The organism is Paenibacillus nuruki, assembly GCF_963311185.1.
GTDB classification, from domain to species: Bacteria; Bacillota; Bacilli; order Paenibacillales; family Paenibacillaceae; genus Saccharibacillus; species Saccharibacillus nuruki.
Genome location: NZ_OY725677.1, coordinates 1,829,289 through 2,059,974, shown reverse-complemented (window position 1 = coordinate 2,059,974; position 230,686 = coordinate 1,829,289). Strand labels below are relative to the sequence as shown.

Sequence of the window (230,686 nt, the reverse complement as noted above, 5' to 3'; positions counted from 1 at the left end):
ACAGCCGTACAAGTAGCTTGAGTCTTGCACAAATCGTGCATAAACATGTGGTAGCAGCTCTAGGATTATCGGATCGTGGTATTCATCAGAAGAGTCTTCATGTGACACGCGAGACGAAAATGCCTGCTATATTGATCGAAGCTGGATATTTAAGTAGTCCGAAAGATGAAGCTTTAATGTATACCGATGCCTTTCAAGAACAATTAGCAGAAGCTGTTGTGGCAGGTATTAAAGAATATTTAGGGGTAGAATAACATTATTTTGGAAATGTATTCGACCACTAATGTTTCATTATTAAGATGGAGTGGTAATTAACCACGGTAAACTAATGACGAACTTGTCATTTTTGTGGTTAATACATAGACTCTACACATCAGGAGACATCAGACCAATCGCAACAGAATTTTCAAGGAGGGCATCTATGAAACGAAATCTTATTACTCTGGTGACAGCGGCTGTGTTGCTCACTTCTACGCCTCAAATGATGGAAGCAGCAGCAACGCCTGTACCGGTAGGCAAAGTGAATCTGCCAGTTAACTTCCGTTCAGGTCCGTCAGCAGATAGTACAGTGTATGGTACACTCCAACCTGGAACGAATATTAAAATACTTCGAGAAGTAAATAGTTATTGGTTACGAGTCAAAGTAGGCGTAAAAACAGGCTATGTATCGGCAAGTTATATCAACTATACACCTAAGCCAGCAGACGCTGAGACGATAAGTACACCAACAACGTCTACCAATACAGTATCCAGTCAAGAACAATCGTCTTCTAAGCTTCAGACACCAAAAGATACACCAACGATCACGCAAGCCAGTGCGCCTGCGCCAGTATCGCCAAGTACACCACCCGTGACAACAGTACCTCGTACCAATGATCCAGGTACAGGCATTATCGAACGGGGTGTTAATTTTAGAGCAGAGCCCAAAACAGGTAGTGCTGTATTACGAGTGATGCCTGTCGGTGAAACGTTCAAAGCTTTGGAACAACCTAGTGCTTCTTGGATCAAAATCAAAGATAATACAGGCACCATCGGTTATGTATCAACAGATTACGTATCGTATACATTACCAGCTTCAGCCACACCTGTGCTTACAAGCTTACCTGTAGATGCAATTCCAGAAGTGGATGATGTTCCATTCCAGCCACCTGTAACGGTTACACCACCACCTACACTAGCAACAGGGTCACCTTTGGATGAAGCGACCGCTGATCTTATTCTGGGTAGTGCATTAGCTTTACAAGGAATTACGCATTATGGTTATGGCAAAAATGAAGCACCTACATTGTTTGATTGCTCTTCATTTACACGGTATGTATTCGCACAAGCAGGTATTGATCTGGCTTGGGGAACACAATATCAGAAAAATGTAGGCATTGAAGTTGAACGTGGACAATGGCAAAAAGGAGATTTACTTTTCTTCTCAGGTGGAGATCCAAATGTGATTTCTCATGTAGGCATATATGCTGGCGATAACAAGCTAGTTCATAATAGTGTGAGTTTGGACGGTATCGCTATTTCTAATCTAGATCTTGATTATTGGGTGAAGCACTATGTAACGGCTCGCCGTGTTTTGCAATAGTTCAAAAGAATGTAGATTAGTTCATAGATCAAGATAGTAAAAACTTGTTTTCTTTACCTTACTTAAGGCAGAGAGAACAAGTTTTTACTATTTTCGACAAAATATATTGTAAGCGTTACCAAAAGAGTGTATACTACCTGTAATATAAAGGATTGTTACTGCTCTAGCAGGCAAAACCTAATTTGACGATAGAAGAACACATTACTGTGTATCCTCTGTGGTTAGATTAGGTTTTTTTGCGTTCATCTTGATCTACATAGTTATAGAAATAGTGCTTTTCTTTGTATACATCTATAAAATCAAACGATTTGCTAATCAAGGAGGTATTCAAATGATGAAGAAAAAAGTTCAATGGTTGTGGTTGCTTGTATTCATGTGTATATTATCTAACAACGGTATCGCAGAAGCAGCCGTTCAATCTAACCAAACAAAGAGTGATACGATGAACTACAAATATGAAGAAAATGTAAAGCAACCCACAAGTGTAGGTATATTTAAAGGGTTACAAGCAGGTAACAATAATACATTAGTATGGTCAGGTATTCCCTATGCTCAAGCTCCTGTAGGAGACTTACGCTGGAAAGCACCTCAACTGATCTCATCCTCTCCAACACAGCATTATAATGCTCTCCAAGCAGGCAATATCTGTACTCAATTAGCAGAGGGTAAAGTCGTCGGTGATGAAGATTGTCTATATCTTAATATTTATCGACCACATACGTCTGCAACCGACCTGCCTGTGCTTGTCTTTTTGCATGGTGGTGGAAATGTAACAGGAAGTTCGGCTGCTCTGGAAGCGCAGTCTTTAGCTACTAGCACGGACTCGGTTGTTGTGACTGTGAATTATCGCTTAGGCTTATTAGGATGGATTCATAACAAAGCAATACAAAGTGGCGATCCAGCAGAAGATTCAGGCAATTTTGCTTTATTAGACCAGATTGCAGCCTTGAAATGGGTACAACAGCAGATTGGTAGCTTTGGTGGTGATTCCAATAATGTAACATTAGGCGGTCAGTCTGCCGGAGCGCGCGATGTATTAGCCTTAGTCATTTCACCACTAGCCAAAGGATTATTTACCAAAGCGATGCCTTTAAGTGGAGGAATGACCACAGCTACACCAGCGGAAGGGCAAGCTTATTCCAATACTCAATTAGCCAAAGTATTAGTTCAAGCAGGTAAAGCTGCTACTGAAAGTGAAGCACTCACGTATCTTAAAAAAACAGATGCTACTACATTACAACAAACGCTACGTTCACTGGATAGTAAACAACTGGTTCAAGCTGTAGGTAGCGTTATGATTCGAATGTCTGAATTTCCGCATTTATTTGCAGATGGATATGTTCTACCGAAAAATGGATTCGATGTTGTACAAAGTGGTAAATACAATCGTGTACCGATGTTAATTGGTAGTATGAAAAATGAGTTTAATGTGTTTGCTGCTTATGATCCTCAGTTTAGCGACCATTTTACCAAAAATACATGGGACAAAGCAGAGCAGAAGCAGTTCTGGCAAGCGACCGAATATGGAAGTCAATTATATTCCGCGTTTAATGCCGATCAAGTAGCGAATACATTTACCAAAGATAGTAAAGCATTACCGATCTATGTGTATCGTTTTGCATGGGGAACCGATGTAGATGGATTACAAGCACCTGCCAAATACCTAGCAGCTACTCATGGCGTAGATATGGACTTCTTAAGTGGTAACTTTGCGCAAAGTAATTATGGATTATTATTTAAAGATCAATTTTACAAAGAAGATAATCAAGCAGGAAGAGTACAATTGATGCATCGTTACCGTCAATACATTCGTCATTTCTTGCATGATCAACCTATTCATAGCGGGGCATTACCTGCGTGGCAATCATGGCAACAATCAGGACAACTATTGCAATTTGATGCGAATAATAAGCAAGCCAATATCAAAATGATTGAGCCAGCACCAACATCAGCTACAATGAAAAAATCGATTCAATCTTCATTATCGGAATCTGCTCAGTCTGTAGTATGGGACAACGTATTAAAAGGTAGATTTTTTATGGAGTCACAATATTAGAACAAATGATATAAACTAGAATGAAAAGTACTGAATCAGCAGAGGTTACTCGCTAATCAGTACTTTTTTTATTATAATAAAAAGTTTGAATATCCTTCTACTTGTTTAAATTTAGCTATAATTATATGATAGATATAACTAATGGATGAACTTGACATAAATCTTTGGGAGGCACCATGAATATAAATCCTAAAACAGCAGCAGTCGACTGGGAATATGTAGTACAGAATCTAAAATCTTCTGTAACGATTGCAGATGCACGAAGAAGAGACTTTCCGCTTGTTTTTGTAAATAGTCATTTCACAGAATTGACAGGTTATACTAAAAACGAAGCGATCGGATATAACTGTCGTTTTCTACAAGGGGTAGATACCGATCCAGCAGCAGTTAAAAAGATTCGTGAAGCATTGAATAAACAAGAATCTGCTGTCATCGAGATTTTGAATTATACAAAGAATGGAACTCCTTTTTGGAATGAAATTAATTTAGATCCTATTTTTGATCGAAATGGTGAATGCCATTATTTTGTAGGGATTCAATTTGATATTACAGATCGCAAAACAGCGGAGCAACAAGCTAAACGTGCAGCCGAATTAGCAGAAGCCGCTAATCGTGCGAAAAGCCGTTTTATCGCTAATATGAGTCATGAGTTCCGCACACCATTGAACGGTATTATCGGGATGACTGAATTGATCTTATTAAGCGAGATTGATCAAGAACAACGCGATAATATGAAGATTGTTCAAAATAGTGCAGAGACATTATTAACATTAATTAATGATGTACTGGATTTCTCTAAGATCGAAGCAGAAAAAATGAATCTTGAAAATATCGAATATAATATTCATGAGTTGATGGATATTACGATCAAAGCGCACCGTCCGTTAGCGTTAGAGAAAAAGATCGATTTGCTTCTTCATATCGGTAAACGTGTACCTCAAATCGTGCTAGGAGATCCGCACCGACTGAAGCAAGTGCTGAATAACTTGATTGGTAACGCTATCAAATTTACAGCAGAAGGTTCGGTAAAGATTTCACTTGAAGGACAAGAACTATCTGAAGATAAGTTGATGCTTCATTTTAAAGTTAAAGATACAGGTATCGGCATTGCAGAAAAAGACATGCCTAAATTATTTAAAAGTTTCAGTCAAGTAGATGATTCACAGACTCGCAAATTTGGTGGGACAGGTCTAGGACTTGTTATTAGTCAGCAAATTGTTGAGTTAATGGGTGGACAGATCACGGTGGATAGTGATCCGGGAATCGGCACAATTTTCCAATTTACGATTCCAATGGGTTATGCTCATACGTCTACGAGTGAAGGGATGAACAAAGAATACACGCCTTTAGTACAAGATATCGAACCACCAGAAGATATGGTTACTGAATCCAATCCTAATAGCTTAAAAATACTATTAGCTGATGATGACCGGATTAGCCGTCTTATTACGATGCGTATGTTAGAAAAGCTGGGGCATCGCGCAGAATTTGCAGAAAATGGTCTAGAAGCTGTTCGTACATTAGAAAAAGATTCGACTTATGATCTGGTGCTGATGGATATTCAAATGCCTGTAATGGATGGGCTTCAAGCTACAGATGAGATTCGCCATTCGAGTACGATTCAGAATCGAATGATTCCTATCGTTGCCTTAACAGCTCATGTATTCAAAGACGATCAGGAACAGATCTCAGCTTCAGGCATGAACGGTGCTCTATCTAAGCCTTTACCTATTCAAAAGCTAGCTGAAATGATTGACTCGGTAAAACAAGAACTACAAAAATAAGATCAAAAAAACCGCCTCTTGATTAAAAGGGGCGGTTTTTTTTGATCTTATCTATTTGGATATTACGAATTGAGTCTACTTCAGATGCTGTACTTCAGCTATTAAGCATTTCTATTAATCTTCAATAGTCGACAAATCACCCGTAGGTAATTCTAACTCCCAAGCTTTCAAGACACGACGCATAATTTTACCACTGCGTGTTTTGGGAAGTTTGTCTTTGAATTCAATCTCACGTGGAGCCGCATGAGCAGATAATCCTTCTTTGACAAAACGAGTGATCTCTTGCTTCAATTCTTCGGTAGCTGTATAACCTTCTCGAAGCGAAATAAAGGCTTTGATAACCTCACCACGCACAGGATCAGGCTTACCAATAACTCCTGCTTCAGCAACTGCCGGATGTTCTACCAGTTTACTTTCGACTTCAAATGGACCTACACGCTCACCAGAGGTATTAATAACATCATCGATCCGTCCTTGAAACCAGAAGTATCCGTCTTCATCCATATAAGCAGAATCTCCTGAGATATACCATCCCGGAATACGTGTATATTCTTCAAATTTGGCAGGATTATTCCAGATTTTGTACATCATTGAAGGCCATGGTGTCTTAATCGCCAAGTTTCCCATTCGTAGAGGAGGAAGGATATTACCAGCATCATCAATAATAGCTGCTTCTACGCCCGGAATCGGACGACCCATCGAACCAGGGCGGATATCCATACGTGGGTAGTTACAGATAAGCTGTGCACCTGTCTCTGTCATCCACCATGTATCATGAATCCGTTGTCCATAGACACGATAACCCCAGCGAATAACTTCAGGGTTCAGCGGTTCACCTACGCTTAATACATGACGAAGTGAAGAGAGATCATACTGCTGAACAACTTCATCTCCAGCTCCCATTAACATCCGGAAAGCAGTAGGCGCACTATACCAGACGGTCACTTGATAGCGTCCAATCGTCTCATACCAATCTTGCGGGCTGAATCGTCCTCCACGCACGATGTTAGTCACTCCATTTAACCACGGTGCAAAAATACCGTAAGACGTTCCTGTGACCCAACCCGGGTCAGCAGTACACCAATACACATCATCCGCTTGAAGATCGAGTACAATCCGTCCAGTGTATTCTTGTTGAATCATCGCACGATGGACATGATACACGCCTTTAGGCTTGCCTGTAGAGCCTGAAGTATAATGAAGGATTAGACCATCATCAAGATCTACCCATTCGACCTCTGCTTCAGTAGAAGCTTTGCTCATTTCTTGGGCAAAATCAATATAAGGAGCAGTAATTTCTTCTGCTTCCCCTACAAGAATCACATGTTGAAGTTCTGGCAAATCAGCACTTGGAACCCGTTCAACCAATTTGGGGGTTGTAATAATAGCGATAGCACCACTATCTGCCAAGCGATCTCTAACTGCCGTTTCCATAAAAGCTTCAAATAAAGGCCCTGCAACTGCACCGATTTTGATAATACCGAGTAGTGTAAAGTACAGTTCAGGTGTTCTCGGCATAAAAATAAAGACCCGATCACCTTTACCGATCCCTAGTTGGCGAAGCATATTAGCAGCACGATTCGATTCTTGACGTAATTGTTCAAAAGTATATGATTCAGTACGTACTGCATCACTGTAATGAAGAGCGATATGATCACCACGTCCAGAAATAGCATGACGATCTATCGCTTCATAAGCCAAATTCACTTTTCCTGATTCATGCCACGAGAACCTTTTTTCTACATCAGCCCAGTCAAATGTGCGACTGGCTTCTTCATAATCCATCATATTGGCTTGTGTAGCTTCTACAGCAATAGTTTCCACGTTATCTTTTCCCATAATGACCTCCATGATTACTGAGATACGATCTTGTGTGCGATTACCATATATAGCGCTTACAAAAAACAATACTACGATTTCACAAATTGTTCAATTTTATATTTTCTTGTAGTATAGCATAGCGAAATATCCTTTTCTTTACAAATCACTTTTACATCATAATCATGAAAAAAATCATGAATTTACATTTTGACTACAAAATATTACAACTTTGTAGTAATATATAACGAATGAAAATGATTCGTATTGAATAACTTAACTATTTTAGACGAACATAATAATTCAAAACGAATAATTATGCTAGTGATTGAGTTCTTTTAGAGCCAGTATTCGATGTCTACCCTAATAGTCAAGCAAATCAAAAGGAGAGATGTGTACCTAGAAATCTTAAGCATTAACTATACTTTTTAACTTAAAAGGAGGTTTATCACGTAATGAAACAAAGTACCATTTCTCCCAGGCAAACGATTGGCGAGGTAGGCATGATCCGAGCTATCGCTTGTATGAGTGTTGTATTATTACATTCGATCAAATTCACTACAGGTGAAAGCACAGAAGGTGCAATTCAATTTGGACTGTGGACTCTGGCTGGACTGCTTTCGTTTGGGACATCTACATTTGTCTTTATATCCGCATTAGTCTTAGCTTATTCGTATCCCAATCATTTGCCTAAGCAGTTCTATAGTAAACGAATTAAATTTCTATTGATTCCATTTGCTTGTATGGCTGTCTTTTATGCGATTATGTCGGGTATTCTAAATGGATGGTCAATTCCCAAGCTAGTTGTATTTAATTTACTGGGAGCTTATCACGGATGGTTTGTATTGGTTATTTTCCAGTTCTATATTCTACATCAACTGTTTAACAAATATATAGACCGCTTTTCAGCGAAATGGGTACTTATGATATCGCTAGTAGTGAATGTAGGATACTTGGCATTCTTTAATCTGGTAGCACCGCCTAGCAATAATCAGTATATTTCCTATATTTGGGATCGAGGATACTGGATGCCATTTACAGGTTGGGTATTTTACTTTGCACTTGCTTATTATTGCGGTAAAAATTATCAGACTTTTATGCAGTATATTGAAAAATACAAAGTATGGATCTATGCCGCATTACCTGTATCGATTGCGTTGATTCTGTACAATAATGTATATTCTAGTTTTGGATTTGGCTCAAAACGAATGGACATGATCTTATTCACAGTGTTATTGATTTTTGTACTCTTTTTAGCGTTCCGTCATGTAAAAAAAATGCCACCTATCTTATCTGCGATTAGTCAGTATTCATTCGGCATTTACTTGTTACATTGGTTCTATCTACAAATGATGGATCTCGCTGTGGAATCTTTTCATTGGTCACTAGGATATTTGGAGATTCCTTTGTTATTTATCGGAGGGATCGCTTGCTCGTATCTAACGATTAATATATTGAATCGGATGAAAATAGGTAAATACATCGTAGGTCGAGTGAATGTGCCAAAGTCAGCTACAACACTATCCAATCGCAAGTTGGCTACAGAAATTAAATCATAATATACTCAATATGGATATAGAGCAGACCTTCTTAATGACTAAGAAGGTCTTTCTTTGTAGATCGACACATACATTTACTGCAAAAGGCGGTATAATCAAAACTATAAAGAAAGCGTTATCAAAAAAAAATACTATAAAACACAACCTATTCAATACTCTAATACAGAAAGGAATCTCAGTATGGAGCATTTGAAAATCCCACAAACGGAAACACTGGTGTCTCCTCGGTGTACATTGATATTAGAAGGGCCCGTCTCTCCAGAACATATTCGTACCAAGCAGATGCATCCTCAACTTGATGCTTTTCGTCGTCCACCTGAACAGTGGGAAGCATTGATTGAAATTGCGGGATTGGATGAAGGACGTATTATTATGGCGTGTGACGGTGATATGATCGTCGGCTATGTTACTTTTCATTATGCTGATGAATATGAACGATGGTCTGAAGGAAATATGGAAGATTTGATCGAGTTGGGCGCAGTTGAAGTAGCTAATGACTATCGCGGACTAGACATTGCTAAGAAATTGATCCAGCTTTCTTTTCGAGAAGAGCAATTGGATCATATGATTGTATTCACTACAGAATACTATTGGCATTGGGATCTTGAAAGTACAGGGCTTAGTGTCTGGGATTATCGCAAAATGATGGAGCAGTTAATGAAAAATGTAGATATGGTCTGGTTCGCAACAGATGATCCTGAAATATGTTCTCATCCTGCCAATTGTCTTATGGTACGTGTAGGTAAATATGTGCCGCAATCTTCTGTAGAAGCATTTGATCGCTTACGATTCCGTCAGCGATTTATGTACTAATTAGGAGCGATAGAAAGGAGAATCGATAGATGGACAAAGCAGCATATATGTATCATCCTGATAGTCTAAAATATGTTTTTCATCAGAATCATCCATTTGATCAGCGTAGATTAACGTTGACTCGTGATCTGTTGCAACAAGTGGATGCTTTGTCTATAGACCAAATCTTTGTGCCGACTGAACTGCCCGATCATCATTTATTACAACAAGTTCATATTCCTGAATATATCGATGTTGTAAAGAAACTAAGTGTAGAACATCCTGCCACAAAAGCGATGGATCATGCTGCACAATATGGTCTTCATCAAGGCGATACTCCTTACTTTGCAGGTATGCATCAGAGTGCGCTGTCGATTGCTGCTGGCTCGGTAACTGCGGCGCAGATGGTGATGGAGGGTCAGACGACACATGCGCTTCATTTGGGCGGTGGACTGCACCATGCGATGCCACAGAAAGGGGCAGGTTTCTGTATTTATAATGATGCGGCACTTGCTATAGCTCATGTACGAGAAGCTTATGGAGCTAGAGTCCTCTATATTGATACCGATGTGCATCATGGGGATGGAGTGGAGATGTGCTTTTATACCGATCCTGATGTATTCACGTACTCGATTCATGAGACCGGTAAGTATTTATTTCCGGGAACAGGGAGAGTTGAAGAACGAGGTGCAGGTGAAGGATTTGGATTTACAGTCAATCTACCCCTTGAACCGTATACAGAAGATGATTCGTGGTTAGAATGTTTTGAGACAACACTGCATCAAGTGTTAGAACGTGCTCGTCCTGATCTCATTATTAGTCAGCATGGATGTGATGCTCATGCACTTGATCCTTTGTCTCATTTGCATTGTTCGATGCAGATCTATCGGGAGATGCCTCGTATGATCCATGAAGCGGCTCATCAATGGTGCGAAGGACGGTGGGTAGCCCTTGGTGGTGGAGGATATGATATCTGGCGCGTGGTGCCTAGAGCGTGGTCATTGTTATGGCTTGAAATGAGCAACCATCCTCTACTTCAACAGATTGATCAAGCGCCATTACTATCACTACCTGAGGTCTGGCTAGAACGCTGGCAAGCAGAAAGCCCTGTCGATTTACCACGTACATGGTTAGATGATGTCACACGCTGGGAGCCTATTCCAAGGCGAGATGAGATTACTTTATCCAATCGCAAAATCTGTGAAATAGCGGCTACTTATCTAAAATAACAGCAGAATAGAATTGCTAGTATCCAATTGTGTTATAACTGGTATAAAATAGCAATAAGCCAGCTTGTAACAAAATCGTAATCACTTAAAAGTGGCGAAATGCACATTTTCGGGTATATATATTTTGCCGGGAGATTGGCAGACGAAGGATTTTCACATACAACGTGTAAAAGGGTAAGGTAATATGAACAGTAAGCAGGGAGAATTACCCTATGTGTAGAAATAGATACTATAATCAAGTAATGAGGTAAATCTATCATTCATTTATAGTATGGAATGGTCTGCCGATCCCGAAAGGAAGAGATATGTATGTGCTATATCCTATCACCAGCGAATGTATACCCGGATCGTTATTGGTTTAAGTACAATTTCAATGATTCGCCGGATCATTTGAGTTTCAAAAAAGGCACACCTCAACGAGATTGGGCGAAGACGCCAAAGTTCCATTTGCAAGGAGATATCGATCTTAATCACTTAATGCATTTTGATTGGTTTATGAGTGACGGTCCAGATTTGGTCGGACCGAGGCTAGCTAATGTGATTCGACAATATGCAGATAAAGATGTGCAATTAGTAGATGCAGAAGTCACTGTGAACGGAACACCGCTGAATGGATTTCAGGTGCTCAATATTTTGACCGTTATCAATTGTCTTGATCCCGAAGAATCTGTACATATTCCACTACTTCCGGGTATTCATGGAAGTCCAGTACATTACATTTCGGTGGCTTTTCAACCGGATGGGCTTCGAGGTCATGGACTCGTTCGTTCGAACGAAGATATCAGTCTAATAGTAGCTTCTTCTGAATTCGTAGAAGCGTGCCGTGCGCAGAACATAGCTGGTATTGTTTTTAAGGAAAATCTGTAGTATTTATAGGTGCAACATGCCTTAATAGGCGGTCTCCTTCTTTTTTGGAATACAAGGGTATCGTTAAATGATTCATTGATTCTTAGCGTTACATGTCTCTGCAAATTATATGATAATCACATGAAGGGGGCTTTTCCATGAGTAAGAAAGAAGTAGTAGCAATGTTGCTTGCCGGAGGTCAAGGCAAAAGACTCAAAGGTCTAACAAGATTCCTGGCAAAGCCAGCCGTATATTTTGGTGGTACTTATCGTATTATCGATTTTCCTCTTAGTAATTGCGCCAATTCACGTATTGATACAGTAGGTGTATTGACACAATATGAACCCATGGTCCTTCATGCATACATAGGTGTTGGTAACGATTGGGATATGGATCGCAAAAATGGTGGAGTCTTTGTATTACCGCCACATGAACGCGAAGAAGGTAGTAGCTGGTATCAAGGAACAGCAGATGCGATCTATCGCAACCTTAATTTCGTGGAAAGATTCGATCCTGAACACGTTCTTATTTTATCCGGTGACCATATCTACAAAATGGATTATGGCAAAATGCTGGATTACCATAAAGAAAAAGACGCAGATTGCACCATCTCTGTAGTCAATGTCACGCTGGAAGAAGCAAGCCGTTTTGGTATGCTGAATACAGATGATGATCTTAAAATTTACGAGTTTGACGAAAAACCAGAACATCCAAAAAGTACTCTTGCTTCTATGGGAATTTACTTGTTCAAATGGGATGTGCTTAAATCTTATCTAATTCAAGATGAGACGAATCCAACATCTTCTTATGACTTCGGTAAAGATATTATTCCTTTACTATTAGATGATGACAAAACATTGTACGCTTATCCATTCGAAGGCTATTGGAGAGATGTCGGTACAATCCAAAGTCTATGGGAATCCAATATGGACATGTTATCCGAACATCCAGAATTGGATTTGAATGATCCGAACTGGCGTATTTTTACACGTAGCCCGAATCAGCCTGCTCAATACATTGCACCTGAAGCTAAAGTCAGTGATAGCATTATTAACGAAGGTTGTATTGTACATGGTGAAATTAATCATTCAGTTCTATTCTTTGGCGTGGAAGTCGGCGAAGGTAGTATGATTACTGATTCTGTTATTATGCCTAATGTTAAAATAGGTAAAAATGTCCGTATTCACCGCGCGATTATTGATGATGGTATGGTATTACCAGATGGCACACAAATCGGTGTGGATCGTGAAGATGAGAGCGAAATCTTACTAATAACGAATGAGTCATTATAATATAGAGGACGGTGATGGGAATGAAGGGCTTCGTAGGAGTTATCAACCTGGATCATGAATTAGACCAATTAAATGAATTAACATATTTCCGTTGCGGTGCAGCCGTTCCATTTGGTGGACGCTATCGTCTGATCGATTTTGCGTTATCGAATATGATGTATGCAGGTATGGAAGATATCGCATTATTTGTTCGTCGTAAATATCGTTCATTGATGGATCATCTAGGCGAAGGTAGACCGTGGGACTTGGATCGTAAACGGGGCGGACTCTTTATCTTGCCACCGGATTGGCATGATCCGACCGATACTTCACTTGGGGATCTGCAACATATTCATAATAATATGGATTATTTCCATCGCAGTTCTGGTGATATCGTAGTGAACAGTGGGACACAGCATGTGAACAAAGTAGATTTCAATGAAGTCTACAAGTATCACAAAGAAAAAGGCGCTGACGTCACTGTTGTTTACAAAAAAATAGCTGAATTGGAACCAGAGCATGGCCCATGTCGTCGCGTAGAAGTAGATGAGAATGGATATGTGTCCGGTTTTCACCATGAACGTGATCACAGCAATGTTTATCTAGAAATCTTTATTATGGATAAAGAATTGTATTTGGATCAAGTTCGTTACTCTATCGCTCATGGCAAAAGCTATTTCTTCCGTGATGTGATTCAGAACAATCCAAATGGTCTGAAAATTGCAGCTTATGAATATACAGGCTACAATGCAGTCATCAATTCAGTGGAAAGTTATTACAAAAACAGTCTGGCTCTATTGAATCCGGATAACTATATGAAATTGTTCCATGAAAAACCAGTACAGACGAAAATTAAATACGAAGCACCAACCAAGTATCTAGAAAGCGCTAAAGTGACCAATTCGCTTTTGGCAAATGGATGTATTATTGGTGGAGAAGTTGAAAATAGTATTCTGTTCCGTGGAGTTAAAGTGGAAAAAGGCGCACGTGTTGTCAATTCGGTTATTTTGCAAAAATGTACGATTGAAGCAGGCGCTGTTCTGGAAAATGTTATCTTGGATAAAGATGTTCGTATCTCAGGTGATCGCACATTGATTGGTGATGTGATAAAACCATACGTTACAGCGAAGAGCACTTCCGTCTAAATACAGAATAGAAATAGAATAGAGGAGGAACGCCCTGTTGTTTACAAGCAAAGAGTCATTCAAAAGTATATTTCAGGATAATGTAGTGTCCAAATTAGGAAAAACGTTAGAAGAAGTATCAAGTGAAGATGTATATACGATTCTAAGTCGCATGATCCGTGAATCAGCGGGAAAAGAATGGGCAGCAACGAACCGCGAATTTAAAGATAATGAAGAAAAGCAAGTCTATTATCTATCACTTGAATTTCTGATAGGACGTCTACTAGGTAATAACCTACTTAACATGGGTGTCCTTGAAATTGTACAAGAAGGTCTGGAAGACTTAGGGGTTTCTCTTTCTGAAATAGAAGAACAAGAAGCAGATGCAGGTCTAGGTAATGGCGGTCTTGGCCGCCTTGCTGCTTGCTTTATGGATTCACTAGCTTCCCTTGGATATGCAGGGCATGGCTGTGGTATTCGTTATAAATACGGTTTATTTGAGCAAAAAATAGTGGATGGTAATCAAGTTGAATTACCAGATAACTGGCTACAAAAAGGAAACGAATGGGAAGTCCGTCGTGACGACCGTAAAGTAGAAGTTCGCTTTGGTGGTAATGTTCAAGTTCATGAAAAAGATGGCGAACTTGAATTCTCTCTTCATGATTATGAGGGTGTCTGGGCGATTCCTTACGATGTTCCGGTGATCGGATACAAAGGTAACAAAGAATCTTCCCACATGAATACTCTTCGTCTGTGGAGTGCAGAACCAATGCGTGAGATGGCAAGTCGTAGTTCTTCTTCAGGAGGCAACTATTACAGCTATCTGGATTACAATCGTTCGGTAGAGTCGATCTCCGAGTTCTTGTATCCTGATGATTCTCAATATGAAGGACGACTGCTTCGCTTGAAGCAACAGTATTTCCTTTGCTCTGCTGGTCTTCAAAGTATTCTGCGTACCTATGATAAATTAGGACTTAGTTACGAAGAATTGCCGAAAAAAATAGCCATTCATATTAATGATACGCATCCAACACTGGTTATTCCTGAACTCATGCGTATTTTATTAGATGAAAAAGGCTATGGATGGGATACTGCATGGGAGATTGTAACGAAAACAGTTTCCTATACAAACCATACGATTTTGAGTGAAGCTTTAGAAAAATGGCCGACTCATATGGTACGTGAACTATTACCACGTGTGTATATGATTATTGAAGAGATCAATACTCGTTTTTGCGGAATGTTGATGGATAAATATCCAAATGATCCTGATCGTGTAGCGCATATGGCGATTGTTTTTGATGATCAAGTGAAAATGGCACATTTGGCGATTGCAGGTAGTCATAGTATCAATGGTGTAGCTGCATTGCATACCGATATTCTGAAGCAACGCGAAATGAAAAATTTCTACGAGCTATATCCAGATCGGTTCAATAACAAAACAAATGGGATTACGCATCGTCGTTGGTTGATGCATGCTAACCCTGAATTGTCTCAGTTGGTTAGTGAATCGATCGGTACACGCTGGATCACGCATCCACAAGAAATGGTTGGGATTTTAAAATATAGCGAAGATGCTAGCTTCCAGGAACGGACAGCTCAGATCAAGCTGAATAATAAGCAAAAGTTAGCATCGTATATTGAGCAAAAATACGATGTTAAAGTGAATACCGACTCGATCTTTGATGTACAGGTTAAACGCCTGCATGCTTACAAGCGGCAGTTCTTGAATATTCTTCATATTATTCACCTGTACCATCAGATCAAAGCTATGCCATTACTGGATATGGTTCCACGTACGTTTATCTTTGGAGCCAAAGCAGCGCCAAGTTATTATTTAGCGAAAAGTACGATCAAGCTAATTAATAGCGTAGCTAACGTTGTGAATAATGATCCAGATGTGAAAGACAAACTGAATGTCTTTTTCTTAGAGAATTATTCAGTATCTTTAGCAGAGAAGATTATTCCGGCGGCTGATGTCAGTGAGCAAATCTCGACAGCCAGTAAAGAAGCATCCGGTACAGGGAATATGAAATTTATGATGAATGGTGCTCTAACCGTGGGTACATTGGATGGTGCTAACGTGGAAATGCATGAGATGTTAGGCGACAATAACATGTTTATTTTCGGCTTACATGCAAATCAAGTGATGGATTATTACCAGCATGGTGGTTACAATGCTCGTGATATCTATAACAGCGATTCACGTATTCAAGAAGTCATGAACCAACTGATTGAACGTGGACCATTCACTAATCATAATAATGAATTTGATATTTTGTACCGTTCAATTCTGGATATGAACGATGAGTATTTCGTATTGAAAGATTTCTCTGCCTATACAGAAGCTCATGTTCAGATTGATCTCGCTTATCGTAATCGTAAAGAATGGCTGAAAAAATCTATTCACAATATTGGGCATTCTGGTAAATTCTCTAGTGATCTGACGATCGGACAGTATGCGTCAGAAATTTGGAAAATCAAACCTGTAGATCGTCCTTAGTATTGTATATGGATTGAATGAGCTGAATATAGTTAGGGAATGAAGGGAATCCTTCTTGGTATTGTGATTGTCTGTGGATGATTATGATAGTGGGGAGGGTTTCCTTTTTCTTTTATGCGGTGAAGGGACAACGCTACGTAAAAGGATTATCCTCTCGATCGCTGTTAAGAATGAATATTTTGAACAACTGCTATCGCAGTAAATATCCATTCTTAGTGTATGCTTACGAAGTGTATGCTTACGAAGTAGTTTTCTTGCGAAAACTTGTAAAGCGAATGCTACGCTTCTTACGGATAATTCCTTTTCCTTCGCTGAGTCGGTATTTAGAATATATTATGACTACCAAAAGATTTTTAAATTTATATTTAATAGATTACTTAAAGAAATTATCATGATATTATTAAATGAGAAAAATACCCATAAAAGGAAGATGATATTTTGACAGAAAATAATGAATTAATACATCATAAGAAAGTGATAATTTTTATGAAATATAGTATAAGTATCATAGCCTGTATCGTATTGGTAAGTATATTAAGAACAATATTTAATCATACGATACATATTGATTTTAACAAGTGGTGGATTCAATTTATTTTTGAATTAATGATAACTACTATCTCATTTTTTATTTGTTTGATTTATTTGTTTCCAAGAGGAGTTAAGCCTTTATCTATTTCTTTATTAAAAAGATGGTTCAATCGTTTATATATTTTTTTATTAAAATCTCTTCAGGAACCGAAGAATAGTATTTCTTTATTAAGAGAATGGTTCAATTGTTTGTGTATTTCTTTATCAAAACCTCTTCAGGAATGGAAGAATAGTATTTCTTTATTAAGAGAACGGTTCAATCGTTTGTGTATTTCTTTATCAAAACCTCTTCAGGAATGGAAGAATATCATTTTTTTATCAATAAATATAGGTATTATCATAAATTATGTTCTAATTAATGGTCCAATTACATTTAGGACTGGAGACTTATTATCTGATTTATTTGATGGGGCAATGCTATTAGCCATTTTAAATATGGTTATTTTTTTGGGAGATTTTTATTCCAAGAATCTAAGAAAGATATTAGTGTGAAAAAAGATATAACCGATCCTGATCAACCTATAGAGAAAATTGAACATGATCTTTTTAATAGAGGCGATTTTGCTAGAACAATTTCTAATGTATTAAACAATATTTCAAATAAGAGTTTAACTATTGGTATTTTTGGAAATTGGGGAAGCGGGAAAAGTTCATTTTATAACATGGTAAAAGAACATAGTCAGATCCAAAAACAAGGAATAAATTTCATTGAATTTAAACCTTGGTACTTTAGTACAAGTGATGACCTTATAAAAAGATTCTTAATGATGCTGTTAGAAGAAATAGAAAGAGACGGTGGTTATGATCCTAATTTAAAAAAAGAATTGAAAAAATATGCAGATATCTTATCATCAGTAAGTATCCGGAGTTTCAATTCAATCATTTCCTTAAAAGAAATATTTAATAAAATTATACCTGATCCAGAAAATAGTGATATATCAAATGTGAAAAGTAAGATTGAAAAATTATTAGAATTATCTAATCGAAAATTAGTTGTCTATATTGATGATGTAGACCGATTAGATGGAGAAGAGATCAAAAGTATTTTTAAGTTAGTAAGATTAGTAGCAGACTTTCCTAATGTTATTTACGTTATTGCTTTAGATGAAGAAGTAGTGATAAGTGCACTTTCTACAATTTATTCTAAAAGCAATAATAGTAATGAAGAAGCTAGAAAATATATAGAAAAGTTTATTCAAGTTCCTATATATCTACCTAAAGTAGATGAACACTATATTAGTAAATTTTACGAAAAAAAATTAAATGAAGTATTCAAAGAAATATCGGGAACACCCGAAAAATGGTATGTAGAATATAATCCTAGATTTATTGATGATGTGGTAGGACTAAATTTGTCTATAAGAAATATTATCCGATTTGTTAATTTAGTTTCAGTATACTATCCAATTCTAAAAGACGAAGTTAATTCATTAGATTTGTTACGTCTTTTGATTATAAAAACTGATTCTCCTGCATTGTTTAATTATATTCATAATAATCAAAAGATTTTTACAGGTGAAGAATCTCTAGATGAATCAAAAATTGATGAATTGTTAAAATTCAGTAAATATCGAGTTATTTTATCATTTTTATTCCCGAGTATCAGGAATTATTTTAAGTTAGAAAATGATTCTAAGTTTGACTATGATTCAAAGAAAAGAATACATGATAATGAATATTTTCAGCAATATTTTATGTATAGTGTTCCAGAAAAAATATTATCTCATCAATCACTGTTATTATTTTTTGATCTTCTTAAACTCAATAATGATAATGAAATTCAAAAAAACTTAAAGGCTTATATAAAAAATATAAAACAAGTGCAGTAATTGAAAAAATTCAAAACTATCATTACGATTTAAATAGTGAAGAAAAAATGATACTACTTAAAAATTTGGGTAGTAGATTTCTTATTGAAAATACACCTATTAAAAATAAGGTTTATAAATCCATTTTATTATTAGTTAAATTACTTGCAAAAGAGATAATAGAGGAAAACCATAAAATAGATTTTCAACTTTATGATCTTGACCTCACATATGCTTTGTATTTAAATAGTTATTTTCCAAAAAACTACTTAGATAATTTAACAAAAGAAATTGTGGAATTTTATAAATTATTAACTTTAGATATTCTTGAGAAAGAAATTGAATCCGAGAAAATTGATTTCATACTAAAAACTTGGACTAGATTTCAGACAGAAAAAGAAATAAAATCAAAAGTTTTAGAATGGGGAAAGGGTTACCAAACTCTTGATAAATTTTTTTCATTAACTTTAGATATTAAGAAATGTGAGGATCCTTCTTACTTACTAAGTTGGTTTATTCAAAATGAGAAATTCTTAGATGATATAATTATGAAAAAATTATTCAAGGTAGATGAGAGTATTACAAGTTTTAATAAAGCCAAAACTAGGAATGAGAAAAGTGGATTTTCTGTGTTAGGATATGTTGTTTATATTATAAATAATCTTACTAGAATTATTATGGAGTTTACTTTTAAGATTGAGCACCAATATACATTAGAAAATGATCACAATGATTCTGAAATTAATAGTTTGTATGAGGAGATAGATATTAATAAAGGTATGGATTTGATCTTAAAATATGGGAATGAAAAAGATAGAAAAAAAGTTGAAGATCGAAGAAGAAAGATTTTTCAATTAGAAGAGCATTTTTACGAACAGTATGAAGAAAATCAAAAACTACAACAAGAGATTTGGGAAGAAGAAAATTCAAAATAATTCAAGGTCTAATAGGATAAAATTAAATATATACTAATATTAAAAACTTCCACTGAGCGCAGGGAGCAATATTGTTCTGAAAGAGCGAAGCGCTCGCCTTTAAGACTCGGATATTTACTGCGATAGCAGTTGTTCAAAATATCCGATCTTAACAGCGACGACAAGAACAATATCGCACCCGGAGCGCTGCAACTCTAAAACACCCCCACACCCATCCGTTCCCCACCCGTACGATTCTTCTGATACTGCTTCGGCGTAACCCCCGTGTACCTTTTGAAAATCTTCGTAAAATAACTCTGATCGTGGAACTGCAATAACGTTGAAATTTCCGCTAGTGAATAATGAGAAAGGCTGATTAATTTTTTCGCTTCATCTATACGTTGTTGCTGAATGTAGACAACAGGCGAACAGCCGATTTCTTTTTTGAATAACTGCGATAAATAATCAGCATTTAGCTTTGTTTCTTTTGCCAAATCTTGTAGATGAATCGGTTCGTACAGATGGCTGAAAATATAATGACGTGTGAGATTAACTTCATGCGAATATCGTTGCTTTTGACCTTCCAGTACGCGATCCACAAAGTCAGCATTACATCGTTGAGTCGTCATATGCACTTGAGCTGGATTTTCACATTCTTCCACCGCTTGAATATAAAAGTCGCTTAACGTATAAGCAATTTCGGCGTTGACTCCGCCATCCATTGCTGCACGTGTGACTAATGTGACTGAGCAGATACCTAGATTTTTTTCGTTACGTAACAAGCTTTTTTTGGACAATACGCCTAATTTTTCAGTAGGAAAGCCTAATTCCCACTGGATCAAATCTTCTTTGCGACCTTCTCGAATATATTGAAGAAAGACACGCTCCATTTCTGGATTATGATGATAACGGTCCGAGGCCGAGTATTCTGGATCATTCTCATGATGTGTTAAGGATTCAGATGAAGCTAGACGTGGAATAGAGTCCAAATACACGCGGTGAATAGATGTAGCAGGAATATGCAGGTTATGTTGAATCAATTCGGCAATATCTAATTCTTGCTGGTACAGCATAAAATAAATCATGACCGCAGCATTATAGATACGTTCTTTGGAGATCAAGGGAACTTTTTTATAAAATGCCCATACTTCATCTTGCTGACGGAATGATAACTGATGATCTACAATAATGCCTTTGATCAATTCTTCCGGGACAATCGCATTGAAAAAAGGACCTGCGATCAGTGCACCTGCCAGCGTGGTAGAAGTAGTATGCACTGTAGAAGATAGATCAGAAGCGGAAACATTCCTATTTGCATCACTGCTAGCATTTTCATCTGTAATAGCATCTGGATACGAATGTAAAGGTATAATGAGATACTGTTCTACAAAGTTAGTCGCATGAATTAGCGGATACTTGCCCTGAATATGTTTGGTCAATAATTGCAATCCTTCACTTTTACTTGTATACAAAGGGTTAAAGTTCTGTGCAGGGTATTCTTCAATCAGTACAGCATGCTGATCTACAAGATAAAGTGGAATCTGATACTCAATATGTATACATTTCATCATAAATTTAAGGGTATTTAACCAGTGATTATTCATATTATTGTCCAACTCCAATCATTTTTGCATCGATCCTTTTTTATTATCGAATAACAAGGTATTTATTATTTTACTAAAAAAATAGGAATAATACCATAAATATAATGTCATAACGCTTACATTAGAGCAGTACATTATATACAAATAGAGAATAGCAATTGGAAACGAGGGCATACGAATGATAGGAATATGGAACAGTACATCACAATTACAATCATCCAAGTGGAAATTTTTATTTGAGGTTCAGCAAGAGTCTCCTAAGCCAACACCACAGGATTACTCTTTGACCGTGCAAATGGAGCCATTACCACTTGCTCTAGATATCAAGCACATCCATGTAGAAGGCAATACGTTGAAAGCTACCGGAAGTGTGGTTGTTTTGCCGCATGGAGAAGGCGAAGCTACGATAGAAATGGTATTTGAAGAAGATTGCTTTACTGGCTTTATTTCACTACCTTTTACAGGAGTGATGAAGCTTGATGGTACAAGAGGTAGAGGACAATCGTTAAGCGAAGAATTGATTAACGTCGTTGCTCCTTATCATAAAAATAATGTTATTGAACGTACTCCAGAAAATATTCAAGCTCAAGTCGAACAGTTGCTTGGCGAAATGACGATTGCCGAGAAAATCGGGCAAATGAGTCAGTGTATGGCTTCTGATTTTGCTTTTGGTGGAGATATCGAAGCAGAATCAGCAGACGTTCTCGTTGAACAAGGACGTACAGGTTCGATCTTAGGTGCTTTTAATAGTAGTCGTGTATTTGAATTGCAAAAAACAGCTGTAGAAAAATCTCGTCTAGGTATCCCATTGATGTTTAATGCGGATGTTATTCATGGTTTCCAGACGATTTTCCCTGTACCGCTGGGATGGTCTTGTAGTTGGGATATTGAAGCGATTCGTGATGCTTGTGCAATCGCAGCCAAAGAAGCAACCGCTACAGGAATTACCTATAACCATGCACCTATGGTTGATATTGCACGTGATGCTCGTTGGGGACGTGTAGTCGAAGGTTCAGGTGAAGATCCGTATCTAGGTTCCCTTATTGCTAGAGCGCAAGTAGAAGGCTTCCAAGGGGCTAGTTTATTTGACAAAGAAACATTGATTGCTTGTCTGAAGCACTTTATTGCTTATGGCGCTTCTGAATCCGGTCGTGATTACAATACTGTTGATATTTCAGAATGGATGTTGCGTAATTTGTATTTGCCTCCTTTCCAGGCTGGTCTTCAAGCAGGTGCGGCTTCGGTGATGAATGCCTTTAACTTTTATCAAGGGATTCCGATTGCAGCCAGTGAAGTGATTTTGAAAGATTTACTACGTGACGAATTAGGATTTGACGGTATCTTGATCTCTGATTATGGTGCAGTAGAAGAGATTTACACGCATGGTGTAGCGAAAGATCGTAGTGAAGCTGCTCGTCTATCGCTTAATGCAACTATGGATATCGAAATGGTATCGCAAACGTATGAGCAATTTCTACCACAGCTTGTAGCAGACGGCAAGATTCAAGAACAGCAATTAGATGATGCTGTACGACGTATTTTGACTTATAAATATCAGATCGGTATTATGGATGATCCTTTCCGTTATGTGCGTCCAGATAAAGAAGTCGAGTATCATTTCAACGAAAGCCATCTACAAGCTAGTCGTGAATTAGCTCAGAAATCAATCGTTTTGCTCAAAAATGAAGCTCAAACGTTACCGCTCCATGTGGCTGAATCGAGTGCACGCATTGCAGTCATCGGACCTTTCGGAGATAGCAAAGATTTGTTAGGGCCTTGGCAGTTTTCCAAATATGGAGCAGATACAGTCACTCTATTAGAAGGATTACAAGCCAAAGGCATTCAAGAAGATCGTCTGCTATACAGTGAAGGTTCCAAAGTGAATGAATCGATTGCAGGTGGAATTGAACGAGCACTTGAAGTGGCTAGTCATGCCGATGTGATCTTGTTAGCACTGGGTGAAAATAGTGAAATGTCCGGTGAAGCGGCTTCACGTATGGATATTACGATTCCTGAACCACAGCAACAGTTAGCAGAAGCGATTGTTGAATTAGCGAAGCAATCAGGTAAAGCGGTGGTATTGGTTCTTACCAATGGTAGACCACTGGTGCTGGATTGGTATGAGCAACATATGGATAGTATTGTTGAAACATGGTTCTTGGGATCGCAAGCAGGACATGCGATTGCTGATGTATTAGTGGGTGATTACAACCCGTCTGCGAAATTAACAATGAGCTTTCCGAAGCAAGTGGGACAAGTACCGATCTATTACAATCACTTCAATACAGGTAGACCGGTTACTGCCGAAAATGAACACGAAAAATATATTTCCAAATATTTAGATGGTCCGAATGATCCGTTATATCCTTTTGGTTATGGACTGAGTTATAGCCAATTTGAATATTCTACTATCGAATTAAGCCGTTCTACTATGCAACGTTCTGAGTCGATTATAGCAACGGTTCAAGTGACGAATACCAGTGCAGTGGCAGGACAAGAAATTGTACAATTGTATATTCAAGATCTATACGGAAGTACGGTTCGTCCTGTCAAAGAACTAAAAGGATTTGAAAAAGTTACACTAGCTCCAGGTGAAACTGTACAAGTACAATTTGAAATCACAGAGGAATTGCTCAAGTATTGCAATGCACGACTGCAATGGGTAGCAGAAGCTGGAGAATTCAAAGTGTATATTGGTTCCAATGTAAAACACGTACAAGTAGCAGGGTTTGAACTGATTGAAGCTTGAATTAAAAAGTTTTTCGCTGTAACATAGTAGTGAAGTAAGTGCTTACAAAAAAATGTTGCTAACATTTTGAGCGTATGTTACTATGGATTCACAGAAAACCAAAAACACGGATTGTTACTGATTACTCAGGCAAAACCGAAATTGACGCTCCAAGTCATTTTTGGTTTTGCCTTTTTGACTATTTTGATAGTAAAAGGTGATGGGAATGAAAATAGCACAAGTGCTGAATAATAATGTTGTCACAGTCATCAATGCTTCTGAACAGGAGCTGGTGGTCATGGGTCGAGGTATCGGTTTTAAAAAGCACCCTGGCGATCTGGTGGATGAGACAAAAGTAGAAAAAGTATTCAAGCTCGAAAGCAGGGAAGTCTCACAAAAGTTGATGACATTATTATCAGACATTCCCATCGAATACGTAGATTGTTCAGACGAAATTATCCGATATGCGCAGACGATACTCGGAAGCAAATTGCATGACAGCATTTATATCTCACTGACCGATCATATTCATTTTGCGATAGAGCGTTATCGACAAGGAATAGAGATTCGAAATGCGATTCTTTGGGAGATCAAAAAGTTATACCGTAAAGAATACGTAATCGGTATGAAAGCGCTCCAAATGATTGAAGACAAATTAGGTGTTGAACTGACTGAAGATGAAGGTGGATTTATAGCGCTCCATTTCGTGAACTCACAATTGAACGGTGAGATGAGCGAGACGATCAGTATGACCAATATCGTCAAAGATGTTCTACGAATCGTTACCCGACATTATGTTTTTGAAATGGATGAAGAATCATTAAGTTATTTCCGCTTTTTGACGCATTTAAAGTTTTTCGCACAACGCGTACTGCATGACACAGTAAGCGATAGTGGAGACAATTCGTTACATGATATGGTCAAAGTCCAGTATCCTAACGCTTATGCATGTGCACAGAAAATTGAGTCCTACACCAGCAAAATTCACCAGCGTAGCCTTTCCAAAGATGAATTGCTGTATCTCACGATTCATATCGAACGGATTACTAAGGCTGAACAGACAGAACGATCAGAAGGGTAGTATCATGAACCAACTCACACAAGTAAATACATCAATGAATGGGATTGTGACTTTAATTAGGCAAAACCTGAATGTGGATAGATGATCATGCAATATGCTATAGAAGCATTGTATGTACTGTCAGTATAGACTGACTCATTTATAGGCATTTAGGTTTTTTTGTATCCTAATCGTAATAGCCCTATATAAAAAGGAGAAGCTTACTATGGATAGAGAGAAATTATCACAAGACATACTGGATTTAGTCGGCGGTACAAGTAATATTGATCAGGTCACTCATTGTATGACCAGACTTCGTTTTAATTTGAATGATGATAATCTAGCCAACAAAGCTCAATTGGAACAAACACCCGGCGTAATGGGTGTCATGAAAAATGGCGGTCAATTTCAAGTTATTATTGGAAATGAAGTCGCCAATGTATACAAAGAATTAATCAAAAAGATACCTGGAGCAGGGCAGACTGAAAATACATCTTCATCCAAACCCAAAAAGAAACAGAATCCAATCAGTACGCTGTTTGATTTTATTTCAGGTATGTTTACACCGATCTTACCTGCAATTACCGGCGCAGGAATGATCAAAGGGATCGTAGCGATCCTTGTAGCCTTAGGCTGGATGTCTAACACAAGTTCTACTTACATTATTTTGTCAGCCATCGGAGATGGAGCATTTTACTTCTTACCCATTATTCTAGCGATTAGTGCTTCTCGTAAGCTGGGCAGTAATATGTATATCGGGGCAGCCTTAGGAGCCGCTATTATGCACCCGACGATCACCGCATTATTGGGTTCAGGGCAAGCGGTAACATTTGCTAGTATTCCAGTAGTAGCAGCAACGTATTCTTCGACAGTTATTCCGATCGTGATTGCGATCTGGATCGCTTCTTATGTAGAAAAGGTAGTAGATCGCTTTACTCATGTATCGCTCAAATTATTAGTCGTACCTACGATTACATTGTTAGTTATGGTACCTTTAACATTGATTGCTATTGGACCATTAGGGTCTATTATCGGAAATGGATTATCCGGTGGAATCGCTTGGTTATTTGAAAATATGTCGATTGTCGCAAGTATTCTAATCGGTGGTACGATGTCATTGTTAATTATTACAGGTATGCATTATGCTTTGACACCGATTGTTATCGGTTCGATTACAACATTAGGATATGACTTTATTATTCCGTTGATGTTTGCCGCTAACTGGGCGCAAGCAGGTGGAGCACTAGGCGTAGGTCTTCGTTCCAAAAATGCTCAAACCAAATCGCTTGGCTTCTCTACAGGTTTAACTGCTATTATGGGGATCACGGAACCTGCTATGTATGGTATCAATATGAAATTCAAAAAACCATTTATTGCTGCTCTAATCGGTGGAGCGATAGGTGGAGCATTTATGGGTATCTTCCATGTTAAATCGTACGTGATTACCGGATTGGTGGGTCTACCGAGTGTAGCAGCATTTATCAGCCCATCGATCAGTACACTAATCTATGCACTATTGGGTGGTGTCGTTGCTCTAGTATCTGCAACAGCGATTACTTATTTTGCAGGAATTAAAGAAAAGACAGAAGAGTCTGAATCTACTCCAGTTGCCAATACTGAAGGCAATAGTCAGTCTGCAACAAGTCATCAGGTGGCAGCATCGAATGTCATTGATATTCACCAACCGACTATTCATCAAGTGGTTGCCACCGATATTTTCAGCCCTGTAGCTGGTGAAGTGAAGCCACTTAGCGCTGTCAATGATCCTGCATTTTCTCAAGAAATTATGGGTAAAGGGGTAGCGATCGAACCGACAGAAGGACGAATTGTATCACCTGTAAATGGAACAGTATTCTCTGTTTCCAAAAGTGGACATGCAATTGGACTTGTGAGCGACACCGGAACCGAAATGTTAATTCATATCGGAATCGATACGGTGAAGCTCAAAGGTCAACATTTTACACCTCATGCCAAAGCAGGAGAAACAGTGAAGATCGGGGATCTATTAATGGAGTTCGATCTCAAAGCAGTACGTGATGCAGGATATGAGACGATTACACCTGTGATTGTAACCAATATTAATGATTATAATAATCTACAATCTGCAACACAGCCTAATACACGTTCAGGTGAACTATTGTATAAATTAAGCTAATATCATAGCTAGTATGCGATATACGCAAAAGAGCTTGAACAATGTCATGGGTGATTATTTCCCGACATCGTTTAAGCTCTTTTTGCTACAGTAACATCATGTTGGCATTACGCCGTTATAGTTGAGTTCAAATTACAGATCGCCACTGAATGCTTTGATAACCAAAATACCACCAAACACAATAGCAATACCCAGCACAGCATACCAGCGTTCTTTCACTAGATTATTCACGAGTAGACTCCTTTAAACCGTTCATTAGATTGAATTGGAATGGTTCTTATAACCAAACCATATTGTACCAAAATGAATTGTAAATTCAACCCTTTTATAGTTATAAAATTATAGAGAAAACAAAATTTTTTAATTAATATAGATGTCTATGTATAAGTTGCATAAAATATTAATCTATCTATACCCTACAGATAATAGTTATAGTAAATTAAATATGCAATTAATTCGTTATAATGATATAAATATTGTAAAAAAATTGAAATTTATTTTTGAAAATCTATTAGAGTAGAGGAAAAAAATGAAAATTTGGAAAATAACTAGTAGTGAAAAAAATATTGTACTGACTATAGGTGAATGGATTGATTTTTTAGATAATATCCGAGGTCAATCTCTCATTAAAGAGTGGATACCATTTGAAGTTTTTATTGAAGGAAGCAAAAAAAAGTATAAAGATTTTCCATCGTTTCTTCCTAGTGCACCCGTAATAGGTATAGAAGCAAAGAAAAAAATCGAAATTTTTTTGGAAGGAGAAGTAGAATTTTTACCTCTTATTCATGAGAACCACTCATTTTTTCTTCTTAATATTATTAATGTGATTGACTGTGTGGACCAAGATAAATCAATTGCTGATTTTTCAAAAAAAGGTAAAAAAACAAATTACAAAAAAATATATTTTAATAAAGAACTTATAACTACAAATAATAAAATATTTAAAATTCCTGAATTTCCAAGTAAGTACTGTTTTGTATCTGATGAATTTAAAGAATTTATTGAAAAATCTGGTTTGTATGGTCCAGATTTTGATTTGGTATGGGACTCTGAAATAGACCAAGAAACTGAACTTCATCAACAGCAGAATTACAATGAATATATTAATAGTGTTAATAATAGTTTCGATCTCAGTATGTCTTGGGAACAAGCAATGAACTGTGTAAACCAAAACGAGGCTGTGGTCAGTGATCGATGGAAATTAAAATTAGATCAAGATCTTAATATTTTACTTGGACAATTAAATATGGATTTACAATATGATTTTGTCAGTCCAAAGTATATTCCACCGATTCTTTTAGATCTGAAATGGAAAAAGGCTTAGATGTTGAGTAAGGAACTTTAGCAGTCATATAGATCACCAAAAGTATTTTTGAAAAAAAGTATGTTATATGAAATGTAGTATTAGTAATTTTCTCTAAATAATTAAAAATAAAAAAGCCTTTCAGCGTAAAAGACTGAAAGGCTTTTTTGTATTATGATATCTACCTTCAACAACTTATATCGTTCTGATGACGCTTACTAATAACGCTTACATATACTGCTTATCAAGCTACATTATACTTTAGGCATAGCTACCATTCGTTCTTTATTTTGCTTCGGGGTAACGCTTCCTACAGGCTCACGTTTGTTTTTATCATTGGATAGTCCAAAGATCGAAATCACCGTAATCAGTAATACGATAGCGCTCAAGAAGTAATACGTATTTTGGAAACCAATACTGGTGTACATATTACCGGCAATACTTGAGAAGACCACAATAGCGGCTTGCTTGGCAAAGTTAAACGCTAACAAATAGATCGTAGCGGAAAGTCTAATATCGAACACGCTTGTAATGTATTTGAAAATGGATACTAACAACAATGGCATTTCAACAGCAGCAATCAAACGAAGTAATGATAAGCTGACAGTGTCTGTTGCGATAGCGGTTCCAAAAATACGCACAAACGTCAATAATCCGAAAAGTAACAGTCCGTTTTTGGCTCCAATTTTGTTAATAATAAATGGCATAAAGATCATCAAGATCGCTTCAATCGCTGTCTGTAAAGACACCAGTTCACTAAAGCGCTGTGTACCTAGATCAGGAGAAGCAAAGAATTGATTGTAATAGTTCGGGAATTGCTGATCAAATACATCGTACACACTGGCTGTACCGACAATCAGTAGAGACAAGAACCAGAAATTTTTAAGTTTGAAAATCGAAAATACACGTTCTTTGGTAATTTCACTAGAAGCTTCATTCGAATCCGCAGGTACACCGGCTGCACTTGCCGAAGGATCAACTTTAGCTGTATGCAATAGAATCCCCAATATAGCCGCAGAACAAGACGCGAACCAGAAAATACTGATAGGATTATACAGATACATCATTCCGCCGATTAAAGTCGCTGTAGCACCGGCAATTGAACCGAAAAGACGTACACGACCGTATTCGATTGAACTGGCACGACTAGCACGTTCAATATACGCTTCAACGACCCCAACACCACCCTGGAAAACAGCACTCAGGTAAATACCACCAATAATCGCGCCTACCCAGATATTATATTGAAGAAGTGGAATAAATAAAAAGGTAAAGAAGGGTCCCATAAATAAAGCAACAATAACAACAAACCAGAATAAGTTTTTACGGAATCCTAATTTGTCTGAAATCACACCGAAAAACGGTTGATAACATAAAGCGATTAACGAAATTGCTGAAAATACAAGTCCAGTATGGCTAGCATCAAGCCCTGCTTCTTCTTTTAACCAGATCGGTAAGAAAGCAAGTACAACTGCCCAGATTAAAAAGTAGAAAAAGAACAATCCGCCAAAATTCCAAAAATTCCATTTTGGTAATTTGATATTGTTTAACTTCATGATTCACTCATCTCCGTATCCATATCGTTGTCTCTATTTATGAACAAACAATTCTTGATTTAAGAACGAACAAATCCTGCATCAGGCACAGGCTTGCCAAAGTTCGGTGTACCATCTTCATTCCATGTAATCACTTGTGCGCGTGTATGACGGTTAGGATCGTATAATGGATCGCCTGTAATTTCAGTGTAATTACGTCCATGATAGACAAGTACATCATGTTGATCGTCTTCAGTACGGGTAAAGCTGTTATGCCCGGGGCCATATTGACCATTTTCAGCAGCACTTGTAAATACAGGTTGTGGCGATTTGTGCCATGAGTTTACATCTAACAGATCACTATTCTCATCAGCAGTCAGTAATCCCATGCAATAATTCTCATCGGTAGCGCTTGCAGAATACGTAATAAAGATTTTGCCATTACGTTTGAGCACAGCTGGACCTTCATTTACAAGGAAACCAATTACTTCCCAATCCAGTTCAGGTTTAGTCAACATCGTTTGTTTACCTTTAAGAGTCCACGGATTTTCCATTTCTGAAATGTAAAGATTGGAATTGCCCGGGATATCATAATCACGTTGTGCCCATACATAATAAAGGGTGCCATTATGTTGGAAAGTGGTGGCATCCAGTGCGAAAGATTCCCACTCTGTAATGATTTGTCCTTTTTCTACCCATTGACCTTCTAATGGATTTGCCGCATCTGTCTCGAGCACATACATACGATGATTAAATGTACCATTCACCGGTTCAGGAACATCAGCCGCAGCGAAGTAGATATACCATTTCTCATTAATGTAATGTAGCTCTGGAGCCCAGATCAGGTTGCTAAGCGGTCCGTGGTCTGGTTTGCGCCAGACGGTTACCGCAGGAGCATCAGCTAATCCTTGGATCGTCTGAGCACGTCTTACGTCTAGTCGATCATATTCAGGTACAGAAGCTGTGAAATAATAGTATCCATCTGTATGTTTGTAGATCCATGGATCAGCTCGTTGTTCCACAATCGGATTTTTGAATTCAGGTAAGTTGGTCATGATATCGTCTCCTTGAAGTGTGGTATAGCATTATCCTGCTTTATTTTCAGGTAACGCTTACAAGTTTGATTTAAAAAATATGTACGTACATTTATAGTTTATATAAACATTAATAATAAACTGATACATACACTAATTTTCTAAATAGTAGCACTTATTTAAACATATTTCAAGAATATAGATCAAAATAGATAATAGACCTGTCTATAATGTGTATTTTCTGTGGTGAAATGTACGTACATGTACAGGAATAGAGAAAGTAGTAAAGAATATGAACCATTTGGTCGATAAAGGATATATACGCAAATGTCAGATTATATTGTTCGAGGAGCTAATCATTATGAAAATCGAATTGATTGTATTTTATGTAGCAGGTCAAGCTTATGCTATTAACTTTAATGAAATTGATGAAATTCAAACTGCTAAAAAAGGAACACCGTTACCCTTTTCAGAAGATTGGCATGAAGGATTGATCACGATTCGTGGAGCATTGTACCCGTTGGTTAATCTGCGTAAAGTATTGGCTGTGTCTTATGAAGAACCGAAAGAAACAGACAAAATGATTTTGCTTCGCCGTACTCGTGTTGCTCTACTAGTGGATGAGCTAGACAATACAGCGACTGTAGAAGAATCAGAGTTGAAAGAAAACCCGGAAGTAAATAGCCGTGATATTTTGCCGAATGCTTTTGAAGTGAATGGTAAAATCATACCGATTGTGAATGTAGAGTCGTTGTTGTCGTACACACGTAACGCATACGTCTAAACATCTGCTTGAGTCATATCGCATCATGTCTTGCATATAAAAGTAAATAAAAAAAGCGCCGTCTGCTTATCGCAGGGCGCTTTTTTTATATTAAGATAGCAAAGATTCTGCTCCATCTACATACATTTCAGTACCACTAATTTGAATAAAATAAGTAGTCTAATTTATAAGGGCTTTTATGATTGAACTGAGAGCGTAATTATAGTTCAAATTACTAAACTTGTAAGCGTATACTTTAATTTCTATAGACATTTAGAGTATGATAGAAGTGAAAATGAACACGTTAACATAATAGACTGAAGGAGGATATTATCAATGACATTACAGTCTGATCCACAAATCTATACGAACCCTATTATTCATGAAGATTACTCTGATCCTGATGCTATTGCGGTAGGGGATGATTTCTACATGGTCGCTTCTAGTTTTGCGCATGTTCCGGGATTACCCTTACTTCATTCTACAGATCTTGTACATTGGAAGTTGATTCATTATATTTTGCCCAAGTTAGAATTTCTAGAAGGTTCGTCTGATTATGATCAGCCTAGACATGGAGAAGGGGTATGGGCACCTAGTCTTCGCTATCAGAATGGACGTTTTTGGGTGTTTTTCAGTACGCCGGATGAAGGTGTCTTTATGTGCTCGGCAGAACAACCAACAGGCCCATGGACTGCTCCGCATATGTTGAAAAAAGTCAAAGGATGGATCGATCCATGTCCATTTTGGGATGAAGATGGGCAAGCTTATCTTGTGCATGCTTTTGCTCATAGTCGTTCAGGGATTCGAAGTAAATTGCAAATGTTCCGTATGAGTGCAGATGGTCGTGAACTTCTGGGCGAAGGACAAATTGTGTATGATGGTGGATCGGTTCATCCTGTTATGGAAGGCCCCAAGTGTTACAAACGTGAAGGAAAGTATTACCTATTTGCTCCTGCGGGAGGAGTCAGTCATGGTTGGCAAGTTGTTTTGCGTGCGGACCATATTTTCGGACCCTATGAAGATCGAATTGTGTTGCAACAAGGAAATAGTGAAGTGAATGGACCACATCAAGGAAGTTGGGTAGAGACATCGACAGGAGAGTCGTGGTTTTTACATTTTCAAGATAAATATGCGTATGGACGAATTACTCATCTTCAACCGATGCAATGGGATAACGGTTGGCCTATTATCGGGCAGTATCAACAAGGGCAGACAGCAGGAGAACCTGTATCACAATGGCGTATGCCTGTGACTCATAATAAAAACAATCCAGCTAACGAACATTCTTCAGAAGATCAAGCTTCGAATATCACATCTATGCAACCGTATTCACTCTATAAGGAACAGATCCAATTATTAGATGGAGCGACTCAGACTTTTGGATCACAGTGGCAATGGCAAGCAAATCCACAACCAGACTGGTATGCTACCGATGATGAACATCAGGAGTTACGATTATATGCGTGTCCATTTGTATCTCGTGAAGTAGGCTTATCGGACAAGGCGGTATTGTACGATGCTCCACAATTGTTGTTACAGAAGTTACCTTCATCTCATTTTACAGCGACGACCCGATTGCAGATAGCTCCCAAATCGGTGACTGAGAAATTCGGACTCACTGTATTTGGACGAACATATACGTATTTAGCGATAGAGCAGAATGAAGATCAGCACTACCGTTTATCGTTAACACAAGGCTATAGTGATCAACATGCTAAGGGGCAAGCGCTTGATCATCCGATTGAAGAAGACATTTGGCAGACAGATCTGCATGATCTACAGGTTAATCCTTCACAACCACATATATCCAATCCTATCTATCTGCGCGTATCAGTATGGTTAGATACCAAGCAAGTCGATCATCCTGCACCTGCAAGCACCGCAAGAGAAGATCAGATTCCGGTATCTATTTTGCATGCAGGGTTATCTCAATTTAGTTATAGTCTGGATGGTAGCCATTTTATTGATATTCCACATATCGAACCTATTCACCCCGGGCATTGGGTAGGTGCCAAAGTAGGCATATTTGCTGTGGATTTGAAAAAAAGAATAGAGCCATTTGAATTAACAAGTGATGATCAGGATACCATAGGATATGCAGAGTACAGCACATTTTTCATCGAACAACAGCATTAATAGATAGCCATAGATAAAATAAGCACATTTCAATTGTAAAGCCCCACCATTGATCTCTGATGAGTACAAGAGACAGATGGTGGGGCTTATTTTGTATATCTTTATTAAATTCTTAATATATAGAATCAATCAACAGACGATTAGATCGTAGAAAGAGCTTGAAATACATGATTAAATCCACGCTCTGAACGTTCCCATAATGACGTAATTGAATCGGTAGGCGGTTCTGGTGTGAGAATTTCTTGTGCTACCACGCCCGTATAACCGATATCTTGCAAAGCTTGAACAAAAGAACGCAAATCAATGACCCCTTCAGCAGGATATAAGCGATCATTATCCAGCACTTGATCCATAGGAATATCTTTGGCATCGTTAATATGCACATGGACAATCTGATCTGCACGTAATTGACGAATATCATCCGCTGTAAATCCTGTTGTATAACAATGATAAGTATCGACCAGTAAGCCTACATTAGTCTGATCTATGGCATCAATCATTGTTAAGGTATCTTCTACACTATGAATAAATGGGTATTTCCAAGCAGTACGCAAGTGATGTGGCCCTACAAATTCTAACCCTAGTCGAATACCATATGCATCCAAAATAGAAGCGATCTGACGTAAACGCACAATACTCTGCGCCATATAAGCAGCAGGTAATTCATCGGTAGCAGGTAAAATATATGTACAACAGCTCTCACAACCAAGTAAAGAAGCTTGATATGCTGTTGTAGCTACACGGGTTAATTGTTCACGAAAAAGGGATTCGGTCTGACTCCATTCTACCGGCAAGCCGATTGAACCTAATACAACATGATGATCTTTCAAAAGTTGTTGAGTTCCTTCTAATCCATACTTAGCAACTAATGTATCCGTACTCATATCTACAGCGCCAAATCCATACGTAGCGGCAGAACGGACTAATTCTTCAGGTGAAATGTGACCAAGTCCAGCCTGACTGATTCCTTTAATCATTAATAATCATCTCCCAATCGTGAATGATGGTTATAGTATTCGTGCCAAAGAGGTGGAAGTCCTTTATATCTATGGAAGATAAAAGGTATTTATTAGAGTGTTATTTTGATTCGAAAGAGCATTGGTTTATAATAGGGTGTATTCATTAAAGAAGAATGATCTCTTTCATCGAAGTTGATGCATAAAGAAAGGATTTTGCCCATAATGACCTTATTACGTCATAAAATAAGTTTGCTTCATTTTACTTTTTTGAGTGCAGTGATGGTATTGAGTGCGTGTTCGAGCACTTCAAAAACGATTGCACCTGAAGTATATTCAGTCCCACTTCAAAAAAATTCAGATCATATATCATCTACGACCAAGCCTACTGTAGAACCGACTACACAAAGTACGCCAACAGATCCGGGAACAACGATTGATTATGTCTTTTCAGCAGAAGGACAAAAGCCGGATCAGCTCATTATTAATTTAATCAATAAAGCACAGTCTACACTGGATATAGCTATCTACAATCTGTCACGAGAATCAATTGTTCAAGCGTTGGAATATGCGCAAAAGCGTGGTGTGCAAGTGCATATTCTCACGGATAAAACTAAAGTAGAAAAGAAATCACAAATCAAAGCGCTTCAAACATTAATAGAAGCAGGAGCAACGATTAAGATCAATACATTTGATGGCAAAATGCATGAGAAAATGTTAATTGTAGATCGTCAAATTGCTACTGTTGGTTCATTTAATTATACCGATGAATCAAGCGAAGAAAATGATGAAGTGTTAGTCGCTATTCATGATGCTAATCTGGCGGAAAAATGGTCAGTTATTTTTGAACATATGTGGAATGATCACAGTCGTTATGAGACTTGGATTGCGAATAATTAAACAATATGTCATTCATTTTCCTTTTATTAGATATTTGACTTAAAAAATGGTTTTTATTACAATGAGAAATATACTTCCTGATGAGGGGAGTATATTTTTTATATGTTTTTGTAAGCGTATACAAAATAAAAGGAGGCAATGTAATGAATCTATGGTCAACAAGTAAAAAATGGCTACCTCTTGTCTGTGGGTCTGTATTGTTCACTTCTTTATGGATGCCTGCATCGATCTCAGCAGCTACAACAAATGATACTTCTTCAGCAATCCAGGTAGCGAATACCTCATCTTTTACACCCGGTGCGGTCTGGAATGATACGAATGGTGTACCTATTCAAGCACATGGTGGCGGGATATTATACAATCAGCAAGATGAGACCTATTACTGGTATGGGGAAGATAAGACCAATGGATACTTACCTGCACGTGGCGTTCATGTATATGCTTCCAAAGACCTTTATAATTGGGAAGATAAAGGATTAGCATTAACAGCCATTGAATCGGAAGATGATTTTACTAATGATCCAGTTATTTCTAAATTATATGCAGGACGTACAGATACTGCTAATATACTTAATGATATTGGAATGAATCGTATTATCGAACGTCCTAAAGTGATTTATAATGAAAAAACAGGCAAGTACGTTATGTGGATGCACACCGATGGGCCAAGTGCGACATCAACTGCTAATTATGCCAAAGCTCAAGCGGGCTATGCGCTGTCTGATTCACCAACAGGACCTTTTGTATATGGAGAAGGATTCCGTATGGATCGAGCACCTAAAGATGCAGAGTACAATGGACAACCGGATCAGCCGGGGATGGCAAGAGATATGACTTTATTCAAAGATGATGATGGAACCGCTTATCTGGTCTATTCCAGTGAAGAGAATCTAACGATCTATATTTCCAAGCTAAACGATGACTATACCGATATTACAGGTTGGCACAAAGAAGGCAAAGCAGAACGGGATCAGGAATATCAATCGGTCTATGGTGAAGATTATGTGCGTGTATTCCCGGGAGCACAGCGTGAAGCACCAGCGATGTTCAAGCACAACGGTAAGTACTATATGGTGACTTCTGGAGCGACTGGCTGGGACCCGAATGTTGCTAAATATACAGTAGCTGATCATATCTTTGGTCCGTGGGCGCCGTTGAAAAATTTTGCACCAGATAGCCAGACTACATTTGGTTCGCAAAGCACACATATTATTCCGGTAGAAGGAGCACCCGGTAAATTTATCTATATGGGAGATCGCTGGAAAAAAGATGACCTCAAAGATTCACGTTATATCTGGTTACCTATTAAAATAGCAGAAGATGGTGCAATTACATTATCTTGGCGTGATGAATGGACGCTAAACGATCTGTAATAATGTTACCAAATAGCATTTACATGTATTTCACATGATTCGTTATCGCCTTTAATCTTGAAAGAGTACGATTTATATATACTCTGAATCATAGAAAGAAGGCGATCGATCATGATTAGTCAGATGCTGAAGCCTTTGCTGAGACAAGCGAGAACAAATGAAGCTACGTCTTTGCAAGCAGTAGCGATACCTTCATTTCCAGATAGTCGTCCACCTGAAGACACGTTAACCCTTACTGATCTTCTTCGTAGTGCTCCTCAAGTCACAACCAAGCAGACATGTGAACAAACGCTTAAAGTCATGTCCAGTTATCCTGAAGCTGAAAGTATTGTAGTCTGTGATAAGCACAATCGTCCAGTAGGTATCGTGATGTGTGCTCGCTTTTTCTTTCGTGTGAATAGACGTGCAGGTATGGATGGATTTCAGATGCAACGAATTGTGAAGTTGATGACACAAAAGCCTCTTATTGTTGATGTTTATCATAATGTAACTGATGTACAACAGCTTGCAGAGCAGCGTGCTGAATATTTCCGCAATGATAGTGTGATTGTTACCGATCAAGATCATCTGGTAGGTATTGTGACAGCCAATGATCTACGTTATGGTTATCGCAGTTAATAGAAAATGTAGATGATGATAACAGTAATTGGAGCTGTCCTTAAGGACGGTTTTTTTGTATGAACATTGATCATATTTGTTAGCAACGCTTTACTCACATATATGGTAAAATACATATAACCTATCCCAATTTGAAGGAGCAGATACATATGAAAATCGAAGATATTTTTGGGAATTTGCCTGTACTGGAAACAGAAAGAATGATTTTACGTCCGATTACGATGGACGATGCAGAAGATATGTACGCTTATGGTTCTGATCCAGAAGTGACTCGTTATGTCACATGGCATGCACACCAGTCGATCGAAGAGACCCAACAGTTTATTTCCTTTTTACTTGGAAAATATGAAGAAGGCGCTGTCTCTCAATGGGGAATTGAACATAAAGAATCTGGACGCTTGATCGGTACAATGGGCTTTATTAATTGGAATACCAAACATTTTAAAGCTGAAGTGGGTTACGCTCTTTCTAGAGAATTTTGGAATCGTGGATATACTTCAGAAGCGATGAAAGCAATTATCGACTTTGGCTGGAATCAAATGAAATTGGTACGGATCGAAGCTCGTTGTATGCCTGATAATATTAATTCTGCACGAGTCATGGAGAAAGTCGGTATGCAATATGAAGGCTTAATGCGTAAAAACTTGTATGTTAAAGGACGTTTTCACGATGCCAAAATCTATGCCATCGTAGCAGATTAATCTGGGAATGGAATTCAAGGAGAATCATATATGAGTATTTCTGCTGTACAGTTAGCCTATTATCGTTCTGAATATCGAGAAGAGTTAGCTTCATTTGACCTACCTGAAGAGCAATTACAATTTACTGCATTGCCTCTTCAATCACTGGAGATAGCGTTGACTGATCCTCAGCGTTATCCGATTGTGATTCAAGCTCAGCAGCAAGTGGTTGGATTTTTTGTTTTGCATACAGGTGATGGTATTCTTTCTTATTGCGATTATACCGATGCTAAACCGAGTAAAGTCATGTTGATTCGAGCATTGTTAATTGATTCCAAGCATCAAGGTAAAGGCTATGCTAGAACAGCGATGGAATTATTACCAGCATGGGTGAGACAGCAGTTTCCGCAGATCCATGAGTTAATATTGGTAGTTAATGAACGTAATCAGGCAGCGCAACGTACATATACAGTAGCAGGGTTTGAAGATTTGGGTCATCGTCCTATAGGGCCAGCAGGTCTGCAAAGAATGATGCACTATTTTTTGTGAATAGAGGGGTTGGTTAGAGATGAGTACTATTCGATTTGCACCGATAGAAGAACAGTATTTGCCTGAAGTGTTGTCGATTTATAATCATTATGTAGAGCATACAACCGTATCTTTTCATACGGAATTGTTATCGTTGGCACAGATGCGCGCGCAGATTATGGATGTACCTGCTCATTACAAGTCTTATGTGATTATCGAAGAACAGGATGCTTCTGTAGTCTCTAATGCTGAACCTACACCTGTAATCGCTGGCTATATCTTAATCACTCCACACAAAAATAAACAAGCATATGATGTTACAGCAGAAGTAACGATCTATCTAAAGCCCGGTCAGACAGGCAAAGGATTAGGCGGAAAATCGCTCACTTTTCTAGAACAAGCAGGCGTTGCAAGTGGATTTCATGTGTTAATTGCAACGGTATGTACAGAAAATGCAAATAGTATCGCTTTATTTGAACGATATGGCTATGAGAAATGTGCTCATTTTCGTGAAGTCGGTTATAAATTTGGTCGTCGGTTAGATATTGCTAGTTATCAGAAAATTATTGGCTAGTGAATCGTTTTTTTATTCATGATTTTGTGAGATCAATTATCATTTTGACGTACTGTTTTATTCTTTGACATCACTAAATGATAATCATTATATTTTGGAAACGAATAATGAACAGGATTTAGACCCGAGTACCTGGTTTTTTCAGGTACTTTTATTATAGGTTGTAGTCCTCAACTGTAGACCTTAACTTGAAAGGGATTGGATCATGTTTTTGAAAAAGCAAAAGGTACATAAGCAAGGACATGTATATACGTATTATCGTATTGTAGAATCGTATCGAGATGAACAAGGCAAGAACAAGCATCGTACTGTTAAATATTTGGGTAAATTGTCTGACGAAGAAGTAAGTGCTATTACTGAGCAGTTAAAAGAAAATCATTATCCATTTTCCAATCCAAACGATGTATCTATTCCTGAACATAAACAACATACGCATATCTTATCTCGTAAAGTATGGATTCCTTTGTCATTGACGATCATCACTTATCTGCATCATCATCCTAAAGAATGGACAGTTGCAGAATACGATACTTTGATGATGATCAAAGAAGGACAAGCAGATGTCCAGCTTCAAGGCAGTCACTTTACGATCAAAGCGGATCAGATTTTATTTTGTCCGGCTGGAAGTGGTGTATTTCTATATAATAATTCTTCACAACCTGTCCAGCTATTGAAGCTTATGTTCCAAAATGTAGATAAGCATGCATCTTCTTCTTGGTCTAGCGATGGTCTAGCTACGATCATACCTGTACATTCCCCTTTAGAAATGCAGCGCTTAGGCAAAGAATTACTAGCAACCGTAGATCAACCGAAAGAACTGTCTGTAGAAAAAGAGCTGTATAGCCAACTTCTTTTTTATCAACTATTACATTTGATATGGAACCATCAGTCACCAGGGACAGAAGCAACTAATCTGAATATGATACAGCAGGCTACAGATGAGGTAAGGGTGTATTATCGAGAAGAGATACGGCGTACGGTTATCGCTGCTCGCTTAGGGATTACACCTGAACATTTTTCTCGTATTTTCCGTAAGCATAAAGGTATTTCGTTTACCGATTATGTCTACCGCTGGCGAATGAATGCCGCCAAAAAAGACCTGCAATATTCTAGTGCAAGTATTAGCGAAATTGCTAGACGTAACGGATATCCGAACGAGCATTATTTTAGCCGTCGGTTTAAGTCTTTATTTGGTCTATCGCCCAAGCAGTATCAATCGTCTGAGAAGCAGTATGCTACGTGGAATTATCCTTTTACATCAATGCTTCTTCAACTTGGTATGGTTCCCCAAGCAGGGTATTTGGAACCATGGAAATGGGAGAAGTATCATCAACATCTGGATCTAAGCACGATGATTGTATTGCATGATAGTCTAGAGCAATCTATACAGACGATGAATGATGTACAGCCGGATCTTGTATTTGCGTATGAAGATAATCTGGGTAGATTCATATTAGAAGAATATGTACCTGTACAAACTCTCTCTATTGAACATCACAACTGGCAACAACAATGGTTGTGGTTAGCGGAGCAGGTAGGCAGGCTAGAACAGGCACATCAATGGTTAAATGATTGGGATCGGCAAATACAGCAAGCGAGAGAACAATTATCCTCGTTTATCGGTATGGATGAAACAGTAGGTATCTACAAAATCGTCTCAGAAAAAATATATGTATACGGTGATCGGCGCAGTATGGGTGGGCCACTTATTTATCAACAGTTACATCATATTCCTCCTGCAATCGTACAAGAAGACATTATAGATCAGAATTTGATCAGTAAAGAAGTGACTTTAGCAGAATTAAGTCGATATGCAGCAGATCATATGATTGTGATTTATTATCCAGTTGAAGGCACATCAGAAGTCGCTTTGGAGCCTGTAATGGAATCTTTAGAGTGGCAACAATTAGCAGCTGTACAGAATCGACAATGTTATACTATGGATCGCAATATTTTTTATGGATTTGATCCTTGTTCACAAGAAGCACAATTAAAATTGTGGTTACAACAGTTCATATCATGATTGTCATGATAAATGATCATATTTGTGCATAGACGTTATACGATAGACTTGTTATGATTCCACCTGAGAATGATTATCAATTAAATCGCAGGGGGACATTATGAATTATTACAGATATACAAAAAAGACTATCATTACAGGTGTACTATTGTTATGTATAGCACTGGTATTGGGAGCTTGTAGTAGTCGTACAAGTACTACTTCAGCAACAGAGAGTCAACAGACGAACACAGAATTATCACAGTCTGCAACACGAACAATCGACACGGCTAAAGGAAAAGTGACTATCCCTACTAACCCCAAACGAATTGTATCTACCTATTACCATGGAACACTGATTGCACTTGGACTGACTCCTGTAGGGGCGAACAAAGAGTGGTGGATGGGCAGTCCATTTTTGAAAGAACAAGAACAATCGATTAGTGATATTGGCACACCCACTTCTTTGGAAAAAGTAGTTGAATTAAATCCTGATCTGATCGTTATTAACGATTTTGATGTCGAAAAATACGAAGAATATTCCAAAATTGCTCCAACGATCTATGTTCCTTATTCTTCCTACCATAATCCCAAAGAAGAAATACAATTATTCGGTACATTATTAAATCGCGAAAAAGAAGCAAAGGCATGGTTAGATCGCTATGATCAGACAGCTGAACAAGCACGTGAACAAATTAAACATATAGTAAAACCGGGACAAACTGCGGCACTTATTAATGTACGGAGTAAAAAAATAGCTGTACTCGGTGAAAATTATGGGCGTGGCGGATATGCTATCTATGATGCGCTACAATTAAAACCATTAGATATCGTGCAAAAAGAAGTGATTGATAGCGATGCACAGATCAAAGATATCTCCCTTGAAGTATTGCCAGAATATGCGAATGCTGATTATATTTTTATTTGCTTTAACAATGATGCGGAACAAGTCGATAAGAGTTCTATTCTGGATAACCCTTTATGGAAAAGCTTGCCGGCTGTGAAAAAAGGACAGGTCTATATGTTACCTTATGACACTTATGCTTACTATGATCCTGAATCAATTATTGGTCAGATCGGATTAATCAAAGATATGCTGATTGATAAAAACAAATCTCAATGATATAGACTTCTTTTAGAGGATATCCTGACTGCAATGATAGCGTATCATGCCTATCGTTGTTCAAGCAGGATATCCTTTTTTGTCGATATAATTCATTAGCGCAACAACTGAATTTCGTGAACATCGCACGGTCTGTTATGATAAAGGATAAGTGAATACAGAGTAGCTATAGCAACAAGGAGGAACAGAGATTGAAGGAACATATTTTAATCGTAGAAGATGAACACAAAATTTCTCGACTGTTGCAGATTGAACTGGAAGCAGAAGGGTATGATATTTCACAAGCCTATAATGGAGCACAAGCATGGGATCTGTATCAAGAAAGTACGTATGATCTTATTTTGTTAGATGTCATGTTACCCGAAATGAGTGGTATCGAAATTTTGAGACGGATTCGTGGTGTAGGTGGAAATATACCAGTTATTTTATTAACCGCCAAAAGTTCTGTTGAAGATAAAGTAGCCGGTCTGGACTTGGGAGCGAATGATTATATTACCAAGCCTTTTCAAATCGAAGAATTATTAGCCCGTGTACGTGCAGCTCTACGGCAACGTCCACAGACTGCTCCGGTTATCGAAGACAATGATGGAGTCTGGTTAACCGCAGCAGACTTACGTCTTAACGAAGGAACCCGAGAAGTGATCAGAGGTGAGCAACAGATTGAGCTCACACCACGTGAATTTGATCTGTTAGCTTATTTGCTCAAGAATAAACGGCAAGTACTGAATCGAGATCAGATTGTCACTGCGGTCTGGGGATATGATTATTACGGAGATACCAATGTCGTAGATGTCTATATCCGTTATGTACGCAAAAAAGTAGATCAAGATCCTGAACGTGAACTGATTCATACGGTACGCGGAGTAGGGTATGTTATTAAAGATAATAGTTAACAGAAAGGATACAGGATGAAGCTAAGAAGTAAAATACATTTGTATTCTTCGGTGTTATTTGCCTTGTTATTTATTTTAACCAATGTGCTGGTCTATATTGTGTTTAGCCGCTTGTCGATCAATGAACAATTGGTACGAGTGGAATCACAGACCAACAAAACAGCGGACAATATTCGGCAAATCGCAGGTTCGATGACCACAGCCGATCTATTACGTGCTTATGTTCCTGTAGATGGAATGATCCGTATTGTCACTGAAAAAGGAAATAATTCATTAGTCGTAACTTCTTCTTCGGAACAAGAATTAAGTAAGCGCACCGTAAGCTATAGTAAAGAATTACAATCTCAAAAAATTACGTATAATGCGAATGGGTATGTATTCGTATCTATTCCTGTGATCTGGACGGACGGTTCTGTTGTGAATGTGCAAGTGACAGAAAGCCTGCATCAGACAGAAAATTATTTGCAGGTACTTCGAATCGTATTGATTACAGTTACAGGGTTAGCCATGATTCCGGTTATTTTATCAGGTCATATTCTTGGACGAATTATTATGCGCCCTATTGGAGCCATGACTTCAACGATGAGTGAGATTAAGCGAAGCGGGCGATTCAAGCGTTTGGAATTAGATCCTAAGTCCAAAGACGAATTATTAGAAATGGGTCAGACGTTTAATGCAATGATCGATCTACTTGAGACCAATTATGATAAGCAAAAACAGTTCGTGTCTAATGCTTCTCATGAACTCAAAACACCGCTCACCATTATTGAAAGTTATGCCAGTCTGTTAAAGCGTAGAGGGATGGATCGTCCAGAACTATTCCATGAGTCGGTTGATGCGATTCATTCAGAAGCGGTACGCATGAAAGAAATGACTGAGCAACTGCTGTTATTAGCCAAGCACAAAGAACAGTGGAATTTATCGATAGAACCTTTGCATTTAGCTGAAGAAATTGATCAATTAGTCAAAGGGTTCCATAATGCGTATCAGCGTCAGATTGATGTTCGTATTTCCCCTGAATTACTAGCCAAACCGTCGCTACTATTGATTCAAAATGATGCTGGTAAATTGCGACAATTGTTGTTCATTTTATTAGATAATGCTCGTAAATATAGTCAGAATCCGATCGTGATTGAGATTGAAAATGATCAACCCCTGTCAGAGCATGCAGGTACAGTGAAAATACAGCGTAGATGTATTCGAATTATTGACCAAGGAATTGGTATTCCTCAAGCTGAATTATCCAAAGTATTTGACCGCTTTTACCGGGTTGATGAAGCACGTAGTCGTACCGATGTAGGAGGATCTGGACTAGGTCTGACTTTAGCTTTAGAAATAGCAGATGCGATTGGCGCTACGATACGTCTGGAAAGTGTAGAAAAAGAAGGCACAACAGCGATCGTCTCGTTACCTGCTATTTTTGTACCTACAACTACGATGTTCTCAGCAAATTCTAATGAAGAGCCTGTATAATAACGATGCAATTAGAAATTATATTGAGGAAGTGATCCATAAATGCGACGAAGAGAGATGCAAAGAACAGCATCACCTGCTACTTATACAGTAGCAACTGTTATCAAAGACAGACGATGGTGGATTGCCGGAGCAGTCGTAATTTTATTAATTTTGATGTTTTTAATGACATTATGGTGGAAATCTATAGCACAAGCGAGCCCTGTTTTAACATCAACACAAGCCAAAAATGTAGTACTCAAGCAATATCCGGGTAAAGTAACAGAGACTGCATTAAATAATGGAATCTATACAGTTCAGTTACAATCGGATCAAGGCATGTATCAAGTTCAAGTCAACGGTAACAGTGGAGCGATTCAATCGATTCAACAGATCGGACAATCGACAGTAGCGACCACTACACCTAATAGTACGAATACAACAGATTCGTCTAGCTCAGATTCATCCAGTTCAACAGCAACCGAGCCAACGACTTCTACTACTACACCGGCAACAACAGATAGCAGCAATAGTACAAATACATCATCTGCTGAAGATTCGACAGATACAAGCGATACTACATCGACACCAACTGAATCTTCACCAACGACTTCAACTACTGAAAATAAAGATAGTAGTAATGACAACAGTGGAATAGCTAATAACCAACCACCGTCTAATGATCAGCCAGCTATGGGTACACCTGATCCGAACCAGCCGCCAGTCGGTGCGCCTGCGTCACCTGAAGATCAGCGAGATCGCAAAGATGATCGTAAAGACAAAGAAAAACCTAAAGATAAGAACAATTCATCCAAACCTCCTGTATTGATTTTAAAAGAAAAAGATGCAGAGCGAATTGCACTGACTCAAGTACCCGGTAAAGTGGATGATACCGACTATGAAGATGATGAAGACAAAGGACAATCGTATTACTTGGTCGATATTGATACGCCAGATGAAAGAGAAGCTACTGTACAGGTGAATGCGATTTCTGGAGCAGTCATGTCTGTCACATGGGATGATGTTGACGATTCCGACAACGAGAACTAAGAAGAAATTCATAATAATTAACGTTCTCATCAAATTCTAATCTTGTTGTAATCGACATCTCATTTGTAAGCTTTATATTAATAGCAGAGGCAAGAACAAGTGAAAAACATATTACAAAATTATTAGGAGGAACATAACATGATGAACAAAAAATTAGGTATCGGTGTATTATCAGCAGCAATCGCTTTGGGAACAATGGGAACTGTGACAGCAGCGACTACGAATAATTCAAGTAATTCAAATAGTGCAACAGCAACAACAAGCAAATTAATTGGTGAAACCAAAGCGAAGCAAATCGCATTAACAAAAGTACCTGGAGGTACGATTGATGGTGTAGATTTGGAACGTTACAATAATGGCAAAATGTACTATGAAGTTGATGTAGATAAAGCCAATTCTACTAAAGATGTAGATGTTCATATTGATGCAGTTACAGGTACTGTGTTGAAAGTGGTCAACGATGATAATGACGATGATGACAACGACAACCAGAAGGCTACAAACAATGCGAACAACAAAGTAAAAACAGTCGCACAAGCTAAAGCCATTGCTTTGAAAGCTGTAAAAGGTACAGTGACTAAAGTAGATCGTGATAGTGATGATGGTCGAGTGACTTATGAAGTTGACTTGAAAATCGCTGGTGGCGAAGCAACTGTAGAGATTGATGCAGCTACAGGTAAAGTATTATCAGTCGATAAAGATTATGACAATGATGATGACAACGACGACTACGATAACGATTAATAGGTAACAAAGCTTATAACTAGCAAGCTTATAATTAAATAACGATAAGATCTAAATAAGCTCTTATTCTGAAAGTAATCGATATGATTATTTTACAGGGTAAGAGCTTTTTGCTAGACTAAATACATAATTTACTTAACTATTTAAAAAAGTAAGCTATACTTATTAAGGGTTTTATTCAAGAAAATAGATGACCGCCTAAAATTTATAACTTATAATACGTTAAACAATTACTTAATAGGTTAATAAATAGATAACTATTATTATCAATCTATAAAAAAGATAGTGCATATGGGAAGGAAGAAAGATGACTCATGCATAAAATTCGAAGAGAAAAAATAATAGAAGGTACCACTATTCCTGGATTTATCCGTAATGGACAATACTTTTATATCAATGTAGATATTTATGAAGATGGAATGGTGAATTGTTGGGAACTGGCTGATCTCAAAGGCGTGCGCGAAAAGATTGATTTGGAATGGTTAACACCACAAGTACCTGACGGAGAATCTATTTCCGTTTTTGGCTTAGGGGATTATCGCACGATTGGCGGTTCATGGAAGCACGATGCACAGAGCTATTATGACTACATAACGGAGTTAGTACAGCAATTGAATCCGGGTATGCATAATATCTACGAAGTTTCTTTTGCCGAAAAAATGAAAAAAGAGAAATATAAAATTGTAGAATCACCTTACGCCCAAGATTTCTTTGTAGAGTCTGAAGTAGGATATAAAGTCGTTACAGGAGAAGGATTTTTTATCTTTATGAAGTATGAAGGTATTGATTATCTGGTATACCTCACGGTATATAAAGACGGTACGATTGAATGTCAAAATGCTGTTTTTCAAAAAATATTAAAGTTAGAAGAGTTAGAAGAATTATTTAGCAACGGCACCTTTTTTACAGAACTCAAAGAACCGACTAAGATTACACTCGATCATCTCGGTGATGTAGTAATGGTCAATGGAAGTTACATTATAGATATTGAGGATAAATACAAGCAAGTACTCGACATTTATCAAAAGTTAAACAAGCATCCAAGCTTATATGATATTTGTAGAAATCGGTATTATGACTATTTAGAAAATCCAACAGTAGAGAATAAAGAATATCTACGTAAAGCTTATGAAGTGATTCCAGAGAATGAGCGTCCTCGTGTAGCCAAAACGCAAGCTCAACATGAAGATTATATTCGTATTCTGTATACGGATCAAAAAAGAGAAGTTTAAATACAATAAACCCCTTGTCCTGTAAATGGATAAGGGGTTTATATATGGAACGAACAATCGCTGTGATGAGATCGCTCAATCTTGGGATTGAATGTATTCATGAGTCCATCCTTTATTATAACGTGTGATGTTCAAGCAGATCATGCCGATTGCGAAGCTCTAAGTGAAAACGGATGCTTTGCAGTAGAACTGGATTATTCTCAATCTCTGCTTCTTCAATACGTTCTTCTTTCACTGGATCAGGACTGCACAGAAATTGGGTCATCCATAGAGATAAGTTATTATCGTTATTCATAAGTAAACCCTCCTCGGATGAAATAGTAGTTGACTCAAAAGATTAGTAGATCAATACAGAAACTATAGTGATTCATAGCTTGTATGCTGTTTCTGTATAGTTATTATATCGTGCATACTTTAACGAAATGTGATGGCTAGCTTAAAATAACATTAAATTATGCTACAAATAAGACAAAATAAAGGGAATGATTGAATATACATCTATTTATTTCCTATTATTGTTAACTATTTATGTATCCATCTCATGTTGGTGTTATATCGTATACGTTATAGATTGGATATCGAATGTATGTATTTCATAGCAAATAAAGCGACTGTGCCAGAATAATGTCTGGTTCAGTCGCTTTATTGAATTCTTATGTGAATGATTATGACTCCGTATGAGGAGGGGAGAACATGGAGGACTCCCGCACAATTAGACGATGAGGAACAATATGACGCTGCGAAAGTAACGCATGATCATCTCCACGAATCGCTTGAATCAATGCTTGCGAAGCTGTATATCCAAGATGATAAATACCAATATCTATACTGCTTAGTGGTGGAGTCGATAATTCAGCAAGCGCAATATTGTTAAAACTCACTATTGAGATATCATCAGGTACTTTATAACCCAATTCATGGAGCCCACGCAAAATTCCAAAACTGACAATATCATCGACAACCACAAGCGCTGTTGGACGTTCAGGCAAATTCATAAAAAAGGACATCGCCCGATAACCACTTTCTTGCAAAAATTCTCCTTCCACAATCCAATCATCCCGTAAAGGAAGACCTGCTTCTTGCAACGCTTGTCGGTAACCGCTCATTCGATCAAGAGATACGACAAGCTCAGAAGGACCACTTACAAAGCCAATCCGTCGATGCCCTAATTGGATCAGATGACGGGTAGCATCTGCCGCCGCTTCTATATTGTTGGTATCGACAGAAAGAACATTCGCATGTTGCTCACTGCGTCCGATCAGTACCGTTGGGAATTCTTTATCACTTAGGAAATCAACAACCGGATCATTTTGACGAGAATAAAGTAAGATCGCTCCATCAATACGTCCACCAAAAACTAAGCGAGAGACGGCGTCTACTTCTTCCTTTTCACTAGCGCCTGAAGTGAGGACAACATCATATCCACTTCGATTCGCTTGGGTCACAATACCACGTATTAATTCCATAAAAAAAGTATTCAAAAACAACTCTTCCGCAGGCTTAGGTAAAATCACACCTAAACTTTTGGTTGTTTTGGATACTAGACTTTTCGCCATCATATTTGGATGGTAGCCCATCTCCTCCATAATCTCTCTCACTTTTTCTGAGGTAGCATGGCTGATTCGCGGATGATTAGACAATACACGCGAAACGGTAGAAGGAGATACGCCTGCTCTTTTGGCGACATCTTTGATCGTAACCGACATGTGTACCTCCCTGGTCATGGTTTTTGGGATATTGAGAACCATCACTATCTGTATTATCTATGTTAAAACATATGCTATACGGATGTAAACTGCAAAATATACACACTTCCAAAGAAAATAGGCGATATTTTATGATTTTCAGAGAAATAGATAGGATATAAGCAATTATATCTGCAAAAAGCCAGAATATGGCGTTAAATTGTTTGTGCAAACGTTTTTACAATTTCCATATTTCAGTTATGATGGATTTGCTGGATAAAGCGCTTACTTATAACATCATTTACCTTTAGTGGTGATTATTAGACTTTTATGGCTGAAGAAAAGGGTATCATATGCTAATATGAACAAACGTTTGCGCAAATGATATAGTCAAAGTACATAGGCAACAAACCCTTGATAACAGTACATAATTTTAGCGCTCGCCATCATACTATAGAGCGGAGGAAAAAAAGAATGATGAATCGTAAAAAGTGGGGAATCATGAGTTGTTTATTAATCATGATGTTAATAGTGTCGGCATGTAACAGTGGTGGAGCAGGAACAACAACACCGGGAACAACCACAGATCCTGCAACAGCAGCCGATCAGCAAGAAATGGTACCTGAAGAAGGCGCCAAACTTACCGTATGGGATAGTGGCGATCAGAAAACATTTATCGAAGCAGCCGCTAAAGCTTTTAAAGAAAAATATAATGTAGAAGTAAGCTTTGCTGAAGTTGGACCAGACAAATCGATGGGTCAAATGGTAACAGATGGACCAGCAGGTGTAGGTGGAGATGTATTCGCCGGGGTTCATGATCAGATTGGTCAAGGGGTATCCGCAGGTGTTGTGTTGCCTAATGACTGGTTCGAAGAAGATACCAAATCACGTAATAGTGAAATTGCGATCAAAGCGTTAACGTATGACAATATGTTATATGGATATCCCAAATCGGTAGAAACCACAGCTGTTTTCTACAACAAAGACTTGATCAAAGAAGTACCACAAGATTGGAATGGCGTAATTGATTTTGCAAATACATTTAACGATACAAAAGCGAATAAATTTGCGATCATGTGGGAAGTTGGTAACGGATACTATGTATTCCCATTTATCGGTGGATACGGTTCCTATGTATTCGGCAGTGATGGTACAGATGCAACAGATATCGGTCTGAACAATCCAGCAGCTATTGAAGCAACAACATTTATTCAAGGATTGAACAAAATTCTTCCGCTTAAAACATCAGATATCAATGCAGATATCAAAAAATCACTATTTACGTCTAATAAATTAGCAATGAATATCAGTGGTCCATGGGATACAGGTTCACTCAAAGAATCGGTTAAAAATATCGGTGTAGGTATGTATCCAAATCTGCCAAATGGTAAACCAATGACTCCGTTCTCCGGTGTAAAAGCTTATTTTGTAAACGCTTATACGAAGTATCCGAATGCTTCTAAATTATTTGCAGACTTTATTACTTCCGAAGAATGGCAGACTAAGAACTTTGAAATGAATGGAGCTCTTCCATCCAATACCAAAGTAGCTGAAAGCGAAAAAGTACAAAGCGATCCGATTGCATCTGTATTTTTGAAACAGTTTGAAAATTCAGTACCGATGCCTTCGATCCCAGCAATGGCGCAATTCTGGTCTCCAATGGAAGCAGCAATGTCTTCGATCTGGAACGATAATAAAGATCCCAAAGCAGCACTGGATAATCTAGTCAGTCAAATGAAGAGTAATATCGAGACAGGGCAATAACAATGGGGAACGTATCGATTCATCCTGAGCGAACAACAGGTGTAGGGAGTGGGCTTATAGCAGCGATCTTGTCTGCGCTGATTATGGGACTCGGGCAAATGGTTAATCGTCAGTGGGCGAAAGGAATTATTTTCCTGATTGCTGAACTGGTAAGTGTCTATCTGATTATTACCAGTCTGGCGAACAATATCTGGGGGTTGATCACACTTGGTGATCAGCCTTCCCGTATGGAGAAAGTCGGCAGATTGTATCAGAACGTACCGGGAGATCATTCGATCTTTATGATGATCTACGGACTGGTCGCACTATTGTATATTGGTTTATTGATATGCTTCTATATTGCGAATATCAAAGACGCTTATCGTATTGGTAAAAAGCGCGAACGTGGCGAACGTGCCAATACATTCCGTCAGACATGGAAAATGATCGGTAATCAAGGGTTTCCTTATTTGTTACTGACTTTACCAGCGATTGGCGTATTAGTGTTTACGATTGTTCCGATTATTTTTATGGTATTAATGGCATTTACCAATTACTCGGCACCCGATCATATTCCAGCTAAAAATCTAGTCGATTGGGTAGGGTTCCGTACATTTACCAATCTATTAACACTCAAATCCTGGAGTCATACGTTTATTGGTGTACTTACATGGACGATTATCTGGGCAGTGGTTGCGACAGTCACTACATATTTCGGCGGTATTCTAGTCGCATTACTGATTGAGCAAAAAGGGATCAAATTCAAAGGCATGTGGCGTACGCTATTTATTTTGCCGTATGCAATTCCGCAATTTATCTCTCTACTAATTATGCGTAATCTACTGAACTTCCAATTTGGGCCGATCAACCAATACTTGCGGATGATGGGTCTGGGTTCAGTACCGTGGCTGAATGATCCATTCTGGGCAAAAGTGACCGTGATTCTAGTAAATATGTGGATCGGTATTCCCGTGTCGATGATTCTTGTACTGGGTGTACTGACAGCGATTCCGCGTGATCTATACGAAGCGGCAGAAGTGGATGGAGCGACAGGGTTCCAGAAGTTCCGCAATATTACGATGCCATTCGTATTGTTCCAGACGGCTCCGATCTTAATTATGCAATTTGCAGGCAATATCAATAACTTTAACGTGATTTTCTTGTTAACAAATGGATTACCAGCCAATGGAGATTATGCATTTGCAGGTAGTACCGATCTATTGGTTACATGGCTCTATAAGTTAACTCTTGAAAATCAGCGCTATAACTTTGCTTCAGCGATCGGCATTATTATCTTTATTATTATTGCGGCATTCTCGCTCTATAACTATCGACGTAGCCGTTCCTTTAAAGAGGAGGATATGATCCAATGAGAAAACAACAACGTGTCAAATTGGTGTTCAGTTACATCTTGCTTGTGCTGATCGCGATTGGCTGTATTTATCCAGCACTCTGGATCATTTTATCCTCACTCAAAGAAGGCGATTCGCTCTATAGTGAGACATTGATTCCGCAAAAGTTAACATTAGAGCATTATATGGACTTATTCCGTTCGCAATCGGACAAAGACTTGCCTTACTTGAAATGGTATTGGAACACACTCAAAATTGCGATTACGAGTATGATTCTAGGCACACTGTTCCAAGTGCTAACCGCATATGCCATGTCACGCTTCCGCTTTAAAGGCAGACAAACGATGATGTCACTTGTACTGATTCTAGGCATGTTCCCGGGATTCATGAGTATGATTGCAGTGTATGTTATTTTACTGCAAATGAACCTGCTGAACTCTCCGTGGGCGCTAGTACTGGTGTATACCTCTGGTGCAGCACTGGGAATGTTTGTGGCTAAAGGCTTTTTCGATACGATTCCAAGAGCATTGGAAGAGTCGGCTTTACTGGATGGAGCTAGTCATTTCCAAATCTTCAGTCGGATTATTCTACCGTTGTCGATGCCGATCATTACGTATATTGCACTGACGACATTTGCCGGTGCATGGGTTGACTTTATCTTCGCCCGTCTGATCTTACGTTCGAGGGAGAACTGGACATTGGCGGTAGGGTTGTATGAGCTGGTCAATACGTATTCGAGTACAGAGTTTACCCTATTCGCCGCAGGTTCGGTGTTAGTGGCGTTGCCGATTACGTTGTTGTATATGTTCTTGCAGAGGTTCTTGGTACATGGGTTGACGGCAGGAGCGACGAAGGGGTAATACAAGCCAAAGATATAATAAAGTTAAATTAAATAAAGAAACCTTATACTTTTTAATCAGAGTATAGGGTTTCTTTATTTTAGCTATATTTTATCTTATAAATGTTAGTAATAATTTATTTTTCTGATTAAACACTTGAAGGTTCAAACTCTTCTATATAAGTTATACTCACGATATGTGTTTTATTTATTAAAATTTCTTCTTTTGTAAAACTTAAAGCATTATCCAAACTAATATTTGATTCTTTATTATGCAATATATCATAAATTAACTTTTTATCTTTAACGATGTAATCTCCTTTTTTAGTTATGTTTAATAGAATTACTTCTAATTCAGAATTATTGGATAAAATAAATTTGAAAATATGTTTTTTAATAGCACTGGTTGAAAAACGTGAAGGATATAAAGATAGAAAGGCATAACTAATTTTAAATATAAGAAAAGAACCACCTAAACCTAGAATTACAATAGCTACAGACTCAAAATTAAAGCCAGTAAAATAGTTATAAATAATACCAATAATTATATTTGCATAACAGGAAGCCGCCACAAGAGAAAGCAAAGTACAACAATGTAAATAATAATTTATGTTATAATGTTCTGATTTATCTTTTTTTAAATTTACTATTAATGTATAAACACCTATTCCTAAACATGATAGAATAAATAGTATAGTAATTGTAAGATAATGTTCATGACCAAACTGGTTGAAAAAATAAAGAGCTATAAATATTGAAATTAATATAAATAAAGGTGTTATCACTAGATTATTAACTTTTCGAGCAATTTTAAATCCATTTTCTATTTTTTCAATGTTGCTAGTATTAAGGTCTAGTATATTTATTAATTTAGGTAGAGAGGAAAAAATTGATGGTGGAATTTGCATATTGGCTCTCCTATCAAATTATAATATTTAAACTGTGTTATTTTTAAAAAAATCTAGATATTAAAGTAGTATTGTAATTCTTTAATGTGATTATTATAAATCTATAAATATGTTTTTGATTGGAGGGATATTAATGAAAAATTTAATCTCAATAATAATTTCTCAATGTAAAAAAATAAATCCGTTAATATTATGTTTAGTTGCAGTTATAGGTGTTGTAGGTTCAATGATATTTATAACAAATTCAATAGATAAACAAAAACCTACACTCTCAACTCCAATAAATAGTTTCAAATCAACAGAAGTTCAAATACAATCTGAAGAAAAAAGTAATGTTGATGAATTAGTCACAGAAAATGAAGAATCTTCATCCGATTCTGAGCCTAAAGTTGTTGAAACAAATAATAATTCTCCTGAACAAGGGATGGTTGATCAACAACTAGAAAAACCTCAGCAATCGACAGTCGTTGAAAGTAAAGAAGTACTTAACTTGAATTCAGCAGATTTAACTCATGAAGAAGATAATGTACAAGACGAAATATATTATGAGAATTGTTCTGTAGTACGCGATTCTGGATTAGCCCCCTTATCAAAAGAAGATCCCGGATATAGTCTGGAATTAGACCGAGATGGTGATGGTCTAGCCTGCGAATAAAATATTATTTACCATATTGTTTTAAGAGAATGAGTGATCTTTGTAAATCGAAGGGTCATTCATTTTTTCTAATGATCATAATTCTTACGCCAATTTTGAAACAATTGATCATAATTTAGCTTTTGGGAACTAGGAGCTTCTAGTTCTTTATCTTTAATATAGTTCTCAAAAGTTTTACCTTCTTTATTTACTCCAGATTCTCTTATAGATAATTCGTTTAAAACTGCCACCCTATACTCACGATACGAGAGTCGTTTACCAGTTGAATCGACTGCTATTTCAGGTATAGGATCTTTCATTTTTTCTAAACTTTCTTTTACTTTATTATTAGAAACTTTTAATAATTCATTAACACCTGCATGATTAGGTTTATCAATTTTAGCTAGTTCTAAATAATATATAGCCGCACGATAATGTTCATTTTTCATTGCTTCTTTGCCTAAATCTATATTTTTTCCAAAATTAGTGAGCTTGCATGAACTAAGCAAAAAAATAGCTATCAAAATTATGTATATTTTCAACAAATAGAAACCTCCTTTGATAATTATTTTAATAAGAATAAATGTTATTATAATTATAAAATTATACATACAAATTTTAGGATGTATAATTAAAATATAACTGTATTTATTTAGAAAGTATATTAAAAATTACTTCCTTAGCACTTTAAAAGTGTAGTACAAGAAATATCAAATAAAAATACCCTCCTACTTTTTTGCAGAGTAAGAGGGTATTAAGATAGTAAAGCACTATTTAAAAATTACGTATTTAAAATAGGTATTTCCGCAAGCAAATTCTTCAAGTTAATCGCATCCCATGGTGTGTGTTCAGTTATCCCTAAGCCAACGACTTCTGTTTCTTCAGAGAGTTCTTTCAGCAAATGGAGCAATTGTGAAAATTGCATCGTGCCAGAAGGAGAGACCAGATAAGACTCATAAGGTTTCGCAAATAACAAAGAACGGAAAGCTTGAGGATCAAGTACATCAAGATCAAGATGAATAGCTAAGTGCTTAATACCTCTTTCTTGAATCCATGTTTTGATAGAATCTAAGCTACTTGCTAATTCTGCTGTTCCTGCTGTACGAATACCTAATCGTTCGATCATTTCGGTATCATGTTCGACTACTGTTATACCTTGTGCTTCAAAGGCTTCTGCAATGAACTTGTTCTCTTCTTCTGTAGCCACAGCGAGTCCCGCAATAAAGACATTCTCAGGTTTCAAAGGAACTTTCACATGCTTAGCAAATTCCTGATCACCTTCGCCAAGAAGATTTCCTAGTGGCAGGGTATGCCCGTTATCGTATCCGGTATATCTAACCAGATCACTATGAGCATCGATCCATATCAAGCCTAATTCACCATCATATTTTTCATTCAAATAAGCAAAAGGAGCTTGTTCGACCAAGCAATCTCCTCCAAACATAATAATGCGATCAGGTTGATGTGCCTGAATAAGATGTTCGGCCGCTTCTAATTGTTGTATCAATTGTGTTCGTCCATACATTCCATGCTCATTTTGAAGTGGTGTACCCTCATAAGGTCGAACAGGAACATGAATAAGAGGTTGATCATTATTAGGAGCTAGCCATGCCAGTAGCTCAGCACCGAAAGAATAGTTGGGATTATTCCCACCTTGCCATTGTGGCATTAAAAGACGTATCGTTTTGGTAGTCATTATTGATCTCCTTTACTTCAAAGTAAGGCTAGTATAAACTGAACGCAAATATAAAAGTAGTACGCACTATTTGGATAGGTACTACCCGAAAGGATAGTGCTATACATGAGTATGACTGAATATCATGGCAAAATTAAAAACATTCAAGATACTCCGTTCGGCTACACGTTGTCAATTATTGGCGGGAAATGGAAGATGGTCATTATCTATCTTTTGGCTGAAAATCAAACGGTTCGTTTTAATGAATTAAAAAGACAAATTGGTGCCATTACGTACAAAACGTTAAGTGCTCAACTGAAGGAATTAGAAGCAGATGGTGTAATAAAGCGAGAAGAATTTCCTCAAATTCCACCCAAAGTAGAATACAGTCTTACTGCGAAAGGCGCATCACTTTTACCGGGATTGGAAGCATTATGCGAGTGGGGAGTTAACAACCAAAATTGAAAAAAGCAAAAAAATAAGCTATCACCTCTTAGACAGGCAATAGCTTATTTTCAATTTCTAATCTATTTTTCTAAACCCTAGCCACAACCTGATCCACCAACCCATAAGCTACCGCTTCCTCAGCAGTTAGAAAATAATCCCGATCACAATCTTGCGTAACCTTCTCCAGAGGTTGACCGGTACGATCAGCGATAATTTCATTCAATTTGGCTCGACTGCGAAGCAACCGATCGGCATAGAGAATCACATCTGAAGCCTGACCTTTAGCGCCACCAAGAGGTTGATGAATCATAATTTCACTATTGGGCAAAGCCATCCGTTTTCCAAGCGTACCACCTACGAGCAGAATCGCACCAAAGCTTGCCGCCATACCTGTACAGATTGTCGACACATCTGGTTTGATAAATTGCATCGTATCATAGATAGCGAAGCCAGCTGATACCGAACCACCGGGGCAATTGATATACATCTGAATATCTTTTTGCTCGTCTTCGGCTGCTAGATGAAGCAGTTGAGCTACAATAATATTTGCCATCTGATCTTCCACTTCGCCAGACACCATAATGATCCGATCTTTCAGTAATCGAGAATAAATATCGTAACTACGTTCACCACGATCTGTTTGTTCCACCACATAAGGGATAGTTGTCATCTGAAGCACTCCTTGTTAAGCAGCTATTCGCATCTTGGAAGACAAAGATTGATGTGACTGCTTGTGATACGGCAAAAAGGGCTGCATTGTATTAGAGACTGCTGTCGATGTTGAATGCTTAGCACAAGCCCATTGGGTATCGATAGCTATAGCTTGAACATCCTGACTGGACGTATTCATGCGTATCACCGTCAACTGCACGATTCTGGAAGCATCACCTGCATGAAGGGCTTGTACATATTGATGTAAGAGCACCAGCGTATCCCTATCTTCGGCGAGCGAAGTGTATTCGTCTAAGGTGTCAGCTTTTTGATTCAGAATTGTTCTTGCCCGATACAGAGCTGCTTTGACAGCACCTTCAGTCGTCTCTAACATCTGCGCCGTATCTGCCGCTGAATAACCAAATAAATCTCGTAACATAAAAATCGCTTGTTGCCATGGAGATAGTTGATTCATTAATTGTTGTATCGCAAGTTCAATATCTTGTGGACAAGGTTCTGCTATATCGTGTACCGTTAGCTGATGTTGCTGAATATAATCGTCCACATAACGTTTTCTACGCATGATATCAATCCATGTGTTACGAGCCGTGCGAATCGTATAGGCTTCTGATTGTGCTATAGATAATCCTTTGCGCTGAGCAGATAGAATTTTGAGACATGTTTCTTGCATAAGGTCTTCAGCATCTGCAATATGATGGGTTAATGACAGACAGTATTTATACAGGGATGGAAGTTGCTCTTTCCAATACGCTGTCGTCTGATCTGTAGAATGTGTTGAACATAAAGTAAGATCTTGCTTGTGTAAAAGTGTCATCTATGGGGCGCCCCCTTTGTGATCAGAAATGCTTTGACTACAACGTTGTATATCTTGTAAACGAATAAGGTGATTCAAAAGATACGCAATATGTATAACGATAATTAAATTATGTACAAGTCTGGCTAAGAGCATACCGTAATCTCTTATTTTTTTAAACGTTAACTCTAACGATTTATACTAAACCTATGCTAGTATAGTAAAGACGACATCAGATCGTAATGGGCGGCTAACGAGCGAATAGGAGTGAACATAGATGACACCGAGGAAAATACATATTATAGGCGCCCATGCAAGTGGAAAAACCCATCTGGCACGTCGATTATCTCGCAGATTGGGTATTCCTCATTATGCACTGGAAAATTTAGTGTGGAATGGAACAGGGGAGAAGAAGCGCAGAAATATACCTGCCCTGCGAGAACAACTCTTATTAGATATCGTCTCGCAAGACTCATGGATCGTCGAGGGGCAGGATTATGAATGGTTAACGTTTAGCTTTGCTATGGCAGAGCAGATCATTTTTTTGACTCCGTCTCCATTGGTGCGAGATGGACGAATGATTTTGCGTTTTATGCGTCAGAAAATAGGAACAGAAGTCGATCAAGATCGATTCTCATTCGGCACGTTAATGAATATGATTGAATGGAATCATCATTTTGAACGACATACGAAGAAAAATATTATCGAAGCATTAGAGCCTTATAAGCACAAACTCATCATAACCAAGTATGTTCAATAAAGTAGAGTTCATAATGAATAACTATACGGTTATTCGTATTTTTTCAAAACGACAACAGCATTATGACCACCAAAGCCGAACGAGTTGGATAATCCAATCTGGAGATCGGCTCTTCGTGCACCTTCAGGAACATAATCGAGATCGCATTCTTCATCAGCTTGGTGCAAATTAATTGTAGGTGGAATGATCCCATTACGTAGCATTTGAACCAGTGCTATCGCTTCTACACCGCCAGCCGCACCGAGCATATGCCCTAACATCGACTTATTAGCAGTCACCGGAATCTGATACGCCTGTTCTCCAAATAATTGCTTGATCGCATACGTCTCCGAGCGATCTCCAACGCCTGTACTGGTCGCATGGGCGCTGATCACATCGACTTGCTCTGGTGTGATGCCTGCATTGCGCAATGCCGATTTCATGGCTTGATGAGCTCCGCGACCTTCAGGATGAGTCGCTACCATATGATAAGCATCTGAACTAGCTCCATAGCCGATTACTTCAGCGTAGATAGTCGCTTTTCTAGCGAGCGCATGAGATAAAGATTCCAGTACCACAATCCCTGCACCTTCTGCCATAACAAATCCATCTCTGGATTGATCAAATGGACGACTGGCTGCGGTTGGATCGTCATTACGTGTGGATAGAGCAGTTGCATTGCCGAAGCTAGCGAGAGCGACTTCATTGATCGCCGCTTCTGCACCACCTGCTAGAATCACATCGGCATCTCCATAAGCAATCATTCGCATCGCTTCGCCAATAGCGGTATTACCGATCGAACAAGCCGTAACAGGGGAAAGCGTCGGTCCCCATGTGCCAAGCCGAATACTAATCATCGCGGCTGCACTGTTAGCGATCATCATCGGAACCAGTGTAGGACTTACCCGTTCAGGTCCTCGGTCTAATAAAATATGATCTTGATCCAACAACGATTGAATTCCACCTGTACCTGAACCGACATAGACACCGATTCGTTCACGATCACTTTCTTCGATATTTAAGCCCGCATGAGATACAGCTTGTTCAGCCGCAGCGATTGCAAATTGAACAAAGCGATCCATCCGTCTAGCTTCTTTTCGTCCAAATAAAGCATCCCCATCAAAATCACGCACCACACCTGCAATTTTGGCTTTATGCCGTGACGTATCAAACGCATCAATCATACTAATACCCGATTGACCTTTCACCAAATTATCCCAAAATGTATCTATATCATTCCCTAACGGAGAAACAATCCCCATCCCTGTAATCACAACTCGTTCCATCCTTTTTTATCCTCCTAAGCGTTTGGGTTTGGCAATATAAACGCGACCTCTACACTATTATTCTGGCATGCAAAATATCCTATTACAAGTTACCGTTTATCCTAGTATAATAAGTAACAGGTTACTGCATACTTTTTAAACCTATCAATTAAATAATAAAATCACAGAACACTAATGTATGTATACAACGAGCATTAAAATCGCATTCACTCTAAGGAGGGTATACAGTGAATCAACAGCATCGTTTACAAGCCTTATCTTCTTTTCTCAAAGCTCAGCGAGCGAAGATTTTGCCTCAACAAGTGGGGTTAATCGTTGGCATTAGACGACGCACTCCGGGATTACGACGGGAAGAAGTCGCTCAATTAGCAGGTGTCAGTACAACATGGTATACATGGTTAGAGCAGGGCAGAGATATTCAAGTATCTGCTTCTGTATTGGAAAATATAGCATCCGCTCTTTTGCTAACACCGGATGAACGGAAATACTTATTTTCATTAGCGCTGGATAAAAGTGCATCGATCGTTCCTTTGTCCGAAGAACTTCCTTCTATTACACCTGCGCTATACAAAATCTTACAACAGCTACAATACTGTCCTACGATTATTTCTGATCGACATTGTCATATTGTTGGATGGAATGATGCCGCCAAACATGTGTTTCTCGATTTTGAAAGTATTCCTGAACCGGGGCGCAATATGATTCGTTTGTTATTTTCACGTAAAGAGTTTCGCCGTTTAGCGGTAAATTGGGATGACTTTGTAGGCGGATTTTTGGCGATTTTTCGTGCTTATTATGGTCAATATGTAGATGATGAGTGGTATGAGCAATTCATTGCAGAGATGAGTGAATTATATCCTGATTTTTATCATTTATGGGAGCAAAGTAAAGTCAGTTCGGCACCTGAAGTTGTGATCGAATTCCGACATGCCAAAGCCGGTAAAATGCTGTTCGATCTTACCTCATTACAAGTACAAGGCAATACCGATCTACGGTGTAGTATTTATACGCCTCTAGAAGATTCGGCGACAGAAGTGAAGCTTAGAGCTTTAATGGAACGTAGCAAAGAAATAGGATTAGAGCTGTAAACACCTTTTGTAATTTTCCAGTCTCTATACTATAATTTCCATATATCCCATAGACAGATATACGGATAGAAAGAAGTGAAAAGAGGTGCTATATTGTTAGAATATTATCCTTTAATCTGTTCATCCTTGATCGTCATTTTGTTGATTTTTCGTTCAGTATATCATCGATTCCAGAAGTATAATCGTGAAAATACAGGCTTATCCTTTCTAAGTGTTCTGGTCTTAATCCTATTTCTATCTATGGATGGACATGCTCCTTGGGAAAAAGATACAGCGTATATATTAATTATTATTAGTTCCTGTCTTTTTGTGCGATTTTTGAATTATTGGGTGGTTCAACGGAAGTGGACGGACTAATCATAAGGATTCTTTAATAACCTGATATAAGGGTGAATAGCTGAGAACATCTTATAATGTAAGACAACAACATATAACGAAAGAAGGAGCAACGGATGAACTCTCACAAGGGCAAGAACATGAACGGGACGTTGCCTATGCCGCTTTACAAAAAAAGATTATCCGAGTGTAGTGAGCAGGATGCTTTACAGTTAATGCGTAGCTTCGATCGTCAGATCACTTTCTGGCATAAGCAAAAGTCGAATATCCAAGAAGCCCGTTCTTTTTGGAAAACACCTTATCCTTATGTGGGCATTGGTGTAGGTATTATAGTGCCGGTCAGTGGATTTATACTATTGATGTTATTGCCTTGATCGAAACATAGATAGCTAGTGGCGCTTGGCACGATGAACGCAACCATGATAATGAGAAATGATGGGTGCAACACAAAATACCTTACTTTAAAGGAAGATGACTTCATGAATTCGATGCCTAAAGCATTTCAAGGCGATTATATTCCATCCTTACTGGATAAGCATCAGATATCTGTATTAGCACCATATTTACAGGCTACTCAGCGTTCTGTACTTCAATTAGAACGTGGACAGCATGGAAGTCAGCAAGTGGGAGTATCACGTATTGGAGGTTATCCTGATCTACCTGCGTATATCCAGTGGCCTTGCACCAAAGGTGGACAATATATGACTTCACTGGCTCAATTGAATTTGTCACAGATCGTTAGCGAAGTGGGTGAAGATCGGTTGCCTGATTATTTTCCGCGTCAGGGAATGCTTTATTTTTTTGTGGGATTAGATGAACCTTCTTACCAGATTGAGCATCAGATTCTGTATATGTCGGAGCAAGATATGGGATCACTATACTATCGTGAACCAGCAGGGATGACAATATTGGAAGAAGATGAAGAACAGCCGTTTCAAGCGTATGAAGTTCATGCTCAAGGCGAAATAGAATTTCCGAATTACGGATATTTAGAATATGATGCCTTAGCAGATCATGGTGTGTCTGAGGAACAGTATCTGGAGTGGATCGAAGGGTTGAATAATGAACCCGATGATGCGATTGGGAAAATGTTTGGTTATCCTGTATCACAACATGGAGACGATGAGATTGAAGCCATCACTTCGATACTGACAGGCAAGCATACATATGAAATACAGAAGCGCCGGGCATGGCTGGTTGATGTTTTGGAAGGTGATGAACAGAAAGCAGATCAAGAGATTGAAGATATGTTGATGTTATTGGAGATCGAAAGCGATGATGATATCGGTTATATGTGGTGGGATGCGGGAGTCATTCATTTTTTTATCCGCAAAGAAGATTTGCTTCAGTTGAACTTTAAACGAACGTATTGTTCTGTCTATTCCAGCTAGAGAAGCTGTTGACGCTACTTTATATTATATTAGACATATTCAAATAGACTATCCCGTTCCTGAGTGTTTCTGAGGAAAAGGATAGTCTATTGAGGTTCAATCGTTATTTAATCGAATTGATTATGGGTTTGCTTTTTGTTGATCGGATAAGGAGATTGAACTGTTATTGCTTGAAAAACATGCAATTTCCCATTTTCCACTTGTCTCATTCGTGGGCCTTTGAAGCCACGTTTGACCAGTTGCTTACGCATATACAGCATTAATGCCCAATGACTCACGACAAGGATATGTTCTTCCTCTGAAGATAAAATCACATCTAGTGCACGATTAATACGTGCTTCGACTTCTCGGATCATTTTACGATATCTACGGCTTAGTAAAGGAGCCATTTTGAAAAGAACGCCCCATCCGATAAACGGAATACGTATATTCGTATTGAAGCTTGGAGGTGTGAGTTCACGCAACTCAGGCATTACTGTAATTTCGCCATCATAAATCGAACGTGCCGTTTTGATCGCACGCGGGAGATCGCTGGCAAAGCATTTTCCCCAATTGAATCCGCGCAAGTCTGTTGTACCATCATGGATATCCGCAATATCATATTCTTCAAGCCAAGCAATCAGTTCACTAACTGTGACAAACTGGCGAAGAGGAAATTCTTTATTTACTTTAAAATGGCGGACAAGTCCGATTGTCTTCGTCATGAGTCGTGTATAATTCCTCCAGAATAGTATGGTCTTTCTGTACCTGAACAAAAAATAAGTAGATAATTTTAGTTTAACATAGTCACGCAAGGACAGGGACGATATTCATTATTTATTTTAAAATAAAAGTACTGCCTTGCCAAATGACGTTTTGAAACCTGACACGTAATCGTGTATATTTAGTCATAAGCTTATAAATGAAGATTATGTTTGGTGATGAAAGGAAGAATACAATGAGTCAATGGGAATACCGTACAGTCAAATTACACACCGGAGGTTTCCTCGGTGGCAAAGTAGATGATGTCGAATTACAAGAGCAATTGAACGCCTATGGTTTTGATGGATGGGAGCTTGTATCGACATTTGATACCAGTCTGTCACAAGGTGGTTCACGAGAAATTATTTTGATTTTTAAAAGAAGTGCATTGCTTGATTAAGCCTGTAATTACATCTGTATTATGTACGTACAGATGTATACCTTTTTTTGGAAATGTTAATCGTTACCTTTAATATCGGTTAATACATATTATATTTGAGGTGAATCATGCTGCGAAATTAGGTATGCAGCATCAGCAACGGTATACTTTAATGAATGACGATGATGATAAGCACAAGGAAAGGCTCATCGAATAGGAGGAAACAACAATGATCGGAACATGGCTTGAAGAAATTAAATCCATATTACGACCAGAATTGAATAGTCTCGAAGAAGCGCTCAAAGCTTCTGCTGGAGATGAAGAAATAGAGCAAGCTGAAGCTACAATTGGTGTCTCTTTCCCTGATGATCTGAAAGAACTGTATCACATACACAATGGCGAGTCTCGTAGTGGACCGGGGTTCTTTTTTGGCTTGCAATTTTTGAGTCTGGAAGAGATGGTTAGCGAATGGAAAATATGGTCAGAGCTTGAACCGGAGTACCAGACGATGGGAGATCATTATTCGATTCCATCAGGTTGGATCAAAGAGCAATATATCAATCGTCACTGGATTCCTTTTTGTCATGATGGAGGGGGGAATCATCTAGGGATTGATTTGTCTCCTGCTGAACATGGAGTCGTTGGACAGGTAATTAATTTCGGACGTGATGAAGAAATGAAATATGTGATTGCGCGTAGTCTGGGCGAATTTATTCATTTTATGCGTGATACGGTTCGTCACGGAAATTATACGATTGAAGAAGATGATGGATTCAAATATTGGATGTATGGCCGTAATGAACAATCACGTATGTTGAAAGATGCTCAGGCCTATGCGCTTGCTGATCTACCCAAAGCCCATACGCCAGCTAATGAATCAGAAATACCGTTAAAAGAATGGTTTGAGCAGTTGGATGATAGCTGGCGAGACCGAATTATCAACAAATCCAATACCGTGGAAGAGTTCGCTCGTGCTCATCAAATCTTTTTGATTCGTGAACAACTAACGGATATCACACCACTAGAACGTTGTCATGAAGTGCGTGAATTGATTCTAAGTGTCAATGATATTCAAGATATCCGTCCGCTTGCGAATTGCCGTGAACTCAAAAAGTTATATCTTGTCCGTAATCCGATTCGGGATCTGACGCCATTACGTGGATTACCTTATTTGCAAATTGTGAATCTCGAAGGAACATTGATTGAAGACTTGGACCCTTTAGCCACATTACCGCATCTATGTAATCTAGATTGCACAGATACGCGTATTCAAGATTATACGCCTTTAGCCCAGATGAAGCAGTTGACTACACTTGCTCTTTCATCACCGTCACGTCAAGCGGTTCAAGCGTTATCTTCGATCACAGGACTGCGGGAATTGAAAGTATGCTCTCCTGGAGAATGGACAGCGGAGGACTGGCAACATATTAGTGAGTCGTTGTCTTTGCGCAAGCTTCATATCGAAGATGCTTATTTTGCTGATATGAGTTGTCTACAAGCTTGTGACCAATTGGAAATGCTGACCATTCATGATACACGTATCTCTGATATCTCAGCGATTGCCGATTTGCCTAATCTGAAGCAATTGGAACTGAACAGTGGATGCCAGATTAGCAATATTGAGACGGTTTCCAAATCGGTTTCACTTGAACAATTCAGCGGATCGTTTGCTCAATTTCAGTTGTTAAAAGATACATTCGCTCAATATGTGAAATTCCACAAAATTGTAGGCGAAATGACAGATGAAGAAGAAGAAATCTGGCATAGTCATATACGTTAATACGCTATATTTTGAATATAATATAAATCACAAAAAACTCTGTATCGCTAAAAAGATACAGAGTTTTTTTATTTTTTAATATTTTTTACCTAAAATGATAAAAATGTAGTTGACTATCAAATTTTATTTTAGGTATAATTTACTAATAAATAACATATATTTGAAAAAGTAGAGATATTTTGAAAACGAAATTAGTAGGTATAACAGCATTACTTGTGACATTAGGCTTAGGTTGGGGAGGAGTAACCACCCATGCACAGACTCCAGCAATACATAAAGATTTGGGGGTAACTACACCTCTAGTCCAAAATGTTGCGCCAAACAATGGATTGAACAACTCTAAAGATTTCTTGGCTATCCCAAAAAGTGAATTATCACAATCTATCACATTGCCGTCGTCTGCTCGTTCATTCAGTGCAGTAGCTGAAGATACGTATGGAACGAATACTACACCGGATCAAGCTTTGTTTATTCAGACAGGACAAGTCTATCAAGGTTACATTGCTGCTGAAGGAGAAAGTCGCTGGTTTTATACTCAAGTCACTAATCCAGCGAAACTGACTTCTTTTTTAAGTGTAGTCAACTCGGCTGCGGTTGATTATGATCTTTCACTGTATTATTTGAATGAAGAGACATCTGAGATCGAGCAGGTCGCTTTTTCTACCAAAGGTCCAACACAATATGAACAGCTTAGTCATATTGCCAAAGCAGGATATTATTTTATTAGAGTAAGTTCTTATCAAGGAGCAGATACCACTAATCCATTTACTGTATTTGCTGTCACTTCAGATAGTTATGATGCAAGCGAGCCTGATGATAATCCGTGGTTAGCCAAAGATAAAGGATCAGCACCTTTTGTCAGCACACAGAATATTGATAATCGTTTTGACGAGGATTGGACAAAAGTCACTTTGACAGCTCAATCCAAAATGAACCTTCGTCTAGACAACACATCTGCTTATGGAACGTATCAATTACAGTTATTTAATGCGAATCTGGTGAGTCAAGGAACACTGGCACAGAATACCAACGGTCAAGTCACACTACCTGCGGGAACGTATTATATTCAAGTCTTAGCACCTTCTACATTCGATCTAACGACTCCATACAAATTATCTGTTAATTATCAGACAGCAGATGTATCCAGAGTTGCGATCAGTAATATTACAACAGATGGTGGTGTCTATGGATTTATTAATTATGGACAAGGTAATAAGTGGCGTGTCAAAAACAATATTGTGATCTCAGGTCGTGCTTTTGATGCTACAGGCAATCCGGTAGCGAACGCTATCGTAACGACTAATATCACTACAATTCTCAATGGCAAAGTGATTCCCGGAACAGCTACGACAGATGCTTCAGGTAACTTTACAATGCCAGTCAATATTGATAATCCAGGAGTAGGACAATATACTTTCCAATCATCCAAATACAGACATTATTATGATATTGTCAGAATCCAATTTTTCAGCAACGGTAAGCCATTAAATTCAGACATTAGCACACTGTATCATTTCGCTTATGAAATCTACACAGGTTGACCATAATTTTAAAAATGATAGCATCTTGCGTAAAAAATGACATAACCGTTTTCAGAATCTGTTGTAAATGAATGATAAATGCGATGTAACAAGAGTGAAAAAGTAGAGAAACGATGAAAAAGAGAGAAAATAGGAGCCTGCGATAGATAACTTTTCAATAGTTATCTGAAAATGAAAGCTGTGATGATTCACAGCTTTTTTTGCGTCTTTTCTCAGCTTTACAGTTGACAAGGACAGGCGTATTATTCATTGCAGGCAGTTGATGAATACGATTCAGCAACTGATATAAATGAAGTTTCCAATGTTTTTGATCGCTGAGTTTTCGGTGCTAACCGAAAAACGGGGGAACCAAATTGCGATTTCACAAAACGGTGTGAGAGCCGGAATGTGAATCGTTGGGGTGAATCTGCATACTGACTAACCATGGTACAGTCAGACAATGCAGTAGGGCGACTCTCACCGCCCGAATCCGACAGCTAACCTCGTAAGCGTGGATAGGAGAGAAGTGTGAAGCTTGTGCCGATCTGACACAGTGTAATACGACTCTGTGTTTTTTGATATGTTAACAATGTCACAACGCTTAATTTTCATATGCATATGAAAAGCGGGGGAACCAATCGTTGATGAAGAGGACTGATAGGAAATGATCAGGATCTACACAACATGGGGTGAATTCCGGTATCTACCGGAACGGGCAATCTTCCAGCCCGAATCCGACAGCTAACTCCGTAAGCGTATAAGGGAGAACTCCTAACCAGCAACTCGGCAGGTACACGATAAGTGTGCGTGTTTGTAGAAGTCTGGGGAAAAGTTCTGCTTTTCTCCAGGCTTCTTTTTTTGTGCCTTTTTTAGCAAATCATAGTAACCAAAATGAATGCAGGGAGTTCTTCACATATGATGGATATATTAATGATTGGATTGGTTTTGTTGATTACTGTAGGGTTGAGCGGGTTGCTGCAATGGGCATCTGTAGCTATCGGAGAAAGAAGGAATGAGCGATGACTTGGCTGCTGTGGATTATTATTGGTGGATTAACCATTTATCTATGTTACGCATTAATTTATCCAGAAAAATTCTAATGGGTCAGGGGAGAACATCGTGAGTATCTTTTCATATATCGGAATTGCAGTCACTTTTATTATTGCTTTAATCATCGCTCGTCCAACCGGACATTATATTGCACATGCTTTTGACAATACACCCAATCGATTAGATCGTTGGTTTCATCCTATTGAAAAATGGATTTACAGGTTCGGTGGAATCAAAGGTGAAAATCAGACATGGAAGCAATATGCAGGAGCCGTATTGATCAGTAATACAGTCATCTTGCTTATCGCTTATGCGATCTTCCGTCTTCAACATGTATTACCTTTGAACCCAGCAGGCATTACGAATATGAGCCCTGATCTAGCGTTCAATACAGCGATTAGCTTTATGACGAATACCAATTTACAGCATTATAGTGGTGAAAGTGGTTTATCTTTATTTTCACAGATGACAGCGATTATCTTTATGATGTTTGTATCACCGGCAACAGGGATTGCGGTTGCGATTGCATTTATTAGAGGAATAACCGGTAAGCCACTAGGTAATTTCTTTACAGATCTAGTACGGGCAATTACACGCATTTTGTTACCTCTTACTTTTATTATGGCGCTTGTGTTTGTTGGATTAGGTATGCCGCAGACGTTGCATACTGTAGTGACAGCTCAGACATTACAAGGAACAGAGCAACAGATTGGTGTAGGTCCAATTGGATCATTTCTAGCGATCAAAGAATTAGGGAATAACGGTGGTGGCTATTTCGGAGCCAACTCTGCACATCCTTTTGAAAATCCAGGCGGATTCAGTAATATGTTGCAAATGCTGATGATGTTACTGGTTCCAATGTCATTACCATTTACGTACGGTAAAATGGTCGGCAACTCGAAGCAAGGCCGAGTATTATTCGTTTCGATGGTTATGATGTTTGTCGTGATGCTTAGTGTATCTCTTGCGAGTGAATATCAAGGAAATCCATTGATTAATCAATTAGGTATCCAGCACAATGCAGGATCGATGGAAGGTAAAGAAGTACGATTAGGCGAAGCTCAATCTTCGTTCTACTCTGTAGTTACTACCGCTTCAGAGACTGGTGCTGTCAATAACATGCATGATACGTTAACACCACTCGGTGGATTAATTGCACTAGGAAATATGATGCTAAATACAGTATTTGGCGGTTCAGGTGTAGGACTGTTGAATATTCTAATGTATGCCATTATTGCGGTGTTCTTATCCGGTCTTATGGTTGGACGCACACCTGAATTTCTCGGTCGCAAAATTGAAGGCAAAGAAATGAAATTGATTGCCGTCACATTACTTATTCAGCCTCTACTGGTCTTAGCGCCTACAGCGATTGCTTTAATGACGCAGGCAGATACGATTTCGAATCCGGGTTATCATGGACTGACTCAAGCGCTCTATGAATTTACATCATCAGCAGCGAATAACGGTTCAGGATTTGAAGGCTTGGGCGATAACACACCATTCTGGAATATCATGACAGGTGTTGTGATGTTTATCAGTCGTTACTTCTCAATGGTGACATTGTTAGCTGTTGCAGGCTCATTAATGGCGAAAAAACCTGTTCCAGAAACAAGCGGAACGTTACGAACAGATCAAGCGTTATTCGGCGGTATGTTTATTATTTCTGTTATTTTAGTCGGTGCGCTTACGTTTTTCCCGGTAGTTGTACTTGGACCTATTGCAGAAATGCTCACATTGTAAACAGCAACATCTTATCTTTTTCTATCAATATATAGTGCGTGTATACTACCAAACGCTAAGTGGAGGAACAATGTAATGAAAAGTAAATCATCAATGATGAGCCGGGACTTGATCTCCAAAGCTTTACAGCAGTCCGTGATCAAATTAAATCCTAAACTGATGGCACGTAATCCAGTAATGTTTGTAGTAGAAGTAGGCTTGATTATTAGTTTATTGTTAATTTTTGTCCCTAATGCTTTTGGCGACTCGGTTTCAACAGGATTTAATATTGCTGTCGCTATTATTCTTTTGTTCACGATACTATTTGCGAACTTTGCAGAAGCATTGGCGGAAGGACGAGGTAAAGCTCAAGCCGATTCCATGAAAAATACGCAAAAAGAAATTATTGCGAATCGGATCGAAGGCGAGCAGATTGTCGCTGTATCTTCCACTCAACTACGTAAAGGGGATATCGTCAAAGTGGTACAGGGCGAAATGATTCCTGGAGATGGCGAAGTCATTAAAGGACTGGCATCTGTGGACGAATCAGCGATTACAGGCGAATCAGCTCCTGTGATTAAAGAAGCAGGTGGAGACTTTAGTTCTGTCACTGGTGGTACGATGGTGATTAGTGATGAGATCATTATTCGTATTACAAGCGATCCGGGTGAATCGTTTATGGATCGGATGATTAGTCTGGTCGAAGGTGCTGAACGTCAGAAGACACCTAATGAAATTGCGTTAAACACAGTATTGATAAGCTTAACAATTATCTTTTTAATGGTTGTTGTTACATTGCCTTTTATGGCAAGCTACTTAAATATTGTTCTATCTGTACCTGTACTTATTGCGTTGTTAGTCTGCTTAATACCAACAACGATTGGTGGATTGTTATCTGCTATTGGGATCGCTGGGATGGATCGGGTAACACGCTTTAATGTATTAGCAATGTCAGGGAAAGCAGTAGAAGCTTCTGGTGATATCAATACGATTATTTTAGATAAAACAGGTACGATTACGTATGGTAATCGGATGGCTAGCGAATTTGTACCGACAGAAGGACATTCACCACAAGAAGTCGGCGAATGGGCAGCCGTAAGTTCTGCTTTTGACGAGACACCAGAAGGTCGTTCTGTTCTAGAATTGATGAAAAAGCAAAATTGGGAATATCCGCAATCGTTAAGCGAAGGCGCAGAGATTATCGAGTTCCGTGCAGAGACACGAATGAGCGGTCTGGATCTTACCGATGGTCGCAAAGTACGTAAAGGTGCAGTCGATGCAATCAGAAAATGGGTTGTGTCTCAGGGAGGAACTATTCCGGATAATTTACAAGCCAATAATGATGCTATTGCTTCTGCTGGAGGAACACCTCTTGCAGTGGCTGTAGATCAAGAAATTTATGGATTGATTTATCTTAAAGATACAGTCAAAGCAGGTATGAAAGAACGTTTTGAACAAATGCGTAGTATGGGTATCAAAACGATTATGTGTACAGGGGATAATCCACTAACCGCAGCAACGATTGCAAGGGAAGCAGGAGTCGATGATTATATCGCTGAAAGTACGCCGGAAGACAAAATAGCCGTTATTCGCCGTGAACAAGCAGAAGGTAAATTAGTTGCAATGACAGGTGATGGTACCAATGATGCACCTGCACTTGCACAAGCCGATGTAGGGATTGCGATGAATAGTGGTACAGTTGCTGCCAAAGAAGCAGCCAATATGATCGATCTGGATTCCGATCCTTCCAAAATTATCGAAGTGGTCGCTATTGGTAAACAGCTATTGATGACTCGTGGTAGCTTAACGACATTCAGTATTGCGAATGATATTGCTAAATATTTTGCAATTATTCCAGCGATGTTTATGGTGGCTATTCCGCAAATGCAAGTGCTGAATATTATGAACCTACATTCACCAATGTCCGCTATTTTATCAGCGCTAATCTTTAATGCCATCATTATTCCGATTCTGATTCCACTAGCGATGAAAGGTGTCGCTTATAAGCCAATGAGTTCTACCAAATTATTGCGTCGTAATCTATTTATCTATGGATTTGGGGGAGTAGTCGTTCCTTTTGTCGGTATCAAATGTATTGATTTAATTATGCAGACTTTTTTATAAGAAATAAGTTCAACGAACGATACAGATACTTTGAAATGACTACTAAGAAATGAAGGGAAAGAATAGGTATGAAAACGGTATGGGTGACTTTACGAACAAGTATCATTTTATTTCTGCTCTGTTGTGTGTTCTATCAACTAGCAGTTACAGGGGTTGCGCAAGCATTGATGTCCAAGCAGGCGGATGGAAGTCTTATTTATAATAGTAACAATCAGGTTGTTGGTTCTGAACTGATCGGACAATCATTTACAGAACCTCAATATTTCCAAGGACGGATATCCAGTATTGATTACAATGCGAATGGATCAGGATCACCAAACTTTGCACCATCTAATCCAGAATTGCTCAAACGCCTGCAAGAATCTGTAGGTACATGGCAAAAGCAAAATCCAGATGTTCCCGTATCTTCTTTACCGGTAGATTTGATCACCAATTCAGGCTCAGGATTAGATCCTGATATTAGCCCTGAATCTGCTAAAGCTCAGATTCCAAGAATTAGTTCATTAACAGGAGTCTCAGCAGATCAATTACAAGCTTTAGTTCAGCAAAATACATCATCCCGACAATTAGGTATATTCGGTGAACCAGCCGTTAATGTATTGAAACTGAATCTTGCTTTGCAAAAAGAGCTATCTGCATCATGAACACTTTTCGCCGCAAAACACCTGAAGAATTGTTACAAATGATCACCAAATTAAAACAGGGACGTTTGAAAGTATATATCGGAGCCGTAAGTGGCTCCGGTAAAACGTACCATATGCTTCGGGATGGTCAGATGCTCCGTCAAGAAGGAATAGATGTTGTCATTTGTGCAGTATCTACCTTACAACGTCCGGAAACGATGCAACAATTAGGCGATCTAGAACGCATTCCAAGTATCCATTGGGTGAAAGAAGACAAGCAAGGGCAACAGTGGGAACAAAAAGATTTGAATCTAGAACAAATTATTATGCGCAATCCAGAGGTCGTTTTAGTCGATCATTTGGCTCATATGAATCGACCTGAAGCGAAGCATCGGACACGCTGGGAAGATATTCGTTATCTATTGGAACATGGAATCAGTGTCATGGTAACAGTTAATGTATATGAACTGGAAGGTTCGGCTCAATTGGCTCAGCAGTATATTGGCCGAGAAGTGGAATGTACGGTTCCTGCGGATACGTTACACCAAGCCGATGAAGTTCGATTAATTGATGTCACGCCAGAAGTGGTGCTGCAACGTTATTCTGCTGGTCTGTTGGATAATAGTAGTGACCGTGCTTTTTTTGAACGTGGGAATCTGGCTGTGTTACGTGAATTAGCACTGCGCACTGTGGCAGAGGGAGTAGGCGGTACACTGGAGAAGCATCGTGCCGAACAAGGGCTGACCGGACCGACAGGAACAGCAGAACGTATTATGGTGTCTGTGCAGTACCACTGGAATGGTTCTATTTATATCCGGCGTGGACAACAGATTGCCCGGCGGTTAAGTGGAGATTTGTTAGTTGTTTCTTTTCAAAATAAAGCACGTAAGCTCAATCGCGAAGAAGAAACATTCAAGCGTTCGATCCGTGAGTTATCGACTCAAGTGGGTGGCGTATTTGAAGAAGTGGCAATGATCTCTAAGCGCAGATTACCAAGACAAGTAGTACGTTATGCCAAAGAACACCAAGTAACACGTATTGTATTAGGACATTCACGCCAAAATCGCTGGCAAGAATGGATCAATCGTTCTGTGATTAATGGTGTATTGTTAATGACACGGGATATTGATATTTTTTTGATGGCAGATCGTGCAGAGCAAGAAGGAGAACGTATTTTACCTGCCAAAACGGCTAAAGTGAATGTTCCTAAAAAAGAAGATGTCTATCGTCGTTTACCTTCAGAAGAAATTGCTCGTCAAATTGACCATATTCGGCGCGGTACATTTAAAGTATATGTAGGAGCAGCACCCGGAGTTGGCAAAACATATACGATGCTACGTGAAGGTAACGAACTGCATCGCCAAGGTATAGATGTGGTGATTGGTTTATTAGAAACTCATGGACGACAAGAAACAGCAGATCAAGCGGCTTCATTGACATTATTACCAAAGCAAGTGATCAAGTATGGTGATCATCATTTAGAAGAATTAGATGTACAAAAGATTATTGAACGTAACCCAGAAGTCGTTTTGGTCGATGAATTAGCTCATACCAATGTACCGGGTAGCCGTAATAGTAAGCGATATGAAGATATCACAGAGTTATTAGCAGCAGGCATTTCAGTGATATCTACAGTCAATATTCAGCATTTGGAAAGCTTAAATGATGCTGTTGAACAAATCACAGGAGTTCGTGTACGAGAAACAGTACCGGATTCCATTTTGCATTTGGCAGATGAGGTAGAATTGATTGATGTTACACCACAGACGTTACGCCAACGATTACAAGAAGGCAAAATTTATGCTGCGTCCAAAGTCGAACAGGCACTCAGTAACTTTTTCAAAATGGGTAATCTGATTGCTTTACGTGAATTGGCATTACGTGAAGTCGCTGATGATGTCGATGAGCGTTTAGAATCGTGGGAGCGTAAAGATTCATTGCGTGGCCCTTGGCAACGAGAAGAAATTATTTTCGTAGGTGTCAAATTAGATCATGAAGCAGAGCGTCTGATTCGGCGCGGATTCCGCATTGCGTATCGACTCAAAGCCAAATTAATCGTTTCGTATATTCATCTGGGTAGCGAGTTCTCACTGGCAGGTGTAATAGCGGACAAAGCAGATAAGTTGCATCATTTAACAGTACGTCTAGGCGGAGAATTTGAGATTCGCTATCAACCACTACGTCAACGTTTAGCCCAGTCTATTGTAGAAGAAGCTCAATCGTACCATGCAACTCAGATGATTCTTGGACAGACAAGTACCCCACCTTGGAAAAGATGGGGCAGAGATTCATTATTGAAAAAAGTATTACGTTATGCACGCAATATGGATATTCTGGTGGTAGCAGATCGAGAAACTTAATTGTAGATAGATACAGATAATAATCTATTCACCTTTATAATCCAGAGGATACTTATTCAATCTCAATATCACCAGAAGACGTATTGGCTTTGATCATATAAGGACTATTTGTACCATTAGGTGGAACTTCCACATCGCCTGAGTTCGTATGGGCTTCATATGAACCTTCAAATTGATGGTTAGTGTGGATTTCAATATCGCCCGATTGAGCAGAAGCTTCTAGATTACGTGCTCCTTTTTGAAGAGTGATTAAGATATCACCAGATTGCGATTCGATATGACCTTCTCCGCCTAATTGCTGAATTTCGGTTTCACCGGAACTTGCGTTTGTATGAACATCTCCATCTAAGCGTTGCGCATAAATATCGCCTGAACCTGAAGCTAGATCGAGCGTAGAACCTTGCCAGTGTTCTAAGCGAATATCACCTGAAGAAGTAGCTAATTGCGTTTTGCCTTTCAAATCATAAGCTTTTACATCGCCTGAACTGGTTTGGAGTTGTATGTTGGTAGCTGTTACATTTTTGAGTGTTGTATGAGCAGATGATACATCCATATTAAATTGTTGCAATTGAGCTGGATCTGTTAAAGCAACTGTTATATGTTGAATAGCAGGTGTCACATCCCAATGGAATAAATTAAATCCATTACTTGTTTCTTTTAACGACAGTTGTAGGGTATCGTTTTGAATCGTTGTCTGTTGTAGTTGCTTGGAGATACCTTGATCTAGCTTACCTTCAAATTGAACAGTATCTTTACCATCTGTACTTGGCACAAAATCCACCTGCACATCATAAGCAGAATAGATACTTAATGCTTTCAATTGCCCACCAGATAATTCCCATATTTGTTTATGTACAAGAGAACCGGGTTTGCCACCTAATCCTAAATTATTAGAAGCCAGACCAATAATACCGGCAACAACACAGATAAGTCCAATAACGACACGTTTTTTGATGACTGTTTTCATAATAGTTCCTCCAGATTCATTGTACTTATCTTCTTCAGTCTGTATGTATTTTCCATATTTATATTCAGTCATACAAATAGTACAGTACTTATGATAACACAGTCAAAGATTTCATTTCTCAAAGATAGATATTAAAAAAATATAGAAAAAACTCCCTATCCGTAGAAGGAAGGGAGTTGAAATGTAACTGAGATGATTTACGTTCTCAAATGATTGATTTTAGAATGAATTACGAACACCAACATTATTGAACATCGCGTCAGTCCATTGACCTTTAACTGCATAGTTTACAGATGTAATCGTTGGAGCATTGGTACGCATACCGTTGTAGATATTTTGTACATCAGCTGTATTTAATTCAATATTTAATGAAGGGATGATGGTTACCGCTGGTTTTTCTTCAGTAGTTGTTTTAGCATTTGGCACTGTTGTTGCTAATTTAGCTTCTGTTGCTTTAAGGATACCATTGTTACTGTATACCCAATCCGCAGAATAACCTAAAGTTTGAAAATCAGCGATAGGAAGAATAAAGTCTACACTATCTTTAAATAATGAAATATCTTGGCTTGTACCTGTTAAAGTAGGAGATACCGTGAATACACCAAGTGCTAGATCAGGTTTGATTGTTGCGATATCTTCATCCACTGCTTTTACATAAGCTGCTAATTGCTCTGCTTTCCAAGTGTTCCAAGTGTTTAATTTGTTACTGTTGCTTTTCGTAAAATCAATCGTGTCTGGATCGAATCCATTAGCAGATTGGAATGCATTACGAGTAGAAGTATTCATATCTACACGATCGGTATCAAAATCAAGACCGCTTAATACAACGCCATCTACATTATAATTAGTTACGACTTCTTTAATAATAGAACGTTCGTACGTTTGTACATCAGATTCAAAAGGATTTACATAGTAGGTACTTCCGTTCATACCTGTGTAAGCTGAAACTCTTCCTTTATCATTGATTGTACGCATTTGCCAAGATGAGTTTTTATCAATAGCCGCTTTATCTTGGAATTGTGGAACAACAGCGTTCACTTTGATGCCATATTGATGAGCTTCATCAATCACATCAGCCAATGCATCGAATTCTGTGAATCCAGTAGCTTCTTTCACCAATTCACTGTTATAGAAAACATAACCAGATGATCCATTCACGTCGCTATCTTGTTTGACTGTCATATTAATAACAGACACATGGTTACGAACCGCTTGTTTGATAAACGTATCCACTGTTGCTGCATTAGTAAAGTTAGCTTCTGTTTGAACTGTAATTTCACTTGTAAAAGGAGTTACCGTAGCAACAGCTTCTTCTGCACTAGCTGTTGATGTTTGCCAAGGCATAATCGTAAGAGCCAATAAAGCAGCAGATAAAGAATAAGTAAGTTTTTTCATAATAGTTAGATCCTCTCCGAAATACATGTGTATTTTTGCTGAAAGTAAGTTATTGTCAGTTATAAATAATGAATAGCTTCTCAATTCAATTATTTTCCTATACGTTCTTATCTTTCGTAACTATACCATTATAATATGAATAACCAATGAACGACACCATGAGAAGTCTATGTCAATTGTCGCATTTAGACGAAAAACAGACATAATAGAGAAAAAGGTTCGCAGTTTTCCATGAGAATAATGATTTTTAGCCAAAATTGAATCAATTTGATTAGGTATACTATATAATACGTAACCTAAAGGTAAAAAGTTTCACATTTTAATGATATTTTCAAAAAAATTAAAAATCCACGCAAAAAAACCTTTATAAGTTCGCTGAAGTTTACAAGCACTTCAGTTCTTATAAAGGCTTTTTGATAGGAAGACTATAATCTAGAGATTATTCTTGAATCTCCATAAGCTCTAAATGAACATTGACGGTATCTTCCTCTGTAGTCAGCTTCGGTACAGAAGTCGAATAGTTGTGAATCGTTCCTTTGAAATGAAGATCGTGAGAAGGCACTTTAACATCAAAAGTCTGCCCGTATAAATGAGAAGTCACATCATGATACTCTTGATTACCAGTAATGACAAAATCAAAAGTAAGAAGATGGCGACTCTTTTCTTGAATCGAATGGCTGACCTGTTCATGTTGGAACTGTAAAGCGTTCAATTGCAAAGTGTCTAAATAGACAGGAATCGCTTCTGTGGAACGAATAGACATGGTGTACCAATTCCTTTCTAGTGGTTAAATCTTAAGATCTAATAGGATATTCTCCACTATAACAAATAATAAAGCTTAAAGCTAAATAAGGTTGCATATTATTATGGGGTTGACCGCCACCTGTATTTTGTACCATGAGTAGATCCATAGGAACTGTAGAATTAGGTACAGCATATAGATTAATTTGTGATTGAGAAGGTCCTACTTTTGGAGATTGCGACCAAAGGGCATTATTTGGAGAAGTAGTATTGCCCGGAATAGCTTTGGCTTGTGGAATATGATTATGAAGAGGCATTTCTACTGCTGATAATGTCACTGTTTCTGTACCTGCTGTACTTGCGATAGGATGGGGAGTCAAGGCTGGGTTAGCACCTGTACCTTGATGCATAGGAACATTACCTTGCAAATTAGGTAATTTAAATGTATTTGGGCTTGTTCCTGCACCATAAATAGTTCCGATAACACTATAAAGTTGATTATAATTTGCTCCATTTAATTCTTGTCCTTGGCAAAAAAACCAGTCTTGGGGTGCAAAATTTCCAGCAAACATTCGAATTTCGCCTACAAATGGATCAGCCATAAGAGATACCTCCATTAATAATATGATGATTGCTTTTGCTAAACGTATACTTATTAAATGTTATATCGATATTAAGGACGAGGTGGATAAAGTCCGGTAGTGGCAATACAGATGGTCAGTGCCAAATAAGGTTGCATATTGTTATGACCTGTCCCTGTCCCAGCATTAGCAAGAGCATTAGGCGCTAATGTTACGGCTGTTGCACCTGTAGAAGGCTTATAAGTATTCGGCGCTGGTGTTGACCAAGCATTACTTGTTGGTGTTTTGGAAGAAGCAGTTGCAGAAGATGCTTTTATATTATGATTATGTTGAGGCATCTCAGTAACCGTAAGTGGATGATTGGCTTCGCCAGCTTTTTGACCTAATGCATATGTGGTTCCAGATGAATTAACTCCTGTTCCAAGTGGAACTTGTCCTTGTAAATTAGGTAGAGCAAATGTTGTTCTTCCATCTCCGCCGTAAACGACTCCTAATAATGAAAAGAGAGCAGAATTTTGATTGACAGGTAGTAATTGTCCATTACATGCTAGCCATCCTTTTGGAACAAAACCATAAGGAAATATCCGAAGTTCGCCTAAAAACGGTTCCATAGTATAATCCTCCTCCAAATAATAAATTAGGGTCTTGATGGATAGATTCCAATTAAGCTGATAATGAATGAAATAGTGAGAGAAGGCATCATATTACTATGTGATTGACCACCGCCGTTCATAGAAACTGCTGTAGAATCCATTGGCGTTACATCTGTTGTGGTGACATTAGAATAAAGGTTAGTTGCGGTTGAAGCCCATGTATTATTTGCAGGCGTATTGACAGTAGCTGTATCGGATGTGGCTTTGACGGGATGAGTATGTGGGGGTAATTCACTCGTTTGTAACGTATTTGTTTCTGAACCTGATTTCTGTCCCAAAGTATAAGTTGTACCTGTATTTGTCCCAATATGAATAGGCAGACGACCACGTAAATCAGGTACAGCAAAATTAGTCTGTCCATCTCCACCATAAGTAGTTCCTAATAATGAGAATAAAATTTCATATTCACTGATAGTAAGTAATTGTCCATCGCAAAAAGCCCAATTTTCAGGAGCATAATTGCCAGCAAACATTCTTATTTCGCCTACAAAAGCTTCACTCATCGTCTTCACTCCTAGCATTTAGATTAGTGAGATATAGTTGATTGAAAAGAGGACGGTATCCATTCCATCGATAAATAGACTGGATCTGATTGATAAATGTTAAATCCTAAGCGGTCATACAATCGTTTTGCTGGATTATCTACAGCTACTTGTAAACGAAGAGGAATCTTTTGTTGTTGTGCTTCTAGTTGTAATTGCTTGAAAAGGAGTGTGCCAATATTAAGATTGCGGAAAGTTGAGGAGATCAGAATATCGATAATGTGTATTTCTTGAGGTGTGTAATCGATCATACAAGAACCTACAGCTTGTTCTTCGTGTAAAATAACAAATGTTTGAAGATTAGGAAAGCTATGCAGATAGCTTTGATTTTTAGAATTCCACTGCATAGAGATAATACTATTTTTAAAATGAATATCGACGTGATACAATTCTAATTCTGCTGTTTTCTGTGCTTCAAATAATTTGAATAAAAAGCTCGCATCTTGCTCTGTTGCGGCTTTTAAAGGCATACTTGGATCGCTCCCTTCTTCAAGATATCCTCATTCTAATCAAAAATTCAAAAATATTCCACTAAACACAGAATATATTTATTTTTTCTAGAAAAATCTATTCTTTTTTCTTCAAAAATAAACTATGTTATAAGTAAGATTATTTGTGCTTCTGTTATTTATAATAGTGGCGCTTACGATTTACAGATAGAAGGGGGTAAAACATTGACAAAGCCTATTTATTTTAAAAGGTATAAAAGATTTTTTTGTATGATGTTAGCCTTAATTCTAGTATTGACTTCGACAGGGTGGTCAGGTAACAACGTAGCTTCTGCGGCTACCACATGGACAACAGTGACATCTGATACCAATCAAGCCATTTATAAAGTTGCCTATGGAAATGGAATGTGGGTAGGTTCAGCTGAAGGTGGCAAAGTGGTCACTTCTACTGACGGAGCTACCTGGACAGAACGTACAGTCGATACTGCCCCAACACCTTATACCGAATCTTTTTTGAATGTTACGTATGGAGGAGGAAAATGGGTAGTTGTTGGTAATGCAGGTCATGTTTTCACTTCTAGTGATGCGATAAATTGGACAGAACACAGTATTTCTACTGCTAATAATTTAAGTGGTGTTACCTATGCTAATTCTACCTATGTGATTGTAGCCAATAGCGGCGATATTTATTATTCTTCAGACGCTATCACATGGACGAATACAAAACCTGCTTCCGATGATTTTTTAGGAGTTGCTTATGGGAATAACATCTTTGTAGCCGTAGGTGCGAATGGAATAGCTTATAGTTCACCAGATGGTGTAAATTGGACCAATAGAGGACCGATTGCAGGAAGTAGCTCCTTATATTCGGTTAGATTTTTAAACGGTTCTTTTTACGCAACATCAGATGGAAAAATAATAACATCTACCAATGGGACAAGTTGGAATGCTCCTCAACCGATTTCTGGAGCGTCAGCAACTGTTTTTTATGATATTACTTATAGTGGTGGTAAATATGTACTTATTGGAGATCTTGATGGAACTTTTACAAATGGAGTTATTTTGACTTCGAGTAATGGTACATCATGGACTTCAGAAACACCGAATGCAACGCCCGTTTTGTATGGAATAGCATCAAGCAGTAATCAATTTACAGCTGTAGGTGATGCAGGAAGCATTAGAACTCAAGCTATTGCACCAGCAAGTACTGATGCTACACTTAATGCTCTTTCGATCAATCAAGGAATATTATCTCCAACCTTTGCCTCAGGCACTACAAGTTACACTGCAAGTGTAGCATTTGGTGTCACTACTATTAATATCACCCCAACAGTCAATCAAGCGAATGCTACTGTCAAAGTGAATGGAACTGCTACTACGAGTGGAACAGCTAGAACGGTATCTTTATCCGTAGGAAGCAATCCGATTCCAGTAGAAGTAACAGCACAAGATGGAACAACGACCAAAACGTATACCATCACCGTTACACGAGCAGGCCCAAGCACCAATGCCAATTTAAGTAGTCTAGCGATTAGTCAGGGAACGTTATCCCCATCGTTTGCCTCAGGAACAACAAGTTATACAGCTAACGTAACTAATAACGTTACGAGTCTAACGGTTACCCCAACAGTAGCCAATAGTAATGCAACAGTTACAGTAAATGGAGTTACGGTAACCAGTGGAAATGCTTCAGGAAGTATTGCTCTTGCAGTAGGCAGTAATATGATTACAACTGTAGTTACAGCGCAAGATGGATCAACTCAGACATATACAGTGACTGTGACTCGTGCGGCAGCCCCAAGCACCAATGCGAATTTAAGTAGCCTAGCAATTAGTCAGGGAACGTTATCCCCATCGTTTGCCTCAGGAACAACAAGTTACACGGCTGACGTAGCTAATAATGTCACCAGTCTAACGGTTACTCCAACAGTATCTAACACCAATGCAACTGTTACGGTTAACGGAGCAACAGTGACAAGTGGAAATGCTTCAGGAAGTATTGCATTGAATGTAGGTAACAATACAATTACAACGGTAGTCACTGCTGAAGATGGAACAACCACCCAGACATATACAGTGACTGTGAATCGCGCAGCACCTCCAAGTACAAATGCCGATTTAAGTGCACTATCCATAAGTTCGGGAACACTGTCTCCTGCTTTTGCTTCAGGAACAACCAATTACACCGCTAGTGTGAACAATGCAACAACAAGTCTTACCATAACGCCCACATTAGCAGATGCTACAGCAAGTGTGAAAGTGAATGGAGTCGCAGTAAGTAGTGGAAATGCTTCAGGAGCGATTGCATTAAATGTAGGTAGTAATACGATTACAACGGTAGTTACCGCACAAGACGGAACAACAACCAAATCGTACACAATTACTGTCACTAGAGCAGCAAATAGTAATAATAATTTAGGCGGATTATCCATAAGTTCGGGAACCTTATCTCCCACATATAACTCAGCAACACCCAGTTACACGGCTAGTGTGAGTAATGCAACAACAAGTATTACAGTCACACCGACTACAGCAGTTAATACAGCAAGTGTGACGGTGAATGGAAATGCCGTAACCAGTGGAAATGCTTCACAAAGTATTCCATTAAATGTAGGAAGTAATACCATTACAATTACTGTAACAGCGCAAAATGGTTCGCCTAAAACGTACACAATTACTGTCACTAGAGCAGTAAGCATTAATGCTAATCTAACTAATTTGGTATTGAGTCAGGGTATATTGTCTCCAACATTTGCCTCAGGAACAACCAGTTATACAGCTTCTGTTGGTTATAATATAAGTAGTCTGACTGTCACACCAACGGTAGCGGATAGTGCAGCAAGTGTGACTGTAAATGGAGTTGCGGTAAGTAGTGGAAATGCTTCACAAAGTATTGCATTAAATGTAGGAGACAATACCATTACCACTATAGTCACTGCGCAAGATGGAACAACGACCAAAACATACACTACTACAGTAACACGGGCTGCTGCAACGAATAATGCTAATTTAGCTAACTTATTGATCAGTGCAGGTACATTGTCGCCAGCATTTGATGCGACAGTTACGTCTTATACAGCTTCAGTCAATGATGCAACCAGTAATATTAGTGTTACGCCGACGACAGATGATCCTAATGCTGTAGTGAGAATCGATAGTAATTTGGTTACAAGTGGTACTGCAACAATAGTCGGTCTTGCTACAGGAAATAATAGTATTGTTATTGAAGTGACAGCATCAGATAATTCGATCAAAACGTATACTCTTCAAGTGAAACGTCTTCAAAATCCTAATCTAAGTAATTTAACGATTAGCGCTGGGACATTGAATCCTGTGTTTGATACGGCTACAACATCATATACAGCTACAGTTAATTATTCATCTTCCACCATCCAAGTCACACCAACAACCATCACTACACCTCAACAATTAACAGTAGCAGGGATAAATGCTACTAGTGCTACAGCAACGACTGTTCCTTTGGCTGTAGGAAGTAACACGATTCCAGTTGTGATTACGATGACAGATGGAACCACACAAACGTATACGATTACAGTTACCCGTAACAATATTAGTGATGCCGATGCTGTAAGTGAAGCATACAATACATTAGTGATTGGCTATGCAACAGGAGATAGTGAGAGTTCGGTGACTCAGAATCTTACGTTACCTACCACAGGAATTAACGCTACTACTGTCAATTGGACCACAAATAATCCAAGCGTGATACAAAATAACGGAACAGTCACGCGTCCATCTTATCCTAATCCTGATGTGACCGTCACTCTAAATGCATTGATTCAGAAAAATGCAGCACTGTCGATTAAAACATTTACCGTAGTAGTCAAATCTCTTCCAATTACGGATGTACAGGCAGTAGCTGAAGATATGAATGCTTTGCAAGTACAATATGCAAATGGCGATACTGCCAATGCAGTCACCCAAAATGTAGGACTTGCTCTAACAGGAAGTAATAATACCGTTATTACATGGGAATCAAGCAATCCACAACGAGTAAGTTCTACAGGTACAGTCACACGCAGTACCTATAGTGAAGGTGACCAGAACGTTCGCTTAACTGCTCAAGTCCAACGTGGAAGTGTTACAGATACCAAAACATTTGATCTGATTATCAAAGCTAAATCTGCTTCAAGTGGAAGCAATCTCAAAGGATTAACCGTTAATGGACTTGTATTCAGTCCAGCATTTAATCCAGAAATCAATAATTATAATATGAGTGTAAGTAACGCTACAAACAATATTACGGTTACAGCATCGGTATATGATTCAGATGCAACGATAACCGTTAATGGTAAAGTACTTGCAGATGCAGGAACATCGGATCCAATTGCTTTGTCTGTAGGAGAGAATGTAGTTACGATTATCGTTACTGCTCAAAATGGTGCTACACAATCGTATACGATCACGATCAAACGTGATAAGAAATCGGACTCTGGCTCAGGCGGTGGCGGATCGAGTAATCCAGATGATTCTAGTACGCCGGGCACAAACCCAGGTACAACAGAACCTACAACGCCATCTACATCAAGTGGTTTTGAAATTATCATTAATGGACGACAAATTGAACAAATCGCTACAGGGGTATTAAATCAACAAAATGGTCAATCTGTTTTTACAGCCACAGTAGATACAGATAAATTAGGCAACTTGTTAGCGAATGAAGGCAATGCTCCACAAGTTATTATTCCTGTCAAAGCGAGTGCTGACAAGATCAATACTGTATTAACTGGGGAAGCAGTACAGATTCTTGCAGGTGCACAAGCAACTTTACGTATTGAGACTGTACTAGGTAATTACACATTACCTTCTACTCAATTACGTATTCAACAACTAGCAGGGGAACTTGGTAACAATGCGAATTCAGCACAGCTAGAAGTCAATGTCACCATTACTCGTAGTACAGATGCAGTGATTAATGCACTGAATAATCGTGCTGCTCGTGATGGATTTATAGTAGCGGTAGCTCCAGTAGACTTCAATGTTACAGCTACTTACAATAATCAGACGTCAGCGGTGAATGAATTTACCACTTATGTCAAACGCGAATTACCAATTCCAGCAACATATGATCCTAGTCGTATTACAACAGCTGTTGTTGTCGATGCACAGCAAAATATTCATCATGTGCCTACTGCGGTCGCTAAGCAAGGCGAAGCTTATTATGCAGTCGTTAACAGCTTGACCAATAGTAATTACGGTCTCATCTGGAATCCAGAAGAATTATCAGATGTAGCTAATCATTGGTCGAAATCAGCGGTAAATGATATGGCTTCACGTCTTATTGTCAATGGAGTTGATGCAACTCATTTTAATCCGAATAGCAATGTGACAAGAGCAGAATTTGCAGCTATTCTAGTGCGTGCTCTAGGTTTATCAGATACAGGAACCTCTTCCAAATTCACAGATGTATCGACATCTGATTGGTATATGGGTGCTGTAACTGTCGCTAATAAGTACAACTTAATCGATGGATATGAAGATGGTACATTCCGTCCAACTCAAACGATTTCTCGTCAAGAAGCATTTGTGATCTTGAACCGGGCGATCGCTATTGTCAAACTACAACAAACAGCAGGTAGCGCTACATTAAGCAGCTATTCAGATCAAAACAAAGTAGCCACTTGGGCACAGACAGCCACTCAAGCAGTGTTGTCATCGGGTGTAGTTCAAGGGAATGGCAAATTACTGAACCCAACAGGTCAAATGAGTAGAGCAGAGACAGCAACCGTTATGCAACGTCTACTCAAATTAGCTAAATTAATCTAAGATGGTGCAGATGATAGGCAATGTTCAAATAATATAGTATATGTACAAAAAAGAATCCTTTAGGCAATTTGCTAAAGGATTCTTTTTCTTTTAGAAAAATGTTGCTCAAACAACGTTCACTTGATTACGACTTAGCATTATTTTGCTGAGCAATTGTTGAAATAATTTCTTCTATAGAAAGAACACCTAGATCAGCGCCACCATGTTGACGAACAGAAGCAGAATTAGCATTTTTCTCATTTTCACCAACAACCAAGATATAAGGTGCTTTTTCCATTTGAGCTTCACGCATTTTGTAACCTAATTTTTCATTACGAATATCGATCTGAACACGAATACCTGTTTGGATCAATTGTTGTTTCACTTGCAATCCATAATCAATATAATGTTCAGAAACAGGTAGGATTTTAATCTGCACTGGAGCTAACCAGACAGGGAAAGCACCTGAATAATGTTCTGTTAGTATACCTAGAAAGCGATCGATCGAACCATAAATCGCACGATGAATCACAACAGGACGATGCTTGAGATTGTCTTCACCGATATAAGTCAGATCGAATTTTTCAGGCATTTGAAAATCAAGTTGGATAGTACCGCATTGCCAGCTACGTTTGAGCGCATCTAGAATATGAAAGTCGATTTTGGGACCATAAAAGGCACCATCACCTTCATTAAGTGTATACTCAATTCCTCGATGATCCAGCACATTACTTAGCGCTTGTTCAGCCTGATCCCATAACTCATCTGCACCCATATAATCTGCTGGACGAGTCGATAATTCGATTTTGTAATCAAATCCAAATACTTTATACATATCATCGAGAAGTGTCATCGCCTGATTGATCTCATCTTCAATCTGATGTGGCATCGCATAGATATGAGCATCATCCTGACAGAAAGTACGCACACGCATCATACCGTTAAGCGCACCGGAGAATTCATGACGATGTACCTGACCGAACTCCATCATCCGAATAGGAAGTTCACGATAAGAATGCAGATCGTTTTTGTAAATCAACATATGTCCCGGACAGTTCATCGGTTTCAAAGCAAATGCTTCTGCATCCACAGGAGCAAAATACATATTGTCTTTGTAATGATCCCAGTGACCGGATTGTTCCCAAAGTCGCTGATTCATCATTAGCGGTGTACGAACTTCTTGATAGCCATTTTTCAATTGCATGTCGCGTGAAAAGTTCTCCAATTCTGTCCGCAAAGCCATTCCTTTAGGCAAATAGAACGGCATACCGGGTGCTTCTTCTGAGAACATAAACAAATCCAATTCTTTTCCCAGTTTGCGATGGTCTCTTTTTTTCGCTTCTTCTAGCATATGAAGATGTTCATCCAATTGATTTTTTTTGGCAAAAGCTGTTCCATAGATACGTTGTAACATTTTCTGATTAGCATCACCGCGCCAGTAAGCGCCTGCAACATGCAATAATTTGAATACTTTTATTTTGCCAGTGGAAGGAAGATGAGGACCACGACAAAGGTCGAAAAATTCACCTTGCTCATAGATTGAAATTTCTGCGTCTAGCGGCAGATCGTGAATTAACTCTAATTTATAAGGATCATTGATGTCTGTAAAAATAGCCAATGCTTCTGCACGACTAACGACTTTACGGACGATCGGCAAGTTTTCATTGATAATCTTGTTCATTTCTTTTTCAATATCTCTTAATTGTTCTACAGACAAAGGGTTAGCAATATCAATATCATAATAAAATCCGTCTGCAATCACAGGACCAATGCCTAGCTTCACTTGTTGATCACTATAAAGGCGTTTAATCGCTTGTGCCATTAGATGAGCAGTGCTATGACGATAAATGGCTAATCCTTCAGCATCATCCAGTGTGATCATCTCAACCGCACTATCTTGATCAATGATAGTATTGAGGTCAACCAGTTGATTATTGATCTTGCCGGCAATAGCTTGTTTGCCAAGACTTGTGCTGATCGAAGAAGCGAACTCAGCGATAGATACAGGTGAATCTACAGAACGGATCGAGCCATCAGGTAAAGAAATGTGAATAGACATTATAGATTCCTCCAATAATTAGAATAGTAAGCGCAAAAAAGCACACTGTCCCAGAAAGGGACGAGTGCGCTTGGCTCGTGGTTCCACCCTAATTTGACCTCCCTGTAGAAATAGCTAAATACGCTATGATCATGCAGAGAAAAGTCCTCATTGGAATCCATTAACGGGGATTAGGCGGTACTATCTAATAAGATGATCACGATGTACCATCTGTTCAATACTACGGCTACAAAGGGGTAATTTCACATTTGTCGACTGAAAAAGCTCTCAGCAATCGCTTTTCTCTCTGGGCAGTGCAGAATATGAACCATGTCTTTGGTCAAAGCCTGATATTTATTTGGGATGTGCTATTGATTCCTGATTATAGGAGTGTAATTGCAAAAGGTCAAGACTAAATTATCAGAACATATCATTTCAATTAAAGTTAGAATTATTTCAAATACTGAAAGTAGTATGAATATAAGGAATATTAGTATCATATAATGGAATTAAATATAACATAGTTATCTTTTTAATTATTTATTTTCTTATAAATACAAGTTAAATAATACTTTTTATGGTAAATAAGATTTTTATTGACAATATTTAATGTTTAATCTAACATAGTAAATAGATAAATTCTTCCATGGAAATTTATCTAAAATAAAACTAAGAGGAGTGTTTACTTATGGAAATGGAAAAAATCGTTAATTTGAAAGATCAAGAAATCGAATTGGATTTGGAAGTTTATGAGGTAGATTCTTCGACAGTTTTAGAGAATATGGGCGCATCTAATGGCACAAATTCATGTTCCGTGGTTGTTAGCACATAAAATAATTAAACGTAATAGATACATGAACAAATAAACGTAATGCTCAGTTAATTTAACTGGGCATTACGTTTATCTAAATAATGGATATATTTCAAATCTAATTAAAATCATATGAGGTGATTAGATTGGTACATATGACTGATTCTTATTTTATAAGAAGACCTGTGTTATCTTTTCTCAATTTAAAAAAACTATATAACTTAGACTCTAAGCAATTAGAAGAACATGTTTTAGAACTGCTTAAAGACGATATTTATATGGAACGAATTCTTATAGCAAGTCCAGAATTATACAAAGAATTAAAAAAAATTAATAGTGAAGACAAAAATATCAATAAAAATATTATAGAAAAATGTTTAAAGTATTTAATTAGGATGTCTTCAAGAAGTATGCCATTTGGACTTTTTTCTGGGGTAAGTTCGTTAAGCTTTGAACATTCTCATATTAATCCACTGTCATTTAAAAAAGTAAGAGTATCTATTGAATGGTTAAACGTTGTAAGTAAGTTGATAGAAAGTAATACTACTACAAGTTCAAATATACAATTAGAAAAAAATAGTTTAACAAGAGAAATTGAGCAAAATTTAATTATAGATCGATTAGTCAACAAACAATTAAAAAGAACTGAAATAAAAGTAAATAAATTTATTTCTGCCCTAATTAACTTTATTGAAAAGCCCAAATCTATTAATGAAATCTTAATTCATTTAAGTGATGGTAGCGATCGTCAAAAGAATAAGATATTAGATCTCCTTCAATTGCTATTAAGTCATGATATTTTAATTAGTAACATAAGGCCAGGATCAATAGCGATCAAAAAAGATATGTTACAAGCATTAATTTCGAAATGTAATGAAAATGAATTTCTTTATTATGAGTTAAAAGAAATTGCAGAACTTATTCAAAAGTATGAAAATACAGACCTTGGAAAAGGTAGTTCCCTTTATCATGATGTAGTGGGAAAAATGAGTCTGATTTGTAGTCATAAAAGATATATTGTGGTTGATCTTTTTCTTGACAATAAATTAAGTGTTTTAAGCAAAGATATAGGTGAAAAAGTTTTGAAAGATACAGAATTTTTGAGTTTTCATCTTTATTCTTATCAGCATAATTGGCAACAATATTTTGAAAAGTTTATTGAAAAATATGGATACTATAATGAATTACCATTAATGGATTTATTAGATCCAGATTATGGTTTGGGAAGAATCGATTTTAATAAACAGACTACTAAAAGCACTATGTTATTAGAGCGCTACATGCTTTCTAAAATACAACAAGCAAATATAGAAAATAAAGATATTATTGAATTGACAGAAATAGATAAAACGAATTTTCAAAATATGAACAGAGATCCAGTAAATTTCAAGCTAAAAGCAGATTATGATATTAAATTTGGGATCATCGAAGAGGCAGGGGAACAAAAGATTATATTAGATGAGCAAAATTTCAGTTTGAGAAAAGGCTCATTTACTGGTAGATTTGAACCTGATTATGAATATACATGTATAGAACAATCAAATCAAACCTATATTCAGGCAGAGTTGAATATAGTTCCTGATAATTATGCAGATATTGGAATCACGTATAACGCTCCGTCTTATCAAATCAATATCACTTCAACTAGCCAGACAGGTACAGAAGAACGAAATATAAATGTAAAAGATTTATATGTTGGAGCGAATCCATCAGGATTGTATATTAAAAGTCTCAAATTAAATAAAGAAATTATACCAGTGACTACTCATTTGTTACAGTATATTAATTTTAATGAAAATCCTGTACTTCTATTTTTAGCAGAATTCAGTAATTACAAATATAGTATGCCTCGAAATTTAACATTTCCTAGTCTTTATACACTAAATTATATTCCAAGAATAGAATACAAAAATATTATTATTTCACCTAAACGTTGGAATATATTGTGGGAAGATATGAATTCATATATACAAAATAAAAACTGTACAGCAATAGAATTTTTAGAATGGTTTATAGAATTTTATCAAATAGACGATATTGTTCATATTTTAGATGGTGATAAAAGGCTACCTGTTTATGTGAAAACAGATTTAGGTCTTTCTTTTTTGCTAGCTAAATTAAAAAAGCTGTCTTCAACAAAAATTCTGACATTGATAGAATCTCCTGAATTGAAATCCGATGTGCAGCCTTTTATAGGTGATTATATTGTTCAGGCTTTAACCGATGAAAAAGAAAATACAATTAAACCTTATAGTATGGGTACACCATATTCATCCCAATGGGCTACAAAATGGAAAAGTTACTATGTTTATTATAAGGAAAATAAAAGGTTATCCACAATCAGAACATGTATAGATTATTTAGAACATTATGGAATTGAAAATTATTTTTATCTTGATTATATGGATGAACAAAAACATTTGAGGATTCGCTATCAATCATCAGATAGAGATAATGAGGCTTCATTTGATGATTTTTTACTAAGTTTGATTCAAGAAAACAAAATCAAATCATTTAGTAAACATTTATTTTTACCGGAATATAATCGTTACGGGGGAACAGAACTTTATTCTACAGCTTATTATCTATTCGAATTAGAATCAAAGTGGTTTTTTCAATCTATTAAAAATAATGTGTTCAAAAATAAAACAGATCAAGAAATCGGAATCATTATGTGTATTATTACAGTTTTAACAATGCATAATCATTTTGAAGAAGGATTACATTTTTTGAATACACTTCACACTCAACAACAATTATCACTAAAAGTGTTTAAAAAAAATAGAGACTATTATGTGAATCTAGGTATTGAAGCTATTTCTATATTGAATGATTGCGAGGATTTAAAACAATTAGGCAAAGAAAGATTCAATTATGTGCAATTAATCAAAGAGCATTATAGTTCAGATCGAGTACATTATACTTTACAAAGTTTATTGCATATGACATTAAATCGAATTATCGGAGTACAGTTAGATTTAGAAAAAGAAATTTATGACTTATCAGAACCGCTCTTTTTTAACCTTAAAAATCTAATAGTAGATAAAAGGAGAGTTGAAGATGCAATTCTATGAGATTAAATGCTATAGCAATTCTACAATAACACCTCCTTTTATTAACTATATACGTCAATTGATATCGAGTGAAAAAAGTATATCTGTAAAAAAAAATTGGCAAAATGGATATCATCTTCATTTGTTTGGATTTATGAATGACCAGAAAGCTAGACAAATTGAAGAAGATTTTAAGAAATTATTATCTGATTATCCCCCTTTAAAATATGATGAGAAAGAATTTAAAGAAAAATATAGTAAAATTTCGATCATTACAGCACAGCCTGAAGGTCTAGATTCTATTTTGCAAAATCAAGTAATTGTAAAAAGAAAAAGACTGAAGAGGATTTTGAAAATGAAAAACAGTTAGAGCTTTATTTGAATATTCATAAAGTATTTGATAGACAGTACGGAGAGTATTATTTTGGTGATATGAAAATTGAAAATATTATTGAAGATATGTATCCGTTTATCGATAAGCTTCCCTATACTATTTTGAATCAAGAGAAAAATTTAATTTCTAATGGATATATATCACATAATTCACATTTTATTGGATTTTTGAATTCTTTAAAGCAAGAACAACGCTCTACCATTACTGATCAATTTGAGCAAAGAAGATCTAAATATATTCATCAATTTTTCGAAAAAAAGCTTGAAAATAAATCATTATTTCATCAAGATCTAGAAGCTATTTTTCTTAAAATAACAAAGCTAGTTGAAGAAAAAGCCCTTACTTTTTTATCTCCTAAAAAAGTGGAAGATATTACAGCTAAATTACCTCAATACAGCAAAAAACATGCAGAGATTTTTGGATCAGCTGAATTGTTAAACCAAACTTTATATGATCCCGTTTTATGTACTAATAAGTGGATATTGAATGTGCTTTATGAAAAATTAGTTATCCTTCAAATTCGACCCATTGATAAATTTTATATGAATTATTTTCTTAGCAGACTCATCTTTGAGCAATCTTCTCTGGAGGTGTAAATATGAAAATCATTCTAGAACCTAGCTTGTATATCATGGAAAATGAAATCGATTTTTTTATTACAACTCAAAATATTAATTTAAAATTAGTATTGAATAAAGATCAAAAATTAAATGTCTATACATTTATCGACAAAATAAAAAAGAATCAAGGAAAAAATATAGAGACTACAGATTTGAATACATTTGAGAATAAAATTTTAGGCTTATTTTTAAATAAAGGGATTGCTTGGAATAAAGAAAATGAAATTGATTTAAAAACAAAAGAGAGTTTACCATTTAATAGAATTTATGGGTCTTTAACCTTGCTTCATATTTTAAAAAGTCATTTCGATCAAAATAGTCAAATAAAAGAATCAAACAAAGAATTTTATATTCATTTTGAAGAGTTAAAACATAGGCAATCCTCTGTTTATTTGTATCAAGGGAATGAACAACTATATATGTCTCCCATATCTATTGCAGAAGCAGTACAGGTGAACTGGAAACCGATTTATGAGGAGTATGCTGCTTATTCTTTTTTAGAATTTATTCAAAAAAATGATTTACAAAAATTAACAGAATTTATTATTAAAATGGATTTATCTATCTATACTCAAACTATTGAATATTTAACTTATACCAGTATTAATGAAAAAAGTTTTATTACTAGTATAAAAGCAGATCCAATTTTATCTAATTATCAATTGGAAATAGATCATGAAAATTATTTCCCATTAATATACCTTCAGTACTATTCAATTAAAAATAAAAAAGAGAAATTTCATGCTATAGGTTTTGATCAGCAAGATGCATTACGTAACTTGTTATTTTTATTAATGGAACAATCAAATGATAATAGTATGCATATTCTAGATCCTTATTGTGAAAAATATTTACTAGAGCAAGAGTCTTTTCTCAATAAATATATTAATATTGTACTCAACATAAAAGGAAAAGAAATAATAGAACAAAGGATAGGAAACGATATAAAGGATACTGCAAATAAGTGTTGTATGAATTCATTATTTATTTCTTATATGTTAAATCATAAGAGAGGGAGGGAAATAATGAGTCTAATTATTTATGGGCAGCACATTGAAAAAATAATAGAACAATGTATAAGTAGAATAAATACTCTGATGACGATTGAAGAATCAAAACAGCCTCTCCATTCACAAATGATACTACTAAAAGATCGTATTTATATTAGTAATACCCAGAAAACTATAAATGAAAAGATGCATCAAAAATCAGAAAAAAATGCTATGTATAATTATTATCATACATCTAAAGAAGATATTTATAAGCATATTTATTATTATTTTATTCATCACGAAAGATACTCTTTTATTTCTATTGACTCTTGTTGTATTCAAATGGAAATAAAACATTCTATTCGAGATCATGAGTTGAAAAGTCATTCATCATCCAAGCGATTGGAATCTCAAGTTAGAATGGATGAACTTAAATATTATGTAATGGAATATAAATCTGGATATATTATAAAAACGGATGGTCATAATATTTCTATTATGAATAGAGAATATCCTCTAATTGAAGGATTTGGATATGAATTTGATAAAAATCTGGCTTTAAAAAAAGCGATGTTTGAATATCTTGAAAGGTGTATGGCTTCTTATGAATTGAAAGATAAAATAGTAGACACTTACAATAATCTCAAAAGTCAGGCGATCAATCCAGAAGTTTTTGGTCTGTATAATGAGAAAAATTGGAAATTGTCTTCTTATGAACCTGATCTTATTCTCGAATGGATAGAAGCCAAGTCATTAATCAGTAATGATTCCATTTATGTACCAGAACAATGGGTTCAATATTTGAAAAAAGATATATTGAATCAATATGTATACGATAGTTCTAATGGATCAGCGATAGGTAATACGTACAAAGAAGCTAGTTTCTTTTCTATATTAGAAGGAATTGAAAGAGATCTATTTATGCGAAACTGGTTCTACACTCATCAATTTAAAAGAATAGAATTTGATTCTGCTAAGGAAACATTTTTGCGAGGAGCAGAGTTATATTTCCAAAAATTAGGTTATGATTTAGAGTTCTATTATATGGAAAATACGATGAATCTACCAGCTGTTTGGTGTCTCATTCAAAGTAATGATTTGCAAAATAATTTATATTCCATTACAGGGCTTGGTTGTCATCTTCACATTACACATGCTATAAAAGCGGCTTTTTTTGAAGCTTATAAAGCATTTGAAGATTTAACAAATCAAGATCAAGAGAAACTATTGGAAGAAATTCAAAGAGTAGAAAAGATCAAAGAGATTGATAAAGTGATGGATCATTTATATTACTTTCTTTCTTACGAAAGTAAAACAATTATTGAGGAAAAACTTAAGGGAATAGAGTCTATTTATTATTCTAAATTATTATCTAATTCATATGAACATATCGATATCCGAGAAGAATTGAAACAGCTAATAAATAAAGCATCTACTTATTATCAGGATATTTTGATTGTTGATCAAACCAATGATTTTCTAGAAAACTTTTCTTTACATTGTACAAAAGCCATATTGATTGGTAGCGTACCTTTAGATTTTACTACTCATTTTATTCGCCCTTACCACAAAGCATCGGATGCCAAAATAAAACAAAAAAATATACATCCACTTGCATAATAGGGAGGAATAATATGCAATTTACAATAAAAGATTATATTCGAGAAATTTCATCATACTATGGAGAAAAAGATGTATATCAAAATTTTGGATCTAACTGTGATGAGTATATTCTTCTAAAAGAAATCGAAATACCAGTTATGCAGCAAATGCCTACGTCTATCATTCACAATTTACTTTCGTCTAACAGCTATATTCGTGCCACTGGAGAAACATCATTCAAAATTCATAAAGGGTATCCTTCTCCTCGAAGTTTGTATCCTCTTCAATTATTTTTTTCATTAGGTGAAGGAATATTTTTGAAAAATAATGAAGTTGATACGGATCAACATTATTTTAAAAATGAAAATTTAATCATGGAGCCTGGAAGTCTTGTATTAGAAGTAGAGAATAAATATCCCGAATATTACTCACATATTCGTAAAACATTATCTACTTTAGAAATGGGGCATTTGCTATACAATATATTGTATATCGCTAGCGTATTAGGCATCAATTATACGTTAAATATAGCAGAGAATCGTATCTTACTCATTCATTCTAAAAAAACGCCTATAACTGATGATATTGATTACATCAGACTAGAAAAATTTAATCAATCATGTCAACTTAGGAATAGTGGTCCTTATCGATTTCGTCTTTTAAATACATCTATAAATCATAATATTTACCCACAACAGTTAACTCGAAACCTAAGTAATATATGTACAAACATGTATCGATTTTTTCAATTAGATCTTGAAAACTCTATCCAGGCACTGGTCTATTATAATGATGGATCAGGAAAGTTTATATGTGAAAATCAATCATATTCTGATTTGAGTTATCAAAAAGTAAATAAAATATACCCGCATATTAATTTTTACGGTGTACCTTTTTTTGTTTTTTTCTGCTGGATCATACGGTATTGACTGATGAGAATATAACAGGACATTTATTAATGTTGGGTTATTTGGCTCAATTTGTTTGTCTTCAATTTTTAGGTGAAAATAAATTTTGTAGACCTATCAAAAGTTTTGATATGAATACTGTTGAAAGTACATTAGGTATAGATGGTACTCAATATACTTCGTATTATTTACTTATTGCAGGAGAAGTTGATTAATTTCTAAAAATAACTTCATAAGTTCAAGCTTGAAGAACAGTATCTATAGGAGGTCAATATGGTTACACAAACAAGTTGGACAAAAATTTTTAAATTCTCGTTACCTATGACCTTTATTGGGATTTTAGACTTAGGACTTATTTTGATTGATTTTTTTTGGATTTATGTTCTTATTGGTAATACGAATGCAATGGCTTCTGTTAGGGTATCTTCATCGATTGTTATTATACTGGAATCTGTAATAGTAGCTGTAATTTCTGCTTTGATGGTATATATTAGTCAACATTCCGGTGCAGGAAATTTGAAGCAGGCTAGAAAAGGAATCAGTACTGCATTTTCTTTTTCTATTTATGGTGGTATTTTAATGAGTATTATAGGTTTTTTATGCATACCACTATTAATACAATTGTTTGGAATTAATGATGCTTCAAGAGTTTACATACAAGATTATTTAGGAATGTATTTGGTAGGTTATGTTATTGTGGCACTCAATAATCTTTTACTATTCTTACCTCGTTATTTTCAAAAGATCACTATTATTTATAAAGCGTTAGGAATAACTTTTGCAGTTAATTTTATTACTTCCCCTTTATTGATGATTCTATTTTCTATATTGCATTACCCCGTGATTTCAGGTGCAGCGCTTGGAACTATTTTAGCTAATTTAGCATGTTCCTTATATTTAATCTGGAAGTTATTTTTTAAAGATTTTCTTGGAATTGGATTATCAAAAAAAGATCTTACTATTAAATTCAAGTATACATTACTTATAGAAAACAAAAACTATATTGGATCGCAAGTATTAACAGGTATAACATTCAATTTATCTAGTTTTTTATATATTTTGATTTTATCTTATTATCCATCTAATATTTTTAATGTGTATGCACTTGGTTCTTATGCTTTTACTTTTTTTGGAATAATTGCGAATAACTTTTCTGCTAGTCTTATACCTATGGTATCTCAAAATACAGGCGCAAAAAAATTTGATGAGACTAAAGAACTTGTCCGTAGAATGCTTACAATACTGGCTATATACGGTTTTACTATAGCTATTTTTATTATGATTGCACGTAATTTTATAGGCCATATACTTTCAAAAGAAGAAAATCTACAAGTATTATTTTCTAGTTATTTTTTATTTTGTTCTATACCTTGGGCATTTAATATTTTAGCGACTGTTTTTATTTTTGTAACTGCTGGTTCAGGCGATTCTAAAGGAAGTATGATTCTAACAATAGTTAATATGTATGTTCTAGTTATTACGGGCCTATTAACGATTCCTTATTTTTTCTATACGATGTCTACTGGTGTATTTTTTGCACTAGGAATGATTCAAATTCTTACCTTTTTATTCTCAATGTTTTATTATTTAACAGGAAGATGGACTAAAGCTTCTCTTATCAAATCGAAAGAACAAGAAGAAGCTCTTGCGAGTACGTAAAACGCATATTTATAAATATATATAAAGGTTTATATTTAAATATTATGGTAGTTACTCTTACTATGTTTATAATATATAGAATAAACATAATAGATTCATAGTAAATACTAATGATATTTGAATTTATTAATAAAGGAGTAGTAGACGATGAAGCTGAACTGTGCCATTCTTGATGATTACCAACATGTTGCCGAGCAGATGGCAGATTGGTCAGTGATCGAATCTCAAGTTAATATTCATAGTTATCATGAATATTTTGAAGATCGAAATGAATTGATTGAAGCGATTCAGGATTATGAAATTCTAGTGATTATGCGTGAACGTACCAAGTTTCCAGAAGATGTATTGCGTAAATTGCCTAACCTCAAATTGCTAATTACGACAGGTATGCGTAACGCTTCGATCGATCTCAAAGCAGCAGAAAAATTAGGTATTACTGTCTGTGGAACCAGAGGGAAGGGTGCTGCACCAACCGAATTAACATGGGCACTTATTCATGGGTTATCCCGTCATTTGATTCAAGAAAATGAAGCGTTCCGTAATGGTGGCGCATGGCAGAGTACGATAGGTGTTGGGTTGCAAGGTAAAACATTAGGATTATTAGGGCTTGGTAAAATCGGTCAACAGATGGCGCTGATCGGTCAAGCGATGGGTATGCATATTTTGGCATGGAGTGAACATTTAACACCAGAGCGAGCAGAAGCAGTAGGTGTGCAATTAGCGACTTCCAAAGAGCAATTATTAGCAGAAAGTGACTTTCTGTCGATTCATTTGGTACTCAGTGATCGCACACGTCGCATGATTGGAGCGCAAGAGTTCGCTTTGATGAAACCATCTGCTTATCTGATCAATACATCGCGTGCAGGTATTGTCGATCAGACGGCGATGATTGAAGCTTTGCAACAAGGAATCATTGCCGGTGCTGGACTGGATGTATTTGATACAGAGCCTTTGGCAGATGATCATATTCTGCGCAAATTACCTAATGTATTAGGAACACCACATATTGGTTATGTATCGGACGATAACTATAAGTGCTTTTATGAAGATGCTGTAGAAGACATCCAAGGATATCTTAATAACGATATACAGCGCCAACTTATCTACGTACGCAAATAAAGATACAATCTATAAAAGTATAATAGTTTCTTGTTTTCCTTATATATACCAAGAAAATATTATATTATTGATCTGAAAATGAATAGAGAACTCTTCAAAAAGTCTAAGATATAGAAAGTCACTTTTTACGTAAAGAAGTGATATTTTCTATATTAAAGACTTTTTTTGTTATAGATTGTATCAACACATTTGTATCAATATTCATACATATTATATTATTTCAATATATGAAAAATTCATAATAGAAAAAACCAAATAAGCTCACCCGTGATACTACAAGCAAACAATTTCAACAGAGCACCTGCACGTGTCAAAAGCTACCCTAATCCATATTTAAAAACAAGCAAAAAAACGACCGCTTATCTGTAAGAGATACAGCGGTCGTTTTTAAATACACTTTATAACATAAAGAGTATGTCTACAAAATCTTATTTAGGCAAAGGTATAAAAAAGAAGTATGTCTAAGCCTAAAATCAACTTAAAACAAAAAAAGTATTTACTTAGAATCTCCATTTAAATAATTAAAGAATGGGCCATCTACCCAGAATTGATAACGATCGACTTTCACAGAAGGATCAAGTGCTTTGAACCCAGCAGCTACAGTAGCCGATTTGTCATTAAGAGAGAAGGATTGTACATAATAATTGCCTTGTGTGATTTTATTATTGCTAATCACATCATAATCTTTAAGAGCCGTTTGAGAATAATACAGTGGTTGCCACCATGAGCTGTAGATCAATCCTTTTTGATCTTCGCTATCTTTTTTAGCATACGCCAGAATGACTTTTTGAAATTTATTTTTGTCAGCTGTATTAGCAAATTCAAAAGCTAAATCGTATTCTTTAGCATTAGCAATATAGTTACCGTTAGCAATTTGGGAGACATGATAATCTTCTGTCGATTTGGGTTCGCCCCATTCTTTCAAATAAATGAAAGCAGACGTTTTTGGTTCGAATTGTACTTTAGCAGAAATACCTTCACTGCGAAGTAAACCGATCAATTGCACAGCATGTTTGATATCGTCATGACCATAATTAAGTGATAATGAATCAATAAAGTTAGCTTCATAACGGTTGTCTTTGACATTGTAACCTGTTACCAGATTTTCTTCTAACGCTTTGTTCGCCAGTTCTTGCAGTTCAGGAGCTTGAATAAGGCGGGAAGTGTTATACGCATCTTGTAATTTGGCATAAATATCATCATCACTGGTGTAACCCAGATAGTGTTTATACTGTCCTTTGAACTTTAATACCTGTCCGAGTACAGTTTCGACAAATGTAGCCGACGGAGAAGCGGTATGAGCAGCCTGTACGGATGAATAAAGAGACTTAGGTAGCAATCCGCTATCGACAGCGACAGCCAGTTCCTGACCCGCTTGTGTAGATAAGGTAGAAGGTTGAATAGAAAGCTTGGCAAGAGCTGTTTTTACTTTAGCCGGAGGATATGTATATGCGAGTTCTTTCAGACCAGCCGCTTTGACTGCGAAATAAATAGCCGTGCGCGCATCTAATTTTTGATTAGGATGAACGGTTGTACCGGAGAGGATATCATTTTCAGACAAAGCAGCTGCTGCGTTGTACCATTTATTACTGGTTGGTACATCTGTAAATTTAGCTTCAGATTTTTCAGGAGTTAATTGCAAAGCTGTTGCCAAGTCTTGGATATATTGACCACGTGTTACTCCATTATTAACAGAAATCTTGAATTTGGATTGCAAAAATTGCGAGTATTCCGAAGCGCTAACCTCATGCTGAGCTACAACAGCAGTCGCCGCATCACTGGTACTGCTATACAATACAGGTGAAGCTACAACAGAGACGGCGAGTGTCCAAGCAATAACAGACTTACGAAGAACAGATTTTTGCAGAAATGCTGTAGAAAATGGTAACATTCTTAATCCCCTCCAATTAATTACATAAATCCTATAGGTTTTATGAGAAATATTATTCTGAATCATAATATGGAGGGTACGAACTGTCAATCAAAATAAATGTGATCTCTTAAATAGATAATAGAGTTGACCGATATTAAAATGATAACGATAAATTTATTTGAAATCATTGTTGATTGATGTAATACCAATACATAAGGTAGAAGGGGAACATAAATTGCTTCAGGTTATTGATTGTTGGAAACGTGCATGGGCTTATTATGATGATGTAGATAAAAGTATGGATAATCTCTATGAAAGTATAAAGAAATTAGAAATACAAGCGGAATAAGATATAAAACAAAAACTCGCTATTCGATCCGAATCATCTTCTACTCGAAGAATTCAGAAGAAAGCGAGTTTTTGTTATTTATAATATCGGAGAAAGCAGACGAGCAAACGATTCAAGCATCCGTTGATACAACGGACGATTTTCATAATCAGCCAGTGTAAGAACTTTGCTATCCAGAATATCTTGTAAAAACAATTCTTCTAGCTTGGTAGCTGTTTCACTGTCATACACAATCGCATTCACTTCAAAGTTAAGCTTATAACTACGAATATCCATATTGGCTGTACCGACAGAAGCGATCGTACCGTCGATGACCATTGTTTTGGCATGAAGAAATCCTTTTTCATACAAATAACAACTAACATTCAACTCTAACAACTCACGTAAATAAGAGTAAGAAGCCCAATAGACCATTTGATGATCTGGTTTTTTGGGAATCATTAGATGCACTTGCACACCTGAGAGCATGGCTGCTTTGAGCGCAGTAACCATACTTTCATCCGGTATAAAATAAGGTGTCTGGATCATAATACTTTTTTTCGCTTCATAGATCATTTTGATATACGAATACTTAATCGTCTCCAAGCTACTGTCCGGGCCACTGGATACAATTTGCATCCCGATATTACCCGTAAAAGGCTTGGTTACAGCAAACAACGAATAGTCTTCAGACATCGGTGTATTTAATGCCAGATGCCAATCTCGCAAAAAGTGAGTCTGCATTTGTAAAATCGAGGAGCCTTCCACACGTAAATGAGTGTCACGCCAGTAACCAAATCGTTTTACTTTACCCAAGTACTCATCGCCTACATTAAAGCCACCAATATAACCACAATCCCCATCAATAATAACCAATTTGCGGTGATTACGATAATTGAGTTTGAAGTTTACTTTAGGAATACTGGGTGGGAAAAAGGCAGCGGCATGACCACCGGCTTCACGAAGCTCACGGATAAACTTTTTGTTTACTTTTGAACTACCCCACGCATCATAAATTAGACGTACAGTAACCCCTTCACGAGCTTTGGCAGTTAGGGCATCAATCAGCTTACGACCCAATTCATCACGCTGAATAATATAATACTGAATATGAATATATTGTTTGGCATTCGCAATATCTTCAAATAAAGCGTCAAACTTTTCATTACCATCAGCAAAAATGCGAACTGTATTATCCTGCGTGTATAACGCATAATTACTGATTAAGTTCATATGCACAAGCTCATGATAACGACCGATCGAAGGATCATTGAACGAGAAACTTCTAGAGTGAAATTCCTGACGCTGATCTTCAACAACCGATTCGATAATAGATCTGAATTCTTTACGCAATCTGAATTTTTTGACCCGACTCAAATTCTGACCAAAAAATAAATAGACCATAAACCCAACGACCGGTAAAAACACCAGTATCATTAGCCATGCCCATGTTGCTCCAATATTGCGCCTTTCCATAAACACAATAAAAAGAGCGAAAAAGATATTAATCGCGATAAAAATCCAGGAAAGATGCGATAAAATAGACATTCACCGTTTCCCACCTTAGATATGTAATAGAGTTCACCATTCAGCATACCAAAAAATAAGATATTACACACTATAAAAAGAACAACTGCCTACAAAAGCTGTTGATCCAGCTCCATAGGCAGTTGTTATGTGATCTGATCTTATTATAAATAAACTAAATTTTGATATGATGATCGGCAGGTTCCGCAGGTTTGCTACGCATATACCAGATTAACATAATGAAAGACAACACTGTCATCGTTAACAAAACAACATAATTCATACGATAGATGCCTGAAGCCGATTCAAATGGATTACGTGCGATCAATAATCCAAAAACAGCAGTAGCTGTAGCACCACCGAAAAATTGTGTTAACTGAAATACGCCTACACCTGAAGACAATTGCTTGCGTGGAAGCATACGAGATACTTCATTTTGCAAAGATGAACCTACAGCTGAGAACGAAGAAGCCAGTAGCATGTAAGCAACCATTAAGATATAAGGAGAGAACGTTAAGAAGCCGATTAACCCAGCAAATGTCACGACCATAATAATATAACCGATAAAGGATAAACGATAATTACCATACTGATCGATCCATCGACCGATAATAGGGGTCATAATCGCTGACAAAATAGCACCCGGGAATATCATTAATCCACTAAAAGAAGCAGATTGACCAAATACTTGATTAAGCACTAATGGAATAAGGAACACCATTCCTAAGTTAATGGCAAAACAGCAAAACGACATAAACAACATTTTACGATAAGCGGTATTGCGGAATAGCTCTGGTAAAATAAATGGATTGGAAGATCGACGTAAATGAAAGACCAATACAATAAAAGCAACAATAGCTATTAATAGATTGACCCACGATAAGCGACCAATACTTAATAGTAGAGATGGAATAACGATGACCAGTAATCCTGCACCGACAATATCGAACTTCTGATCCTTTTTAAAAGAAAAATCTTTTTCAGAAGGAAGCATTTTCCAATACGCAGGAACAAGTAATACAATCAATCCAGTGACCAAAAATAAAGAATTCCAACCTAAGCTATCTGTTAAAATTCCACCGAGTACAGGGCCGATACCAAAAGCAAGCGAACCACCAGCTGCAATCAATGAAATCGATTTGCCACGTCGATCATTTGGAACATAACGGGTAGCAAGTACTAATCCTAATCCTTGCATAGGCCCTGCACCTGCTGCTTGTAAAATACGAGCCAACATAGCCATAGGGAAATTATTTGCTGTAAATCCGATCACACATGAAGCGACCAATAACAATATTCCAACCATTAATAATTTACGAACAGGATACCAATCAGACAACCGACTGAAAATAACAACCGATAACGCAAAGACTATCGAATATCCTGAAATTAGCCATGAACCTAGAGAAGAGCTAATATGTAAATCAGCAAGAATACGCGGTAAAGAAACATTGAACATCGTTGTGTTCATAACAACTAGAAATATGCCAGCTGCCCACAACGGAATGACTACTTTATCTCTCATTCACTAACCCATCCTATCTGTAATCTACTTCTTTATACTTACATACTTACTAGACTATAGCTGAATATTTTTGATATGGCAAAATGGATATAATCGGTAGCTTTTCTTTTAACCGCTTACAATTCGGTTAACCACCGAAATCTATGCTATTTAGTATTTAAAAAAAGAGAATATAAAATATAAGTATAATAAAATGTAACTTATTTTGGAGAACATGTTGAAACGCTTGGTATTCTAATCTATAATGATAATCATTATCAATTAAACAAGATAATGAATACATGATTGGATTGGGGAGTGACTATATTGAACCAAGAACTAGAATTGTATGATGTTACGATTATCGGCGGCGGACCCGCAGGATTATATAGTGCTTTTTATAGTGGTATGAGAGATATGAAGACCAAAATTATCGAATACAATCCGCAATTAGGCGGGAAAATTTTGATTTATCCTGAGAAAATGATTTGGGATGTAGGTGGATTGCCGCCACTAAGTGGAGCCCAATTAATCGAAAACTTGATCCAACAAGCAATGACGTTTGAACCTACTGTAGTGTTAAATCAGAAAATAGCAGATATTGAACGCTTAGAAGATGGCAATTGGTTACTGACTGCGGCAACAGGAGAACAACATTATAGTCAAACGATTATTTTGGCGATGGGACATGGTATTCCAACGATGCGTAAGTTAGAAATTGAAGGTGCAGATCGTTATGAAGTGACCAATCTTCATTATACCGTGCAAGAGCTTAATATATTTGCGGGTAAACATGTAGTCATTTCAGGTGGTGGAGATTCTGCTGTGGATTGGGCAAATGCGTTACAACCCATTGCTGAAAGTCTAACGGTGGTACATCGTCGTCATGAATTTGGTGGACATGAGAAAAGTGTAGCGATGATGAAAGAAACGTGTAAAGAAGTATTAACACCATATGGCTTAACGGCTGTACAAAGTCACAATGGAACTCAGATTGATGAGATTACAATCACACATATGGATACAGGAGAAGTTCGTCAATTGCCTGTGGATGCCGTAATCGTTAATCATGGAATGATCGGTGATCTGAGTCCTCTACTCCGTTGGGGGATCGAAGTGAATGAAAATGGCCGCCCCATTATTGATGAGAAACGCCAGACGACACAGCCGGGCATTTTCACAGCAGGCGACTTAATTGAATATACGAATAAACTATACTTAATCGCAGGCACATTTGTAGAAGGTGCTGCTGCTGTGAATAGTGCTAAAAAATACTTAGAACCTGAAGCCTACCAACAAGCGTATGTATCTTCACATAACAAAAAATTTGCAGAAAAAAATAAAATGCTCGAATCTAAAGTATCAGTTCATGCAAGTGTATAGTTGAAAAATGGTCTAGCTAAGCGAAGAAAAGGGAATAAAAACTCATTATTTGTCAAAAGACTGAAGCGAAAGCTTTAGTCTTTTTTGCAGTTAATTGTCCAAGCATATGATGATCCGAAGATAAATCTGATTCCTATAAATCTTATTTTAATTTTAAGTTGTTAAAGCGCTTAAACTTCTGGTATATTATGGATATGAATATAGATCTTATATCTGAGGAGGATACATACTTGTATAACATTCTGATGATAGATGATGATTGGTTAACGACCGAAAAGTTAAGTCAACTGTTATGGCATGCCGGGTTAAATATGTCTCATATTTTCTCAGCACATACATTTGCGCAAGGATTGGATTATATTCGTGAATATGAGATTGATCTGTTAATCACAGATATTGAAGTGGCAGGCTTAAATGGAATTGATTATATGCAACAGATTAAAATGATCAAACCGTCGATTGAGATAATAGTTGTCTCTGCAAATAATACATTTGAAAACGCGCAGACAGCTATTCGCTTAGGCGTTAAAAATTATCTGATCAAACCGCTTCATCAAGAACAATTTTTGGATTCGGTACGCGAAGTATTACTGCATTTAAATATTACTAGACCTGCTATTGAAAAAGTGAGTGTACCGCAGTGTAATCATTTTCAAATGAAACGACATACGATGCAAAACCATTTAAAATTAAATCAATTACTTGCTCCACAGCCTCATTTACCGTCAGATGATTCGTTATATCAATCGTTAGGCTTATATGGCCCTTATTATGCAATGCTCAAAATTCGTTATCAGCCACTGACTTCAAGGCAGATAGATCTTACATTAGAAGATCAACATTTGCTCAATTATGCAGTGATGAATATAGCGGTAGAAATCGTGCATGATCAGTGGAATAGTATTACTTTTGAAACGGACGATTGTGAGATCAATATTATTATTCAATGGGATGAAGCTTCTTACAATCAAGGTTGGAATGATAAGATTCGTCAGTTGAATCAATTGGGACAGCTACTCCATACTCATATCGATCAGTATCTTCATATACCAAATGTGATTGGGATCAGTCAGATTTTGAAAGGGTATTCATTTATTAAGCAGCTCAACGTACAAGCGAACCGAGCAGTACTATGGCATACCAAGTATCCAGATCACTATGTCTTCTATTATGGAAATATACACTGGAAAAGCGATGAACTTGAAGAACATGAATCCAAAAATCCATACAATCTCATCGTATCTCAAGTGAAAGAATATATCGAAAAGTATTACGGGCAAAAAGGATTAACCATTCATGATGTAGCTAAAAAGAATCATGTGAGTCCTAACTATTTGAGCTATTTATTCAAAAAAGATACCGGGTTTAATCTATGGGAGTATGTGATTAAGTTACGTATGGAAGAAAGTCGCAATTTACTGCTTCAAACTGATCTACGCCGTTATGAAGTCGCAGAAAAAGTAGGATATGAATCTCCAGAACATTTTAGTAAAATCTTCAAAAAGTATTACGGAATCAGTCCAAGTGAGTTCAAACAACTCCAAGCTTAGCAAATAATCATAACCAAGTTAACAAGTAAGGATAATTGGCAAAGGCATGTAGACCTGTTATGATTTGTAGTATTGATTAGCAAAATATAACAGGAAGCAGGAATCCATGATGACCTACAGCTATGTTTCTCATTTGGAATGTCCGGTATGTGAAAAAACCTATGATGTCAGTACGATACAACAATTGTGCATATGTGGTTCACCGTTATTGGTGCGTTATGATCTTGATCTCGTTCGTAATGAAGTGAAGCGATCATCTATTCGAGAGCGTAATCATGATCTCTGGCGTTATCATGAATTGTTACCTGTACAGCACGAAGATCATGTGATCACATTAGGGGAAGGAATGACTCCTTTATTACCTATGCCTGAATTGGGTCAATCGTATGGATTGAATCATTTATATATGAAAGATGAAAGTCTGATTCCGACAGGAAGCTTCAAAGCTAGAGGAGCCGCTGTCGGTATCTCCAAAGCTAAGGAATTAGGCGTACAGCACTTTGCGATGCCAACCAATGGTAATGCAGGAGCTGCATGGGCGCTGTATGCTGCTCGGGCAGGCATCAAAGCGACGATAGTCATGCCTCAAGATGCACCGTCTATTACTCGAACAGAAGTGGCTTTATCAGGTGCAGAGTTGTATCTAGTGAATGGGTTGATTAGTGATGCGGGTAAAATGGTCGCTGAAAAAGTAACACATGATCATATTTACGATGCTTCTACGCTCAAAGAACCTTATCGGATCGAAGGCAAAAAAACGATGGGATTTGAAATTGCAGAGCAATTGGGATGGGCGATGCCCGATGTTATTTTGTATCCAACCGGTGGCGGTGTAGGATTGATCGGTATTTACAAAGCGTTGCAAGAATTGAAAGAGATCGGTTGGTTAGCAGGGAAGTTGCCACGCTTAGTCGCTGTTCAAGCCGAAGGATGTGCTCCTATTGTAAAAGCGTGGGAAGAGAAGAAAGAGCGCTCTGAATTCTGGGAGCAATCGACCACCGTTGCTTTTGGTATTAATGTTCCCAAAGCACTTGGAGATTTTCTAGTATTGCGTGCGTTATATGAGACAGACGGTATGGCGATAGCAATCTCCGATCAAGAGCTATTGGAAGAGCAAAAACATATTGCTGAACGTGAAGGTACATTTGTTTGTCCAGAAGGAGCAGCCACTTTTGCAGCAGCGAAGCGATTGGCTGCTGAGGGCTGGATAGGAAGCGATGAATCGGTGGTTGTTTTAAATACAGGTGCAGGTATTAAATATCCGGATACAGCACAGATTGAAGTTCCTTTATTAGAAATTGGCGAATCTATTATATAAGTCATGAAAGGTAATGGGCAACACTGAATACTATAATAAATGTACTTCTCTAACTGGAAAAATGTTACAATCTCTGTATATACAATTACTTTTTTTGGTAGACCATCCAATCGAAAAGGGGATACATCACAATGAATCCAGGCGAAGGACATCCAACAGACAAAGGCATAGATACCGAATCGTTATGTGAAGAAAGAGCTTTAGAGTTAAAGCAAGCCGGTTATCATTTTGTTGGTAGATATTATAATCATAATAATCCTCACAAAAATCTAACACGGACAGAAGCTCAAGCGATAACGCAAGCAGGACTTTATATTGTAGCAGTCTGGGAAAATGGATATCCCACTTCTGTCTCTTATTTCTCGCAAGAAGTAGGAGAAAGTGATGCTACATTAGCTTATAATTATGCCAAACATACTATTGGACAACCTAAAGATTCAACGATTTATTTTGCAGTCGATTTTGATTCGTCGCCCAACGATTTAAGTGAATTTATTCATCATTATTTTCAGAAAGTGATTGATACCTTTAAGATATTAGGTAATGAGTATAAAATTGGCGTGTATGGTTCAGGACTTACTTGTGAATACATCCTCAAAAATTTTCCCGAGATATCCTATACATGGTTAGCTGAATCATCAGGATGGAGCAATTCTAGAACATTTGAACAATGGAATATTAAGCAAGTAGGTAGTGGCACAGAAATCGGCTTTTCGGTCGATTTTAATGAAACACAGGGTGATGGTGGAGGATTTAGATTAGAAGCCTGAGATTCACTTCTTGCGTAAACATAATGGGTATAAGGATCATATGATCTCTAATGAAGTCGACTGTATTCAATCCGCTGAATTAAATTATGAAATCTTGTTCTTATCTTAGCCATAGATAGAGCAAGATTTTTTGTTGTGCTTGACCTTAACGTTACGTCAATGTGTATGGTGAAAAAGTAAATCATTACTTCACTATACAGGAGGCAGTACACCTATGCGTATCCATATCCGTAACACAACTATTTTGACCATGAATCAGGAGGAAGCCCCTTTTATCGGTGATATTGTTATTCATAATGATCAGATTGAACATGTGATTCGTATAGATCAACAATCTATAGAGTCCATAATACCACCACTTACAGGTAATGATGTTCAAGTTATTGATGGTACAGGGAAAGTCACGATGCCAGGCTTGATTAATGCTCATCAACATACACCCATGAATTTGTTAAAAGGATTTTCAGATGATCTTAAATTAATGGATTGGTTGGAAAAGAAAATGTTTCCCGCAGAAGCTCGAATGACACCAGAAGATATCTATTGGGGGAGTCAATTATCAATGGCGGAAATGATTCGTTCAGGGACAACGACTTTTGCCGATATGTATATGCATATGAATCAGATTGCTCAAGCTGTGGATGAAGTGGGCATGAGAGCATCATTAACCCGTGGATTGGTCTTTCATGATGATGATCAAGGTGTACGTATTCGCGAAGCGATAGAACTGGTCGAAAGCTGGCATGGACAAGCGGAGGGACGGATTACAACGATGTTTGGCCCTCATGCGCCTTACACCTGTCCACCTGAACCTTTGCAAGAAGTAATGCATTTGGCAAAGCAATATGACTTGCCGATTCATATTCATCTGGCAGAGGCAAAAGAAGAGGTGATAACGATGCGTGAACGTTATCAGCAGACACCTACGCAATATCTGTATGAGTTAGGGTTATTTGAACAATTACATGTGATGTTGGCACACAGTGTTCATTTAACCAAACGAGATATTCAATATCTTAAAGGAATGCGTGGAGGTGTTATTCATAATCCAGTCAGCAATTTGAAATTAGGATGTGGGATCGCTCCGATTACTGAAATGAAGCAACAAGGCATAACCGTAGGATTAGGAACAGATGGAGCAGGAAGTGCCACTACGCTCGATATGTTTCAAGAGATCAAAGCAGCAACATGGCTCCAAAAGTTAGATTATGGTGACCCGACAGTACTACCTGCCTATCAGTCTTTACAGATGGCTACAATTGAAAGTGCCAAGTTACTAGCTATAGATCATGAGACAGGATCATTAGAAGTCGGGAAAAAAGCAGATATGATTCTTATTGATCTGAATCGACCCCATTTGCAACCCGTGCATAATATTGTCTCGCTACTGGCGTATAGCGTAAATGGAGCAGATGTAGATACTACGATTGTAAATGGTAAGATCCTTATGCAAAATCGTCAATTATTAACGTTAGATGAGCAAGAAGTGATGCGTCAGGGCAATAGACGAGCCAAACGAATTGTAGAAGGTATCTAATTTCCTAATGGATTTTGAAAGTAAGCACAACCTGATCTAAGCCACTCTATCTAGTCTATAGATAAAGTGGCTTTTTTTACATTAATTTTACAATAAATTTACACTAAGTTGATAAAAGAAGGTGATTGCTTTAAAATATTAGGCTGGGATGTAAAGGAGGAACAGCAATTGAATTTTTCGCAAGTAGACTATGAAGCTTTTCGCTGGATTAATGATGGAGCAGAAGTATTTTCATTTATCAATCCATTGATGTTGTTTTTATCAAAGTATGCGGTAGTGTTTTTTGTGATTGGAGCATTGATTTATTGGTTTACACGTGCACATGCTAATCGCCGAATGATCACTCAAGCATTATTATCTGCAATGATCGGATTTACGATGAGTTGGATATTAGGCAAATTATTTTATCGCGATCGACCCTTTGTCAGTCATGAAGTGTTTCAATTGGTACATCATGAAGCAAATGCTTCTTTTCCTAGTAATCATGCTTTAGGCGCATTTGTAATTGCGATGACGATCTGGTTATTCCGTCGCCGTGATGGTTGGATCTGGTTGGTTCTGGCTTCAGGGATTGCGATTGCTAGAGTATGGACAGGTGTGCATTATCCTACAGATGTTCTTGCTGGAGCTTTACTAGGAGTGTTGATTGCGGTTGTAGTACATAGAGTATTTACACGAATATCACTCGCCAAAAGCTTAATGGAATTAGGAATTTATCATTATGAACAAGTTGAAAGCAAAGTGTGGCGCAAATCAGGATATCGCAATCGCTCATAAAGGAATAAAAACAAAAAAATCTGCTTGAGATCATGGTGTCTAGTTTCAGACATTTCTGATCAGAAGCAGATTTTTTGATCTATAATTTAATCTATAAATGACAAATTGTTTTATTTATCCGCTTGAACCATACGTACCAACAAATGAGCTAGCTTGTGACGTTGATCTTCGTCGCCAACTTTCCACAATTCATATAGCAATTTCTCTTCACGATTACGTGGTTCTTCATGAGCGGCTAGATAATCAGCTACTTTTTGTGCGATTTTCGCTAATTTTTCTTCGCCTAATCCGATAGATTCGCCCAATTGAATACGTTTGCCCAAATAAGATTTGAACGATTCAAAGTTGCTTAAAATATCATCTTTCTGATCATCACTCAAACGATTTAGTGTAGTTTCCACCTGTCCTGTTGCAATTTCGCCGTCTTTTTTCACGATATGTGATTCTTCTGACATTATGAATTCCTCCTCGTTGTTTGTGGTGTACTACGATATATATAACCTGATTCGATTTTTCTAATCTGCTCACGATAAACTTCTTTTGAATCATTACTCTCAGGTATTAGGACAAGGTATTAATTTTGTTAATCACTTTTAACTTTATTGCAACTTTTGAATAGAAATAGTGAAGTATACTGAATATAGAAACAAGCCAATCCGACAAGTACACACAAGATCGAACATGTGTATCTACGTATAATTGGAAAAAAGTTACATGATTCTGTGAGTACTAATTACGGGTAATAAAGGCTACACCCGGTTAACGAGTTACCAACACATAATTGTTGGCGGTCTATTGAGCTGACCGACCATTTTAAGGAGAGATGAAGCGATGTTTAAAACAATGATGGGTATTTTTGGTGCAGGAGCTGCTTCATTGATCCTCTTGACTTCTGGAAGCATGACTCAGACTTCAGGAACGGTCACAGCTGAAGCGGCTACAGTTACACAGAGTGTATATGCAGATACGTATACACCAACAGCGAATGTACCTGCTGATGGTACATACACAGTCTTTATCAACAAGATTGAACGTGATACCGATGCAAGTCATTATGAGCTTACTGTAGATCCAATCAACTGGTATACAGGAGAAGCAGCTAATGTTGAATTTAATAAAGAAAATCCGGATAGTGGGATAGACGGAGCACCGGATGGTTATTATATTACGAATGAGGATACAAAAACATATCATTACGCTGTAGCAGCAAATCCTAAAGTATTGATGCAAATTTACGATCATACAGGTCAATGGCAAGATATTGATACCAATTGGGATGAGCCTCTAAGTATTCAGAAGCTGAATGCCATTTTCCAAAAACCTGATCTACTTGATCCTACTTCGTTTCCTTACCACATCACGGTAAAAGATGGACAAGTGACCAAAATCGTACAGCAGTTTATTCCTTAATATGCTGTGACATCAAGATAAATCTTCAAGGGACTGTTGTACTGGCGCAATTATAGACCAGTGAAGCAGTCCCTTTTCTATACCTAGCCAAATCACATAAATTTTGCGGAGTCGTATCAATCTGGTATGATCTTTATATACGCTTTAATGCTGAATAGGTGATCGTTTGCAACTTTTGCCACAGTTATGCGTTACACTACTTGAGGAGGTGCATTTATGATGCAACGAAATATTCAATTACTACTGAAACGGACTCCATTTGCATTAATCTTGTTAGTCGGCATTCTAATGTTGGCAGCATGTGGCAATAAGGAGCAACCAGCAACAGCTCCTGCTGAAAATGGTAGCACTGGAACAACAGACACGAACACAAGTACAGAGGTAACACCACCGGCTACAGGGACTACAGATGACTCTTCAGCTGAAAGTGTAGAAGACAACAACGAAGCTACAGATGACAATACAGCTGGAACGACTGAGGAAAGCGTAGAAGCAGATGATAACAACGAATCTACAGATACGACAACCCATTCCACTGAAGCTGAAACGAAAAGTGCTACAGGTACATTTACAGGACTTGCAGACGAACATTCTGCTGAGATTATGGTAGATGGTCAACCTATGGTATTCCAATTGAGCGATGAAGCTCAAACTGTTGCAGGAAGCTTGAAAGAAGAAGCAAAAGTTAGCTTCCAGTATACAGAAAAAGCTATTCCTGGTGACGATACAATCAAATCTATGACAATCACTAAGCTACAAGAAGCTAAATAAGAGATTCCTATCGATACCACAGTATACAAAAAGCTCCGAACCCGCCATATGGTGAGTTCGGAGCTTTTTTTGTACAATGCATTTCAAAAGTAATTCTATAAAAAATATCTACTATTATACAGGTTCTGCTTGTTCAGGACGGCGTGATACCAGTCGAACCAGATCAAGGGTAAGGATAGGGAGCGCCATACCTGCTGGATAAGCTAAGTATCTCGCTTGCCATTCCGGTGAGAATTTTTCTTTATAACGACGTAATCCTTCAAATCCATACCAATGTCCACCATATTGGAAGACCAGACGCGCTAGTTTTTCTTCACGGTGTGCATTTTGATTTTCACCTACACTTGAAAGTGGAGACATGCCTAGATTGAAATACGAATATCCTTGTTCTTTGGCCCATTCGATCAAGCGTACAAATAATACATCCATGGTACCGTTCGGTGTATCGTTCAAATGACGCATCAGATCAATAGAGATGACTTTATTCTGATCGTAAGCAGGAGCCAGTGTTGCAAAAGCTAGAATCTGACCTTCAGCATTACGCAATAGAGCCAAAGGAGAACGCTGGATATACGGTTCATTGAACCATCCTAAAGAATACGCTTTTTCTTTACGATCGCCTAACCATTCATTAGAAATCTGACGTAGTTCTGCTAACAGATCAGCATGATAGGGAGGAGACAGTACTTCGAATGTCTGTCCTTCACGATCTGATTTGTTTTTGGCGGTTCGTAAGTTTTGATTGCTTTTCCCTGTTAACGTAAAGGTCGCTAATGGAACAAGTGCTTCTTCGCCAAGCTTGAAGAAGTTATACCCATTTTCATGATAGATCGAAAGATATTCAGGAGCTGCCTGATAAAAGACCACTGTTAATGCATAATGATCGGCATAACTCTGAAATTCTTGAATGGCTGCGCCGACCAGACTTTTATTACCAATCGGATCACCAAGCACAATTAATTTATCACGCACACGGGAGTACGGAATGAGAATTTGATCATTTTGCGCCCAGTAGAAGTTTTTATCACCAAGATAGAGTAGATGTGTCAGTAAATTTCCATCTTCTTTAGCAATAAAGTCAGTGAATTTCTCAATCTGAGCTTCGTCTGGACGAACGCCAGTGTACCGATGCGGACGAAGGGTAAAAATCGATGCGATCAGAATCAAAGCACCAATAAATCCAATTACCGCGGTCACCGCATATTCATGTGGATCTAAAAACCAGTGTTGAGCACGTAACGGTAAATGACGCAAAATAGCAGGATGAATATGAGTTCCAATCACGTAATACGATAATGCTGAGATGAAAGCAAGGAATGCCCATATCCAGATACTGCGTGCAGACATACTTGTACTTTCACGGTTAAAGCGAGCACGTGACACCCATAGCACCAAAGCTACAATTAGCAAAATAATCGCTTCTTCGTAATCGAATCCTTTGGCAAATGTGAAAATAGCTCCGGTTAACAATAACGCCCCTGTTAACAAGTAAGCACGCCGGATACGAAGTGAAATCCCTCTAGAAACAATAATAAGCATAATACCGATAATAACGGATAATTGTTCTGAGAAACGCATAAGCGGTAAAGATAACAAATGTTCCATAAAACGCAAACGGTCGATCAGACCCGGTGTTGCCGCAGATAATAGTAATATCACACCACTGGCAAAGACTAATTTGCCTAATGCCCATGCACCTAGATCGCTAAGCAATCCGAACTGAGAAGGCCATCCCCAGAATTTAACCCATGTGTTACGAGAAGCATCGAGACTGGTTGTCAGCATTTCACGCATTTGCTTACTGCTCGGACTCATTTCAAAAGCAGCCAAGACCAGACCGATCAACCATGGAACAACAAAATAGAAAATACGGAACAATAACAAAATGGTAAGTGCGCGAGATGGATCAACACCTAATGTGTGTAAGCCAAGTAGTGCAATTAGATCGAATGCTCCGATACCACCTGGAGCCATACTGATAATCCCTGCAATCGCCGCTACAATATAGACACCGAATACAGGAGCAAATGGCAAATGATTCAGGTCATAAAAAGCGAATAGCCAGAACAATGTACCTGCACAAGCCCATTCTAGAACTGAAGAACCGATCGAAGCGGCAATTACTTTCCACGGTAATTTACCCTCGCCTTTGTGAAACCATTTAGCAAATAATGAAGAACGTTGCATCAATAAAAAGAAAGGGAAATACAATGAAACTCCCCATACTCCAAATCGAAGCCATGGATGTTGCTGGAAAATAGGTTCAACCGGGAAAACGCCGATTAATGTCAAACAGCCCAGTAAAGATAATCCAACGAGAACGATAGGGGATAAGAATAAGACTGCTGCACCCATCGTTTTCATAGGTACGCCACTTTTTTTATACAGCAATGTACGTAACCCTACGCCTGTAAGACCTGCGAATCCAATCATATTGTTAAATGTATTGGCAATCCATGCATAGCGGTATGTTGTTTTCCAATTGACATCGAGCTTAAATTGCTTGCGTAGTAAATAATCATAAGTACTCATTGCCGATACAGCGATAAAAGAAGCAATGATTAATTGAATAACGATATGAACAGGCATCATTCGTAATTCATGAATAATTTTGGCTAAGTTAATATTCTGAATCTCATGTCTTCCATATACAAAAATAATGGCCAAAATAGCTACAGGAATCAGTATCCTAATAATTTTAGCGCGGTATAACGCTGTGAATAGTTGTAAAATTTTAAGCTTTCGAAGCGATTCTCTCATTGTCTCGTCGACTCCACCTTTTAGACAGATTGAACTTATTATTTTTTTAGTACAGCATATTTATTCATATAGTATTCTTTGCCAAATGATGTATAGCTTAATATCCCTACCTATCATACTACATCGGTATGTGTAAAACACATTTTGAGATCGTTCTAGCAATCATTTGTATATTTCAACATAAATGGAATAAAAAATCCCTTCTAGTTGAAGTGTAAGGTTCATACAATGATGAACATGTTCTCACTATCTACTACAAGGGCAGAATATAACTATAATAAACAATTCTTTTATGATTTTATTTACACTAATGTAACGAATATGAGAATCAGATCAAGCTTTTCACTCTGAAATATTACCAGCTTCAGGATCAGGATGATACTTGGTTTGATAATCTTCATAGATGACATCAGTCATCATGCCCATAGAAGCATGGTGCAATTCATGGCAATGTACCATCCACATCCCCGGATTATCCGCACGAAAAGCAATGACATAAGTGTCACCAGGTCGCACATTGATGGTATCTTTCCAGATCGGTGAACCAGATAAAGCTTGTCCGTTTTTGGATAAAACTTCAAAAGAGTGTCCATGTAGATGCATCGGATGATCTTCATTTTTGGACTCATTTATCAGTGTGATTTTAACAGCATCACCGGTTTGGACTTTGAGTTGACTCACTTGTGGGTAAGCTTCTTGATTAATCGTATAGGACATTTTACCATCAATCACACCCATATCCAAATCTAACGTATATTCACGATCAAACACAGACTTCAATCCAAATTCACTTGTTGTCGGTTGACCATAAGTCGTTAGATCAAGAGGCTGTTGATGGTCTGATGGTATAGAAGTCATTTGTGCTTGATATGAAGTTATCTTCTTAGTTATTTCTGTTAGTGTACGTTTAGATCCTTTGGGTTCAATCACAATAGGAATACGAACCGATTGTGCAAATGAAGAATCTCCGACCATACCGATCCATTGTATGCCTGTCGTATCCGCTGTAAATTCGATATCATACCTTTCTCCCGGAGCAATCACCAGTAAGCCGTTACTTAGCGTCTGAGGTCGATTGATATCATGTCCATCGGTCGCTGTCACACGATAAGCATCCGAATGAATATATAAAGTCTGTGTCATATTACCAGCATGAACCAAGCGTAAACGTACGCGGTCTCCCTGATGAACAACGATAGGCTCTATTGAATCTCCGCTGCGTCCATTTACCGTATAGAGATTATAAGCACCCATATTACTGTTTATAGCTAATGTATTGCTTTCACTCTCAGGAACAGTGGTATGAGGGTCTGACCACTCATCTATTACCAGTGTGTGATCAGAAGAGACGGTATCCTGTTTCTTTTTCACAATAAAGGAGCCATATAATCCTTTACCAATCTGATTCAAGCTATCTTGATGGGAATGGTACCAGTACGTTCCTGCTTGATTGGCCTTGAATGTATAGGTGAAGCTTGCCCCCGGTTGGATCGCATCTTGAGTCATACCAGGTACACCGTCCATTTCATTAGGCAAAACAACACCATGAACATGAAGAGCAATGGGCACTTTTAATTGATTTTTCAAATGAATCGTTACGGTATCGCCTTCGGTTACTTCTAGTTGCGGGCCGGGAACCGAATTATTGAATGTCCATACAGGCAAATATTTACCCTTTTCGATTTCCAAATAAGACGTTTGAGCGACTAGATTGATTTGATTATTTTGGATAATAGAAGGTGGTGTAGTTATCTTCGCTGGACGCTCTGTTGTACTGCCTTCTGGAGCAGATGCTGTTGTACCTATATGATCCATCGACATAGAATGCTCTTCATGTTGTGCGTTTGAAGTAGATGAATTCGGTGGAGTAGTCGTTGGTTGTGTTGTAGAACTGCAACCTGCGATAAGAAGAATCATAAGAAGATAAGTCAAGCTTAAAGATGTTTTGGTAGTTGTGGAAGACAAATAGAGCCATAATCGATTCAATGTATATTCTCCTCTACTAATGTAAGATTATTCTATTCTATTATGCCTTTTTTTAACTTCCATATTTCAAAAAGGAATTGTCATTTTCTTGACGATTGATCTGTGGATAGCAAATAATGATGGGTGACAAAAATGTTACTTTTTGTTGAATAATGTGTTTAAACGCATTACTTACTGTTTAATAATCATTCACGAGGCTCTGTTGTTAGAAGCTGTTAGAAGCTTCATATTGACAATGTATGCAGTTATTTTGCCCAAAAGGAGGATCGATCATCAGTACCACATAGAAGCGAAGAGCCGAATACTTAATGCAAGACCCGATGAATGGATTGAAGAGCACATATGATCTAACCATAACAATAACGGAGGTATACGATTCATGATCAATAAATCTAAAAAAGCTTCACTTCTATTAGCGGCTACGATTTTAGGTACAACAGCAGGTAGTTTTTTGGTAGCGCCAAGCGCTCATGCAGCGATCGAAAGCAATGTCGTTAAAAATGATATTAACTGGGATATGCCTTCTGCTCCAGCAGCACCTTCTGATGTAAATGCTCGTGCAGGTTCTGAACAAGTGGTATTAACGTGGGCACCTATAGATAATGCCAAAAGTTATGACGTTAGACGTTATAATGTAGTCAATAACACATATGATAGTGTAAAAGCAAATGAAACGACTGTTTTGACAACAGGTGTAACGGATGCAGTGTATATGGATACTTCCGTAACAAACGGTCAAATTTATGGTTATGTAGTTAATGCTGTGTATGGTGATGGACAGGTGAGTCAAATGTCGATGCCTGTGATCGCTACGCCAATGGAATTATCCGGAAATGTGAAAGACTCCATTGTGTTGCAATACAAATCAGGAACAACAGCCGGTACAAACAGTAGCGTGATTCAACCTACATTCAACATTATGAATACGAGCGGTACACCTGTGAACTTGAGCGATATTCGTGTTCGTTACTATTTCAATGGTGGAAAAGAATTAACAGCTAAAAACTTCTCCGCAGGTAATATCAGTTTTGGTTCTCGCAATATTGAACCTAACTTTGTTAGCTTAGAGAAAACATACAAACAAGCAGACAGTTACCTTGAATTGCTATTTAATGCTGAAGCGGGAATTATCAGAGCAGGTGACGAAACAGGCCCAATGACCTTTACTATTCAAAAAAATCAAAGTGGTACTTCTCAAGACAATGATTATTCCTACAATAACAGCTCCGAATTAACAGAATGGAATAAAGTAGCTGTATACTATCAAGGTGATCTTGTATGGGGAACAGAACCTGATCTAAATAACTAATATGGTGCTAGTGCAAAAAGTGATCTTTTAAAGATCACTTTTTTTGCTTTACCATATAATAAAATTTCAACTACATACGTGATTGATATTAACTTATACTTGCATAGTTACTTTCTAAATGGTAACATACTTATATAAAATAACTAAAGAAAAGAAAGGGACTTTCCTATGAATACTTCCGTGATTAGTCCAGCACTTCAAATCGGACTTGTTAAGCTTCGTATCAGTCAATTAGAACGTTCATTAACGTATTATACCGAGGTTATTGGACTTAAAATATTACGCCAAGATCACAAAACAGCAGATTTAACTGCCGATGGAAATACAGTACTGCTTCAACTAGAAGAAATTGAAAATGCTAAAATTTTACCACGCCAATCGGTGGCGGGTCTGTACCATTTTGCTATTCTGGTTCCTGATCGTACAAGCTTGGGATTGGTTCTTCGTAATCTTGCAGTTCGTAATCAACAGATCGGGCAAGGAGATCACTTAGTAAGCGAAGCTTTATATTTGTATGATCCAGATAATAATGGGATTGAAATTTACGCCGATCGTCCTCGTTCTACATGGCAAAAAGATGAGCGCGGGCAATATATTATGGCAACAGATCCTGTCGATGTTGATGGATTATTAGCATTGGCTGAAGGTAAAGAATGGACAGGGCTTCCAGCAGGCACCATTATTGGGCATGTTCATTTCCATGTACCTACATTAGCAGCGGCTCGTCAATTTTATGTAGATATCTTAGGATTTGAAATTGTCCTTACCGATGATCGTAGTGTGCTGTTTATCTCAGCGGGTGGATACCATCATCATCTTGGTCTGAATGTATGGGCAGGTGTAGGTGCTCCTGTAGCTCCAGCGGATGCAGTAGGCATAAGCTATTATACTTTGAAAATGCCAGATCAAGCTTCAATTCAAGAAGTCGCTCATCGTGCCCGAGCAGCCGGTATTCCTGTTGAAGAAAAAGAAGGACAATTGTGGTTAACCGATCCTTCTCATATTCAAGTTCGTTTTTATAGTGATGTTTCTTAAGTCAACTATGTATTCAATTACAAGATGTGAAATTAAGATTATCAATACAAAAAAACCGATGCGTTAATGCACCGGTTTTTTGATGATGTCTTTTTGTCTTTTTAATAAAAAGAGTCGGTATTCATATCTGTTTCTACACCGTCTTCATAATAAGTGTCTTCACTATATGAGCCTTCGCTTGTTCCATAAGCAAGTGCAGCAATAAAAGCAAACACGATAAAAGCGATCATAATTAAATGAATTAATGTACCTAGTCCACCACAGATTAAGCCTGCAATTGCCATACCTTGACCTGCTTGTCTACGTGTTTTTAATTCTTTCAGTGCGAGAATACCAAATATAATTCCCAATATTCCGATCACAATACCTAATCCCGGTAGCATGAGCAGCGAAGCTAATGAAGAAATACCTAGAACAAGAGCAGCGATCGCTTTACCATTATTGGTCATCGGGTATTGGGGTGGATAAGGAGCAAATGGGGGAGGATTCTGATTGCCAGGTGGATAATTCGGTTGATGTGGGTCCATAAAAGTACCTCCTTAAAATATGTATAATTGATCCGCTTTTTTTACTTCTTATCATACCATTGAATCCACATATAAAAAACAGGAGACTTTTCTGGCGGGAAAAGTTTCCTGTGGGGTAAACCATACTATAGGGTTAGCAAACGTTTAGATCGAAGTATGACTTGAAAGCGGACGAGTTAGGTTCAAATACATCGCAGTCAGCTCATCAAACCATGTTTTGTCTTTGCTGATCAAAGCAATATCGATTAGATTTTTCAATTGTTCTGGTTCTAATGTAACAGCATCTTGAAAAGAAATTTCTGCTGAAGCGGTAACTACACCTAGAGAATCTTGTTGTAAATATACACGGATCGTACTGTCCATATATTCTTGTCTCAAAAAGTAAATAATTTCGCTCATCAGAATCGGACGAGAGTGAGTAGGGTAGGTGCACTCCATAACTTTAACCCAATAATGCTTGTTAGTGAGTTGAACTAAACCGTTCTCGTCAATCAATCTATGGTCTGCTTCAATATGGTAACTAAGATCGAATGTTTGTATAGGGAAATTTTTGCTTAATTGTTTATGAAGGACAGCATAAATTTCTTGTTCGTTTAATTTAATCATGCTAATCATTCCTTTGCTATTATATATTTTTATAAAACGTTTTGGATTGTAAGGGTCAGGTCAACTTTTCAGGTGATGATTTGCAGATTATCAAGCTGTTAAAATATATATCGGTCAATAGACTCATATTTTGTATATATTTTGTCGAAAAAAAGGAAAAAATGTTATAGGAAATGAGGACTATATATGTCAGAAGTTGAAGATCATTTAAAAAAGGGGCTATCTATTCTATTTATCGGTTTTAATCCAAGTCTGAGATCTGGAGAAGTAGGGCATCATTATGCTAATCCACGCAACCGATTTTGGAAAATTCTTTATGAAGCTGGTCTTACAGATCGCTTGTATACACCTGGTGAAGATAGTGAGCTTTTGGAATTAGGTTATGGATTTACTAACATTGTTTCTCGTCCTACACGAGGGGCAGAAGATATTCTGCCAGAAGAATATGCGACCGGTCGACAAGAATTACGAGAGAAACTTACAAAATACCAACCAGAGATTGCTTGTTTTGTCGGTAAAGGAGTCTATCTTCAATATAGTCAACGTGCCAAAGCATCATGGGGGTTCCAAAAAGAACCTATAATAGAAGGAATACGAGAATTTGTAGCTCCTTCTTCCAGTAGTCTGGTGCGAATGCCTGTTGACGATATTATTGATATTTATCGACATCTTTCTGATGAACGATAAGGGTAAATTAGAATACAATCAAAATAAAAGATTGAACAAAATAAAATTTGACAATATGATCAAAAACCGTTTTAATTATGTAGACCGATCGTTATAATTAATTTGAAGGATGTGAATGTATGGGTGAAAAGTCTAACTCACGCGATCTGATTGTAGAGACAGCAGCGAGACTTTTCTTTTCACAAGGGTATCATGCCACAGGGCTGAGCCAGATTATCAAAGAAAGCGATACGCCTAAAGGTTCTTTGTATCATTATTTTCCAAATGGCAAAGAAGAATTAGCTTATGTCTGTATTGAAAAGACCAATGAACATGTATTGGAAAAGTTCAAAGCTGTTTTTGAACAACATCAGACAACAGGCGATGCGATTCAAGCCTTTATTCGCGATATGGCAGACGATACTGAAAAATCCGGATTTACTGGCTTTTTACCCTTTAGTTTTTGGGCAGCAGTAGAGACTTCGTGTATTAGTAACAAATTGCGCTCCGCTTGTCAGGACGTATTTACAGATTGGCAAGAAGTGATTGCTGATCGTCTACAGCAGGAGGGTGCTTTGGAAGTTCGTGCTAAGGAAGCAGCATTACTCATGATCTCGATGATGGAAGGGGCTTTGATTATTAGTCTGACCAATCAAAGTAAACAACCTATGTTGACAGCAGCAGACTATTTGTCAGCGATGATGAAGACAGCAGTATTAACAAAATAAACAATAGATAGAGACAGTTTTAGGAGGATGGGAACGTGGACGTAAGTATGAACGCAGATGCTATCAAAGATCAGCCTGAAGGAAGAAAGTACAAAGTATTACCGATTATGATTTCATTGCTATTGAGTGGATTTATCGGCTTATTTAGTGAAACAGCATTGAATGTAGCGATTAGCTCATTGATGGGACTACTTAGTGTAGATGAAGCTACGATTCAATGGTTAACAACAGGATATCTATTGGTATTAGGTATTCTCGTACCTGTATCCGGATTATTGCTACAATGGTTTAGCACAAGACAACTATTTATTACATCGTTAACTTTTTCGATTGTCGGAACGATTGTTGCGGCTTTGTCACCTAACTTTGAAATACTGTTAATTGCACGTGTATTACAAGCAGTAGGTACAGGATTATTGTTACCACTACTATTTAATACCATTTTGATTATTTTCCCGATTGAAAAGCGTGGAGCAGCCATGGGCTTGATTGGTCTAGTTATTATGTTTGCACCAGCGATTGGTCCTGCAATATCAGGTTTGATTTTAGCTAATTTAACATGGCACTGGATTTTCTGGATTTCATTGCCGTTTCTTGCAATTGCTTTGATCTTCGGAATATTGTTCTTAGAAAATGTATCTAAGATCACCAAACCTAAAATCGATATTCTTTCGATTGTGTTATCAACACTTGGATTCGGCGGAATCGTATTCGGATTCAGTAGTGCAGGTGAAGGTTCTGGAGGATGGGGAAGCCCTGTTGTAGTCGGAACATTATTATTAGGAGCTGTTTCATTGTTATTGTTTGGCTTCCGCCAGATGAAGATGAAGCAACCAATGATCAATCTTCGTGCTTTCAAATTCCCGATGTTTACAATCGGTCTGATTCTTGTATTTATCTGTATGATGATGATCTTATCTTCTATGTTGATCTTACCGTTATACTTGCAACAAGGTATGGCTTTGACGGCTCTAGGAGCAGGTCTTGTATTATTACCGGGTAGTTTACTGAATGGTTTCTTATCTCCAGTTATGGGTCGTTTATTTGATAAATTCGGTCCGAAATGGTTAGTGATCATCGGGTTGTCGGTTGCGACGATCGCTTTGTTCTCATTCACTAGAATTCATTCAACAACGCCTGTCGGTCTGATTATTGGATTGCATACCGCACTAATGGTGGGTATATCTATGATTATGATGCCAGCACAGACGAATGGTCTGAATCAGTTACCACGTGAATACTATCCAGATGGTACAGCGATTATGAATACATTACAACAGGTGGCTGGTGCGATTGGTACAGCATTGGCTGTAAGTATTCTAAGTGCAGGTCGTGCTAACTTCTTAAGTGGAGTCGATAATCCGAAAGATCCAGCGAATGTGCTGTCCGCATTTACAGTAGGGGTGCAACATGCCTTTATCTTCGCTGTTGTGATTGCTGTTATCGGTCTGATATGCGCATTATTTATCAAACGTGTCAATGTAAAACACGGTATGTAATGATGTGATTAAGCCATCTGAACTCCTCAATCTGAGGATTCAGATGGCTTTTTTAGTCCTATTATCGCAATAGCTTTGGTAGGAATATCATGATTTAGTTTAAAAGATAAAGTACACCTATACTATATAGAAGAAAAAAAGGAGAATCATTATGATTACGATCGATCCAGCATCTATAACCAATATAGATAATTATAAATTAATCACCGGTTCTGTTATTCCAAGACCGATTGCGTTTGTGACCAGTCAATCGAGTACAGGAGTGCTTAATCTAGCTCCTTTTAGCTATTTTAATATTGTCGCTTCTGATCCACCTATTCTTTCCATTTCTGTAGCACGTAAAGGCGGCGAAATGAAAGATACTGCTCGCAATGTAATCGAGAATAAAGAGTTGGTCGTTCATATTGTGCATGAAGAATTAACCGAGCAAATGAATCATACAGCAGCTTCATTGCCTAGTGAACAGAGTGAACTTGAATTAACAACTCTTCATACTGTCCCTAGCGATAAAATCAAAGTACCTGGTCTTGCAGAAGCTTTGATTCGATTTGAGTGTGTGTTAGAGCAACATGTACCGATTAGCAATGATAGCGGTGAGATCATACAAGATTTATTGTTGGTACGCATTATTTGTTATCATTTTGATGAAAAAGTAGTCGATGCAGAGCGCTTCTATATCTGGGCAGATGTATTGAAACCAGTCGCTCGCCTAGCAGGGAATAACTATGCAGGATTGGCAGAGCAATTTACAATAGAACGTCCAAGTTAAATCTATAATGAAGTGATATCGAATAAAATAGCTAAAAAAAGACTGAGCCTTGATAATAAGGTTCAGTCTTTTGGCGATAAAGTAGGCTTAATCCATAATTTTGAAAGATTGATCCAACCAAATGCATCAGGATATAACCCTTGAAAAGAAGGATCAAATAGCAACTTTTGATTAGAATGATAAACAGGTATAAATAAAAATGAAGTGTGTAAAAATTGCTCAATCTTCTCAACATGCTGACTATAATCAGGTAAAGGTGCAGCAACAAAAGGAACAAGTAATTGATCTAACTCTTTTAACTGAGCAGGATTCAATAATTGACGTACATACGTTGATCGGTTACTAAAAAAGTTAAGTAATCCCCAAACGATATTTTCCTCTAACATTTCCTGTCCCATAAATAAATCGGCTTCTTGCATTACTGCTTTGGAAGCAAATGAATCACGCGGGCACAAAGTGAGGATCAGACCTATAGAACGTGCACGATCTTGTAACCATTTGCAGACTGCATGATTTTCTGCCCGATTCAGATAATTGAGTTTCAAAGGTTGTCCTTGATAGTCCGTTTGTTGCAGATACTGACGTGCTTGCTCTAATGAATACGTTGGAGCATGGGTTTGTTTGCTTTTCCACGGAAATAAGCTATACGCAGGCTTTAACCAATACTCAGAACATTGCTCTGTCAACAGTGGACGATCTAATAACATATGAATTACTTGTCTAAAAGTGGAGTCATGTTGAATCCCTTCTTTGCAAAAATTGAACATAATAAAATTACATCCAATCACTTTGTAATTCACCTGTGCAGGATCAGTATAATCTGTAGCTTTATTCTGACGAAATAGCTGATAACGTCGATCTGCTTGATAATCAGCCGTTACAAAATAAATATCCACACGATCCAACAGCGATCTTCCTTCAAAATAAGCATCAAAAGCATCAAGTACAATATGATTCTCACTAGAAGCGGTTAAGCGAAAAGCCCCTGTTCCGACCAATTGTCGACCTCGATCAGCCATATCATGATCATGCGGAAGAATGGACATACATAATGAACTAATATAATTCAGGAAAAAGGGATCAGACCGCTGTAGATAAAAGCTGATTGTATAATCATTATGAATCACAACAGAGTGAACATGGGTGAATTGCCAAAAAGCAGGTGAATCCAAATCACGTAGGCGTTCCCATGTATATTTTACATCCTCTGCGGTCAATATGCGTCCATGATGGAACCGAACTCCTTTACGCAAATAAAATGTCCAACATTGATCGGTATCATCGCTTTCCCAATAATGAGCCAGTTGAGGTATAAAAGTCTGTGATTCAGCTTGATATGTAATTAATAAGCTACAAATTTGACCGATCAAATGAGATTCAAACGCTGTAAACACAAATGCTGGATCCAATGACTCCAGAATACGACTCTGGTTAATCCGTAATACATCCAGTGTCTGAGAACCATGATGCTCAATATGAAGTCCAAACTGCTGTTCAAGCCGATATTGAAGACGCTGAACATAAGTATGGGGTAACTGTGGATGTTGTAACCATTGTGCGGCTTCTTGCAATTTACCTTGGGTGAGTAGTTGCTCAAAATAGACACTTAATACATGTTCAAGTGAGTGGAGTATCGTTAGCGTAGAATGATGTCCACGTCCACGACCGCTCTGCCAGTGAATATATCCTTCTTCTTGAAGTTTGCGTATAATCCACTTTACATTGCGGGTTGTACAATGCAGAAGAGAAGCCAAATGATCAATTGTTAAAGTATGTGTACTATGTAGGTCTGGATCATCTAATGACAATAGAATCGTTATGTAATGCTCTTGATGCTTCATATCTTTATCTCCTAAGCTGTATTGACTTGTAATATATAAAAGGGGAAACGATTGATTTAATCTTACTCTTTTTCTTCCTCTTTCTCCAGCTGATAATAAGATGACTGGAAGAGGAGGAATAAAGAATGGAATTTTTGCAATTGCACCGGACGATTCAACTGCGTATTTTGACTACATTTATTACCCGATTAACAGGAACGATGATTTTTCCATTTATGGCGATTTATTTTGCTGGCTATTTAGGTGCAGGCATTGCGGGTATTTTATTATTTTCTAGTCTAATCGTTCAACTGATTGCTAGCTTATATGGTGGGTATTTAGCTGATCGATGGGGACGTAAAAAGGTAATGGTATGGGGAGAAGGTATTCAATGTATAGCTTTTCTAGGTATGATGCTAGCTAACTCGCCTTACTGGCAATCAGCATGGTTTACATTTGCAATGGTGATTATACATAGTCTCTGTAATGGTCTGATCATCCCTGCTTCAGATGCCATGTTAATCGATGTAAGCACACCAGAGACACGTACACTAATGTATAGCATCAATTACTGGTCGATCAATCTGGCGATTACATTCGGGGCATTAATTGGTGGAGCGATGTTCAGTTCGCATCGGATGGCGTTATTTGGATTATTGGCGATCACAGGTTTGATCATCTGGTTAATTACGATCTTTTTGATTACAGAAACCTATGTACCACAGACTCATGTACAACAGAAGAATCATATACAACAGATCAAGCAATGGAATATTATTTCTAGTGGAAAATTGATTATTCGCAATTATCATCAAGTCTGGAAAGACCGACTGTTTATTCTATTTGTATTAGGTAATATGTTATTGTTATCGACTGAATTTCATTTGACTCAATATATAGGAGTTCGTCTGCAAAATGAATTTGTCCCACAAACGATAATGATCTGGGGCAATGGACAGCTAGAACTAAATGGTATCAAGATTCTAAGTATGATCCAGATCGAAAATACAGTTGGTATTGTACTCCTTTCATTATTTCTTGCTGGAGTGATCCGTCGTTCTAAACGTCAAATTTCTTGGATGAATGTAGCGGTTCTTATCTATATTACCGGATTTGCAGTGATGGCATTTAGCAATACACTATGGATACTGGCTGGAGCGATGCTATTAGCAACTGTAGGAGAGTTGATTCATGTGCCTATTCGTCAATCTCTGCTAGCTCAAATTATTAATGATCAATCTCGTAGTTCCTATATGGCTGTTCATGGAATGGGGACCCAAGGAGCTAGAGCCATAGCGGCTCTTGGGATTACTTTGGGCGTATGGATACCTTCCTATGGTATGTCGATCCTTATTGCTATGGTTGGATTAATAGGATTCCTGCTTATTTCTTATGTCATCAGTCGGGTACAAGCTTCGGCAAAAGCAACTTCGACACAAGGGGTTACCAAAAACCAAGTAACATTGTAAGATATAGAAAGTTGAGAACTAGCGTGCATATTAATGTATAAGCAACAGCATGTCTTAGGGGGGATTAACATGAGTAAAGGATCAAAACCGTTAAGCGGAAAAACAATCGTTATTGCAGGTTCAAGAAAACTCGATGAAATGTCAGCATTAATTGAGAAACAAGGTGGAACAGCGATTGTTCGCTCACTACAAGGTGTAACCACATTCAAGGAGCAAGAAATGGAGCAAGAATTGCGTCTGTTTATTGCCAATCGACCAGAATGGGTTATTTTCACAACTGGAATAGGAGCCAAAGCATTATTTGATGCCGCAGATCGTCTAGGGATCAAAGATCAATTTGTAGAAACGGTGCAACAATCTAAAATCGCTATCCGTGGCTACAAAACATATAACTTTCTCAAAACGCAAGAATTAGCTCCAGACATTCGGGATTCTGATGGAACGATGAAAGGTCTAGAAGATCAATTAGAATCGACCACATTTACAAAAGAACAAATATGGATACAATTGCATGGCGAGCCTGCTCCAGATCTTGTTCAGTTTTTGGAAGCAAAAGGAGCCTCATCTGTACATACCTTATTGCCTTATCTTAATATTGCACCCGAAGCGGACACGTTAAAGCAATTGCGTCAGGAGATCCAGCAAGGAAAGATTGATGCGATTTGCTTTACAACAGCGGTTCAAGTTCGCTATTTATTCAAAGATGCTCGTGAACATGGATATGAAGAGGAATTACGATCTGCTCTCAATCAAGGCGTGCTGGCTGTTTCTGTAGGCAAAGTGACTTCAGAAGCATTGACTCAAGCAGGAATCACCCGAATCGTAACTCCTGAAAATGAACGAATGGGCGCTATGATTGTAGAAATGGCGAAGTATTTTGAACAATAAAAAGTCTATTCATGAATAATTTGTGTACTCTAATGAAATTTTTCAGTTTATTTCATTGAAAAAGGTTCATTCTCATGTAAGCTTATGATAAAATAAACTATTATGTAGTGAAGGAGAAATACAAAGATGACTATACCTAAAACGTTAACTATAGCCGGATCAGATACAAGCGGTGGAGCTGGTATTCAAGCCGATTTAAAAACTTTTCAGGAATTGGGCGTATATGGCATGACCGTGCTTACCACGATTGTTGCTATGGACCCTAAAACATGGGATCATCAAGTATTCCCTATTGATCTGAAAGTAGTTGAAGCGCAGTTGCGTACTGTACTGGATGGTATCGGTTTTGATGCTTTGAAAACAGGTATGTTGGGTTCTGTAGAAATTATTGAACTGGTAGCACACCATCTGAATCGTTACCCAATGGATCGTGTTGTTATTGATCCTGTAATGGTATGTAAAGGCACTGATGAGGTTCTTCAACCGGAAAATACAGAAGCGATGTTAGAATTCTTGATTCCAGGCGCAGATCTAGTGACTCCGAACTTGTTTGAAGCTTCTCAATTAGCTAAAACAGGTCCTATCACTACAGAAGATCAAATGAAGCAAGCAGCGGCAATTATTTATGAGCGTGGAGCGAAGCATGTATTGATCAAAACACGCGGTAAGATTAAAGAAGGCAAAGCATTGGATTTGTTATATGATGGTCAAACATTTGACTGGTTCGAAGTGGATGCTATTGCTACGGAATTTACACATGGTGCAGGTTGCACAACTTCCGCAGCAGTAACAGCTGGACTTGCTAAAGGATTGTCTGTCAGAGATGCTTATGCTGACGCTAAAAACTTCATTACTCAAGCAATTGCTAACGGATTCCGTCTGAATGACTTTGTAGGTCCAACCCTACATGTGGCACACCGTTTGCAATTGAAATAACAGCATCTGGAGCGGAGGATTGCTCAATGAATCGCTTATCCAAATCGTTACTCGGTGGAGCGCTAGTTTTACTTTTGATGATCATTAGCGCTTGTTCTGGAAATAGTACACAACAACCGTCATCCATGGATAATGGAACCACAGAACAATCAACACCTGCTACTCCTTCGACTGAAGGCAGTACAGACCAACCGGCAACAGGTACTGAACCAGCAACAAATACAGACGGAACGTCTTCAAGCACAGAAGGTTCTACTGAAACAGCAGACAATGGCGGCAAAGAAACGGTCCCTGCTGCCAAACCAGAACTGACTCCTGCTAACGAAGGTCAAGTCGATATTACAATTGTACAACAAGGCCCTGGACAATTTTTTGTACGTCTTAATGAATTTCCAGAAGGATATCTTGTTAGCAATTTAGACTGGACTGGACCAGGATATAGTGAAGCAGCTACATTTGATGAAGCTGTGAAGAACGGTCAAGAAGGCAATAATGGATTCTACGCAAGTAGCGATCACCGCAATTTTGGCTTCATTTATGATGGACATATTGCTGGTGAAGAAGGCAAGTTCACATTAACATTCCGCAATCAAGCCGGAGACGAATTAACGTGGTATAAAGATCTAACATTGCAATAATATCGCTTGGCAATATAAGCGATACTTCATCTATTTCAATGAAGAGTGATTTTTGCAAAGCAAAATATCTTTCTATCGCTTATAGTAAGCGATAAAATGTGTCCCATGCTGTACTAAATACTCAAGCCTCTGCCGATATATGCGGTAGGGGTATTTTGAGGGATATTTTTGAAAAAAGATGCACAAATAAGCAGTATGTATGCAAATGATGTAAATTACATGATTATCACAAAAATAAGCGAAAGCACTGCAAAGATCAGTGCAAGAGAGGAAATATTATAATGAGAATCAATACATTCAAAACAGAACAAAACTTAGACCGAGGACATTTAACAGCAATCGCTAACGAAGCTTCACGTTTTGCTTCTGATATTCGTATCGCATTTGGTAACCCTGACAACCGTAGAGAAGTAGACGTAAAAAGCTTGTTGGGTATGATGTTGATGATTATCCCTGCTGGAACAGAAATCGAATTAACAACTCGTGGTAAAGACGAATTGGAAGCTTTGGAAAATGTACAAGCATTATTTGAACAAGTTTTGTTCGCTCCATCTGTATAATATCTCTTTCATATAACTGAACAATTATATAATGCATTATAAAAAAACCTTCTATCTTTTGTAGACAGAAGGTTTTTTGCTGATGATATCGGGTAATAGATAGCAAACTCCTACCAGAAGGTATTCAGTTGCCATTTTACTTAAAAGCGATCGGTTCGATACTTTTTAGGTGTAATTCCTGCATGCTTTTTGAAAGCTTTGGAGAATGAGAATAAATCAGGATAACCGACAGAATAAGCAATTTCAGCTAGAGAATAGTTGGTTTCAGTGAGTAATTGCCGTGCTTTACTCATTTTTAGACTACGAATATATTCAGCAGGCGGAGTCTGATGAACTAGATGAAATTGTTTGCTAAAGTGAGTCCGATGCACGCCCACATGACTTGCTACATCCGCAACGGTAATTCCGCGATCATAATGACTATGAATATAAGCGATAGCTTCTTCCATCCATGAAGTGGTAGAAGATAGAGTATCCGCTACATAATGATTAATATGAGAAGGATGATCCGAGGATAATTCGGCAAAAATACTATATAACAATTCCAATCGTCGTAATTCGCTACTGAATTGATTCGAATCTTCATTGGTAGATAGAATACGTTCGAACTTTTCTTCCAGTTGATCAAATAACTCTGCACTCACTTCACTATACCCTTGATGCATACCACTTTGTTCTATAAGTAACCTGGCTTGAGGACCTGTAAAACAAATATAATACGTTTCCAAGTCTTCATCCATATTATTAATATATTCAAAAGGTTCATTGGGAGAAATACACCATACATTGTAAGAGCCAAGAATATAGCTTTGCCCTTTATGAATAATAACTCCACCATGTCGATTAGCGATCCAAAAGCAATTGTCGATGCCTGTAAACAACCGCCTACTTTGAGCCTTTAAAAAATAACGACCTGCTTGAGCAATTCTTAATCCTCCGGATTGTGAGAATAAGGAAGGAGAAATAAGAAACCGTTCAACCACTTCACGATTTGTTTCAATAGAACGAAGCATATTGAACGTTCATCCTTTCCAAATATAATCTAACTTCTTTATTATATACTACATAATGACAAAATAATACAAGACAAAATGACATTGTTCGTTTACAATCAAATTGCTATGATCTAAATCATGGTATTCCTACTAAAATGATGGGTTTTCGTAAGATTGATCATTTTCATTGATGTACCAATAGATTCTAAACAGCAGATGGAGGACGTATAATGAAAAACATGAAAATGAAATCTTCTCTTGTCTTGGCACTTACTTTACTACTTACAGTGTTTCTATCTGCCTGCGGAAATAGCTCTGACAGCTCAGCAGATGGTAAAGTAACGATTAGCTTTTTACATTGGCGTGGGGAAGATACACAAGCTTTCCAGAAAATTATTGATCAATTTGAAACTAAAAATCCAAATATCAAAGTAGATATGCAGACTTTAACTTCAGATCAATATCAATCCACAGCTCAAGCTAAATTAACAGATGGTTCAGTCGGCGATGTATTTGCCTCTTTCCCGGGTGCACAATATGCAGCTCTGTCCAAAGCAGGTCTATATACAGATTTAACCAACGAATCGTTTTTGAAAAATTATAACGCTGACCTTATTGATGTTGGCGCTAAAGATGGAAAACAATGGGCGGTTCCTTACCAACTGGTCTACAACCAACCTATTTATAATACTGAAATTTTCAAAAAATATAATTTGACGCCTCCAACCGATTGGGATGGATTCCTTAAATTATGTGCAACACTCAAACAAAATGGAATTATTCCGATTGCTTTTGCTGGAGCAGATATTGGACCAGGGCAATTTATGAATACAATGGTTATGAATAATGAACCTAGCGAAGATATTTTCACCAAGGTGGAAGCTGGACAAGCTAAGTTAACAGATGAATTCTGGGTCAAAACGCTAACTCAATTTAAAGAGTTAAATGATAATGGTTACTTCCAAGAGAACTCACTCGGTACAAAAGATGCAGCAGCGGGGGCTTTATTTATTCAAGGTAAAGCAGCTATGTTAGCTAGTGGTTCTTATCAATTAGCTCAAAATGCGAAACAGAATCCAGAGCTCAAACAAGCATTATTAGCACCTATTACTGTATCGGCAGATCAAGCCAAATATGAAGGGGTACACACCAGTACATTCATGTTAGGTGTTAATAGCCGTTCTAAACATCCAACAGAAGCGAAGAAATTCCTTGAATTTTTGAGCCAACCGGATGTAGCAAGTCAGTATGCGAATGAAACCGGACAAAATGTAACCTTAAAAGATATCAAATACGATAGTCCAGAATTGAACATTGCAGGCGATTGGGCAGATAAGAAAACATTGTTCCAACCTCGTTTTACGATTTTAAATTCAGAAAATCAAAAAGCAGTGACGAATTCAATTCAAGCTGTACTGGGCGGAGCAACACCTGAACAAGCAGCACAGGATGCACAAGCGATTATTGATCAACAAATTAAATAAACGATGAACATATAATGAACGTATAAGGGAGAAATAAAACGCGCTTGTTCATATTAAAGCGCTGAAGGGCAAGGTAATAGGACTTATGATGAATCGCAAAACACTTTGGTTCTTTATGCTACCCGGACTGTTATTGTATACAGGGCTATTTATTTACCCGGCTCTATCTGGCTTATTTTATTCATTTACTAATTGGGATGGAGTCTCGACTTCGTATGATTTTGTAGGTATATCGAATTACAAAGATAGCTTCGATAGCATTGTATTCCGTAAAGCATTTTTTAATAACGTAAAGTTTATGTTGACGGTTGTTATTATTCAGACGATCGTATCATTGATTCTTGCGCTTATTCTGGCTAAAAATACGCGTACCCGTGTATTTCTACGTGCGTTGTACTTTTTTCCAGCGATCTTATCTTCGGTATCTGTAGGGTTAATCTGGTCATTTATTTATGATCCTTCTTTAGGATTATTGAATACGGCATTAACAAGTGGTGGACTGGAGCAATTTACAGCTAGCTGGACAGGAGATGCCAATATTGCGCTCTATGCGATTGCTTTTGTACAAATCTGGGCACATGCTGGACAGATGATGATCGTCTTTATTGCCGGTCTGCATGCGATTCCGGAAGAGTTGATGGAAGCAGCACGTATTGATGGAGCCACACGTTTTCAGATTTTCCGCAAAGTCACATGGCCATTACTAGCACCATCTGCAACCATTGTTGTATCTTACACAACGATTCAATCATTCAAAGCGTTTGATTTGATCTTTGTTATGACAGATGGTGGACCGAACTATGCGACAGAAATTCTGACGACGTATATTTATCATCTTGCCTTCTCTAACTATTCATTCGGTCTCGCTTCCGCAGGCTCAATGATATTCCTTGTTCTTCTAGGTCTATTGACGATGGCGCAATTCAAAGCTCTGCGTAGAGGCGGTGCTAACGGATGATAGGACACCGAATAGACAAGCAGCAGGATGGTGATCTGCGATGAAATGGATCGGACGTATAATTATGGTGCTGTATGCTCTTCTTGTAGCTGCACCCCTATATTTTGTAATGACTTCTTCGTTCAAAACCAGTCAGGCGTTTTTTGCTAATCCGTTAAGCTGGCCGAATCCGTGGACGATTCAAAACTTTGTATCCATTTTTGATGCTCAACCGATGTGGCAATATTTCTGGAATAGTGCCCGTGTCACACTGAGTACAGTTGCGCTGGATCTATTTCTAGGTAGTCTGATCGCTTATGCGATTATTCGTTTGGGTGGACGTATGGGAAGATATACTTTTGTTTATTTTGTGGCTGGATTGATTATCCCTTCACAAGTAAGTATGTTGCCTTTGTATTCATTAGTACGACAACTGGGCTGGTCTGATAATCTAGGAGCATTGATTCTAGTGACCGCAGCAGGGTTATTGCCTTTGACTGTATTCACATTAACCGGCTTTATGGAAATGTTGAGTAAAGAAATGATGGAAGCTGGCAGTATAGACGGTGCAAGCGAATGGAAAATTTATTGGCGCTTAATCTTGCCATTATCGGGTCCTTCACTTGCAGCAACAGCAGCGTTCTTGTTCGTTATGGTCTGGAATGATCTGTTGATACCAATGTTGCTGATTAACAGTACCGACAAATTAACATTACCACTAGCTCTAATGCAGTTCCGTGGTGAATATGTTACAGATTACACATTGCTGTTAACCGGAGTGGTCATCACCGCAGTTCCTATGGTGATATTGTTTATTTTCTTACAGCGATTCTTCGTTACAGGAATGACAGCAGGTTCTGTTAAAGGGTAATTTAGCATGTAGTACGCATAGGAAGTATAACTAAAAAGCCGGTTTGCCAAGAGTTCAATACTCAAGGTGAACTGGCTTTTTGGGATATATTCTACTAAACGAATACTTGGACTACTATACGGGAAGCAACCGTACATATACTATTTTACTAATTGTTGACGAATAGCAGTGACTACGGCTTGTGTACGGTCTTTGACACCTAGCTTTTGGATAATATTATGGACATGCGTTTTGATTGTACTTTCAGATACATATAAGTCTTCGGCAATCTCAAAATTACGTCGACCATATGCCATCGCTTGCAAAACTTCTAACTCACGATCAGTTAATGGTTCCAGTACAGGCGCAGGGATATAGGAAGAATTAGGTGGATAAGCCGATTCATTTTCACCGAGCAATTGAATTAGAGCTCCACCCGCAGTTGTACTGTTATAGATTGCGCCACCTGCTAGAATGGAGCGAATACCTGCAATCATTTCATTCATATCAATATCTTTGAGCAAATAGCCTGAAGCTCCTGCACGTATACCGTCGATTACATAATCTTGAACATCAAATGTTGTTAGTAAAATAATTTTAATCTCCGGGTGCACTGAAAGAATATGACGGGTTGCGTCTATACCTGATAACTCGGGCATTTGTATATCCATAAGAATCAGATGTGGACGATAACGCAAAGCCAAATCGATCGCTTCTTGGCCGGTAGCTGCTTCGGTGACAACTTGCATATCTGTTTGTAGATCAAGTACATAACGAATCCCCTGACGGATAAGAGCTTGATCATCTGCTAGCATAATACGTATAGGCTCTGTTGAACTCATATAGAGATTCTCCTTGATTCATTTAATTTTTGGATAGAGATGTATTGGATAGTGGCAATGTCACTTTGATCCAAAGACCACCTTGCGGGCGAGCAGCAAATGTACAATTTCCATGAATCGTTTCACAACGACGAATCATATTTTGAATACCGAATCCATACTGTAAAGGATGTTCTCTTCGATATTTACCATCGTCTGCGATGGATAGCTGAACATGTTGAGCAGTTTCAGTAATGGTAACATCTACAGTACTTGCTTCTGCATGACGAATAATATTGGTTAACGATTCTTGCAATACACGATAAAGTACACTATCAATCACTTCGCCCCAGATGCTAAAAGTACCCTGACTATCAAAATGTAGTTCTAATCCAGCACGATGAGTAATCTGAGATGCTAATTCTTGCAGACCTTCTACGCCACCTTCATGAACAGACCAATCTTTGACCACACTGCGTACTTCAGCCAGACCTTGTCTGGAGACATCTAGCAATTGATCGACTGTGGATTCAGCACGATCAGGATCTTGTTTGATCATCCATTTCAGCGCTTGCATTTGTACAATAAGAGACGTGAAATGATGCCCTAATCCATCATGAATTTCTCCAGCAATCCGTGTACGTTCGGTCAACGCTGCATACCGTATCGATTGTACGGTGCTGTCTTGTAATTCTTTATAGGTTCGTTGTAATTCCAGATGAACTTGTTCCAATTCTGTCAGTTGTTCACTGTTGATTTTTAATACTCTAATATAACGGCTAAGACTATGAATCCCAAAATAAATACTTGCTAATACGATAATCAGACTGTACGGATAACCATTATCCAAGCCAGAATTCAACATCACCAAGCCGACAATAATCAGAACCACTGTAGCGACTTTTTGTTCACGACTGGAGATAAAGCTTAGAATAACAAACCATGCCCAGAGCACGGAGTTATAATCTTGAGGTTCTTTGGATATATAAGCAGAAAGCCAGATCATTGAAAATAAAAATACGGTAAAGATGACAATATGCATAATCGTAAGTCTAAAATTAGACCAGAGCATAGCTACATAAAAACACATCGTTATAAAAAAGATCAACCAGACTAGAAAAGAATGATCCATATAATAAATAGTAAGATTATAAATAATAATCATAGAGAGTAACAATCGAAATAAAAATAAATATTTGGAGAAATCTTGTGATTTTTGCAACAGGATACTTCCTTTCAAATCTAATACGTATCTTTATTTTATCATTTCTATTGAAACGAGTTAGATTTAAATATAACACGATCTTGCTAACAGTTATTATGCCTATGCAGTATATTCAACTATATCGTAACACAACCCTTTTTTCTTCATCACCAGGATGGGTTTTGAAAAGTGAAAAATCAATCGCTAGGTGGAGGTGAAACCGTCGATATTCAACAATAGAGTAGAGTGATAGAAATTTTGGATATATGTATAGAATGTATTGATATAGTAACCAATTGACGCTATAGACTAGAGGGTGCTAGACTTTATATCATCTTAACCGACTTAATGGGTCGGAATTATAAGGTATGAAATGTGATTCAAGTTCATGCTTATTTTATGTACAACCTATATTAGAGGAGGATACAGATATGTCATTAACGATTGAAACAACCGCGAATCTAGGTCAACATATTATTTTGTGGAGTAAAACAGGGTGTCATTTCTGTGGTGAGATCAAAAATTATTTGGAACTAAATCATCATCATTATATCAATCTCGATGTAGCTGACAACGATGATCTACGGGATATATTAGAAGCTAAATATGGTATTCGTCATGTGCCTGTGGTTGAGGTCGGTCGCAATGGAACCTATACAGCTTTTTTAGAAACAGATCTAGAAGGGCTGGCTCGTTTGTTAGCAGAAGAAGCAGAAGCAGCCCATTCTTCCGTAGAGATTGCTTAACGATCAGACTTTAATAGATATACGAAATAGATTCAAGCTGAGTATGGATGATCCATCTGGTTATGATTTTAAAATAATAGAGTAAAAGGGGCGAACAAGAATGAGTGAAAATAAGCGACAACTGAAATTTGGAGCGATTGTACACGGGATTGGTGGCAGTATGTCTACATGGCGTCATCCAGAGGTACAGAGCGATGCGAGTGTAAGCTTTGACTTTTACAAACGGCAGACGCTCAAAGCAGAAGAAGGAAAGTTCGATCTGGTCTTTATTGCAGATGGATTGTTTATTAATGAAAAGTCATTGCCTCATTTCTTGAATCGCTTTGAACCGGTAACGATATTATCTGCTTTGGCGGCGGTTACTTCCCATATTGGATTAGTGGGAACGATCTCGACCAGTTATAGCGAGCCTTTTACGGTAGCCCGTCAATTGTCTTCAATTGATCATATTAGTGGGGGACGTGCTGGCTGGAATGTAGTGACATCGCCACTAGAAGGATCAGCACGCAATTATAGTCGTGGCGATCATCCTTCTCATCCAGAACGATACAAGATTGCGGCAGAATATCTGGAAGTGACCAAAGGACTATGGGATTCATGGGAAGAAGATGCTTTTGTACGGGATAAAGAGTCTGGTGTGTTTTTCGATCCTGAGAAGCTACATACTCTTAATCATCAAGGTGAATATTTTTCAGTACAAGGGCCGCTTAATATCGGACGATCTCGTCAAGGACAACCTGTTATTTTCCAAGCAGGTTCTTCGGAAGATGGCAAAAATTTAGCTGCACAATCAGCAGATGCGATCTTTACCGGTCAGGAGACACTAGCGGATGCACAAGCATTCTATGAAGATGTGAAAAAGCGTGCTATTCAATATGGGCGAAATGAAGAGGAGTTGCTGATTTTGCCAGGTATCTCACCGATTATTGGCAGAACGGAAGCAGAAGCAGAGCAGAAATATCGGGAGATCGCCGATCTGGTAACGATTGATAAAGCTCTTGATTTTCTAGGACGCTTTTTTGACCATCATGACTTTTCTCAATATCCGTTAGATGAACCTTTTCCAGAGTTAAATGATATTGGTAGTAATAGCTTCCGCAGTGGAACAGACAAGATTAAAAAAGATGCACGTGAGCGTGGGCTGACTTTACGTGAAGTAGCATTACAAGCAGCGACACCGCGTGGGAACTTTATCGGTACACCGGAACAAGTGGCTAATCAGATCGAAGAATGGTTTGAACGCAAAGGATCAGATGGATTTATTATTCACTCCGATTTGCCAAGTGGTCTACATGATTTTGTAGATTTGGTTGTGCCGATTCTGCAAGCCAAAGGTATTTATCGTCAAGAGTATGAATATGAGACCTTGCGTGAAAATCTAGGCGTGCCTATTCCACAGAATCGATATCAGACGAAAACGGTTAATGTCTAAATCGTATTTTGATTAATAGATGAACTGAAATAAAAAGGTCAACGATTTTCCCAAAATGATTATAAGTCCAAGAAGTGCCCGTTACTCCTGATCCCAGTGGTCATAAGGGGTTGCGGGTTATTTCAAATCGCTTGCTATCCCGTTGACAAGTGTCAAAACAGGGAATATGATACATAAAACCAAGTTAGTTAATGGGAAAAGTAAGAAAGGGGATGGAATGATGAATATTGAAAATATAGAGGCATTTGTCTATATCAACCATTATGGAAGTTTTAACAAAGCAGCAGAAGTATTATTCCTTTCTCAACCGTCTGTATCCGCACGTATCCAGACATTAGAAAGAGAACTTGGCTGCAAATTATTCGAACGTCTGGGTAGACAGATTCTGCTGACAGAAGAAGGCAGAAGATTTCTACCTTATGCCCAACAAGTATTGCAAGTGATCCAAAAAGGCAAACAACGTATCCAGACAGCCAAAGCAACACCACAGGAGCTGACGATTGGTTGTACAGTAGCAGTCTCTAATTACGTCATCCCTGAACTGCTTCCCAAACTCAAACAAAAATATCCACAAACCAATTTCAAGTTGATCACCTCGACAACCGATCAACTACTGCATAAATTAATGAACAAAGAAATCGATATCGGATTTGTACGCAAAGTCATGCATCCTGCGATTCGCACCGTTTCTTTTTATGAAGATCCGATTTCATTATACGTCTATAAAGATCATCCTTTTGTGCAAAAAGGACGTGCTACTATAGCATCATTACAAGAACAACCTTTGATTTTCTTCGAATGTGGATCATTAGACTGGCTTCGAATTCATCGTGTATTTGAAACACTTGAATTCCCACCGGATATCGCTTTTCACGTCGATCATTCAGAAACCGCCAAAAAATTAGTACTCCAAAAAGCAGGCATAGCCTTCTTACCCGGACTGAGTGTTCACGAAGAAGTGATGCGTGGCGATCTAGTACCAATCTATATTCCAGAAGTAACAGGTATCTCTCTACAAACCAGCCTAATCACACTAAAAGAACAACCATCTACATTCGCCACAACACTAGCCGAATTACTACACGAAAACGACTACTTCCGTAGCCAACAACCTGACCATTCTCTGCTTCACTCAACTATCTAACAAATAAAGTAGAAGAAGAGATAAAAGCCAAAAGCCATCTTTCTGAAAATCAATAACAAATACAGTACACCAAAAGTAATCACAAACCACACCAATTCAAGCCCATATTTCATAGCGAATCAGTAACCTATAGAAGAAATCAATACAAAGATTAAACCAAAAATCACTCAAGTATACGCTCATTTATAGAAAAGGAACAAAGGTAAATAGAAAAGAAAAAAGATAATAAAAAGAATATCCCATTTTCAAAACTATTATACTAATCATTACTCTCAAACAATAAGCTCTATTCTATAAACACTCTATCTAAACCAGTACTCGCCTAATCATTCAAGATTAATGTATCGAAACCAACATCCAATTCAAAAATAAAACAAGCTAATAAGCACTCATTGATCCCACCAAATTATATCTCTAACCGTAAGCCCAATCTTTTAAACTAACATCATCCTTATTCTTACTGCTACCCTCCCCACAAGGGGAAAAATGCATCTCCCAAGTTAGCATTTCATATGTCACCATCATCCCACCAAGCACAAGCGAAGAGGGAAGATTCATTCTGAAAGAGCTACAAGCCTTCTTTAGAAAGCTACTTCGTAAGCATATGCTTAGTTCGCCTTTAAAAGAATATCCCCACCGCAAAGCGGTAAATTCAAGGGATATTCTTTTACCAGCGACGACAAGAAGAATCTACCCTCATAGCGTCTGTAACTCTATTGCACCACTTTACCTCTACAATTTCCCCCCCCTCCACCTATTGATTTGTTCAATACACCGATAGAACTTTCCTATTGTTCAAGTCATTGACGCTACGGGAGGACGATGATAGATTTATCACATGCTAAATCCGATTAAGTTGATATGAATTAGGGGGAAGAGAAATATGAGAAGAAAAACAGGAGTAACTGTACTAACATTATGGGTAGCTATATTGATGCTGGTGCTATCAGGATGCGCATCCGTTAGTGAATCCAGTGGAGGTTCCGCAGGGGGAACATCTTCTGCATCAGATAGTAATAACGCAACAGCTTCTACAGGCGGTGTGAAGAAGATCATCGTCGGTACAGGTACAGGATTCCCCAATGTCTGCTTTATTGATGAAAATGGAAAATTGACTGGTTATGACGTTGAATTGGTACGTGAGATCGACAAGCGCTTGCCCGATGTAGAATTTGAATTTAAAACGATGGAATTCTCAAATCTGTTATTAAGCTTAGAAACGAACAAAATTGATTTTGTCGCTCACCAGATGGAGACTAATCCTGAACGTGAACAAAAATATCTATTTAACAAAGTACCATATAGCATTTTCCTTAACCGTGTAACTGTGGCTAAAGACAATAATACGATTAAAGGATTGGATGATCTGGTGGGTAAAAAAGTGCTCACAGGGGCTACAAGTAATGCAGCTTACCTACTTAATGAATACAACAAGACACATAACAACGGTATAGATGTTGTTTATACGAGTGGTGCGGCAAACGATACGGTACAGCAAATTGTATCGGGACGTGTCGATGCAACGATTACGACTGATTTTGCCAATCGTTTTAATACCGATGCTGATGGAAATGTGGCACTCAAAACAGTAGGCGAACCGTTAAATCAATCCAATGTATTTTTTGTTTTCCGCAAAGATGAACAACCTCTTTCTGACGAGATTGATAAAGCGATCACTGAAATTAAAGCAGATGGAACATTAAAAAAATTAAGCGAGCAATGGTTAGGCGATGACTTCACCCAAACACTTGAAGAAGCTAAAGTTGCAAAATAAACGATGAATAGCTAGTAGAAAGGAGCAAATCATACATGAGCAGAAGATTCGATATGACGTATGTATTTGATTTTATTCCCAAGTTATTGGCTTACCTCAACATTACACTGCTCATTGTAGGCAGCTCGATTCTACTAGGTCTTATTATTGGAATGTTGGTTGCTTTACCCCGGTTATACAATGTACCGGTGCTCAAGCGTGTGTCTCAAGTCTATGTTTCTTTTTTTCGCGGCACCCCGATTCTGATCCAATTATTTCTGATTTATTATGGACTACCCACGATTCTGCAATGGATCAATATTGATATTTCGAGAGTAGCTGTATTGTATTTTGTGATTTTAGCATATGCACTGAACAGCGGAGCTTTTGTTTCCGAAATGATCAGAGCTTCTGTCAGTGCAGTCGATCGAGGACAGATTGAAGCCGCCCAATCAATAGGCATGAGCGGATACCAGACATTTACACGTATTATTTTACCTCAAGCATTAGCAATTAGTATTCCGTTATTCGGTAATCTAGTGATTGGTAATCTGAAAGACACTTCACTTGCTTTTACGTTAGGCGTTATGGAGATGACAGGCAGATCGCAGACACTAGGAACAGCCACACAACATTTTGTAGAGACGTATATCGCATTATCTTTAATCTACTTTGTGATCAGTATGATCTTGGAACAAGGATTCCTCTGCTTAGAACGTCGTCTACATCGTCATGAAGCAGGCGCAAAACAGACTTCTGCTGTAATCCGTCGCAAATGGCTGACACGTCCTGTATCTGCACTTAGCAAAGGAGGTCGAAGTGGATGACACTTGATCCGTCATTTATGTGGACAGCATTTCTAAGTCTATTCAAAGCATTACCGACCACACTGATGATTACGTTTGTTTCTGTCATCTGTGGTCTATTCATAGGAACGGTGGTGGCATTATGTCGTATTTATCGAATACCTGGATTATCTCAGCTTTCTACCGCCTACGTGACTTTTATACGCGGTACACCGATGTTGATGCATTTGTTGATCATTTATTTTGGCTTACCGATTCTGATCGATAGTCTAGCGGCTAAGTGGGAATGGTCATTTACTTCGGCATCGATTCCATTGATTGGATTTGTGTTTATCGCTTTTTCAATAACCGCAGGAGCGTATATGTCTGAAGTGGTGAGAGCAGGCATTGTTGCTGTGGATCGAGGACAGATCGAAGCGGCTCATTCGATTGGAATGACGACACCGCAAGCTTTGCGCCGAATCGTGTTACCGCAAGCGTTAGCCGTCAGCCTACCGAATTTGTCTAATTCAGTGATTGGGATGTTACATGGTTCCACACTGGCGTATACAATCTCTGTGGTCGAAATTAATGCACAAGCGTTGGTGGTTGCAGCGAATAACTGGAAATACTTTGAAGCGTATATTGCAGCAGCTGTTTTATTTTGGGGATTAACTTTATTGATCGAACGAGGCAGTGGTTGGTTAGAAAAACGTCTCAACGCTTATCATCGTGGAGGTGTCATGTAATATGATTCAACTGGAGCAGATATCCAAATCATTTGGTAAACAGGAAGTGTTACAAAGTATTGATTTACAAGTTAAAAAAGGAGAAGTCGTTGTTATTTTGGGGCCGAGTGGTTCCGGTAAAACGACATTACTACGTTGCATCAATTATTTGGAAAAGCCAGATGCAGGGCAGATTACAATCGGCGACCTCAAAGTGGATACCAAGCATCCAACCAAAAAAGAAATCCATGCGTTGCGTCAGCAAACAGCAATGGTTTTTCAACAATATAATCTATTTAAGCACAAAACAGCACTTGAAAATGTTATGGAAGGATTAACGATTGTTCGTAAAATGCCAAAAGACAAAGCACGTGCAATCAGCATACAAGTACTGGAAAAAGTAGGGCTTGGCAACAAATTAGATCATTATCCTGTACAGCTATCCGGGGGTCAGCAACAACGTGTAGGCATTGCACGTGCTTTAGCTTTGAATCCAGAAGTGATCTTGTTCGATGAGCCTACTTCAGCGCTTGATCCTGAACTGGTCGGTGAAGTACTGAGTGTTATTCGCAAAATAGCGAAAGAAGGCATCACTATGATCGTTGTGACCCATGAAATGGATTTTGCAAGAGATGTTGCTAACCATGTGGTGTTTATGGATGGTGGGTTAGTGGTTGAAGAAGGAACGCCTGAAGAGATTTTCCAGCGTCCCAAAGAAGAGCGTACCCGTCAATTCCTAAGTCGTATAACACCACAAGCCACGTATTCAATTTAGAAAAGAGCAGAATAGATTAGTTAATCAAGACCGTTGCAATCACAAAATAGTACACATAGATCGATTCAGGGAGGAACAGAATATGAGTATTCCGATAGGTATTTTGGATCAAAGTCCACGATTTGCAGGAGAGACGGCTGAAGATGCTTTTCGACATACAATAGAGTTGGCTCAGATTGCAGAAGAACTAGGGTATCAGCGGTTCTGGGTATCTGAACATCACGATTCTGCCAATGTGTCTGGTTCTTCACCTGAAGTTTTGATCTCCTATTTGCTTGCCAAAACCAAAAAGATTACGATTGGTTCAGGTGGAGTAATGTTACAGCATTACAGCCCGTATAAAGTCGCGGAGAATTTCAATGTGTTATCAACCCTTGCACCGGGTAGAGTGGAATTGGGGATAGGACGTGCACCCGGCGGGTTACCGAGATCAACACGTGCTTTACAAGGGGAGAATGGTTCAAGTACGTTGAGCTTAACCGATAAAATTACAGAAACTCGCAATTACATCTACAATCGAATCGCTGATGATCATGCACTAGCTGGCATACAGGTTAGCCCGAATCCTGCACAACCTGCCGATCTATTCGTGCTTGGAGCGAGTACCAATAGCGCAGAAGTAGCCGCCAAATTAGGACTACCTTATGTATTTTCTCAATTTATTAATGGGGATGAAGAAGTGGCTTTGACCGCTGTGAAGGCGTATCGTGAGCAATTTGTTCCTTCTATCGAATATCCGAAGCCACATGTGATTCTAGCGTTATCTGTAATCGTGGCAGAGACGGAAGAAGAAGCATCCCAATTAGCTGGCGAAAATCTATCCGTTAAAATTCATTTGGAAAGTGGTAAAGTACTTACAGTAGGTACAGTCGAACAAGCTGAGGAATTCGGTCGACAATCTGCGGAAAAATATCGGATCGAAGTGAAAGAAGCTAAAGTGGTGAAAGGTTCACCAACGTCTGTATATCAACAATTAGCAGCGATTCGACATCAATATGGTATACAAGAATTAGTAGTGCATACAGTGATTCAGAATTTTAATAAGCGTGTACGTTCATTTGAGTTATTACAACAAGCCTTTGTACATGCAGAGGTAGAAGCTTCATTGGAGGTGTAAATACGTATGCCGTTGACTGAAGGGCTTCAACAGCAACTGATCGATATTCGAAGACATATTCATCGTCATCCTGAATTATCAGGTGAAGAAGTACAGACGACAGCTGATATTCGTGAATGGTTAGAAGCGGCTGATATTCGGATTCTTAATTTTCCTGATTTGGCTACAGGTGTTATTGCAGAGATTGGTACAGGAGAATCATTAGTTGCTTTGCGTGCTGATATTGATGCATTACCTGTTCAAGAGGAGACAGGACTTCCTTTTGCTTCAGAAATAGCTGGTAAAATGCATGCATGTGGTCATGATTTTCATACAGCTTCGTTATTAGGGGCAGCTTATCTTCTCAAAGAACAAGAGCATCATCTTCAGGGAAGAGTGCGACTGATCTTTCAACCTGCTGAAGAAAAAGCCAAAGGAGCACAGCAAGTGATTGCAAGTGGCGCCCTTGAAGGCGTACAAGCGATCTTTGGATTGCATAATAAGCCGGATTTACCTGTAGGTACAGTAGGTATTCGAGAAGGGGCATTGATGGCAGCAGCAGATGGATTTATTGTAGAAGTGACAGGGGTAGGTACACATGCAGCTGTACCAGAGGCCGGGATTGATCCTATTGTTGTCTCTGCACATATTGTGACTGCTCTGCAATCGATCGTCAGCCGTAATGTAGGTTCTCAGCAAGGAGCTGTAATCAGTGTGACTCAGTTGAATAGCGGACATGTGTGGAATGTGATTCCTGATCTAGCGGTCTTGCAAGGAACGATTCGTACCTTTGATGAACAAGTCCGTGAGCATGTATTGTCCCGATTTGAACAAGTAGTAGAAGGGGTAGGAACTGCTTTTGGTACCTCTGCCACAGTCAAATGGTTAGCGGGGCCACCGCCTGTTTTGAATGATGGACAATGGACAGGTGTAGCCAAGTTAGCCGCCGAGCAAAGTCAGCTACAAGTTGTCGAACCTGCGGTATCACCTGCAAGTGAAGACTTTTCATTTTATCAAAAAGAAGTACCCGGGGTATTTATCTTTGTCGGTACGTCAGGTCCGCAGGAGTGGCATCATCCGTCGTTTGATGTAGATGAACGTGCATTAAGTGGAACAGCTACATTTTTGGCGAATACAGCGCGTAATGCATTGGCTCAAGTCGAACAACAAAGTAGTCTATCCACATCTTAAACTTCATTTCAATCCGGTATAAACTTTAAGCTGTTTCTTCTGGTAAAAAGTAGTCATGAACAAAGGCTATTATTATCAAAGAAACAGCTTTTTGTTGTGCTTTCCAACGTCATATGCAAATAAATAAGGAGAGTCGATTGCCAAAGTTGTCTTCTATACGATAAAATACGCCCAAGAAAGGTTGTGCTTCTATTGAGTGATCAGATAGCTGTTCCTAAGCCAATACCCTATACGATTGAACTTCAATTTAATCCGTTATATGAATGTCTTAATAGCTTGCATACGTATATATGTCGTCCGTCTTATAAAAAGATCGACCTTGACCCTTCTTGGGCCAAATCGATAGAAGAGCAATTACCTACTAAATTTGCAGAGCGATTAGCGCAAACAGGGATAGATGCTGAATGGAGATTAATCGTTTTGCTCGTCTATTGTTGCCCTGAAGAGACTCCTGAACAATTTGTACAATGGATCGAACAGATGAGCATCGAACAGTTAGAACAACTGATTGCTCAACACACGTCTTTGCCGACTGTTAGTATCGCTCGTTTACGAAGTCGGATATTAATTTTGTTCCAACAATGGAATCAATATTACTTTTCACAGATTGATCCGCAGATTGTACAGGGACTACAGAAAGAGTCTCAAGATAGACAGGATATGCTTAAGCAAAGTAATGATCTTTCTATTTTTGTAGACGAAGTGACCCATGGGATTGTTTTTGAGCCTCAAGGGGAATGTAAACGTCTGATTCTTGTACCCCATTATCACTTTAAGCCACTTAATATTATTTATGCGTACAATTCATTTATGATCTGTCATTATCCTGCTAGCTTGCATTTGGGCGATTCTTCTGAATTACCGCCTTATGAATATCGTGTGCTCCGAGCACTGGCTGAACAGAGTCGTTTGAAAATATTAAAATATCTGTATGCAGGGCCACGTAGTTTTATCGAAATTGTACGTTATTTGGGTCTATCCAAAGGAATTACTCATGATCACGTTACCAAGTTACGTAGTGCAGGCTTGCTTCATGCTCATATTCAAGGAGAAACGTTAACCGTATACAGTTTGCGAACACAGGCGATTCAAGATCTGCCCTATATGTTAATGAATTTTATAGAGCACAATGATAGCCAATAAATCCAAATTATAAAAATAGTTAAAAAATACCGATCGTTTCGAAAAAGAAACGGTCTTTTTGCTATGGCATATGATCATAAATTTTATCCTGTGCATATAGGATCAGCTAAATTCTAAATATTAACTTTTTTAGGAAATGATTTTAAGTTCTCTCTTTACAGAACCGATTTAGATTCCTATAATAGCTTTACCGACTAATAGCATAGTTAACAGGTCGGAATAATAAATATTAGGGGAATGTATGATGAAAAAAAGTGTAACTTTACTATCTGGTGTGCTGATGGCTTCGTTGTTATTTACAGCATGCTCTAATGGAGGAGCTGATAATAGCAGTTCTTCCGCCGAAAAAGGAACTGCTCAAGCCCAGCAGTCACCTGCTTTAACCAGTTTGTTCAAAGCACCTGATCTTACCCAATTACCTGCTACTGCACAACAACGCACAGATACGATTATTATGGCGTTAACCGATCCAGCAGGAGCGTTTACTCCTTATTTCCATCAAAGTGGATACGATGGTAATGTATCTTCGCTCTTGTATGCCCCATTGGTCACTACAGATGACAAAGGATTGCCAGCTCCGAATCTTGCTGAAAGTTGGGATTTGTCTAAAGATCAACGTACATATACATTTCATTTACATAAAGATTTGAAGTTCAGCGATGGCTCACCTTTAACCGCAGATGATGTAGCATTCACATGGACAATTCTGCATGACAAATCGTATGACAATGATTCACTTATTCCTACTCTAGGAATCGTAGGCGGAGCAGAGTACAAAGCAGGTAAAGCATCTACTGTATCAGGGATTAAAGTGATTGATCCACAGACCATTTCTGTAACGATTGCTAAGCCTAATGCAACCGCATTGTTAACACTAGGTAGCGATGTATTGTCCAAAGCCTATTATGGTAAAGACTACAAGTTCGGTGAATTGGAATATATCAAAAAGTTACACCAGACTCCGCTTGGAAATGGGCCTTATGTATTGACCAAATTTATTCCCGGACAAGAAGTACGTTTCACTGCCAATGAGAATTATTTCAAAGGCGCTCCCAAAACAAAAAACTTTATCTACAAAACATCTGAAGGGGATACATGGCAGTATGTGGAGACAGGAGAGATTGATTTTGCTTCCTTTAGTGCTACACAGGAAAATATTGATAAGTTGAAAAGCTTAGGCTTTGTCGATATCTTGCCGTACACACCGAGTACGTATAGTTTTTTACAAGCTAATCTAGAACATGAAGCATTGAAAGACAAAAAAGTACGTCAAGCGATTGCATACGGTCTGGATCGTCAAAGTATCTATGTGGATGCTAATCAAGGTGCAGGTGAGATTGCCAATATCCCTGCGGCTCCGATCTCATGGGCATACACCACAGAAGGTATTAATCCGTATGCCTATAGCGCTGAAAAAGCGAATCAATTACTGGATGAAGCAGGTTGGGTAGCTGGAGCAGATGGTATTCGTGAAAAAGACGGTCAAAAACTGACACTTCATTATTTGGGTTCCAAAAGCCCACAAACCGATATTTTTATCGCTGTAGCTACCGAAAACTTTAAAGCGATCGGTGTTGATTTCCAACCGGAAGTATTTGCAGATTTTAACTCGCTTGCTTCTAAAGTAGAAGGTGGAGATTACGATCTAGCTTCATTCTCTACCCCGATGTTGACTGATCCTTCGGATGGATTAGTGCAATTTCTAGATGGAGAAATTAAAGGGTATGATAATCCTGAATTTGTGAAATTGTATAACGAAGCATTAGCGACAAATGATATTGAACAACGTAAAAAAATCTACGGCGATATTTTCAGATTGTTAAATGACGATCTACCTGTTATTTTTACCAATTACAAAAAAGTAGTCTATGCCTACAACGGACGTATTCAAGACTTAACCGTCAGTCCATTTAACGGTATTGCATCGAGTGTTCCACAATGGACTTTGAAGTAAACCGTAACTAGGAGTTGAGCATATGAGTAGCTATTTAATGAAGCGTCTCGGGTATACCCTGTTTATTTTACTAGCAGCATCGCTATTAATCTTTTGCCTGTATGCGCTGACGCCGGGTGATTTTATAACAGGTAATATCAAATTAAGTCCTGAACGCAAAGCAGAATTGCGCGAATTGTACGGATTAAATAAACCGCTATTAGAACGTTATGTGATCTGGATGAATAATGCGTTTCATGGAAACTTTGGATATTCGCTGGATAAGCAGCAACCCGTGTTAACGTTGTTCAATCAGTATGTATGGAATTCATTTTTGCTAGCGATTGTCTCTACGTTTTTAACATGGCTTATTGCTGTGATTATCGGTGTGATTGCCGCTTATAAGCAATATTCATGGTTTGATACATTCGTCATGGTGGGTATCTTTGCAGCGATGTCGATTCCTTCCTTTTTTATTGGACTATTTCTGATCAAAATACTGGCGGTAGACTTTAAATGGTTGCCGCCTGGAGGGATGTTAACGACAGGTAGCAATGCAACAGGAGTTGCTTATCTCAAAGAAGTTATCCATCATATGACGTTACCTGTGATTGTCATGACATTATTAGGAGTAGGATCATTAACCCGTTACTTCCGCAGTAATATGATTGATGTGATTCAGCAAGATTATATTCGTACCGCCCGTGCCAAAGGCTTAAGCGAACGCAAAGTGTTATTTACACATGCTTTACGTAATGCGCTACTACCTGCGATTACACTGGTTGGATTTGAATTACCTGCCCTATTTGGTGGTTCATTAATTATTGAACGGATTTTTAACTGGCCGGGTATCGGTCAGCTATATATGCAATCATTTACAGTACGAGATTATCCATTATTGATGGGCTTCACAATGTTTATTGCTGTACTAACCGTCATCGGTACGTTATTATCTGATATTTTGTACCATGTCGCTGATCCGCGTGTGAAAATCTAGCGGAATAAGGAGGATCATATGCCATCTATACAGGCTGAAGTGACGAATGTAGCTACAAATAGACCTCAAGTGGTCAAATCGTCTTTATGGAGACAATCGATTCGTAAATTATTAAAAAACAAATTGGCTGTAGGTGGATTTGCAGTCGTTGTATTTATGTTTTTACTTTGTTTTGTCGGCCCTCTATTTTCACCGTATACAGACAATAAAGTGAATATGACGATGATGAACAAATCGCCTAATATTCATCACTGGCTAGGCACAGACAAATTAGGTCGGGATGTACTTACCCGTGTGATGCAAGCTGGTCGAATTTCACTAACGGTAGGGATTGCATCAATGGTTTTGTCTGTATTTATCGGAACTTTATTAGGGGCGATAGCAGGGTATTACCGTGGCATTGTCGATCAAGTGATTATGCGTATTGCTGATCTATTGCTCACGATTCCAAGTTTACCGCTATTGTTTATTTTCGGAGCCTTATTATCAGAATGGAAAGTGCCTACAGATTACCGCATGTATATTGTCATGCTGATCTTGAGTCTGGTGGGGTGGCCTTCACTGGCACGAATGGTTAGAGGACAATTATTATCACTACGTGAGCGGGAATTTATGCAAGCGACGATTGTACTGGGCTTGCGTGATCGTCGTAAGCTGATCAATCATTTATTACCTAATTTGGTACCGTTGTTAATTGTGATTGCTACGCTAAATATCGGAGGCGCAATTCTAAGTGAATCCGTATTGAGCTTCTTCGGGCTTGGTGTTATGCCACCAACACCGACATGGGGCAATATGATTGATGCGGCAAATAATATGATTGATTTTCAAGAACGTCCGTGGTTATGGGTTCCGCCGGGATTTTCTATTTTTGCAACAGTCATTGCTATTAATATTTTTGGAGATGGATTGCGAGATGTACTTGATCCGAAACAAAAAAGGTAGGTGAATCAACATGAGTACTCATTCTTTATTGCATATTCAGCATTTAAGCACCTATTTTGACACTGATGAAGGGACTGTCAAAGCTGTCGATGATATCAGTCTGCATGTTCGCCCGGGTGAGATTGTCTGTATTGTAGGTGAATCCGGTTGTGGTAAAAGTATTACTGCTTTATCAGTGATGGGATTGATCGAAGCGCCTACCGGACGGATTGCAGACGGTATAATAGACTTTGACGGGCAAAATTTATTGAGCTTGAGTAAAAATAATCTACGAAGTATTCGTGGTAATGATATCGCTATGATTTTCCAAGAGCCGATGTCTTCACTTAATCCAGTGATTACGATCGGTGAACAAATGAGTGAGCCCTTAATAATTCACAAAAAAATGAATAAAAAACAAGCTCAGAAGCGAGTATTAGAGCTTATTACTCAAGTAGGGATTTCACGTCCTGAACAGATTGCTAAGTCGTATCCACACGAATTAAGCGGAGGGATGTTACAACGGATTATGATCGCCATAGCCATCTCTTGTGATCCCAAATTGTTGATTGCAGACGAACCGACAACCGCGCTGGATGTCACGATTCAAGCACAGATTTTGGACATGTTGCGTGAGTTCCGCAGTCAATCCGATATGTCGATACTATTGATTACGCATGATCTAGGTGTAGTCGCTGAAATGGCAGATTATGTTGTGGTTATGTATTCAGGCAAAATTGTAGAAGAAGGCGAAGTGGTCGAGCTATTCGCGAATCCTCGTCATCCGTATACGCAAGGATTGTTACGTTCTAAGCCTATTATCAACCAGCGGCAAAAAGAACTGTATTCGATTCCGGGATATGTACCCAATCCGCTTGAATTGCAGGAGTCCTGTTATTTTCACGAACGGTGTGAGCATTGTATGGATATCTGTCGTACACAAGAGCCACCATTACACGATGTAGAAAATGGTCAAAAAACCGCTTGCTGGTTATACGAAAAGGAGGCAGCGGTTCATGTCTGAAGCCTTACTAGATATCCAAAATCTTAAAAAGTATTTTCCTATCAAAGCAGGTCTACTTAGCCGTACCGTTGGACAAGTCAAAGCAGTCGATGATATCAGTATTACGATTCAACCGGGCGAAACCTTTGGTCTGGTTGGAGAATCGGGTAGTGGCAAAAGTACAGTAGGCCGTACAGCGATTCGTTTAACCGACAAAACCGCAGGTGAAGTACGATTTAAAGGAACCGATATCTACACTTTACCACCCGAGCAATTACGTCAGTTACGTCCGAAAATGCAATTGATTTTCCAAGATCCATATAGTTCGCTGAATCCTCGTGTACGTATTGGAGAAGCCATCGGTGAAGCTGTGCTCGATCATGGACTGGCGCCTGCTTCAGAGATTCGTGATATCGTCAAAGAAGTGTTAGCTTCATGTGGACTGTCTTCATATCATATTGATCGGTTTCCACATGAATTTTCAGGAGGACAACGTCAGCGGATCGGAATAGCACGTGCACTGGTGCTTAATCCTGAATTGATTATTGCAGATGAACCTGTGTCTGCTCTAGATGTATCCATCCAAGCACAGATTATTAATCTGTTCAGTCATTTGCAGGAAAGTAAAGGGCTAACCTATCTATTTATTTCTCATGATCTTAGTGTAGTTGAGCATCTGTGTTCACGAATCGGTGTGATGTATCTAGGTTCAATGGTGGAGACAGCTTCAAGAGACGAATTGTTTCGTCACCCGTTACATCCGTATACCAAAGCATTATTATCTGCTGTACCGATCCCGATTCCCAAGTTAAAACGTGAACGGATCGTGTTGAAAGGCGATATTCCAAGCCCTGCCAATCCACCTTCAGGCTGTAAATTCCATACACGGTGTCCTTTTGCAGAACAAAGATGTGTTGAAGAAGTCCCTGTTTTTCGGAATATGGGTGGAGAGCATTGGGTAGCTTGTCATCTGGTGTAATACAATAAGATACAGCAAAAAGCCACTGATCGTATAAAGATCAATGGCTTTTTGTGATGCAATCAATTAGTTAGAAGCAGGAACTGCGACTTGCTCACGGCAAGCATCGGAACAGAAGTGTTCGTGTTCTTCTTTACAAGATTCACATACAACATGCTGTAAATTACAAGTAGGACAGTTAATATAATCATCTGTTGGTGCTGCACAGTGATAACATTTACCGATAATAACATCTTCGTCTGTATGATTAATCGGAATCGAAATGCGCTCATCGAACACATAACATTTTCCATCGAATAATCGTCCTTGTACTTCAGGGTCTTTACTGTAGGTTACAATTCCGCCTTCTAATTGAGCTACATCATTGAAGCCTTCTTTCATTAGAAAGCCAGTCAATTTCTCACAACGTACGCCACCCGTGCAATACGTCAAAATCTTTTTGTCTTTGAACTCGCTCATGTTTTCTCTAATCCACTCAGGAAATTCACGAGAAGATTCCACATTTGGACGAATCGCTCCACGGAAGTGACCAATATCGTATTCATAATCGTTACGACCGTCTAGAACAATAACATCTTCTTGTTGAAGTTGTTCATAGAATTCTTTAGGTGAAAGGTGTGTACCTGTAAATTCACTTGCATCCCATTCTTCTTCAAAACGGAAAGTCACCAATTCATCTTTTGGACGCACAAACATTTTTTTGAAAGCATGTTCTTCAGCTTCATCAATTTTGAATACCGTATCAGCAAAACGTGGATCTTCAAGCAAGTCTTTCATGTATTGCTCTGTTTGTTCAAAATCACCTGACAATGTACCGTTAATACCTTCTGGTGCGATTAGAATTCTTCCTTTGATTCCTAGGTTTTTGCAATATTTCAAATGTTCTGCGGCAAGTGCTTCATGATCATCAATTTTGACAAATTTATAAAATAATAAAATCCGGTATGGACTCGTAGACATATTCATCACCCTATATATAAAAATTTTAATTTGGCACTAACGTACAATATAATCGCAATCATAAATTTTACGCTTCTCTTAGGGGTTAGTCAATGAAAATGTATAAAAAGGGGATTTTAATTCTGGTGGGGGTGGGGAGCGCTGCGCTAATAGAATCATTCTTGTCGTCGCTGTTGCAATGGAATCCCTTGAATATACCGCTTTGCGGTGGGGATTTCATTGCAAAGGCGAGCGCTTCGCTCTTTCAGAACGATTCTATTGGCTTCGCTCTGACGGTGGATTGTGGGAGGAATTAAAGTCAGGGAGGAGGGGGAGGTAGTAAAGGAAAAGATGAGGGTGTTTGCGTGTTTTAGGAGGGGAAAGATGATAAAAATATACTGAAAAAAGCTGTCTGTTGAGACAGACAGCTTGGGTGGAATATTGTATAGATGTGATGGATGGTGCGTGATTTTAGCATGTGAAAATTGTTTGGTTATATTGATTGGATCATCGAGATCGATGAGGTGACAAACGATATTAACGTTTGGTTCGTTTTTTGGGATTGTCACGATGGGCTTTGATGATTGTTTTCCATTTTTGTTTTTCTTGGAGTAATTGAGTAACGTTATTTTTACGTTCGTTGTAAGCTAGTTCTTTTTTGAGTTTGAGCCAGTTGTTGTAATGTTTTTGTGGAAGGGTGCCTTCTGTTAATGCTTGTTGGACAGCGCAGTCCGGTTGTTCATAGGTATGAGCGCAGTCGTAGAAGCGACATTGTTCGGCTAAGGATTCGATGTCTTGGAACGTTTCTTCCAGTCCAGTCGAAGCTTGTCCGATACCAAGGCTACGCATTCCCGGTGTATCGATAACGATGATGCCATTATGAAGCAAATGTAATTCACGATGGGTAGTGGTGTGTTTACCTTTGGCATCGTCTTCACGAATTTCATTTGTTTTCATTTTGTATTCGCCAGCCAGTGCATTCACTAGTGAAGATTTGCCGACTCCCGAAGAACCGAGTAATACTAGTGTATCACCAGCAGAAAAGTGTGCTTGCAGTTCATTCAGTCCTTCGCCATGAATGCTATCCACTGGATACACAGGAACACCGAAGCTAGCAACTTCTAATTGGTCGAGATAATCATGCAATTGATCGGTTAGATCGCTTTTGGTGACGACAATAATAGGTTGTGCTCCGCTATTCCATGCAATCGTTAAGTAGCGTTCGATCCGATTGAGGTTAAAATCATCATTCGCTGAACATACCAATAAGCAGTAATCAAAATTAGCTGCAACCACTTGTTCACCCACATCAGGGTCATCACGCAAAATAATGGTTTTTCGCATTAATACTCCATGTATAAGCGAAGTGTCACCAGGATGGCTTTCAAGAGCGACGAAATCGCCGATTGAAGGGCGATCTACACGAGTAGCATCACGAAACGAAGACGTTTTGAGCTTAGCAAGTTGTTCTCCGTCTTCTGATACCACCCGGTATACATGTTTGAACACAGCACTAATTCGTGCAGGAATCAAACGTTCAGACGTTTCCTGTTGGGCAAATGATGTAGCGAAATCATCGTTATATCCATAATCATTAATATTCAATTGAATTAGCTCCTTTGTAGTATCGGGAGCTTGTTTACGTTATCCGCGCATTTCTCCCGATTGGAAATAGGTCATATACGGCGTGTGATGGGGTGTACGTTCAATAGTCATCATTATGAATCATCCTTTCTATTCGGGATTTCACCAACAGTATAACAGAAAATGGATAAAAAGGAACAGAGAAAATTTAAGATACGTATAAACATAACTATTATTGTAAATGTCATGTAATCTTAAGAGCATTGTTTAGCATTTATTTATGATCAAAAAGAACTAAATTTGTAGTCAAATCACAAAAATACCTTTTCAGCCCAGCAAAATAAGTTACAATTGAAAGGTGAACATTTGTTGAATACATGTAAAAGTGATATAGATGATCCAATAATCATGACGTAATTGCGTTTGATATGAGGAGGGAACAGATGAATCCAAAGCGTACAAGTTCAAGGTTGTTACGTAGTTACATGTTGTCTTATTTGCTTATTTTTCTGATTCCTCTGATTTTGATTACGGTGCTAGTCTATCAAAGTGCAGTCAAAAGTCTGCGTACAGAAATAGAACAATCCAATGTTAATCAATTAAGTCAGGTGCGTATGACGATTGATGGACGGATGAAAGAGTTAAGTGATATTGCTGCTCGAATTAGCTATGACAACAACCTAACGGCTTACATGGTTAAGCATCCTTATTACAGCCGTGAATCGATTAATACGCTGGCTCAATATCGGGCAAATAGTTCGATTGTGGATGAGCTGTTTCTTTATTTTCATGATGATACTGTCATCTATTCTTCACAAGGATTGAGTAATGTAAATGTGGTGTTTGGTCGAACGTATCAATTTAACAATTGGACAGAATCGCAGATCAATCACGATCTGAACAAAATCAATTATCCAATGACCCGTTTAACCGAGCAATTGGGTACTCATTCTCGCCAGCGATCGATGCTGTTACATATTGTTCCGATCAAGCCGACGGATGCGTATCCGTATGCTTCTGTAGTCTATTTAATTGAAGAATCCAAGTTAACAGGTATGATGGATTCGATTTTGAATGATTTTAAAGGGAATAGTTATATTTTCGATCATAAAGGGCAGGTACTTACGGTCAACAATCATGATCAACCTGTGCAGAATGAAGAATTGAATACGCTTTCAGGATTGGGAGAAGGGATTCACAGTATGATGCTTAACGGCAAACCGCAATCTGTAGTAGCCGTTACGTCAGCGCAAAATGGATGGACATATGTGACTACGATGCCAAGTGATCAATTTTTTAGTCGGATTTTTCATATTCAGACTTTAATTGTGCTGGTATTTGCCTTGATTGCTATAGCAGGGATTCCGATTGCTGTACTGCTTGCACGTAGACAGTATCATCCATTACGTGATCTGGTCGAATTTGCCAAAGAGAAAACCAATCATGCCACTATTCCTTCGATATCCAATTCTACTTCGAATGAATGGACATGGATCAAAAATACGCTTCATGATTATCGTCATCAGATGGATATGCAAGAACCATATGTCCGTCATCAATGTTTGTTACTCTTAATGAAGCATGGCAAGCCAGAAGACCCAGAAACGATCCGTTTAATTGATAGTCTGGGATTAGAAGCAGATCATCAGCAATACTTTGTAATGATTGTCGCCAGTGATATGTTGTCAGAAAGAAGGTACACTCCTAAGCTTCAGGACACGGATCTTGATGTGATAGAAACACAGCGATTGGACAAATTACTAGATCCTTATTTATTTTTACCGGATATTTTAGCTGAAATTGACCTTCCTCATCTAGAGGCGCATATTTACGGAATCGAGTATTCTTCTGGAAATCGGTTAGCTTTGGCTGTCTGCTGGAATCATATCGGCGAGGTTGAACGTCAGCAACAGATGAAGCAGATTGTAGAAGCGATTAGAGAGATTGTATTTGAACATTATTATACGTTACCTACAGTAGGGGTAGGAACCAGTTATGAGCGCTTAGATGAGTTGAATCAATCGTTTATCGAAGCGGCTACAGCGATGGAATATCGTTTGACGGATACACAGCACAGTGTCACCTATTTTGATCAATTGAATAGTGAAGCGGATCGTCCTTCAGGTGAGCATTATTGGATCACTAATGAGTCGTTGTTGAAATTATCTCAAAGTTTGAAGCAAGGTAATATTATGGTGGCTTCGCATATGGTGCAGACGATTGTAGCGAATGTGCGCTCTCAAGCTTTACCTCTTTCCTTGATGCGTTGCGTTTTATTTGATTTATTAAATACAGTACTCAAAGCGGCTTCAGAAGTGGGATTAATCCGAAGTATACGCGATATGCCGAAGTTGGCTTCTTTTGAAAGGACAGAAGAGTTAGAAGAACAGTTACATCTTCTGATTGCACGAATTTGTACATGTGCAGAGCACAAAGAAGAAACCAAACAATTATCGCTGATGGATCAAGTGATCGCTTATGTCAAAGAGCAATATTGCGATTATGCTCTTAGTCTAGAAGGAGTGGCTCAACAGTTTTCTATTTCTAGCTCCTATCTTAGTCGTACGTTCAAAGAAAAGACGAGCTATACCTTTTCTCAATATGTCTGGCAGTTACGTATGGATGAAGTGATCCGGCAGATGAACGATACCAATGATCCGCTCAAAGATATTATTTTACGTGTCGGTTATCTAGATACAGCTAATTTTATTCGTAAATTTAAAAAAGAAACAGGCTGTACACCCGGACAATACCGTAAGCAAAGTGTACAGAATGAAAACCAGAATCTACCGATCAATAATAGTACCGGTTAAAGTATAAGCATAGTGCGTATTTTTTTGAAAAAAAGACCTCAATCGCTATGTTATGCGAAAGAGGTCTTTTGGTGTGTTTATTGTTGTACATTAAAGTATGAGAGAGGAACGGCTAAGTTAGCTTGATTTCCAGCGATCATAAGCTCCCTGATAAATCTCTACAACTCGATCTCCACCCATTTGCTTGATGGTGGCTAGATACGTATCCCAACTTGTTAATGGCTCTTGACCAGTGACAAATTTGGCTTCCATTTGCTCAATATACGTATCCATATCTGCACGTAGACTAGAAATTTCAGCTTGTTCTTCTTGTGTTAGATACAGAATAGGAAATGGTGGCTGTGGATCATAAGCCAGAATTTTCTCATCATTTTGTTTATCTACCCATGTATCAAAATCTTCTTTTAACCCTTTTTGCAAATCAGGGCTTAGTAGAGTAGGAGCAGGTGTACCATAGTTTGGTGTTAATGTGCCACGGTAATCTTCACGGCTGTTGTACTGACTTGGTAGCTCTTTCCATTTCTTCGTATGGTCTTTTTCATTAACAGTCTCGTACATAAGACCTTCTGGCCCTTTATCAAACAGCATAGCGCCTTCATAGCTGTACATATAATCTACCCAACGCATTGATGCTTCAGGGGAAGGATTGCTTTCTGTAATCGCAAAGGAACCTGTCGATAAACCGGGATGAATAGCAACGGCTGGTTTGTCTACTGCATCACTTTTCACAGGAACGAACATCGGGTCTTTGGTCGTTGGCTTACCGCCATGGGTGAAATACGCATGCCAATCTTGGAACAGACCCAGTTGATTGTTAGCCCCTTTGGCTTTTTTCTGATCCGGTGTTTGTGAGAATGCTTCGTGATCTAGCAGATTTTCACTCCAGAGACGATTCATATACGTTAAGAATTCACGATAGCCGTCTTCGGTACGAGCAAAATGGACTTTGCCATCGGCATCATTGTAGATATCTTCACCATAGATGCCCCATGCGCCTAATAACCATGAACGAATATCGTCTAATTTAACAGAAGATAATGGAATTTCGTCTTTTTTGCCATTTCCATTCGGATCTTCATCACGGAAACGAACCAGTAAGTCATACAGTCCTTCTGTAGTAGTTGGTAAATCTTTTACTTTCAATGCTTCTAAGAAGTCACCGTTATACCACATCGGGCTACGATACCAGATACTTTGTTGATTGATAACCGGTAAAGAGTAGATATGACCATCCGGTGTAGTGATTGATTTACGAATAGAAGGGTCTTCATCCATAATCTTTTTGAGATTCGGTGCATAATTATCGATTAGACCTTCTAGAGGTACAAGAATCCCTTGATTTCCGTAATTGACTTCATCAGCTTGTGTTAGAGAAGAAGCATAGAAGATATCGGGATATTCGCCACTCGCAAAGACCAAATTCTTTTTCGTTTCAAAGCTATCCAGTGGTGGATTCTCAAAGGTAAATGAAACATTCGTTAACTTTTCCATTTCTTTAAAAGCAGGCATGTCTTTCCAGTTCTGTAGCCCAACATCAGGTCCCATCATCGACAATGTGATCGGCTCTTTAACAATCGGAAAGCCTTCTTTACTTACATTGGCAGCCGAGTTGGAGTTAGCGGCTTCTTCGGCTTTACCGCCCGAACAGCCAGCAAGTAGGGTGGTACCTAATACCAACGATAATGCGACTGTACCTGTTTTACGCATAAAGGTTGAACGGACTCGGAATGGAGATTGATTTGTCATAATAATCCTCCTTGTAAATGATAGTAAACTTTCGATCGTAAGCGCTTACCCTTTCACTGATCCTATCATAACGCCCTGTACAAAATAACGTTGAACAAAAGGATAGACAGCAATAATAGGTAATGTAGCAACAATAATGACTGCATATTTCAGTAATGCTGCCATATCGGCTTTGGCATTCATCGCCATTGCGGCTTCACCACTGGTGGCTGCTCCTTGAGCTGAAGTAGACATTTCTTGCAAGACTAGAATCTGCCTTAATACCATTTGCAGCGGATATTTGGATTGATCATTTAAATAAACCAAAGCGTTAAAATAACTGTTCCAATGACCTACACCGTAGAACAAAGCCATAACGGCAATAATCGGAGTGGATAAAGGAACAACAATTTTTAGAAATAGTCGTAGATTGGTACACCCATCCATATGAGCCGCTTCTTGCAGTTCGATCGGAATAGTAGATTGGAAAAACGTACGAGCCACAATAATGTTCCAGACCGAAGCAGCCCCCGGTAAAATCAATGCCCACATCGAGTTGACCAACCCTAATTGTTTGACAATCAAATAGGTCGGAATAAGACCACCACTGAAAAACATCGTGACCAGAAACATTCCCATAAAAAAGCCACGTCCTACAAAATCTTTACGGCTTAGAGCATAGGCAGCAGGTAAAGTGACCAATAGATTGATCAGCGTACCGACAACCGTATACAAAATCGTATTGCCATAACCGACCCAGATTTTACTATTTTCAAAAACTCTCATATATCCTTCAAATGTAATTCCTTTAGGGAGTAGCCACATTTCACCTGAATTCACATAAGAAGGTGTACTGATCGAAGCACTTAAAATGTACACGACAGGGTAAAGAACAAGCACAAAAGCAATCGCTACATAGAGGTAATTGCAGATCAGAAACAGACGATCTGTTTTCGATTCTTTGATCACAGCAGCCATAGCGTATCCTCCTTAGTATCGTATTCGTGAACAGTACATTACCATAGACTGTGCTCGGTTGTACGGCGAGCAATCTGATTGACAGTGATCAACAGAACCGCATTGATAGCCGAGTTAAACAGACCTACCGCAGTCGAGAAGCTGTATTGTACATTGATAAGCCCGGTTCGATATACAAACGTATCAATAACATCAGAAGAACTCATATTCAGTGCATTTTGCAATAATAGAATCTTCTCAAACCCAACACCGAGAATACTTCCTATACTCAAAATCAATAAAATCGTAATCGTAGGGATAATCGTAGGAATATTAATACTGATAATACGGCGGAATCGGCTTGCACCATCCATAATAGCGGCTTCATGAAGCTGTGGATCGACCGCAGACAGTGCAGCAAGGTAAATGATAGTCCCCCAGCCTGTGCTTTGCCAGACACCGGATAAGACATACATCGTTTTGAACCATGCGGGATCTGTCAGTAGACTCGGTGCACTAAATCCTGCCCATTCTATAAATTTGATAATGATACCTGTAGAAGGAGACAGGAAAGTAATAATAATTCCAGCCATCACTACAACTGAGATAAAGTGAGGTGCATATGTTACCGTTTGTACCGTACGTTTGAAAAATCCATTTTTAATTTCGTTAAAAGCGAGTGCTAATAAAATAGGTAAAGGAAAACCAACTGCTAATTCGTATAAGGAGATACTTAATGTATTCCATAATAAATCCCAGAAATAATAAGATTCAAAAAAACGCTTGAAATGAGTAAAGCCTACCCATGGGCTATCGGCTATACCTCGTGCAGGAAGAAAGTTTTTGAAGGCGATCTGAATACCATACATAGGTCCATAATGAAAGATAAGAAAGTACAAAAACGCAGGAGCAATCAATAGATACAATTCCCAATTACGTGTAATTCTTTTCCAAAGAGACTTGCGTCGCTCAGTGACAGTCACTTCAGAAATCGAGTCGTTATGAATTGTATTCGATACATTTCTTTGCATCATAGTCCTCCTTTCTTGTGGAACAGTAGAATAATAAAGAAGCGGTATATCGCTATGTGTATACTCTTATTGTAGGAAGATAACCGGTGAAGCGTAAATATGTGAATCATGAAGTAGTGCAGCAAAATCCGCATATTCCTTGTCAGTACTGGGTTTATAGACGTTAGAGTGGGTAGGTATAGGTTCTAAAAAGATCAATAAGTATGTAAAATTTGCTGTCATATCATTAGCGATTTTGGCTAAAAAAGTAGTTGATTCTTATTTTATAAATATAATAACGCTTACAAAATAAATAAAAATAATCAATGTTAGTTGTATGCGTTTACACATGTAAGGTTAATGATGGTATATCGCTATATGTTTAGCCAAAGGAGGTTATGTTTAAAATATCTCCATACCTTGTAACGGTATATATCTATTGAGTTCGTATAATACATATTTTAAATTCGATCACTAAAGGATGATAATCATGGATCAAAATGATAAAGTGTTGGATAAAATCGTAGGGGTATTTGATAATGAAACTCAAGTGAGTCGTACATTAGAAGATCTGAAAACGGCTGGATTTACAGAACAAGATATCTCTGTGATTGCTAAAGATCATGAAGAGATTGAACGTATTGAACAAGATACTCAAATGGATACCGCAGAAGGAATGGCTTCGGGTGCCGCTACAGGCGGAGTGTTAGGTGGAGTAGCAGGGTTATTGATCGGATTAGGAGCACTAACCATTCCCGGAATAGGTCCTATTCTGGCAGCTGGGCCGATAGCCGCTACTTTTACAGGTGCGATTGTAGGGGCGGGCGCAGGTGGACTGGCTGGTGGATTAGTAGGATACGGTGTTCCTGAAGAAGATGCGCGCCATTATGATGAACGTGTAAATGAAGGAGCTATATTAGTCTTAGTCGACGAATCAACAGGACGTGGAGCAGAAATCTACGAGATTTTCCGCAAAAATAATGCTTCTAATGCTCAATATGATGAAATGTAAAGAATAAAGATCATCCAAAGACGATTGTACAGGGAACTTAACTGTATGATCGTCTTTTTTGATGGATCGCTATCTAACAATCTGATATACCCTCTACATATACAAAATAAATAGTCGTTGACAACTTGTATATACAAGAATATAATCCTGTATATACAAGTTGACTGTAAGCGCTGTTGTAGAAGTTCTTATTGTAGAAATTCTATAGTGACCTTACTTAAGGAGAAATAGACTATGAATGCTTTATCTACACAATCTATAGAGATCACTCGCAAAGACTGGTGGCGTAAATCGGTCGTGTATCAAGTGTATCCACAAAGCTTTAACGATACGACAGGTAAAGGCAAAGGCGATATCAAAGGCGTAACCCAAAAGTTAGATTATTTGAAGCAACTGGGTATTGATATTGTTTGGTTGCAACCTGTATATGTTTCCCCACAAAATGATAACGGTTACGATGTAGCTGATTACTACCAGATCAACCCTCAATATGGAACGATGGAAGATATGGAAGAATTGATAGCCGAAATTAAAGCACGAGATATGTATTTGATGACCGATATTGTGGTTAATCATTCCTCAACAGAACATCATTGGTTCCAAGAAGCTTTGAAATCCAAAAATAATCCGTATCGTCATTATTATATCTGGCGTGATCCTGCTCCAGATGGTGGAGTACCTAACAACTGGCAGTCCAAATTTGGCGGTTCAGCATGGCAATATGATGAGCAAAGTGGACAATATTTTTTGACGTTATTTGATAAAACGCAAGCAGATCTCAACTGGGAAAATCCTAAAGTTCGACAAGAAGTGATTAACTTACTCACATTTTGGGCAAATAAGGGTGTTAGCGGATTTCGGATGGATGTGATTAATTTGATCTCCAAAGATCAGAATTTCCCAACCGATACAGACGAAGGTGAGCTAGCGATAAGAGATGGTCGTAAATTTTATACTGATGGGCCACGAGTACACGAGTATGTGAAAGAGTTGTATGAGAAAGTATTTGAACCTTATCAAGCGGTAACGGTAGGGGAAATGTCATCTACAACATTAGAACATTGTATTCGTTATTCTAATCCTGAAGAAAATGAATTTTCGATGACCTTTAATTTTCATCATCTCAAAGTTGATTATCCGCAAGGGCAGAAGTGGGAATTAATGCCGTATGATTTTGAAGCGTTAAAATCGTTATTATCCCACTGGCAAATAGGTATGCAACAAGGAGGAGGATGGAACGCTCTATTTTTCAACAATCATGATCAACCTAGAGCTTTATCAAGATTCTTGAATGACGATCAGTATCGAGTAGAAAGTGCCAAATTATTAGCAACCACTTTACATGGCTTGCAAGGAACACCTTATGTTTTTCAAGGTGAAGAAATTGGTATGCCTAATCCGCAGTGGTCCAGTATTGAAGAATTTCGAGATATTGAGTCTACAAATATGTATCGTATTTTGCAGGAACAAGGCAAAACAGCAGCCGAAGCGTTAGACATTATTCGTGAACGTTCACGCGATAATTCACGTACACCGATGCAATGGGATAATAGTCTTCATGCAGGATTCACGACAGGAACACCGTGGATCAAAGTCGATGAGCGTTATCCAGACATTAATGTACAATCTCAGCTTGATGATCCGTTCTCCGTCTATCATCATTATCGTCAATTGATTACACTTCGTCAGGAGATTGAAGTGCTTACGGATGGTACATATGAACGATTAGATCAGTCTCATCCTCAGATATTTGCGTATACACGTTGTAATCAGCATGAGCGAGTGATTGTTATTTCTAATTTTAGTGAGCAACAAGCCATATTTAATCTGCCTGATTCGATCACACAACAATATAGTGCAGAATCATTACAGTCCGCTCGCTTATTAATTGGTAACACAATGGCTACGCTGTCTCTAAGTCATTCACTGATTTTGGAACCTTATGCTTCTTATATGTGGCTTATCCATTAACAAAGTATATGGTTATAAGCTAAGTAGAGCAGATTCTTTCTGTTCTACTTGGTTAGTATATTGAAATGTAGATATATTGAAGGAGTGGGGTCAGTTGGCAGATATCGATAAAAAAAGTGTAGAGCAGATTATAGCCGCAGTTGGTGGCAAAGAAAATATCGAAGTCGCTACACATTGTGTAACACGATTACGATTTGCTTTGCATGATGATAGTCTAGTAGATAAAGATGCACTGGATCAAAATGATCTGGTAAAAGGGCAATTTTCTTCGCAAGGGCAGTATCAGGTCGTTATTGGCCCGGGGTTAGTAGATAAAGTGTACAACGAAATGATAGCGATTACGGGCGGTAACCGTGCTTCCAAAGACGACGTTAAAAGTGCAGCCAGTAAAAAGCAAAACCCGATCCAACGTGCCATCAAAACACTAGCAGATATATTTATTCCGATTTTGCCAGCGATTGTGACAGCAGGTCTGTTATTAGGGATTAATAATATTCTGACCGGTGCAGGTATTTTCTTTGAAGGGTTATCTTTAGTTGATGTCTATCCGCAGTGGAAAGATTTTGCTTCTATTATAAATACGATAGCGAGTACAGCCTTTACCTTTCTACCTGTACTGATTGGTTGGTCAGCCACTACGAGGTTTGGCGGTAGTCCATTACTCGGGATCGTGCTCGGTCTGATTCTGGTTCATCCAGATTTGATGAGTGCTTACAAATACGCTGATGCAGTTAATAGCGGTACAGTTCCTGTATGGAATCTATTTGGTTGGGAAATTAACAAAATCGGTTATCAAGGGCAAGTGTTGCCTGTACTTGTATCCGCTTACGTATTATCACGTATTGAAATCTTTTTAAATAAGCGAATAGCCGATTCATTCAAGCTATTATTGTTAGCTCCAATTACGTTGTTAATTACAGGTTTTCTTGCGTTTACAGTGATTGGTCCGGTTACTTTTGCAATCGGTAATGTAATTACAAGTAGTTTTGTTTATGTATTTGACACTGTGCCTGCTCTAGGTGGTCTGATCTATGGTGGATTGTATGCACTACTTGTCATTACAGGAATGCATCATACTTTCCTTGCTGTTGATGTGCAGTTGATCGGAACACAAGGTGGTACGTTCTTATGGCCGATGTTAGCACTGTCTAATATTGCTCAAGGTGCAGGTGCACTAGCGATGGTATTGATTTTGAAAGATCAAAAAAGTAAAGGTCTAGCGATAACATCGTCTGTGTCTGCTTTTCTCGGTGTAACAGAACCCGCGATTTTTGGAGTCAATATCCGTTACAAATATCCATTCGTATTCGGTATGATTGGTTCAGCAATAGCAGGTGTATTGCTTACGATTAATCATGTATTGGCGTATTCGATCGGAGTCGGCGGTATTCCTGGATTCTTGTCTATTTTCCCGGATCAATGGGGCATCTTCTTTATCGGGATGGCGATTGTATTGATCGTTCCATTTACGTTAACGTTGATTTACGGCAAGATTATAGTACGTCGTCAGCAAAATAAGGCTTCAGCAGAGGATAACCAAACAGTATCCAAAGCAACAACACCAACTACTACTGAATCGGTAAAAGGTTCTGCGCAACAAGCATTATCTGGTTCTAAGCCTACAGCTACAAGCGATGCAGATGCTGTCGATGTTTTGGAAGTGTTCGCTCCTGTAACAGGTGAAGCTGTGATGTTGGAACAAGTGCCTGATCCTGCTTTTGCTGAGCGACAAATGGGGCAAGGAATCGCAATTGAACCGACAGATGGGAAGATTGTAGCTCCTTTTGCTGGAACCGTCGTTCATATTATGGCAAATAGTAAACACGCGATGATTCTTGAGCATGCGACAGGAGTACAGATTCTGATTCATGTAGGTATTGATACGGTAGGTCTCAAAGGCGAAGGCTTCAATGTTCATGCAGCAACAGGTGATCAAGTAGAAGCAGGGCAGTTATTGCTTGAATTCGATCGTGATACGATTCGTGCCGCAGGGTATCCTATTATTACTCCTATTATCGTGCCTGATGGTCAAGATATGATTGAGTCGATTGAAGAACTACCTGGTGCAGTAAATGACTTACAATCTCTTATTTTGAAAATTCATCTTAAATAATAATCTGTAGAATTAATCAGTTGGTAAAATGGAGAAAATAATTTGCTGATTTCAGATCATTTAAAAAGTGCTACAATAAATGTGGTGATGACAAGTGAATACTAATATTTTTCTACAAATTTATCATGATTATTCAGAACGTATACAATCCGGCGAGATAGCCGCAGGCACCAAGCTTCCGTCTGAAAATGATCTAACCAGAGAATATGGTATTTCCCGTGAAACTGTTCGTAAAGCACTCCAATTGCTTTCAGAGAATGGCTTTATTCATAAAATCAAAGGGAAAGGTTCATTTGTCTTGGATCTTGGGCGAATGAACTTTCCATTAAGTGGTCTGGTTAGTTTTAAAGAAATGTCAGAACGGATTGGACGGAAGTCGCAAACGATTGTGTATACGACAGAGCATATTCCTATTCCTCATGCTGTAGCTCGTCATCTGGAAACCGACAAACATGCAACGGTATGGCAAGTGATTCGCGCGCGCAATATTGAAGGCGAGAAAGTCATTTTAGACAAAGATTATTTTCGCTCAGATGTTGTTCCGTTGTTAACGAAGGAAATTGCGAGTGGATCGATCTATGCTTATCTGGAAAATGAATTGGATTTGCAGATCAGTTATGCCAAAAAAGTGATCTCGGTTGAAGATGCCACAGCTGAGGATAAGGAATTGCTAGATTTAAAGCAGTACACTCATGTGGTGGTTGTACGTAATTATGTGCATTTGGAAGATACGACTCTTTTTCAGTACACAGAATCCAGACATCGCTTGGACAAATTTCAATTTGTTGATTTTGCCAGACGTTCTCCGGGAGAAGAGAAATAGCTTTAGGATGGATTGAAAAAGAGTGCGCTATCAAAAGGTCTATACACATTCGCTGTAACATAGTGAATGTGTATAGACCTTTTTTAATTCTAAAAGTGAGCTGAATAGTTTATGTCATAGTGAGAATAAGTGTAAAGATGTTTGACTTTTAATCGTAATCTTACTACACTCAGAATATAGGTTTATAATTCCTATTTGTTTAATTGGTTTTTTTATTTTTCTATTTATTGACCAGTGGTTTAAAATGCAATATTCGTTATTACTGTTCATATAACATCATATAATGATTACGTAATTAAAGGAGCAAAATAGAATGGCTTTATATCGCAGTACGATGGATTTGATCGGAAATACACCGCTTGTGGAGATCAATGCCTATACATTACCACGAGGTATTCGTTTATTCGCTAAGTTGGAGTTTATGAATCCGGGAGGCAGTGTTAAAGATCGTGTAGGTAAAGCACTACTTCATGAAGCACTAGCTACAGGCAAAATCAAACCGGGTGGTACATTGGTAGAAGCGACAGCAGGAAATGCAGGGATCGGTCTAGCGATGGCAGCGATCCATGAAGATATTTCTGTTGTTTTTGCAGTTCCTGAGAAATTCAGTATTGAAAAGCAGACGCTGATGAAGGCTTTAGGCGCTCGAATTGTTCATACGCCGACAGCTAAAGGTATGCGTGGTGCAATCGACAAAGCACGTGAACTGGTTGAAGAGATTCCCGGGGCTTATTGTCCGGGACAATTCACCAATCCTGATAATCCCAAAACGTATTACCAAACAATGGGACCTGAGATTTGGAATGATCTCGAAGGGAAAGTTGATGTTTTTGTAGCAGGTGCAGGTTCAGGCGGTACATTTATGGGCACAAGTCGTTATTTGAAAGAGCAAAATCCCAATCTCAAAACAGTGATCGTCGAACCAGAAGGTTCTATTATCAATGGTGGCGAATCCGGTTCGCACAAAACAGAAGGCATTGGCATGGAGATGATTCCAGAATTTATGGATAAATCTTATTTCAATGCGATTCATACCATCAGTGATGAAGATGCTTTTAACCGTGTCGCTGAATTGGCTCGCTTAGAAGGGCTACTAATCGGAAGCTCCGCAGGATCAGCGTTACATGCAGCACTACTAGAAGCTGAAACAGCGCCTGATGGTGCACATATTGTTACTATTTTTCCGGATAGCAGTGAACGTTATTTGAGTAAACAAATTTATGAAGGTGGTATTTAACTATGAAACGCAAAACAAAATTAATTCACGGCGGTATCTCCGGCGATCCACATACAGGCGCAGTCAACGTTCCTATTTATCAAGTCAGTACGTACAAGCAAGAAGAAATCGGTGTACACAAAGGATATGAGTATTCACGTACAGGTAATCCAACTCGATTTGCTTTAGAAGAATTGATCAAAGATTTGGAAGAAGGATTCAAAGGATTTGCCTTTGGTTCAGGTATGGCGGCTATTCATGCCGTATTCACTTTGTTCAATACAGGGGATCATGTGCTGTTAACTGATGATGTCTATGGCGGTACGTATCGGATTTTCACCAAAGTATTGGCTCGTCTTGGGATTGAGTCTACTTTTGTAGATACGACTGATCTTGAAGCGATTCGTCAAGCGATCCAGCCCAATACAAAAGCAATCTATGTGGAGACACCAACCAATCCATTGCTTAAAGTAACCGATATTCGTGCAGTAGCTGATGTCGCTCATGAACATGATCTATTATTTGTCGTGGATAATACCTTTGCGACACCATACTGGCAAAATCCGATTCCTTTAGGTGCAGATATTGTACTTCACTCGGCGACTAAATATTTGGGTGGTCATAGTGATCTTGTAGCAGGTTTGGTCGTTGTCAATAATGAAAAGCTAGCTGAAGATATTCATTTTATCCAAAATGCTGTTGGTGGAATTTTGGGTCCTCAAGATGCATGGTTATTGATTCGGGGTATCAAAACATTAGGACTACGTATGGAAGCGATAGAACGTAATGCACACGAAATCGTTACTTTTTTATCAGAACATCCAGCAGTAAGCAAAGTGTATTATCCCGGACTTACTTCTCATCCTCAACATGAATTATCCAAAAAGCAAACGGCTGGCTTTGGTGGTATTATTTCATTTGATGTAGGTAGCGATGAGAAAGCAGCGGCATTACTGAAAAAATTAACGTATTTCACATTAGCTGAAAGTCTAGGGGCAGTGGAAAGCTTGATTTCGGTGCCTGCACGTATGACGCATGCTTCTATTCCAGCAGAACGCAGAGCAGAGCTAGGTATTACACCAGGTCTTGTACGGATTTCTGTAGGGATTGAAGATATAGAAGATTTAATAGAAGATCTGACTAAAGGCTTAAATTCCTAATCATTAGCCATATGATAAATCGATAATCTATCACTATAAATGACAAAATTGAAATATTTAATTTTTGTCTATGATATAGTGAAATGATTGTCGCTTTTTTTAATAGAGTCTTATTTTTATGAATACATAAAGTAGAAATGAAAGCTAAGTTATGAACGTATTTGTATAATATTACGGAAATAAATAATCAGAAGTATAAATAGTTATTGAACAGAGAACCTGCATAGGTAAGCTCAAAATGATAACAATAGGATCAAAATACCACTTATATAAACCAATATTAGCTGATTTAATCATTTTTATACGGTTAATACTATAATAGACACCCAAAACATATATAAAAAAAGTGCATATTATTGTTTGCACAATTATAACTACATTCTAAACATATTCATGACAATCTGGTTTTCCAAAATGTGTATTGATCCTGAGGAGGACGAATGAAAATGATGAACCATGACCATGTAAATGAGATGAATAATGAACAAAAAAATGACAAAGTTGTAGGAATGTTTGTAGACGAGCAACATGCGACTCAAGCGATCGAGCAATTGAAAGCAGCAGGTATTTCTACCGATCGAATCTCTGTTATTGCTAAAGATAAAAAAGATCTAAAACATATTAGTGATGAAACAGGAACAAAAGCTCCGGAAGGTATTGCAACAGGCGCAACAGCTGGAGGATTACTAGGCGGTACAGCAGGACTTCTTGCAGGCTTAGGAATGATGGCTATTCCTGTATTTGGACCGATTATGGCAGCAGGACCTATCGTAGTTGCTTTGACAGGTGCGGCAGTAGGCGCCGGTGCTGGTGGTCTAGTAGGCGGTCTTATTGGACTTGGTATTCCTGAAGATGAAGCCGCAGAATACGAGAACAATGTTAATGAAGGACAAATTCTAGTCTTGGTCGATGAGTCAGCAGGTCATCGTGATCAAATTTATGATATTTTCCGCACAAACCATGCTTCAAATAGTCGATTTTATGGTCGCAAAGATTCAGCATCTCCGACTATCCCGACAACTGATCATTTAAGTACACCTGTGAATCATACCGTAACAACAGATCACACAGATCATGATCGTTCACAAGTAACAGAAGAAGAGCAAGCGCTACGTTTACGTCAAGAAGAACTTCTAGCACGTGACAATGAGCCTGTTATCAAAGAAGATGTAGCGGCGAATACAACTAACCCTTTACATCGTAATCAACGATAATAAATACGTTGTTATATGAACAAATAATATCATTTATGAATTACAAAATAATTCTAAATAATCCAAATTAAGTGTTTTAAATATTTTTATACGGTTAAGTCTATATCAGAGTCACACGAAATTTAAATACAAATTTGGTATATATCCCAAGGAGGAAAACATCATGGAAAACAATAATCTAAATACAAACAACAACGAATTGAACAACGATAAATTAGTAGGTGTATTTCAAACCGAACAACAAGCGAGTCAAGCTATCGAAGATCTAAAAGCATCAGGTATTAACAAAGACAATATCTCTGTTATTGCTAAAGATAAAAAAGACTTGAAGCATATAAGTGAAGAAACAGGAACAAAAGCACCTGAAGGTATTGCAACAGGAGCAGCAGCAGGCGGTACTATCGGTGGTGTTGCAGGACTTCTTGCAGGTATCGGAATGATGGCTATTCCCGTATTTGGTCCTATCATGGCAGCTGGTCCAATCGCAGTAACATTAGCAGGAGCCGCAGCTGGAGCTGCTGGTGGCGGACTCGTTGGTGGACTTATCGGACTGGGTATTCCTGAAGATCAAGCAAAAGAATACGAAAACAATGTAAAAGAAGGACAAATTCTTGTGTTGGTTGATGAGCAGACAGGTCGTCAAGTGACTGTATATGATATCTTCCGCAAAAATCAAGCTTCTAATACTAGATATTATGATACAGATACAACAACGACTGCTTCCACAACAGGAACAGGTCTTGATAACGTAAATGTTGATCCTGATTTAAATGATGGTCGAGTTGGCGATGAGCGCGATCCGTTGAACTTACCTAGAAAATAAGTTGTTACTATTGAGACAACAATAATAAAGCTATGTATCGTTAATGCTTTAAAAGGCTCTATAAGCTAATCGCTTGTAGAGTCTTTTTTTCGTATTTCTGTTTAAGTGTTCCATTAGATATAACTTGGGTAATAGTAAAAGAAGTGAAATATAGTCAATATGCCATTATTTGATTACGCAAAATTTGTTTGTATGAAAACTCGGTCGAATGTATTGGTTCGGCGCTGATGTTATACATAACCTATAAAGATCAGATGGATAATAAAGAGGAGGCACGTTTATGATTAAGTTACAACAAGTCACGAAGCAATATGAAGACGGTACGATTGCTGTACATCCGATGAATTTACATATCCAAAAAGGCGAATTTTTTGTACTGGTTGGGCCTAGTGGATGTGGTAAAACAACAACACTCAAAATGATCAATCGATTGATTGAACCAAGTTCAGGATCGATTGAAATCAACGACCAACAAGTGAACCATATGCCTGTACATGAATTGCGACAAGGAATAGGGTATGTGCTACAACAGATTGCTTTATTTCCACATATGACGGTAGAAGAAAATATAGCGATCACACCTGAATTATGCGGATGGGATCGTAAAAAAACAGATCAACGAATCGATGAACTTCTTCATATGGTTGGACTTGATCCTAAAGTGTTCCGTACACGTAAGCCAGATGAATTATCTGGAGGGCAACAACAACGGATTGGTGTATTACGTGCGCTAGCTGCTGATCCACCCGTTATTTTGATGGATGAACCTTTCAGTGCACTTGATCCTTTGGCAAGAGAACGATTGCAAAATGATCTGTTAGAACTACAAGCGACCATTCAGAAAACGATTGTATTTGTAACTCATGATATTCAAGAAGCGCTCAAATTAGGGGATCGTATTGGTGTGATGCGTGAAGGACATATTATTCAAGCGGATACACCAGAACAATTGTTACATCATCCAGCAGATCCTTTTGTTAGTGAATTTTTTGGTTCGGTACAAGTAGAATCCAATCCATTACCTTCACTACTCCAAAAAACGTCTGTATATAGCAAAGGAGAAGCTGAATAATGAATAATTTGTGGGAAGTCATGATTCAGCGTCAGGATCAATTATTACAAGCATTAACTCAACATATCCTGATTTCTTTTGTAGCGCTATTATGTGCTTTGATTATTGCCATTCCATTAGGGATCTATATCGCTCGTCATTTGAAAATATCAGAAGGAGTGCTAGGCGTTGCCGCTGTATTACAGACGATTCCTTCACTAGCTTTGCTTGGTCTGTTGATTCCGTTACTAGGGATTGGTATTGTACCTGCTATTGTAGCGATAGTGATCTATGCATTGTTGCCCATTTTGCGTAATACATATACAGGTATTCGAAAAGTCGATCCTTCTTTAATCGAAGCCGCAGATGCTATGGGTATGACACCGATAAAGAGATTGTTCAAAGTCGAGTTGCCTTTAGCGATGCCAGTTATTATGGCAGGTATTCGTACAGCAATGGTTCTTATTATTGGAACAACTACACTGGCTGCATTGATTGGTGCAGGTGGGTTAGGAGATATTATTTTACTAGGGATCGATCGCAATGATACAGCATTACTGATCTTAGGAGCGGTACCGGCAGCGTTACTTGCAATTATATTCGATCTATTACTACGTGTGATTGAAAAAAGATCATTCCGACAATCGATCATCTGGTTATCTGCTACAGCATTAATTGTAATTGCAGTTAGTGTGATTCCATTGTTCAACAATACGCAAAAAGATTTGGTGATTGCAGGTAAGCTGGGTGCAGAACCAGAAATTCTGATTAATATGTACAAAGAATTGATTGAACAAGATACAAGCTTAACAGTTGAACTAAAGCCAGGCATGGGTAAAACTACATTTTTATTCAACGCTTTAAAAAATAAAAATATTGATATCTATCCTGAATTTACAGGTACAGCTCTGGCAGAATTCCTTAAAGAAGATGCTGTCAGTACAGATAGTACAGAAGTATACAATCAAGCCAAAGAAGGCATGTCCAAAAAGTTCAATATGGATATGCTAGCACCGATGAAATATAACAATACGTATACATTAGCTGTACCAGAGGCATATGCAGAACAGAACCAATTGGAAACCATGTCTGATCTGCAAAATGTATCTTCACAAGTTAAAGTTGGATTTACACGTGAATTTGCTGATCGTAATGATGGATATATTGGGATAACCAAATTATACGGATTCACTTTCCCTAATTTGCAAACGATGGAGCCCAAACTCCGTTATAGTGCGATCGCATCCGGTGATATTCAATTGATGGATGCGTATTCGACAGATAGTGAACTACAACGGTATAAGCTAAAAGTGCTCAAAGATGACAAAGGATTATTTCCACCCTATCAAGGTGCCCCATTGATGCGTGATGAGACATTAAAGCAATATCCTGAAGTGGCAGAAGCGTTAGAGCGTTTATCCGGTCAGATCACTGATGATGAAATGCGCGCCATGAATTATCAGGTAGATGTCGAAGGGAAGCCTGCATCTGAAGTGGCAACAGCTTTTTTACAGCAAAAAGGATTATTGAAATAAGAGGTATTCACTAATAATAGATATTCTTGCAAGCTAATTTCAATAAGAATATAAGTTAAACAAAAGTCGTGCTTTTCAGTGGATGATTCGCTGAATCGTGCGACTTTTTGCGATATGCAGAGAGAAGATTTGAAATGTGAAAAATTTGTTCATAATCAGTTGTACCTTGTTGTTCACATTTGAGGTATAATGAAAGGATGCACTAAATTAGATCATTTGGAGGAATACACGGATTGAACACTTATCCATTTACATTTGATCCCGGACAACCATTTATTAAGCAAGCGAGTGATTGGATCGCGGATGTATTTTATGATATTTTACCCGAAGCCGGCTTTGAGGTAAGAGACGAACAGATTTATATGGCTTTTCAATTGGAAAAAGCATATGCCGAAAAGAAAACTATTTTTGCAGAAGCTGGCGTAGGTACAGGTAAAACATTAGTCTATCTTTTGTATGCGATTGCTTATGCCCGGTATACACGTAAGCCTGCTATTATTGCTTGTGCAGATGAGTCGTTGATCGAGCAGTTGGTAAAACCAGAAGGCGATATTAGCAAACTGGCTAAGCACTTGAACTTGGTCGTCGATGCCCGTCTTGGGAAATCGCCAGACCAATACATTTGCTTGAACAAATTGGATGTCGTACGTGACGATGCAACTGAAAGTGATGTCTATCGTGATATCTATGCAGGTTTGCCTGAATTTGTTCACTATCCAGATACGATGCAATCTTTTTACCCGTATGGGAATCGTAAAGAATATCCTGAATTAACCGATGGCGAATGGAGCCGAATTGGTTGGGATGTATTCCAAGACTGTCTGGTCTGTCCGCAACGTCATCGCTGTGGGCAAACGTTATCGCGTGAACATTATCGCAAATCATCTGATTTGATTATTTGTTCGCATGACTTTTATATGGAACATGTCTGGACATATGATGCACGTAAACGTGAAGGACAACTTCCTTTGCTACCTGATCATAGCTCTGTTGTTTTTGATGAAGGGCATTTGCTTGAAACAGCGGCTCAAAATGCACTCACACACAAATTAAAACATTCGCTTTTTGAAAGTATTGTAGTGCGTTTGTTAGAAGGCGAAGTTCGTGAGACGTTAGCGCTAGCTGTTGAAGAAGTGATTTTGGAAAGTGATATCTTATTCGAGAAGTTAGCGAAGTATAGCCAGCCTGTACCTGCATCGGATCGGAAAGAAATCAACTGGAATACCGATCTTATGAATCAAGTAGGACGTGTGCAAGCACAGATTGCTGTCATTGAAGAAGAATTGGTATTTGAAAGTGCATTATTTACACTGGATGATTATCAGTTGAAGATTGTAGAAGAACATCTAGAAATGATTCAAATTGCACTCAACCTTTGCCGTAGACAAGATCAATTGATCTCTTGGGTGACAGGGGAAGAAGCTGATCTTACCTTAGTGATTATGCCGAAAAAAGTAAAAGAAATTCTGAATGAGAAAGTATTTGCTAAAAAAATGCCTGTTATTTTCTCTTCAGCTACCTTATCGGTAGAAGGTTCTTTCGATTATATTGCGCATAGTCTAGGAATTGATAAATATTTGTCCTTCTCGGTCGCATCTCCTTATGATTACAAAGAGCAGATGCAAGCGAATCTAATGCCTGTATTACCAGGGGTGACAACAACTTCTGGAGCTTCTTTGGGATTGCTCGACTTGAATGCGGTCCATGTTCAGTCTGAACGTGTACTGGAATTGTTAGATCAATCGGGTGGACGTGCATTGATTTTATTCTCGTCTATCGAAGAATTAGCCGCTTTCCGTCAAAGTACACAAAGTCTTACAGGATATGCTAAGTATCGGATTTTGTACGAAGGATCGGCTGAAATTAGTCATTTGATCTCTGCTTTCCAACAAGATGAGACCAGTGTATTATGTGCCGTCACCCTATGGGAAGGATTAGATATTCCGGGACCATCATTGTCCAATGTGATTGTCTGGTCATTACCATTCCCATCTAACGATCCACTGTTTGCTTCACGTCGTGCTGAGGCTGTTAATGCATTTGAAGAAGTCGATATGCCTTATATGTTACTTCGTCTTCGTCAGGGTATGGGACGCTTAATTCGTTCCCGTGAAGATAGCGGAAGCGTATCAATCTTTGGTCGAGAACTCGATCAACCCGATGTTCGTCAAGCTGTTGAGCAGTTGTTACCTTAATACAATAAATAAAGTTAATATGTACCCATATGAAATGACTTAGTGAACAGCAAAGTTATTGTTAGAAAATCATAGTAGAGGGGATTGAATAGTTTTTATTCAATTCCTTTTTGCTGTGAATATAATACATAAGAGTAGGGGATACAATATGCAGATGATCGATATTCAAGCGATGTATGAGCAATTTAATACATTGAGCGCCAGTACTAAATTTATGATTGCAGGTGTAGCGACTTTTTTTGTATTTATGTACAAAACATTTGCGACTATGTATGCTGAAAATGATAAAAATATGCAGTCTACTTCTACTCAGAAATTGGAGATTCTTTTTAAATTGCAAGCGGCGCTATCTATTTATAGTAAAAGCAGTAAACATGTAACAGATCAGAACGAACTGATCTATGTACTTGCCGATACTATGATGTATTTAGATTTTAGATTAAGAAAAAAAGTAGAACTGTTTTACGAGAACCGATCCGACCATACATTACAATTAATAGAAAAACAGATTAGAGACGAACTGAACAACAGTCATACAGTTCTCGGTAAAAAATTATCAACAGAACGATTTTTTCAATTTGCAAGTAACATGGTTAGACCTGTATTCCCCGTATTTATATCTTTAATATTTATTGCTATTTCTCTTTTTATCGTTATTCATTCTATGTTAACAGGAGATATTTATAAACAATTGGAAATTGTGGCTGGCTATTTTTCAGTACTTATTGCACTATTTATGTTTGTTGTTTTAACGGATTTACTAATAAATGATTTTAAAAATGTTCGATTTCGCTGGATTCCATTAACAGGTTCTCTCTTTATAATAGTTGCACCTTTTTTACTCATAAGTCCATTTATTCCTGTATTCACTATCATTACTGTACAAATTATTATTTTTATAGTCATGCTATTTTTACAAAGAAATAATTAACTTGTTGGATCTAAATAGTAGAATCCAAAGCAATGATAATTAATTTAGCGCAGAATGGATCTTTGAATAGTTTCGCTTGAATATCTCCTTTTTATGGATATAAATGGTTAAATATTGAGCGAAAGTGGTATATAGGTTATGTATATGTCATAATAAAGAGGTTACATAGTAACGATTACAGATTTCAAAATAAAAGAAAGCACATTTGAGAGGACATGAAATAATGAAAAAAGTAAACAAACTGGCTATTGGCACTTGGGCACTTACTGCTTTGGTAACGGCATCGTTATATTCAGCACATTCGGTGCAAGCAGCATCTTCAACTCCAGCATTACCTGCTGCTAATGCATCTAAAGCAACAGCATCCACCACAACTACTGCTACAACACCAGCAGTCTCTTATTATACAAAAGATGGCGTATGGACTGGAGTGAAAAAGTTAAATCATGATAGTGTAACTCCACTGATTGTCGAAGCTGAAAAAAGATATGTATATACATCTACTGGTGGTAAACCATCTACAACGAACGTTACTTTTTCTCTAAATAACAAAACATATCGCTATTTGTCTACAGATATTGATACACATGCTAAATTGTTAGCCTATTTAAAAGAAACGTATACGCAACAAGCGAGTGAAGCGTATATTCAAAAATATATCATCGAAAACAATGGTAAACTTGCACAATTGGTCAATGAAAAAGCTAGTATGTTAGAATTTAACCGTTCTACTGCTAAAATGATCAGCATGACTGATACCGCTCGTGTATATCGTTTGACCGTTCCTTATGTTAAAGATGCACATCCAGTAGAGCGTATGCTGGTTAAGTTCGAATTAGTAAACGGTTTTTGGAAAATCAATACATCACCAAGCGCATTATTCTAATTTTAAGTTGTCCTTTAGAACTGAATACTCTCCATAAAAAACGAACCTTTCTTAATACAGCATAGACTGTAGGAGAAAGGTTCTTTTTATTTGGTACGTGCGTGATGCTGACGGAAATGAAGCGGAGTCAGCCCACAACTTGTTTTAAACAAACGATAAAAATATTTCATATCATGGATACCAACTTCGTCAGCAATATGTTGAATACTTCGATCGGTACTGATTAACAATTCACAACTTTTTTGTATACGAATTTGTTGCAACATCTGAGTATACGTATAACCGGTTGTTTCTTTAAACTTGCGTTGAAGATGGCGGGGACTGATAGATAACCATTGGCAGAACTCTTCCATTTTGAGTGGATCACGATAATGGACTTGAATATATTCAATTGTGAAAGCAACAGGATCAACCCATTTATCAGGTCTCGATAACAGACTGAATTGTTGGAGTCGGTACAATGTATTGAGCAGATCGAGTAAGCAAATATACAACTTATAATGAAAACCCGGTGACTGAGAATTAACAGCAAAATTCATGCTATACATTATTCGAGCCAGTTCCCCACCTTGATCTTGATACCGTAACCAATCTTCACTTTGACGAAAAAATTGGGCAATTGCGTCAAATTCGCGATCTAATTCATTTTTGGGCTCATATTGAGGTGCAAGAAGCTCCGTTTGGAACATACAATTCATCATTTGCAAAGGTACAGCAGAGGGAGAAGATTCTGCTTTGAGCAAGTGAGGCATCCCAATCGGAATAAAAAATAAGTCTCCTTCTTCAAAAGGTAAGGAATCTTTATGAATAAATAATGTGCCTTTACCTTCTGATATATAAATAATCTCATAAAAATTATGGGCGTGTTCTTGAAAAGAGCCTTCCACCGTAAACATTTTAAAAGAGATCGGTGTTTCTATAGGAAAAGGATGCTCAAGCATTTGAAAAGAATGATCGGATGATGACATATTACAGCTCCTCTATACAACATAGTCGTATGTCGCTTTTGCCTATTTTTTTGTCGTATTCAACTATATTTCAAATTTGTAGATTTCGCTACAATAAAATAGTACAAGAGATCAACAATAACTCTTACAGACTATACGAATACTCACATTTCAGGAGGAACATATGACAACATCATTAACAACACATTTACCAAATACTGTAGCACCTTACTTACTTCGCCGAGGAGAAGGGAAACGTTATTTATTTGGCAAACAGTTAGCTACTGTCATCGCTAATTTTCAAAGTACAGGCGATATTTTATCAGCGGCTATTCTGTCAGGGCCTAAAGGGGAATCGTTCCCACTGCATACGCATCAGAACACCTATGAATCTATTTTTGTATTAGAAGGTAAAATTCAATTTGTGATTAATGGGGAGAGTCATCTATTATTACCGGGCGATTATGCACATATTCCACCAATGACAGAACATGCGTATCAATTGCTGGCTCATCGTAATGCGTTTATTTCCTATTCTATCGCAGGTAATGTAACTGATATTTATGAGATCTTAGGTCAAGCCCATACACCATATGAATATCCAGCAGTTAGCAACCATGTGTATTCTACGGAACATTTACAACAAGCTGAGCAACAAGCAGACATTATGTTTTCTACATCACAAACCGTATTTCCTGATTATACCTTGGTCAGCAACAGTGTAATTCCTGAATCTGTAGCAGCTTATGTATTAGAAAGTGGAGAAGGTACCAAATTATTAACAGGGGATCAATTACATCGTTTATTGGCTACACAAGCGTCTACAGATGGCGATTATATTATGGTATCTACAGAAGGACCCAAAGGAGATGCCATCGTATCTCATTATCATGAACACCATACAGAGACCTTTTTCTGTGTACAAGGACAGATGACGATGTGGGCAAATGGAGAAGAAGTTCAATTGTTACCCGGTGACTTCTTGCATGTACCTGCTGGAACCGTACACTCTTATCGTCTGGATACACACTATACCAAATTTGTAGGTGTACTGGTTAGTGGATTATTTGAACCGTTTTTCCGTCTATTAGGAGATGAATATGAACATTATATTTTCCCTGATACACCGGGACCTCTTCGTATGGATCGAGTGATTGCGAATATCCAAACGTTGGATCTTAAAGTTGTAACTCCACCTGGCGGTCACCGTCCAGAATAATGGGATAAAGGAAAAGAATAACGCTAGTCTTATACGTCTCTACTATGTGTATAAGGCTAGTATTCAGGTATATTATGAAAATTATTTATATTTTAGCATTGGCTATGATCATTTCTGTCATGAACTCAACGATGTTTAATGTAGCTTTACCGTCCATTCGTCAAGATTTTGATCTCAGTAGTTCACAAGTGAGCTGGGTCGTAACGTCATATATTATTATTTACGCGATTGGCTCAGTGACTTATGGCAAGCTAGCCGATAAATACCGTCTTAAAAATTTGCTGACTGTAGGTATTTGCTTATTTGCAGTCGGTTCTATTGTAGGGTTTGTCGCTTCTGATTATTGGATGGTGATTGCAGGAAGAATTCTACAATCGGCAGGTGCTTCTGTTATTCCAGCATCGTCAATGATTATTCCGATTCGTTATGTATCTCCTGAAAAGCGTGGGAGAGCACTAGGCATTACTTCTTCTGGTATGGCATTAGGTACAGCTATGGGGCCGATTATTGCAGGTATGATTACCAGTTTTGCAGATTGGCGTTATTTATTTGCAATCTCTTTGCTATCATTAGTAACGATTCCATTTTTCCGCAAATATCTTAATCAAGATCAGGTACGTCCGCTGAAAATAGACCTCTGGGGCGGTGTAATGTTAGCAGCAACCGTAACATTACTTTTACTAGCGATTACCAATGTAAGCCTTATTCTTGCGATGATGACGATTGTATTATTAATTATCTTTATTCTGTATATTCGTCAAGCCAAACAGCCTTTTCTGGATCCAGCGATTTTTCGTAACTCCACCTATACAATAACGATGATTATCGCTTGTCTGGCATTGATCTTTAATCTATGTGTGCCTTACTTGATACCCCAAATGTTAAGCAGTATTCATCAGTTGTCTTCCTTTACGATTGGTATGATTATGTTTCCGGGTGCATTGATCGCTGCTATTTTTGGTATCGTCGGTGGACGCATTGCAGATAGCAAAGGAAATACGTTTTTGCTTCGGATTGCTTTTATTTTACAACTGATTACGTATATCATTCTTGCTGTGTTTACAGATCGTTCGTACTGGATGATTATGGGCGTACTGGTGATTGGGAACACCGGACTGACATTTGCCCAAGTAGGGCTTGCGAATACCGTTTCTCGGACACTAGACGGCGCACAAGTAGGTGTAGGGATGGGTCTATACATGATGTTAAGCTTTATTTCCGGAGCCATTGGGACAACGGTCTTGGGATTGATTTTAGACCGTGTACAATCGCCGTGGTCATTTAATAGCTTATGGCATTATAGTGAAGCCAATACGTTCAGTAATATTTTCCTCGTATTTGCGATATGGATGGCAATAGTATTTATCTTTTTCTTCCGTTATTTACGAGTAGCGAATCAGAATAGTAAGATTGCGAAATAAAGATGATTTTAAGGTCATACAATCCTTTTCTTGTAGATAACGCTGTGACAAGTGCTATTCCGAATTAGATTCTATATCATAAATAAAATGCCTAAAATTAAAAACAGCAATAATGCAAAAAGGAAGCCTGAGATTGCGTATAGGCTTCCTTTTTGCATTGTAATAGTGAATATAATAGTGCTAATTAGTGATACCTTTACATTTTACTTTTTACTGCTTGATCACTTCAAAAGCTTCCCAACCGCTAATAGTACTTCGATTCGCAATCAGCGGGCTATCTCCATAATTGTCTGCACAGACATACTGATTATTCGCTAATGATTTGAAGGTTCGCTTCCCATCGGCTGTTGTTCCGATTTGGAACGTTTCCCATGTGCCAATCGCCGTTTTGTTAGCTATTAACGGGCTTGCACCTGTATTATCAGCAGATACGTATTTATTATTAGCTAGAGAACGCAAAGCAACATTGTTATTTCCAAGATCGATTAACTCAAATTTCTCCCAATCGCTTACTGTAGTAGAACGAGCAAGTAGAGGTGCATTTCCATAATCTTCAGCAGCTACATATTTTCCATTAGCTACAGCTTTAAGGGCTACAATATTACCTGTATCTCCAGAGCGCTGGAATACACGTACATAGTCGATTGCATATTTTTGCGGGAATGTAGTACTTGCATCAGGATAGCCAGGCCAGTTACCGCCTACAGCTAAGTTAAGTAATAAGAAAAATGGTTTATCAAATACCCATTGATTACCACCAATATCTGCTGATGTACGTGTATGGTATAGATTGTTATCGACATACCAGCGGATGACATTCGGTTCCCATTCAATCGAGAACGTATGGTAAGCGTTACTGATATTTTCACCGATAGTATAAGCCGCAGATAGACCACCTGCGCCTGAATAACCAGGGCCGTGAATAGTGCCATACATAGTGTTTGGAGCATTAGCACCTACGTATTCCATAATATCGATTTCACCGCTTTTTGGCCATTGGTTGCTACCGATATCGCTACCTAACATCCAGAATGCAGGCCAGATGCCTTTACCATAGGGAAGCTTAGCACGCATTTCAATTTTTCCATATTTCACGTCGAATTTGCCAGCTGTTGTTAAGCGAGCCGATGTATAAGGAGCACCATTATAATTTTCTTTTAACGCTTGAATAACCAGATTGCCATTATCCATATAAGCATTGTTGGTACGATTTGTATAATACTGTAACTCGTTATTTCCCCAACCGCCAGCACCTGTTTCTGAATTCCATTTGGAACCATCTACCCCTGTTCCGTTAGAGCCATTGAATTCATCTGACCAGATCTGTTTCCAAGTGCCTGCTGCTTCGGCTTGAGAATTCCAAGTCCATGATCCCAATAATGTAAATAAGCATAGCGTGGATAAAAGAATAGCAATCTGCTTGCGTATCAACATGAATACCCCACCTTTTATATGGTTTAATTTCCATTTTATTGTATTTTATGAAAGGTGAAAAATAAACTGTATTTACAAAAGAGCGTAGAAATACACATGTTCTACACAATAATACAACTTTAGTTCATTCTACGATTTGGCGATATGCTTGAGCCAACGACTTGGCGACATCTGTTTGTATTGTTTAAATACTCTGCCAAAGTAATTTAGACTCGTGAATCCGCAGTGATAAGCCACTTGACTGATATTCCAATCACCAGAACGTAACAATTGCTCGGCTTCATGAATACGTAGCATATTGATATATTCAATAAATGTTTTGCCTGTTGTCTTTTTAAATAAATAACAGAAATAAGTAGGCGTCAATTGACATAGTTCAGCGGCTGTCTCGATCGAAATAGATTCTCGAAAATGATGACTCAGATGTTGAAACAAAGGTTGCATATAAGCAGGTTGATGGGAGGCAGGCAACTCTATATGATCATGAGCAACAATACGATAAAGCCAACCTATACAAGCCAGCAGATAGGATTTGATCAATAATTCAGAACCATAGGTAGATTGTTCATACTCTATAATCATCTGTTGTAAATAAAAGGTGATCTGTTTGGCTAACGGATGATCTTTGGTGAAAATAGCTGGTAGTCCTAATTGGTTTTCCAATAGGGGTCGAATATAACGTGACTCTGTATGATCTAACTGGATATTTCGAATCAATGCTTCATTGAACACAATACATATCAATTCAGTATCTTCCTCCAAAGGAAAAGCGGCATGAATCTGACGGGTATTAACAAACACAATATCTCCTATCGTAATATCTTGATGCTCTGTACCGATTTGAACACGGAAAGAGCCTTTATAGACGATCATCCATTCCAAATGTTCATGCCAGTGCAAAGGTACCCAGCGCCAATGAGGTGCAGCAACATGAAAGATATTAATCGGAAATGTTTTGTCGGGCATTTGAGTAACTTCATAAGGGGGTGAGAGTTGCATCTGTGGTCAACCTCCATTATATGTATAGTGAAATTAGACGGTATAGGAATCGGAAGCGATACGGTAGAACATATATTTTATTTTGATGTACTTCGATGATCGTAATATTGTGCGAATACTACATAGAATTAGAGTAGGTTGAATCTATACAAAAGTATACAATATTTTAAGATGTAAACGTTATCAATTGAATAAATAGTGAGAGGATAACTACAAATGATTCGATTATATGATACAGCATTACTTTGTGAACCTATTGATATGAGCAAAGCATTTGGACAGATTGAAAATACCTATTTTATGGGGATGCATATCGAACATTTCAATCCCGAAACGGCTACCGGCGAGATACATTGGGAACGGTATTCACGTAAGCCTAGATTGGATTTTGGTAAATATACATTGCCTTTTACAGCCACAGAATCGTGGGAATTTCCTGCCTATACCGAATCACCTTCTTTTCCTTTTCGCTTGGAATTTGTTGATGCACAGACAGTTCGGATTCGATTAACCGTTCGTAAGCCCGCTTTAGAACCCCGCCATAGTCTGATGCTTGCAGAGGAAGAAATACCTGTTAGTCAAGATTGGATTATCGAACAACAGGATAATGATCATGTGACGTATCGAAGTGATTACGGCTCGGTAACGATAATATACCAACCATGGCGGATAGAGTTTCGAGATGCTACAGGAAAGTTATTAACACGCACACATCATATGGCAGATCAAGCTTCTATTCTCAGCTCCGATCCAACGCCATTTTGTTTTATCCGATCTGCGAAAGATATGAATCGTAGTCTAGCAGCAAGTTTTGCTTTATCTCCAGGAGAACGATTATATGGAGGTGGCGAATCCTTTTTGAAAATGGATAAACGTGGACAAAAGTTTAACTGGTTTACATATGATCCTTTAAGCGCGCAGACCGCAGATATGTATAAGCCTATTCCATTGTTATGGAGTAATCGAGGTTATGGGATGTTTTTTCATCATAGCTGTCCGATGACTTGTGATGTAGGTCATCATTTTGATGGAACCAATACGATCTATATTGGGGAAGATGAACTGGATTTATTTTTCTTTTTCGGCACACCCAAACAAATACTGTCTAGTTACACATCGTTAACAGGGAAATCTACTGTTCCACCGTTGTGGTCTTTCGGATTGTGGATGAGCCGTATAACGTATCAATCCGAACAAGAAGTGAGGGAAGTCGCTAGTCAGTTGCAAGAGCACCGGATTCCTTGTGATGTCATTCATCTGGATACCGGTTGGTTTGAGCATGATTGGCGTTGTGATTATCAATTTTCGACCAGTCGTTTTGATCATGCAGAGCAAATGATTACGGATTTACGTGAGCAGGGATATCGGATTAGCTTATGGCAGTATCCTTATTTTATGCCTTCTAATCCGCTATATGAAGAGATTATTGCCAAAGGTTATGCGATTAGTGATGGCAATGGTTATATTGCAGGGGAAGATGCCATTTTAGACTTTTCCAATCCTGACGCCGTAGTATGGTATCAACAAAAGATTGCAGGATTATTAAATATAGGTGTAAGTGCAATCAAAGTCGATTTTGGAGAAAGTGCACCGATTCATGGTTCGTATTATTCTCGTCAAAAGGGATGGAAAGAGCATAATCTGTATCCTCTTCGCTATAATCAGGCGGTATCTGAGATTACACAAAAAGTCACTGGTGAATCGATTATCTGGGCACGTAGCGCATGGGCAGGCAGTCAACGGTATCCTTTACATTGGGGCGGTGATGTTGAAAATACGGATAATGGCATGGCAGCTTCTTTGCGAGCAGGAATGTCGTTGGGGTTGAGTGGTTTTACTTTTTGGAGTCATGATATCGGTGGATTTGTCCATCAAAGTCCGCGAGAATTGTATCGACGCTGGATGCCTTTTGGAATGTTGACGTCGCATAGTCGATGTCATGGAGCACCTCCCAAAGAGCCGTGGCATTATGATGAAGAGTTTGTCGAAGATTTTAGAAAAGCAGTTGAGTTAAAATATCAGTTGATACCTTATATTTATACACAATCGGTTGTAAGTGCTGAACAAGGTATTCCATTACTGCGTCCACTATTGCTTGAATATCCAGATGAACCGGGTGTATGGCAGATTGAAGATCAGTATTTGCTAGGAACAGATCTGTTAATTGCTCCGATGTTAGAACAAGGAATGACAGCTAGAGAGGTGTATACTCCTTCTGGAGAGTGGATCGATTACCAGACAGGTAAGAGATATGCAGGCTCTACATGGCATCATATAGCAGAATCCATCATTCCGATCATTATACTGGTCAGAGCAGGTAGCCTGATTCCACATGTACCGGTTGCATTATCGACTGCATGGATCGATTGGACAGCGGTAGAGTGGCGACATTATGAAGCTACAGATTCAGCTAGTAATAAATACGATTGGCAAATCGCTTTACCTGTAGATAAGCATTATAGCTGGTTGACAGGCCAATGGATCGACAAACAGATTACGATAGAATCCACATTATCATCTAGGGAAAATGACCCTCATTCTGCCAACGAAAAGAAATACCAAGAGCTTATTCATACATGGACATATCGAAAAATGAATAGCTAATTTGTTGTATCGACGATTTCTATAGTTCTCTTATAGAGTCGTCTTTTTTTGTCTGATCGCGATTCCTAAAAATGAAGATGTAGTATTTGTACAAATACAGGACGTAAATGTCTATGGAGTCTAGAAATTTATTCCATATACTAGAGAAGTGCCTAATTGAAAATGATTATCAATATCAAAGGAGCGATTATGATGATAGAAACAGTAGATTCAGCCGTATCTCAAAATACACGTTATTTGCAAAGCCAATCCGAAAGAGAGTCTAATGCTCGTTCCTATCCACGCCGATTACCAATTGTCATCAAAGAAGCTGAAGGCATTCATATTACAGATATGGATGGCAAAGTATACTATGACTGCCTAGCAGGTGCAGGAACATTAGCTCTTGGACATAATCATCCTGTTGTGATCGAAGCGATTCAGCAATTACTAACCAACAAGCATCCGTTGCATACCTTAGACCTGACTACACCCCTCAAAGAACAGTTTGTAGAAGAAGTATTTGCAAGTCTTCCGCCATCTTTTGCCCAAAATGCCAAAATTCAATTTTGTGGCCCTACCGGAGGAGATGCAATCGAAGCGGCGATAAAGTTAGTCAAAACAGCTACAGGTAAACGTAGTATTTTATCTTTTCAAGGGGGATATCATGGATCGACTCATGCCGCAATGAGTCTTAGTGGAACATTAGGGCAAAAAGAACGTGTGAATGGATTGATTCCTGATGTTCATTTTATGCCTTATCCGTATGAGTATCGTTGCCCCTTCGGAATAGGCGGAGAACAGACGCATCAGATCAGTAGTAGTTATATCGAAAATTTGTTGGATGATCCTGAGAGTGGCATTGTATCGCCATGTGCAATGATTTTTGAAGTGGTACAAGGTGAAGGAGGCTCTATTCCTGCTCCTGTAGAGTGGATTCGTGAAATGCGTCGTATTACACAAGAACGCAATATTCCATTAATTATTGATGAAGTACAGACAGGGCTTGGTCGGACAGGCCAATTGTATGCTTTTGAACATGCAGGTATTATTCCTGATGCATTGGTATTGTCCAAAGCTATCGGAGGAAGTTTACCACTATCTGTTGTTATCTATAACAAAGATTTGGATCAATGGAATCCAGGTGCACATATTGGTACTTTCCGTGGTAACCAGATGGCGATGGCAGCAGGACTTGCAACATTACGTTATATTCGTGAACATCATTTGCCTGAGCATGTCACTGATATGGGATTGTTATTGGTAGAACAGTTACACCAGATTCAACAGCAAGTGGGTTGTATTGGTGATATTCGTGGTCGTGGATTAATGATTGGAGTGGAGATTGTAAATGATCAGCACATCATGGATCATCTAGGGCATTATCCAGCACATCCACAATTAGCAAGCTTGATTCAGCAAGAATGTTTGAAACGTGGACTGATTCTGGAAGTAGGAGGAAGACATTCTACCGTCATGCGTTTTTTACCACCCCTTATTATTACAAGAGAGCAAGTATTAGAAGTCACTCGTATTTTTGGTGAAGCTGTCACTACAGCGTATCAAACGTTACAGACTTCTACAGTGTAATGATCAAGCATCGATCTAAGTTAGCTATTTCTGCGGAATGGATGATTTTATGTAGTATTTTATTAGGAACATTTACAGTCATTTTGAATAACAGTTCGCTTAATCCGGCTGTCCCTGAATTGATGAACGTTTTTCAGAGTAGTGCCAGTTCCACCAGTTGGATTATTACTATTTTTCTGTTAGGTATGGGAATGACGATGCCATTAACAGGATATTTGGGCGATCGATTTGGTAAAAAAAGAATCTATTTGCTCGGACTGTTCCTGTTTATTATCGGGTCTATACTTGGGTCATTTTCATGGAATTTGTTATCTGTAATCTGCTTTCGCGGGTTACAAGGGATTGCAGGTGGATTGATGATTCCGCTATCACTAGCGATTATGTTCGATGCTTTTCCCAAAAATGAACGTGGTCGTGTGACAGGAGTCTGGGGCATTGCGATTATGGTTGCACCTGCTATTGGCCCCACAGTCGGAGGAATGATGATCGAATGGGGAAGCTGGCAATCTTTATTTTGGATGAATGTACCTACTGGATTGCTCGGGTTACTGATTGGGCTTAAGTATTTGCCACATACGACCCCTGATCGGAAGCGAACATTTGATATGAGCGGATTTGTTACAGTGACGCTGGGAGTTGGCATTATTTTATGGACACTGAGTCAAATGAAGCATCTGGCAGATGTATGGTTAGGGTCTAATCTTGTGATGCTGGGAGTTGGAGTTGTATTGCTTATTATTTTTGTTCGTTTGGAGTTAACCAAAGAACAACCATTACTGCATCTGCGTATCTTCAATATTCCGACTTATACGCTTAGTGTCGTGGTAGTCAGTGTACAAGCCATTGCGATGTTTGCTACGATTTTTATGGTTCCTTTACTGGTGCAAAATGTATACGGATATAGTGCAATGATGACCGGATTGGTATTTTTACCTTCAGCGATTTTCACAGGTATTTTTGTCCGAATTGCAGGTAAGCATCTTGATCGTAAAGGACCAAAAATGATTGTGTTGATTGGTTTATCTATGACCTGTATTACGACTGCGATGCTGGGTATGTTGCAAGTTAATTCGCCAATCTGGATCATTTTTGTACTGATGATGTTGCGCGGAGTAGGGTTGGGATTATCGAATATGCCTGTTACGACAGCAGGGTTAAATGCAATTCCTGATCAGTTGGTATCTCAAGGCTCAGCCATGAATAATGTGATTCGAAGAATGACTTCCTCACTCGGAATTGTGATCATTTCAGTCTATTATGAAGTTCGGCGGACTCAGCTTATAGCCGATGGACATTCAGATGCTTTTAGCACATTGCATACGATCAATCAGGGATTCTGGGTGTTAAGTATAATCATTTTATTTACGATTCCAGCAGCTTTCTTTATGCATCAGACGGTAACATCTTCTGAGCCTATCCATCATACGAAAAGGAGTGCATAATGTGTCTTCTATAGATACTCATCAAAATCAGAAAATAATGCAACAAACAACGGATAGTAAAGACTTTGAATTAACAGGAAATCCTATTTCAGATGCCAAAAAGTGGGCACTTGCTACAAGTATTCAAGCGATACTCAATAGTTATTTACGAGAAACGAAACAATTTGACCCTAGAATTTCAGCCGTGATTGAGAAGTTCCCTTTACTGCACAACAAAATGATATCCAGATTAGATATCAATATCGAAGAATCGTATGACATGATACTGATCCAGCTTCCTTTTACCGGGCGATGGATACAGACAGGGGTGACGTATTATTCTCTGATCGGTCAGTATCATTATATTTATTATTTTGTGTGTATTGAACAAGAGCAATCTCCAGCGATCATAACGGCCTATCAGTTGATCGATTATATGATCGAAGAAGTAAGTCATTATACAGATAGTCAGGCAAGAGATTCGCAGAAGCAACAGATGGTAGATCGCATCGGAAACAGTCTGACCAAAATGGAATATTACTATGATCATCATCTTGCTGATCAGGGTTCAGATTGTAACGAGTATATCTATTCGGAACAGTCACTGATTGCAGGACATCCTTTTCATCCATTTCCCAAAAGTTCAGAAGGATTCGCTATCCCTGAATTAGCATTATATAGTCCAGAAATGGGAGCTAGCTTTCAGTTGTTTTATATTGCAGTACAGTCGATCTATATCGAGGAACACTGGCTAGATGAGCAGACCAGACAAGAAGCAATCTCACCTGCTATATATCAGCAAGCGACAGACCTGTTACATGCAAAAGGTGTACAGGCAGATCAATATCACCTTTTACCAATGCATCCGTGGCAAGCAAAGTATATTCAGACGCTTCCTATCGTGGAGCAAGCGATACAGTCTCAGTATTTGGTATTGTTAGGGTCATTAGGTGATGAACTATATCCGACTTCTTCGGTCAGAACAGTCTGGAATCCCAAAGACCATCGAGGATATAAGTTACCCTTGCATATCCGAATAACGAATCTTATTCGTGAAAATACAATAGAACAAGCCAAACGGACTATCGACGCTGCACGCATTATTCATCATAAACGGACAGCGATAGAATCGAATCATTTTAAAGTGTTAACAGAAACAGGCTACAGTTCAGTAAAAGTCGGTACGTTAAGTACACAATGGACTACCGATCTAGCGGAAAATCATAAAGTAAATGATAGCAAATCAGCTACCGACAACCAGTTTAACTCATCGACGGCCATGACTTTGGCGCAGCAAGAGCAATGGACTGCTGCCATGACTGTCATTTATCGTCCACAACAGATTGATCCTGAGCATACGTATGTTGTAGCTTCCCTATTGGAATCAGCGCCCAACACTAATGAACCCAAATTAATATCAGTGATTCGTCAACATGCAGAAGATACAGTTCCACATTTATCAACATGGTTATCAAAGTATACAGAAATTACTATTTTATCGTTATTACGTGTTTTTACAGATTACGGGATAAGCTTTGAAGCCCATCTGCAAAATTCATTAATTTCGCTCAAAGACGGGATGCCAGACTGTTATTATGTACGCGATCTGGAAGGAGTCAGTATTGATCGAACATGTCCATCCGTAGAGGAATGGATTCAACCGTTAATCGAACAGGATAGTCATGTGCTATATGATCACGAGACTTCATGGTTAAGAACAGGATACTATTTTGTAGTCAATCATTTAGGTTCATTGATTCACACCATAGCCGCCTATGAACAACGTAGTGAACAGCACTATTGGAATATAGTACAACAACAATTATTAACATGGAGAACCCAAGCAGCGTTAGAAGGAAATAGTGCTCTTTGCCATCATATTGAATCTTTACTACACGTAGAAACGTTACCCGCTAAAGCTAACTTTATCAGTTGTTTTCAAGCCAAAGGCGATCATCCTTCATTTATCGCTATTCCGAATCCTTTATATCTAGCTAAAAGTTGATAAAAACGAAGAATAATGTCACTCAATTCATGCAAATTTTACGGACACGTTCCAACATCCAATCTCTATAGGTATGACTAACTTAATCCGAGGTGAAATAATGACGTTTACACAACAATTACCTACGTATTCAGCCTTATCATTGACACAATCGACTGATCCTTTTGATATGATCAAAGCGCTCCATTCAGAACATTTTCCAGCAGTAGAACAGCGAATTATTCGTCAATTAATGCAAGCAATCATCTATGAAGATATTCTTCCTTATCTTCAGACTGAAATGTCTCAGCAACAAATACGTTCTAGCTTATCAGAGCCAAAAGCTTATCAGCAGTTTACTATAGCCGGTGTAACTACAGATCAACAAAAGGTGCAGTATATGTGTACGGGTAAGCGGATGGTGAGCTTTGGCAGAGTAAGATTAGAGCAAGTTCCTGTTATACGAATAGCGACAGACGGACAACAACAGACAGCACGTCTGCATGAATTTTTGAATGAAGTACTTCAACAAGTACAACAAGGGGAGAAGCTACAACAATTCCGTAATGAACTGGAACAGACATTATTGAAAGATTTACAATCTCAAGCATATGTACAACAAAGTGTATTCTCAACAGAACAGCCTTATTATGATCAGCTGGAAGGGCAGATCAAAGACGGTCATCCATACCATCCTTGTTATAAATCTAGAATCGGTTTTACGTTAGAAGATAATGCTCAGTATGGGCCAGAATTTCAACAATCGTTGTACCCGATTTGGTTAGCGGTGACTAAAGAATACAGTTTGTCTGCTTTTTCAACTACAGTCGAAGATCACGATTCATTTATGCAGGAATCATTAGGCACCAAGCAATGGAATCAATTTCAGCAGATTTTACAACAGCAACAATTGAATATAGAAAATTATCACTTGATCCCTGTTCATCCGTGGCAGTGGAAGAATAAGATTGTATCGGCTTTTTACTGTGAACTAGCCAGTCAACAGATCGTTCCGCTCGGAATTGGAAATGATGCTTATTATGCTCAGCAATCGATTCGTACATTAGGCAATCGAACAAGACCCGAAGCGCCTTATCTAAAAATGGCATTAAGTATTACCAATACATCAACTGCTCGTATATTAGCAGGGCATACGGTTCTTAATGGAGCGATGATTACAGATTGGTTAACTCGATTGATTCAACATAACGAGACTGCACGTCAGCTTGGATTTGTAGTTTTATGTGAGCGTGCAGGAATCACTTTCAATTATGAAAAGTTGCCCGAATATCGACAGTCACAGACCTATGGTTCATTAGGAACGATCTGGCGTGAAAGTCTGCATACGTATCTAAAAGAAGGGGAAGACGGCGTTCCTTTCAACGGATTATGTCATGTGCAACCAAGCGGTGTACCTCTGATCGATCCGTGGATACAGCAATATGGAGTAGAACGGTGGACATATGCCATGTTAACAGCAACGGTTACTCCTATTATTCATATGTTATATGCGCACGGAATTGGAATGGAATCACACGGTCAAAATATTATTCTGATTCATCATGATGGATTACCTACACGTATTGCGCTCAAAGATTTTCATGACGGTGTGCGTTTCTCAGTGGCACATCTGGTAGAACCTGAATTATGCCCTGATCTAACGCCAGAACCGCCAAGTCATGCAAAGATCAATCGTAATTCATTTATCCAAACGAATAACCCTGATGATGTACGGGATTTCTCTTATGATGCGTTCTTTTTTATTGCAGCTACAGAAATGTGCATGTTTTTGGAACAGCATTATCAGTTATCCGAACAATCATTCTGGAAAATGACTGCCGATATTATCCATCAATATCAGCATGACCATCCACAGCATCAAGAACGGTTTGATTGTTTTGATCTGTTTGCGGAGACAGTATTAATCGAAGAATTAACCAAAAGAAGATTGTTCGGAGATGGTGAGCTTCATTTCAAAGATGGAATGAACCCATTATATGCTTACCGACAATCCACATGTTAACGTCCAATCGGCTACGCCAGCAATTAGCACAACAGCAGACAGTATTTGGATTAATCGCTTCTGTGCCTGCACCGATTATGGTTGAAATGATCGCTTATGCTGGTTTTGATTTTGTAATTATTGATATGGAACATGTGATGATCAATCCTGAGACGGTTGAACATATGCTTCGTGCGGCTGAACAATCTGGGATTACACCATTGGTACGTATCCCTGAAATCAATGCCAAAGTGATTTTACGTGTGCTCGATAGCGGAGCGATGGGAATAGTTATTCCGCAAGTGGAAACTAAAGAACAGATCGAAGCCGTGATTCAAGCGGCTAAATATTTCCCTATCGGTCAACGAAGTATGAATAGCGGGCGACCAGGTGTTTTTGGACGAGACAATCTAGTGGATTATATGGATCGAGCGAATCAAGAAATCATGGTTATACCGATGATTGAAACGGTCAAAGGAGTCGAACACATCCATGAGATTCTAAGTATAAAAGGAATCGATATGGTGCTTGAAGGAGCAGCTGATCTATCACAATCTTATGGTGTACCTTGGCAGACCGAGCACCCTCATGTGCGTCAAGCATTGGATCATATTCAACAAGTTGCCGCTGACCAACAGATCCCTTATTGCGCAATTCCTCGTCAACCGGATCAATATGATTACTGGCAAGGAAAAGGAGTGCAGGCTTACGTATTAGGAGATGAACGTGGGATAACTTTTCGAGCGTTACAAAGTAAATTAGCTCAATTTCCTGTAGCTTCTGCTATCCCTTCCAAAGAACAATCACACAATCATAATGATCTATCGTAATTGCATTATAGATATTCAGCACGCAAAGGAGGCTTTATGTTGAACTCAAATACTACTCAATCGCATGCTCCCTATATAGCGCAAGCGCCTTCTTCGATTGTGGATGAAGTCTATCGAATAAGAGCAGCAGAACAAGCCAATCGTGATCCACATATCATATCTAGAAAACCAGTATGTGCTTTTATTTATGATCTCAATACATTACGTGAGCGTACACGTTCCAAAGTAGCCGATATGCCAGCAGGCACGCATTTATTTTATGCAGTCAAAGCGAATCCTGATCCACGTCTGATTGAAGCATTAGCTCCAATCGTTGATGGTTTTGAAACGGCATCCATCGGAGAAGTGCAAGCGATTCGCTTAGTCGATCCAGATGTTCATATTATTTTTGGTGGGCCGGGTAAAAAAGATATCGAGATTGAGCAAGCGATTGATCACAATGTGATGCTTATTCATGCTGAAAGTGTACATGAAATCCGCCGAATCGCATGGATAGCGGAGCAAAAAAATAAAACGGTTCAGATTCTACTACGTGTTAATTTAAGAAAAAGTATTCCTACAGGTACGGTTACGATGGGTGGGAAACCGACGCAATTTGGGATCGATGAAGTACAGATCGGAGAAGCGATCCAATTAGTACAGTCTTTGCCACAGTTGACGTTAGCAGGATTCCATATGCATTCGGTATCTAATAATCTGGATGCTCAATTACATGTAGAACTGGTTCATATGTATATTCAATCGGTGAGTCGTTGGATTCGTGAATATAACTTGTCTATTCAATACCTTAATGCTGGCGGAGGATTTGGTATTTGTTATACAGAACCAGATCGTCATTTCGAATGGGAGACATTTATCAACGGACTACACCATATCTGGAACGAAGAAGTATTGCCTGGCGTAGAACTGATTTTTGAACCGGGTCGATATATAGTCGCTCATGCAGGTTATTATGCGTCAGAAGTGATTGATCTGAAATGTAATCATGATAAGCATTATGCGATTTTACGTGGAGGGACTCATCATTTTCGTTTACCTGTCTCATGGGGACACAATCAACCTTTTCAAATGATAGCGATAGAGCAGTGGGATTATCCGTTTGAACGTCCCCGTCAAGAGCAAGTCACTCTTACACTGGCAGGCGAACTGTGCACACCCAAAGATATCCTTGCTCAAGAGGTAACACTAGAACAGATTGCTGTAGGAGATATTGTTTTGTTTTCGATTGCCGGTGCATATGCGTGGACGATATCGCACCATGATTTTCTAAGTCATCCTCATCCCGATATGATCTATATCGATCATCACACAGGAGGTTATGAATCATTATGAATTGGAATGAAGTGTTAGAACCACTTGCTACTAACAAGGATCAACTTGTTTCTGAGCAATCGATTACTCCAGCATACACAGATTTAGAGCAGACTGAGATTCAAATCAAGCAAAGTGTAGCTTCGGAACAGGTGATGCAAGATCTGATAAACACATTGCTAGCCGAAGGATTCTGGTCTAACGATCAACTGCAACTATTATCTACAGAACAATTAAAGCAAAAATTGATCTCTACTTTAACAGACCAGCATAAGTCACAAAAAGAAGACATCTTATCTGTTCTATCTTCTATAACAGATATCTCTTTATTGGAAAATAGCTTATGGTATTACTGGGAAATTCCATCTTTATCACTTGAGCCATCCACATTATCTGATTCATCTCAACGAGTAGATCAACCACAATATACGGTTATTTTCCCTGTACAATCAGCGATTGTGCAACCGTATCGTTATGTTCCTGCCAGTGTAACTATACATTCGTATAAGCAACAGGCTACAGCGCGACCTGCCTCATTATCTGCAAAAGAACTAACCGATACGCATGTCTATGCTATTCGTTATTCAACTACATGTACAACAGATCACAATGCACCATTACTACAGATCACTCCATTAACACCCGTTCAATTGATGAAAATAGTCAATGATCAATGCTTAACAGCCACTTATCGCGAACAACCGGGAGTGAAGCGATTTGTACAATTACTAGAGGAGACAATAAAGCAGACCACATGGTCGTTAGATCATTCCCTATCTGAGGAGTCATGGTTTGATCGGTCTGCCAGTGATTTTTTTCAGCAGATGGAGCGATATGCTTCTTTAAGAGATCGACCTTTTCATCCTGTATCCAAAGCCAAAGTAGGATTAGATAAGCAAGATTATCGTCAATATAGTGCAGAATTTGCACAGCCGATCTCGTTATCATGGGTCGCTATAAAGCGCAATCTGGTGATGGAAGGGGAAGCGCTTGTAGACAGAACAGTGCTCGATTATCAGCTTTATGATTATCGCCAAGATAGCACATTAGCTTGCGATCTATCAGAACCAATGACTGATCTTTTATCGTTAGACCAACAACAGCAAGTGCTCCAAGCGATTGAGGACAAAGGATTGAATACGAATGAATATATAGCGATTCCTGTTCATCCGTGGCAATTACAGCATAATCTGCCTCACTATTTGAGAACAGCACAAGCACAAGGCGATTGGATTGATCTTCAGCTTCAACTGGGTCTTTTTGAAGCTACATCTTCTGTACGGTCACTATCTCCTGTAAATGATAGCCCGCATTATATCAAATTACCGCTTAGCGTCTTTTCATTAGGGGCTTCTCGCTATCTGCCAGCTGTCAAATTGATTAACGGTCAACGTGGACAACGCATGTTAGAACAAGCATTAAAGTGTGACCCTATATTGGGACAACAGTTATTTCTTTGTGATGAACGTCGCTGGTGGGCATATATGCCTGAAGCAGGAAGTTTATTTGATGATGAACCCAGACATCTAGCGACAATGGTGCGCACCTATCCAGCATCGTTAATCACAGGGGAAAAAGGTACACGTTTATTGCCGATGTCTGCTCTCTCGGTAGTATTACCTGTATCTACTAATGCACCACGTGAAGGACACTTTTTTGATGAATGGATGAAGGTTCGTGATCTGGATGTTAATCAAGAATCGATTTGTATCTTATTTGGCGAAGTCTGCCAGACTTTTTTCCAAATTAATTTACGATTATTCCGCTTAGGATTAATGCCAGAGTTGCATGGACAGAACAGCGTATTAGTCTGGCAACATGGATATATGAAGCAGATGCTGTTACGAGATCATGATTCTGTACGGCTTCATTTACCATGGCTTCAGCAACAAGGAATAGACGATCCTCAATATATGATTCGTCCGGGTTACTCTAATAGCCTGTACAATGATACACCTGAAGAATTGATCTTTTACTTGCAAACGTTAGGGATACAAGTCAATCTGTATGCGATTATAGATGCGCTATCTACCGTGTATAATATCGAAGAGAAATTATTGTGGAATATACTGCGAGATCAATTGCGAGAACAGTTACATGAAGTTCCTTTTGCGGCAGAAGTGAGACAAGTGATCTATTCTATTTTATTCGAAAAAGAAGAATGGCCACTTAAATTGTTAGTGAAGCCTTTGTTAGAACAAGCCGGTGTACCGGGCAGTATGCCATCCGGTCAAAGTACGATTCAGAATCCATTTTTACAGTTGTAATCTCTAGCGTCAATTGCTACAACAATTTACTTTTCCGTCTAAATCTATATAATGAGAATAGTTCTCAGAATTATGATAATTATTCTCAATCTATGTAGAAAGGCGACGAGTGATGAGTAAGGTATTAGATCAGTATCGACAATTTCCTTCCTATATCTATAAATTACAGACTGTGCAATATGCGGATCAAGTGTTACCACGCTACGATGCCACATTGCATAGTCTTTTACTTTTTAAAGAGGCCAAAGGGCAGATTATTATTAACGGTAACCGTTATGATCTACATCAGCAAAAAGTGTTTTTGGTACCTCCACATGCTTCGCTCAAAATAATGATTGAAAGCGATAGTCGTACCGAATACTATATTCTTTCTTTTCATGTATTACAGCCTGACGGACAAGGGCACTTTGTACCGATTGAGTTGCTCGGACTGTATGAACTGCATGTGGCTCATTTTCGCTGGTTTGCCGATCGTGTACGTGAGATTCAAGATAAGCATGATCAAGAAAATCTATGGGATCAGATGAAAGCCAATGTTATTTTTCAAGAATTGTTAATCCATTTGTTCAAAGAAGATGCTCAAGAGCAGAAGCCTGATATGAATCAAGCGATAGCCGCTACATTGGATCATATGGAACAGCATTATGCCACGTCGATTACTCGCAATCAATTGGCAGAGATTGCAGGGATGAGTGCAGATTATTATTCGCGTGCTTTCAAAAAAGTAGTCGGTAAAAGCCCGATGGAGCATCTCACTGAAATTCGGATTACACAATCCAAGCAAGTGCTCCTTCTTTCTAATGATTCTTTTCGCTCGGTGGCTCAGCAGGTGGGATTTAGCGATGAGTTTTATTTTAGTCGCAAATTCAAAGCAGTCACAGGTCGTTCGCCCAAATCCTATATTCATAATATCCGGTATTCTAACAAAATCGCTTCACTTAAACATTTGTTAACCGGTCATCTGGTAGCACTTGGGATAGAACCCTATGCAGCAGTGATTAACAATGCCTATCCCATAACAACTCAATTTGAACATACGATTCCGATAGGCGACAACAAGCCTGATCTGGAGAAATTAATGAATGCTCAGCCCGATCTGATCGTGACCTGCGAATTTCGAGATTTTGAAAAGTCGCAAAAAGAAAAAATGTATGAGCAGATTGCACCCACGATCACATTGCCTTTTTTTGAAGACTGGCGTGTTCATTTTCAGACGATTGCACGAATTGTAGGTAAAGACCAAGAAGCGCAAGTCTGGTTAGAACAATATGCAGATATCGCTCAATTATTACGCCAACAATTAAAAAATAAACTCGGTCAACGCTCATTGCTTATTCTTGGTGTCGGAGAGAGCAAAATCTGTATTTATGGCAAGCGTAATCTAGGTGCTGTATTGTATAACGATCTTGGGTTCATCATGCCTGCTGGGGTCGAGAATATTGCTCATTACTATGAAATTCAACCCGAAGAATTAATTCATTATGATGCAGATTGTATCTTAATTACTCCGTTTCAACATGATGGAACCGTAGGGATGCAAGCAGGTATTGAGCAAGGTATTTTCCGTTTATGTGCAGATCCATTATGGCAACGTCTCCAAGCAGTACAGACGCAATCTGTATACGAAATGTATACCACTCAGCATATGCATACCTGTTATAACTCATATTCACACCTTATGCTGTTAGAAAAAGTGCGTCAATTGTTTTTGGATAAAAACGACAAATGACGGATTATTCCAAGGACTAGACTGAATTGTCCATGTTAAAGGAATAAACGTTCACTATAATTAATAATGAGAATCAATATCAATTGTAGTGAGCAGAAAGGAAGATCGAAGACCATGTTGAAATCGTTTAAAGGTATACATATGTTATGCATCATGATGACTCTCGTAATTATCCTCGCAGGTTGTGATGCAAATACGAATAAAGGCGCAGTAGAGCCTACCGCTCAAGCAGCAGGTGACAATGCAAGCGCTGATTCATCTGTACGTACGATTGAACATGAAATGGGAGCCACCGAGGTCAAAGGAACACCCAAACGGATTGTGACTTTGTATCAAGGAGCAACTGATGTGTTAGTCGCTTATGGTGTCAAACCTGTAGGCGTAGTAGAAGCACATACAGGTGAACCTGCTTATGATTATTTAAAAAAAGATCTGGCAGGCGTACCTACAGTGGGATTAGAAACCCAACCTAATCTAGAAGAAATCTATAATTTAAAGCCCGATTTGATTATCGGTTCTAAATTCCGCAATGAAGCTACGTATGCTCAGTTATCTGAAATTGCTCCAACCGTTATGGTGGATCAAGTGTACGATTGGAAAAAAACAGTCGATCTAGTAGGTCAGGTCTTAAATGAAAAAGATAAAGGTACACAATTGCTACAAGCGTGGGAAGATCGTGTAGCTGATTTCAAAAAGCAAATGGGCGACCGTTTACCGATTGAAGCTTCGATCGTAAACTTCCGTGCAGATCATGCTCGCATTTATTATATGGGGTATGCAGGCTTGATATTGAAAGAACTTGGATTCACCCGCCCCGCTGCGCAAGAGCAAGAAGAATGGGGAATCAAAGTCAATTCGAAAGAAAGTATTCCTGATATGGATGCCGATGCAATCTTTGTATTTGATTCAGGAACAGACAAAGCAGCTATCGAACAAAATTATCAACAATGGACACAGCATCCATTATGGAAAAACTTAAAAGCCTACAAAAACAATCAAATTTACAAAGTAAATGAAGTCAATTGGAATCTAGCAGGTGGTTATATATCTGCAGGTCTGATGTTAGATGAATTGTATGATATCTACAAATTAGAGAAACCTCAAACCAAGTAATCATAAGGAGGAGAACAGGTAGCGACATCACCTGCTTCTCCTTTTATCACATCTACTATTGAGCGATAGAAGTGAGTCAGAATGATACTCACTTCACGAAATGTAATGATGAAAGAGTGAATGTCTATTGGTTTTATTCAAAAGCAATACAGCCAAAATATGGAGTCTGATTATTACTTTACTACTATGTGTAGTGTGCCTTGGGATCAGCCAAATGTTAGGAAGAACTTTTGCATCATGGGGAGAAGTGGTTAATGCTTTTCTGCATTACAATCCTGAATCGACAGCAGATGTATTGATACATACCGAACGGTTGCCACGAGCGATTATCGGGTTAGTCGTAGGTGCAAGTCTGGCGATTGCAGGCGCATTGATGCAAGCATTGACACGTAATCCATTAGCTTCACCCAGTACATTTGGGATTAATGCAGGAGCTATCTTTTTTGTAGTGGTCGCGAGTCTGATGTTTTCGATATCAGACATGACACAATTGATGTGGTTTGCTTTTGCAGGAGCATTAGTAGCCGCTATCATCGTCTATGGATTGGGGTCTATTGGACGTGATGGATTAACACCGATCAAGATAGTTCTGGCAGGATCAGCTATTTTAGCGTTATTTACTTCATTTACACAGGCGATGCTGGTATTAAATGAAACAGGAATGCAAAATGTGCTTTTCTGGTTAGCAGGAGCGATCGGTGGACGAACACTGGAAATGTTACAGCCTGTGCTTCCGTTATTGATTATAGCGGGTGTGACTGCATTAGGTATGGGCCGAGCTATTAATTTATTTGTAACCGGTGAAGATATTGCTAAAGGTATGGGGCAACGAGTAGTATTGCTCAAAATAGTCATGGGTCTGACTATTGTGATTCTTGCAGGTGGTTCGGTAGCGATTGTAGGAGCTGTCGGATTTGTAGGATTATTTATTCCGCATATGGCACGTGCATTGGTAGGCACTGACTATCGCTGGATCATTCCTTTTTCCGGTGCTTTAGGAGGGCTACTATTGATGACAGCAGATCTGATTGCACGATTAGTGATTATACCGGCAGAGGTTCCTCTGGGTGTGATTACTGCTTTTATCGGAGTACCGTTCTTTCTCTATATCGCTCGTAAAGGAGTGACATGGAAATGAACAAACCTAGATATTGGACATTACGCAGTCGATCTGCGAGATTTCATATGCAATTGGAAAAAAGATCTGTCCGTACTCTGGCGATATTAACAATGATTGTTATCGTAGTCAGTATAATAGGCATCGGTATAGGAGAGACATGGATACATCCGTGGGAAGTTATTCGGGCGATATTCGGTCAGAGTTCAGGAGCATACGATTTTGTATTATACCGATTACGATTACCACGCGCTGTTGTAGGGTTACTGGCTGGTGCCGCTTTAGGGATGTCTGGCGCTATTTTGCAAGGGATGATTCGCAACCCTTTAGCTTCGCCGGATATTATCGGGATTACAGGTGGAGCTTCTGTAGCTGCGGTGTTATTTCTTTCGTATGGAAGTAGTGTATTTCATCTAAGTATCGACTGGTTACCTGTAGCAGCCATTATGGGAGCGTTGATCGTATCTGCACTGATCTATCTGTTATCATGGCAAAATGGAGTCACACCGATGCGACTGGTGTTGATTGGTATTGGGATATCCGCAGGCATGAGTGCGATGACGACATTTATGCTAGTGATTAGCTCTACATTTACAGCAAGCAAAGTATATATCTGGTTAACCGGCAGTGTCTATGGAGCGACATGGAGTGGTGTGTATTCGATTCTGCCTGTATGCGTAGTTGCGATTCCATTGCTGTTGTATTTTGCCCGTAGTCTGAATTCACAGGAACTTGGCGACGATGTAGCACTCGGGTTAGGTGTACGTGTACAGAAGCATCGGTTATTGCTGTTGATACTGAGCGTTATTCTGGCGGGCAGTGCTGTTGCTGTGGTAGGCGCAGTCGGATTTGTCGGATTAATTGCTCCTCATATTGCTCGTAAATGGGTGGGGCGTACATTTGGTAGCATTTCGCTTGCATCAGGGTTAATTGGAGCACTGTTGGTGTTTGTCGCAGATGTGATCGCACGAACAGCTTTCTATCCGATTGATATTCCAGCAGGTATATTTACAGCGGCAATCGGAGCTCCCTTTTTTATCTATTTGTTGTATCAGAATCGCAATCGCTTTTGATCCTATAGATATATCTATGTGAACGTTATCTCGAATATAAAGGAGGGCATATGATGGATCAATTACAAGCTCGCAATCTGACAATCACATATGGAGCAGATCCTATTATCGAAGATCTACATTTGCATATTCCTAAAGGTAAAATTACGGTATTGATCGGAAGTAATGGCTGTGGGAAATCGACTATTTTGCGTACATTAGCACGTCTACTTAAGCCTAATACTGGATCGATATTATTAGCGGGCGAAGAAATTGCTCATATTTCCACTAAAGAAATTGCACGCCGGATGTCTATTTTGCCGCAAGGCCCTTCTGCTCCTGAAGGGTTAACAGTAGAACAGCTGGTGAAGCAAGGACGATATCCGCACCAAAGTTGGCTGAAGCAGTGGTCGATTCAGGACGAACAAGCGGTACAACGAGCATTAGAGTTAACACATATGCTAGAACTATCTCATCGTACAGTGGATTCATTATCCGGAGGACAACGGCAACGTGCTTGGATTGCGATGACTTTGGCGCAAGGAACAGATACATTATTGCTAGATGAACCCACCACTTATCTAGATATGACCCATCAGGTGGAAATTTTGGATTTGCTATTTGACTTGAATGAACGAGAAGGACGCACGATCGTTATGGTACTGCATGACCTGAATCTCGCTTGCAGGTATGCCCATCATATGATTGCTGTCCATGACCGGGGTATTTACGCACAAGGAAGCCCTGAAGAGATTATGACTGTCGAAAATGTACAATTGGTGTTTCAAATGCGTTGCCAGATTGCACGTGATCCTTTATTCGGCACACCGATGCTTATACCTTATGGAAAGGGGAGGATCTTACATGAATCGATTTCTGTCTAATCCTACAACTTGGGAACCTGAAGAATGGAACTATCTGAATCAAGAATTGAGATTAACAGATCAGATCGCAGAAGATGATACGTATAGTGTTACTTCTGCTGAACTATTAGACCCCGAGCAATGTGCAGACTATCTGGATCGTCTACAACCATTGTATCGTTCTTCTTCACGGTCACTTACAGCTTCAATGTTTTCAAAGCGTTATGCTTTTATGATGGTATGCCCTATGTTGTATGCCATGAGCGTATATCGCAAAACATTTTCTCTCACTATCGACAATTGTCAGTTAGAATCAGCTTATTTCCAATTGCCTACACGCAAAACATGGATGCCTAATCTATGGTTGCGTGATCCAAGTGTATATGAACTTCAATCCATACATGCAGAAAATAATGAGCTGTACACACAACAGCGAGAAGATATTGTACGACGTATTTTTGCAGACCATCTGCAACCGATTTTAAAAAATATATCCGAAGTCTCATCTATTTCACGAACGATACTATGGGAAAATATAGCGATCTATGTGTATGTCTTATATGAAAATCGGATATTAAAAGAAGTCAGCGAAGATCAACGGGAACGCATACAACATGATCTAGACTATCTTACCAAGCAAGCACCAGCTGATTGTTTTGGCGAAAAGCGTAATCCATTAGCTCAGTTTTACACACCCAAACGTGTAGTTCCTCTTTCAGAACAACCTCAACGTGTACGCAAAACATGTTGTGCTCATTATGAATTACCGGCTCCAACAGATTATTGTCCAACCTGTCCCAAAATTTGCAAAAGTTGATCTAAGCAGATGCTGATCATTCAACTAGAGTTAGACAACACAAAAATAAGGAGGGGTACGGTATGATACGTATCGAGCCACGAGTACAAGGCTTCACTGAAGAGTTACAAACACTTTATAAACAGCTTCAACCTTCTACACTGGGACATTTAACCGACTTTGGCTTTTTACGAGGAATACAGCCTCTTTTTCGCCCAATTCGAATGTTAGGTAATGCCGTTACTGTACGTATTCCTCATCTGGATTCTACGGCGATAAGGCATGCACTACAACACGTAATGCCTGGTGATGTAATCGTAGTCGATATGTCAGGAGATGATTTTCGAGCCTGTTGGGGAGAATTTCGTACATATGTAGCGATGAAAAAAGGAGTAGCAGGCGTAGTCATCTCAGGTTGTGCTACCGATATTAAAGTAGTGCGAGAACTCAATTTTCCAGTATTTGCCCTAGGAACTAGCGCATTAACAACGCGTAGCTTAGAGCTGGAAGGCGAAGTGAATACACCTATCAGTGTAGGTAGTGTTACTGTACATCCCGGCGATATCGTACTAGGCGATGATGATGGTGTATGTGTTGTTCGTCCTCAACATGCTCAAGCACTAGGAGAACAAGCATTAGCCAAGCAAGCACAAGAAGCTATAAATCGTCAAAAATATGGATATGATCTTATTAAGCCATATCCTATATGATAACTGAATAGAATCGTGAAAAAGACATAAACAAACATTCAATAAGGGTATTAATCTTTATTATTGTTTATTTATGTCTTTTTGTGTTGACTTTATTTAAGGCTAGAGCTAATATTAATTCATAAGTTAGTTCTAATTTTCACAAAGTATGAATTTGAAGGGTTTAAATCATCATTTTACTTTATGTATCATCCTAACCATATTGAATAGGAGCGATGTAACATGAACACAGTGACAGTTTCTCAACAGCAGTCGAGGGTAGGGAACGATATTCCTTTTGTACGTGAAATGGCAGAGACGACCTATAATATGTGGAAATTCGGTTGGGATGAACGTAATGGTGGAAATGTAAGTTGTATATTGGATGAAGCAGAAGTAGAGCAGTATATAGATATTCAGCAAGTGAAATATACGATTCAACCTGCATTTGCTGTACACGAATTAGCAGGTAAGTACTTTATCGTAACCGGATCAGGTAAATACTTTAAAAATGTGATCGATGATCCTGAAGCCAATTTGGGGCTTTTACGTGTATCGGCTAATGGAGAGCAATTAGAAGTATTATGGGGTTTCAAAAATGGTGCTGTACCCACCAGCGAATTACCTTCGCATTTTATGAGTCATATTGAACGGTTAAAAGTAGATCCTAAGCACCGGGTTGTGATACACAATCACGCAACCAATGTGATTGCAATGAGTTTTGTTCATGATCTGGATGAAAATCAGTTCACCAGAACGTTATGGGAAATGTGTACTGAATGTATTGTTGTTTTTCCAGATGGCATAGGTGTGATTCCATGGATGGTTCCAGGCTCGAATGAGATCGGGCAGGCTACAGCACAGAAGATGAGGTATCACCATGCTGTATTATGGCCGCATCACGGGATATTTGGCACAGGGCACTCGATCGACGAAGCTTTTGGACTGATTGAAACGATTGAAAAAGCTGCTCAAATTTATATGCTTATCGCAAATCATTCGATTCGTCAAAAAATTACCGATCAACAACTAGCGGATCTGGCACATGCATTCGGAGTGACTCCACGGGAAGGGATTTTACAAACCATAACATCATCATTTTAAGTAAATATAGCATTTACAAAAGCAGATCAATTTGATATTGGTCTGCTTTTTTTATACCGAAAATTAGGACTTTTGATTTAATTTTCAGCTTTAAAATGAAATAAAACGAAAAAAACTTAAAATTTTATGCGAAAATTAGCGAAAAATAAAATTTTTTCATACTTTATTAACAATTTTTATGTAAAATGAGTTTAAAGTCTTTACTTTTGGTTTAAATTTATATGATAAAAGACTCATATTAATTAGTCTAAAGAACTAATGAGAGATAGAAGCATAGAAACGTAACGAAAGAGGCAGAAAAATGAATACGATTTTGGAAACGACGATACCCGTCCACTGGTTATATGTGTGTATAGCCGCTTTAGCTTCTATGGTAGGTTGTGCTGTCATAGTTATTGGCTCTTCGTGGTCTAGCTCTTCGTTGCGTAATCAAAATATGAAAAAAAGACAGCGAATAATTGCTCTTATTGGCGCACTGGCTTTTAGTACGTCTCATATTTTGATCCCTATATCAATGAATGTACCGATTACGATGAAATATTATGGATTACATCTTATATTTACGATTTTGGGTTGTTATGGAGCAGTCTATGCTGCTTCACGGTATGCATTTTCTTCATGGCGCGGATCCATGCAATTTTTTATGACCAGTATGATTGTTGCTGTTACTATTTTAGTTTTTGATTATGCCAATACATTGTATCTATTTCGAGGGTTTTTAATGTGGAATCCTGAATTGATTTGGATGACGATTCCGATAGCTATTTCTATTTGCTTGGCGGTTATGCGCTTATTTTCATTATCTAGTCGTAATCGGGAACATGGTCTACGTTCACCTACAATGATTTTTGGAATCGTTACTTCAGGTATAGGGCTTGCAGGAATACCTTTAATTTGTGCATATTCCGTATTATCTTTTGAACAAATGGGATTGACTGATAAATCGTACCTTATTCCTTATATCTTCATGATTTTTGTAGCAACCAGTCTATATGCTATACCTGATAGTTTTATTTTTGTACGTGAGCAGAAAGAAAATCGTGAAATGATACAACGGGAGCAATACTACAGTTCATTGTATGAGCAGAACCCGGATAGTGTTATCGAATTTGATATTCATGGTGTGATTACAGGCATCAATCGTAGAGCAGAGAAAATGTCTAAAGAAATAGGCAAGCCTTTAATTGGAGTACGTGCTACAGATCTATTAGAAGGGGAACAGAAAACTCTGGCTCAAGATCACCTTGAATTAGTATTAAGCGGACATTCCAGTACGATTGATCTAGAATTACGTTCTGAGCAAGGTCGCATATTATCAATTGCATTAACGTCTATTCCTATTTTTGTCCATGGCAAAATTGCTGGTGCTTATACCATTGCCAAAAATATTACTAAGCGCAAAAGAGATCAAGAAACGATCCGTCACCTTGCTTATCATGATGAATTGACAGGGCTGGCGAATCGACGTTCTTTTGAAACGAGACTATCCATGTATACGATGGTCGATAATCATCATTCACCATTTACGTTATTTTTTATTGATTTAGATCGCTTCAAACGTATTAATGATTTGTTTGGTCATGCTTTTGGAGATGCAGTCATTCGTCATTCCGGTCTGGTGCTCAAAAGCTGCTTGCCTAAAAATAGCTTTGTAGCTCGAATGGGTGGAGATGAGTTCACCGTTATTGTACCGGGATTATCTGATATTGAAGAAATCAAAGCGATCGCAAGCAAAGTGATTGATCGATTTGTGCAACCTTTTCATATCGAAAAACATGCGGTTAAATTATCAGCATCGATCGGTATTGCTCGTTTCCCTGAAGATGGAGCATCCGCAGGTGTATTGACACAACGTGCTGATACAGCGATGTATACAGCCAAAGAAAATGGTAGCTCTCAATATCAGTTTTATGATGCTGTATCCGATCAGAGCAGTCTGGAACAGATTATGCTTGAAAATGATCTAGAGCAAGCGATTGATAATAATCAATTAAAATTAGTTTATCAACCGAAGTTCGATATCCGTACTGGATTGATTATAGGGTATGAAGCATTGATTCGTTGGTATCATCCGATTCTAGGTGAGATTCCACCGCTTTCTTTTATACCTTTAGCAGAAAAGTCAGGGATGATTATTGCGTTAGAACAGTGGGTGTTACGTACAGCTTGTTTGCAAAGCAAACAGTGGCAGTGTGAAGGGTATGATGCGGTACCGATCGCTGTTAATGTATCACCTATCCATTTAATGAAACCAGATATTTACGAGACCATTATTAGAACGTTAAAAGAACTCGATTTTGATCCGACTTTGTTAGAAATTGAAATTACTGAGAGTGCTATGATGCATAATGAAGATCATGTAATCGATATTCTGGGTAAATTGAAGCAGTCCGGTATATCGGTATCGATGGACGACTTTGGTACAGGGTATAGCTCACTTAGTTATTTGCATAATTTGCCGATTGGTTGTCTCAAAATTGATCGTTCCTTTATTCGTAAAATTACTATCGATAAAGACAGTCGTGCAATTGCTGAAATGATTATTTCGATGGCGAAGCAGTTAGGTTTGAAAATTATTGCTGAAGGTGTAGAAACGGAAGAACAAGTGGCATTACTGCGAGAATGGAAATGCTATAATGTACAAGGATTTTATTACAGCCGTCCGCTTTCACCAGAGAATGCTATTCATAGCCGTGTATCATAACTGCAAGCATGAATAGGGATTGACACCGTTTTCAGATCATGATAACGTAAAGGCAAGGCTTGTTACCGGTAATGCGGGCAAAACCACATGAGGATACAGTTTTGTATTCCTTTTGTTGTTTTGCCCTTTTTCGTGTTTTCACATGAAAGATAGTCGAAGAAGTAGGTGACTGAATATGATCATTAAGCAAATTTTTAACAACAATATTGTAAGTACACTCGATGATAATCATCAAGAATTACTTATCCTCGGCCGGGGTATTGGATTTAACTCTCATGTAGGCGACTTGATCCATGAGAATCAGATTGAGAAGATATTTCGCTTACAAGATGCAACGATTTATGAGAAATTCAAAGCAACTGTGATGCAGGTTCCGATTGAAATTTTGCAAGTGACTGATGATATTGTCAGTCTGGCACGTACACAGTTAAATAAAACGATCAGTGATGGCATTTATGTCTCTTTATCCGATCATATTCATTTTGCAACAGAACGTATTCAGCAAAATATGATTGTTCGTAATCCGCTATCATGGGAAGTACAACACTTCTACAAAGCAGAATATGATGTCGCCAAAGAAGCGTTGACACTGCTCAAAGAACGATTGAATATAGCATTTCCCAAAGAAGAGATTTGCAATATTGCTTTGCATTTTATCAATGCCGAAGTGAACGATTCGATGAATGATGTGACTCATTTGATGCAGTTGCTTCAGGAGATTATGAATATTATTAAGTATCATTTCAATATCGAATATGATGAAGACAGTATTAGTTATTTCCGCTTTATTACGCATCTCAAGTACTTCTGTCAGCGGGTGATTACCCATGCTAGCTATGATGATGCAGAAGAGTATCTGTATGATGTCGTGAAAAAGAATTATCAAGAAAGTTTTAACTGTATTCGCAAAATCAAAACGTTTATTCTGAAAAATTACGGTTATACGATGACCCACTCTGAACAATTGTATCTTACCTTACATGTAGAGCGTTTGGTCAAAAATAAACCGGTACAATAAAATAACCAAGGCTTGTTACTGCTCTGGCAGGCAATACCTGAATGATTAGACCTATCTAGGATACGTCTGTTCGTTCAGGTTTTTTTATTGGCAAAATCACACCAATATAAGGGTATAGGAGAAGATGAGCATATGAGCCATTCACAAACAGCCAAACAAATCGTCGAAGCTGTAGGAGGAACAGACAATATTAATTCGGTGTTTCACTGTATTACACGTCTACGATTCGATCTGAAAGACAACAGTAAAGTCAATTCAAACGCTTTGAAATCAATAGATAAAGTAATGGGCACCAATATATCAGGAGATCAATTTCAAGTGATTGTCGGTAATGATGTTCCTAAAGTATTCGACAGTCTCGTAGAACAGTATCCGGCGTTACAAAATAGTGAGAAAACCACTTCAAAAGAAGACAGTACCCCTTCTTCATCCAAAAAGAAAAATGTAATTTCCAGTATTTTTGATGTGATTTCTGGTGTGTTTGCACCGATTTTGCCAGCGATTGCTGGAGCTGGTTTACTCAAAGGATTAATCGCTTTACTGGTATCTCTAGGATGGATGTCCGCAGGTACCGATACGTATCGTATTATTTCAGCGATTGGTGATGGAGTATTTTACTTCTTACCAATACTACTAGCTGTAAGTGCTGCTCGTAAATTTGGAGCGAATCCTTATGTCGCTGTAGCGGTTGGAGCATCATTGTTATATCCAGATATGGGAGCGTTATTGTCGTCTGGTAATGGAGTAAGCTTTATCGGGATTCCTGTTACAGCCGTAAGTTATGCTTCATCAGTTATTCCTATTTTATTATCGATCTGGCTAATGTCTTATGTGGAAAAGTATGTAGATCGGTATATGCCTTCTTCACTTAAATTGCTATTTGTACCGCTGATTACATTATTGGTCGTTGTGCCGATTACTCTTATTTTGATTGGACCTTTAGGTACGTTTATCGGTGATGGATTGTCTGGTGTGATCAACTGGTTGATCGCTAAAGGCGGAATCTTTGCAGGTATACTTATCGGTGGAACAATGTCGTTATTAGTGATGACTGGTATGCATTATGCGCTTGTGCCTGTCATTATCAGTAATTTAGCGAAGTTTGGTGTGGATAAATTTTTGCCGATTACTTATATCGCTAATATGGGACAAGCAGGAGCTACATTCGGTGTGTTTTTCCGGGCAAAAGATAAAAAGTTAAAATCATTAGCATTGTCTACAGGATTAACAGCGCTAATGGGTGTAACTGAACCTGCGATTTATGGTGTCAATATTACGTATAAAAAGCCATTTCTAGCAGGACTGATCGGTAGTGCGGCAGGGGGAGCAATTGCTTTAGGATTTGGAGCGAATGCTTATGTACTGGCGGGTAATGGTGGTATTCCAGGATTGCCTGCTTTGATAGGGCCTACATTCGTGTACTCTTTACTCAGTATGGCAGTCGCTTTTATCGTCGCAGTGATTGTCTCTTACATTCTAGGTATCAAAGAAAACGGAGTGCATCCAGCAGAGCAAGAAGTTGTTCCTTCTGCACCCGTAGAATCGGACAGTATCGCTACTTCTACACCTGTTACTTTAGCATCTGAACAGATTATGTCTCCGATGAATGGACAAGCGATTGCGTTGCAAGAAGTGAACGATCCTACATTTGCAGATGAAATGATGGGCAAAGGGATTGCTTTTGTACCTTCTGAAGGTATTTTGGCATCGCCAGTGACAGGCATAGTACTGAATGTATTCAAAACCAAACATGCGATGGTGATACGTAGTGAGCATGGAGCAGAGATTCTCATTCATGTAGGAATCAATACCGTTAAGTTACGTGGAGAGTACTTCGAAGCTCATGTGAAGACAGGCGATCAAGTAAATTCAGGTGATCTATTGCTGACATTTGAACTGGATAAAATCGCTGAACAATATGATATTACGACAGCGATGGTTGTGACGAATACCAATGATTATCAACAGATTGAACCGATTCAAAAAGGTAATATTCAGATCAATCAACCGGTATTACAGCTAAATCTATAATAAATCACGATCTAACATTTCATTCTAAAATGATAAGCATTTTAATATAAAGGAGCTACTTATATGACAACAGAACACGTTTTTCCAAAGGATTTTTTGTGGGGCGGAGCGATTGCAGCGAATCAAGCAGAAGGAGCTTTTAACGTTGATGGTAAAGGGCTATCGACAGCGGATATGGTATCGTATACCAAAACGAAAAATTACAGTGATATTGCTTCCTTAATGCATCGTTCTAGTGAGTCGATAGAGAAAGCATTGCAAGATCCATCAGCCGAAGGATATCCGAAGCGTTACGGGATCGACTTTTATCATCATTACAAAGAAGATATTGCATTATTTGCTGAAATGGGCTTTAAAGTATTTCGTTTATCGATTGCATGGACACGTATTTTCCCAAATGGAGATGATGCACAGCCTAATGAGCAAGGGCTACAGCATTATGAAGATTTGTTCAACGAATTACGTAAATACAATATCGAGCCTTTAGTGACTCTTTCTCATTATGAAATGCCGATGAATCTGGTACTCAAATATGGTAGTTGGAAAAATCGCGCAGTGATTGGATTCTTTGAACGTTATGCAGAAACGGTGATGACTCGTTATAAAGATCTGGTGAAATACTGGCTTACGTTTAACGAGATTAATACGACCATTATCGAACCTTTTACAGGAGCAGGAATTATTACTGATCGAGAAGAGAACCCGCAACAAGCAGCATACCAAGCATTGCATCATCAATTTATAGCTAGTAGTCTGGTAACAAAGCGTGCGAAAGAAATTAATCCTGAATTTCAAATCGGTTGTATGTTAGCACGGATGTTACATTACCCTGCGACTTCCAAGCCAGCCGATATGATACAGTGTCAATTCGATAATCAAATGAATCTGATGTATACAGATGTACAGGTACGAGGAAGCTACCCGCCGATTACCAAACGCTTTTTCGCTGAAAACGATATTCAGATTCAGATGGAAGCAGAAGACGAAGATATTTTGAAAAAATATACGGTAGACTTTATCTCATTTAGTTATTACATGACACTGATTTCTACTGTAACACCAGAAGACTATGGAGTGACCGGTGGGAATCTATTCAGCACTGTCAAGAACCCATATCTAGAAGTAACCGAGTGGGGATGGCAATTAGACCCTGAAGGTTTACGTTATGCGCTCAAAGAAATGTACGATCGTTATCAAGTGCCTTTATTTGTAGTGGAAAATGGTCTTGGCGCATCAGATGTACTTGAAGCAGATGGTACGATTATCGACGATTACCGAATTGAATATTTCAGACAGCATCTAGGGCAATTGAAAGAAGCTATTCAAGATGGAGTAGATGTGATGGGTTACACCAGCTGGGGAGCTATTGATATTATCAGTGCTTCTACCTCTGAAATGTCTAAACGTTATGGATTTATCTATGTTGATCAAGATAATGAAGGACAAGGTACACTGAAACGTTTTAAAAAGAAAAGTTTTGATTGGTATAAAAAAGTGATTGCTAGTAATGGTGAAGATTTGAGTTAAAAGGTAAGGACAATAAATATCCAAATCATTTCTAAAAAGAAAACCCTAAGTTCTGTGGTATACAGAGCTTAGGGTCTTTTTCTATTGAAAGATATATGCAACCGTATAGATTATGCCGTAGAGCAGGATAATCATATATACGGTCTATTCATGAGTACAAATCAATGACTTATGATGCAGTCGTCTTGGTCGACGTTTTCTCACGGAAAACAAAGAACAAAGCGATAAGCATTAATACTACTCCGATTAGACGCTTAATACCAAAGTGAATCGTTGCACTTTCAAACCATCCAAAGTGATCAATAGCCATACTAGCGATCAATTGACCAACAATAACCGAGATAACAGCAGCCGTAACACCGATCTTAGGAACAGCCAACACCATCAATGACAGATAAATGACTCCAAAGATTGCACATAGTAACTGCCATTTGGGAACTTCATGGATATTCAAAATATTACCTTGTCCAAAGAAATTGACAATAATCGTTAAGAAAATCGCTCCTGTGAAAAAAGTGAAAAAAGCACTTTCTATCGTTCCGATCTTATTGCCGAGTGTACCATTGATAGCTGATTGAATACCTAATCCGATACCTGCCAGTAAAGGAAGAATTAACATCACTATATTCATAAAGTTGACCTCCTATAAGACTAAGAAAAACGACACAGTAAGCAAAACAACAGCTACCAATCGATTGACATTAAATTTGATTTTGGGAGAACCAAGCAATCCAAAGTGCTCAATAATAATACTGATCACAATCTGTCCAATAATAACGGCTGTGATCGATATGCCTACACCGATTAACGTTACACTAATGACGAGTAGAGCAAGATATACAACACCTAGAAGACCGCCAAGAAGATTCCATTTCGGTACTGTAAAGATAGCACCCAAGTTACCTTTACCAAAAAATAAAGTGACTAGAAAAGTAGCCATAGCTCCGATAATAAAAATGTAATACGTACTTTCTAATTCACCTACGTGTTCACCTAGCGCACCGCCGATCGCAGCTTCGATACTTAGAGACATACCAGCGATAATAGCTGCTAGATAAATCAGTACTTTACGCACATTATTCACTCCTTTTATATAAATATCTCGAATAATCGATATACATTCAAAAAAAGAAATTAGCTTTGTTCAAATGTCTTCATCTAAGAACTTAGCTATTTTCTTAATTGTGTCTTCATTACGACGATAATAAGTCCACTGCCCGTAACGCACAGCTTCTAGAAGACCTGCCTTTTGCATAATAGATAAATAATGTGAAACCGTTGACTGAGATAAATTCACCTTATCATGAATATCGCCTACACATACGCCACCTTTGATACTGACCTCCTTAGGCAAGTGTGCTTGTTGTTGGGGAAAGTTCTTCTCAGGTTCTTTCAACCATTTCAATATATTTAGACGTGTCTCATTAGAAAGAGCTTTAAAGATATCGATTTCTGTCATAAAAGCTATTATATCGAATAATATCGATGTGTCAAATTGGATCTTTTCTGTTAGTATAGATAGAATTATGACTTTTGATATTAGAACCTGGTCTTAAGACGTGATATACTATTCAGAAGTGGGAACACTTATATTATGGTTGAATAAAGGAGATTACTCATTTGGATTATCAAAAATGGATTGCACCCGAACAATATAACCTGACGTCAGAAATGGAACGTCATGATGCTAATAAGATTGCTTTGAAATGGTTAAATGAGCATGATGATTATGCTGAGATCACTTATGGTGATTTGTTGAAAAAGGCAAATCGTTTGGCAAATGGATTAGTTAAGTTAGGATTGGAAAAAGGAGATCGTGTATTGGTCATGGTACCAAGACAGATTATTGCTTATGTCATTTATCTGGCTTGTCTAAAAAGCGGATTAGTGATTATCCCTTCTTCAGAGATGCTACGCGCTAAAGACTTAGCGTATCGTCTGGATCATTCTCAAGCCAAAGCAGTGATTGCATGGTCTGATGTGATAAATGAAGTCGACAAAATTGAAGACGAGTTGCCTTCTTGGAAGCATCGTATTGCTGTATCTAATGAAGAGATTGCCTTGTCAGATCAATGGGTTGGACTGGATGAACTGATGACTGGACAATCTGAAGAATTTACAGCTATAGATACTCGCCGTGATGATATGGCGATTCTAGCGTATACTTCAGGCACAACAGGTAATCCTAAAGGCGTAGTGCATACTCATGGTTGGGCATATGCTCACCTTCGTATTACTTCACCATGGCTTGATATTCGTGATACCGATAGTGTATGGGCAACAGCGGCACCGGGCTGGCAGAAGTGGATCTGGAGTCCTTTCTTATCGGTTCTAGGTAATGGAGCGACTGGATTTGTCTATAATGGAACATTTCATCCCAAACGTTACTTGCACTTGCTTCATGATTACAATATCCAAGTGCTTTGCTGTACACCGACAGAGTATCGGATTATGGCCAAAATCGAAGGATTAGATGAACATAAATTGCCTAACTTGCGTAGTGCTGTTTCTGCGGGCGAACCGCTTAACCAAGAAGTCATTCATACCTTTAAGCGGCATTTCGATATCACGATTCGTGATGGTTATGGACAGACTGAAAGTACCTTGTTGATCGGGAACTTGATCGATACCGAAATTCGCTTAGGTTCTATGGGTAAATCGATGTCACCAGGATTAGTAGAAGTAGTAGATGAAGAAGGTGTACCTGTAAAAGCTGGACAAGTAGGAGATATCGCTGTACGAATGGATATGCCTGCATTGTTCCAGACGTATTACCTTAATCCAGAACGTAAACAGGTCAACGTTCATGGCGATTATTTTGTAACTGGCGATCGTGCTTGGAAAGACGAAGACGGATATTTCTGGTTTGAAGGTCGTGGCGACGATATTATTATCAGTTCCGGTTATACGATAGGGCCTTTTGAAGTAGAAGAAGCTTTGATGAAGCATACAGCAGTGAAAGAATGTGCAGCAGTCGCCAGTCCTGATGAAGTTCGTGGTCATGTAGTTAAAGCATTTATCGTGCTACAAGATGGAGTCGAAGAGACGAATGAATTAATCAAAGAGCTACAAACTCACGTTAAAGAGTGGACAGCCCCTTATAAATATCCACGTAAAATCGAATTTGTGAGCGATCTACCGAAAACCAGTTCTGGCAAAATTCGCAGAATTGAACTAAGAGAACAAGAAAAGAAGAATAATAGCGTGTAATTGCTAGAAAATAGAATAATTAAATGATAAACCACTGAAAATAGCTCATATTTAGCTATTTTCAGTGGTTTTTTTGTTTTTGTTAGAAAAAGGGAGCAATTCTAATAGATAAGCATTTTTTTCGATCACCAACGATATGCCAACAACTATAAATATAATTTCAACATATGAAAAATTCACAATAATAAAATCAAAATTACTCGCATCATACGCAAAATCAAGAAAAATTCGACGCTCAACCAGAAAAAATGAATAACACATCTCTATAATAGATACAACTACAAAATAATACGGCTATTACTGAATAAAAGTAGTGTTTAACTACTTCTAATTCAGTAATAGCGCTAATTTTTGAGCTGTATCGTATTCGGGCAACGCTATATTTACTAAAATTTGTACATCTGGAACATCTATAGATTGAAATGAAATATGTTCAAATGCTAATTCTTTAACTACAGGATGATGTATCAGTTTACGTCCTTCAGGAGCATCCAAAACCTCATGCAATTCCCATAATTGTTGAAATTCTATACTGTGCTGTTGAAGATCAAGAATAAAATCAGCATACCAATTATCTTCGATAAAACGGGCATAGTGTGCACGAAGCTGAGCGACAAGGCGAAGAGCATGATCTTTCCACTGAGATCCTTTTAAAGCCAAAAATGCAGGAGACATAAAAGTTTGCCATAATAAATTACGTTCTCGTGTATTGAAATGATCATAATCGCCATACACAACTGAGAAGGCTCTATTCCAGGCTACGATATTTAACTTCGCATCTATAGCACAAGCAGGAGCATGACCTAATTGATCTAGAAAACGTTGCAACGTATCACTCACTTGCAAAGGAGGGCGTTCTGTCTCCGGTGGTAATTGACGATGAGCTAACAAAAAGAGATGCTTACGTTCAGAATCATCTAATTGAAGAACACGAGCAATACTTTCTAAGACTTGATTAGAAACTTGAATATCTCTTCCTTGCTCAAGATAGGTATACCAATCGATACTTACTCCAGCCAGCATAGCCACTTCAGCACGACGTAACCCGGGGGTACGTCTACGTCCATTTTCAGGTAATCCTACATGTGCAGGTAATATCCGAGCACGACGATTTTTGAGAAAAGCTCCTAATTCCAATTGACGATCTAATTCTAGCATAGTAATCTCCTATAAATTATTTTGTACATATATTCAATATGAATAGACTGGGATAAAAAATCCTAGTATAAATGCTCATCTATTTAACAGAGTTCTCCTATTATACACTAGGTTCAAGAATGAGGGAGGATGATAAAAATGAATATGATTTCAAAAAAAGTTGTACTGATTACAGGAGCTAGTAGTGGCATTGGAGAAGCCACTGCACGGGTATTATCTGAAGCAGGAGCTTATGTAGTATTAGGAGCACGACGTACAGATCGCTTAGAACATGTCGTCGAAGAAATCAGAGCAGCAGGAGGACAGGCAGAGTATTATACTCTTGATGTAACACAATTAGAGCAGATGAAAGCATTCGTCGATTTTGCCAAGCAAAAATTTGGAAAAGTTGATGTATTCATCAATAATGCTGGTGTCATGCCCTTGTCTCCATTAAATAGTTATAAAGTAGAAGAATGGAATCGAATGATTGACGTCAACATTCGTGGAGTATTACATGGAATTGCAGCCGGTTTACCGGTTATGGAGCAACAAAAATCAGGTCATTTTATAAATATAGCTTCTATAGGGGCTTACGAAGTGAGTCCAACCGCCTCAGTATATTGTGCGACTAAATTTGCAGTACGTGCAATAACAGAAGGATTGCGTCAAGAATCAAGGGGAGATATTCAAGTGACACTAATTTCTCCAGGGGTTACTGAATCTGAATTGGCTGATAGTATATCGGATGAACAAGCTCGTATAACGATGATCGAATATCGCCGTATCTCCATACCAGCTCATGCTATTGCTAACGCTATTTTGTATGCAATACAGCAACCAAAAGAAGTAGATGTTAATGAGATTATAGTAAGACCAACAGGCACACATTCATCATAAATCAGTGCACCATATTATTTTCAAATAGGATCAAAGCTACCTTTAAATTAGAGGTAGTTTTTTTCTTTGGATACCCATAAACAAGTGAATAATGTAATACATATGAATACTTTTATGGTATAAAAAGGATTAAAAGATATAAATATGATCGAAGTATGTCGAAAATTGCCTCTAACCCTAATCTTTTTGTCTATATTGTTCGATATTTAAGATATAACGTTATAGTAACGTTAGGTTGGAGGATACGATTATGTTTATTTTTTTGATCAGTTTAGTGAGTTTGTTTTTACCCTTTTTATTTCTTACGACTTTAGCGATAAATGTAATTTTGAGAAACCCTAAACATTCTCTGCATCGCCTAACGATGCTGGTTATGTTTACATTGGGATTAATTTTTTTAAGTGATTTTTTAATGCATACTTTAGAGTTTCAATATGGACAAATGATTTTTTCATTTTTAGGCTATAATCTATCTTTTTTAGCAATGACTTTACTGATTTACTTTTTTGCTAATTTGAGTCGTTTGCTTATTCCTAAATACATTGTTCATTTGCTAGCTTGTATTCCACTTATAGGTATTCCTTTACTAAATGGATATCCTTACTTATTTAATATTTCTATTACACAAAGTGAATACTGGCGCGTCGAAGAACGTACGTTGTCATTTGATCTGATGTTTATCATTATTGCTCTTTATAGCTTGACTACTCTTATTACATTTGTAGTCCTTAGTTACCGCAAGATGAATGGATCACTATTGTATCAACGTGAGAAACGTATGATGGCAACGATCATTCGAGGAAGTATTGTGGCAGCCATATGGTTAGTGGTTACTTTTGTGTATACTTCTTTCTGTGGCGAGATCAGTTTTTTTCCTATCGCAAGTTTGCCCGCATACGCAGGGATGATTCTCGCTATTACCCTTCATATTGCAATGCACAAATATAACTTTCTGGCAGCAGCTGAACGCCGGTATAAGCTTTTATTTACATTATCGAGTAGCGGTATTGCTTTGATGAATCGAGATGGTATCGCAGTCGAAGCTAATCCTGCATTTCGCTTATTAACAGCGGTATCTGAATCTCAAGGTGAAATTGATATTTTGGCAATGATCCAGCATGAAGATAAAGATAATTATCGAGATCGTTTAAAAAAAGCATTTGAAAATCGTACGATATTACAGAATTCTCAAGTCCAGATCCGCAATTTGACGGGAATGTCTTACATTGTCGAAGTGAATAATGACTTTTTGGAGATTGATGGTGAACTGTATTGTTATCTATTAGTACGTGATATTACAGCTCAACAGCTAAATGAAGCTCAACTAATCGAACTAGCTTACAATGATCCACTTACAGGACTAGCTAATCGCTTTCAATTTAACCGTAAATTATGGATGGCTGTAGATAATATCAATCAGCAGAGTAATAAAGTGGTTGTTATGCAAATTGATCTGGATCATTTCAAATGGATCAATGATACGATGGGACATTCAGCTGGAGATATTTTGTTAAGACATGTGGCTCAGTTGTTACAACAATATGTTCCTCCTCATGCTGTTGTCGCTCGTATGGGTGGAGATGAATTTTCGATTATGATAGAACTGGCTCCTGATGAAGGTGAAGAGATCGCTATTGGGATAGCCAATCAGATTCTTCATGCTTTTGAAGAGCAAGTGGTCATTGTAGGAAAATATTATAGAGTTTCTTGTAGTATCGGGATATGTATTTCTCCGGATGATGGCGAAGATTCAGAAACATTACTACGTCATGCAGACACAGCTATGTATGTCGCCAAACGCTCAGGTCGAAATCAATATCACTTATTTACCAAACAATTGAAACGATTAGCTGAAAAACATTTATTGCTACAACAAGGATTGGAAAATGCTCTTCATCGTGGAGAATTTTCGCTTGTATATCAACCTCAAGTGAATAGCCATACTCAACAAGTATTTGGCGTAGAAGCTTTATTGCGGTGGAGTTCACCTGATCTAGGGATTGTGTCACCAGTAGATTTTATTCCGATAGCCGAACAGAATGGAGCGATCCGGCAAATTGGAGAATGGGTGATGAAAGAAGCTGCTCAGCAAGCGGCATTATGGATCAAAGAAGGACATACTGATCTGCAAATGTCGGTCAATGTATCAGCTAGTCAACTAAGTGATCCTAACTTTGCCAAAAAAGTAGAATGTATTCTCAAAGAAACCGGGTTGCCGGCTCATCTACTATGTCTCGAATTTACAGAAAGCGAAGCCATTCGTGAAGAAGATCAAATTCTAAAAGTATGTAAATCGCTTGTCGATATGGGCATTGCTTTAGCTGTTGATGATTTCGGGACAGGATATTCCTCAATGAGAACTATTACACGCTTTCCTTTTCAATTTATCAAAATCGATCGTTCATTGATCCATGATATTGGTACCAATCCACGTAATGTTGCTGTTGTCCGTTCAGTCATAGAATTGGCTCAACAGTTAAATATGAATGTGATAGCAGAAGGAGCAGAAGTTGAAGAGCAAGTGGAGCTGTTATCTCAATTAGGATGTTTTCAAATTCAAGGCTACTATTATGGTAAGCCGATGAAAGCAAAAGATATCGAACGAAAGCTATATCGTGATCTAGAAGAAAATACTCGGATTGATCAGGCGTTATAAATTACATCAGAATAAAATAGATAAGCAGTTCTTCGATCATTAAAAAGAACTGCTTTTTGTTTTGTCATACAGTGGATCAATAGAGAAATAACAAAAGCTTTTGATTTTTTACAGTTGAACATATATGCTACGATTAGATGTAAATACAGGATCAGACTAGAAGTACTCTATCATAAATATTGAAAAAGGATGGAAAAGGAGGAATACGGTTGACATTGCAGCAGCTCCGGTATGCTATCGAAATCGCTAACTGCGGTTCAATGAATGAAGCAGCCAAACGTCTTTTTATCTCTCAACCGAGCCTTTCCAATGCGATTAAAGAACTTGAAAATGAGTTAGGTATTATTATCTTTGATCGTACCAATCGAGGAATAAGTATCTCTATCGATGGAATGGAATTTCTGGGTTATGCACGTCAGATTATAGAACAGACTGAATTAATCGAGAATCGCTATCATGGTAAAAATCGCACACAAATTCATTTCTCTGTATCTACACAACATTATGCTTTTGTTGTAGACGCTTTTGTTAAACTCATGAAGCAAAGTGATGTCAGCGAATATAGCTTTCATTTAAGAGAAACACAGACATATCCGATTATTGAGGATGTTCGTTCTCTGCGAAGTGATATTGGAATTTTGTATATCAATGAACGTAATTTCAAAGTGATGAATAAACTATTTAGTGACGGAAATCTCAAATTTACTCCGTTGTTTAATACAAGTCCTCATATTCTGATTCGCAGTACACATCCCTTGGCACAGAAAGAAATCGTGAAAATGGATGACTTGTTAGGTTTTCCATATATTACGTTTGAACAAGGGGTTAACAATTCATTACACTTTTCAGAAGAAATGCTTAGTATTCGGAGCAATGAGAAAAGTATTAAAGTGAGCGATCGAGCTACATTATCTAATCTATTAATGGGCACAGATGGGTATACTGTAGGAACAGGTATTTTAGTATCCGAACTTAATGGAAATCAGTTAATCTCTGTTCCTGTCGAAACCAATGAAACGGTAACGATTGGTTGGATTGCTCATAAAGATCGACAACCTAGTGATATTACCGCTCAATATATCGAACTACTGAATGATATGATCTCTCAGAACTTACTTGATCTGAATCAATTCTTATTATGATTACACTTATACAGGAGGATTCTATGCTCAATCCAGTCATCGGCACCAAACGAAATAAGCCTCCTTTTCGCTATGATATCGTTGGAAGCTTTCTTAGACCGGACGATCTGAAAGACGCTCGTCTGCAATATGAACAAGGCGAAATTACAGCTGATCAATTAGCAGTGATTGAATATGAAGAAATTGCTCAATTAGTAGAAAAGCAAAAAGCGTTAGGACTACAAGTGATTACAGATGGAGAGTTTCATCGTTCGTGGTGGCATCTAGATTTCTTTCTGGGTATTCAAGGCACTCAGAAAATTTATCTCAATCAAGGCACAGGTGGACAAGATAGCAAAACACGCACAGAAAGTTTTCAAATTGTAGATAAAATTTCTTTTGCTAATCATCCGATGTTAGCTCATTTTCATGAACTACAACAGTTGTCTGGAGATCGTATAGCCAAAATGACGATTCCTTCACCAGCGCTATTTCATTTTGTAGAACACTATAACGGTAATGATGTCTATTCGGATCAAGAAGAACTGTTTACAGACATTATTGCGGTCTATCAACAAGCAATTCAAGCATTCTATGATGCCGGTTGTCGCTATTTACAACTAGATGATACCACATGGGGAACGCTATGCAGTGGTAGACATCGTGTTCATTTGCGTAGTCGTGGACTTGATCCTGATCAATTAGCTGAAGATTATGTACGGTTAATTAATGAAAGTATAGCTCATCGTCCAGAAGATATGACGATTGCGCTACATGTGTGTCGGGGTAATCTTCGTTCCACATGGTTTGCCGCAGGCGGGTATGAGCCGATTGCTGAGACTTTATTTGCACATGCACAAGTCGATGCTTTTTTTCTAGAATATGATAATGAACGTTCTGGTGGATTTGAGCCGCTACGATTTGTTAAAGATCAGTTTGTTGTTCTAGGGTTAGTTACTACCAAACATGGTGGACTTGAAAGCAAAGAAATGCTCAAAGCTAGAATCGCTGAAGCCGCACAAGTGGTAGATCTGAATCAACTTTGTCTAAGCACGCAGTGTGGATTCGCTTCGACTGAAGAAGGCAATATGTTAACCGAAGAAGAACAGTGGGATAAGATTCGTCTGGTGATCGAGACAGCGAATGAAGTATGGACTCAGAACGGTTCATAATATGCTTTATACAATACCCCTGTTCCTTTTACAAATCACATTCATATACTCTGTGTAAAAACCAGAAACATAAAAGGGACTTGCTCGTCTGTACCATAGCAAGTCCTTTTTGTGTTTCGATATCCTTTTATTCATCTTCAATAATATAGCCCTGTCCTAGTGATTTACTCTCAAAACCAGCCATATGACGACCCTGATATCGTATAGGCTGATAACCAGCGATCATAATCATATTTTGCATATCAGATGTTCCTTCAGTAGGTAGAGCGAAACATTCTAGATGTGGATAGACCTCATACAACGTCGTTGAGATCGCATTGATAAGCCGATCATGATTCGCTTTACCGATCAGGTTGATCATCAAGTACCCTTTATCATGTAACTTGGTAGCAGTCATTTGAAAAAATGATAAAGAGATCAAATGTTGCGGAGTACCTTCTGTCGTAAAAGCGTCTAAAATAATATAGTCATACTGATGATCGTTCTCTGACGAAAGCAATGCTCTGCCATCTCCGATGCGTACATTATTTATCGCATAATTGAAATAAGTCTGGCTCAGTTCTACTACCAAAGGATCAATCTCAGCAATCCGAAAGGTCTTGTCTGGATAGTGACTCGCAATCGTTCCTATTCCATGACCAATCACAAACACATCTTGAAACTCTGAATTGTTAAGCTCCATGAGATGAATCATAGCACGTGGATATTCAAAAAGGATACGCTCTGGATGATGCAGATCGATTGCCCCTTGTATATCTTCATTCGCAAATTGAAGAATCCGAAACCATCCTTTTTCATGATAAAATTCGTTTGTTTCATATACAGAGAGTTGCGCTTCATTTTGAAATAATACCTTCACTATCCTAAACTCCTTACTATATTAAGTTATCCGCACTATAGCCGAAAATGGATAAATACAATTCACATTAGTATACCAAATTGCACAATATGGTTCATTATACATATAGTTGGTGAATCATAGAATAGAGCATCACGAAATATAAAAATATACTTTTGGAGGGTAACTATCATGGCTAAAATTGCTGTAGAAAAACCATTTGACGATATTAAAGAAGTATTAGAAGGTAAAGGACATCAAGTTGATCTAGTCAACAGCGATCAAGAATTAAAAGGATACGATGTAGGTGTTGTTCGTGTTCAAAATGATGGTGACACTGGATTGTATGATTTCCCAATCGTGAGCGTAGAAGGTGCATCTATTGAAGAAGTTGTTGCACAAGTAGAACGTTATATCGAACTTTCAAAATAATCAACGTATACCGAACTGATCCTTGTTTCAAGGGTCAGTTTTTTTGTTGAATATTGACACGCACAATCGTTTGCATTATATTGTTAACGGATATACAAAAATTATTATTATTTCATAATATTCAAATAAATGGATATAAAATACGTCTTTTTGTTTACTATTCATCAAGTTTACATCAAATGTTAAATCGCTTTAAGTTACTTATTTTACACAAAAAGGTATTTACTTAACAGGCAAATTATTTTATCTTTAGTTATACCCAATCTTTTGATAATATCTAATCGTTGTTTCGGCACGTTACATAAAATCAAAGGAAAATATGTAAAAAATTTCGTAGTGTACATAACAGTAGACGACCTGGGAGAGCTATGCCTTCGAGGCCATTTTTGTCTCAAAATGAAGCAAATTATCCAACATAGACGGGAGGTATCCGATGAATAAAAAAAATATATTTATGTTTTCCGGTCAAGGTTCTCAATATTATCAAATGGCCAAAAAATTATTTGATCAAGATCTTCAGTATCGTCAGATTATGCTTGATTTGGACAAAATAGTGATAGAAATGATTGATATTTCTATTGTACATACGATTTACAATAATGAATTTCGCAATAGCCAGCAATTCACACGTACTTTGCTGTCGCATCCTGCTATTTTCATGGTGGAATATGCATTAGCACAAGTATTAATTACACGTGGAATACGACCGGATTATGTCTTAGGAAGTAGTCTTGGTGAATTTGCAGCGGCTACGATTGCAGGTGTGTTAGATGCTTCAACTGCTCTTAGATGCGTGATCCAGCAAGCCAAATGTTTTGAACAGTATTGTGCGACGGGGTCTATGTTAACTGTGTTATCACCTATTTCTATCTATGATCAACTACCAGACATAGAATATTGTACACTGGTGTCCGTCAGCTATGACGGGCATTTTGTTATTTCTGGATCTGTAGATAGATTAGTAATCATTCAGAAATATCTTGCTCAACAATCTATCGCTTGCCAGTTACTACCTGTATCATTTGCTTTTCATTCACCTGCTATTGATCCAGCAGAGCAACCGTATTTAGAATTTTTAAGAACTATATCATTTCAAAAACCCACCATCCCTTACTTGTCATGTTTGCAAGGAGGTTTAGTTACAGCTATCCAAC

189 protein-coding genes and 2 riboswitches (2 of these 191 only partly in view) are annotated in these 230,686 nt (G+C 38.2%); of the genes, 142 read left to right on the top strand and 47 right to left on the bottom strand.

Annotated features, from left to right (window positions below):
• From RCP16_RS08925 to RCP16_RS08910, 4 genes are all read left to right on the top strand, one after another.
• Positions 1 to 254, top strand: the final stretch of a protein-coding gene (locus tag RCP16_RS08925; RefSeq protein ID WP_308642220.1) for an N-acetylmuramoyl-L-alanine amidase family protein. The gene continues 1,336 nt to the left of window position 1, outside the view; the window shows 254 of its 1,590 coding nt (coding positions 1,337–1,590); the start codon falls outside the window, past its left edge; it ends in the stop codon at positions 252 to 254.
• A 167-nt stretch (positions 255 to 421) separates the two neighbouring features.
• The gene (locus tag RCP16_RS08920; protein WP_069328424.1) at positions 422 to 1,582 is read left to right on the top strand and encodes a C40 family peptidase; all 1,161 of its coding nucleotides are present in this window, start codon (positions 422 to 424) and stop codon (positions 1,580 to 1,582) included.
• A 331-nt stretch (positions 1,583 to 1,913) separates the two neighbouring features.
• Positions 1,914 to 3,638, top strand: coding sequence for a carboxylesterase family protein (locus RCP16_RS08915; RefSeq protein ID WP_308642219.1), 1,725 nt, complete (start codon positions 1,914 to 1,916; stop codon positions 3,636 to 3,638).
• 176 nt (positions 3,639 to 3,814) lie between these two features.
• Positions 3,815 to 5,422 carry an ATP-binding protein gene (locus tag RCP16_RS08910; RefSeq protein ID WP_308642218.1) on the top strand — a complete coding sequence of 536 codons (1,608 nt, stop codon included), beginning with the start codon at positions 3,815 to 3,817 and terminating at the stop codon, positions 5,420 to 5,422.
• 114 nt (positions 5,423 to 5,536) lie between these two features.
• Here RCP16_RS08910 and acsA read toward each other — a convergent pair whose 3' ends face one another.
• Positions 5,537 to 7,261, bottom strand: coding sequence for an acetate--CoA ligase (acsA, locus tag RCP16_RS08905; RefSeq protein ID WP_308642217.1), 1,725 nt, complete (start codon positions 7,259 to 7,261; stop codon positions 5,537 to 5,539).
• 434 nt (positions 7,262 to 7,695) lie between these two features.
• Between acsA and RCP16_RS08900 the strand changes: the two genes are divergently transcribed.
• The 10 genes from RCP16_RS08900 to RCP16_RS08855 all read left to right on the top strand — a co-directional run bounded on the left by RCP16_RS08900 (position 7,696) and on the right by RCP16_RS08855 (position 19,898).
• Positions 7,696 to 8,799 carry an acyltransferase family protein gene (locus RCP16_RS08900; protein ID WP_308642216.1) on the top strand — a complete coding sequence of 368 codons (1,104 nt, stop codon included), beginning with the start codon at positions 7,696 to 7,698 and terminating at the stop codon, positions 8,797 to 8,799.
• 180 nt (positions 8,800 to 8,979) lie between these two features.
• Positions 8,980 to 9,612 carry a GNAT family N-acetyltransferase gene (locus RCP16_RS08895; RefSeq protein ID WP_308642215.1) on the top strand — a complete coding sequence of 211 codons (633 nt, stop codon included), beginning with the start codon at positions 8,980 to 8,982 and terminating at the stop codon, positions 9,610 to 9,612.
• 29 nt (positions 9,613 to 9,641) lie between these two features.
• Positions 9,642 to 10,820, top strand: a complete 1,179-nt coding sequence (locus RCP16_RS08890) for an acetoin utilization protein AcuC (protein ID WP_308642214.1) — start codon at positions 9,642 to 9,644, stop codon at positions 10,818 to 10,820.
• 309 nt (positions 10,821 to 11,129) lie between these two features.
• On the top strand, positions 11,130 to 11,687 hold the full coding sequence (locus RCP16_RS08885; RefSeq protein ID WP_069328417.1) for an imm11 family protein: 558 nt from the start codon (positions 11,130 to 11,132) through the stop codon (positions 11,685 to 11,687).
• 137 nt (positions 11,688 to 11,824) lie between these two features.
• Positions 11,825 to 12,958 (top strand): glucose-1-phosphate adenylyltransferase, encoded by a 1,134-nt coding sequence (locus tag RCP16_RS08880; protein ID WP_069328416.1) that lies wholly within the window; start codon positions 11,825 to 11,827, stop codon positions 12,956 to 12,958.
• 20 nt (positions 12,959 to 12,978) lie between these two features.
• A complete protein-coding gene (gene glgD / locus RCP16_RS08875; RefSeq protein ID WP_308642213.1) occupies positions 12,979 to 14,082 on the top strand; it encodes a glucose-1-phosphate adenylyltransferase subunit GlgD in 1,104 nt (367 codons plus the stop codon).
• 37 nt (positions 14,083 to 14,119) lie between these two features.
• A complete protein-coding gene (locus RCP16_RS08870) occupies positions 14,120 to 16,564 on the top strand; it encodes a glycogen/starch/alpha-glucan phosphorylase (protein WP_308642212.1) in 2,445 nt (814 codons plus the stop codon).
• Between the two features lie 438 nt (positions 16,565 to 17,002).
• Complete coding sequence (locus tag RCP16_RS08865; RefSeq protein ID WP_308642211.1) at positions 17,003 to 17,647, top strand: hypothetical protein; 645 nt, start codon at positions 17,003 to 17,005, stop codon at positions 17,645 to 17,647.
• Positions 17,644 to 18,984 carry a KAP family P-loop NTPase fold protein gene (locus tag RCP16_RS08860; protein ID WP_308642210.1) on the top strand — a complete coding sequence of 447 codons (1,341 nt, stop codon included), beginning with the start codon at positions 17,644 to 17,646 and terminating at the stop codon, positions 18,982 to 18,984. The genes RCP16_RS08865 and RCP16_RS08860 overlap by 4 nt, the downstream gene beginning before the upstream one ends.
• A gap of 47 nt (positions 18,985 to 19,031) precedes the next feature.
• Entirely contained in the window at positions 19,032 to 19,898 is an 867-nt protein-coding gene (locus tag RCP16_RS08855) for a hypothetical protein (RefSeq protein ID WP_308642209.1), read from the top strand.
• Between the two features lie 194 nt (positions 19,899 to 20,092).
• Here the strand turns inward: RCP16_RS08855 and RCP16_RS08850 are convergent, their stop codons facing one another.
• On the bottom strand, positions 20,093 to 21,481 hold the full coding sequence (locus RCP16_RS08850) for a helix-turn-helix domain-containing protein (protein ID WP_308642208.1): 1,389 nt from the start codon (positions 21,479 to 21,481) through the stop codon (positions 20,093 to 20,095).
• A gap of 178 nt (positions 21,482 to 21,659) precedes the next feature.
• Here RCP16_RS08850 and RCP16_RS08845 point away from each other — a divergent pair, with 178 nt between their 5' ends.
• From RCP16_RS08845 to RCP16_RS08830, 4 genes are all read left to right on the top strand, one after another.
• On the top strand, positions 21,660 to 24,230 hold the full coding sequence (locus RCP16_RS08845) for a glycoside hydrolase family 3 N-terminal domain-containing protein (protein WP_308642207.1): 2,571 nt from the start codon (positions 21,660 to 21,662) through the stop codon (positions 24,228 to 24,230).
• A 205-nt stretch (positions 24,231 to 24,435) separates the two neighbouring features.
• Positions 24,436 to 25,290, top strand: coding sequence for a BglG family transcription antiterminator LicT (licT, locus tag RCP16_RS08840; RefSeq protein ID WP_137225058.1), 855 nt, complete (start codon positions 24,436 to 24,438; stop codon positions 25,288 to 25,290).
• 205 nt (positions 25,291 to 25,495) lie between these two features.
• Complete coding sequence (locus tag RCP16_RS08835; protein WP_308642206.1) at positions 25,496 to 27,424, top strand: beta-glucoside-specific PTS transporter subunit IIABC; 1,929 nt, start codon at positions 25,496 to 25,498, stop codon at positions 27,422 to 27,424.
• A 529-nt stretch (positions 27,425 to 27,953) separates the two neighbouring features.
• Complete coding sequence (locus tag RCP16_RS08830) at positions 27,954 to 28,748, top strand: imm11 family protein (RefSeq protein ID WP_308642205.1); 795 nt, start codon at positions 27,954 to 27,956, stop codon at positions 28,746 to 28,748.
• 233 nt (positions 28,749 to 28,981) lie between these two features.
• Here RCP16_RS08830 and RCP16_RS08825 read toward each other — a convergent pair whose 3' ends face one another.
• On the bottom strand, positions 28,982 to 30,283 hold the full coding sequence (locus RCP16_RS08825; protein ID WP_241669425.1) for an MFS transporter: 1,302 nt from the start codon (positions 30,281 to 30,283) through the stop codon (positions 28,982 to 28,984).
• 59 nt (positions 30,284 to 30,342) lie between these two features.
• Positions 30,343 to 31,317, bottom strand: a complete 975-nt coding sequence (locus tag RCP16_RS08820; RefSeq protein ID WP_308642204.1) for a glycoside hydrolase family 43 protein — start codon at positions 31,315 to 31,317, stop codon at positions 30,343 to 30,345.
• 340 nt (positions 31,318 to 31,657) lie between these two features.
• Between RCP16_RS08820 and RCP16_RS08815 the strand changes: the two genes are divergently transcribed.
• Together RCP16_RS08815 and RCP16_RS08810 are read left to right on the top strand one after the other, a co-directional pair.
• Positions 31,658 to 32,080 (top strand): chemotaxis protein CheW, encoded by a 423-nt coding sequence (locus RCP16_RS08815; protein WP_069328409.1) that lies wholly within the window; start codon positions 31,658 to 31,660, stop codon positions 32,078 to 32,080.
• 315 nt (positions 32,081 to 32,395) lie between these two features.
• Positions 32,396 to 34,195, top strand: a complete 1,800-nt coding sequence (locus tag RCP16_RS08810; protein WP_308642203.1) for a glycoside hydrolase family 43 protein — start codon at positions 32,396 to 32,398, stop codon at positions 34,193 to 34,195.
• 140 nt (positions 34,196 to 34,335) lie between these two features.
• Here the strand turns inward: RCP16_RS08810 and RCP16_RS08805 are convergent, their stop codons facing one another.
• Complete coding sequence (locus RCP16_RS08805) at positions 34,336 to 35,172, bottom strand: sugar phosphate isomerase/epimerase family protein (protein WP_308642202.1); 837 nt, start codon at positions 35,170 to 35,172, stop codon at positions 34,336 to 34,338.
• A 258-nt stretch (positions 35,173 to 35,430) separates the two neighbouring features.
• On the opposite strand from RCP16_RS08805, the gene RCP16_RS08800 reads away from it, so the two are divergent.
• From RCP16_RS08800 to RCP16_RS08740, 13 genes are all read left to right on the top strand, one after another.
• Positions 35,431 to 36,051 (top strand): phospholipase D-like domain-containing protein, encoded by a 621-nt coding sequence (locus tag RCP16_RS08800; protein WP_308642469.1) that lies wholly within the window; start codon positions 35,431 to 35,433, stop codon positions 36,049 to 36,051.
• A gap of 143 nt (positions 36,052 to 36,194) precedes the next feature.
• Positions 36,195 to 37,424 carry a glycoside hydrolase family 43 protein gene (locus RCP16_RS08795; protein WP_308642201.1) on the top strand — a complete coding sequence of 410 codons (1,230 nt, stop codon included), beginning with the start codon at positions 36,195 to 36,197 and terminating at the stop codon, positions 37,422 to 37,424.
• Between the two features lie 111 nt (positions 37,425 to 37,535).
• Complete coding sequence (locus tag RCP16_RS08790) at positions 37,536 to 38,042, top strand: CBS domain-containing protein (RefSeq protein WP_308642200.1); 507 nt, start codon at positions 37,536 to 37,538, stop codon at positions 38,040 to 38,042.
• 149 nt (positions 38,043 to 38,191) lie between these two features.
• Positions 38,192 to 38,743 carry a GNAT family N-acetyltransferase gene (locus RCP16_RS08785; RefSeq protein ID WP_069328405.1) on the top strand — a complete coding sequence of 184 codons (552 nt, stop codon included), beginning with the start codon at positions 38,192 to 38,194 and terminating at the stop codon, positions 38,741 to 38,743.
• Positions 38,744 to 38,773: 30 nt separating this feature from the next.
• Complete coding sequence (locus tag RCP16_RS08780) at positions 38,774 to 39,271, top strand: GNAT family N-acetyltransferase (protein ID WP_308642199.1); 498 nt, start codon at positions 38,774 to 38,776, stop codon at positions 39,269 to 39,271.
• Positions 39,272 to 39,290: 19 nt separating this feature from the next.
• Positions 39,291 to 39,824, top strand: a complete 534-nt coding sequence (locus RCP16_RS08775) for a GNAT family N-acetyltransferase (protein WP_308642198.1) — start codon at positions 39,291 to 39,293, stop codon at positions 39,822 to 39,824.
• Between the two features lie 211 nt (positions 39,825 to 40,035).
• Positions 40,036 to 41,847 carry an AraC family transcriptional regulator gene (locus RCP16_RS08770; protein ID WP_308642197.1) on the top strand — a complete coding sequence of 604 codons (1,812 nt, stop codon included), beginning with the start codon at positions 40,036 to 40,038 and terminating at the stop codon, positions 41,845 to 41,847.
• Between the two features lie 100 nt (positions 41,848 to 41,947).
• Positions 41,948 to 42,949, top strand: a complete 1,002-nt coding sequence (locus RCP16_RS08765; RefSeq protein WP_308642196.1) for an ABC transporter substrate-binding protein — start codon at positions 41,948 to 41,950, stop codon at positions 42,947 to 42,949.
• Between the two features lie 191 nt (positions 42,950 to 43,140).
• Positions 43,141 to 43,842 (top strand): response regulator transcription factor, encoded by a 702-nt coding sequence (locus tag RCP16_RS08760; RefSeq protein WP_137225038.1) that lies wholly within the window; start codon positions 43,141 to 43,143, stop codon positions 43,840 to 43,842.
• Between the two features lie 15 nt (positions 43,843 to 43,857).
• Entirely contained in the window at positions 43,858 to 45,315 is a 1,458-nt protein-coding gene (locus tag RCP16_RS08755; RefSeq protein WP_308642195.1) for a sensor histidine kinase, read from the top strand.
• A 57-nt stretch (positions 45,316 to 45,372) separates the two neighbouring features.
• Positions 45,373 to 46,344 carry a PepSY domain-containing protein gene (locus tag RCP16_RS08750; protein WP_308642194.1) on the top strand — a complete coding sequence of 324 codons (972 nt, stop codon included), beginning with the start codon at positions 45,373 to 45,375 and terminating at the stop codon, positions 46,342 to 46,344.
• Between the two features lie 138 nt (positions 46,345 to 46,482).
• Entirely contained in the window at positions 46,483 to 47,088 is a 606-nt protein-coding gene (locus RCP16_RS08745; RefSeq protein WP_308642193.1) for a PepSY domain-containing protein, read from the top strand.
• A gap of 314 nt (positions 47,089 to 47,402) precedes the next feature.
• Positions 47,403 to 48,320, top strand: coding sequence for a DUF7638 domain-containing protein (locus tag RCP16_RS08740; protein WP_069328171.1), 918 nt, complete (start codon positions 47,403 to 47,405; stop codon positions 48,318 to 48,320).
• Positions 48,321 to 48,435: 115 nt separating this feature from the next.
• Here the strand turns inward: RCP16_RS08740 and RCP16_RS08735 are convergent, their stop codons facing one another.
• Together RCP16_RS08735 and RCP16_RS08730 are read right to left on the bottom strand one after the other, a co-directional pair.
• Positions 48,436 to 48,615 carry a hypothetical protein gene (locus RCP16_RS08735; RefSeq protein ID WP_069328172.1) on the bottom strand — a complete coding sequence of 60 codons (180 nt, stop codon included), beginning with the start codon at positions 48,613 to 48,615 and terminating at the stop codon, positions 48,436 to 48,438.
• Positions 48,616 to 48,985: 370 nt separating this feature from the next.
• A complete protein-coding gene (locus RCP16_RS08730) occupies positions 48,986 to 50,026 on the bottom strand; it encodes a LacI family DNA-binding transcriptional regulator (protein WP_137225032.1) in 1,041 nt (346 codons plus the stop codon).
• Positions 50,027 to 50,479: 453 nt separating this feature from the next.
• On the opposite strand from RCP16_RS08730, the gene RCP16_RS08725 reads away from it, so the two are divergent.
• The 3 genes from RCP16_RS08725 to RCP16_RS08715 are packed head-to-tail and all read left to right on the top strand — an operon-like array spanning position 50,480 to position 53,960.
• The gene (locus tag RCP16_RS08725) at positions 50,480 to 51,769 is read left to right on the top strand and encodes a sugar ABC transporter substrate-binding protein (protein WP_069328174.1); all 1,290 of its coding nucleotides are present in this window, start codon (positions 50,480 to 50,482) and stop codon (positions 51,767 to 51,769) included.
• 2 nt (positions 51,770 to 51,771) lie between these two features.
• Positions 51,772 to 53,121 (top strand): carbohydrate ABC transporter permease, encoded by a 1,350-nt coding sequence (locus tag RCP16_RS08720; protein WP_069328175.1) that lies wholly within the window; start codon positions 51,772 to 51,774, stop codon positions 53,119 to 53,121.
• A complete protein-coding gene (locus RCP16_RS08715) occupies positions 53,118 to 53,960 on the top strand; it encodes a sugar ABC transporter permease (RefSeq protein WP_069328176.1) in 843 nt (280 codons plus the stop codon). Before RCP16_RS08720 ends, RCP16_RS08715 begins: the two co-directional genes overlap by 4 nt.
• Positions 53,961 to 54,087: 127 nt before the next feature.
• Here RCP16_RS08715 and RCP16_RS08710 read toward each other — a convergent pair whose 3' ends face one another.
• Positions 54,088 to 54,846, bottom strand: a complete 759-nt coding sequence (locus RCP16_RS08710; protein ID WP_308642192.1) for a hypothetical protein — start codon at positions 54,844 to 54,846, stop codon at positions 54,088 to 54,090.
• Between the two features lie 133 nt (positions 54,847 to 54,979).
• Between RCP16_RS08710 and RCP16_RS08705 the strand changes: the two genes are divergently transcribed.
• Complete coding sequence (locus tag RCP16_RS08705) at positions 54,980 to 55,501, top strand: excalibur calcium-binding domain-containing protein (protein ID WP_161594303.1); 522 nt, start codon at positions 54,980 to 54,982, stop codon at positions 55,499 to 55,501.
• Positions 55,502 to 55,569: 68 nt separating this feature from the next.
• Here RCP16_RS08705 and RCP16_RS08700 read toward each other — a convergent pair whose 3' ends face one another.
• The gene (locus RCP16_RS08700; protein ID WP_308642191.1) at positions 55,570 to 56,025 is read right to left on the bottom strand and encodes a hypothetical protein; all 456 of its coding nucleotides are present in this window, start codon (positions 56,023 to 56,025) and stop codon (positions 55,570 to 55,572) included.
• 236 nt (positions 56,026 to 56,261) lie between these two features.
• Complete coding sequence (locus tag RCP16_RS08695) at positions 56,262 to 57,176, bottom strand: arginase family protein (RefSeq protein WP_308642190.1); 915 nt, start codon at positions 57,174 to 57,176, stop codon at positions 56,262 to 56,264.
• A gap of 105 nt (positions 57,177 to 57,281) precedes the next feature.
• On the opposite strand from RCP16_RS08695, the gene RCP16_RS08690 reads away from it, so the two are divergent.
• Positions 57,282 to 57,620, top strand: a complete 339-nt coding sequence (locus RCP16_RS08690; protein WP_308642189.1) for a winged helix-turn-helix transcriptional regulator — start codon at positions 57,282 to 57,284, stop codon at positions 57,618 to 57,620.
• A 70-nt stretch (positions 57,621 to 57,690) separates the two neighbouring features.
• Here RCP16_RS08690 and clpP read toward each other — a convergent pair whose 3' ends face one another.
• On the bottom strand, positions 57,691 to 58,272 hold the full coding sequence (clpP, locus tag RCP16_RS08685) for an ATP-dependent Clp endopeptidase proteolytic subunit ClpP (protein WP_069328181.1): 582 nt from the start codon (positions 58,270 to 58,272) through the stop codon (positions 57,691 to 57,693).
• Positions 58,273 to 58,287: 15 nt separating this feature from the next.
• Positions 58,288 to 59,088 (bottom strand): RNA polymerase sigma factor, encoded by an 801-nt coding sequence (locus RCP16_RS08680; RefSeq protein ID WP_308642188.1) that lies wholly within the window; start codon positions 59,086 to 59,088, stop codon positions 58,288 to 58,290.
• Between the two features lie 256 nt (positions 59,089 to 59,344).
• Between RCP16_RS08680 and RCP16_RS08675 the strand changes: the two genes are divergently transcribed.
• A complete protein-coding gene (locus RCP16_RS08675; RefSeq protein ID WP_137225016.1) occupies positions 59,345 to 59,827 on the top strand; it encodes a P-loop NTPase family protein in 483 nt (160 codons plus the stop codon).
• A 29-nt stretch (positions 59,828 to 59,856) separates the two neighbouring features.
• Here the strand turns inward: RCP16_RS08675 and fabF are convergent, their stop codons facing one another.
• Positions 59,857 to 61,092: a beta-ketoacyl-ACP synthase II gene (fabF, locus tag RCP16_RS08670; RefSeq protein WP_308642187.1), complete on the bottom strand. Its 1,236-nt coding sequence runs from the start codon at positions 61,090 to 61,092 to the stop codon at positions 59,857 to 59,859.
• Between the two features lie 227 nt (positions 61,093 to 61,319).
• On the opposite strand from fabF, the gene RCP16_RS08665 reads away from it, so the two are divergent.
• The 3 genes from RCP16_RS08665 to RCP16_RS08655 all read left to right on the top strand — a co-directional run bounded on the left by RCP16_RS08665 (position 61,320) and on the right by RCP16_RS08655 (position 63,907).
• Complete coding sequence (locus RCP16_RS08665; protein WP_069328185.1) at positions 61,320 to 62,180, top strand: helix-turn-helix transcriptional regulator; 861 nt, start codon at positions 61,320 to 61,322, stop codon at positions 62,178 to 62,180.
• A gap of 452 nt (positions 62,181 to 62,632) precedes the next feature.
• A complete protein-coding gene (locus RCP16_RS08660; RefSeq protein WP_308642186.1) occupies positions 62,633 to 62,890 on the top strand; it encodes a hypothetical protein in 258 nt (85 codons plus the stop codon).
• Between the two features lie 105 nt (positions 62,891 to 62,995).
• Entirely contained in the window at positions 62,996 to 63,907 is a 912-nt protein-coding gene (locus tag RCP16_RS08655; RefSeq protein WP_308642185.1) for a YwqG family protein, read from the top strand.
• 107 nt (positions 63,908 to 64,014) lie between these two features.
• Here the strand turns inward: RCP16_RS08655 and RCP16_RS08650 are convergent, their stop codons facing one another.
• Entirely contained in the window at positions 64,015 to 64,611 is a 597-nt protein-coding gene (locus tag RCP16_RS08650; protein ID WP_069328187.1) for a histidine phosphatase family protein, read from the bottom strand.
• A gap of 233 nt (positions 64,612 to 64,844) precedes the next feature.
• On the opposite strand from RCP16_RS08650, the gene RCP16_RS08645 reads away from it, so the two are divergent.
• The 8 genes from RCP16_RS08645 to RCP16_RS08615 all read left to right on the top strand — a co-directional run bounded on the left by RCP16_RS08645 (position 64,845) and on the right by RCP16_RS08615 (position 76,203).
• Positions 64,845 to 65,048: a DUF4177 domain-containing protein gene (locus tag RCP16_RS08645; protein WP_069328188.1), complete on the top strand. Its 204-nt coding sequence runs from the start codon at positions 64,845 to 64,847 to the stop codon at positions 65,046 to 65,048.
• A 208-nt stretch (positions 65,049 to 65,256) separates the two neighbouring features.
• A complete protein-coding gene (locus tag RCP16_RS08640) occupies positions 65,257 to 66,807 on the top strand; it encodes an SMI1/KNR4 family protein (RefSeq protein ID WP_308642184.1) in 1,551 nt (516 codons plus the stop codon).
• A 179-nt stretch (positions 66,808 to 66,986) separates the two neighbouring features.
• The gene (locus tag RCP16_RS08635) at positions 66,987 to 68,348 is read left to right on the top strand and encodes a carboxypeptidase regulatory-like domain-containing protein (RefSeq protein ID WP_308642183.1); all 1,362 of its coding nucleotides are present in this window, start codon (positions 66,987 to 66,989) and stop codon (positions 68,346 to 68,348) included.
• 302 nt (positions 68,349 to 68,650) lie between these two features.
• Positions 68,651 to 68,854: riboswitch (cyclic di-AMP (ydaO/yuaA leader) on the top strand.
• Between the two features lie 61 nt (positions 68,855 to 68,915).
• Positions 68,916 to 69,098, top strand: a riboswitch (cyclic di-AMP (ydaO/yuaA leader).
• Positions 69,099 to 69,346: 248 nt separating this feature from the next.
• Positions 69,347 to 69,427, top strand: coding sequence for a K(+)-transporting ATPase subunit F (gene kdpF, locus RCP16_RS22500; RefSeq protein ID WP_083243537.1), 81 nt, complete (start codon positions 69,347 to 69,349; stop codon positions 69,425 to 69,427).
• Between the two features lie 19 nt (positions 69,428 to 69,446).
• Positions 69,447 to 71,117 carry a potassium-transporting ATPase subunit KdpA gene (gene kdpA / locus RCP16_RS08630; RefSeq protein WP_273593877.1) on the top strand — a complete coding sequence of 557 codons (1,671 nt, stop codon included), beginning with the start codon at positions 69,447 to 69,449 and terminating at the stop codon, positions 71,115 to 71,117.
• Between the two features lie 75 nt (positions 71,118 to 71,192).
• On the top strand, positions 71,193 to 73,220 hold the full coding sequence (kdpB, locus tag RCP16_RS08625) for a potassium-transporting ATPase subunit KdpB (RefSeq protein ID WP_308642182.1): 2,028 nt from the start codon (positions 71,193 to 71,195) through the stop codon (positions 73,218 to 73,220).
• Positions 73,221 to 73,288: 68 nt separating this feature from the next.
• Positions 73,289 to 73,864: a potassium-transporting ATPase subunit KdpC gene (gene kdpC, locus RCP16_RS08620; protein ID WP_137224997.1), complete on the top strand. Its 576-nt coding sequence runs from the start codon at positions 73,289 to 73,291 to the stop codon at positions 73,862 to 73,864.
• Entirely contained in the window at positions 73,861 to 76,203 is a 2,343-nt protein-coding gene (locus tag RCP16_RS08615; protein WP_069328194.1) for a histidine kinase, read from the top strand. The genes kdpC and RCP16_RS08615 overlap by 4 nt, the downstream gene beginning before the upstream one ends.
• Positions 76,204 to 76,255: 52 nt before the next feature.
• On the opposite strand, the gene RCP16_RS08610 is transcribed toward RCP16_RS08615, so the two are convergent.
• The 7 genes from RCP16_RS08610 to RCP16_RS08580 all read right to left on the bottom strand — a co-directional run bounded on the left by RCP16_RS08610 (position 76,256) and on the right by RCP16_RS08580 (position 81,552).
• The gene (locus RCP16_RS08610; protein ID WP_069328195.1) at positions 76,256 to 77,170 is read right to left on the bottom strand and encodes a DUF4097 family beta strand repeat-containing protein; all 915 of its coding nucleotides are present in this window, start codon (positions 77,168 to 77,170) and stop codon (positions 76,256 to 76,258) included.
• 219 nt (positions 77,171 to 77,389) lie between these two features.
• The gene (locus RCP16_RS08605) at positions 77,390 to 78,565 is read right to left on the bottom strand and encodes a family 10 glycosylhydrolase (protein ID WP_308642181.1); all 1,176 of its coding nucleotides are present in this window, start codon (positions 78,563 to 78,565) and stop codon (positions 77,390 to 77,392) included.
• A 439-nt stretch (positions 78,566 to 79,004) separates the two neighbouring features.
• Positions 79,005 to 79,328 carry a DUF3219 family protein gene (locus RCP16_RS08600; RefSeq protein ID WP_083243540.1) on the bottom strand — a complete coding sequence of 108 codons (324 nt, stop codon included), beginning with the start codon at positions 79,326 to 79,328 and terminating at the stop codon, positions 79,005 to 79,007.
• Positions 79,329 to 79,359: 31 nt separating this feature from the next.
• Complete coding sequence (locus tag RCP16_RS08595) at positions 79,360 to 79,908, bottom strand: phage tail protein (RefSeq protein ID WP_273593880.1); 549 nt, start codon at positions 79,906 to 79,908, stop codon at positions 79,360 to 79,362.
• A gap of 71 nt (positions 79,909 to 79,979) precedes the next feature.
• Positions 79,980 to 80,498 (bottom strand): phage tail protein, encoded by a 519-nt coding sequence (locus tag RCP16_RS08590; protein ID WP_137224987.1) that lies wholly within the window; start codon positions 80,496 to 80,498, stop codon positions 79,980 to 79,982.
• Positions 80,499 to 80,524: 26 nt separating this feature from the next.
• Complete coding sequence (locus RCP16_RS08585) at positions 80,525 to 81,043, bottom strand: phage tail protein (RefSeq protein WP_308642180.1); 519 nt, start codon at positions 81,041 to 81,043, stop codon at positions 80,525 to 80,527.
• Between the two features lie 23 nt (positions 81,044 to 81,066).
• A complete protein-coding gene (locus tag RCP16_RS08580) occupies positions 81,067 to 81,552 on the bottom strand; it encodes a GNAT family N-acetyltransferase (RefSeq protein WP_069328200.1) in 486 nt (161 codons plus the stop codon).
• A gap of 249 nt (positions 81,553 to 81,801) precedes the next feature.
• Here RCP16_RS08580 and RCP16_RS08575 point away from each other — a divergent pair, with 249 nt between their 5' ends.
• On the top strand, positions 81,802 to 87,318 hold the full coding sequence (locus tag RCP16_RS08575; RefSeq protein WP_308642179.1) for a cadherin-like beta sandwich domain-containing protein: 5,517 nt from the start codon (positions 81,802 to 81,804) through the stop codon (positions 87,316 to 87,318).
• A gap of 124 nt (positions 87,319 to 87,442) precedes the next feature.
• Here RCP16_RS08575 and thrS read toward each other — a convergent pair whose 3' ends face one another.
• Positions 87,443 to 89,356: a threonine--tRNA ligase gene (gene thrS, locus RCP16_RS08570; RefSeq protein WP_308642178.1), complete on the bottom strand. Its 1,914-nt coding sequence runs from the start codon at positions 89,354 to 89,356 to the stop codon at positions 87,443 to 87,445.
• Positions 89,357 to 90,023: 667 nt separating this feature from the next.
• Between thrS and RCP16_RS08565 the strand changes: the two genes are divergently transcribed.
• The 9 genes from RCP16_RS08565 (at position 90,024) to RCP16_RS08525 (ending at position 100,493) form a co-directional block, all read left to right on the top strand.
• The gene (locus tag RCP16_RS08565) at positions 90,024 to 90,167 is read left to right on the top strand and encodes a thiopeptide-type bacteriocin (protein ID WP_274170117.1); all 144 of its coding nucleotides are present in this window, start codon (positions 90,024 to 90,026) and stop codon (positions 90,165 to 90,167) included.
• Positions 90,168 to 90,301: 134 nt separating this feature from the next.
• Entirely contained in the window at positions 90,302 to 93,220 is a 2,919-nt protein-coding gene (locus RCP16_RS08560) for a thiopeptide-type bacteriocin biosynthesis protein (protein ID WP_308642177.1), read from the top strand.
• Positions 93,207 to 93,569 (top strand): hypothetical protein, encoded by a 363-nt coding sequence (locus RCP16_RS08555; RefSeq protein WP_308642176.1) that lies wholly within the window; start codon positions 93,207 to 93,209, stop codon positions 93,567 to 93,569. The genes RCP16_RS08560 and RCP16_RS08555 overlap by 14 nt, the downstream gene beginning before the upstream one ends.
• Before the next feature lie 62 nt (positions 93,570 to 93,631).
• Positions 93,632 to 94,189 carry a hypothetical protein gene (locus tag RCP16_RS08550; protein WP_308642175.1) on the top strand — a complete coding sequence of 186 codons (558 nt, stop codon included), beginning with the start codon at positions 93,632 to 93,634 and terminating at the stop codon, positions 94,187 to 94,189.
• A 2-nt stretch (positions 94,190 to 94,191) separates the two neighbouring features.
• The gene (locus RCP16_RS08545) at positions 94,192 to 96,825 is read left to right on the top strand and encodes a YcaO-like family protein (RefSeq protein WP_308642174.1); all 2,634 of its coding nucleotides are present in this window, start codon (positions 94,192 to 94,194) and stop codon (positions 96,823 to 96,825) included.
• Positions 96,826 to 96,839: 14 nt separating this feature from the next.
• On the top strand, positions 96,840 to 97,736 hold the full coding sequence (locus RCP16_RS08540; protein WP_308642173.1) for a hypothetical protein: 897 nt from the start codon (positions 96,840 to 96,842) through the stop codon (positions 97,734 to 97,736).
• Positions 97,733 to 97,930, top strand: a complete 198-nt coding sequence (locus RCP16_RS08535) for a hypothetical protein (protein WP_308642172.1) — start codon at positions 97,733 to 97,735, stop codon at positions 97,928 to 97,930. The genes RCP16_RS08540 and RCP16_RS08535 overlap by 4 nt, the downstream gene beginning before the upstream one ends.
• Positions 97,931 to 97,988: 58 nt before the next feature.
• A complete protein-coding gene (locus RCP16_RS08530) occupies positions 97,989 to 99,374 on the top strand; it encodes an MATE family efflux transporter (RefSeq protein ID WP_308642171.1) in 1,386 nt (461 codons plus the stop codon).
• Positions 99,375 to 99,521: 147 nt separating this feature from the next.
• Positions 99,522 to 100,493: a D-2-hydroxyacid dehydrogenase family protein gene (locus RCP16_RS08525; protein ID WP_308642170.1), complete on the top strand. Its 972-nt coding sequence runs from the start codon at positions 99,522 to 99,524 to the stop codon at positions 100,491 to 100,493.
• A gap of 496 nt (positions 100,494 to 100,989) precedes the next feature.
• Here the strand turns inward: RCP16_RS08525 and RCP16_RS08520 are convergent, their stop codons facing one another.
• Positions 100,990 to 102,384, bottom strand: coding sequence for an S-layer homology domain-containing protein (locus RCP16_RS08520; RefSeq protein ID WP_069328205.1), 1,395 nt, complete (start codon positions 102,382 to 102,384; stop codon positions 100,990 to 100,992).
• Between the two features lie 160 nt (positions 102,385 to 102,544).
• On the opposite strand from RCP16_RS08520, the gene RCP16_RS08515 reads away from it, so the two are divergent.
• Positions 102,545 to 102,715 carry a hypothetical protein gene (locus RCP16_RS08515; protein ID WP_161594298.1) on the top strand — a complete coding sequence of 57 codons (171 nt, stop codon included), beginning with the start codon at positions 102,545 to 102,547 and terminating at the stop codon, positions 102,713 to 102,715.
• A gap of 78 nt (positions 102,716 to 102,793) precedes the next feature.
• Here RCP16_RS08515 and cls read toward each other — a convergent pair whose 3' ends face one another.
• Positions 102,794 to 104,242 (bottom strand): cardiolipin synthase, encoded by a 1,449-nt coding sequence (gene cls, locus RCP16_RS08510; RefSeq protein WP_069328206.1) that lies wholly within the window; start codon positions 104,240 to 104,242, stop codon positions 102,794 to 102,796.
• A 154-nt stretch (positions 104,243 to 104,396) separates the two neighbouring features.
• Positions 104,397 to 105,746, bottom strand: coding sequence for an MFS transporter (locus RCP16_RS08505; protein ID WP_308642169.1), 1,350 nt, complete (start codon positions 105,744 to 105,746; stop codon positions 104,397 to 104,399).
• 306 nt (positions 105,747 to 106,052) lie between these two features.
• On the opposite strand from RCP16_RS08505, the gene RCP16_RS08500 reads away from it, so the two are divergent.
• From RCP16_RS08500 to RCP16_RS08475, 6 genes are all read left to right on the top strand, one after another.
• Entirely contained in the window at positions 106,053 to 107,108 is a 1,056-nt protein-coding gene (locus RCP16_RS08500; protein ID WP_308642168.1) for an NAD(P)/FAD-dependent oxidoreductase, read from the top strand.
• 230 nt (positions 107,109 to 107,338) lie between these two features.
• On the top strand, positions 107,339 to 108,658 hold the full coding sequence (locus RCP16_RS08495) for a response regulator transcription factor (protein ID WP_273593891.1): 1,320 nt from the start codon (positions 107,339 to 107,341) through the stop codon (positions 108,656 to 108,658).
• A 109-nt stretch (positions 108,659 to 108,767) separates the two neighbouring features.
• A complete protein-coding gene (locus RCP16_RS08490; protein WP_137224336.1) occupies positions 108,768 to 109,976 on the top strand; it encodes a threonine synthase in 1,209 nt (402 codons plus the stop codon).
• Between the two features lie 131 nt (positions 109,977 to 110,107).
• Positions 110,108 to 110,746, top strand: coding sequence for a DUF1906 domain-containing protein (locus RCP16_RS08485; protein ID WP_308642167.1), 639 nt, complete (start codon positions 110,108 to 110,110; stop codon positions 110,744 to 110,746).
• A 214-nt stretch (positions 110,747 to 110,960) separates the two neighbouring features.
• Positions 110,961 to 112,283, top strand: a complete 1,323-nt coding sequence (locus RCP16_RS08480) for an amidohydrolase (RefSeq protein WP_308642166.1) — start codon at positions 110,961 to 110,963, stop codon at positions 112,281 to 112,283.
• Between the two features lie 168 nt (positions 112,284 to 112,451).
• Entirely contained in the window at positions 112,452 to 113,060 is a 609-nt protein-coding gene (locus RCP16_RS08475) for an undecaprenyl-diphosphatase (protein WP_308642165.1), read from the top strand.
• 110 nt (positions 113,061 to 113,170) lie between these two features.
• Here RCP16_RS08475 and RCP16_RS08470 read toward each other — a convergent pair whose 3' ends face one another.
• Positions 113,171 to 113,515, bottom strand: a complete 345-nt coding sequence (locus RCP16_RS08470; RefSeq protein ID WP_069328213.1) for a DUF3243 domain-containing protein — start codon at positions 113,513 to 113,515, stop codon at positions 113,171 to 113,173.
• A 376-nt stretch (positions 113,516 to 113,891) separates the two neighbouring features.
• Here RCP16_RS08470 and RCP16_RS08465 point away from each other — a divergent pair, with 376 nt between their 5' ends.
• Both RCP16_RS08465 and RCP16_RS08460 read left to right on the top strand, forming a co-directional pair.
• Positions 113,892 to 114,470 (top strand): hypothetical protein, encoded by a 579-nt coding sequence (locus tag RCP16_RS08465; protein WP_308642164.1) that lies wholly within the window; start codon positions 113,892 to 113,894, stop codon positions 114,468 to 114,470.
• A gap of 216 nt (positions 114,471 to 114,686) precedes the next feature.
• Positions 114,687 to 115,241 (top strand): LytA/YqiH family protein, encoded by a 555-nt coding sequence (locus RCP16_RS08460; RefSeq protein WP_308642163.1) that lies wholly within the window; start codon positions 114,687 to 114,689, stop codon positions 115,239 to 115,241.
• A 114-nt stretch (positions 115,242 to 115,355) separates the two neighbouring features.
• Here the strand turns inward: RCP16_RS08460 and mprF are convergent, their stop codons facing one another.
• Together mprF and RCP16_RS08450 are read right to left on the bottom strand one after the other, a co-directional pair.
• On the bottom strand, positions 115,356 to 118,001 hold the full coding sequence (gene mprF / locus RCP16_RS08455; RefSeq protein WP_069328216.1) for a bifunctional lysylphosphatidylglycerol flippase/synthetase MprF: 2,646 nt from the start codon (positions 117,999 to 118,001) through the stop codon (positions 115,356 to 115,358).
• Positions 118,002 to 118,343: 342 nt separating this feature from the next.
• Positions 118,344 to 119,987, bottom strand: coding sequence for a multicopper oxidase family protein (locus tag RCP16_RS08450; protein WP_308642162.1), 1,644 nt, complete (start codon positions 119,985 to 119,987; stop codon positions 118,344 to 118,346).
• A gap of 379 nt (positions 119,988 to 120,366) precedes the next feature.
• On the opposite strand from RCP16_RS08450, the gene RCP16_RS08445 reads away from it, so the two are divergent.
• Positions 120,367 to 121,296, top strand: a complete 930-nt coding sequence (locus tag RCP16_RS08445) for a cellulose binding domain-containing protein (RefSeq protein ID WP_069328217.1) — start codon at positions 120,367 to 120,369, stop codon at positions 121,294 to 121,296.
• Between the two features lie 168 nt (positions 121,297 to 121,464).
• Positions 121,465 to 122,331, top strand: a complete 867-nt coding sequence (locus RCP16_RS08440; RefSeq protein WP_308642161.1) for a VOC family protein — start codon at positions 121,465 to 121,467, stop codon at positions 122,329 to 122,331.
• A 101-nt stretch (positions 122,332 to 122,432) separates the two neighbouring features.
• On the opposite strand, the gene RCP16_RS08435 is transcribed toward RCP16_RS08440, so the two are convergent.
• Entirely contained in the window at positions 122,433 to 122,858 is a 426-nt protein-coding gene (locus tag RCP16_RS08435; protein WP_137224143.1) for a DUF4190 domain-containing protein, read from the bottom strand.
• Between the two features lie 144 nt (positions 122,859 to 123,002).
• Complete coding sequence (locus RCP16_RS08430; RefSeq protein WP_069328220.1) at positions 123,003 to 123,464, bottom strand: IDEAL domain-containing protein; 462 nt, start codon at positions 123,462 to 123,464, stop codon at positions 123,003 to 123,005.
• 186 nt (positions 123,465 to 123,650) lie between these two features.
• On the opposite strand from RCP16_RS08430, the gene RCP16_RS08425 reads away from it, so the two are divergent.
• From RCP16_RS08425 to RCP16_RS08410, 4 genes are all read left to right on the top strand, one after another.
• Positions 123,651 to 124,151, top strand: a complete 501-nt coding sequence (locus RCP16_RS08425) for a mismatch-specific DNA-glycosylase (protein WP_069328221.1) — start codon at positions 123,651 to 123,653, stop codon at positions 124,149 to 124,151.
• Positions 124,152 to 124,270: 119 nt separating this feature from the next.
• Positions 124,271 to 124,858 carry a TetR/AcrR family transcriptional regulator gene (locus RCP16_RS08420; protein ID WP_069328222.1) on the top strand — a complete coding sequence of 196 codons (588 nt, stop codon included), beginning with the start codon at positions 124,271 to 124,273 and terminating at the stop codon, positions 124,856 to 124,858.
• Positions 124,859 to 124,905: 47 nt separating this feature from the next.
• Entirely contained in the window at positions 124,906 to 126,357 is a 1,452-nt protein-coding gene (locus RCP16_RS08415) for a DHA2 family efflux MFS transporter permease subunit (protein WP_137224339.1), read from the top strand.
• Between the two features lie 151 nt (positions 126,358 to 126,508).
• On the top strand, positions 126,509 to 127,126 hold the full coding sequence (locus RCP16_RS08410) for a flavin reductase family protein (protein ID WP_308642160.1): 618 nt from the start codon (positions 126,509 to 126,511) through the stop codon (positions 127,124 to 127,126).
• Between the two features lie 62 nt (positions 127,127 to 127,188).
• On the opposite strand, the gene RCP16_RS08405 is transcribed toward RCP16_RS08410, so the two are convergent.
• Positions 127,189 to 128,967 carry an ABC transporter substrate-binding protein gene (locus tag RCP16_RS08405; RefSeq protein ID WP_308642159.1) on the bottom strand — a complete coding sequence of 593 codons (1,779 nt, stop codon included), beginning with the start codon at positions 128,965 to 128,967 and terminating at the stop codon, positions 127,189 to 127,191.
• 125 nt (positions 128,968 to 129,092) lie between these two features.
• Here RCP16_RS08405 and RCP16_RS08400 point away from each other — a divergent pair, with 125 nt between their 5' ends.
• The 5 genes from RCP16_RS08400 (at position 129,093) to RCP16_RS08380 (ending at position 133,437) form a co-directional block, all read left to right on the top strand.
• Positions 129,093 to 130,415: an MDR family MFS transporter gene (locus RCP16_RS08400; RefSeq protein WP_308642158.1), complete on the top strand. Its 1,323-nt coding sequence runs from the start codon at positions 129,093 to 129,095 to the stop codon at positions 130,413 to 130,415.
• 69 nt (positions 130,416 to 130,484) lie between these two features.
• Entirely contained in the window at positions 130,485 to 131,303 is an 819-nt protein-coding gene (locus tag RCP16_RS08395; RefSeq protein WP_308642157.1) for a uroporphyrinogen-III synthase, read from the top strand.
• A 126-nt stretch (positions 131,304 to 131,429) separates the two neighbouring features.
• Positions 131,430 to 132,239 (top strand): bifunctional hydroxymethylpyrimidine kinase/phosphomethylpyrimidine kinase, encoded by an 810-nt coding sequence (gene thiD / locus RCP16_RS08390; protein WP_069328227.1) that lies wholly within the window; start codon positions 131,430 to 131,432, stop codon positions 132,237 to 132,239.
• Positions 132,240 to 132,265: 26 nt separating this feature from the next.
• Positions 132,266 to 132,877, top strand: coding sequence for a hypothetical protein (locus RCP16_RS08385; protein WP_069328228.1), 612 nt, complete (start codon positions 132,266 to 132,268; stop codon positions 132,875 to 132,877).
• Between the two features lie 281 nt (positions 132,878 to 133,158).
• The gene (locus RCP16_RS08380; RefSeq protein ID WP_069328229.1) at positions 133,159 to 133,437 is read left to right on the top strand and encodes an HPr family phosphocarrier protein; all 279 of its coding nucleotides are present in this window, start codon (positions 133,159 to 133,161) and stop codon (positions 133,435 to 133,437) included.
• Between the two features lie 140 nt (positions 133,438 to 133,577).
• On the opposite strand, the gene RCP16_RS08375 is transcribed toward RCP16_RS08380, so the two are convergent.
• Positions 133,578 to 134,450 carry an AraC family transcriptional regulator gene (locus RCP16_RS08375; protein WP_137224155.1) on the bottom strand — a complete coding sequence of 291 codons (873 nt, stop codon included), beginning with the start codon at positions 134,448 to 134,450 and terminating at the stop codon, positions 133,578 to 133,580.
• A 212-nt stretch (positions 134,451 to 134,662) separates the two neighbouring features.
• On the opposite strand from RCP16_RS08375, the gene RCP16_RS08370 reads away from it, so the two are divergent.
• The 3 genes from RCP16_RS08370 (at position 134,663) to RCP16_RS08360 (ending at position 137,724) form a co-directional block, all read left to right on the top strand.
• Positions 134,663 to 135,916 carry an ABC transporter substrate-binding protein gene (locus RCP16_RS08370; RefSeq protein WP_273593902.1) on the top strand — a complete coding sequence of 418 codons (1,254 nt, stop codon included), beginning with the start codon at positions 134,663 to 134,665 and terminating at the stop codon, positions 135,914 to 135,916.
• Positions 135,917 to 136,001: 85 nt separating this feature from the next.
• Positions 136,002 to 136,874 carry a carbohydrate ABC transporter permease gene (locus tag RCP16_RS08365; protein ID WP_069328231.1) on the top strand — a complete coding sequence of 291 codons (873 nt, stop codon included), beginning with the start codon at positions 136,002 to 136,004 and terminating at the stop codon, positions 136,872 to 136,874.
• A gap of 40 nt (positions 136,875 to 136,914) precedes the next feature.
• Entirely contained in the window at positions 136,915 to 137,724 is an 810-nt protein-coding gene (locus RCP16_RS08360) for a carbohydrate ABC transporter permease (RefSeq protein ID WP_069328232.1), read from the top strand.
• Between the two features lie 140 nt (positions 137,725 to 137,864).
• Here RCP16_RS08360 and RCP16_RS08355 read toward each other — a convergent pair whose 3' ends face one another.
• Together RCP16_RS08355 and RCP16_RS08350 are read right to left on the bottom strand one after the other, a co-directional pair.
• Positions 137,865 to 138,545, bottom strand: a complete 681-nt coding sequence (locus RCP16_RS08355) for a response regulator transcription factor (protein ID WP_308642156.1) — start codon at positions 138,543 to 138,545, stop codon at positions 137,865 to 137,867.
• A gap of 22 nt (positions 138,546 to 138,567) precedes the next feature.
• Positions 138,568 to 139,746 carry a sensor histidine kinase gene (locus RCP16_RS08350; protein WP_308642155.1) on the bottom strand — a complete coding sequence of 393 codons (1,179 nt, stop codon included), beginning with the start codon at positions 139,744 to 139,746 and terminating at the stop codon, positions 138,568 to 138,570.
• A gap of 413 nt (positions 139,747 to 140,159) precedes the next feature.
• Between RCP16_RS08350 and RCP16_RS08345 the strand changes: the two genes are divergently transcribed.
• The 15 genes from RCP16_RS08345 (at position 140,160) to RCP16_RS08275 (ending at position 156,357) form a co-directional block, all read left to right on the top strand.
• The gene (locus RCP16_RS08345) at positions 140,160 to 140,474 is read left to right on the top strand and encodes a glutaredoxin family protein (RefSeq protein WP_308642154.1); all 315 of its coding nucleotides are present in this window, start codon (positions 140,160 to 140,162) and stop codon (positions 140,472 to 140,474) included.
• 100 nt (positions 140,475 to 140,574) lie between these two features.
• Positions 140,575 to 141,906, top strand: a complete 1,332-nt coding sequence (locus RCP16_RS08340; RefSeq protein ID WP_308642153.1) for an LLM class flavin-dependent oxidoreductase — start codon at positions 140,575 to 140,577, stop codon at positions 141,904 to 141,906.
• 220 nt (positions 141,907 to 142,126) lie between these two features.
• Complete coding sequence (locus RCP16_RS08335) at positions 142,127 to 143,050, top strand: LysR family transcriptional regulator (RefSeq protein WP_069328237.1); 924 nt, start codon at positions 142,127 to 142,129, stop codon at positions 143,048 to 143,050.
• 883 nt (positions 143,051 to 143,933) lie between these two features.
• Positions 143,934 to 144,824, top strand: coding sequence for a transporter substrate-binding domain-containing protein (locus tag RCP16_RS08330; protein ID WP_069328238.1), 891 nt, complete (start codon positions 143,934 to 143,936; stop codon positions 144,822 to 144,824).
• A 35-nt stretch (positions 144,825 to 144,859) separates the two neighbouring features.
• The gene (locus RCP16_RS08325) at positions 144,860 to 145,630 is read left to right on the top strand and encodes an amino acid ABC transporter permease (RefSeq protein WP_308642152.1); all 771 of its coding nucleotides are present in this window, start codon (positions 144,860 to 144,862) and stop codon (positions 145,628 to 145,630) included.
• Complete coding sequence (locus RCP16_RS08320; RefSeq protein WP_069328240.1) at positions 145,627 to 146,337, top strand: amino acid ABC transporter permease; 711 nt, start codon at positions 145,627 to 145,629, stop codon at positions 146,335 to 146,337. Before RCP16_RS08325 ends, RCP16_RS08320 begins: the two co-directional genes overlap by 4 nt.
• A 1-nt stretch (position 146,338) precedes the next feature.
• A complete protein-coding gene (locus RCP16_RS08315) occupies positions 146,339 to 147,091 on the top strand; it encodes an amino acid ABC transporter ATP-binding protein (protein ID WP_308642151.1) in 753 nt (250 codons plus the stop codon).
• A gap of 82 nt (positions 147,092 to 147,173) precedes the next feature.
• Positions 147,174 to 148,208 carry an LLM class flavin-dependent oxidoreductase gene (locus RCP16_RS08310; RefSeq protein WP_308642150.1) on the top strand — a complete coding sequence of 345 codons (1,035 nt, stop codon included), beginning with the start codon at positions 147,174 to 147,176 and terminating at the stop codon, positions 148,206 to 148,208.
• Positions 148,209 to 148,214: 6 nt separating this feature from the next.
• Positions 148,215 to 149,378 carry an amidohydrolase gene (locus RCP16_RS08305; protein WP_273593907.1) on the top strand — a complete coding sequence of 388 codons (1,164 nt, stop codon included), beginning with the start codon at positions 148,215 to 148,217 and terminating at the stop codon, positions 149,376 to 149,378.
• Positions 149,379 to 149,570: 192 nt separating this feature from the next.
• Positions 149,571 to 150,521, top strand: a complete 951-nt coding sequence (locus RCP16_RS08300; protein ID WP_308642149.1) for an ArsR/SmtB family transcription factor — start codon at positions 149,571 to 149,573, stop codon at positions 150,519 to 150,521.
• Between the two features lie 244 nt (positions 150,522 to 150,765).
• Complete coding sequence (locus RCP16_RS08295) at positions 150,766 to 152,475, top strand: ABC transporter substrate-binding protein (protein WP_308642148.1); 1,710 nt, start codon at positions 150,766 to 150,768, stop codon at positions 152,473 to 152,475.
• A 22-nt stretch (positions 152,476 to 152,497) separates the two neighbouring features.
• Entirely contained in the window at positions 152,498 to 153,451 is a 954-nt protein-coding gene (locus RCP16_RS08290; protein ID WP_137224172.1) for an ABC transporter permease, read from the top strand.
• An 18-nt stretch (positions 153,452 to 153,469) separates the two neighbouring features.
• Complete coding sequence (opp4C, locus tag RCP16_RS08285) at positions 153,470 to 154,396, top strand: oligopeptide ABC transporter permease (protein ID WP_308642147.1); 927 nt, start codon at positions 153,470 to 153,472, stop codon at positions 154,394 to 154,396.
• Between the two features lie 10 nt (positions 154,397 to 154,406).
• On the top strand, positions 154,407 to 155,399 hold the full coding sequence (locus RCP16_RS08280; protein ID WP_308642146.1) for an ABC transporter ATP-binding protein: 993 nt from the start codon (positions 154,407 to 154,409) through the stop codon (positions 155,397 to 155,399).
• Entirely contained in the window at positions 155,392 to 156,357 is a 966-nt protein-coding gene (locus tag RCP16_RS08275) for an ABC transporter ATP-binding protein (protein ID WP_308642145.1), read from the top strand. Before RCP16_RS08280 ends, RCP16_RS08275 begins: the two co-directional genes overlap by 8 nt.
• A 66-nt stretch (positions 156,358 to 156,423) precedes the next feature.
• Here RCP16_RS08275 and trhO read toward each other — a convergent pair whose 3' ends face one another.
• Positions 156,424 to 157,317 carry an oxygen-dependent tRNA uridine(34) hydroxylase TrhO gene (gene trhO / locus RCP16_RS08270; protein ID WP_175425189.1) on the bottom strand — a complete coding sequence of 298 codons (894 nt, stop codon included), beginning with the start codon at positions 157,315 to 157,317 and terminating at the stop codon, positions 156,424 to 156,426.
• 92 nt (positions 157,318 to 157,409) lie between these two features.
• Here trhO and RCP16_RS08265 point away from each other — a divergent pair, with 92 nt between their 5' ends.
• On the top strand, positions 157,410 to 157,613 hold the full coding sequence (locus tag RCP16_RS08265; protein ID WP_308642144.1) for a hypothetical protein: 204 nt from the start codon (positions 157,410 to 157,412) through the stop codon (positions 157,611 to 157,613).
• 220 nt (positions 157,614 to 157,833) lie between these two features.
• On the opposite strand, the gene rsgA is transcribed toward RCP16_RS08265, so the two are convergent.
• A complete protein-coding gene (gene rsgA / locus RCP16_RS08260) occupies positions 157,834 to 158,901 on the bottom strand; it encodes a ribosome small subunit-dependent GTPase A (RefSeq protein ID WP_308642143.1) in 1,068 nt (355 codons plus the stop codon).
• A 422-nt stretch (positions 158,902 to 159,323) separates the two neighbouring features.
• On the opposite strand from rsgA, the gene RCP16_RS08255 reads away from it, so the two are divergent.
• Positions 159,324 to 161,693, top strand: coding sequence for an AraC family transcriptional regulator (locus RCP16_RS08255; protein WP_308642142.1), 2,370 nt, complete (start codon positions 159,324 to 159,326; stop codon positions 161,691 to 161,693).
• A gap of 117 nt (positions 161,694 to 161,810) precedes the next feature.
• Here RCP16_RS08255 and RCP16_RS08250 read toward each other — a convergent pair whose 3' ends face one another.
• From RCP16_RS08250 to RCP16_RS08240, 3 genes are read right to left on the bottom strand one after another with little or no spacing between them, the layout of a single operon-like run.
• On the bottom strand, positions 161,811 to 163,439 hold the full coding sequence (locus tag RCP16_RS08250) for a type 2 periplasmic-binding domain-containing protein (RefSeq protein WP_241669398.1): 1,629 nt from the start codon (positions 163,437 to 163,439) through the stop codon (positions 161,811 to 161,813).
• Between the two features lie 45 nt (positions 163,440 to 163,484).
• Positions 163,485 to 164,396, bottom strand: coding sequence for a carbohydrate ABC transporter permease (locus tag RCP16_RS08245; RefSeq protein WP_069328253.1), 912 nt, complete (start codon positions 164,394 to 164,396; stop codon positions 163,485 to 163,487).
• A gap of 38 nt (positions 164,397 to 164,434) precedes the next feature.
• Complete coding sequence (locus RCP16_RS08240; protein WP_069328254.1) at positions 164,435 to 165,406, bottom strand: ABC transporter permease; 972 nt, start codon at positions 165,404 to 165,406, stop codon at positions 164,435 to 164,437.
• Positions 165,407 to 165,875: 469 nt separating this feature from the next.
• Here RCP16_RS08240 and RCP16_RS08235 point away from each other — a divergent pair, with 469 nt between their 5' ends.
• The 13 genes from RCP16_RS08235 (at position 165,876) to RCP16_RS08175 (ending at position 182,315) form a co-directional block, all read left to right on the top strand.
• Positions 165,876 to 166,397: a general stress protein gene (locus tag RCP16_RS08235; protein WP_273593916.1), complete on the top strand. Its 522-nt coding sequence runs from the start codon at positions 165,876 to 165,878 to the stop codon at positions 166,395 to 166,397.
• 234 nt (positions 166,398 to 166,631) lie between these two features.
• Entirely contained in the window at positions 166,632 to 168,368 is a 1,737-nt protein-coding gene (gene treC, locus RCP16_RS08230) for an alpha,alpha-phosphotrehalase (RefSeq protein ID WP_308642141.1), read from the top strand.
• 94 nt (positions 168,369 to 168,462) lie between these two features.
• Positions 168,463 to 170,481 (top strand): PTS system trehalose-specific EIIBC component, encoded by a 2,019-nt coding sequence (treP, locus tag RCP16_RS08225; protein WP_308642140.1) that lies wholly within the window; start codon positions 168,463 to 168,465, stop codon positions 170,479 to 170,481.
• Between the two features lie 94 nt (positions 170,482 to 170,575).
• On the top strand, positions 170,576 to 171,304 hold the full coding sequence (treR, locus tag RCP16_RS08220; protein ID WP_137224190.1) for a trehalose operon repressor: 729 nt from the start codon (positions 170,576 to 170,578) through the stop codon (positions 171,302 to 171,304).
• A 313-nt stretch (positions 171,305 to 171,617) separates the two neighbouring features.
• Positions 171,618 to 172,541: a PLP-dependent cysteine synthase family protein gene (locus RCP16_RS08215; RefSeq protein ID WP_069328259.1), complete on the top strand. Its 924-nt coding sequence runs from the start codon at positions 171,618 to 171,620 to the stop codon at positions 172,539 to 172,541.
• A gap of 2 nt (positions 172,542 to 172,543) precedes the next feature.
• On the top strand, positions 172,544 to 173,680 hold the full coding sequence (locus RCP16_RS08210) for a bifunctional cystathionine gamma-lyase/homocysteine desulfhydrase (RefSeq protein WP_069328260.1): 1,137 nt from the start codon (positions 172,544 to 172,546) through the stop codon (positions 173,678 to 173,680).
• 446 nt (positions 173,681 to 174,126) lie between these two features.
• Positions 174,127 to 174,894, top strand: a complete 768-nt coding sequence (locus RCP16_RS08205) for a general stress protein (protein WP_371748213.1) — start codon at positions 174,127 to 174,129, stop codon at positions 174,892 to 174,894.
• Positions 174,895 to 175,057: 163 nt separating this feature from the next.
• Complete coding sequence (locus RCP16_RS08200; protein WP_069328262.1) at positions 175,058 to 175,717, top strand: general stress protein; 660 nt, start codon at positions 175,058 to 175,060, stop codon at positions 175,715 to 175,717.
• A 280-nt stretch (positions 175,718 to 175,997) separates the two neighbouring features.
• Positions 175,998 to 176,789 carry an ABC transporter ATP-binding protein gene (locus tag RCP16_RS08195; RefSeq protein ID WP_069328263.1) on the top strand — a complete coding sequence of 264 codons (792 nt, stop codon included), beginning with the start codon at positions 175,998 to 176,000 and terminating at the stop codon, positions 176,787 to 176,789.
• Positions 176,789 to 178,303: an ABC transporter permease/substrate-binding protein gene (locus RCP16_RS08190; protein ID WP_308642138.1), complete on the top strand. Its 1,515-nt coding sequence runs from the start codon at positions 176,789 to 176,791 to the stop codon at positions 178,301 to 178,303. The genes RCP16_RS08195 and RCP16_RS08190 overlap by 1 nt, the downstream gene beginning before the upstream one ends.
• 233 nt (positions 178,304 to 178,536) lie before the next feature.
• A complete protein-coding gene (locus tag RCP16_RS08185; protein WP_069328265.1) occupies positions 178,537 to 180,498 on the top strand; it encodes an ATP-dependent DNA helicase in 1,962 nt (653 codons plus the stop codon).
• A gap of 148 nt (positions 180,499 to 180,646) precedes the next feature.
• Positions 180,647 to 181,429 (top strand): hypothetical protein, encoded by a 783-nt coding sequence (locus RCP16_RS08180; protein ID WP_308642137.1) that lies wholly within the window; start codon positions 180,647 to 180,649, stop codon positions 181,427 to 181,429.
• Between the two features lie 223 nt (positions 181,430 to 181,652).
• Positions 181,653 to 182,315, top strand: a complete 663-nt coding sequence (locus tag RCP16_RS08175) for a DL-endopeptidase inhibitor IseA family protein (protein ID WP_308642136.1) — start codon at positions 181,653 to 181,655, stop codon at positions 182,313 to 182,315.
• Positions 182,316 to 182,401: 86 nt separating this feature from the next.
• On the opposite strand, the gene RCP16_RS08170 is transcribed toward RCP16_RS08175, so the two are convergent.
• Entirely contained in the window at positions 182,402 to 183,283 is an 882-nt protein-coding gene (locus RCP16_RS08170) for an AraC family transcriptional regulator (RefSeq protein WP_308642135.1), read from the bottom strand.
• Between the two features lie 163 nt (positions 183,284 to 183,446).
• Between RCP16_RS08170 and RCP16_RS08165 the strand changes: the two genes are divergently transcribed.
• Both RCP16_RS08165 and RCP16_RS08160 read left to right on the top strand, forming a co-directional pair.
• Positions 183,447 to 184,481: a quercetin 2,3-dioxygenase gene (locus RCP16_RS08165; protein ID WP_308642134.1), complete on the top strand. Its 1,035-nt coding sequence runs from the start codon at positions 183,447 to 183,449 to the stop codon at positions 184,479 to 184,481.
• 74 nt (positions 184,482 to 184,555) lie between these two features.
• Positions 184,556 to 185,902, top strand: a complete 1,347-nt coding sequence (locus tag RCP16_RS08160) for an MFS transporter (protein WP_308642133.1) — start codon at positions 184,556 to 184,558, stop codon at positions 185,900 to 185,902.
• A gap of 210 nt (positions 185,903 to 186,112) precedes the next feature.
• On the opposite strand, the gene RCP16_RS08155 is transcribed toward RCP16_RS08160, so the two are convergent.
• Together RCP16_RS08155 and RCP16_RS08150 are read right to left on the bottom strand one after the other, a co-directional pair.
• A complete protein-coding gene (locus tag RCP16_RS08155; RefSeq protein ID WP_308642132.1) occupies positions 186,113 to 187,336 on the bottom strand; it encodes a glycoside hydrolase family 16 protein in 1,224 nt (407 codons plus the stop codon).
• A gap of 129 nt (positions 187,337 to 187,465) precedes the next feature.
• The gene (locus RCP16_RS08150; protein ID WP_308642131.1) at positions 187,466 to 188,335 is read right to left on the bottom strand and encodes a helix-turn-helix transcriptional regulator; all 870 of its coding nucleotides are present in this window, start codon (positions 188,333 to 188,335) and stop codon (positions 187,466 to 187,468) included.
• Positions 188,336 to 188,551: 216 nt separating this feature from the next.
• Here RCP16_RS08150 and RCP16_RS08145 point away from each other — a divergent pair, with 216 nt between their 5' ends.
• From RCP16_RS08145 to ascB, 20 genes are all read left to right on the top strand, one after another.
• Positions 188,552 to 190,939, top strand: a complete 2,388-nt coding sequence (locus RCP16_RS08145; protein ID WP_308642130.1) for a glycoside hydrolase family 31 protein — start codon at positions 188,552 to 188,554, stop codon at positions 190,937 to 190,939.
• Positions 190,940 to 191,131: 192 nt separating this feature from the next.
• A complete protein-coding gene (locus RCP16_RS08140) occupies positions 191,132 to 192,508 on the top strand; it encodes an aspartate aminotransferase family protein (protein WP_371748212.1) in 1,377 nt (458 codons plus the stop codon).
• A complete protein-coding gene (locus tag RCP16_RS08135) occupies positions 192,508 to 193,950 on the top strand; it encodes an MDR family MFS transporter (RefSeq protein ID WP_308642129.1) in 1,443 nt (480 codons plus the stop codon). Before RCP16_RS08140 ends, RCP16_RS08135 begins: the two co-directional genes overlap by 1 nt.
• Position 193,951: 1 nt before the next feature.
• On the top strand, positions 193,952 to 195,934 hold the full coding sequence (locus RCP16_RS08130; protein ID WP_308642128.1) for an IucA/IucC family protein: 1,983 nt from the start codon (positions 193,952 to 193,954) through the stop codon (positions 195,932 to 195,934).
• A gap of 100 nt (positions 195,935 to 196,034) precedes the next feature.
• A complete protein-coding gene (locus tag RCP16_RS08125) occupies positions 196,035 to 197,936 on the top strand; it encodes an IucA/IucC family protein (RefSeq protein WP_308642127.1) in 1,902 nt (633 codons plus the stop codon).
• Complete coding sequence (locus tag RCP16_RS08120; RefSeq protein ID WP_308642126.1) at positions 197,930 to 198,745, top strand: HpcH/HpaI aldolase family protein; 816 nt, start codon at positions 197,930 to 197,932, stop codon at positions 198,743 to 198,745. The genes RCP16_RS08125 and RCP16_RS08120 overlap by 7 nt, the downstream gene beginning before the upstream one ends.
• 36 nt (positions 198,746 to 198,781) lie before the next feature.
• The gene (locus tag RCP16_RS08115) at positions 198,782 to 200,077 is read left to right on the top strand and encodes a type III PLP-dependent enzyme (protein ID WP_308642125.1); all 1,296 of its coding nucleotides are present in this window, start codon (positions 198,782 to 198,784) and stop codon (positions 200,075 to 200,077) included.
• The gene (locus RCP16_RS08110; protein WP_308642124.1) at positions 200,074 to 202,323 is read left to right on the top strand and encodes an IucA/IucC family protein; all 2,250 of its coding nucleotides are present in this window, start codon (positions 200,074 to 200,076) and stop codon (positions 202,321 to 202,323) included. Before RCP16_RS08115 ends, RCP16_RS08110 begins: the two co-directional genes overlap by 4 nt.
• Positions 202,324 to 202,435: 112 nt before the next feature.
• Complete coding sequence (locus RCP16_RS08105; protein ID WP_308642123.1) at positions 202,436 to 204,052, top strand: ABC transporter substrate-binding protein; 1,617 nt, start codon at positions 202,436 to 202,438, stop codon at positions 204,050 to 204,052.
• A 153-nt stretch (positions 204,053 to 204,205) separates the two neighbouring features.
• On the top strand, positions 204,206 to 205,165 hold the full coding sequence (locus RCP16_RS08100) for an ABC transporter substrate-binding protein (protein ID WP_308642122.1): 960 nt from the start codon (positions 204,206 to 204,208) through the stop codon (positions 205,163 to 205,165).
• A 127-nt stretch (positions 205,166 to 205,292) separates the two neighbouring features.
• Positions 205,293 to 206,303 carry a FecCD family ABC transporter permease gene (locus RCP16_RS08095; RefSeq protein WP_308642121.1) on the top strand — a complete coding sequence of 337 codons (1,011 nt, stop codon included), beginning with the start codon at positions 205,293 to 205,295 and terminating at the stop codon, positions 206,301 to 206,303.
• Positions 206,294 to 207,355 (top strand): FecCD family ABC transporter permease, encoded by a 1,062-nt coding sequence (locus RCP16_RS08090; RefSeq protein ID WP_308642120.1) that lies wholly within the window; start codon positions 206,294 to 206,296, stop codon positions 207,353 to 207,355. The genes RCP16_RS08095 and RCP16_RS08090 overlap by 10 nt, the downstream gene beginning before the upstream one ends.
• A gap of 53 nt (positions 207,356 to 207,408) precedes the next feature.
• Positions 207,409 to 208,218 carry an ABC transporter ATP-binding protein gene (locus RCP16_RS08085; RefSeq protein ID WP_308642119.1) on the top strand — a complete coding sequence of 270 codons (810 nt, stop codon included), beginning with the start codon at positions 207,409 to 207,411 and terminating at the stop codon, positions 208,216 to 208,218.
• On the top strand, positions 208,199 to 209,014 hold the full coding sequence (locus RCP16_RS08080) for an IucA/IucC family C-terminal-domain containing protein (protein WP_308642118.1): 816 nt from the start codon (positions 208,199 to 208,201) through the stop codon (positions 209,012 to 209,014). The genes RCP16_RS08085 and RCP16_RS08080 overlap by 20 nt, the downstream gene beginning before the upstream one ends.
• A gap of 62 nt (positions 209,015 to 209,076) precedes the next feature.
• On the top strand, positions 209,077 to 209,703 hold the full coding sequence (locus tag RCP16_RS08075; protein WP_308642117.1) for an RraA family protein: 627 nt from the start codon (positions 209,077 to 209,079) through the stop codon (positions 209,701 to 209,703).
• 222 nt (positions 209,704 to 209,925) lie between these two features.
• Positions 209,926 to 210,786: a rhamnulose-1-phosphate aldolase gene (gene rhaD / locus RCP16_RS08070; RefSeq protein ID WP_308642116.1), complete on the top strand. Its 861-nt coding sequence runs from the start codon at positions 209,926 to 209,928 to the stop codon at positions 210,784 to 210,786.
• Positions 210,787 to 211,087: 301 nt separating this feature from the next.
• On the top strand, positions 211,088 to 213,490 hold the full coding sequence (locus RCP16_RS08065) for a bifunctional diguanylate cyclase/phosphodiesterase (protein WP_137224237.1): 2,403 nt from the start codon (positions 211,088 to 211,090) through the stop codon (positions 213,488 to 213,490).
• A 175-nt stretch (positions 213,491 to 213,665) separates the two neighbouring features.
• Positions 213,666 to 214,508, top strand: coding sequence for a BglG family transcription antiterminator LicT (gene licT, locus RCP16_RS08060; protein ID WP_308642115.1), 843 nt, complete (start codon positions 213,666 to 213,668; stop codon positions 214,506 to 214,508).
• Positions 214,509 to 214,640: 132 nt separating this feature from the next.
• Positions 214,641 to 216,539, top strand: a complete 1,899-nt coding sequence (locus tag RCP16_RS08055; RefSeq protein ID WP_308642114.1) for a beta-glucoside-specific PTS transporter subunit IIABC — start codon at positions 214,641 to 214,643, stop codon at positions 216,537 to 216,539.
• 63 nt (positions 216,540 to 216,602) lie between these two features.
• The gene (gene ascB / locus RCP16_RS08050; protein ID WP_273593946.1) at positions 216,603 to 218,066 is read left to right on the top strand and encodes a 6-phospho-beta-glucosidase; all 1,464 of its coding nucleotides are present in this window, start codon (positions 216,603 to 216,605) and stop codon (positions 218,064 to 218,066) included.
• A 169-nt stretch (positions 218,067 to 218,235) separates the two neighbouring features.
• Here ascB and RCP16_RS08045 read toward each other — a convergent pair whose 3' ends face one another.
• The 3 genes from RCP16_RS08045 to RCP16_RS08035 form a co-directional block, all read right to left on the bottom strand.
• Positions 218,236 to 218,697 carry a DMT family transporter gene (locus RCP16_RS08045; RefSeq protein WP_069327613.1) on the bottom strand — a complete coding sequence of 154 codons (462 nt, stop codon included), beginning with the start codon at positions 218,695 to 218,697 and terminating at the stop codon, positions 218,236 to 218,238.
• A gap of 12 nt (positions 218,698 to 218,709) precedes the next feature.
• A complete protein-coding gene (locus tag RCP16_RS08040; protein ID WP_083243468.1) occupies positions 218,710 to 219,141 on the bottom strand; it encodes a DMT family transporter in 432 nt (143 codons plus the stop codon).
• A gap of 69 nt (positions 219,142 to 219,210) precedes the next feature.
• Positions 219,211 to 219,525, bottom strand: coding sequence for an ArsR/SmtB family transcription factor (locus RCP16_RS08035; protein ID WP_069327612.1), 315 nt, complete (start codon positions 219,523 to 219,525; stop codon positions 219,211 to 219,213).
• A 212-nt stretch (positions 219,526 to 219,737) separates the two neighbouring features.
• Here RCP16_RS08035 and RCP16_RS08030 point away from each other — a divergent pair, with 212 nt between their 5' ends.
• Positions 219,738 to 221,276, top strand: coding sequence for an acetate--CoA ligase (locus RCP16_RS08030; protein ID WP_308642467.1), 1,539 nt, complete (start codon positions 219,738 to 219,740; stop codon positions 221,274 to 221,276).
• Positions 221,277 to 221,603: 327 nt separating this feature from the next.
• On the opposite strand, the gene RCP16_RS08025 is transcribed toward RCP16_RS08030, so the two are convergent.
• Positions 221,604 to 222,434, bottom strand: coding sequence for a helix-turn-helix transcriptional regulator (locus RCP16_RS08025; RefSeq protein ID WP_308642113.1), 831 nt, complete (start codon positions 222,432 to 222,434; stop codon positions 221,604 to 221,606).
• Positions 222,435 to 222,572: 138 nt separating this feature from the next.
• On the opposite strand from RCP16_RS08025, the gene RCP16_RS08020 reads away from it, so the two are divergent.
• From RCP16_RS08020 to RCP16_RS08005, 4 genes are all read left to right on the top strand, one after another.
• Complete coding sequence (locus RCP16_RS08020; RefSeq protein WP_308642112.1) at positions 222,573 to 223,313, top strand: SDR family oxidoreductase; 741 nt, start codon at positions 222,573 to 222,575, stop codon at positions 223,311 to 223,313.
• Positions 223,314 to 223,686: 373 nt separating this feature from the next.
• Positions 223,687 to 225,969: a putative bifunctional diguanylate cyclase/phosphodiesterase gene (locus tag RCP16_RS08015; protein ID WP_308642111.1), complete on the top strand. Its 2,283-nt coding sequence runs from the start codon at positions 223,687 to 223,689 to the stop codon at positions 225,967 to 225,969.
• A 209-nt stretch (positions 225,970 to 226,178) separates the two neighbouring features.
• Positions 226,179 to 227,111: a LysR family transcriptional regulator gene (locus tag RCP16_RS08010; RefSeq protein WP_308642110.1), complete on the top strand. Its 933-nt coding sequence runs from the start codon at positions 226,179 to 226,181 to the stop codon at positions 227,109 to 227,111.
• Positions 227,112 to 227,134: 23 nt separating this feature from the next.
• Entirely contained in the window at positions 227,135 to 228,262 is a 1,128-nt protein-coding gene (locus tag RCP16_RS08005) for a 5-methyltetrahydropteroyltriglutamate--homocysteine S-methyltransferase (protein WP_069327607.1), read from the top strand.
• A gap of 127 nt (positions 228,263 to 228,389) precedes the next feature.
• Here RCP16_RS08005 and RCP16_RS08000 read toward each other — a convergent pair whose 3' ends face one another.
• A complete protein-coding gene (locus RCP16_RS08000) occupies positions 228,390 to 229,121 on the bottom strand; it encodes a spermidine synthase (RefSeq protein WP_308642109.1) in 732 nt (243 codons plus the stop codon).
• 171 nt (positions 229,122 to 229,292) lie between these two features.
• On the opposite strand from RCP16_RS08000, the gene RCP16_RS07995 reads away from it, so the two are divergent.
• On the top strand, positions 229,293 to 229,532 hold the full coding sequence (locus RCP16_RS07995; protein WP_137224257.1) for a YkuS family protein: 240 nt from the start codon (positions 229,293 to 229,295) through the stop codon (positions 229,530 to 229,532).
• Between the two features lie 433 nt (positions 229,533 to 229,965).
• A protein-coding gene (gene fabD / locus RCP16_RS07990; protein WP_308642108.1) for an ACP S-malonyltransferase crosses the window boundary here: on the top strand, positions 229,966 to 230,686 show its beginning. It continues 2,543 nt past the right edge of the window; only the first 721 of its 3,264 coding nucleotides appear in the window; it begins with the start codon at positions 229,966 to 229,968; its stop codon lies beyond the right edge, outside the window.

Excerpts from the sequence above, each read along its gene's own strand:
- RCP16_RS08920 (WP_069328424.1), top strand. The coding sequence starts at position 422 with ATGAAACGAAATCTTATTACTCTGGTGACAGCGGCTGTGTTGCTCACT.
- RCP16_RS08915 (WP_308642219.1), top strand. The coding sequence starts at position 1,914 with ATGATGAAGAAAAAAGTTCAATGGTTGTGGTTGCTTGTATTCATGTGT.
- RCP16_RS08910 (WP_308642218.1), top strand. The coding sequence starts at position 3,815 with ATGAATATAAATCCTAAAACAGCAGCAGTCGACTGGGAATATGTAGTA.
- acsA (WP_308642217.1), bottom strand. The coding sequence starts at position 7,261 with ATGGGAAAAGATAACGTGGAAACTATTGCTGTAGAAGCTACACAAGCC.
- RCP16_RS08900 (WP_308642216.1), top strand. The coding sequence starts at position 7,696 with ATGAAACAAAGTACCATTTCTCCCAGGCAAACGATTGGCGAGGTAGGC.
- RCP16_RS08895 (WP_308642215.1), top strand. The coding sequence starts at position 8,980 with ATGGAGCATTTGAAAATCCCACAAACGGAAACACTGGTGTCTCCTCGG.
- RCP16_RS08890 (WP_308642214.1), top strand. The coding sequence starts at position 9,642 with ATGGACAAAGCAGCATATATGTATCATCCTGATAGTCTAAAATATGTT.
- RCP16_RS08885 (WP_069328417.1), top strand. The coding sequence starts at position 11,130 with ATGTGCTATATCCTATCACCAGCGAATGTATACCCGGATCGTTATTGG.
- RCP16_RS08880 (WP_069328416.1), top strand. The coding sequence starts at position 11,825 with ATGAGTAAGAAAGAAGTAGTAGCAATGTTGCTTGCCGGAGGTCAAGGC.
- glgD (WP_308642213.1), top strand. The coding sequence starts at position 12,979 with ATGAAGGGCTTCGTAGGAGTTATCAACCTGGATCATGAATTAGACCAA.
- RCP16_RS08855 (WP_308642209.1), top strand. The coding sequence starts at position 19,032 with ATGATACTACTTAAAAATTTGGGTAGTAGATTTCTTATTGAAAATACA.
- RCP16_RS08850 (WP_308642208.1), bottom strand. The coding sequence starts at position 21,481 with ATGAATAATCACTGGTTAAATACCCTTAAATTTATGATGAAATGTATA.
- RCP16_RS08845 (WP_308642207.1), top strand. The coding sequence starts at position 21,660 with ATGATAGGAATATGGAACAGTACATCACAATTACAATCATCCAAGTGG.
- licT (WP_137225058.1), top strand. The coding sequence starts at position 24,436 with ATGAAAATAGCACAAGTGCTGAATAATAATGTTGTCACAGTCATCAAT.
- RCP16_RS08835 (WP_308642206.1), top strand. The coding sequence starts at position 25,496 with ATGGATAGAGAGAAATTATCACAAGACATACTGGATTTAGTCGGCGGT.
- RCP16_RS08830 (WP_308642205.1), top strand. The coding sequence starts at position 27,954 with ATGAAAATTTGGAAAATAACTAGTAGTGAAAAAAATATTGTACTGACT.
- RCP16_RS08825 (WP_241669425.1), bottom strand. The coding sequence starts at position 30,283 with ATGAAGTTAAACAATATCAAATTACCAAAATGGAATTTTTGGAATTTT.
- RCP16_RS08820 (WP_308642204.1), bottom strand. The coding sequence starts at position 31,317 with ATGACCAACTTACCTGAATTCAAAAATCCGATTGTGGAACAACGAGCT.
- RCP16_RS08815 (WP_069328409.1), top strand. The coding sequence starts at position 31,658 with ATGAAAATCGAATTGATTGTATTTTATGTAGCAGGTCAAGCTTATGCT.
- RCP16_RS08810 (WP_308642203.1), top strand. The coding sequence starts at position 32,396 with ATGACATTACAGTCTGATCCACAAATCTATACGAACCCTATTATTCAT.
- RCP16_RS08805 (WP_308642202.1), bottom strand. The coding sequence starts at position 35,172 with ATGATTAAAGGAATCAGTCAGGCTGGACTTGGTCACATTTCACCTGAA.
- RCP16_RS08795 (WP_308642201.1), top strand. The coding sequence starts at position 36,195 with ATGAATCTATGGTCAACAAGTAAAAAATGGCTACCTCTTGTCTGTGGG.
- RCP16_RS08790 (WP_308642200.1), top strand. The coding sequence starts at position 37,536 with ATGATTAGTCAGATGCTGAAGCCTTTGCTGAGACAAGCGAGAACAAAT.
- RCP16_RS08785 (WP_069328405.1), top strand. The coding sequence starts at position 38,192 with ATGAAAATCGAAGATATTTTTGGGAATTTGCCTGTACTGGAAACAGAA.
- RCP16_RS08780 (WP_308642199.1), top strand. The coding sequence starts at position 38,774 with ATGAGTATTTCTGCTGTACAGTTAGCCTATTATCGTTCTGAATATCGA.
- RCP16_RS08775 (WP_308642198.1), top strand. The coding sequence starts at position 39,291 with ATGAGTACTATTCGATTTGCACCGATAGAAGAACAGTATTTGCCTGAA.
- RCP16_RS08765 (WP_308642196.1), top strand. The coding sequence starts at position 41,948 with ATGAATTATTACAGATATACAAAAAAGACTATCATTACAGGTGTACTA.
- RCP16_RS08755 (WP_308642195.1), top strand. The coding sequence starts at position 43,858 with ATGAAGCTAAGAAGTAAAATACATTTGTATTCTTCGGTGTTATTTGCC.
- RCP16_RS08750 (WP_308642194.1), top strand. The coding sequence starts at position 45,373 with ATGCAAAGAACAGCATCACCTGCTACTTATACAGTAGCAACTGTTATC.
- RCP16_RS08745 (WP_308642193.1), top strand. The coding sequence starts at position 46,483 with ATGATGAACAAAAAATTAGGTATCGGTGTATTATCAGCAGCAATCGCT.
- RCP16_RS08740 (WP_069328171.1), top strand. The coding sequence starts at position 47,403 with ATGCATAAAATTCGAAGAGAAAAAATAATAGAAGGTACCACTATTCCT.
- RCP16_RS08735 (WP_069328172.1), bottom strand. The coding sequence starts at position 48,615 with ATGAATAACGATAATAACTTATCTCTATGGATGACCCAATTTCTGTGC.
- RCP16_RS08730 (WP_137225032.1), bottom strand. The coding sequence starts at position 50,026 with ATGTCGGTTACGATCAAAGATGTCGCCAAAAGAGCAGGCGTATCTCCT.
- RCP16_RS08725 (WP_069328174.1), top strand. The coding sequence starts at position 50,480 with ATGATGAATCGTAAAAAGTGGGGAATCATGAGTTGTTTATTAATCATG.
- RCP16_RS08720 (WP_069328175.1), top strand. The coding sequence starts at position 51,772 with ATGGGGAACGTATCGATTCATCCTGAGCGAACAACAGGTGTAGGGAGT.
- RCP16_RS08715 (WP_069328176.1), top strand. The coding sequence starts at position 53,118 with ATGAGAAAACAACAACGTGTCAAATTGGTGTTCAGTTACATCTTGCTT.
- RCP16_RS08710 (WP_308642192.1), bottom strand. The coding sequence starts at position 54,846 with ATGCAAATTCCACCATCAATTTTTTCCTCTCTACCTAAATTAATAAAT.
- RCP16_RS08705 (WP_161594303.1), top strand. The coding sequence starts at position 54,980 with ATGAAAAATTTAATCTCAATAATAATTTCTCAATGTAAAAAAATAAAT.
- RCP16_RS08695 (WP_308642190.1), bottom strand. The coding sequence starts at position 57,176 with ATGACTACCAAAACGATACGTCTTTTAATGCCACAATGGCAAGGTGGG.
- RCP16_RS08690 (WP_308642189.1), top strand. The coding sequence starts at position 57,282 with ATGAGTATGACTGAATATCATGGCAAAATTAAAAACATTCAAGATACT.
- clpP (WP_069328181.1), bottom strand. The coding sequence starts at position 58,272 with ATGACAACTATCCCTTATGTGGTGGAACAAACAGATCGTGGTGAACGT.
- RCP16_RS08680 (WP_308642188.1), bottom strand. The coding sequence starts at position 59,088 with ATGACACTTTTACACAAGCAAGATCTTACTTTATGTTCAACACATTCT.
- RCP16_RS08675 (WP_137225016.1), top strand. The coding sequence starts at position 59,345 with ATGACACCGAGGAAAATACATATTATAGGCGCCCATGCAAGTGGAAAA.
- fabF (WP_308642187.1), bottom strand. The coding sequence starts at position 61,092 with ATGGAACGAGTTGTGATTACAGGGATGGGGATTGTTTCTCCGTTAGGG.
- RCP16_RS08660 (WP_308642186.1), top strand. The coding sequence starts at position 62,633 with ATGAACTCTCACAAGGGCAAGAACATGAACGGGACGTTGCCTATGCCG.
- RCP16_RS08655 (WP_308642185.1), top strand. The coding sequence starts at position 62,996 with ATGAATTCGATGCCTAAAGCATTTCAAGGCGATTATATTCCATCCTTA.
- RCP16_RS08650 (WP_069328187.1), bottom strand. The coding sequence starts at position 64,611 with ATGACGAAGACAATCGGACTTGTCCGCCATTTTAAAGTAAATAAAGAA.
- RCP16_RS08645 (WP_069328188.1), top strand. The coding sequence starts at position 64,845 with ATGAGTCAATGGGAATACCGTACAGTCAAATTACACACCGGAGGTTTC.
- RCP16_RS08640 (WP_308642184.1), top strand. The coding sequence starts at position 65,257 with ATGATCGGAACATGGCTTGAAGAAATTAAATCCATATTACGACCAGAA.
- kdpF (WP_083243537.1), top strand. The coding sequence starts at position 69,347 with ATGACTTGGCTGCTGTGGATTATTATTGGTGGATTAACCATTTATCTA.
- kdpB (WP_308642182.1), top strand. The coding sequence starts at position 71,193 with ATGAAAAGTAAATCATCAATGATGAGCCGGGACTTGATCTCCAAAGCT.
- kdpC (WP_137224997.1), top strand. The coding sequence starts at position 73,289 with ATGAAAACGGTATGGGTGACTTTACGAACAAGTATCATTTTATTTCTG.
- RCP16_RS08615 (WP_069328194.1), top strand. The coding sequence starts at position 73,861 with ATGAACACTTTTCGCCGCAAAACACCTGAAGAATTGTTACAAATGATC.
- RCP16_RS08610 (WP_069328195.1), bottom strand. The coding sequence starts at position 77,170 with ATGAAAACAGTCATCAAAAAACGTGTCGTTATTGGACTTATCTGTGTT.
- RCP16_RS08605 (WP_308642181.1), bottom strand. The coding sequence starts at position 78,565 with ATGAAAAAACTTACTTATTCTTTATCTGCTGCTTTATTGGCTCTTACG.
- RCP16_RS08600 (WP_083243540.1), bottom strand. The coding sequence starts at position 79,328 with ATGTCTATTCGTTCCACAGAAGCGATTCCTGTCTATTTAGACACTTTG.
- RCP16_RS08595 (WP_273593880.1), bottom strand. The coding sequence starts at position 79,908 with ATGGCTGATCCATTTGTAGGCGAAATTCGAATGTTTGCTGGAAATTTT.
- RCP16_RS08590 (WP_137224987.1), bottom strand. The coding sequence starts at position 80,498 with ATGGAACCGTTTTTAGGCGAACTTCGGATATTTCCTTATGGTTTTGTT.
- RCP16_RS08585 (WP_308642180.1), bottom strand. The coding sequence starts at position 81,043 with ATGAGTGAAGCTTTTGTAGGCGAAATAAGAATGTTTGCTGGCAATTAT.
- RCP16_RS08580 (WP_069328200.1), bottom strand. The coding sequence starts at position 81,552 with ATGCCTTTAAAAGCCGCAACAGAGCAAGATGCGAGCTTTTTATTCAAA.
- RCP16_RS08575 (WP_308642179.1), top strand. The coding sequence starts at position 81,802 with ATGATGTTAGCCTTAATTCTAGTATTGACTTCGACAGGGTGGTCAGGT.
- thrS (WP_308642178.1), bottom strand. The coding sequence starts at position 89,356 with ATGTCTATTCACATTTCTTTACCTGATGGCTCGATCCGTTCTGTAGAT.
- RCP16_RS08565 (WP_274170117.1), top strand. The coding sequence starts at position 90,024 with ATGGAAATGGAAAAAATCGTTAATTTGAAAGATCAAGAAATCGAATTG.
- RCP16_RS08560 (WP_308642177.1), top strand. The coding sequence starts at position 90,302 with ATGACTGATTCTTATTTTATAAGAAGACCTGTGTTATCTTTTCTCAAT.
- RCP16_RS08555 (WP_308642176.1), top strand. The coding sequence starts at position 93,207 with ATGCAATTCTATGAGATTAAATGCTATAGCAATTCTACAATAACACCT.
- RCP16_RS08550 (WP_308642175.1), top strand. The coding sequence starts at position 93,632 with ATGAAAATTGAAAATATTATTGAAGATATGTATCCGTTTATCGATAAG.
- RCP16_RS08545 (WP_308642174.1), top strand. The coding sequence starts at position 94,192 with ATGAAAATCATTCTAGAACCTAGCTTGTATATCATGGAAAATGAAATC.
- RCP16_RS08540 (WP_308642173.1), top strand. The coding sequence starts at position 96,840 with ATGCAATTTACAATAAAAGATTATATTCGAGAAATTTCATCATACTAT.
- RCP16_RS08530 (WP_308642171.1), top strand. The coding sequence starts at position 97,989 with ATGGTTACACAAACAAGTTGGACAAAAATTTTTAAATTCTCGTTACCT.
- RCP16_RS08525 (WP_308642170.1), top strand. The coding sequence starts at position 99,522 with ATGAAGCTGAACTGTGCCATTCTTGATGATTACCAACATGTTGCCGAG.
- RCP16_RS08520 (WP_069328205.1), bottom strand. The coding sequence starts at position 102,384 with ATGTTACCATTTTCTACAGCATTTCTGCAAAAATCTGTTCTTCGTAAG.
- cls (WP_069328206.1), bottom strand. The coding sequence starts at position 104,242 with ATGTCTATTTTATCGCATCTTTCCTGGATTTTTATCGCGATTAATATC.
- RCP16_RS08505 (WP_308642169.1), bottom strand. The coding sequence starts at position 105,746 with ATGAGAGATAAAGTAGTCATTCCGTTGTGGGCAGCTGGCATATTTCTA.
- RCP16_RS08490 (WP_137224336.1), top strand. The coding sequence starts at position 108,768 with ATGACCTACAGCTATGTTTCTCATTTGGAATGTCCGGTATGTGAAAAA.
- RCP16_RS08485 (WP_308642167.1), top strand. The coding sequence starts at position 110,108 with ATGAATCCAGGCGAAGGACATCCAACAGACAAAGGCATAGATACCGAA.
- RCP16_RS08480 (WP_308642166.1), top strand. The coding sequence starts at position 110,961 with ATGCGTATCCATATCCGTAACACAACTATTTTGACCATGAATCAGGAG.
- RCP16_RS08470 (WP_069328213.1), bottom strand. The coding sequence starts at position 113,515 with ATGTCAGAAGAATCACATATCGTGAAAAAAGACGGCGAAATTGCAACA.
- RCP16_RS08465 (WP_308642164.1), top strand. The coding sequence starts at position 113,892 with ATGTTTAAAACAATGATGGGTATTTTTGGTGCAGGAGCTGCTTCATTG.
- RCP16_RS08460 (WP_308642163.1), top strand. The coding sequence starts at position 114,687 with ATGATGCAACGAAATATTCAATTACTACTGAAACGGACTCCATTTGCA.
- mprF (WP_069328216.1), bottom strand. The coding sequence starts at position 118,001 with ATGAGAGAATCGCTTCGAAAGCTTAAAATTTTACAACTATTCACAGCG.
- RCP16_RS08445 (WP_069328217.1), top strand. The coding sequence starts at position 120,367 with ATGATCAATAAATCTAAAAAAGCTTCACTTCTATTAGCGGCTACGATT.
- RCP16_RS08440 (WP_308642161.1), top strand. The coding sequence starts at position 121,465 with ATGAATACTTCCGTGATTAGTCCAGCACTTCAAATCGGACTTGTTAAG.
- RCP16_RS08435 (WP_137224143.1), bottom strand. The coding sequence starts at position 122,858 with ATGGACCCACATCAACCGAATTATCCACCTGGCAATCAGAATCCTCCC.
- RCP16_RS08430 (WP_069328220.1), bottom strand. The coding sequence starts at position 123,464 with ATGATTAAATTAAACGAACAAGAAATTTATGCTGTCCTTCATAAACAA.
- RCP16_RS08425 (WP_069328221.1), top strand. The coding sequence starts at position 123,651 with ATGTCAGAAGTTGAAGATCATTTAAAAAAGGGGCTATCTATTCTATTT.
- RCP16_RS08420 (WP_069328222.1), top strand. The coding sequence starts at position 124,271 with ATGGGTGAAAAGTCTAACTCACGCGATCTGATTGTAGAGACAGCAGCG.
- RCP16_RS08415 (WP_137224339.1), top strand. The coding sequence starts at position 124,906 with ATGAACGCAGATGCTATCAAAGATCAGCCTGAAGGAAGAAAGTACAAA.
- RCP16_RS08410 (WP_308642160.1), top strand. The coding sequence starts at position 126,509 with ATGATTACGATCGATCCAGCATCTATAACCAATATAGATAATTATAAA.
- RCP16_RS08405 (WP_308642159.1), bottom strand. The coding sequence starts at position 128,967 with ATGAAGCATCAAGAGCATTACATAACGATTCTATTGTCATTAGATGAT.
- RCP16_RS08400 (WP_308642158.1), top strand. The coding sequence starts at position 129,093 with ATGGAATTTTTGCAATTGCACCGGACGATTCAACTGCGTATTTTGACT.
- RCP16_RS08395 (WP_308642157.1), top strand. The coding sequence starts at position 130,485 with ATGAGTAAAGGATCAAAACCGTTAAGCGGAAAAACAATCGTTATTGCA.
- thiD (WP_069328227.1), top strand. The coding sequence starts at position 131,430 with ATGACTATACCTAAAACGTTAACTATAGCCGGATCAGATACAAGCGGT.
- RCP16_RS08385 (WP_069328228.1), top strand. The coding sequence starts at position 132,266 with ATGAATCGCTTATCCAAATCGTTACTCGGTGGAGCGCTAGTTTTACTT.
- RCP16_RS08380 (WP_069328229.1), top strand. The coding sequence starts at position 133,159 with ATGAGAATCAATACATTCAAAACAGAACAAAACTTAGACCGAGGACAT.
- RCP16_RS08375 (WP_137224155.1), bottom strand. The coding sequence starts at position 134,450 with ATGCTTCGTTCTATTGAAACAAATCGTGAAGTGGTTGAACGGTTTCTT.
- RCP16_RS08370 (WP_273593902.1), top strand. The coding sequence starts at position 134,663 with ATGAAAAACATGAAAATGAAATCTTCTCTTGTCTTGGCACTTACTTTA.
- RCP16_RS08365 (WP_069328231.1), top strand. The coding sequence starts at position 136,002 with ATGATGAATCGCAAAACACTTTGGTTCTTTATGCTACCCGGACTGTTA.
- RCP16_RS08360 (WP_069328232.1), top strand. The coding sequence starts at position 136,915 with ATGAAATGGATCGGACGTATAATTATGGTGCTGTATGCTCTTCTTGTA.
- RCP16_RS08355 (WP_308642156.1), bottom strand. The coding sequence starts at position 138,545 with ATGAGTTCAACAGAGCCTATACGTATTATGCTAGCAGATGATCAAGCT.
- RCP16_RS08345 (WP_308642154.1), top strand. The coding sequence starts at position 140,160 with ATGTCATTAACGATTGAAACAACCGCGAATCTAGGTCAACATATTATT.
- RCP16_RS08340 (WP_308642153.1), top strand. The coding sequence starts at position 140,575 with ATGAGTGAAAATAAGCGACAACTGAAATTTGGAGCGATTGTACACGGG.
- RCP16_RS08335 (WP_069328237.1), top strand. The coding sequence starts at position 142,127 with ATGAATATTGAAAATATAGAGGCATTTGTCTATATCAACCATTATGGA.
- RCP16_RS08330 (WP_069328238.1), top strand. The coding sequence starts at position 143,934 with ATGAGAAGAAAAACAGGAGTAACTGTACTAACATTATGGGTAGCTATA.
- RCP16_RS08325 (WP_308642152.1), top strand. The coding sequence starts at position 144,860 with ATGAGCAGAAGATTCGATATGACGTATGTATTTGATTTTATTCCCAAG.
- RCP16_RS08320 (WP_069328240.1), top strand. The coding sequence starts at position 145,627 with ATGACACTTGATCCGTCATTTATGTGGACAGCATTTCTAAGTCTATTC.
- RCP16_RS08315 (WP_308642151.1), top strand. The coding sequence starts at position 146,339 with ATGATTCAACTGGAGCAGATATCCAAATCATTTGGTAAACAGGAAGTG.
- RCP16_RS08310 (WP_308642150.1), top strand. The coding sequence starts at position 147,174 with ATGAGTATTCCGATAGGTATTTTGGATCAAAGTCCACGATTTGCAGGA.
- RCP16_RS08305 (WP_273593907.1), top strand. The coding sequence starts at position 148,215 with ATGCCGTTGACTGAAGGGCTTCAACAGCAACTGATCGATATTCGAAGA.
- RCP16_RS08295 (WP_308642148.1), top strand. The coding sequence starts at position 150,766 with ATGAAAAAAAGTGTAACTTTACTATCTGGTGTGCTGATGGCTTCGTTG.
- RCP16_RS08290 (WP_137224172.1), top strand. The coding sequence starts at position 152,498 with ATGAGTAGCTATTTAATGAAGCGTCTCGGGTATACCCTGTTTATTTTA.
- opp4C (WP_308642147.1), top strand. The coding sequence starts at position 153,470 with ATGCCATCTATACAGGCTGAAGTGACGAATGTAGCTACAAATAGACCT.
- RCP16_RS08280 (WP_308642146.1), top strand. The coding sequence starts at position 154,407 with ATGAGTACTCATTCTTTATTGCATATTCAGCATTTAAGCACCTATTTT.
- RCP16_RS08275 (WP_308642145.1), top strand. The coding sequence starts at position 155,392 with ATGTCTGAAGCCTTACTAGATATCCAAAATCTTAAAAAGTATTTTCCT.
- trhO (WP_175425189.1), bottom strand. The coding sequence starts at position 157,317 with ATGTCTACGAGTCCATACCGGATTTTATTATTTTATAAATTTGTCAAA.
- RCP16_RS08265 (WP_308642144.1), top strand. The coding sequence starts at position 157,410 with ATGAAAATGTATAAAAAGGGGATTTTAATTCTGGTGGGGGTGGGGAGC.
- RCP16_RS08255 (WP_308642142.1), top strand. The coding sequence starts at position 159,324 with ATGAATCCAAAGCGTACAAGTTCAAGGTTGTTACGTAGTTACATGTTG.
- RCP16_RS08250 (WP_241669398.1), bottom strand. The coding sequence starts at position 163,439 with ATGACAAATCAATCTCCATTCCGAGTCCGTTCAACCTTTATGCGTAAA.
- RCP16_RS08245 (WP_069328253.1), bottom strand. The coding sequence starts at position 164,396 with ATGGCTGCTGTGATCAAAGAATCGAAAACAGATCGTCTGTTTCTGATC.
- RCP16_RS08240 (WP_069328254.1), bottom strand. The coding sequence starts at position 165,406 with ATGCAAAGAAATGTATCGAATACAATTCATAACGACTCGATTTCTGAA.
- RCP16_RS08235 (WP_273593916.1), top strand. The coding sequence starts at position 165,876 with ATGGATCAAAATGATAAAGTGTTGGATAAAATCGTAGGGGTATTTGAT.
- treC (WP_308642141.1), top strand. The coding sequence starts at position 166,632 with ATGAATGCTTTATCTACACAATCTATAGAGATCACTCGCAAAGACTGG.
- RCP16_RS08215 (WP_069328259.1), top strand. The coding sequence starts at position 171,618 with ATGGCTTTATATCGCAGTACGATGGATTTGATCGGAAATACACCGCTT.
- RCP16_RS08210 (WP_069328260.1), top strand. The coding sequence starts at position 172,544 with ATGAAACGCAAAACAAAATTAATTCACGGCGGTATCTCCGGCGATCCA.
- RCP16_RS08205 (WP_371748213.1), top strand. The coding sequence starts at position 174,127 with ATGATGAACCATGACCATGTAAATGAGATGAATAATGAACAAAAAAAT.
- RCP16_RS08200 (WP_069328262.1), top strand. The coding sequence starts at position 175,058 with ATGGAAAACAATAATCTAAATACAAACAACAACGAATTGAACAACGAT.
- RCP16_RS08195 (WP_069328263.1), top strand. The coding sequence starts at position 175,998 with ATGATTAAGTTACAACAAGTCACGAAGCAATATGAAGACGGTACGATT.
- RCP16_RS08190 (WP_308642138.1), top strand. The coding sequence starts at position 176,789 with ATGAATAATTTGTGGGAAGTCATGATTCAGCGTCAGGATCAATTATTA.
- RCP16_RS08180 (WP_308642137.1), top strand. The coding sequence starts at position 180,647 with ATGCAGATGATCGATATTCAAGCGATGTATGAGCAATTTAATACATTG.
- RCP16_RS08175 (WP_308642136.1), top strand. The coding sequence starts at position 181,653 with ATGAAAAAAGTAAACAAACTGGCTATTGGCACTTGGGCACTTACTGCT.
- RCP16_RS08170 (WP_308642135.1), bottom strand. The coding sequence starts at position 183,283 with ATGTCATCATCCGATCATTCTTTTCAAATGCTTGAGCATCCTTTTCCT.
- RCP16_RS08165 (WP_308642134.1), top strand. The coding sequence starts at position 183,447 with ATGACAACATCATTAACAACACATTTACCAAATACTGTAGCACCTTAC.
- RCP16_RS08160 (WP_308642133.1), top strand. The coding sequence starts at position 184,556 with ATGAAAATTATTTATATTTTAGCATTGGCTATGATCATTTCTGTCATG.
- RCP16_RS08155 (WP_308642132.1), bottom strand. The coding sequence starts at position 187,336 with ATGTTGATACGCAAGCAGATTGCTATTCTTTTATCCACGCTATGCTTA.
- RCP16_RS08150 (WP_308642131.1), bottom strand. The coding sequence starts at position 188,335 with ATGCAACTCTCACCCCCTTATGAAGTTACTCAAATGCCCGACAAAACA.
- RCP16_RS08145 (WP_308642130.1), top strand. The coding sequence starts at position 188,552 with ATGATTCGATTATATGATACAGCATTACTTTGTGAACCTATTGATATG.
- RCP16_RS08140 (WP_371748212.1), top strand. The coding sequence starts at position 191,132 with ATGATAGAAACAGTAGATTCAGCCGTATCTCAAAATACACGTTATTTG.
- RCP16_RS08135 (WP_308642129.1), top strand. The coding sequence starts at position 192,508 with ATGATCAAGCATCGATCTAAGTTAGCTATTTCTGCGGAATGGATGATT.
- RCP16_RS08125 (WP_308642127.1), top strand. The coding sequence starts at position 196,035 with ATGACGTTTACACAACAATTACCTACGTATTCAGCCTTATCATTGACA.
- RCP16_RS08120 (WP_308642126.1), top strand. The coding sequence starts at position 197,930 with ATGTTAACGTCCAATCGGCTACGCCAGCAATTAGCACAACAGCAGACA.
- RCP16_RS08115 (WP_308642125.1), top strand. The coding sequence starts at position 198,782 with ATGTTGAACTCAAATACTACTCAATCGCATGCTCCCTATATAGCGCAA.
- RCP16_RS08110 (WP_308642124.1), top strand. The coding sequence starts at position 200,074 with ATGAATTGGAATGAAGTGTTAGAACCACTTGCTACTAACAAGGATCAA.
- RCP16_RS08105 (WP_308642123.1), top strand. The coding sequence starts at position 202,436 with ATGAGTAAGGTATTAGATCAGTATCGACAATTTCCTTCCTATATCTAT.
- RCP16_RS08100 (WP_308642122.1), top strand. The coding sequence starts at position 204,206 with ATGATGACTCTCGTAATTATCCTCGCAGGTTGTGATGCAAATACGAAT.
- RCP16_RS08090 (WP_308642120.1), top strand. The coding sequence starts at position 206,294 with ATGGAAATGAACAAACCTAGATATTGGACATTACGCAGTCGATCTGCG.
- RCP16_RS08085 (WP_308642119.1), top strand. The coding sequence starts at position 207,409 with ATGGATCAATTACAAGCTCGCAATCTGACAATCACATATGGAGCAGAT.
- RCP16_RS08080 (WP_308642118.1), top strand. The coding sequence starts at position 208,199 with ATGAATCGATTTCTGTCTAATCCTACAACTTGGGAACCTGAAGAATGG.
- RCP16_RS08075 (WP_308642117.1), top strand. The coding sequence starts at position 209,077 with ATGATACGTATCGAGCCACGAGTACAAGGCTTCACTGAAGAGTTACAA.
- rhaD (WP_308642116.1), top strand. The coding sequence starts at position 209,926 with ATGAACACAGTGACAGTTTCTCAACAGCAGTCGAGGGTAGGGAACGAT.
- RCP16_RS08065 (WP_137224237.1), top strand. The coding sequence starts at position 211,088 with ATGAATACGATTTTGGAAACGACGATACCCGTCCACTGGTTATATGTG.
- licT (WP_308642115.1), top strand. The coding sequence starts at position 213,666 with ATGATCATTAAGCAAATTTTTAACAACAATATTGTAAGTACACTCGAT.
- RCP16_RS08055 (WP_308642114.1), top strand. The coding sequence starts at position 214,641 with ATGAGCCATTCACAAACAGCCAAACAAATCGTCGAAGCTGTAGGAGGA.
- ascB (WP_273593946.1), top strand. The coding sequence starts at position 216,603 with ATGACAACAGAACACGTTTTTCCAAAGGATTTTTTGTGGGGCGGAGCG.
- RCP16_RS08045 (WP_069327613.1), bottom strand. The coding sequence starts at position 218,697 with ATGAATATAGTGATGTTAATTCTTCCTTTACTGGCAGGTATCGGATTA.
- RCP16_RS08035 (WP_069327612.1), bottom strand. The coding sequence starts at position 219,525 with ATGACAGAAATCGATATCTTTAAAGCTCTTTCTAATGAGACACGTCTA.
- RCP16_RS08030 (WP_308642467.1), top strand. The coding sequence starts at position 219,738 with ATGGAACGTCATGATGCTAATAAGATTGCTTTGAAATGGTTAAATGAG.
- RCP16_RS08025 (WP_308642113.1), bottom strand. The coding sequence starts at position 222,434 with ATGCTAGAATTAGATCGTCAATTGGAATTAGGAGCTTTTCTCAAAAAT.
- RCP16_RS08020 (WP_308642112.1), top strand. The coding sequence starts at position 222,573 with ATGAATATGATTTCAAAAAAAGTTGTACTGATTACAGGAGCTAGTAGT.
- RCP16_RS08015 (WP_308642111.1), top strand. The coding sequence starts at position 223,687 with ATGTTTACATTGGGATTAATTTTTTTAAGTGATTTTTTAATGCATACT.
- RCP16_RS08005 (WP_069327607.1), top strand. The coding sequence starts at position 227,135 with ATGCTCAATCCAGTCATCGGCACCAAACGAAATAAGCCTCCTTTTCGC.
- RCP16_RS07995 (WP_137224257.1), top strand. The coding sequence starts at position 229,293 with ATGGCTAAAATTGCTGTAGAAAAACCATTTGACGATATTAAAGAAGTA.